At 42.1% G+C, this 230,686-nt stretch carries 233 protein-coding genes, 1 other RNA gene, 7 pseudogenes and 3 riboswitches (2 of these 244 only partly in view); of the genes and pseudogenes, 191 read left to right on the top strand and 50 right to left on the bottom strand.

The window, feature by feature from the left end; genetic code table 11:
• Together BBH88_RS11510 and BBH88_RS11505 are read right to left on the bottom strand one after the other, a co-directional pair.
• On the bottom strand, positions 1 to 1,605 hold the 5' portion of the coding sequence (locus tag BBH88_RS11510) for a tetratricopeptide repeat protein (protein WP_006829808.1). It extends 246 nt beyond the left edge of the window; 1,605 of the gene's 1,851 nt are visible here — the first part of the coding sequence; the start codon lies at positions 1,603 to 1,605; the stop codon falls past the left edge of the window.
• On the bottom strand, positions 1,602 to 2,027 hold the full coding sequence (locus tag BBH88_RS11505; protein ID WP_040852343.1) for a hypothetical protein: 426 nt from the start codon (positions 2,025 to 2,027) through the stop codon (positions 1,602 to 1,604). The genes BBH88_RS11510 and BBH88_RS11505 overlap by 4 nt, the downstream gene beginning before the upstream one ends.
• Positions 2,028 to 2,490: 463 nt before the next feature.
• Here BBH88_RS11505 and BBH88_RS11500 point away from each other — a divergent pair, with 463 nt between their 5' ends.
• The 11 genes from BBH88_RS11500 to BBH88_RS11450 all read left to right on the top strand — a co-directional run bounded on the left by BBH88_RS11500 (position 2,491) and on the right by BBH88_RS11450 (position 15,630).
• The gene (locus BBH88_RS11500; protein WP_006829810.1) at positions 2,491 to 6,165 is read left to right on the top strand and encodes a nitrate reductase subunit alpha; all 3,675 of its coding nucleotides are present in this window, start codon (positions 2,491 to 2,493) and stop codon (positions 6,163 to 6,165) included.
• A complete protein-coding gene (gene narH / locus BBH88_RS11495) occupies positions 6,155 to 7,744 on the top strand; it encodes a nitrate reductase subunit beta (RefSeq protein ID WP_006829811.1) in 1,590 nt (529 codons plus the stop codon). Before BBH88_RS11500 ends, narH begins: the two co-directional genes overlap by 11 nt.
• The gene (narJ, locus tag BBH88_RS11490; protein ID WP_006829812.1) at positions 7,737 to 8,315 is read left to right on the top strand and encodes a nitrate reductase molybdenum cofactor assembly chaperone; all 579 of its coding nucleotides are present in this window, start codon (positions 7,737 to 7,739) and stop codon (positions 8,313 to 8,315) included. Before narH ends, narJ begins: the two co-directional genes overlap by 8 nt.
• On the top strand, positions 8,299 to 8,988 hold the full coding sequence (gene narI / locus BBH88_RS11485; protein ID WP_006829813.1) for a respiratory nitrate reductase subunit gamma: 690 nt from the start codon (positions 8,299 to 8,301) through the stop codon (positions 8,986 to 8,988). Before narJ ends, narI begins: the two co-directional genes overlap by 17 nt.
• 39 nt (positions 8,989 to 9,027) lie before the next feature.
• The gene (locus tag BBH88_RS11480; protein ID WP_065536774.1) at positions 9,028 to 9,486 is read left to right on the top strand and encodes a GAF domain-containing protein; all 459 of its coding nucleotides are present in this window, start codon (positions 9,028 to 9,030) and stop codon (positions 9,484 to 9,486) included.
• Positions 9,487 to 9,518: 32 nt separating this feature from the next.
• Positions 9,519 to 10,553 carry a sensor histidine kinase gene (locus tag BBH88_RS11475; protein WP_065537373.1) on the top strand — a complete coding sequence of 345 codons (1,035 nt, stop codon included), beginning with the start codon at positions 9,519 to 9,521 and terminating at the stop codon, positions 10,551 to 10,553.
• Positions 10,550 to 11,197 carry a response regulator transcription factor gene (locus BBH88_RS11470; RefSeq protein ID WP_006829816.1) on the top strand — a complete coding sequence of 216 codons (648 nt, stop codon included), beginning with the start codon at positions 10,550 to 10,552 and terminating at the stop codon, positions 11,195 to 11,197. The genes BBH88_RS11475 and BBH88_RS11470 overlap by 4 nt, the downstream gene beginning before the upstream one ends.
• Before the next feature lie 25 nt (positions 11,198 to 11,222).
• Positions 11,223 to 11,750, top strand: coding sequence for a hemerythrin domain-containing protein (locus tag BBH88_RS11465; protein ID WP_065536775.1), 528 nt, complete (start codon positions 11,223 to 11,225; stop codon positions 11,748 to 11,750).
• A 169-nt stretch (positions 11,751 to 11,919) separates the two neighbouring features.
• Positions 11,920 to 13,449, top strand: coding sequence for a nitrate/nitrite transporter (locus BBH88_RS11460; RefSeq protein WP_065536776.1), 1,530 nt, complete (start codon positions 11,920 to 11,922; stop codon positions 13,447 to 13,449).
• A gap of 414 nt (positions 13,450 to 13,863) precedes the next feature.
• Positions 13,864 to 14,877 carry a GTP 3',8-cyclase MoaA gene (gene moaA / locus BBH88_RS11455; RefSeq protein ID WP_065537374.1) on the top strand — a complete coding sequence of 338 codons (1,014 nt, stop codon included), beginning with the start codon at positions 13,864 to 13,866 and terminating at the stop codon, positions 14,875 to 14,877.
• Positions 14,878 to 14,931: 54 nt separating this feature from the next.
• A complete protein-coding gene (locus BBH88_RS11450; RefSeq protein WP_065536777.1) occupies positions 14,932 to 15,630 on the top strand; it encodes a Crp/Fnr family transcriptional regulator in 699 nt (232 codons plus the stop codon).
• Positions 15,631 to 15,915: 285 nt separating this feature from the next.
• Here BBH88_RS11450 and BBH88_RS11445 read toward each other — a convergent pair whose 3' ends face one another.
• Entirely contained in the window at positions 15,916 to 16,833 is a 918-nt protein-coding gene (locus BBH88_RS11445; RefSeq protein ID WP_006829821.1) for an aldo/keto reductase, read from the bottom strand.
• A 79-nt stretch (positions 16,834 to 16,912) separates the two neighbouring features.
• Between BBH88_RS11445 and BBH88_RS11440 the strand changes: the two genes are divergently transcribed.
• From BBH88_RS11440 to BBH88_RS11410, 7 genes are all read left to right on the top strand, one after another.
• Positions 16,913 to 17,464: an NUDIX domain-containing protein gene (locus BBH88_RS11440; RefSeq protein ID WP_065536778.1), complete on the top strand. Its 552-nt coding sequence runs from the start codon at positions 16,913 to 16,915 to the stop codon at positions 17,462 to 17,464.
• Between the two features lie 103 nt (positions 17,465 to 17,567).
• Positions 17,568 to 18,029: a ferric iron uptake transcriptional regulator gene (gene fur, locus BBH88_RS11435; protein WP_006829823.1), complete on the top strand. Its 462-nt coding sequence runs from the start codon at positions 17,568 to 17,570 to the stop codon at positions 18,027 to 18,029.
• Between the two features lie 110 nt (positions 18,030 to 18,139).
• On the top strand, positions 18,140 to 19,042 hold the full coding sequence (xerD, locus tag BBH88_RS11430) for a site-specific tyrosine recombinase XerD (RefSeq protein WP_006829824.1): 903 nt from the start codon (positions 18,140 to 18,142) through the stop codon (positions 19,040 to 19,042).
• Positions 19,043 to 19,110: 68 nt separating this feature from the next.
• Positions 19,111 to 20,298 carry a phosphopentomutase gene (deoB, locus tag BBH88_RS11425; RefSeq protein WP_006829825.1) on the top strand — a complete coding sequence of 396 codons (1,188 nt, stop codon included), beginning with the start codon at positions 19,111 to 19,113 and terminating at the stop codon, positions 20,296 to 20,298.
• 61 nt (positions 20,299 to 20,359) lie between these two features.
• Complete coding sequence (locus BBH88_RS11420; RefSeq protein ID WP_006829826.1) at positions 20,360 to 21,664, top strand: pyrimidine-nucleoside phosphorylase; 1,305 nt, start codon at positions 20,360 to 20,362, stop codon at positions 21,662 to 21,664.
• 145 nt (positions 21,665 to 21,809) lie between these two features.
• Positions 21,810 to 23,132 carry a diaminopimelate decarboxylase gene (lysA, locus tag BBH88_RS11415; protein ID WP_006829827.1) on the top strand — a complete coding sequence of 441 codons (1,323 nt, stop codon included), beginning with the start codon at positions 21,810 to 21,812 and terminating at the stop codon, positions 23,130 to 23,132.
• Positions 23,133 to 23,309: 177 nt separating this feature from the next.
• Positions 23,310 to 23,669, top strand: a complete 360-nt coding sequence (locus tag BBH88_RS11410) for a GNAT family N-acetyltransferase (protein ID WP_006829828.1) — start codon at positions 23,310 to 23,312, stop codon at positions 23,667 to 23,669.
• Here the strand turns inward: BBH88_RS11410 and BBH88_RS11405 are convergent.
• Positions 23,666 to 24,172, bottom strand: coding sequence for a DUF309 domain-containing protein (locus BBH88_RS11405; protein ID WP_065536779.1), 507 nt, complete (start codon positions 24,170 to 24,172; stop codon positions 23,666 to 23,668). The genes BBH88_RS11410 and BBH88_RS11405 overlap by 4 nt on opposite strands.
• A gap of 82 nt (positions 24,173 to 24,254) precedes the next feature.
• On the opposite strand from BBH88_RS11405, the gene BBH88_RS11400 reads away from it, so the two are divergent.
• From BBH88_RS11400 to BBH88_RS11350, 11 genes are all read left to right on the top strand, one after another.
• A complete protein-coding gene (locus tag BBH88_RS11400; protein WP_065536780.1) occupies positions 24,255 to 25,028 on the top strand; it encodes a segregation/condensation protein A in 774 nt (257 codons plus the stop codon).
• Entirely contained in the window at positions 25,006 to 25,596 is a 591-nt protein-coding gene (scpB, locus tag BBH88_RS11395) for an SMC-Scp complex subunit ScpB (RefSeq protein WP_006829831.1), read from the top strand. Before BBH88_RS11400 ends, scpB begins: the two co-directional genes overlap by 23 nt.
• A 259-nt stretch (positions 25,597 to 25,855) precedes the next feature.
• Positions 25,856 to 26,587 (top strand): pseudouridine synthase, encoded by a 732-nt coding sequence (locus BBH88_RS11390; protein WP_006829832.1) that lies wholly within the window; start codon positions 25,856 to 25,858, stop codon positions 26,585 to 26,587.
• A gap of 91 nt (positions 26,588 to 26,678) precedes the next feature.
• Complete coding sequence (gene resA / locus BBH88_RS11385) at positions 26,679 to 27,239, top strand: thiol-disulfide oxidoreductase ResA (protein ID WP_006829833.1); 561 nt, start codon at positions 26,679 to 26,681, stop codon at positions 27,237 to 27,239.
• 13 nt (positions 27,240 to 27,252) lie between these two features.
• Positions 27,253 to 28,911, top strand: a complete 1,659-nt coding sequence (locus BBH88_RS11380) for a cytochrome c biogenesis ResB family protein (protein ID WP_006829834.1) — start codon at positions 27,253 to 27,255, stop codon at positions 28,909 to 28,911.
• Entirely contained in the window at positions 28,908 to 30,092 is a 1,185-nt protein-coding gene (gene ccsB, locus BBH88_RS11375; RefSeq protein ID WP_006829835.1) for a c-type cytochrome biogenesis protein CcsB, read from the top strand. Before BBH88_RS11380 ends, ccsB begins: the two co-directional genes overlap by 4 nt.
• Positions 30,093 to 30,339: 247 nt before the next feature.
• A complete protein-coding gene (locus tag BBH88_RS11370; protein WP_006829836.1) occupies positions 30,340 to 31,056 on the top strand; it encodes a response regulator transcription factor in 717 nt (238 codons plus the stop codon).
• Positions 31,049 to 32,830, top strand: coding sequence for an ATP-binding protein (locus tag BBH88_RS11365; RefSeq protein WP_006829837.1), 1,782 nt, complete (start codon positions 31,049 to 31,051; stop codon positions 32,828 to 32,830). Before BBH88_RS11370 ends, BBH88_RS11365 begins: the two co-directional genes overlap by 8 nt.
• A 46-nt stretch (positions 32,831 to 32,876) precedes the next feature.
• Complete coding sequence (gene sigX, locus BBH88_RS11360; RefSeq protein WP_065536781.1) at positions 32,877 to 33,410, top strand: RNA polymerase sigma factor SigX; 534 nt, start codon at positions 32,877 to 32,879, stop codon at positions 33,408 to 33,410.
• Positions 33,400 to 34,593, top strand: a complete 1,194-nt coding sequence (locus BBH88_RS11355; RefSeq protein ID WP_006829839.1) for a hypothetical protein — start codon at positions 33,400 to 33,402, stop codon at positions 34,591 to 34,593. Before sigX ends, BBH88_RS11355 begins: the two co-directional genes overlap by 11 nt.
• 76 nt (positions 34,594 to 34,669) lie before the next feature.
• Positions 34,670 to 34,802: riboswitch (FMN riboswitch) on the top strand.
• A gap of 144 nt (positions 34,803 to 34,946) precedes the next feature.
• Entirely contained in the window at positions 34,947 to 35,528 is a 582-nt protein-coding gene (locus BBH88_RS11350) for an ECF transporter S component (RefSeq protein WP_006829840.1), read from the top strand.
• A gap of 48 nt (positions 35,529 to 35,576) precedes the next feature.
• On the opposite strand, the gene BBH88_RS11345 is transcribed toward BBH88_RS11350, so the two are convergent.
• Entirely contained in the window at positions 35,577 to 35,828 is a 252-nt protein-coding gene (locus BBH88_RS11345) for a ferredoxin (protein ID WP_006829841.1), read from the bottom strand.
• A gap of 106 nt (positions 35,829 to 35,934) precedes the next feature.
• On the opposite strand from BBH88_RS11345, the gene BBH88_RS11340 reads away from it, so the two are divergent.
• From BBH88_RS11340 to BBH88_RS11160, 36 genes are all read left to right on the top strand, one after another.
• Complete coding sequence (locus BBH88_RS11340) at positions 35,935 to 36,957, top strand: YpbB family protein (protein ID WP_006829842.1); 1,023 nt, start codon at positions 35,935 to 35,937, stop codon at positions 36,955 to 36,957.
• Positions 36,954 to 38,384, top strand: coding sequence for a RecQ family ATP-dependent DNA helicase (locus BBH88_RS11335; RefSeq protein WP_238323306.1), 1,431 nt, complete (start codon positions 36,954 to 36,956; stop codon positions 38,382 to 38,384). Before BBH88_RS11340 ends, BBH88_RS11335 begins: the two co-directional genes overlap by 4 nt.
• Positions 38,385 to 38,463: 79 nt before the next feature.
• Complete coding sequence (locus BBH88_RS11330) at positions 38,464 to 39,249, top strand: LysM peptidoglycan-binding domain-containing protein (protein WP_006829844.1); 786 nt, start codon at positions 38,464 to 38,466, stop codon at positions 39,247 to 39,249.
• Between the two features lie 69 nt (positions 39,250 to 39,318).
• Positions 39,319 to 39,951, top strand: a complete 633-nt coding sequence (locus BBH88_RS11325; protein WP_065536783.1) for a CBS domain-containing protein — start codon at positions 39,319 to 39,321, stop codon at positions 39,949 to 39,951.
• Between the two features lie 65 nt (positions 39,952 to 40,016).
• A complete protein-coding gene (locus BBH88_RS11320; protein WP_065536784.1) occupies positions 40,017 to 40,778 on the top strand; it encodes a metallophosphoesterase in 762 nt (253 codons plus the stop codon).
• Between the two features lie 66 nt (positions 40,779 to 40,844).
• On the top strand, positions 40,845 to 41,813 hold the full coding sequence (locus tag BBH88_RS11315; RefSeq protein ID WP_006829847.1) for a YpdA family putative bacillithiol disulfide reductase: 969 nt from the start codon (positions 40,845 to 40,847) through the stop codon (positions 41,811 to 41,813).
• 423 nt (positions 41,814 to 42,236) lie between these two features.
• Positions 42,237 to 43,205 (top strand): asparaginase, encoded by a 969-nt coding sequence (locus BBH88_RS11310; RefSeq protein WP_006829848.1) that lies wholly within the window; start codon positions 42,237 to 42,239, stop codon positions 43,203 to 43,205.
• A gap of 87 nt (positions 43,206 to 43,292) precedes the next feature.
• On the top strand, positions 43,293 to 43,982 hold the full coding sequence (prsW, locus tag BBH88_RS11305; RefSeq protein ID WP_006829849.1) for a glutamic-type intramembrane protease PrsW: 690 nt from the start codon (positions 43,293 to 43,295) through the stop codon (positions 43,980 to 43,982).
• A 242-nt stretch (positions 43,983 to 44,224) separates the two neighbouring features.
• Positions 44,225 to 44,899 (top strand): (d)CMP kinase, encoded by a 675-nt coding sequence (gene cmk / locus BBH88_RS11300; protein ID WP_006829850.1) that lies wholly within the window; start codon positions 44,225 to 44,227, stop codon positions 44,897 to 44,899.
• A 1-nt stretch (position 44,900) separates the two neighbouring features.
• Positions 44,901 to 45,494 carry a lysophospholipid acyltransferase family protein gene (locus BBH88_RS11295; RefSeq protein WP_006829851.1) on the top strand — a complete coding sequence of 198 codons (594 nt, stop codon included), beginning with the start codon at positions 44,901 to 44,903 and terminating at the stop codon, positions 45,492 to 45,494.
• 65 nt (positions 45,495 to 45,559) lie between these two features.
• Positions 45,560 to 46,705 carry a 30S ribosomal protein S1 gene (gene rpsA / locus BBH88_RS11290; RefSeq protein WP_006829852.1) on the top strand — a complete coding sequence of 382 codons (1,146 nt, stop codon included), beginning with the start codon at positions 45,560 to 45,562 and terminating at the stop codon, positions 46,703 to 46,705.
• Positions 46,706 to 46,727: 22 nt separating this feature from the next.
• Positions 46,728 to 47,762 (top strand): type 2 isopentenyl-diphosphate Delta-isomerase, encoded by a 1,035-nt coding sequence (fni, locus tag BBH88_RS11285; RefSeq protein WP_006829853.1) that lies wholly within the window; start codon positions 46,728 to 46,730, stop codon positions 47,760 to 47,762.
• 93 nt (positions 47,763 to 47,855) lie between these two features.
• The gene (gene der, locus BBH88_RS11280; RefSeq protein ID WP_065536785.1) at positions 47,856 to 49,166 is read left to right on the top strand and encodes a ribosome biogenesis GTPase Der; all 1,311 of its coding nucleotides are present in this window, start codon (positions 47,856 to 47,858) and stop codon (positions 49,164 to 49,166) included.
• A gap of 21 nt (positions 49,167 to 49,187) precedes the next feature.
• Entirely contained in the window at positions 49,188 to 50,207 is a 1,020-nt protein-coding gene (locus tag BBH88_RS11275; RefSeq protein ID WP_065536786.1) for an NAD(P)H-dependent glycerol-3-phosphate dehydrogenase, read from the top strand.
• 87 nt (positions 50,208 to 50,294) lie between these two features.
• Entirely contained in the window at positions 50,295 to 50,498 is a 204-nt protein-coding gene (locus tag BBH88_RS11270; RefSeq protein ID WP_006829856.1) for a DUF2768 domain-containing protein, read from the top strand.
• A gap of 10 nt (positions 50,499 to 50,508) precedes the next feature.
• Positions 50,509 to 51,219, top strand: a complete 711-nt coding sequence (locus tag BBH88_RS11265; protein ID WP_006829857.1) for a hypothetical protein — start codon at positions 50,509 to 50,511, stop codon at positions 51,217 to 51,219.
• Between the two features lie 172 nt (positions 51,220 to 51,391).
• Entirely contained in the window at positions 51,392 to 51,664 is a 273-nt protein-coding gene (locus BBH88_RS11260) for an HU family DNA-binding protein (protein ID WP_006829858.1), read from the top strand.
• A gap of 466 nt (positions 51,665 to 52,130) precedes the next feature.
• Positions 52,131 to 52,715: a GTP cyclohydrolase I FolE gene (gene folE, locus BBH88_RS11250; RefSeq protein ID WP_006829860.1), complete on the top strand. Its 585-nt coding sequence runs from the start codon at positions 52,131 to 52,133 to the stop codon at positions 52,713 to 52,715.
• A 21-nt stretch (positions 52,716 to 52,736) separates the two neighbouring features.
• Positions 52,737 to 52,958, top strand: coding sequence for a trp RNA-binding attenuation protein MtrB (gene mtrB / locus BBH88_RS11245; protein ID WP_006829861.1), 222 nt, complete (start codon positions 52,737 to 52,739; stop codon positions 52,956 to 52,958).
• Positions 52,959 to 53,035: 77 nt separating this feature from the next.
• On the top strand, positions 53,036 to 53,812 hold the full coding sequence (locus BBH88_RS11240; RefSeq protein ID WP_006829862.1) for a heptaprenyl diphosphate synthase component 1: 777 nt from the start codon (positions 53,036 to 53,038) through the stop codon (positions 53,810 to 53,812).
• Positions 53,813 to 53,817: 5 nt separating this feature from the next.
• Positions 53,818 to 54,516, top strand: a complete 699-nt coding sequence (locus BBH88_RS11235; protein ID WP_006829863.1) for a demethylmenaquinone methyltransferase — start codon at positions 53,818 to 53,820, stop codon at positions 54,514 to 54,516.
• Positions 54,517 to 54,538: 22 nt separating this feature from the next.
• Positions 54,539 to 55,513: a heptaprenyl diphosphate synthase component II gene (gene hepT / locus BBH88_RS11230; protein ID WP_040852321.1), complete on the top strand. Its 975-nt coding sequence runs from the start codon at positions 54,539 to 54,541 to the stop codon at positions 55,511 to 55,513.
• Between the two features lie 85 nt (positions 55,514 to 55,598).
• Entirely contained in the window at positions 55,599 to 56,045 is a 447-nt protein-coding gene (gene ndk / locus BBH88_RS11225; protein WP_006829865.1) for a nucleoside-diphosphate kinase, read from the top strand.
• Positions 56,046 to 56,269: 224 nt separating this feature from the next.
• A complete protein-coding gene (gene aroC, locus BBH88_RS11220; RefSeq protein WP_006829866.1) occupies positions 56,270 to 57,442 on the top strand; it encodes a chorismate synthase in 1,173 nt (390 codons plus the stop codon).
• Positions 57,443 to 57,444: 2 nt separating this feature from the next.
• Positions 57,445 to 58,518: a 3-dehydroquinate synthase gene (gene aroB / locus BBH88_RS11215; RefSeq protein WP_006829867.1), complete on the top strand. Its 1,074-nt coding sequence runs from the start codon at positions 57,445 to 57,447 to the stop codon at positions 58,516 to 58,518.
• Positions 58,518 to 58,901, top strand: a complete 384-nt coding sequence (gene aroH, locus BBH88_RS11210) for a chorismate mutase (protein ID WP_006829868.1) — start codon at positions 58,518 to 58,520, stop codon at positions 58,899 to 58,901. Before aroB ends, aroH begins: the two co-directional genes overlap by 1 nt.
• A complete protein-coding gene (locus BBH88_RS11205; RefSeq protein WP_006829869.1) occupies positions 58,898 to 59,986 on the top strand; it encodes a prephenate dehydrogenase in 1,089 nt (362 codons plus the stop codon). The genes aroH and BBH88_RS11205 overlap by 4 nt, the downstream gene beginning before the upstream one ends.
• A gap of 16 nt (positions 59,987 to 60,002) precedes the next feature.
• Positions 60,003 to 61,295 (top strand): 3-phosphoshikimate 1-carboxyvinyltransferase, encoded by a 1,293-nt coding sequence (aroA, locus tag BBH88_RS11200; RefSeq protein WP_006829870.1) that lies wholly within the window; start codon positions 60,003 to 60,005, stop codon positions 61,293 to 61,295.
• 76 nt (positions 61,296 to 61,371) lie between these two features.
• Positions 61,372 to 62,625: a tetratricopeptide repeat protein gene (locus tag BBH88_RS11195; protein ID WP_006829871.1), complete on the top strand. Its 1,254-nt coding sequence runs from the start codon at positions 61,372 to 61,374 to the stop codon at positions 62,623 to 62,625.
• 14 nt (positions 62,626 to 62,639) lie between these two features.
• Positions 62,640 to 63,203 (top strand): ReoY family proteolytic degradation factor, encoded by a 564-nt coding sequence (locus BBH88_RS11190; RefSeq protein ID WP_006829872.1) that lies wholly within the window; start codon positions 62,640 to 62,642, stop codon positions 63,201 to 63,203.
• The gene (locus BBH88_RS11185; protein ID WP_238323305.1) at positions 63,200 to 63,661 is read left to right on the top strand and encodes a DUF2487 family protein; all 462 of its coding nucleotides are present in this window, start codon (positions 63,200 to 63,202) and stop codon (positions 63,659 to 63,661) included. Before BBH88_RS11190 ends, BBH88_RS11185 begins: the two co-directional genes overlap by 4 nt.
• A 140-nt stretch (positions 63,662 to 63,801) precedes the next feature.
• On the top strand, positions 63,802 to 64,305 hold the full coding sequence (locus BBH88_RS11180; RefSeq protein ID WP_006829874.1) for a Rieske (2Fe-2S) protein: 504 nt from the start codon (positions 63,802 to 63,804) through the stop codon (positions 64,303 to 64,305).
• A 21-nt stretch (positions 64,306 to 64,326) separates the two neighbouring features.
• A complete protein-coding gene (gene qcrB / locus BBH88_RS11175; RefSeq protein WP_006829875.1) occupies positions 64,327 to 65,001 on the top strand; it encodes a menaquinol-cytochrome c reductase cytochrome b subunit in 675 nt (224 codons plus the stop codon).
• Positions 65,002 to 65,039: 38 nt separating this feature from the next.
• The gene (locus BBH88_RS11170) at positions 65,040 to 65,822 is read left to right on the top strand and encodes a menaquinol-cytochrome c reductase cytochrome b/c subunit (RefSeq protein ID WP_006829876.1); all 783 of its coding nucleotides are present in this window, start codon (positions 65,040 to 65,042) and stop codon (positions 65,820 to 65,822) included.
• Positions 65,823 to 65,883: 61 nt separating this feature from the next.
• Positions 65,884 to 66,495: a lipoprotein heptaprenylglyceryl N-acetyltransferase LhaT gene (gene lhaT, locus BBH88_RS11165; RefSeq protein WP_154669203.1), complete on the top strand. Its 612-nt coding sequence runs from the start codon at positions 65,884 to 65,886 to the stop codon at positions 66,493 to 66,495.
• A 55-nt stretch (positions 66,496 to 66,550) separates the two neighbouring features.
• Positions 66,551 to 67,234, top strand: coding sequence for a zinc metallopeptidase (locus tag BBH88_RS11160; RefSeq protein WP_006829878.1), 684 nt, complete (start codon positions 66,551 to 66,553; stop codon positions 67,232 to 67,234).
• Between the two features lie 99 nt (positions 67,235 to 67,333).
• Here BBH88_RS11160 and BBH88_RS11155 read toward each other — a convergent pair whose 3' ends face one another.
• Positions 67,334 to 68,200: a YitT family protein gene (locus tag BBH88_RS11155; protein WP_006829879.1), complete on the bottom strand. Its 867-nt coding sequence runs from the start codon at positions 68,198 to 68,200 to the stop codon at positions 67,334 to 67,336.
• 107 nt (positions 68,201 to 68,307) lie between these two features.
• On the opposite strand from BBH88_RS11155, the gene BBH88_RS11150 reads away from it, so the two are divergent.
• The 17 genes from BBH88_RS11150 to BBH88_RS11065 all read left to right on the top strand — a co-directional run bounded on the left by BBH88_RS11150 (position 68,308) and on the right by BBH88_RS11065 (position 84,944).
• Complete coding sequence (locus BBH88_RS11150) at positions 68,308 to 68,646, top strand: nucleotide pyrophosphohydrolase (RefSeq protein ID WP_006829880.1); 339 nt, start codon at positions 68,308 to 68,310, stop codon at positions 68,644 to 68,646.
• Positions 68,643 to 69,443: a 4-hydroxy-tetrahydrodipicolinate reductase gene (gene dapB, locus BBH88_RS11145; protein ID WP_006829881.1), complete on the top strand. Its 801-nt coding sequence runs from the start codon at positions 68,643 to 68,645 to the stop codon at positions 69,441 to 69,443. Before BBH88_RS11150 ends, dapB begins: the two co-directional genes overlap by 4 nt.
• Positions 69,444 to 69,456: 13 nt before the next feature.
• Positions 69,457 to 69,861 (top strand): methylglyoxal synthase, encoded by a 405-nt coding sequence (mgsA, locus tag BBH88_RS11140; RefSeq protein WP_006829882.1) that lies wholly within the window; start codon positions 69,457 to 69,459, stop codon positions 69,859 to 69,861.
• 11 nt (positions 69,862 to 69,872) lie between these two features.
• On the top strand, positions 69,873 to 71,015 hold the full coding sequence (gene bshA / locus BBH88_RS11135; protein WP_040852325.1) for an N-acetyl-alpha-D-glucosaminyl L-malate synthase BshA: 1,143 nt from the start codon (positions 69,873 to 69,875) through the stop codon (positions 71,013 to 71,015).
• Positions 71,012 to 72,145 carry a CCA tRNA nucleotidyltransferase gene (locus BBH88_RS11130; RefSeq protein WP_065536787.1) on the top strand — a complete coding sequence of 378 codons (1,134 nt, stop codon included), beginning with the start codon at positions 71,012 to 71,014 and terminating at the stop codon, positions 72,143 to 72,145. Before bshA ends, BBH88_RS11130 begins: the two co-directional genes overlap by 4 nt.
• Positions 72,123 to 73,106, top strand: a complete 984-nt coding sequence (locus BBH88_RS11125; protein ID WP_065536788.1) for a biotin--[acetyl-CoA-carboxylase] ligase — start codon at positions 72,123 to 72,125, stop codon at positions 73,104 to 73,106. Before BBH88_RS11130 ends, BBH88_RS11125 begins: the two co-directional genes overlap by 23 nt.
• A 494-nt stretch (positions 73,107 to 73,600) precedes the next feature.
• Complete coding sequence (locus BBH88_RS11120) at positions 73,601 to 74,977, top strand: IS4 family transposase (RefSeq protein WP_065536789.1); 1,377 nt, start codon at positions 73,601 to 73,603, stop codon at positions 74,975 to 74,977.
• Between the two features lie 887 nt (positions 74,978 to 75,864).
• Positions 75,865 to 76,701: a pantoate--beta-alanine ligase gene (panC, locus tag BBH88_RS11110; protein WP_065536791.1), complete on the top strand. Its 837-nt coding sequence runs from the start codon at positions 75,865 to 75,867 to the stop codon at positions 76,699 to 76,701.
• Positions 76,702 to 76,704: 3 nt separating this feature from the next.
• Positions 76,705 to 77,088, top strand: a complete 384-nt coding sequence (gene panD, locus BBH88_RS11105; RefSeq protein ID WP_006829888.1) for an aspartate 1-decarboxylase — start codon at positions 76,705 to 76,707, stop codon at positions 77,086 to 77,088.
• 144 nt (positions 77,089 to 77,232) lie between these two features.
• Positions 77,233 to 79,995: an ATP-dependent DNA helicase DinG gene (dinG, locus tag BBH88_RS11100; RefSeq protein ID WP_006829889.1), complete on the top strand. Its 2,763-nt coding sequence runs from the start codon at positions 77,233 to 77,235 to the stop codon at positions 79,993 to 79,995.
• Positions 79,996 to 80,019: 24 nt separating this feature from the next.
• Positions 80,020 to 80,190 carry a YpmA family protein gene (locus BBH88_RS11095; protein WP_006829890.1) on the top strand — a complete coding sequence of 57 codons (171 nt, stop codon included), beginning with the start codon at positions 80,020 to 80,022 and terminating at the stop codon, positions 80,188 to 80,190.
• A gap of 8 nt (positions 80,191 to 80,198) precedes the next feature.
• Positions 80,199 to 80,675, top strand: coding sequence for a cell wall elongation regulator TseB-like domain-containing protein (locus BBH88_RS11090; RefSeq protein ID WP_006829891.1), 477 nt, complete (start codon positions 80,199 to 80,201; stop codon positions 80,673 to 80,675).
• A gap of 15 nt (positions 80,676 to 80,690) precedes the next feature.
• On the top strand, positions 80,691 to 81,881 hold the full coding sequence (locus BBH88_RS11085; RefSeq protein WP_065536792.1) for a pyridoxal phosphate-dependent aminotransferase: 1,191 nt from the start codon (positions 80,691 to 80,693) through the stop codon (positions 81,879 to 81,881).
• A gap of 31 nt (positions 81,882 to 81,912) precedes the next feature.
• A complete protein-coding gene (asnS, locus tag BBH88_RS11080; RefSeq protein ID WP_006829893.1) occupies positions 81,913 to 83,208 on the top strand; it encodes an asparagine--tRNA ligase in 1,296 nt (431 codons plus the stop codon).
• A 28-nt stretch (positions 83,209 to 83,236) separates the two neighbouring features.
• The gene (locus tag BBH88_RS11075) at positions 83,237 to 83,938 is read left to right on the top strand and encodes a DnaD domain-containing protein (protein WP_006829894.1); all 702 of its coding nucleotides are present in this window, start codon (positions 83,237 to 83,239) and stop codon (positions 83,936 to 83,938) included.
• 12 nt (positions 83,939 to 83,950) lie between these two features.
• On the top strand, positions 83,951 to 84,631 hold the full coding sequence (gene nth, locus BBH88_RS11070; RefSeq protein ID WP_006829895.1) for an endonuclease III: 681 nt from the start codon (positions 83,951 to 83,953) through the stop codon (positions 84,629 to 84,631).
• Positions 84,606 to 84,944, top strand: a complete 339-nt coding sequence (locus tag BBH88_RS11065) for a YpoC family protein (RefSeq protein WP_006829896.1) — start codon at positions 84,606 to 84,608, stop codon at positions 84,942 to 84,944. The genes nth and BBH88_RS11065 overlap by 26 nt, the downstream gene beginning before the upstream one ends.
• Positions 84,945 to 84,991: 47 nt before the next feature.
• Here the strand turns inward: BBH88_RS11065 and BBH88_RS11060 are convergent, their stop codons facing one another.
• Both BBH88_RS11060 and recU read right to left on the bottom strand, forming a co-directional pair.
• A complete protein-coding gene (locus BBH88_RS11060; protein ID WP_006829897.1) occupies positions 84,992 to 87,712 on the bottom strand; it encodes a PBP1A family penicillin-binding protein in 2,721 nt (906 codons plus the stop codon).
• Positions 87,713 to 87,746: 34 nt separating this feature from the next.
• On the bottom strand, positions 87,747 to 88,358 hold the full coding sequence (gene recU / locus BBH88_RS11055; RefSeq protein WP_065536793.1) for a Holliday junction resolvase RecU: 612 nt from the start codon (positions 88,356 to 88,358) through the stop codon (positions 87,747 to 87,749).
• Positions 88,359 to 88,798: 440 nt separating this feature from the next.
• On the opposite strand from recU, the gene BBH88_RS11050 reads away from it, so the two are divergent.
• The 12 genes from BBH88_RS11050 (at position 88,799) to BBH88_RS11000 (ending at position 104,377) form a co-directional block, all read left to right on the top strand.
• Complete coding sequence (locus BBH88_RS11050; RefSeq protein WP_006829899.1) at positions 88,799 to 89,167, top strand: YppE family protein; 369 nt, start codon at positions 88,799 to 88,801, stop codon at positions 89,165 to 89,167.
• A complete protein-coding gene (locus BBH88_RS11045) occupies positions 89,160 to 91,430 on the top strand; it encodes a DEAD/DEAH box helicase (protein ID WP_006829900.1) in 2,271 nt (756 codons plus the stop codon). Before BBH88_RS11050 ends, BBH88_RS11045 begins: the two co-directional genes overlap by 8 nt.
• A 6-nt stretch (positions 91,431 to 91,436) precedes the next feature.
• Positions 91,437 to 92,684 carry a ribonuclease H-like domain-containing protein gene (locus BBH88_RS11040; protein ID WP_006829901.1) on the top strand — a complete coding sequence of 416 codons (1,248 nt, stop codon included), beginning with the start codon at positions 91,437 to 91,439 and terminating at the stop codon, positions 92,682 to 92,684.
• 65 nt (positions 92,685 to 92,749) lie between these two features.
• Positions 92,750 to 93,043, top strand: a complete 294-nt coding sequence (gene gpsB, locus BBH88_RS11035; protein WP_006829902.1) for a cell division regulator GpsB — start codon at positions 92,750 to 92,752, stop codon at positions 93,041 to 93,043.
• A gap of 48 nt (positions 93,044 to 93,091) precedes the next feature.
• Positions 93,092 to 93,470, top strand: an RNA gene (rnpB, locus tag BBH88_RS11030) — RNase P RNA component class B.
• Positions 93,471 to 93,902: 432 nt separating this feature from the next.
• Positions 93,903 to 95,036 (top strand): THUMP domain-containing class I SAM-dependent RNA methyltransferase, encoded by a 1,134-nt coding sequence (locus BBH88_RS11025; protein ID WP_006829903.1) that lies wholly within the window; start codon positions 93,903 to 93,905, stop codon positions 95,034 to 95,036.
• 53 nt (positions 95,037 to 95,089) lie between these two features.
• Complete coding sequence (locus tag BBH88_RS11020) at positions 95,090 to 96,997, top strand: ATP-dependent DNA helicase (protein WP_065536794.1); 1,908 nt, start codon at positions 95,090 to 95,092, stop codon at positions 96,995 to 96,997.
• 53 nt (positions 96,998 to 97,050) lie between these two features.
• Positions 97,051 to 98,556, top strand: a complete 1,506-nt coding sequence (locus tag BBH88_RS11015; protein ID WP_006829905.1) for a carboxypeptidase M32 — start codon at positions 97,051 to 97,053, stop codon at positions 98,554 to 98,556.
• Between the two features lie 222 nt (positions 98,557 to 98,778).
• Positions 98,779 to 98,934 carry a hypothetical protein gene (locus tag BBH88_RS19235; RefSeq protein WP_154669157.1) on the top strand — a complete coding sequence of 52 codons (156 nt, stop codon included), beginning with the start codon at positions 98,779 to 98,781 and terminating at the stop codon, positions 98,932 to 98,934.
• Positions 98,935 to 99,006: 72 nt separating this feature from the next.
• Complete coding sequence (locus tag BBH88_RS11010) at positions 99,007 to 99,765, top strand: SDR family NAD(P)-dependent oxidoreductase (RefSeq protein ID WP_006829906.1); 759 nt, start codon at positions 99,007 to 99,009, stop codon at positions 99,763 to 99,765.
• A gap of 97 nt (positions 99,766 to 99,862) precedes the next feature.
• Entirely contained in the window at positions 99,863 to 103,444 is a 3,582-nt protein-coding gene (locus tag BBH88_RS11005) for a dynamin family protein (RefSeq protein WP_006829907.1), read from the top strand.
• Positions 103,445 to 103,447: 3 nt separating this feature from the next.
• A complete protein-coding gene (locus BBH88_RS11000; protein ID WP_006829908.1) occupies positions 103,448 to 104,377 on the top strand; it encodes a sulfurtransferase in 930 nt (309 codons plus the stop codon).
• A 45-nt stretch (positions 104,378 to 104,422) separates the two neighbouring features.
• Here the strand turns inward: BBH88_RS11000 and BBH88_RS10995 are convergent, their stop codons facing one another.
• Complete coding sequence (locus BBH88_RS10995) at positions 104,423 to 105,727, bottom strand: hemolysin family protein (protein ID WP_006829909.1); 1,305 nt, start codon at positions 105,725 to 105,727, stop codon at positions 104,423 to 104,425.
• Positions 105,728 to 105,897: 170 nt separating this feature from the next.
• Between BBH88_RS10995 and BBH88_RS10990 the strand changes: the two genes are divergently transcribed.
• The 4 genes from BBH88_RS10990 (at position 105,898) to BBH88_RS10975 (ending at position 109,404) form a co-directional block, all read left to right on the top strand.
• On the top strand, positions 105,898 to 107,475 hold the full coding sequence (locus BBH88_RS10990) for an amidohydrolase (protein ID WP_006829910.1): 1,578 nt from the start codon (positions 105,898 to 105,900) through the stop codon (positions 107,473 to 107,475).
• On the top strand, positions 107,475 to 108,224 hold the full coding sequence (locus tag BBH88_RS10985; protein WP_006829911.1) for an SDR family NAD(P)-dependent oxidoreductase: 750 nt from the start codon (positions 107,475 to 107,477) through the stop codon (positions 108,222 to 108,224). The genes BBH88_RS10990 and BBH88_RS10985 overlap by 1 nt, the downstream gene beginning before the upstream one ends.
• Positions 108,221 to 108,430, top strand: coding sequence for a hypothetical protein (locus tag BBH88_RS10980; RefSeq protein WP_006829912.1), 210 nt, complete (start codon positions 108,221 to 108,223; stop codon positions 108,428 to 108,430). Before BBH88_RS10985 ends, BBH88_RS10980 begins: the two co-directional genes overlap by 4 nt.
• Positions 108,431 to 108,903: 473 nt before the next feature.
• Entirely contained in the window at positions 108,904 to 109,404 is a 501-nt protein-coding gene (locus tag BBH88_RS10975; RefSeq protein ID WP_065537375.1) for a site-2 protease family protein, read from the top strand.
• 139 nt (positions 109,405 to 109,543) lie between these two features.
• On the opposite strand, the gene BBH88_RS10970 is transcribed toward BBH88_RS10975, so the two are convergent.
• The 3 genes and pseudogenes from BBH88_RS10970 to BBH88_RS18920 all read right to left on the bottom strand — a co-directional run.
• On the bottom strand, positions 109,544 to 109,759 hold the full coding sequence (locus BBH88_RS10970) for a hypothetical protein (protein WP_006829914.1): 216 nt from the start codon (positions 109,757 to 109,759) through the stop codon (positions 109,544 to 109,546).
• Positions 109,760 to 109,865: 106 nt separating this feature from the next.
• Positions 109,866 to 110,527, bottom strand: a pseudogene (locus BBH88_RS10965) (ABC transporter ATP-binding protein).
• A 1-nt stretch (position 110,528) separates the two neighbouring features.
• Positions 110,529 to 110,862: pseudogene (locus tag BBH88_RS18920) on the bottom strand (ABC transporter permease); the annotation flags it as partial.
• A 218-nt stretch (positions 110,863 to 111,080) separates the two neighbouring features.
• On the opposite strand from BBH88_RS18920, the pseudogene BBH88_RS10960 reads away from it, so the two are divergent.
• From BBH88_RS10960 to BBH88_RS10935, 6 genes and pseudogenes are all read left to right on the top strand, one after another.
• Positions 111,081 to 111,821 (top strand): annotated as a pseudogene (locus BBH88_RS10960) (metal ABC transporter ATP-binding protein).
• A gap of 2 nt (positions 111,822 to 111,823) precedes the next feature.
• Positions 111,824 to 112,687 (top strand): metal ABC transporter permease, encoded by an 864-nt coding sequence (locus BBH88_RS10955; protein WP_065536795.1) that lies wholly within the window; start codon positions 111,824 to 111,826, stop codon positions 112,685 to 112,687.
• Positions 112,688 to 112,743: 56 nt separating this feature from the next.
• Positions 112,744 to 113,642: pseudogene (locus BBH88_RS10950) on the top strand (metal ABC transporter substrate-binding protein).
• 610 nt (positions 113,643 to 114,252) lie between these two features.
• Entirely contained in the window at positions 114,253 to 116,322 is a 2,070-nt protein-coding gene (locus BBH88_RS10945) for a heavy metal translocating P-type ATPase (RefSeq protein WP_065536796.1), read from the top strand.
• A gap of 70 nt (positions 116,323 to 116,392) precedes the next feature.
• Positions 116,393 to 116,725: a hypothetical protein gene (locus BBH88_RS10940; RefSeq protein WP_006829918.1), complete on the top strand. Its 333-nt coding sequence runs from the start codon at positions 116,393 to 116,395 to the stop codon at positions 116,723 to 116,725.
• Between the two features lie 319 nt (positions 116,726 to 117,044).
• Positions 117,045 to 118,148, top strand: a complete 1,104-nt coding sequence (locus BBH88_RS10935) for a flavin monoamine oxidase family protein (RefSeq protein WP_065536797.1) — start codon at positions 117,045 to 117,047, stop codon at positions 118,146 to 118,148.
• A 540-nt stretch (positions 118,149 to 118,688) separates the two neighbouring features.
• On the opposite strand, the gene BBH88_RS10930 is transcribed toward BBH88_RS10935, so the two are convergent.
• The gene (locus tag BBH88_RS10930; protein ID WP_006829920.1) at positions 118,689 to 118,967 is read right to left on the bottom strand and encodes a hypothetical protein; all 279 of its coding nucleotides are present in this window, start codon (positions 118,965 to 118,967) and stop codon (positions 118,689 to 118,691) included.
• Between the two features lie 189 nt (positions 118,968 to 119,156).
• Positions 119,157 to 119,663 (bottom strand): plastocyanin/azurin family copper-binding protein, encoded by a 507-nt coding sequence (locus BBH88_RS10925; RefSeq protein ID WP_065536798.1) that lies wholly within the window; start codon positions 119,661 to 119,663, stop codon positions 119,157 to 119,159.
• A 163-nt stretch (positions 119,664 to 119,826) separates the two neighbouring features.
• Here BBH88_RS10925 and BBH88_RS10920 point away from each other — a divergent pair.
• Positions 119,827 to 120,782, top strand: a pseudogene (locus tag BBH88_RS10920) (IS30 family transposase).
• Between the two features lie 169 nt (positions 120,783 to 120,951).
• Here the strand turns inward: BBH88_RS10920 and BBH88_RS10915 are convergent.
• Entirely contained in the window at positions 120,952 to 121,143 is a 192-nt protein-coding gene (locus BBH88_RS10915; protein WP_006829922.1) for a hypothetical protein, read from the bottom strand.
• A 655-nt stretch (positions 121,144 to 121,798) separates the two neighbouring features.
• Between BBH88_RS10915 and sdhB the strand changes: the two genes are divergently transcribed.
• Positions 121,799 to 122,569 carry a succinate dehydrogenase iron-sulfur subunit gene (gene sdhB / locus BBH88_RS10910; RefSeq protein ID WP_006829923.1) on the top strand — a complete coding sequence of 257 codons (771 nt, stop codon included), beginning with the start codon at positions 121,799 to 121,801 and terminating at the stop codon, positions 122,567 to 122,569.
• Between the two features lie 65 nt (positions 122,570 to 122,634).
• Positions 122,635 to 122,949, top strand: a complete 315-nt coding sequence (locus BBH88_RS10905) for a cupin domain-containing protein (protein ID WP_006829924.1) — start codon at positions 122,635 to 122,637, stop codon at positions 122,947 to 122,949.
• A 394-nt stretch (positions 122,950 to 123,343) separates the two neighbouring features.
• Here the strand turns inward: BBH88_RS10905 and BBH88_RS10900 are convergent, their stop codons facing one another.
• The gene (locus tag BBH88_RS10900; protein WP_065537376.1) at positions 123,344 to 124,495 is read right to left on the bottom strand and encodes an RtcB family protein; all 1,152 of its coding nucleotides are present in this window, start codon (positions 124,493 to 124,495) and stop codon (positions 123,344 to 123,346) included.
• Between the two features lie 474 nt (positions 124,496 to 124,969).
• Here BBH88_RS10900 and BBH88_RS10895 point away from each other — a divergent pair, with 474 nt between their 5' ends.
• The 4 genes from BBH88_RS10895 (at position 124,970) to BBH88_RS10880 (ending at position 128,184) form a co-directional block, all read left to right on the top strand.
• The gene (locus tag BBH88_RS10895; RefSeq protein WP_040852333.1) at positions 124,970 to 125,149 is read left to right on the top strand and encodes a hypothetical protein; all 180 of its coding nucleotides are present in this window, start codon (positions 124,970 to 124,972) and stop codon (positions 125,147 to 125,149) included.
• Positions 125,150 to 125,320: 171 nt separating this feature from the next.
• Positions 125,321 to 126,775 carry a cardiolipin synthase gene (gene cls / locus BBH88_RS10890; protein ID WP_040852336.1) on the top strand — a complete coding sequence of 485 codons (1,455 nt, stop codon included), beginning with the start codon at positions 125,321 to 125,323 and terminating at the stop codon, positions 126,773 to 126,775.
• A 681-nt stretch (positions 126,776 to 127,456) separates the two neighbouring features.
• Positions 127,457 to 127,762, top strand: coding sequence for a hypothetical protein (locus tag BBH88_RS10885; RefSeq protein ID WP_006829928.1), 306 nt, complete (start codon positions 127,457 to 127,459; stop codon positions 127,760 to 127,762).
• A 206-nt stretch (positions 127,763 to 127,968) separates the two neighbouring features.
• The gene (locus BBH88_RS10880) at positions 127,969 to 128,184 is read left to right on the top strand and encodes a hypothetical protein (RefSeq protein ID WP_006829929.1); all 216 of its coding nucleotides are present in this window, start codon (positions 127,969 to 127,971) and stop codon (positions 128,182 to 128,184) included.
• 814 nt (positions 128,185 to 128,998) lie between these two features.
• Here the strand turns inward: BBH88_RS10880 and BBH88_RS10875 are convergent.
• The gene (locus BBH88_RS10875) at positions 128,999 to 129,691 is read right to left on the bottom strand and encodes a DUF3169 family protein (protein ID WP_065536799.1); all 693 of its coding nucleotides are present in this window, start codon (positions 129,689 to 129,691) and stop codon (positions 128,999 to 129,001) included.
• A complete protein-coding gene (locus BBH88_RS10870) occupies positions 129,688 to 129,894 on the bottom strand; it encodes a helix-turn-helix transcriptional regulator (RefSeq protein ID WP_006829932.1) in 207 nt (68 codons plus the stop codon). The genes BBH88_RS10875 and BBH88_RS10870 overlap by 4 nt, the downstream gene beginning before the upstream one ends.
• 1,022 nt (positions 129,895 to 130,916) lie before the next feature.
• Here BBH88_RS10870 and BBH88_RS10865 point away from each other — a divergent pair.
• The 10 genes and pseudogenes from BBH88_RS10865 (at position 130,917) to BBH88_RS10830 (ending at position 137,117) form a co-directional block, all read left to right on the top strand.
• Positions 130,917 to 132,305, top strand: a complete 1,389-nt coding sequence (locus BBH88_RS10865) for a M1 family metallopeptidase (protein ID WP_065536800.1) — start codon at positions 130,917 to 130,919, stop codon at positions 132,303 to 132,305.
• Positions 132,306 to 132,442: 137 nt separating this feature from the next.
• Complete coding sequence (locus BBH88_RS10860) at positions 132,443 to 132,928, top strand: hypothetical protein (protein ID WP_006829934.1); 486 nt, start codon at positions 132,443 to 132,445, stop codon at positions 132,926 to 132,928.
• A 165-nt stretch (positions 132,929 to 133,093) separates the two neighbouring features.
• Positions 133,094 to 133,234 (top strand): hypothetical protein, encoded by a 141-nt coding sequence (locus tag BBH88_RS19230; RefSeq protein ID WP_154669156.1) that lies wholly within the window; start codon positions 133,094 to 133,096, stop codon positions 133,232 to 133,234.
• Positions 133,235 to 133,384 carry a hypothetical protein gene (locus tag BBH88_RS19410; RefSeq protein WP_162098196.1) on the top strand — a complete coding sequence of 50 codons (150 nt, stop codon included), beginning with the start codon at positions 133,235 to 133,237 and terminating at the stop codon, positions 133,382 to 133,384.
• Positions 133,333 to 133,665: an NUDIX hydrolase gene (locus BBH88_RS10855; protein WP_006829935.1), complete on the top strand. Its 333-nt coding sequence runs from the start codon at positions 133,333 to 133,335 to the stop codon at positions 133,663 to 133,665. Before BBH88_RS19410 ends, BBH88_RS10855 begins: the two co-directional genes overlap by 52 nt.
• Positions 133,666 to 133,710: 45 nt before the next feature.
• Positions 133,711 to 134,124: an HIT family protein gene (locus BBH88_RS10850; RefSeq protein ID WP_006829936.1), complete on the top strand. Its 414-nt coding sequence runs from the start codon at positions 133,711 to 133,713 to the stop codon at positions 134,122 to 134,124.
• Between the two features lie 258 nt (positions 134,125 to 134,382).
• Positions 134,383 to 135,639: an MFS transporter gene (locus BBH88_RS10845; RefSeq protein ID WP_006829937.1), complete on the top strand. Its 1,257-nt coding sequence runs from the start codon at positions 134,383 to 134,385 to the stop codon at positions 135,637 to 135,639.
• A gap of 242 nt (positions 135,640 to 135,881) precedes the next feature.
• On the top strand, positions 135,882 to 136,241 hold the full coding sequence (locus tag BBH88_RS10840; RefSeq protein ID WP_238323304.1) for a GNAT family N-acetyltransferase: 360 nt from the start codon (positions 135,882 to 135,884) through the stop codon (positions 136,239 to 136,241).
• Positions 136,242 to 136,443: 202 nt separating this feature from the next.
• The gene (locus tag BBH88_RS10835) at positions 136,444 to 136,701 is read left to right on the top strand and encodes an ArsR/SmtB family transcription factor (protein ID WP_065536801.1); all 258 of its coding nucleotides are present in this window, start codon (positions 136,444 to 136,446) and stop codon (positions 136,699 to 136,701) included.
• Positions 136,702 to 136,730: 29 nt separating this feature from the next.
• Positions 136,731 to 137,117 (top strand): annotated as a pseudogene (locus BBH88_RS10830) (VOC family protein).
• 63 nt (positions 137,118 to 137,180) lie between these two features.
• Here the strand turns inward: BBH88_RS10830 and BBH88_RS10825 are convergent.
• From BBH88_RS10825 to BBH88_RS10815, 3 genes and pseudogenes are all read right to left on the bottom strand, one after another.
• Complete coding sequence (locus BBH88_RS10825) at positions 137,181 to 137,702, bottom strand: GNAT family N-acetyltransferase (protein ID WP_006829941.1); 522 nt, start codon at positions 137,700 to 137,702, stop codon at positions 137,181 to 137,183.
• Positions 137,703 to 138,114: 412 nt separating this feature from the next.
• Positions 138,115 to 139,293 (bottom strand): annotated as a pseudogene (locus BBH88_RS10820) (MFS transporter).
• Between the two features lie 77 nt (positions 139,294 to 139,370).
• Positions 139,371 to 139,949 (bottom strand): TetR/AcrR family transcriptional regulator, encoded by a 579-nt coding sequence (locus BBH88_RS10815; protein WP_065536802.1) that lies wholly within the window; start codon positions 139,947 to 139,949, stop codon positions 139,371 to 139,373.
• Between the two features lie 167 nt (positions 139,950 to 140,116).
• Here BBH88_RS10815 and BBH88_RS10810 point away from each other — a divergent pair, with 167 nt between their 5' ends.
• The gene (locus BBH88_RS10810; RefSeq protein ID WP_006829943.1) at positions 140,117 to 140,593 is read left to right on the top strand and encodes an immunoglobulin-like domain-containing protein; all 477 of its coding nucleotides are present in this window, start codon (positions 140,117 to 140,119) and stop codon (positions 140,591 to 140,593) included.
• A 77-nt stretch (positions 140,594 to 140,670) separates the two neighbouring features.
• Here BBH88_RS10810 and BBH88_RS10805 read toward each other — a convergent pair whose 3' ends face one another.
• The 4 genes from BBH88_RS10805 to BBH88_RS10790 form a co-directional block, all read right to left on the bottom strand.
• Complete coding sequence (locus tag BBH88_RS10805) at positions 140,671 to 141,036, bottom strand: hypothetical protein (RefSeq protein ID WP_006829944.1); 366 nt, start codon at positions 141,034 to 141,036, stop codon at positions 140,671 to 140,673.
• Entirely contained in the window at positions 141,033 to 141,221 is a 189-nt protein-coding gene (locus tag BBH88_RS10800) for a hypothetical protein (RefSeq protein ID WP_006829945.1), read from the bottom strand. Before BBH88_RS10800 ends, BBH88_RS10805 begins: the two co-directional genes overlap by 4 nt.
• A gap of 30 nt (positions 141,222 to 141,251) precedes the next feature.
• Positions 141,252 to 141,737: a flavodoxin domain-containing protein gene (locus BBH88_RS10795; protein ID WP_065536803.1), complete on the bottom strand. Its 486-nt coding sequence runs from the start codon at positions 141,735 to 141,737 to the stop codon at positions 141,252 to 141,254.
• Between the two features lie 263 nt (positions 141,738 to 142,000).
• A complete protein-coding gene (locus BBH88_RS10790; RefSeq protein ID WP_006829947.1) occupies positions 142,001 to 142,210 on the bottom strand; it encodes a heavy-metal-associated domain-containing protein in 210 nt (69 codons plus the stop codon).
• Positions 142,211 to 142,624: 414 nt separating this feature from the next.
• Between BBH88_RS10790 and BBH88_RS10785 the strand changes: the two genes are divergently transcribed.
• A complete protein-coding gene (locus BBH88_RS10785) occupies positions 142,625 to 144,526 on the top strand; it encodes a heavy metal translocating P-type ATPase (RefSeq protein ID WP_065536804.1) in 1,902 nt (633 codons plus the stop codon).
• Positions 144,527 to 144,706: 180 nt separating this feature from the next.
• Here the strand turns inward: BBH88_RS10785 and BBH88_RS10780 are convergent, their stop codons facing one another.
• The gene (locus BBH88_RS10780; RefSeq protein ID WP_006829949.1) at positions 144,707 to 145,507 is read right to left on the bottom strand and encodes a TIGR00266 family protein; all 801 of its coding nucleotides are present in this window, start codon (positions 145,505 to 145,507) and stop codon (positions 144,707 to 144,709) included.
• Between the two features lie 112 nt (positions 145,508 to 145,619).
• Between BBH88_RS10780 and BBH88_RS10775 the strand changes: the two genes are divergently transcribed.
• From BBH88_RS10775 to BBH88_RS10765, 3 genes are all read left to right on the top strand, one after another.
• A complete protein-coding gene (locus BBH88_RS10775) occupies positions 145,620 to 146,147 on the top strand; it encodes a cupin domain-containing protein (protein WP_006829950.1) in 528 nt (175 codons plus the stop codon).
• A 37-nt stretch (positions 146,148 to 146,184) separates the two neighbouring features.
• Positions 146,185 to 146,430, top strand: a complete 246-nt coding sequence (locus BBH88_RS10770; RefSeq protein ID WP_006829951.1) for a hypothetical protein — start codon at positions 146,185 to 146,187, stop codon at positions 146,428 to 146,430.
• Between the two features lie 1,015 nt (positions 146,431 to 147,445).
• Positions 147,446 to 147,955: a hypothetical protein gene (locus tag BBH88_RS10765; protein WP_006829952.1), complete on the top strand. Its 510-nt coding sequence runs from the start codon at positions 147,446 to 147,448 to the stop codon at positions 147,953 to 147,955.
• 269 nt (positions 147,956 to 148,224) lie between these two features.
• Here the strand turns inward: BBH88_RS10765 and BBH88_RS10760 are convergent, their stop codons facing one another.
• Positions 148,225 to 148,869, bottom strand: coding sequence for an SDR family oxidoreductase (locus BBH88_RS10760; RefSeq protein ID WP_065536805.1), 645 nt, complete (start codon positions 148,867 to 148,869; stop codon positions 148,225 to 148,227).
• A gap of 192 nt (positions 148,870 to 149,061) precedes the next feature.
• On the opposite strand from BBH88_RS10760, the gene BBH88_RS10755 reads away from it, so the two are divergent.
• Genes BBH88_RS10755 through BBH88_RS10745 form a run of 3 tightly spaced genes read left to right on the top strand, consistent with a single transcriptional unit; the run spans position 149,062 to position 150,812 of the window.
• Entirely contained in the window at positions 149,062 to 149,268 is a 207-nt protein-coding gene (locus BBH88_RS10755; RefSeq protein ID WP_006829954.1) for a hypothetical protein, read from the top strand.
• 20 nt (positions 149,269 to 149,288) lie between these two features.
• A complete protein-coding gene (locus tag BBH88_RS10750) occupies positions 149,289 to 150,299 on the top strand; it encodes a S66 family peptidase (RefSeq protein WP_006829955.1) in 1,011 nt (336 codons plus the stop codon).
• A gap of 15 nt (positions 150,300 to 150,314) precedes the next feature.
• On the top strand, positions 150,315 to 150,812 hold the full coding sequence (locus tag BBH88_RS10745; protein ID WP_006829956.1) for a GNAT family N-acetyltransferase: 498 nt from the start codon (positions 150,315 to 150,317) through the stop codon (positions 150,810 to 150,812).
• 53 nt (positions 150,813 to 150,865) lie between these two features.
• Here BBH88_RS10745 and BBH88_RS10740 read toward each other — a convergent pair whose 3' ends face one another.
• Positions 150,866 to 151,876, bottom strand: a complete 1,011-nt coding sequence (locus BBH88_RS10740) for a PQQ-dependent sugar dehydrogenase (protein WP_006829957.1) — start codon at positions 151,874 to 151,876, stop codon at positions 150,866 to 150,868.
• A gap of 75 nt (positions 151,877 to 151,951) precedes the next feature.
• Between BBH88_RS10740 and BBH88_RS19825 the strand changes: the two genes are divergently transcribed.
• Positions 151,952 to 152,074, top strand: a complete 123-nt coding sequence (locus BBH88_RS19825) for a hypothetical protein (protein ID WP_269147306.1) — start codon at positions 151,952 to 151,954, stop codon at positions 152,072 to 152,074.
• Positions 152,075 to 152,350: 276 nt separating this feature from the next.
• On the opposite strand, the gene BBH88_RS10735 is transcribed toward BBH88_RS19825, so the two are convergent.
• The 4 genes from BBH88_RS10735 to BBH88_RS10720 form a co-directional block, all read right to left on the bottom strand.
• The gene (locus BBH88_RS10735; RefSeq protein WP_006829958.1) at positions 152,351 to 152,665 is read right to left on the bottom strand and encodes a hypothetical protein; all 315 of its coding nucleotides are present in this window, start codon (positions 152,663 to 152,665) and stop codon (positions 152,351 to 152,353) included.
• Between the two features lie 19 nt (positions 152,666 to 152,684).
• On the bottom strand, positions 152,685 to 152,894 hold the full coding sequence (locus tag BBH88_RS10730; RefSeq protein ID WP_006829959.1) for a hypothetical protein: 210 nt from the start codon (positions 152,892 to 152,894) through the stop codon (positions 152,685 to 152,687).
• A 118-nt stretch (positions 152,895 to 153,012) separates the two neighbouring features.
• Positions 153,013 to 153,402, bottom strand: a complete 390-nt coding sequence (locus BBH88_RS10725) for a ribonuclease HI family protein (protein WP_006829960.1) — start codon at positions 153,400 to 153,402, stop codon at positions 153,013 to 153,015.
• A gap of 89 nt (positions 153,403 to 153,491) precedes the next feature.
• The gene (locus BBH88_RS10720) at positions 153,492 to 154,094 is read right to left on the bottom strand and encodes a queuosine precursor transporter (RefSeq protein WP_238323303.1); all 603 of its coding nucleotides are present in this window, start codon (positions 154,092 to 154,094) and stop codon (positions 153,492 to 153,494) included.
• Positions 154,095 to 154,240: 146 nt separating this feature from the next.
• On the opposite strand from BBH88_RS10720, the gene BBH88_RS10715 reads away from it, so the two are divergent.
• From BBH88_RS10715 to BBH88_RS10705, 3 genes are all read left to right on the top strand, one after another.
• On the top strand, positions 154,241 to 154,438 hold the full coding sequence (locus tag BBH88_RS10715) for a zinc-finger domain-containing protein (RefSeq protein ID WP_006829962.1): 198 nt from the start codon (positions 154,241 to 154,243) through the stop codon (positions 154,436 to 154,438).
• 255 nt (positions 154,439 to 154,693) lie between these two features.
• Positions 154,694 to 155,920 carry an ATP-grasp domain-containing protein gene (locus BBH88_RS10710; RefSeq protein WP_006829963.1) on the top strand — a complete coding sequence of 409 codons (1,227 nt, stop codon included), beginning with the start codon at positions 154,694 to 154,696 and terminating at the stop codon, positions 155,918 to 155,920.
• Between the two features lie 18 nt (positions 155,921 to 155,938).
• Entirely contained in the window at positions 155,939 to 157,900 is a 1,962-nt protein-coding gene (locus BBH88_RS10705; protein WP_083387777.1) for a hypothetical protein, read from the top strand.
• Positions 157,901 to 157,954: 54 nt separating this feature from the next.
• Here BBH88_RS10705 and BBH88_RS10700 read toward each other — a convergent pair whose 3' ends face one another.
• Positions 157,955 to 158,164, bottom strand: coding sequence for a cold shock domain-containing protein (locus BBH88_RS10700; protein ID WP_006831634.1), 210 nt, complete (start codon positions 158,162 to 158,164; stop codon positions 157,955 to 157,957).
• A gap of 165 nt (positions 158,165 to 158,329) precedes the next feature.
• Between BBH88_RS10700 and BBH88_RS10695 the strand changes: the two genes are divergently transcribed.
• From BBH88_RS10695 to BBH88_RS10585, 24 genes are all read left to right on the top strand, one after another.
• Entirely contained in the window at positions 158,330 to 158,965 is a 636-nt protein-coding gene (locus BBH88_RS10695; protein ID WP_006831633.1) for an HD domain-containing protein, read from the top strand.
• The gene (locus tag BBH88_RS10690) at positions 158,962 to 160,839 is read left to right on the top strand and encodes an ABC-F family ATP-binding cassette domain-containing protein (protein ID WP_065536807.1); all 1,878 of its coding nucleotides are present in this window, start codon (positions 158,962 to 158,964) and stop codon (positions 160,837 to 160,839) included. Before BBH88_RS10695 ends, BBH88_RS10690 begins: the two co-directional genes overlap by 4 nt.
• A gap of 25 nt (positions 160,840 to 160,864) precedes the next feature.
• Entirely contained in the window at positions 160,865 to 161,998 is a 1,134-nt protein-coding gene (locus BBH88_RS10685) for a conserved virulence factor C family protein (RefSeq protein ID WP_006831631.1), read from the top strand.
• A 140-nt stretch (positions 161,999 to 162,138) separates the two neighbouring features.
• Positions 162,139 to 162,441 (top strand): hypothetical protein, encoded by a 303-nt coding sequence (locus BBH88_RS10680; protein ID WP_006831630.1) that lies wholly within the window; start codon positions 162,139 to 162,141, stop codon positions 162,439 to 162,441.
• Positions 162,442 to 162,471: 30 nt separating this feature from the next.
• Complete coding sequence (locus BBH88_RS10675) at positions 162,472 to 162,726, top strand: hypothetical protein (RefSeq protein ID WP_006831629.1); 255 nt, start codon at positions 162,472 to 162,474, stop codon at positions 162,724 to 162,726.
• Positions 162,727 to 162,961: 235 nt separating this feature from the next.
• Complete coding sequence (locus BBH88_RS10670; RefSeq protein WP_006831628.1) at positions 162,962 to 163,168, top strand: hypothetical protein; 207 nt, start codon at positions 162,962 to 162,964, stop codon at positions 163,166 to 163,168.
• Between the two features lie 988 nt (positions 163,169 to 164,156).
• Entirely contained in the window at positions 164,157 to 164,402 is a 246-nt protein-coding gene (locus BBH88_RS10665) for a hypothetical protein (RefSeq protein WP_006831627.1), read from the top strand.
• Between the two features lie 173 nt (positions 164,403 to 164,575).
• Positions 164,576 to 164,707 (top strand): hypothetical protein, encoded by a 132-nt coding sequence (locus BBH88_RS19820; protein ID WP_269147325.1) that lies wholly within the window; start codon positions 164,576 to 164,578, stop codon positions 164,705 to 164,707.
• Between the two features lie 590 nt (positions 164,708 to 165,297).
• On the top strand, positions 165,298 to 165,735 hold the full coding sequence (locus BBH88_RS10660) for a BrxA/BrxB family bacilliredoxin (RefSeq protein ID WP_006831509.1): 438 nt from the start codon (positions 165,298 to 165,300) through the stop codon (positions 165,733 to 165,735).
• Complete coding sequence (locus BBH88_RS10655) at positions 165,732 to 166,514, top strand: class I SAM-dependent methyltransferase (protein WP_006831508.1); 783 nt, start codon at positions 165,732 to 165,734, stop codon at positions 166,512 to 166,514. The genes BBH88_RS10660 and BBH88_RS10655 overlap by 4 nt, the downstream gene beginning before the upstream one ends.
• A 273-nt stretch (positions 166,515 to 166,787) precedes the next feature.
• On the top strand, positions 166,788 to 167,381 hold the full coding sequence (locus BBH88_RS10650; RefSeq protein ID WP_006831507.1) for a YpjP family protein: 594 nt from the start codon (positions 166,788 to 166,790) through the stop codon (positions 167,379 to 167,381).
• Between the two features lie 583 nt (positions 167,382 to 167,964).
• A complete protein-coding gene (locus tag BBH88_RS10645) occupies positions 167,965 to 168,927 on the top strand; it encodes a thymidylate synthase (protein WP_407946500.1) in 963 nt (320 codons plus the stop codon).
• A gap of 213 nt (positions 168,928 to 169,140) precedes the next feature.
• Positions 169,141 to 169,638: a dihydrofolate reductase gene (locus BBH88_RS10640; protein WP_006831505.1), complete on the top strand. Its 498-nt coding sequence runs from the start codon at positions 169,141 to 169,143 to the stop codon at positions 169,636 to 169,638.
• Entirely contained in the window at positions 169,631 to 170,395 is a 765-nt protein-coding gene (locus BBH88_RS10635; RefSeq protein ID WP_006831504.1) for a lysophospholipid acyltransferase family protein, read from the top strand. Before BBH88_RS10640 ends, BBH88_RS10635 begins: the two co-directional genes overlap by 8 nt.
• A gap of 70 nt (positions 170,396 to 170,465) precedes the next feature.
• Positions 170,466 to 171,305, top strand: coding sequence for a DegV family protein (locus BBH88_RS10630; protein WP_006831503.1), 840 nt, complete (start codon positions 170,466 to 170,468; stop codon positions 171,303 to 171,305).
• A gap of 38 nt (positions 171,306 to 171,343) precedes the next feature.
• The gene (locus BBH88_RS10625; RefSeq protein ID WP_006831502.1) at positions 171,344 to 172,141 is read left to right on the top strand and encodes a GDSL-type esterase/lipase family protein; all 798 of its coding nucleotides are present in this window, start codon (positions 171,344 to 171,346) and stop codon (positions 172,139 to 172,141) included.
• 12 nt (positions 172,142 to 172,153) lie between these two features.
• On the top strand, positions 172,154 to 172,729 hold the full coding sequence (locus BBH88_RS10620) for a YpmS family protein (RefSeq protein WP_006831501.1): 576 nt from the start codon (positions 172,154 to 172,156) through the stop codon (positions 172,727 to 172,729).
• A gap of 16 nt (positions 172,730 to 172,745) precedes the next feature.
• Positions 172,746 to 173,276, top strand: a complete 531-nt coding sequence (gene msrA, locus BBH88_RS10615; protein ID WP_040853000.1) for a peptide-methionine (S)-S-oxide reductase MsrA — start codon at positions 172,746 to 172,748, stop codon at positions 173,274 to 173,276.
• Positions 173,273 to 173,698: a peptide-methionine (R)-S-oxide reductase MsrB gene (msrB, locus tag BBH88_RS10610; protein WP_006831499.1), complete on the top strand. Its 426-nt coding sequence runs from the start codon at positions 173,273 to 173,275 to the stop codon at positions 173,696 to 173,698. The genes msrA (BBH88_RS10615) and msrB overlap by 4 nt, the downstream gene beginning before the upstream one ends.
• 57 nt (positions 173,699 to 173,755) lie before the next feature.
• Positions 173,756 to 173,971 carry a YozE family protein gene (locus BBH88_RS10605; RefSeq protein WP_006831498.1) on the top strand — a complete coding sequence of 72 codons (216 nt, stop codon included), beginning with the start codon at positions 173,756 to 173,758 and terminating at the stop codon, positions 173,969 to 173,971.
• Between the two features lie 70 nt (positions 173,972 to 174,041).
• Complete coding sequence (gene deoD / locus BBH88_RS10600; protein ID WP_006831497.1) at positions 174,042 to 174,746, top strand: purine-nucleoside phosphorylase; 705 nt, start codon at positions 174,042 to 174,044, stop codon at positions 174,744 to 174,746.
• Positions 174,747 to 175,107: 361 nt separating this feature from the next.
• Complete coding sequence (locus tag BBH88_RS10595) at positions 175,108 to 176,622, top strand: lmo1851 family serine protease (RefSeq protein ID WP_006831496.1); 1,515 nt, start codon at positions 175,108 to 175,110, stop codon at positions 176,620 to 176,622.
• A 57-nt stretch (positions 176,623 to 176,679) separates the two neighbouring features.
• Complete coding sequence (locus BBH88_RS10590) at positions 176,680 to 177,561, top strand: CobW family GTP-binding protein (protein ID WP_040852997.1); 882 nt, start codon at positions 176,680 to 176,682, stop codon at positions 177,559 to 177,561.
• The gene (locus tag BBH88_RS10585) at positions 177,558 to 177,812 is read left to right on the top strand and encodes a hypothetical protein (RefSeq protein WP_065536808.1); all 255 of its coding nucleotides are present in this window, start codon (positions 177,558 to 177,560) and stop codon (positions 177,810 to 177,812) included. The genes BBH88_RS10590 and BBH88_RS10585 overlap by 4 nt, the downstream gene beginning before the upstream one ends.
• Before the next feature lie 73 nt (positions 177,813 to 177,885).
• Here the strand turns inward: BBH88_RS10585 and BBH88_RS10580 are convergent, their stop codons facing one another.
• Entirely contained in the window at positions 177,886 to 179,262 is a 1,377-nt protein-coding gene (locus tag BBH88_RS10580; protein ID WP_006831493.1) for an MATE family efflux transporter, read from the bottom strand.
• A 276-nt stretch (positions 179,263 to 179,538) separates the two neighbouring features.
• Between BBH88_RS10580 and BBH88_RS10575 the strand changes: the two genes are divergently transcribed.
• The 9 genes from BBH88_RS10575 to BBH88_RS10535 all read left to right on the top strand — a co-directional run bounded on the left by BBH88_RS10575 (position 179,539) and on the right by BBH88_RS10535 (position 191,559).
• Positions 179,539 to 180,615 carry an undecaprenyldiphospho-muramoylpentapeptide beta-N-acetylglucosaminyltransferase gene (locus tag BBH88_RS10575; RefSeq protein ID WP_006831492.1) on the top strand — a complete coding sequence of 359 codons (1,077 nt, stop codon included), beginning with the start codon at positions 179,539 to 179,541 and terminating at the stop codon, positions 180,613 to 180,615.
• A gap of 29 nt (positions 180,616 to 180,644) precedes the next feature.
• Positions 180,645 to 181,598 (top strand): diaminopimelate epimerase, encoded by a 954-nt coding sequence (dapF, locus tag BBH88_RS10570; protein ID WP_006831491.1) that lies wholly within the window; start codon positions 180,645 to 180,647, stop codon positions 181,596 to 181,598.
• 18 nt (positions 181,599 to 181,616) lie between these two features.
• Entirely contained in the window at positions 181,617 to 183,263 is a 1,647-nt protein-coding gene (locus tag BBH88_RS10565) for a diguanylate cyclase domain-containing protein (protein WP_006831490.1), read from the top strand.
• Between the two features lie 247 nt (positions 183,264 to 183,510).
• A complete protein-coding gene (locus tag BBH88_RS10560) occupies positions 183,511 to 186,321 on the top strand; it encodes a 2-oxoglutarate dehydrogenase E1 component (protein WP_065536809.1) in 2,811 nt (936 codons plus the stop codon).
• 24 nt (positions 186,322 to 186,345) lie between these two features.
• Positions 186,346 to 187,608: a 2-oxoglutarate dehydrogenase complex dihydrolipoyllysine-residue succinyltransferase gene (gene odhB / locus BBH88_RS10555; RefSeq protein ID WP_065536810.1), complete on the top strand. Its 1,263-nt coding sequence runs from the start codon at positions 186,346 to 186,348 to the stop codon at positions 187,606 to 187,608.
• Positions 187,609 to 187,696: 88 nt separating this feature from the next.
• Positions 187,697 to 188,287 carry a DedA family protein gene (locus BBH88_RS10550; RefSeq protein ID WP_006831487.1) on the top strand — a complete coding sequence of 197 codons (591 nt, stop codon included), beginning with the start codon at positions 187,697 to 187,699 and terminating at the stop codon, positions 188,285 to 188,287.
• A 271-nt stretch (positions 188,288 to 188,558) separates the two neighbouring features.
• Positions 188,559 to 188,756 carry a DUF6501 family protein gene (locus BBH88_RS10545; RefSeq protein ID WP_006831486.1) on the top strand — a complete coding sequence of 66 codons (198 nt, stop codon included), beginning with the start codon at positions 188,559 to 188,561 and terminating at the stop codon, positions 188,754 to 188,756.
• A gap of 82 nt (positions 188,757 to 188,838) precedes the next feature.
• Positions 188,839 to 189,696, top strand: coding sequence for an AAA family ATPase (locus BBH88_RS10540; protein WP_006831485.1), 858 nt, complete (start codon positions 188,839 to 188,841; stop codon positions 189,694 to 189,696).
• Between the two features lie 9 nt (positions 189,697 to 189,705).
• Complete coding sequence (locus BBH88_RS10535) at positions 189,706 to 191,559, top strand: vWA domain-containing protein (RefSeq protein WP_006831484.1); 1,854 nt, start codon at positions 189,706 to 189,708, stop codon at positions 191,557 to 191,559.
• A gap of 206 nt (positions 191,560 to 191,765) precedes the next feature.
• On the opposite strand, the gene BBH88_RS10530 is transcribed toward BBH88_RS10535, so the two are convergent.
• Both BBH88_RS10530 and BBH88_RS10525 read right to left on the bottom strand, forming a co-directional pair.
• The gene (locus tag BBH88_RS10530; protein WP_006831483.1) at positions 191,766 to 192,947 is read right to left on the bottom strand and encodes a toxic anion resistance protein; all 1,182 of its coding nucleotides are present in this window, start codon (positions 192,945 to 192,947) and stop codon (positions 191,766 to 191,768) included.
• Entirely contained in the window at positions 192,919 to 193,626 is a 708-nt protein-coding gene (locus BBH88_RS10525) for a 5-bromo-4-chloroindolyl phosphate hydrolysis family protein (protein WP_006831482.1), read from the bottom strand. Before BBH88_RS10525 ends, BBH88_RS10530 begins: the two co-directional genes overlap by 29 nt.
• A gap of 204 nt (positions 193,627 to 193,830) precedes the next feature.
• On the opposite strand from BBH88_RS10525, the gene BBH88_RS10520 reads away from it, so the two are divergent.
• The 4 genes from BBH88_RS10520 (at position 193,831) to BBH88_RS10505 (ending at position 195,501) form a co-directional block, all read left to right on the top strand.
• Positions 193,831 to 194,127, top strand: coding sequence for a DUF1033 family protein (locus tag BBH88_RS10520; protein WP_006831481.1), 297 nt, complete (start codon positions 193,831 to 193,833; stop codon positions 194,125 to 194,127).
• A gap of 185 nt (positions 194,128 to 194,312) precedes the next feature.
• Positions 194,313 to 194,513 (top strand): cold-shock protein, encoded by a 201-nt coding sequence (locus BBH88_RS10515; protein WP_006831480.1) that lies wholly within the window; start codon positions 194,313 to 194,315, stop codon positions 194,511 to 194,513.
• Positions 194,514 to 194,764: 251 nt separating this feature from the next.
• Positions 194,765 to 194,971: a cold-shock protein gene (locus tag BBH88_RS10510; protein WP_006831479.1), complete on the top strand. Its 207-nt coding sequence runs from the start codon at positions 194,765 to 194,767 to the stop codon at positions 194,969 to 194,971.
• 53 nt (positions 194,972 to 195,024) lie between these two features.
• Positions 195,025 to 195,501, top strand: a complete 477-nt coding sequence (locus BBH88_RS10505; protein WP_006831478.1) for a YkvA family protein — start codon at positions 195,025 to 195,027, stop codon at positions 195,499 to 195,501.
• A 114-nt stretch (positions 195,502 to 195,615) separates the two neighbouring features.
• Here BBH88_RS10505 and BBH88_RS10500 read toward each other — a convergent pair whose 3' ends face one another.
• Together BBH88_RS10500 and BBH88_RS10495 are read right to left on the bottom strand one after the other, a co-directional pair.
• Complete coding sequence (locus tag BBH88_RS10500; protein WP_006831477.1) at positions 195,616 to 197,223, bottom strand: ABC-F family ATP-binding cassette domain-containing protein; 1,608 nt, start codon at positions 197,221 to 197,223, stop codon at positions 195,616 to 195,618.
• A gap of 345 nt (positions 197,224 to 197,568) precedes the next feature.
• On the bottom strand, positions 197,569 to 197,802 hold the full coding sequence (locus tag BBH88_RS10495) for a hypothetical protein (protein WP_006831476.1): 234 nt from the start codon (positions 197,800 to 197,802) through the stop codon (positions 197,569 to 197,571).
• Between the two features lie 188 nt (positions 197,803 to 197,990).
• Between BBH88_RS10495 and BBH88_RS10490 the strand changes: the two genes are divergently transcribed.
• Positions 197,991 to 199,199, top strand: a complete 1,209-nt coding sequence (locus BBH88_RS10490) for an MFS transporter (protein WP_065536811.1) — start codon at positions 197,991 to 197,993, stop codon at positions 199,197 to 199,199.
• Here BBH88_RS10490 and BBH88_RS10485 read toward each other — a convergent pair.
• Both BBH88_RS10485 and msrA (BBH88_RS10480) read right to left on the bottom strand, forming a co-directional pair.
• Entirely contained in the window at positions 199,165 to 199,476 is a 312-nt protein-coding gene (locus BBH88_RS10485) for a hypothetical protein (RefSeq protein ID WP_040852992.1), read from the bottom strand. The genes BBH88_RS10490 and BBH88_RS10485 overlap by 35 nt on opposite strands.
• Before the next feature lie 119 nt (positions 199,477 to 199,595).
• On the bottom strand, positions 199,596 to 200,111 hold the full coding sequence (gene msrA, locus BBH88_RS10480) for a peptide-methionine (S)-S-oxide reductase MsrA (RefSeq protein ID WP_006831474.1): 516 nt from the start codon (positions 200,109 to 200,111) through the stop codon (positions 199,596 to 199,598).
• A gap of 425 nt (positions 200,112 to 200,536) precedes the next feature.
• Here msrA (BBH88_RS10480) and BBH88_RS10475 point away from each other — a divergent pair, with 425 nt between their 5' ends.
• From BBH88_RS10475 to BBH88_RS10460, 4 genes are all read left to right on the top strand, one after another.
• A complete protein-coding gene (locus tag BBH88_RS10475) occupies positions 200,537 to 201,484 on the top strand; it encodes an LCP family protein (RefSeq protein ID WP_006831473.1) in 948 nt (315 codons plus the stop codon).
• A gap of 58 nt (positions 201,485 to 201,542) precedes the next feature.
• A complete protein-coding gene (locus BBH88_RS10470) occupies positions 201,543 to 202,730 on the top strand; it encodes an AI-2E family transporter (protein WP_006831472.1) in 1,188 nt (395 codons plus the stop codon).
• Positions 202,731 to 202,794: 64 nt separating this feature from the next.
• Positions 202,795 to 203,214: a sporulation protein gene (locus BBH88_RS10465; RefSeq protein WP_006831471.1), complete on the top strand. Its 420-nt coding sequence runs from the start codon at positions 202,795 to 202,797 to the stop codon at positions 203,212 to 203,214.
• A gap of 917 nt (positions 203,215 to 204,131) precedes the next feature.
• Entirely contained in the window at positions 204,132 to 204,569 is a 438-nt protein-coding gene (locus tag BBH88_RS10460) for a hypothetical protein (RefSeq protein ID WP_006831470.1), read from the top strand.
• A 41-nt stretch (positions 204,570 to 204,610) separates the two neighbouring features.
• Here BBH88_RS10460 and BBH88_RS10455 read toward each other — a convergent pair whose 3' ends face one another.
• The 6 genes from BBH88_RS10455 to BBH88_RS10430 all read right to left on the bottom strand — a co-directional run bounded on the left by BBH88_RS10455 (position 204,611) and on the right by BBH88_RS10430 (position 208,834).
• Positions 204,611 to 204,772 carry a hypothetical protein gene (locus tag BBH88_RS10455; protein ID WP_154669155.1) on the bottom strand — a complete coding sequence of 54 codons (162 nt, stop codon included), beginning with the start codon at positions 204,770 to 204,772 and terminating at the stop codon, positions 204,611 to 204,613.
• Between the two features lie 57 nt (positions 204,773 to 204,829).
• The gene (locus BBH88_RS10450; RefSeq protein WP_065536813.1) at positions 204,830 to 205,294 is read right to left on the bottom strand and encodes a hypothetical protein; all 465 of its coding nucleotides are present in this window, start codon (positions 205,292 to 205,294) and stop codon (positions 204,830 to 204,832) included.
• A gap of 207 nt (positions 205,295 to 205,501) precedes the next feature.
• On the bottom strand, positions 205,502 to 206,257 hold the full coding sequence (locus tag BBH88_RS10445) for an energy-coupling factor transporter transmembrane component T family protein (protein ID WP_083387776.1): 756 nt from the start codon (positions 206,255 to 206,257) through the stop codon (positions 205,502 to 205,504).
• Entirely contained in the window at positions 206,238 to 207,668 is a 1,431-nt protein-coding gene (locus BBH88_RS10440) for an ABC transporter ATP-binding protein (protein ID WP_065536814.1), read from the bottom strand. The genes BBH88_RS10445 and BBH88_RS10440 overlap by 20 nt, the downstream gene beginning before the upstream one ends.
• On the bottom strand, positions 207,661 to 208,242 hold the full coding sequence (locus tag BBH88_RS10435) for an ECF transporter S component (protein ID WP_006831466.1): 582 nt from the start codon (positions 208,240 to 208,242) through the stop codon (positions 207,661 to 207,663). The genes BBH88_RS10440 and BBH88_RS10435 overlap by 8 nt, the downstream gene beginning before the upstream one ends.
• Position 208,243: 1 nt before the next feature.
• Positions 208,244 to 208,834, bottom strand: coding sequence for a YkoF family thiamine/hydroxymethylpyrimidine-binding protein (locus BBH88_RS10430; protein WP_006831465.1), 591 nt, complete (start codon positions 208,832 to 208,834; stop codon positions 208,244 to 208,246).
• 87 nt (positions 208,835 to 208,921) lie between these two features.
• Positions 208,922 to 209,027: riboswitch (TPP riboswitch) on the bottom strand.
• A 671-nt stretch (positions 209,028 to 209,698) separates the two neighbouring features.
• On the opposite strand from BBH88_RS10430, the gene BBH88_RS10425 reads away from it, so the two are divergent.
• A complete protein-coding gene (locus BBH88_RS10425) occupies positions 209,699 to 210,676 on the top strand; it encodes an ABC transporter substrate-binding protein (RefSeq protein ID WP_065536815.1) in 978 nt (325 codons plus the stop codon).
• Between the two features lie 44 nt (positions 210,677 to 210,720).
• Here the strand turns inward: BBH88_RS10425 and BBH88_RS10420 are convergent, their stop codons facing one another.
• On the bottom strand, positions 210,721 to 211,461 hold the full coding sequence (locus BBH88_RS10420; RefSeq protein ID WP_006831463.1) for a hypothetical protein: 741 nt from the start codon (positions 211,459 to 211,461) through the stop codon (positions 210,721 to 210,723).
• Positions 211,462 to 211,528: 67 nt separating this feature from the next.
• Here BBH88_RS10420 and BBH88_RS10415 point away from each other — a divergent pair, with 67 nt between their 5' ends.
• The 3 genes from BBH88_RS10415 to BBH88_RS10405 are packed head-to-tail and all read left to right on the top strand — an operon-like array spanning position 211,529 to position 214,562.
• Entirely contained in the window at positions 211,529 to 212,713 is a 1,185-nt protein-coding gene (locus BBH88_RS10415; protein WP_083387775.1) for a FecCD family ABC transporter permease, read from the top strand.
• A complete protein-coding gene (locus BBH88_RS10410; RefSeq protein WP_006831461.1) occupies positions 212,713 to 213,720 on the top strand; it encodes a FecCD family ABC transporter permease in 1,008 nt (335 codons plus the stop codon). The genes BBH88_RS10415 and BBH88_RS10410 overlap by 1 nt, the downstream gene beginning before the upstream one ends.
• Positions 213,721 to 213,734: 14 nt before the next feature.
• The gene (locus BBH88_RS10405; RefSeq protein WP_006831460.1) at positions 213,735 to 214,562 is read left to right on the top strand and encodes an ABC transporter ATP-binding protein; all 828 of its coding nucleotides are present in this window, start codon (positions 213,735 to 213,737) and stop codon (positions 214,560 to 214,562) included.
• An 846-nt stretch (positions 214,563 to 215,408) separates the two neighbouring features.
• Here the strand turns inward: BBH88_RS10405 and BBH88_RS10400 are convergent.
• On the bottom strand, positions 215,409 to 216,272 hold the full coding sequence (locus tag BBH88_RS10400) for a metal ABC transporter solute-binding protein, Zn/Mn family (protein ID WP_065536816.1): 864 nt from the start codon (positions 216,270 to 216,272) through the stop codon (positions 215,409 to 215,411).
• A gap of 508 nt (positions 216,273 to 216,780) precedes the next feature.
• Here BBH88_RS10400 and BBH88_RS10395 point away from each other — a divergent pair.
• From BBH88_RS10395 to BBH88_RS10345, 9 genes are all read left to right on the top strand, one after another.
• The gene (locus tag BBH88_RS10395) at positions 216,781 to 217,140 is read left to right on the top strand and encodes a hypothetical protein (RefSeq protein WP_006831032.1); all 360 of its coding nucleotides are present in this window, start codon (positions 216,781 to 216,783) and stop codon (positions 217,138 to 217,140) included.
• Between the two features lie 1,126 nt (positions 217,141 to 218,266).
• The gene (locus BBH88_RS10390) at positions 218,267 to 219,565 is read left to right on the top strand and encodes an endonuclease (protein ID WP_065536817.1); all 1,299 of its coding nucleotides are present in this window, start codon (positions 218,267 to 218,269) and stop codon (positions 219,563 to 219,565) included.
• A gap of 204 nt (positions 219,566 to 219,769) precedes the next feature.
• Positions 219,770 to 220,072 carry a hypothetical protein gene (locus tag BBH88_RS10385; protein ID WP_154669154.1) on the top strand — a complete coding sequence of 101 codons (303 nt, stop codon included), beginning with the start codon at positions 219,770 to 219,772 and terminating at the stop codon, positions 220,070 to 220,072.
• Between the two features lie 851 nt (positions 220,073 to 220,923).
• Positions 220,924 to 221,385 (top strand): VOC family protein, encoded by a 462-nt coding sequence (locus tag BBH88_RS10370; protein WP_006830626.1) that lies wholly within the window; start codon positions 220,924 to 220,926, stop codon positions 221,383 to 221,385.
• Between the two features lie 179 nt (positions 221,386 to 221,564).
• Positions 221,565 to 221,915: a hypothetical protein gene (locus BBH88_RS10365; protein ID WP_065536819.1), complete on the top strand. Its 351-nt coding sequence runs from the start codon at positions 221,565 to 221,567 to the stop codon at positions 221,913 to 221,915.
• Between the two features lie 58 nt (positions 221,916 to 221,973).
• The gene (locus BBH88_RS10360; protein ID WP_065536820.1) at positions 221,974 to 222,420 is read left to right on the top strand and encodes a hypothetical protein; all 447 of its coding nucleotides are present in this window, start codon (positions 221,974 to 221,976) and stop codon (positions 222,418 to 222,420) included.
• A gap of 60 nt (positions 222,421 to 222,480) precedes the next feature.
• Complete coding sequence (locus BBH88_RS19505; RefSeq protein WP_065536476.1) at positions 222,481 to 222,993, top strand: transposase; 513 nt, start codon at positions 222,481 to 222,483, stop codon at positions 222,991 to 222,993.
• Positions 222,990 to 224,057, top strand: coding sequence for an IS3 family transposase (locus tag BBH88_RS10350; protein WP_065536821.1), 1,068 nt, complete (start codon positions 222,990 to 222,992; stop codon positions 224,055 to 224,057). The genes BBH88_RS19505 and BBH88_RS10350 overlap by 4 nt, the downstream gene beginning before the upstream one ends.
• Positions 224,058 to 224,315: 258 nt before the next feature.
• Positions 224,316 to 225,032, top strand: coding sequence for a sulfite exporter TauE/SafE family protein (locus tag BBH88_RS10345; RefSeq protein WP_065536822.1), 717 nt, complete (start codon positions 224,316 to 224,318; stop codon positions 225,030 to 225,032).
• Between the two features lie 81 nt (positions 225,033 to 225,113).
• On the opposite strand, the gene BBH88_RS10340 is transcribed toward BBH88_RS10345, so the two are convergent.
• Complete coding sequence (locus BBH88_RS10340; RefSeq protein ID WP_006830630.1) at positions 225,114 to 226,316, bottom strand: MFS transporter; 1,203 nt, start codon at positions 226,314 to 226,316, stop codon at positions 225,114 to 225,116.
• Positions 226,317 to 226,402: 86 nt separating this feature from the next.
• Positions 226,403 to 226,502, bottom strand: a riboswitch (purine riboswitch).
• Positions 226,503 to 226,752: 250 nt separating this feature from the next.
• Here BBH88_RS10340 and BBH88_RS10335 point away from each other — a divergent pair.
• Both BBH88_RS10335 and BBH88_RS19225 read left to right on the top strand, forming a co-directional pair.
• Positions 226,753 to 228,042, top strand: coding sequence for a M48 family metallopeptidase (locus BBH88_RS10335; protein WP_065536823.1), 1,290 nt, complete (start codon positions 226,753 to 226,755; stop codon positions 228,040 to 228,042).
• 162 nt (positions 228,043 to 228,204) lie between these two features.
• Positions 228,205 to 228,468 carry a hypothetical protein gene (locus BBH88_RS19225; protein ID WP_154669153.1) on the top strand — a complete coding sequence of 88 codons (264 nt, stop codon included), beginning with the start codon at positions 228,205 to 228,207 and terminating at the stop codon, positions 228,466 to 228,468.
• A 546-nt stretch (positions 228,469 to 229,014) separates the two neighbouring features.
• Here BBH88_RS19225 and BBH88_RS10330 read toward each other — a convergent pair.
• Entirely contained in the window at positions 229,015 to 230,061 is a 1,047-nt protein-coding gene (locus BBH88_RS10330; protein ID WP_065536824.1) for a bifunctional glycosyltransferase family 2/GtrA family protein, read from the bottom strand.
• A gap of 431 nt (positions 230,062 to 230,492) precedes the next feature.
• Between BBH88_RS10330 and BBH88_RS10325 the strand changes: the two genes are divergently transcribed.
• Positions 230,493 to 230,686, top strand: partial view of a hypothetical protein gene (locus BBH88_RS10325; RefSeq protein ID WP_238323302.1) — the start only. 391 nt of this gene lie beyond the right edge of the window; 194 of the gene's 585 nt are visible here — the first part of the coding sequence; its start codon is at positions 230,493 to 230,495; the stop codon falls past the right edge of the window.

Below are 230,686 nucleotides of genomic sequence, written 5' to 3'. Positions count from 1 at the left end.
TTCTTCATAGTGGCTAATAAGACTCTGTGCTTCTTCAAGACGGCCAAGCGCAATTAACGTGGAGGTGGCTAAATACCTTGCTCCTTGATGATCACCCGGGTTTAAGCTCAGCACTTCGTAATAAATGGGAAACGCTTCTTCAAATCGTGCTTGCTCCCAATAAAAATTTCCAAGTAAAAACAACGCACGTAAATAGGGGCGGTTTGGAACATAAAGCCATGCCACATCCATTTCTGGTTCAAAGCATTCTTTTCCGCTAGCAATTGCTTGTCCAAGTAGTTGCTCTTTCCGTGTTAAAACAATTTCTACTTCAGCTTCTAATAGTAAAGCATCCGTGTTTTTCGGATCTAGTTGCTGAATTTTTTCTAAATCCTCAGTACGATTGATGCTTGTGTAAGCAGCGTAGGCAAGTAATTGAGCATTTTCACTTTTCGTTTTCGGTTCATAAGATTTACCGTGATAATACTCCATTTGGCGTTTTAATTCATTTTCACTCGTAATAGTCGCATTTTTTAGATACATATACAATTGCCAATTCTGCAATTCATTGCCTTTTGGATCTGTTCCTACTTCAAATGCATAAACGGCTTCTTTTTCTTCATCATCATCTTTATTGCGAATAGCCACATGATAAAAAGAGCCAAGTTCATCTTTAAAACGAGTTAAGTTTTCGGTATTTACCGAAAAGGAGTGAGCTGTTTTTTCGAGGTTCCAATTCAATTGGACTAATTGGTGATCGATAGCGAATTGAATCGCTCCTGCAATGGCTTCTTTAGGGATTTCTGCAAGAGGCTCTAAATAATGGAAAAAGACTTCGATTAATTCATCGCTTTTTAAATCATGTTCAATAAGAAAATTCTCTAGTTCTTCAACCTTTTCAAGAACTGTTGAAGATACTTGCTCAGCGCCAAGAAGACCGCTGCTTAAGATTTGATAAACAGCAAGTATATTGTATTTATAAAAATCTGGCACTGTACTGAGTTCAGAGCTTTCATACATTTCTTTGAGTTTTGAAATGCTGCCATCGTTGACATCAACTGCAACAGTTAAGCTGTTTAGTACCATTAAAAATTGATTTCCGACTCGAACATCCGGTAAGTAAAATCCAGTAACAATATTTCCAACTTCTACAGAGAATGATTCGTTCACTTCAATTTCCATAATTTCTTCAGATAATAAATCGCGAACTTGCGCACAGTAATTAGAAATGGATAGAACTTCTCCTGCCATAAACAAAGGATTGATCCAAGAGTTGAGAATTTGTTTTATCTGTGTTCGCGCTTCTTTAAGGATTTTAAGTTCGATAAAAGAATTCCATACATCGACACGTTCTGAAAAGAAAAAGATGTCTCCAATAATACCATTGGCTTTATCTTCTCCATAAAGCGGGACGAGAATATTTTCAACTTGATCTTTCCATTTCAGCAACTCTTTCTGCTCAGATGATCGTGGGTGATTTTCGAAAAATTCCTGTAACAATCCCTGTAGCACTTTATTTTGTTCTTCCATCATTAGTTTTGAAGAATGGTTTGCTCCACAGCATTTTTTGTATTTTTTGCCGCTATTGCAATGACATAAGTCGTTTCTTCCAATTGTCTTGATCATACCGAAGGCTCCTGAAGCAACATGCGCTCTTCTTCGCGGCTATGAATGGCATTCACTACGAGTAGCGCGTGAAATTGTTTCATCACTTCGTAACTAAGTCCTTCTTCGACAAGTAATTGTTTAATATCAGCAGCAATGATACGCAAAATATCGTGATCGCGCGTTAAATCGGCAACAGGTTTCTTGAGTTCTGAATTTTGTTGGATCATTTCTTGATAAAATCCTTCTTCTTCCGCATCAGCGTGGCTGATTATGCGCGTTTCCCAAAACTCCAATAAATGATCTGCTGCTTGACGGGCAACTTCAAATTCTTTTGCTCTCAATAAGTCTTCTACTTCTTCGGTTTTTGTTAATGCTCCAGATAAGGCGCCTTGATGGATGGCATGATGCGCATGCAACTGGCGCAAAGATGGTCCTGACATAATCATTCATTCCCCTCATTTTTTTTTAGTATAACATGACTAAAACTCTTGATTTTCTAGCTAGGGCATTTCCTTTGTCGAAAGAGGGAACTCCCTAATCGGGTATCTGGAATAAGAGTTTAAGCGATAAGAGATTCTAGGGAAATTAAGTATTCTGTAAGTTGAACTTCATAAAAGTGAACAACTAGTTTAGTAAATGACGTTTTCTATTTATAGCTGAAGGTAGAAAATAAACATAATGCTCGGAGCGTTTTCTCGAAAATTATCGAAAATAAGCTAATGAATAACGAAATAGACAGAATAGGGTAGTCTCAATTTTCAATGAACAAGGGAATTCCGGGGGTTCTATAGGACATTCCCTAATGTGAACTTGTATTGGTGACTAACATAATAAAGGTATACGAATGAATTTGTAATTGATTCCCTTCAATGTCTTTCATTCTGAGAAGGAGTGGTATAAGCGATGAAGAAAAAGTTTGGTTTAAATTTCTTTAAGCCTGTCGAAAGTTATTCGGGCAGTTGGTCGATCTTGGAGGAAAAAAGTCGAGATTGGGAAAATATGTATCGCCAAAGATGGTCACACGATAAAGTGGTACGCACAACACACGGTGTAAACTGTACAGGATCATGCAGTTGGAAAGTGTTTGTGAAGAACGGAATCATTACTTGGGAAAACCAACAAATCGATTATCCATCTTGTGGACCTGATATGCCGGAATTTGAACCACGCGGTTGTCCAAGGGGTGCTACGTTTTCTTGGTATGAATATAGTCCACTGCGCGTTAAGTATCCTTATATGCGCGGGAGACTTTGGAGACTCTGGAAAGCAGCTCGTGCGAGTCACTCGAATCCAGTGGATGCTTGGGCAAGTATTGTAGAAGACCCTGAAAAAGCCACGTTTTACAAATCTGCACGCGGAAAAGGCGGTCATATCCGTGTCAATTGGGACGATGCACTGGAATTAATAGCGGCACAATTAATTTACACGATTCAAAAATATGGACCAGATCGCGTGGCTGGATTTACACCAATTCCCGCGATGTCTATGGTCAGCTACGCTTCGGGAGCGCGTTTCATCTCGCTTCTCGGCGGAGAAATGTTGAGTTTTTACGACTGGTACGCCGATCTTCCTCCGGCATCTCCTCAAATTTGGGGAGAACAAACAGATGTACCAGAATCATCAGATTGGTATAACGCAGGTTACTTAATGATGTGGGGTTCAAACGTGCCAATGACCAGAACGCCGGATGCGCATTTCATGACAGAAGTTCGCTATAAAGGAACGAAAGTTGTATCTGTTGCGCCTGACTATGCAGAAAACGTAAAATTTGCGGACAACTGGCTAGCTCCTCACCCTGGAACGGATGCTGCGTTAGCGCAAGCGATGACGCATGTTATTTTGGATGAGTTTTATCAGCAACGTCAAGAACCGATGTTTATCAATTATGCAAAACAATTTACAGACATGCCATTTATGATTTTATTAGATCCGCATGAAGACACGTTGAAAGGTGGACGCTTTTTGCGTGCTAGTGATTTGGGCGACACGTCGCAACATGCAGAGTGGAAACCAGTAATTTTTGACGAAGTAGCTGATAAATTAATTGTTCCAAATGGAACGATGGGGCAGCGTTGGGAAGAAGACAAGAAATGGAACTTAATTCTTGAAAATGAAGATGGTTCAAAAGTAGAACCAGCGATGAGTGTTGAAGGTCACCAAGAAGAATGGAAGGAAATCGTTTTCCCGTATTTTGATAATCAAGGAAACGGTGTCTTCAAACGTGTCATTCCAGCTAGAAAAGTCCAGTTAGCGGATGGCACCGAACGTTACGCTGCAACTGTCTACGACTTGATGATGAGTCAATATGGAATTATCCGCATCGACAGTGAACATAATGCAAAAGGTTATGATGATGAAACATCCCATTACACGCCGGCTTGGCAGGAAAAAGTCACTTCCGTAAAAGCGTCAATTGTGACACAAATTGCGCGCGAATTTGCGCAAAACTCACTTGATACGGGTGGACGTTCCATGATTATTATGGGGGCAGGAATCAACCACTGGTTTAATAGCGACACGATTTATCGTGCGATTTTAAACTTAGTTATTTTGACAGCGTCTCAAGGTGTTAATGGGGGTGGTTGGGCTCATTACGTTGGACAAGAAAAATGTCGTCCGATTGAAGGCTGGTCATCGATTGCTTTTGCCAAAGATTGGCAAGGTCCGGCAAGATTGCAAAATGCGACTTCTTTCTTTTACTTTGCAACTGAACAATGGAGATATGAAGAAAGCGGCACAGATGCATTAACCTCACCACTTGCTGAAGATGTTGCGTATCAGCATCCGGCTGATTACAACGTATTAGCAGCAAGATTAGGATGGCTTCCTTCTTATCCACAATTTGACAAAAACAGCTTGCTGTTTGCAGAAGAAGCCGCTGAAAAAGGTGCTAAAACGAATAAAGAAATTATTGATTACGCGGTAGAACAAGTGACATCACGCAAAACCAAATTTGCAATAGAAGATCCAGGAGCACCGGAAAATTTCCCGAGAACGTTATTTATTTGGCGCTCAAACTTGATTTCAAGTTCTGCTAAAGGTCAAGAATATTTCATGAAGCATCTTTTAGGCGCTTCAGATGGCTTGTTGGCTGAACCGAACGTTACTGAAAAGCCAGAAGAAATTGTGTGGCGAGAAGATGTAGAAGGAAAACTGGACTTGATGGTGGCACTTGATTTTCGGATGACGTCAACACCACTGTATGCAGATATTGTGTTACCAGCAGCAACTTGGTATGAAAAAACGGATCTATCTTCAACTGATATGCATCCTTTTGTTCATCCATTTAATCCTGCAGTAAATCCACTTTGGGAGTCTCGTTCTGATTGGGACATTTACGCGAAATTAGCTGAAAAATTCTCAGAAATGGCAGGAACCCATTTACCTGGTGTTTACAAAGATGTCGTGATTACACCTCTTGCGCATGACTCGATCAGTGAAATTTCACAGCCTATGGGAGTCGTGAAAGATTGGGCAAAGGGAGAAATCGAAGCGATACCAGGAAAAACTATGCCAAACTTCAGTATCGTAGAACGAGATTTTACGAAGATTTATGATAAATACATTACACTTGGACCCAATTTATCCATTGGTAAAACCGGTGCACACGGTGTGAGTTTTTCTGTAGCAGAAGAGTATGAAGAATTGAAGCATATTAATGGGACCCATTTCGATGACTCAATCAAAAACGGCTTACCGAAAATCCAAACTGCTCGACAAGTGGCAGATGCTATGTTGAATTTATCTTCAGCAACGAATGGCCGAGTTTCACAAAAAGCGTATATTGAAGCTGAAAAAGATACAGGTGTCGAACTGAGAGATATTTCTGCCGATCGCGCGGCAGAGAAAATCACCTTCCAAAGCATTACGGTTCAACCACGTGAAGTTATTCCAACACCCGTGTTTAGTGGATCAAACAAAATGGGCAGACGTTATTCACCATTTACAACCAATATTGAGCGTTTGGTACCATTCCGGACATTGACAGGCAGACAGCATTTCTATATTGACCATGAAATTTTCCAGCAATACGGGGAAGCACTGCCAATATATAAACCAACATTGCCTCCAATGGTTTTTGGAAAGAACGATAAAAAAATAAAAGGTGGCGTAGATTCACTCGTCCTGCGTTACTTAACACCTCACGGAAAATGGAATATCCACTCTACTTACCAAGATAATCAGCATATGCTGACGTTATTCCGTGGAGGTCCGACTGTTTGGATTAATAACGAAGACGCGAAAGCACACGATATCGATGATAATGCATGGCTCGAAGTATACAACCGAAACGGTGTAGTTACGGCCCGTGCTGTTGTCAGTCACCGTATGCCAAGAGGCACAATGTTCATGTACCATGCACAAGACAAGCATATTCAAGTACCAGGCTCTGAAATTACGGATACACGAGGCGGCAGTCATAATGCGCCGACACGCATCCATATGAAGCCCACGCAAATGGTCGGCGGATACGCTCAACTCAGCTATGGTTTTAACTACTATGGCCCCATCGGCAATCAGCGTGATGAATACGTAGCAGTTCGAAAAATGAAGGAGGTTGACTGGCTTGAAGATTAAAGCACAAGTAGCAATGGTGATGAATTTAGATAAATGCATCGGCTGTCATACGTGTAGTGTCACATGCAAAACAACTTGGACCAACCGTAAAGGTGCCGAGTATATGTGGTTTAACAACGTAGAAACAAAACCGGGTATTGGTTATCCGAAGCGCTGGGAAGACCAAGAGCTTTATAAAGGCGGCTGGCAACTTCGAAAAGGGAAGTTAGAGTTAAAGTCAGGCAATAAATTATCGAAAATTGCATTAGGGAAAATCTTTTACAACCCCGATATGCCAGAAATGAAAGATTATTATGAGCCTTGGACCTATAATTATGAGCACTTGACCAATGCCGGTGAATTGGAACATTCACCGGTGGCACGTGCACATTCAGCTATTACTGGGAAAAAAATGGACCTTGAATGGGGTCCGAACTGGGAAGATGATTTAGCAGGAGCGCATATTACAGGCCCGCTTGATCCAAATATCCAAAAAATCGAAGAAGAAATTAAATTCAATTTCGACAAAGCGTTTATGGTTTATTTGCCAAGACTGTGCGAACACTGTTTAAACCCGAGCTGTGTAGCAAGCTGTCCTTCTGGAGCAATTTATAAGCGTGAAGAAGATGGCATTGTGTTAGTTGACCAAGAAGCTTGTCGTGGCTGGCGCTATTGCATGACAGGTTGCCCGTACAAAAAAGTTTACTTTAACTGGCAGACCAATAAAGCCGAAAAATGTACATTCTGTTTCCCACGTATTGAGTCAGGATTACCAACAGTGTGTTCGGAAACATGTACAGGACGCATTCGTTATTTAGGGGTTCTTCTATATGATGCAGATCGTGTCTTAGAAGTTGCTTCTACACCGGATGAAAAAGATTTGTATAAAGCGCAATGTGATTTGTTTATCGATCCGTTCGATCCTGAGATGATCGCTGTGGCTAGAAAAGATGGCATTTCAGAAGATTGGATCGAAGCAGCTCAAAATTCACCTGTCTACAAATTAGCAATTGAACATCAATTGGCTTTTCCGCTTCATCCGGAATATCGTACCTTGCCAATGGTTTGGTATGTGCCACCACTTAGCCCAATCATGAATTATTTTGAAGGAAAAGATTCAATCAAAAATCCAGATATGATCTTCCCAGCTATTGAAGAAATGCGGACACCCATTCAGTATTTGGCAAATATGCTGACAGCTGGAGATACAGAAACAGTAAAAAAATCTCTGCAACGTATGGCGATGATGCGTTCTTATATGCGCGCTAAAACTACAGGAAAAGAGTTTGATGAAAGCCGCTTAGAACGAATTGGCATGACGGCTCATCAAACAGAAAAAATGTATCGATTACTTGCGATTGCCAAATACGAAGACCGTTTTGTTATTCCAACTACGCATCGTGAAGGTCGCGTAAACCCATACCGTGCTCAAGGGATGGAAGGCTATGACACTGAAGGTATGGGCGGCTGGGGAACCGATTCTGGTGGATCTTGTGACAGTTGTGGTCCAGCAACTTCTTCAAGCCCGACTGGAACAGCTACGAAGACGGGGAAAGAAATTTACGAAGAAAACTTCTACGGAGGTATATGGCGTGATTAATTTAGAGAAACTCTATCGTTATAAACAGTCATTCGGTTTTGTAGCCCATCACTTGACCTATCCCGAAAAACTCGATTTTCATCCTTCGCAAATCGAGGAATCGTTTGACGTAGATCATCCAGCATATGAGCATGCTTGGAGATATTGGAACTTAATGCATGAAATGAGTTTGGATCAAATACAAGAAATGTACACTGATATTTTTGATTTTGATAAAGATAGCACCTTGTTTATGACCTATTTTAAATTTGAAGATGCCAAAGAACGCGGACAAATGTTAGCGAAATTAAAAGTGTCATATGAAATGTTCGGTCTTGAAATGCCGGATTCAGAGTTATCGGATTTTTTGCCTTTAATTTGTGAGTTTTTATATGCGGCAGAATGGATAGGAGACCCACGTGCTCCCCAAACTTTTACTATTTTAATTGCTGTACTAGAAGATGGAACATATCACTTGCTGAAATCATTAGAGAAAAAGAATAGTCCTTATTTCCATCTCGTTAAAGGATTGCGCGAAACGTTTAAAGTATGCATCGAGCAGGAGGTGCCTGTCGATGGAAACCTTAGATAAATTTATTTGGGTGGTCTTTCCGTATCTTTGTATGGCCATCTTTATCTTTGGACATCTCTACCGGTACGGCATTGATAAATTTCGATGGACAGCAAAATCTAGTGAGTTTATTGAAAAAAAACAGCTGATGATCGGTAGTTTATTGTTTCATATGGGAATTATCCCCGTGATCTTTGGTCATATCGGTGGATTGGTCATTCCAATTTCATGGATGAACGCCTTAGGGGTTAATGATCATCTTTATCATATTGGAGCTATCTACATCGGAGGAATTTTCGGTTTTATGACATTGTTCGGTATGATTATTCTTACGTTTCGTCGCTTTTCCATTACCAGTGTAAGGAAATTAAGTTCTTTTTCTGATTTAGCAGTCAACTCTCTTTTGTTGTTCATCGTTGTCGTAGGGATGTATGCCACATTAGTCACTAATGTGGTACAGCCGAATTTTGACTACCGAATGACAATATCGATATGGTTCCGCGATTTGTTCCTATTCAAAGCCAATCCAGCCATTATGGCAAATGTGCCACTGTCTTTTAAAATTCATGTATTAACAGGCTTCGCGATATTTGCTTTTTGGCCATTCTCACGTCTCGTACACGTATGGAGTGTTCCGTTGAATTATGTAGGCAGAAGTTATATCCTGTATAGAAGACATAAACCAACAAATTAAAAAGATGTACTCTTTTTAATTTTAATAGGAGATAAAAGTATGGATTATACAGAAGACTACCAATTGCAGATTGAAAAAATCCGGGAAGCTCTTAGTTGTGATATTATTGCGCTTGCTTTAGTTCAGCCAGCGGAAAATTTGCATGTACTAAAATGGCAATATATTTCAGGAAATATAAGTGAGCGCATCAAGAAAGTAGTCCTGCAGTCAGGAAAAGGAATTGCTGGAGGAGTTTTTAAGAATGGCAAGCCCTTACTAGTGGCAGATGTAAATGAATTTGCTGCCAAAGACAATCTATTCAACTACCCGATTTTGAAGTTAGAAAACTTAAAAAGCGTTGGCGCTACGCCTTTATGGCATAGTGGAAGAGTGGTAGGTGTGCTTTTAGGCGGGTTTCGCGAACCTCATTTAATGACGCCGAAAAGATTGCAAATGCTAATCAGCATGTCACAATCCGGTATTGGTACGCTGGATGGGAAGGAATTGATGTGGAATTGATTTCTGGAAAAAAAGATCAATTAGTTGACCTGATGCTGAAGATGTATAAAAACAGTACGGAAGCAATTTTCTTTTTTAACAGTGAAGGCCATACCATTTCCATGAATCCAGCAGCGGAAAAAATAATGAGTATTCATGTTCTCGAACAACTTAAAATAGGCGCGGAAAATGCCCTCTGCAATGTCTGCAGAGGATATACTAGTGAAAGCGATCTGACAACCTGCAAAGACTGTTACTTCACCAGTTCCAACCATGAAGATTTTTCTTCTTTTCAGGTATTTTTGGAAACAGTCGGAAAAGGCATAGTTCCCTATGCTGCTACATTCCATGTCATCGATGCTGAAAAAGGCACTAGGGTATTCATCTTAAGAGATCTATCGATTCAATTTGAAACACAAACCAAACTGCAGCAAAACACAATGATGAAAAATATCATCAAAGCACAAGAAAACGAACGCAAAAGGATTTCAAGAGAATTGCATGATAGCGTCGCTCAGGAACTTTTGAGTGCAGTCGTTGATTTACGTGCCCTCAAATACATGACAGATGACCAGAAAGTCTTGAAAAAAACTAGTGAAAGCACAGCTACACTGATCCGTTTGATGGATGATATCCGTAATCTGTCTGTTGAATTGCGTCCATCAGCTCTCGATGATTTCGGATTAGAAGCAGCTTTTCGTTCACATTTTAAGCGCTTGGAAGAAAGTTTTGGTTTAAACATTGATTTTATATCGACAATTAAGCGCACTCGTTATGAAAGTGAAATAGAAACAGTCTTGTACCGTGTCTGTCAGGAAGCGGTTTTCAATGCGATAAAATATGCACAAGTGGAAACTGTACAAGTGCATTTGTTTGAAGAGGAGAATTCCTTGCAGTTAATTGTAAAAGATGAAGGTGTCGGATTTATTCTTGGGGCACATCCTGTAGGAACAGGACTTGGGTTGTATGGGATGAACGAGCGAGCTGAATTGGTATTGGGAAATGTAACGATTAGTTCTGAAATTGACAAAGGAACAACCATTCATTTATGTGTTCCTTTAGACGAAAAGCGGGAGGTGGCAATTTGAAGATTGTCATAGCGGATGACCACGCGATTGTGCGCAGCGGTTTTTCAATGATCCTCAATTTCCAAGAGGATATGGAAGTGATTGCCATGGCGGCAGATGGAATTGAAGCTTATCAAATGGTGGCCAAGCATCACCCGGATTTATTGTTGCTGGATTTGAGTATGCCACCGGGTGAAAGTGGATTAGTGGCAACGGGTAAGATTAAAGAAGATTTTCCGGAAACCAAAATTTTGGTCTTAACGATGCACAGCGATGAAGAATATCTATTCCATGTGTTGAAAAATGGAGCTTCAGGATATATGCTGAAAAGCGCTCCTGACGAAGAATTGCTGCAGGCCATTCGAGTCATCTATAATGGGGGTACCTATATTCATCCGAATATGGCCACTTCATTGGTTCGTGAACTGCTGAACAAAGATCATAAAGTAAAAGAATCGGATCCATTTGAATTATTATCTAAACGAGAAATCGAAGTTCTTCCTTTAGTCGCTAAAGGCTACGGCAATAAGGAAATTGCCCAAAAGCTTTTTATCTCTGTGAAAACAGTAGAGGCACATAAAGCGAAAATTATGGAAAAGCTGCAACTAAAGAGCCGACCTGAATTAGTAGAATATGTGTTAAAGAAAAAATTATTAAATTTTTGACGAATAGCTAGGAGTGGATCTTTTGATGACAGAAAAATCTGAGCTTCGTTTTAAAGAACCTGGTATGAGGTTATTGGAAAATGAACATGCGTATTTAAGCTTTTTAATGAACGAGTGGCATGCACTGGTCTTATCGTTTGAAGATGAAGGGCTAAGCCTAGAAGCGGGACGTGAAAATTTGAAGCTTTTACGCCAGAAACTTTTTGAATTTGTTGAACCCTTTAAAAATCATACCGATAAAGAAGAAGAATTCTTTTTTCCAGCGCTTGGAAATTATATTGGATTCGAGCAGGGTCCACTTGTCGGAATTCAAGATGAGCATCAGGAAATCGATGCTTATATTGGTCATTTTTTTCATCATACCCGTGACAATATCAATCTGCTAACATTGGAACAAATGAAAACAGTCACTCAGGACGCAGCAGAAGCGTTTGAAGTTTTGACGGTCCATTTCATGAAAGAGGAAACCGTTTTGTTCCCAATGGCTGAAAAAGCGATGAAAGCGATCGATCAAGATGAATTATACAAAAAACTAAATACTCTCATTACCTGAATTGATCCAGCTGCTTCCAAAAGGAAGTGGCTTTTTTTATTTTAAGGGTTTCCCCTCTCAGTAGGAGGGCACTCCCTTATTAAAAAGACAGCATTCTCAAGATACAATGAAGACAGAGAATCAACATGAAATAAATCGTAAAGAAAATTCAACGGAAAAGGTGATTTTGATGATCAAGAAACTACAATTGCCCCTTCAAACAATGAATCTAGTGGTTGGTTTTATGGTGTGGGTGATTATATCTTCCCTCATTCCATTTATCAGCGAAGATATAGCCATAGCTCCCGAAAGGCTGGCTATGGTAACGGCTGTACCAGTTGTTCTGGGCTCTATTCTGCGAATTCCACTAGGCTATTATGCCAATGTTTTTGGGGCACGAATTATATTTATGATAAGTTTTATCCTTCTTTTATTTCCAGTATTTTATTTAAGTGAAGCTTCGAGTTTTACAGATCTCATTATTAGTGGGTTATTTCTGGGAATAGGGGGCGCTGTATTTTCTGTAGGTGTTACCTCGCTGCCAAAATACTATCCGAAGGAAAAACACGGATTTGTCAACGGAATCTATGGTGCGGGAAATATCGGTACAGCCATCACGACATTTTCGGCTCCATTAATTGCAACGCAAATTGGTTGGTCAGCCACTATCAAAATCTACTTGATCTTGTTGCTGATTTTTGCAGCATTGAATTTCTTCTTTGGTGACCGTCATGAACCAAAAGTAAAAACCCCAATTATTGAGCAAATTAAAGGTGTTTATAAGAACGAAAAACTTTGGTTTTTTTCTTTATTCTATTTCATCACATTCGGATCTTTTGTAGCATTCACTATTTATTTACCTAACTTTCTTGTCAGCAATTTTGGGCTAGACAAAGTAGATGCTGGTATGCGGACTGCAGGCTTTATCGCACTTGCGACTTTTCTACGACCGGTAGGCGGATGGCTGGGGGATAAATTGCAGCCGTTGCTGTTGTTGATGGGGACTTTCTTCGTCTATACTATTGCTGCTATTGTATTGGCCTTCTCTCCGACGATTGGAATTTACACAGTCGGCACCCTGGCTATTGCAGTAAGTGCCGGCATTGGCAACGGTGTCATCTTCAAGCTTGTACCATTTTATTTCAATAAACAAGCCGGTATCGCAAATGGAATTGTCTCCATGATGGGTGGACTCGGAGGATTTTTTCCACCCATTATGTTATCGGTTATCTTTTCAATAACCGGTCAATACTCCATCGGCTTTATGCTTCTTTCTCAAGTGGCATTGGCGAGTTTTGTCTTGGTTGTTTGGATGTATTACCAAGACCGTCTGCAACTGGCCGCCGAAGTTTTCAACTCGACAGGGCAGGGCATACTAGTGACAGATACCTCAGGTAAAATCAAAAAGGTTAATCCTGCTTTCACTAAACTGACTGGATTTGAAGAATCGGATGTCGTCGGACAAAATCCAAGTATTATGAAATCAGACAGACAGCCAAAAGACTTCTATAAACAAATGTGGCAGGAAATTGGGCTAAACGGCATGTGGCAAGGGGAAATTTGGAACCGGCGCAAAAACGGCGAGGAATATCTTCAATGGTTGAATATCAGCGCAGTAAAAGATGATACGGGAGAAGCCGTTCGATACGTTGGAACTTTTACTGATATCACTGCGGAATATCAGAAAAAAAAAGAGGTTAATCGAATTTTAACTACGTGAAGTAGTACCGATGAATAAAAAAATCTGCTAAATAAGTTATATAAATGATTCCGGCCTGTTGATATTCCGCAAACCAGCTCCGCTTTTGGGCCCACACATGTGCGTCTTGAAGCTGATGCGACAGGACGTCGCGTTATCAGCTACCAAGAGCTTGCGCCGAACTAACTCGAGCTTTATACCCGAGTGGATTTCTTTTCATGTCGCCTATGTTACTCTATTGAGAGTCTCCGCTGGTTCGCAGCGTATCCTGATGATTTATTACTCAAGGATGCTAAGAAGAAAGAGCGGAAGACGGCGATGGGCAAAGATGTTTTCCTGCATCGTTGTCCTAACTTCCTTGAGTTGAAAAAGCTAATTTTTTAATTCAACTTATATAAATGAAAGTACGTAAGAGAGGAGAATATAATAATGAAGATGGATCAACCATTGACGGATCAACTAGGACGACCAATGAGAGATTTGCGTATTTCTGTTACAGACCGTTGCAATTTCCGCTGTTCTTACTGCATGCCGAAAGAGGTCTTTGGCGACGATTATGCATTTTTGCCAAAACAAGAATTGCTGACTTTTGAAGAAATTTATAGACTCACCAGATTGTTTGTGTCAATGGGAGTTAAAAAAATAAGATTGACAGGTGGGGAACCTTTATTGCGCAAGGATTTGCCGGAATTGATTAAACTAATATCTTCTGTCGAAGGAGTAGAAGATATTGGATTGACGACCAATGGATTATTGCTTAAACGGCATGGCCAAGCCTTGTATGATGCAGGATTAAGAAGGTTGAATATCAGCTTGGATGCACTCGATCCTGAATTGTTCGGAAGTTTGAACGGAAGAGGCGTCGGCTCTGAAAATATTCTGGAGCAAATCGATTATGCAAAAGCACTTGGTTTTGAAATCAAAGTCAATATGGTAGTTCAGAAAGATGTCAATGAATCAGAAATTCTTCCTATGGCAGCCTATTTCAAGGAACGAGAAATCACTCTTCGGTTTATTGAATTTATGGATGTTGGAAACGACAATAATTGGAGTTTCAAAAAAGTCGTAACTAAAAAGGAAATCATCCGCAAGCTCGAAACTGTTTATAAGTTAGCAGGTGTTGAGGAAGAATATTTTGGTGAAGTGGCCAAACGTTACAGCTATGAAGGCAGCAACGCACAAGTGGGTTTTATTACATCAGTTTCTGAATCGTTTTGCTCATCGTGTACAAGGTCGAGATTATCGTCTGATGGCAAATTCTATACATGTCTTTTCGCTACAGAAGGGTTTGATATCCGTAAACTTCTCCGAAATGACTGGAGCGATTCACAGCTTCTCGAAGCAATCAGTGCAGTCTGGAGCGGCAGAAGAGACCGGTATTCTGATGAACGAACTGAAGAAAGTGCTAAAGCTCGTAAAAAAATTGGTATGTCCTATATTGGTGGTTAACTGGTTCAGAAAGCAACTATAGTATAATGCCAACAGTAGAAAAGGAGAAACTTCATGGAGAATAATGGGTTATTGCAATCATCATCAACACAGGAGCATCTTTGCGTTTCCATCGTACCAATTTTCAATCATCTTGAACAAGCTGAACTAAAGGAAGTTGCTAAAACCACAAGACACCGGAATTTGTCCAAAGGGGAAGTTCTATACAGAGCAGGCGATAAATCGAGTTCTTTATATATTATTCATAAAGGTAAATTGAAAATATATCGTCTGACTGAAAATGGTAAAGAACAGGTGATTCGAATCTTGCAGCCAGGCGATTTTACAGGAGAACTGGCTCTTTTTATAGACAACATTCATGACTCATATGCAGAAGCAATGGAAAATGCTGAGCTCTGCACCATAAGTGGCCCAGATATAAGTGAATTATTTTTGAAATACCCGCAGATTTCATTAAAGGTTATCAAAGAATTTTCATTGAGGTTGGATCAAACAGAGCATCAAGTGACTAGTTTCACGACAGAAGATACTGAGACAAGAGTTGCCTTGTATTTAATTCAGCAAGCTGAATCTAGTCAAAGTCGGGAGATTCAATTGCCAATGTCACGGAAAGATCTAGCGTCTTTTCTCGGAACAACACCTGAAACCATTAGCCGAAAATTAGCTAAGTTTGAGGATGAAGGCTGGATACAACAATATGACCAAAGGGCGATCCAAATTATAAATATGGAAGCCTTGTCGCTTTATAAATAAAACCCAGCAGCAATTCCGCTAATCTAAAGCGGATTGTTGTTGGGTTTTTTTATATCCATTGTCATGAATAAGCTATTCTGAATAGAACTATCTATGTCGAACCAATCACATATGACACCAACGTCGCTGACATGGATATTCCGGAAATCTGTTTCGCTTTCAGATTACAGAATATGTGTCATGCAGCTAGTGTGAGCCATGCCCATAGAGGTGTTTAAAAGTAGATTTCTTGAGGTCAATTTACATCGTCTTTTTCTCGCAAGAAGTAAAAAAGTATTTCTAGTTTTATGGCCCAGTTACTTTGTCTCGATGTTCTTGATAGATATCCTGTCGCGTTATCGTTTTTGCCTGCGTGATTTGCTCAGGTGAAACCGAGGTTTCGTAGGCTTTAATGGTTGCATTGATCTGATCTGCTGAACTGGCGCCAGCCACCACTGAACGGATCGTGTCGTGCTGCAATATGCTATGCAGCGCCAAGGCATGGAGATTATCGTGGACCGCCAGCAGCTTCTTCAAGGTGTTTTTCAATTCATCCTTGCTATAGCTCAAGAAGTCGTCCGTTTTACCTGCCCGCTGTAGTCCTTCGCTAGTCAATAATCCTTTTGCCAAGGTGCCGCGAGTAACGACTGATTTTCCGGCTTGACCGATGCTGTCGAGCAATTCTTCCGGTCGCCGGTCCAGCAAGCTGTATTGCATCATGATGGAAGCAATGTTCCCTTTATCCAGAAAGCGCTTGATAACGTTCGGGCGGATGGAAGAAATACCATAGGCGCGAATCATGCCTTCTTTTTTCAAGTCTTCAAAAGCTTCAATGGTTTCTTCTGCATCATCAGTGATCATGCCGCCATGCAATTGATACAGGTCGATGTAATCTGTCTGGAGACGTTTTAGGCTAGCGTGGATCTGCTCTTTTATATACGCTTTAGTCGGATTCCATTTGACTTCGTCTGATTGAGCGCTCCATTGATTGCCTACTTTAGTAGCTAAGACGATTTCTTTTCGGTGATGCTTCAGCGCCTTGCCAACCACTTCTTCATTGATGCCTTTATTATACAAGTCTGCAGTATCAAAATAATTAATGCCCTGTGCGATTGCTTCGTCAACAATGATACCCGCTTGTTTTGCTTCTGTCGGTAAAGACATACAGCCTAAAGCGATTTCACTGACTTCAATTCCACTGTTGCCTAAAAAGCTTTTCTTCATTTCTCCACCTCATTTAGTCTGTTGTATCTTATATGGTATACTTTTTCTCAGAGAAACCACAAATGAAAAGAGGACTCCAATGAAAAAAATTGAAGAAAAAACCATCCACTCCAATCGTTTGTACGAAGGGAAAATTATTAACTTGAAAGTTGATGATGTGTCACTGCCTAATGGTCACACGTCAAAACGAGAACTGATCGAGCATCCCGGAGCGGTTGCCATCATTGCCATTACAGATGAGAACAAAATCATTTTAGTCGAACAATACCGAAAAGCGCTAGAACGATCTCTTGTGGAAATTCCAGCTGGCAAGCTCGAGCCTGGAGAAGCACCTGAATATACTGCAATGCGCGAGCTGGAAGAAGAAACAGGTTATACTGCAGAAAAATTGGTTAAAATCCAAACTTTTGCGACTTCCCCTGGATTTGCTAACGAAGTAGTCCACTTGTTTGCGGCTACCGGATTGAGCAAAGCGATAAATGGTGCGGTACTTGATGATGACGAATTCGTGGAATTAATGGAAGTGACACTTGAAGACGCGGAAAGAATGGTTGAGAATGAACGAATCTATGACGCAAAAACAGCATTTGCAGTATTGTGGGCAAAGCAACGAATATCAATTGAGAATTAAAACAATTATCTCTTTATAACGATTATAAATAAAGGTGGATAGTATTGTTGTAATTGAGAACTCCCTTTTGATATAATAGAAACAGTTTGAGGGAGGGCGTCGCATGGAAACCAGAATTGATCGGATAAAAAAACAATTACACGCTGCGAGTTACAAATTGACGCCACAGCGTGAAGCGACAGTTCGAGTTTTGTTAGACCATGAAGAAGACCATTTAAGTGCGGAAGACGTCTATCTTTTAGTAAAAGACATTGCACCGGAAATTGGATTGGCGACTGTGTACCGGACATTGGAGCTTTTAACAGAATTAAAAATTGTCGACAAAATAAATTTTGGGGATGGGGTCTCGCGTTATGATCTGCGTCAGGAAGGCGCAGCACATTTCCACCATCACCTCGTGTGTCTGGAATGTGGAGCAGTGGATGAAATTCAGGAAGATCTTCTAGAAGATGTGGAGAATATCGTAGAGAAACGCTGGAATTTCCAAATCAAAGACCACCGTCTTACTTTCCATGGCATCTGCTGGCGCTGCAACGACAGCAGCTCTCAAAATCCATCAGAATAACTGATGCCAAAAGGACGGCCCATTCAGGTCGTCTTTTTTTTATGCGTAAACGAACTTGCTTATCTGAACGGAATGATTGTCTTAAACATAAATTATGAGGGGGCAGACGCATGGATTTTGGCAAAGATGCACTCGACGATTATGTGCATTTTCTGCGTGTTGAAAGACAGCTTGCGGATAATACATTGTCTTCATATCAGCGAGATCTGAAGGTTTACCTGCAGTATTTAAAAGAAGTAGAGCAACTAGAGTCCTTAAAGAAAGTTGAACGGGTGCATATACTGAATCATTTGCGCCATTTGAAAGACTCGACGAACACACCGCGGACTGTCGCACGCCACATTTCATCTATTCGTTCTTTTCACCAATTTTTAATCCGTGAACGCATTGTCGAAACCGATCCAACTGTTCACTTGGAGATGCCTCAAATGGACAAGAAGCTGCCGAATATCCTGTCTATTGAGGAAGTAGACGCTTTGATACAGGCGCCTGCCACCAATAAAGCAAATGGTTTGCGTGATCAGGCTATGCTGGAATTATTGTATGCTAGCGGGATGCGCATTAGTGAATGCATCAATCTGGATGTAGAAGATGTCCACTTAACAATGGGGTTTGTTCGCTGTACTGGAAAAGGTGGGAAAGAACGCATCATCCCTTTAGGGAAATCGGCATTAAAATCCTGCCAAATTTATTTAGAAAAAAGTCGAATGGATTTGCTTAAAAGCGGAGAAAAAACGGATGCTATGTTCGTGAACCAGCGCGGTAAACGATTGACTCGCCAAGGCTTCTGGAAGCTGCTCAAACAGCATGCTCAAAAAGCAGGAATACAAAGAGAGTTGACGCCGCACACCTTGCGCCATTCCTTTGCCACACATCTGCTAGAAAATGGAGCAGACATACGAGCGGTGCAGGAAATGCTAGGCCATGCGGACATTTCCACAACACAAATTTATACTCATGTCAGCAAAACGCGCTTAAAGGATGTTTATTCCCAATTTCATCCCCGCGCTTAGAAGATGTCTGACTTCCGACAAGGAGTGGGTATATGGTAAGATAAAAGCGAAAATAAGGAGGAAGACTTATGACAAAAAAACCATTTAAACGCGTACATTTAGTAGTATTGGATTCGGTAGGCATCGGTGAGGCGCCCGATGCTGAAGCCTTTGGAGATACTGGATCAGATACGCTTGGTCATATCGCAGAAGCAGTAGGCGGATTGGAAATGCCAAACATGGAGAAATTAGGCCTAGCCAACATCGTTCCGGTGAAAGGGCTTGCAGCCGCAAAAAAACCAGCGGCTTTCTATGGAAAACTACAAGAAGCTTCTGTCGGGAAGGATACGATGACAGGCCATTGGGAAATCATGGGTTTGAATATCGATACGCCTTTTAAAGTCTATCCGGATGGTTTTCCGGAAGAATTGATCCAAAAGCTGGAAGAAAAGACAGGCCGTAAAGTTCTCGGAAATAAACCGGCCAGCGGGACCGAAATTCTAGATGAGCTCGGCCGGCAGCACATGGAGACAGGAGCTATTATCGTCTATACATCTGCTGATCCTGTCTTGCAGATTGCGGCTCATGAAGAAATCGTTCCATTGGAAGAGCTTTACCGCATTTGTGAAATTGCCCGCGAATTGACATTGGAGCCGGAATACCTGGTAGGCCGCGTCATTGCACGTCCATTCCTTGGCCAGCCAGGTGCATTTAAGCGGACAACAAATCGCCACGACTATGCATTGGCACCATTCGACCGGACTGTCATGAACGAACTGAAGGATGGCGGAAAAGACGTTATTGCTATCGGGAAAATTGATGACATATACAATGGTGCAGGTGTCACAAAATCCTACCGCACAAAAGATAATATGGATGGTATGGATAAACTGGTGCAAGTTGCTGGTGAAGATTTCTGTGGACTAAGCTTCTTGAATTTGGTAGACTTTGATGCACTTTATGGTCACCGAAGAGATCCACAGGGATATGGGAATGCACTAGAGGCATTTGATGTCCGGTTGCCAGAAGTACTTGAAAAGATGACGGAGGACGATTTGTTGATCATTACAGCAGATCACGGCAATGACCCAACATTCCCGGGTACTGATCATACACGTGAATATGTCCCGCTTTTAGCTTATTCACCGCGCTTTGATGGCGGAGAGCAGCTGGAAACAGGCAAAACCTTCGCGGACATCGGTGCTTCTATCGCTGAGAACTTTTCAGTAGACATGCCTAAATTCGGCAAAAGCTTTTTGTCTCGCTTAAACAAATGAATTGTCATCATTATGAGTAGTTCAACTGATCGAAAATTAAACTGAAAAGGCGGTAGTATTCGTGAGAATGGTAGATTTGATTGAAAAGAAAAGAGACGGCCATGAGTTGTCGACCGAGGAAATCAAATTCGTCATCACCGGTTACACAAATGGCGAAATTGAGGATTACCAAATGAGCGCTTTTCTAATGGCTGTTTATTTTCAAAATATGACAGAGCGCGAACGGGCAGATCTGACAATGGCCATGGCAGAGTCAGGCGACCAAATCGACTTGTCAGCGATTGAAGGCATCAAGGTCGACAAGCATTCTACTGGCGGTGTCGGTGATACGACGACTTTGGTTCTTGGACCCTTAGTCGCTGCATGCGGCGTTCCGGTTGCAAAAATGAGCGGACGTGGACTTGGTCATACCGGAGGAACAATTGATAAATTAGAAGCGATTGACGGCTTCCACGTAGAACTTTCAACAGAAGATTTTATCAAACAAGTTAATGATCACAAACTAGCGGTAATCGGGCAAAGTGGCAATTTGACTCCGGCGGATAAAAAATTATACGCCCTACGCGATGTAACGGGAACAGTTAATAGTATTCCTTTAATTGCGAGCTCAATTATGAGTAAAAAAATCGCAGCTGGAGCAGACGCCATCGTTTTGGATGTGAAAACAGGCGAAGGTGCATTTATGAAAACACCGGAAGATGCCAAAGAACTGGCACATGCAATGGTCGGCATTGGTAATGCAACGGGTAGAAAAACAATGGCCATTATTTCAGACATGAGCCAGCCGCTTGGGTTTGCTATTGGCAACGCACTAGAAGTCAAAGAAGCGATTGAAACGCTACAAGGCAAAGGTCCGGAAGATTTAACGGAATTATGCATGGTGCTTGGTAGCCAAATGGTCGTAGTTGGTGGCAAAGCAGAGACTTTAGAAGAAGCACGAGCAATGCTTGAAAAAGTAATTGAAAATGGTCGAGCTTTAGAAATTTTTAAGCAATTTATCGCAGATCAAGGCGGCAATCCAGCGGTGGTAGATGATGTCACATTATTGCCACAAGCTAAATTTACAACAGAAGTACCATCCAAAGAAGAAGGCTATATTTCATTCATGGAAGCGGATGAAATTGGCACAGCTGCTATGGTGCTAGGTGCAGGCAGAGCAACGAAAGAATCGGTAATCGATTTGGCTGTCGGTATAGTTCTTCATAAAAAAGTTGGAGACTTTGTAAAGACTGGCGAGTCCATTGCTACGATTTATTCCAATACAGAAGAGCTCGCAGAATGTTCTAAAATGATATATAATAGTGTCGAATATACAAGTAGGCCGGTTGAAAAAATCAAACTGATTTCAGCTTTGATAACCGACTGAAGAAGATCTTGCTGGGTAATTGCTCAGCAAGATTTTTCATATACATAAGTGAAACTAGAAGTGTTTTTTTAACTGGATAGCAGTGGATAACTCTGCTTTTTCTTCTTAGAATCATTGAATAACATATCATTAGGAGGGGCTTTTATTGCATTTATACGGCACACAAGCAATTAATGAGCAAGGTCATTTGACAATCGGCGGAACCGATTCAGTGGAGTTAGCTAAAAATTACGGAACACCACTTTATGTCTATGACATTCAATTATTCCGTGATCGCGCCAGAGCGTTCCAACAAACTTTCAAAGAAGCAGGAATTGGCTATCAGGTCGCGTATGCCAGCAAAGCTTTTTCAACCATTGCAATCTACCAAGTAGCGGCAGAAGAAAATCTGTCATTGGATGTGGTTTCTGCTGGAGAACTGTATACGGCCGTCAAAGCAGGATTCCCGGTTGGAAAAATCCATTTTCACGGCAACAATAAAAGCCTAGAAGAATTGCAGATGGCTTTTCGAGTAGGAATCGGTTGCATCGTAGTCGATAACTTTCACGAAATCGACTTATTAAAGAAAATTTCCGAGCAAAACAAACAATCGATGAATATTTTGTTGCGTGTGACTCCCGGAATTGAGGCTCATACACATGATTACATCACGACCGGACAAGAAGATTCAAAATTCGGATTTGATTTGAAGAATGGCCAGGCAGATGATGCATTTAACCAAACCTATAACCACGGTTATTTGAAACTAATAGGACTTCATTGTCACATTGGTTCACAGATATTCGATACCAGCGCATTCCAGTTGGCTTCTGAGAAATTATTGCAGAAAATGTCTGGCTGGAAACAGGAATTTGGCTATATATGCCCCGTATTAAATCTTGGTGGAGGCTTCGGGATTCGCTATACAGCAGAAGACGCGCCACTTAAACCGGCTGTCTATGTAAAGAAAATGATTGAAACCGTTAAACAGACCTCTGAAGATCTCGGTTATCCAATCCCCGAAATCTGGATCGAGCCGGGCCGTTCATTAATTGGCGATGCTGGAACGACACTTTATACCATCGGATCGACGAAAGAAGTGCCAAAGATGCGCAAATATGCCGCGGTTGACGGAGGAATGTCAGACAATATTCGTCCAGCTTTATACGGAGCAAAGTACAGTTCGCTATTGGCCAATAAAGCAAATGCCTTATCGACTGAGCAATACACAATCGCAGGGAAATGCTGTGAATCAGGAGACAAGCTAATTGAACAAGCTGACTTGCCGACTGTGGAAGCGGGAGATCTTTTAGGTGTTTTCTGCACGGGTGCATATGGTTACTCAATGGCCAGTAACTATAACCGCATTGCACGGCCGGCCGTTGTATTCGTAGAAAATGGTATGTCTCAGCTAGTTGTGAAACGTGAAACGAATGCGGATTTGGTCAAACAGGACTTATCCTACTCGCAGAAGGCTATCCAGAAATGAAAAAAGGGAATCTGGTCTTGTTGCTTTTCATCTTGGCGATGGCCCTTGCCTGGGGAATCGTCTATTGGGTCTTTTTTGCAGAAAATGTCATTGGTGGCTGAAAGCTCTCTTGAGTTATCAGGGGAACTATAGTAATATGGTTAAAGCCGCTTTTAGACGAAAATGAGGGATTTAATTATGTTGTTCAGATATAAGAAATCATTCGAGAAAATCGCTATGGGGCTGATGTCATTCATGCCGAAAGAGCGAGAACTGAAAAAATTACAGCAAACCATGCATATCTATGAAGAAAATCCGGATTGGCAGTTATTTCTTTGGAAAAAAGAGGATGATTTTGTCGGATTATTAGGCGTGGAAGTTAGCGAAAAATCCTATACAATTCACCACTTATCAGTGAATCCTTCGCATCGCGGAGATGGAATCGGCCATGAAATGGTAGAAAAAATTCAGAATCTCATGCAAGATCGGAAAATGCTTGCGACAGAAGAAACCGAACCATTCCTAAAAAAATGCCCAATAAAAAAAGGCGACCTTTAATTTAAAGGTTCCGCCTTTTTTTTTTGTTCACGCAAGCTGATGATGGAAGTACGATCACGTAGCCTGTGCTTATGCATAAGGTAATAGGGATCTTGCTGTGTCAGAGGATGTGCAGAATGATAGGATTCCACTGCCTGTTTTAGCTCTTCTGAAACAATCGGGATTTTCTGAACCGAAAATGGTTTTCGTTCTGTGACAGCTTCGATCGAATCGCTTAAGATGCGAATCAGTTTTTCATGGTCGAATCCTTCCACCCATATTCCGCCGGCAGCCAATTTGACTTTGGCACGGATAAAAGAACGCAAGGCTCCTGGATAATTGCTTCTTCTCCAATGGTACATGCCGACCGCTAATTGGATCCACCCTGTTAGGGGATGCATCTTGTCTTTAGGTGCAATTGCTTTCCAGTATTCTTCGCCAACTTCATGGCACTCAAAATAATCTTTTTCTTCGTTAAAATTAATAATGTATTGAATAAACAGTGGATGATGAAGTGGATGCATTTTGATCCCCTTTCTACTATAATAAAGGTTAATTGCCCATTAATCGGGATGAATGAGTATTTAACAGTCAGGTGGTACAGTTATGTCGTACGAAGTGAAAGTAGAGGCCTATGAAGGCCCTCTTGATTTATTATTGCATTTAATCCACCGTTTGGAAATTGATATTTACGATATTCCTGTTTCACAGATTACTTCACAGTATATGGAACACATACGGGCGATGCAAGTTCTAGAATTGAATGAAGCGAGTGAGTATCTTGTTATGGCGGCCACATTGCTTGCAATCAAAAGCAAAACATTGCTGCCGGTTCACGAAGGTGAGTTGGATGAAATTGAATACGAATTCGATGAACAAGATCCACGTGAAGAACTGGTGTCACGTCTTGTGGAATACCGGAAATTTAAGGACGCTTCTGAAAATTTAAAGGAGCTTGAAAGCAATCGTTCCTTTATCTATACGAAAGCGCCAATGGATTTATCGGAAATTCAGGCAACTATTCCTTACGATCAAGTCGATCTCGAGGTAAATGCCTATGATATACTTGGGGCTTTTCAAAAAATGCTTCGCCGTAAGCAATTAAAAGCGCCATTATCTGCGCGCGTCGCAAGACAGGAGATTTCCATCAAACATCAAATGACTTTGATCGTCGATCAATTGAAGTTGGCAAAGGGACGGACATCTTTCCACAAACTGTTCCCTTCAGATGATAAAACTGTGCTGGTGGTATCGTTTTTGTCGATTCTGGAATTAATGAAACGGCAGGTCATTGCGGTGGAGCAGGAAACCAACTTCACCAATTTGATGGTGGAACTCAGAAAGGACAAGTGGGAATATGAAGACGAATCTTTCGAGTAGAATAGAAGCGCTGCTTTTCGTGGCAGGAGACGATGGGCTGACACCGAAGCAACTTCAATTTTTGACGGAAGTGGACAGTGAAGAGCTGCAGGCGGGCATAAAAGAATTAGAAACACGCTATGTCGATTCCGTCAGTGGCATCTGTCTCAAGGAACTGGCAGGGGTCTTTCAACTAGTGACCAAGCAAGAAGTGGCAGAAACGATTCAAAAACTGGTGGAAAACCCCACCGTGCAGGCATTGTCTCAAGCATCTTTGGAAGTTTTGGCAATTATCGCATACAAGCAGCCAATTACAAGGATAGAAGTTGAAGACTTGCGCGGTGTAAAAAGTGAAAAAGCGCTCCACACACTGGCTGCTAAAGGCCTGGTTCAAGAAGCGGGACGGGTTGAAGGAACAGGTCGTGCCATTCTATATGGTACGACAAAAGAGTTCTTGAATTATTTCGGTTTGAAGAATCTAGACGAACTTCCGCCCTTGCCTGAAGAATCTGCAAGCGATGAGGATGACGATACAGATCTTTTCATGACAAATTTTCAACAAACCTTCAAAGAAGAAATAAAAGTGTGAGGTATTTTTGGAAGGCTGTGCTATTGACAGTCTTCTTTTCTTTTAAGCTTAGCGCTTCCGCTTTAAGAGGAAATGTGGCATAATTTCGAGAGGAACGAACGGCATATCGAGTTATTGTAATACATTTGCAGTACTTGGCGAGGAACGACTGAAAAAAACGCACTTGCGCATTTTGGTCTGCTCTGCTGCAGCGTTTAGCCCCTTGGGTTGAACAAGCGCGTACGCTTTTCGAAAAAATACTAATGAGGTGAACTTATTTATGGAAAGATTACAGAAAGTACTTGCACATGCAGGCGTAGCATCACGACGTAAGTCAGAACAATTGATTTTGGACGGTAAAGTAAGAGTCAACGGGAAAACGATCAAGGAATTGGGAGTTAAAGTTTCAAGCACCGATAAAATTGAAGTAGAAGGCGTTCAACTTGAAAAAGAACAGAAAGTTTACTACTTATTGTATAAGCCACGCGGCGTCATTTCAGCTGTTTCGGATGATAAAAATCGCAAAGTCGTAACTGACTTTTTTACGGATATTGAAAAACGGATTTATCCAGTCGGACGATTAGATTACGATACATCGGGGTTGCTCATCATGACGAACGATGGAGAATTTGCCAATATGCTGACACATCCAAAGTTCGAAATTGATAAAACCTACGTAGCTCGTTTAAAAGGAATTCCAGAAAAAGATGACCTGAAAAAATTGGAACGTGGCATCAAGCTCGAGGATGGAATGACAGCCCCAGCTAAGGTGAAGCTTCTATCAGGAGATAAAAAGACAGGCAAGGCCATTGTACAGATCACGATACACGAAGGAAGAAACCGCCAAGTCCGCAGAATGTTCGAAGCTATCGGCTATCCGGTACAGAAATTGAGCCGTGAACAATTTGCTTTTTTGACATTGCATGGTTTGAACGCAGGCGAATCGCGAGAACTTTCTGCACACGAAGTCAAATTATTGCGTGTACTAGCTGATACGGGTAAACGCGTCTAACGTTCACAAACCATTCAAAACTCCAGACTTGTTACTGTTTAAACTTTGATATAATTAAGTTTGCATAATATACCTCGAAGGAGGAACAAGTATGGATGAACGAGCGGTACCAATAAAGAACGACAAAAAGAAAAAAAGAGCTGTGATGAGAGCGGCTATTCTAGCGATTTTAATAGCTGCTATTGGCTACACCATTTATAACAGTGCAACAGCTGAGGATATCAGCCTGCTTAAAGTCGGTGACAAGGCGCCTGACTTTGCCTTAATAGATCTAGAAGGTGAAGATCATAAATTATCAGATTACGAAGGTCAAGGAGTCTTTTTGAACTTCTGGGGTACTTGGTGCAAACCATGCGCGAAAGAAATGCCGGCCATGGATCGGCAATATGAGGTCTTTTCAGATGAGGGCGTACAAGTACTCGCAGTGAACATTGCTCAATCAGATTTTGAAGTCCAATCTTTCGCGGATCAATACGGCTTGTCTTTTCCAGTAGTGATCGATAAAACAAAGAGTGTGATGACGGCTTACAATATCAGGCCATTGCCAACCACAATTCTTGTTAATCCGGAAGGAAATATTCAACGCATCATTACAGGTGAAATGACGGAACAGGATATTGAAGGGTTTATGGAAGAAATCAAACCTGACTAAGGAGATTTTTGGGATGGAGAATTTGCAATGTCAATGCGGTCATGTAAATCCACCTGGCACGAAACTTTGTGAATCGTGTGGGCGGTCTTTGACTGAAAAAGAACAAAATAGCAAACTGGTAGATATGCGTTATGAAGGAACGGCTAGACGTTCACAAACTTATAATAAATCCATTATCGATAAAATTTGGAATTTCTTTTCAAGTGTCAAAGTGGGTGTCAGTATTATTATAATCCTGCTAGTAGCTGCAGCGATTGGTACAATCCTTCCGCAGCAAGCGTTTGTTCCGGCAAGTACGGAAGCAACGATCAAGGCTTATTATATCGACACTTATGGCAGTGTTGGACGCGTCTATCATGCTCTTGGTTTTCATGACTTATACAGTTCTTATTGGTTTATTGCGTTGGTCGGGATGCTAGCTATCTCTTTAGTAATTGCCAGCTTAGACCGTTTTGTGCCACTATATAAATCGCTGAAAAACCAGCGAGTTCTGCGTCACCCGAGCTTTATGGATAAACAGCGAATTTATGCCGAAGGACCTGGTTCAGAAGATACACTGCAAAAAGCAGAAACAAAGTTAAAAGAGTTGAAATACAACACGCGTACGGATAAAAACGGCCTATTGGCTGAAAAAGGTCGTTTTTCCAGGTGGGGTCCGTATGTCAATCATATTGGGCTGATTATCTTTTTGTTTGGTGTTATGCTTCGTATGATTCCTGGATTCTATATAGATGAAAGCTTATGGATACGTGAAGGCGAAACGAGAGCCATTCCTGAAGTACCAGGCTATTATCTAGAAAGTGAAAATTTTGAGCTGGAAGTTTATACGGGCGAAGGCGGAGAAGAAATCTTCGGTGAAGCCCTAGACCGTGTTGGTACAGTAGCGAAAAATTACCAGACGGATGTCGTTTTGTATCAAAAGAAAGAAGAAGCGTTGCCAGGTGCAGTCGACGGACAAGAAGTCGTTAAAGAATTTCCAATCCGTGTCAATCAGCCTCTGAAGTTTGATGGTTATGCCATTTACCAAATGGACTACCGTTTAGATGAACTGGAGACAATGACGTTTGCTTTGACTAATAAAGAAACGGAAGAAGCTCTTGGTGAACTCACCATCGATTTGATTGACCCAGAAAAAAATTATGAGCTTGAAGGCGGTTCAACTATTGAATTGCTTGGTTATTATCCGGATTTTTCAGGCTTTGAAAACGGTGAACCGCAAACTGCAACACCGTTGCCAAACAATCCAGGCTTCCTGGTGAAATTGACTACTCCTGAAACACCAGAAGGAGAAACAAGTTTTATCACGATTCAAAATACAGTAGAACCTTTAGGTGAAAATGACTTTAAACTGGCTTTCCAAAGTGTCGAAACACGTGATGTATCAGGTCTTACGGTTCGAAAAGACAGTACCTTGCCGATTCTCGGCCTTGGCGGTTTGATCTTTATGATCGGTGTGGCACAAGGGATGTACTTTAACCATCGCCGTTTCTGGATTCAACAGAAAGCTGATGGTACGATCTTGCTTGCGGGGCATACCAATAAAAACTGGTTCGGCTTGAAGAAAGATCTTGATCAAGTTGTTGAGCATGCATCATTGCCCGCTTACTCAGATCAGCAGGATGAAATCGACAAAAAAGAGAAAGCGGAAAAGGAAGGTGAAGTATTGTCATGACATTAGCTGATATAAGTTCAAATCTATTATATGTAGCCTTTATTGCTTATTTGATTGCAACATTCGTTTTCGGAGGAGCCGTTAAAGGCAACAAAGAAGGCACATTCAAATCAGAAAAACGATGGGGCAAAGTTGCGATTATTATCACCCTTGTAGGTTTTGCCGCTAATCTTGGCTACTTCTTTACTAGATGGGGCGCGACTGGCCATGCACCGCTCAGCAATATGTTTGAATTTACGACAGCGTTCGGCATGACTTTAGTTGGTGGATTTATTATTTTGTATTTCTTATACAAAACACCGGTTCTTGGAATGGTTGTCTTGCCTGTCGCGTTATTGCTTATCGCATTTGCCAGTATGTTCCCGAGTGAAGTTAGCCCGCTTATTCCGGCTCTTCAGACAAACTGGTTGGCAATTCACGTCAGTACTGTAGTTATTGCAGAAGGAATCCTAGCTATTAGTGCAGCTGCAGGCTTGATTTATTTATTGAAAGTAATAGATCTAACCAAAAAATCCAAACAGCGTTTTTGGTTAGAAGCAATTATGTATTCTTTGGTACTAGTTCTCGGGTTTGTAGCAGTCAGCACATTCTTTTCCGCAACAGGCTACGAGGCAGAGTTTACTTATGTAGATAAAGAAGATAAAGAAGCTGCCATCACTTATACAATGCCTCCTATTTTTGGGATGAATGAGTATGTTGCTTTAACGGACGAAGCGATGACGCCTCTTATCGAAACACCTGCAATCGTCAATGCCGGAAAACTGACAACCGTTTTATGGTCCGTAATTGTCGGAACGGTTCTTTATTGGTTGATTCGTTTGGTTTCTAGAAAGCGCATTGCAGCAATATTGAAACCATTCGTTAAAAATGTCAATTTGCAGTTGATGGATGAAATTGGTTATCGTGCGATTATTATCGGCTTCCCGATCTTTACATTAGGTGCATTGATTTTCGCTATGATCTGGGCACAAATTGCCTGGTCCCGTTTCTGGGGCTGGGACCCGAAAGAAGTATGGGCATTGATTACTTGGTTATTCTATGCTGCATACCTGCATTTACGTTTAGGCAAAGGATGGCAAGGTGAAAAATCCGCATGGCTGGCAGTTGTCGGCTTTGTAATCATTATGTTTAATCTGGTCGTTGTTAACTTAATAATCGCCGGGTTGCATTCTTACGCATAAACAAAAAGGCCTTTTCCGGTACCGGAAAAGGCCTTTTTGTTTATTGTCCAGATTCAATGCTTGTAAACCACTTTGCCCGAGTGACTTAGATCATCGAAGGTATGGTCTAGATGCGGGTCAGCTGACAGGATGTCACACACTTAGTTTGGCATCCTGACCTAGCCGCTTACGCTTTTCTTTATTTTTGACAGGGTTATCGGTACAATGAGACATATATAGAAGATATAAGAAAGTTGGAGGGGTTAGCATGTCTGAAGAGATTACGATTTTAGTAGTAGATGATGAGGAACGGATCCGGCGATTGCTGAAAATGTACCTAGAGCGTGAAGGCTACTTGGTGGAAGAAGCTGAAGATGGCGTTCAGGCACTAGAGATGGCGATGGAAAAAGATTATCACTGCATCTTGCTAGATTTGATGATGCCCGAAAAAAATGGTGTCGAAGTGGCTACCGAATTGCGTGAAACGAAAATGACTCCGATCATCATGCTTACCGCCAAAGGAGAAGAAGCCGACCGCGTGGAAGGGTTTGAATCTGGAGCAGATGATTATATCGTCAAACCGTTCAGTCCGAGAGAAGTGGTGCTGCGTGTCAAAGCAATTTTGCGGCGATCATCGGCTTATTCTCCCATCTCCAATTCGACCGTCTCAAAAGACCTGGTAGTATTTCCCCATCTGACCATTGATCACGACGCACATCGCGTCACTGCTGACGGTGTAGAAGTGAACTTAACACCAAAAGAATATGAGTTATTATACTTTTTAGCGAAAGCACCGGATAAAGTTTTTGACCGAGAGCATTTGCTGAAAGAAGTTTGGCATTATGACTTTTTCGGTGACTTAAGAACAGTCGACACACACGTCAAGCGCTTGCGTGAAAAATTGAACCGCGTTTCGGAATCGGCAGCGAAGATGATTGTCACTGTATGGGGCGTAGGCTACAAGTTTGAGGTCGGCAATGAATAGAATATGGAATAGTGTCGTCGGGAAGCTTTGGATTACGATCCTGCTTCTCGTTTCCTTTGTCCTTTTTATTGTGACAGTTTTGCTTTTGGAGTTTCTTGGAAACTATCATAGCGAAACAGTGGAAGAAACATTGAACAGCGAAGCGAATATGATCGCAAATATTTTCAATGACCATGATGAAGTGGCCAGTTCACTAGAAATTATCGAGGATGTTATAGGAACTGAGACCAATGCGGTCATTGCTGAAGAGCCCTTTGACAGCAATTATTATATTCATGACGGAATAAATGGAACTGAAACACGTGAAAAAATATTAAACGAACCTTCGTTTCAAAAGGTGTTTGAAACAAGCGAAACAGTGATGAAAGAAATGCTGCTGCCATCATTAACAGAACAGAATCGTCTAGAGTCTTATATTGTCCTAGCTAGTCCGCTGCAGACAGGTGAAGAACAGCATGGTGTTGTATTTATCTACCAATCATTGGAAGTGATGGATCGTACAGCGGAGCGAACAACTAATATTGTATTCCTTTCGGCATTTATTGCACTTTTATTGACTACTTTCTTTGCATTCTTTTTATCATCGCGAATTACGTCGCCGCTCCGGAAAATGCGCGAAGGTGCATTTGAATTGGCAAAAGGTAATTTCGATACAAAAGTTAGAGCAACTTCCAGTGATGAAATTGGTCAATTGGCTACAGCCTTCAATCAAATGGGTCGTCAATTAAAGCATCATGTCGAAGTGATCAATCAGGAAAAAGAACAATTATCAAGCATACTAACATCGATGGCCGACGTTGTAATCACCTTCAATCAGGACAAAACTATCCTATTGAGCAATCCGCCAGCAGAGAAATTATTGCAGAAATGGGTCTTTAAAAATGGCTCTACTGAAGCCCAACCGCTGCCTGCAGAAATGCTCCACATGCTTGACCACGTTCTGGGTTTTGAAGAAGAGATTGTAGATGAGCTGGAAATCGAAGGGGCTTATTATGCCATCAACTTCAGCCCCTTATATAGCGGAGAATCGATCCGGGGTGCTGTTGCCGTTTTGCACAATATGACGGAGCAGCATCGTCTAGAGAAACTGAGAGAAGATTTTATCGCTAATGTGTCTCATGAATTGCGAACTCCAATTGCGATGCTCCAGGGCTATAGCGAAGCGATTTTGGATGATGTTGGAGCGACAGAAAAAGAACGTCGCGAAATGACAAAAATTATCTATGAAGAATCACTGCGGATGGGCCGACTGGTCACAGACTTATTGAACCTAGCACGGATGGAATCGGGTCACATGCGTCTTTACAAGGAAATTGTCCAATTGAATAACTCCATTGAGCGGATGACTCTTAAATTTGCGCAAATCGCTAAAGAAAATGGTGTTCAACTGTCGTTTGAAACGACTGTTGATGATTGGGCGGCCAGTCAAATTGATCAGGATCGGATAGAACAAGTTATGACCAATTTAATAGATAATGCAATTCGACATACGCCTAGAGAAGGGCAAGTGGTGGTGCGTGTCGAACAACAACAGGAGTACGCAAAGATTTCAATCAACGATAATGGAGTAGGAATTTCAGAAAAAGATCTGGAATTTGTTTTCGAACGATTCTACAAAGCAGATAAGGCAAGAACACTCGGCAAAGGCGGAACAGGTCTTGGCCTGGCAATTGCCAGCAATATCATTAAAGCGCATGAAGGCAAAATTTATGCAGAGAGCATCATTGGACAAGGTACTTCATTTGTCTTTTTGCTGCCTTTAAAGAATATGTAACTTTACAAAGACAAAGACGACTAATCCTAAGAACGGGGGGAGTATATTGAATGACTCCGTTTTTCATCGGCTGTACGAAGAATATCACCAGGATGTTTTTCAGTTTTTAATTTATCTAGTAAAAAACAGGCATTTGTCGGAAGATTTGATGCATGAAGTATATATTCGTGTTTTTCGGGCTTATGATCGTTTTGAAGGAAAAAGCTCTGAAAAAACATGGCTTTTTTCGATTGCCAAAAATGTGGCAATCGATCATTTTCGAAAAATGGCGGTACGCAAAAAGCATTCGATGGAGTATTTTGATTGGGAAACACAACAATTGGTTTCGTCGGAGCGAATTCCTGAAGAAGTCTCATTATTGAATGAAGACAAAGTTCTTTTGTATAAGACATTGGATACCTGCACAGGAGACCAAAAAATGGTTATCATCATGCGTTTTTTTCAGGACTTATCGATAGCAGAAACTGCAGATGTTTTAGGTTGGACAGAAGGAAAAGTGAAAACGACACAGCATCGCGCAATCAAAGCCTTGCGTGAAAAATTAAAAGCGAAGGAAGGGGGAGATGAAAATGCCGAATAACAAATGGACCGATGAATCCATCGAAGATTTGTTAAAGGATTTCCCCGCAATCAAAGATAATCGGCCTAAAGAAGAAGTTTACAATCGCTTGGCCAAGAAACAAAAAGTCCAAAAACGTCCCAAAAAGTGGCTGCCATTGTTGGTAGCTGCATTGGCATTTATTACAGTTGGAATATTGGTTGCCTCCATCATTAGTCAACTTGGCATTGATACCACTCAAAATCAATCAGATTCAAGCACAGAATCAACTGCAACAACTGAGGATCAAGAGAACGAAGAGTTGGAAAGTCTGCCTGATGCTGAAGAATCCGGAACTGGAGAGTCGGGCCAGTTCTCGATAGCACAAGTAGAAGAACCAGTAAGAACGGCAGTTTACGATGAAACTATCGGCAATCAGACATTGATGACCATCGGGTTGACAGAAAATGCAGTTGTTGTACCGGTCTCCTTTCTGATTCCAAGTGATCAGGTAGAAGCTGCATTTGGAGATAAAACTCCATCATCGCTTGATCTGTATAAGGAATACGCAGACGAAATCGATGAAACACAGCTAGGTTTTGATGAGTACCATCCGTATGTTGGAACTTTGGAGAAAACGGCGCAAGGCATTCGCCACATGCTGCCTCAGGATCACCAATACGATATGGCTTCTGCCAGTATTGGAGTTTATTTCAATACTCTTTCAGAGACATTTTCAGACGTGTCAGAAATTGAAGTGGCCAATGAAGATGGTTCAGCCGCTGGGTTTTCTGAAATCGGTCCTGTTGAGCCGATTATTCCGGCTCAGGAAGACATTGCCTATTATTCATTCACTTCTTCAAATGGAGATGTTTATCTTGTTCCTGGGTACGATATGCCGCTCACTTCAGCGAGTGAAGCCATAGGGGGACTTACTGAAAGCCCGAGCGATTTTTACGGGCCAACAGTCCCGAAAAATGTGGATTATCAAGTTTCTGAGACGCAAGACCTTGTACAAGTTGAATTTGAGGATGCACTTGATCTGAATTCGCTGGACACTTTGGAAACGATTCGAATGATAGAAAGTTTTGCGTTGACCGCTGATACGTTTGGGAAGAAAGTGGAAGTCATAGGGCTACAGCCTGAGAGTTGGAACGGATTTGACTTCAGCCAGCCACTGCCAGTTCCAGTAGCACCTAACTTGCTAGAGTGGTCTTTGGAATGAGGAAAAGAAGCGTTGTAAACAAATTTGTTTACAACGCTTCTTTTTTATACTACGATTAGGCTATAACAAAATATCGATTCATCTTCGGGGCAGGGTGCAAGTCCCTACCGGCGGTAATTGAACTCTGTTCATAAGCCCGCGAGCCGTAAAACGCAGGATTTGGTGTAACTCCAAAGCCGACAGTATAGTCTGGATGGGAGAAGGTGAAGGTGCGGACGTTTGTCGTTTACATGTAAACGCAACGCTTTTTAAGTGTGCCTTTTCTCCCTTAAGTACTTGGTGCTTAAGGGTTTTTATATGTAAATGCGAGTCCAAGCCTTTCTTCTGGTGAATCACGACAAGGAGAGAGGAATATGAAGAACAAGAAGCTGCAAACGATGATCGTTATTGGGATGTTAAGCAGTATTTCGTTTATATTGATGCTTTTCAACTTTCCACTGCCAGCTTTACCAGCTTTTTTGAAAGTGGATTTTAGTGATGTACCTGCATTGATTGCGGCGATTACGATGGGTCCAGTAGCAGGGATTTTAGTGGCATTCTTTAAGAATGTACTGGATTGGCTTTTTGCAGGAAGTCCTACAGGAGTTCCGGTTGGCCATATGGCTAATTTTGTGACAAGCCTGTTGTTTATTTTGCCAGTTTATTTCATCTACCACAAAGTAGCAACTAAAAAAGGGATGATTTTTGGATTGGCTTTTGGAACATTGACTATGGCAATCGGCATGAGTATTTTAAATTACTTGGTGTTTCTGCCGATGTACACTTATTTCCTTAACATGCCAGCTGAGACAGGCAGTGTGTTATTCGGAACCATCGTTCTGGGAATTTTACCGTTTAACTTAATCAAAGGCCTGCTCTTGACTGCAGTCGTGCTGCTAATGTTCAGCAGTATGCACACGTGGATCGAAAAGCAGCGTTCCTATTATTTATCATAAAAAAGACGTTCGGCAGTTTATCACTGCCGAACGCCTTTTTTATTTGGATCAGTCTTCGTATTTTAAAGGATCGCCTTCAAAAGATGTGTCTGCAACTTTGATGGAATCTGTTGGACAGCCTTCAAATGCATCTTCCATGTCTTCTTCGAGTTCATCTGGAACTTGTTCTGTTCCCATGTTATTATCTAAAATAACAAAAGCGATTCCTTCGTCATCGTAATCGTAAATATCAGGTGCAGCTGCACCACAAGCACCACAAGCGATGCAAGTATCCTTGTCGACAATGGTATACTTAGCCATAATGTTTTCCTCTCCTTTATCTCCGAACAAGTTCAGTTAGGCTATCGTATTTATTCTAAAGGTGTTTGAGTATTTTTTCAACCCAAAACCGCTAGGGGGCACAAGCTTGTTATTCACCGAACTCATTTTGGCCATTATGAAGGCCGTCAACCGGCAGCGGACTATCTCTTCTCCATATCATTTGATTAAAGGAAAGAAGTCTGGACAAACTATACAGGATATTGGCTATTTCAGCTTGTATCCTTATTTTGGCGTGCTACCGAAATTGGATAAGAAAGCCTATGATCAAGCGGTTCGACACTTATTTTCACAAAGCTATCTAGTGGTCAATGAACAAGTGCTCGAATTGTCCCAAAAAGCGATTGATTTAGACATTGCTGCTTCATCGCTGAATGGCTGGAAATACCGTGGTAACGAAAATCTTTTTTTTAACCGCTTGTCACTAATTGTTCAAACTTTTTCTCATATCAGCCAGCAGGAAAAAATCTTTGATCCCATTGTCGGTAATGAAGAAATACAGAGTTGGGTGAAAAAATATTTAAAGCGGATTGGGTTTCGCGATTTGGCGGTAGCACAAGCCTTTAAAGAAGAGCTTTTAAGTACATTAACCGATACTGAGGTTTCTGAAACCCATAAAATGATCATTATGGAACGTTTAACAGGATCTGGGTTGAGCGGATTAACATGGCAGCAAATTGCAGATTCGAAAAACTTGTCGCTCTTGGATGTTCAATTAATGGTTGTAGAAGCCTTGCACGGCTGGATGGCAATAATAGAACAGTCTAAACCACCGATGCTCTTAGGTCTAATGGAAGGCATCATCCAGGAATCCTCTTTGACAGAAACAGCCCAGCGCACAGAAAAATTATTCGACAAAGGATTTTCACTCGAACAGATTGCTTCGCTTCGCCAACTAAAGACCAGTACCATCGAGGATCATTTTGTGGAACTGGCAATGAACGATCCATATTTCAACTACACGCCTTTTTTAAATTCGGCTCTTTACGAGGCGATTATTGCTGAAAGCCGGCGGAGAGACACAAAAAGACTGCGGGAAATAAAAGAGCAACTGCCGGAAGCCAGTTATTTTCAAATCCGAATGGCTCTGTCGATTAGGGAGGACCAATGATGAATTTAGAAAAATTACTGTATTCTGCCTACGGATTTTCTTCGTTTCGCCCAGGACAGCGGGAAATCATCGAACAGGTATTGGCTGGTGAAGATGTCATTGCGCTGCTGCCGACTGGAATGGGGAAATCAATCTGCTATCAGCTGCCAGCGAAAGTTTTGCCGGATAGTATTTTGATCGTTTCTCCCTTGTTGTCATTGATGCAGGATCAAGTGGCTCAATTAAAAAAAATGGGCGAGAAGTCGGTTGTCGCGATCAACTCATTTCTAAAGCCGGAAGATAAAGAGAAAATTTGGAATACACTCAGTTCTTATAAGTATATTTTTATTTCTCCGGAAATGCTCGTCCAGCCTTTTGTCAAAAAAAAACTGCAACAGATAAAAATATCTTTGCTAGTTGCTGATGAAGCACATTGCATTTCTCAATGGGGATTTGATTTCAGGCCGGATTACCTTCGGATTTCTGAGGTTTTGCCTGTTTTGAACTTCCCTCAGGTGTTGGCATTGACTGCGACTGCAACAGATAAGGTTACTGAAGAAATAAAAAAATACCTTGCGCTGAAGGAGCCTTATGTTTATAGCCATCCTATGGATAGAAAAAATATTGTTTTTGATCTAAAGAAATTTGATGACAGTCGAGATAAAATTGAGTTTATAAAAGGATTTATTCGAAAATTCAGTGGTCCTGGAATTATTTATGCGGGTACAAGAAAAAAGTCCCAGGAACTCTCTATGCTTTTAACGGAGCAAGGAATTTCAGCAGCATTTTATCATGGTGGAATGGAGCACCAGGACCGTGTCTTTGTCCAGCAACAATTTCAGAATGGAGAATTGCAATGGATTTGTTCAACAAATGCCTTTGGTATGGGTGTGCATATTCCGAATATTCGTCACGTCATCCACTTTCAATTGCCGACTTCCATAGAAGGCTATGTCCAAGAAGTAGGCAGAGCAGGACGGGATGGTGAACCGTCTTTGGCTACGCTGTTGTATGCACAAGGCGATGAGGCGCTGCTCGAAAGCTTGGTGATGGATGATTTGCCGACACAACATGAAATAGAGGCAGTATACCGTTACGGCGTTGCTGCAACGCATATCATTGAGCAAGGAATCGTAAGAGAGACGGCGTTTCGAGTAGTTGCTTACTGGATGACACAATTGCCTATGGAAGGCGTCATTAAGCAGATGGAGCTTTTAAGGAATGGTAAAAGACTACAAGTATTAAAAATTCGTGAATTAATTGGACTCGAAGGATGTCTTCGCAGTTATATTATTCAATGCTTTGATCAGCAGCTTGTAGACAAACCTGAAAACTGTTGTGCTAACGATGGGATTGATTATGACGTTTTTGAAGCTTTTATGCACTCAAAAGAAAAGCAGATAACACTTGAGTGGCAAGAGCGTTTGCATGTAATATTACCCATATAACAATCTCATTAACTGTCATTTACAAATGAGCCTTTTTTCGTCATAATAGAGATATTAGTACAGATAGGGGTAGTCATGTATGGGGAATTATAGTTATCATGAGTCGATTGAAAAGAATCGACAGGAAGTATCGGCGGACAAAAATTCGGCGTTGTCCAGAGCAGCTCAGAGACAGGCACAAAAGCCTAAGGCTAAAAAAAGCAAAAGTCTCCTGATGCCTACGTTATTTTTTATTTTCATATTAATACCGGTTTCTTTGCTGATTTATGTAGCTTTCTTATTTGAACCCGACGATTCGTTGACAGCCAAACCCGCAGAAAACGAAGTGAGTTTCGAGATGAATTCCCAGCCATCGAGCACTTCTGTTGCTGTGGCTGACGAAGAAAAAGAACAACAAGAACAAGTCAAAAAAGACAAAGTAGCTGCAGAAGAAGAACAGGCTAAAAAAGACAAAGTTGCTGCAGAAAAAGAAGCAGCTGAACAAGCGGAAGCTGATGCTGTCGCAAAAGCCGAAGCAAAAGCAAAAGTCGATGCCGAAGCTGATGCCGAAGCTGATGCTGCTGCAGCGCAAGCACAGGAAAAAGCTGAAGCAGAAGCCAAAGCAGAAGCCAAAGCAGAAGCTCAGGCAGTGGCGGATGCACAGTCCAAAAAAGAAGCAAAAGCAAAAGCTGAAGCTGAGAAAAAAGAGGAAGCATCGAGCGCCTCTGGTAAAACATATGTCGTACAATCCAGTGAAACGCTCTACCGCATTGCAGTTAATAACTACGGAGCAGCAGGAGCGGCAGCAGCTGTTGAAAAAATCAAACAGGCAAACGGCTTGAGTTCAAATAGCATCAGTCCAGGACAATCCTTGATTTTGCCATAGCCGATTTTGTTGATTAGTGAGTGGAGAGACAGGGAATAACAGTAAGAAATCAGAAAGTGGGGCGAGCAGATGTTTGTTAAAAGTGCGATGGTTAAAAGAGAAAAATGTTTTACAGTTAAAATGGAAGATTCTGTACAAGTTGGTTTTGACTTGCTTGAAAAGCACTCGATTGATGCATTACCGGTGGTTGAAGGAACGGAATACAAAGGGATCTTTACTTGGTACCATGCATACCGAGCATTTTTCTATTCTGGAAAATCGAATGAAGACTTTGTTAATTCGACTAAGATCAGCGACGTGATGGTGAATGAGAAAATTTATTTAAATATTGATGACGTTTATGAAAAAGCATTGGTTGAACTAAATGATTTCCCGATTATTGCAGTTGTTGAAAACCACCAGTTTTTAGGAATTGTAACTCGATTTGATATTGTCAACCAATTGCAGAGTGCTTTTGGAATGAATCAGCCAGGCTACCGTATCACGTTCACATCAGTGGAGTCAGAAGGCCGAATTGGCCGGCTGGGGGAAATTATTGAAAAATACAAGGAATCCGTCATTTCCTTGGTTACTTTTGACGAAACCAATAAAATGGTTCGCCGCATTGTCTTGAAAATTAAAAAGAAGGACAATGTCGATCGTTTTGTGAAAGAGTTAGAAAAATCTGGCTTCCGTGTTTTGGATATCGCGGAAGATAAATAGCAGAACAAGATGAAAAAGCATAAGCCTGGCTTATGTTTTTTTCTTCTTTTGGAAGGAAGCCCTACATGAAACATATAATTCGTTTAGTTATGGCAGCTGCAGTGCTGCTTCTTTTTATGGTACGAAACGCCCATTCAGAAAAACTTGTTCAAAAAACGATTGAACTGCCTGCAGACAAGCCGTTTGAACCATTTAAGCTTCTATTTATAGCCGATGTTCACAGAAGAGTTATTCAAGCCGACTTGATCGATTTTCCTGTTGATATCGTCATAATCGGAGGCGATTTGGTGGAAAAAGGAGTGCCGCTCGAGCGAGTAGCGGAAAACGTCAAAAGATTGATGGCTCATGCACCGGTCTATTTTGTGTGGGGCAATAATGACCGTGAAGTGGATGAGACATCTCTCAGAAAAATTTTCGACCAGTCTGGTGTAATTGTATTGGATGATCAGTCAGTGCCGCTGTTTGGCAATGAACAGCTGAAGCTGGTCGGTCTTGACCATTTTGCTTATAAGCCAGATGGTTTTGGAAATGCTTTTAAAGACGTAAAAGACCATGATACAGTGTTATTTGTCTCCCATACTCCTTTTGATTTTTGGAAAATAAAAGGAGTATTTTCAGCAGATTTGCTGCTTGCTGGACATACACATGGTGGGCAAATTCGAATCGGACCATTTGGATTATTTAAAAAAGGTTCAATGAAAGTGAAAAAGGAACAAATTGAACTGATCAGCAACGGCTTTGGCACTACGACTTTGCATTTACGACTTGGTGCTCAGGCGGAATATCATGTATTGACCATTCGTCCGAAAACCAAAGTGGTCAGATGAAATTTGTCATAACATAGATCCATCCATTATGCTTAGTTGAGGATCAAATACAGGAGATGTTTTGAAATGGAATATGTAGATGCAATAATTATTGGAGGTGGTCCTTGTGGTTTATCGGCTGCCATCGAATTAAAGAAACTCGGCCTCCATCCTTTAGTGATCGAAAAAGGCAATGTCGTCAATGCGATTTTTAATTACCCGACGCATCAAACCTTTTTCAGCACCAGTGAAAAACTGTCGATTGGTGATGTACCATTCATCATAGAAGAGCGCAAGCCAAAGCGCAACCAAGCTCTGGTCTATTACCGCGAAGTTGTCAAACGGAGCGGAATCGAAGTGCGTCCCTTCGAAACAGTGGAGAGAGTAGAAAAGGACGGTCTGTTTACAGTAACTACGTCAAAAGGCCGGTACCAGGCTAAGTATGTAATTGCAGCAACAGGTTATTACGACCAGCCCAACACGCTCGAAGTGGAAGGAGCCAATCTGTCGAAGGTGATGCATTATTTCAAGGAAGGTCATCCTTATTTCGACCAGGATGTATTAGTCATCGGCGGCAAAAATTCTGCTGTTGACGCTGCGCTCGCTTTGCATAAGGCAGGAAGCCGTGTGACGGTGTCCTACCATGGAACAAGCTATTCTAAGAGCATCAAACCATGGATATTGCCGGAATTTGATGGCTTGGTGAGAAAAGGAGAAATCACGATGTTGTTTGATTCGATGGTCGACAAGATTACGGACAGTAGTGTAGAGCTGACAGTCAATGATCAAAAAGAAACGATTCCTAATCAGTTTGTATTTGCGATGATCGGCTATCATCCAGACCATCAGTTTTTACAATCAATGGGCATTTCCATCGATCCGCTTTCTGGACGGCCATTTTTCGAGGAAAAATCGATGGAGACCGAAGTGGATAATCTATATGTTGCGGGAGTTATTGCAGCAGGCAATAATGCCAATGAAATCTTTATTGAAAATGGGCGCTTTCATGGACAGCAAATTGCAGAAGCCATTGCAAAAAAAGAAAGCACATCTTGATTGTGCTCAGACTTTAGACAAAGTCTAACGAAAAAGAATAGCGGTGTATATTTAACCCCAGCCGGTCCGGTCACTTCGCTTTCCATGGGCTCAGGCTTCAGCCTCCTCGCCACCGAGGTTCCTGCGAGGTTACTGATCCCACAGGAGTCTTCGTGGCCCGTCCGGTTGGGCGCATGCGGCTCTAATCAAAGGGAGCAGCATGCTAATCCGTTTCCCAATAAAAAGTACCCCGACAAGCCGGATAATCACGTCAATCAAGGATCCGGAGCGCAGAATCCAGTATAAACACGATAAAATGAGTATTCATTTTTTGAATATCATGAATTTTTGTTGTCTATAAGCTCAGCACATCTTGATTGTGCTTTCTTTTTTTTGTTTTGAAATGAAATGCGGAAAACCCGGAACAGGAAAGGGAGTTTGATTATGAAGAAGAAAGTATCACTGATCACTACAGGCGGAACAATTGCCAGTAGAGAAATTTCTAATGGGTTATTGAAATCGGGCGCTATCTCGGGGAAAGAACTAGCTGAGCTCTGCCAGCTTCCGGAAGAAATTGAAGTGAAAGTAATTGATGTTTTCCAATTGCCAAGCATGCATATCGGCTTCGAACAAATGCTGACGGTTAAAGAAGCGATTCTTCAGGAACTGCAGGACCCGGAAGTCGAGGGCATTGTTGTGACGCACGGCACAGATACTTTAGAAGAAACTGCCTATTTTCTGGACCTAACAATTGACGATGACCGAACAGTGGTCATTACAGGCTCACAACGTTCCCCTGAGGAAGTCGGAACCGATGTCTATTCCAATCTGCGTAATTCGATTTATGTAGCAGTAGATCATAGTTTGAGGGGGATAGGAGCAGTCGTCGTCTTTAACGAAAGAATTTACAGTGCGAAATACGTCAAAAAAGTGCATTCTAGCAATCTGCAAGGCTTCGATTCATTTGGGCATGGCTATCTTGGCATTATTGATAATGACACAGTGCGGGTCTACCAAAAGCCAGTGATGCATGAAGTACACACGGTCAATGGGCCATTGCCACGAGTGGATATTATCAAATGTCATTCGGGACAGGATGGTTATTTGATTGATATGCTGGTTTCCGGCCCTTGCAAAGGGATTGTCCTAGAAGCGGCAGGCAGAGGACAAGTATCTCCTCATATGGTAGAGTCGGTCGATCATGCAATAAGACAAGGAATCCCAGTCGTTTTGACGACTAGTGCTGAAGAAGGCAATACATATCCAGCTTACAGTTACCCAGGCAGCGCGCACGACTTGTTGACTCGCGGTGTCATTCTCGGCAGTGACTATGACAGCAAAAAAGCACGCATTAAACTATCGGTTTTATTATCTGCCAATGAGGCCATACAAGTAGATGCTTTTGACAGGTAAAAAATCGCCTGAGAGGGTTCAGGAAAGCTGAAAATAACGCAGATAAACATGCTACACTAACTGTAATACAAACAAAGGGGTAGGCATATGATCATTCTATTAACTGTAGCAATTGCCCCGAGCTTAGCACTTTTCAGTTACTTGTATTTACGCGACCAATTTGCAGGTGAACCTTCAAGGCTGTTGTTCCAAAGTTTTTTATACGGAGCTGCTCTGACTTTCCCAATTCTTTTTGTCCAATATGTATTCGATGCTGAAGGCGTCTTTAGCAATAACTTTGCACAAAACATACTCTTTTCCAGTGTTGTGGAAGAATTTTTCAAATGGCTGGTGTTGTTGATTGCGGTCTATCGTCATGTCGACTTTGAAGATCCATATGATGGTATCCTTTATGGTGCCAGTGTCTCTTTAGGGTTTGCGACAGTCGAGAATATTTTGTATTTGTTAGAGTTTGGACTGCAGACCGCATTCTTACGTGCCTTCCTGCCAGTATCAAGCCACGCTTTGTTTGGCGTAGTCATGGGCTACTATTTCGGCAAGGCAAAGTTCAGCAACAGCAGTAAGCGCTGGCGTTGGATTGGCTGGGCAATTGCAAGCTCAGTGATTCTTCACTTTGCTTATAACTCAAGTTTATATTTATACGATAATATTATGTATGGAGCCATTCCTTTCATGCTGTTCCTTTGGTGGTTCGGTCTTCGGAAAGTAAAGCAGGCCCATCAACTTTCCCTGACGCATTATCATGATCACAATCCATTAGTGGATTCAAGTGAATGAAATGAATATTTAAAGAAAAAAGTCTTATGCATAAAGACTTTTTTTTGTTTAAAAAAGTATAGCTTTTTGCTTTTCGAACAGTGTCCAGTCTCCAGCGTCCGGTTCCTAGAGTCGTAAGCTACTCTGGCCATGCGACAGAAAAAACGGCTTCACAAGAGCATCTTATGACCGTCGAATCTACAAGGGCACTTGCGCTTTTCTTATGTTAAAATATGATGAATACATATGATGAGGTGACTATTTTGACGAAACCGATACAAATAGCAATCGATGGACCAGCAGCTGCGGGAAAAAGTACGATAGCGAAAATCGTAGCGGAAAAGCTGAGCTACATCTATATCGATACCGGCGCTATGTACCGAGCAATCACATTGAAAGCTTTAACAGAAGGAATCAATATGGCCAGTAATGATGAAGCTGGCCAATTATTATCGAAAACAGAAATTGATTTGCAGCCTTCAGGAGACGGTCAGTTGGTTTTTCTTGATAAAAAAGATGTCACAGAAGCGATTCGTTCGCAGCATGTCACAAAGGCAGTATCAGAGATGGCCGCGCATGAACAAGTGAGACAACGTATGGTCGAGCTGCAACAGCAATTAGCTGATGGGCGCGGAGTAGTCATGGATGGACGGGATATTGGAACCCATGTCCTGCCCGAAGCTGCACTAAAAGTGTTCATGTCAGCATCCGTCGAGGAGCGGGCAAGAAGAAGGTTTGAGGAAAATAAAAAAAGGAATATCTTGACGCCGCTCGAGGAGCTTCAAGCTGAAATCGCGAAACGAGATAAGATGGACAGCGAACGCATAGTCTCCCCGCTACGCCAAGCAGATGACGCAATTTTCATTGATACTACTGATTTAACAATTGCTCAGGCGGCACAAGAAATACTAAAACTTGCTGAAGAAAGGTTGCTGTAAAGTGAATTTATACGCATTTGGCAAAGGACTTGTGAAAACAGTATTAAGCCCTTTATATCGCTTTGAAGTAATCGGAGCTGAAAACTTTCCGAAAGAAGGGGGCATTCTTCTGTGCTCCAACCATATCCATGCACTTGATCCTCCGGTTGTGGGAATGACAGCTCCAAGAACTGTTCATTTTATGGCTAAAGAAGAGCTGTTCAAAGCACCTATTCTTGGGCCATTGTTGCCTAAAGTAAACGCTTTTCCCGTAAAGCGTGGGATGAGCGACCGCGAGGCTTTGCGCACTGCGCTGAAGATTTTAAAAAGCGGAGAAGTTGTAGGGCTGTTTCCTGAAGGAACACGTTCTACAGACGGCGTATTAAAAAAAGGGCTCAGCGGAGCAGGATTCTTTGCATTACGCGGCAATGCAGATGTTATGCCTTGTGCCATTATTGGACCCTATAAGGCGTTTCGGAAAGTAAGGGTAATTTACGGCGAACCGATTCGGATGGAACCGTTCCGCGAACAAAAAGCTTCAGTGGATGAAGTGACTGAAGCTATTATGTTCAGTATTCAGAAAATTCTTGACGACAACAATGGAAATAAGCGATAATTTTTGTTTTTATTAGAGAATTCGAATAAAATAGAAGATGGATAGTTTGTGAAGGAGGGCTACTTATGTCAGAGGAAACGAATATGATGGAAAACCGTGACTTCCAAACAGGAGATCGCGTAAAAGGAAAAGTGGCAAAAATAGAAGAAAAAGCTGTAACTGTAACAATTGAAGGGGCGCCTTTTGATGGCATTATACCCATTAGTGAATTATCGAGCTTGCATATCGAAAAAGCATCAGACTCCGTTGAGGTTGGAGATGAACTGGATTTGATCATCACAAAAGTGGAAGATGAAAATTTTGTTTTATCCAAACGCAAAGTCGATGCCGAACAGGCTTGGGACGAACTAGAGAAAAAATTCGAATCGGGCGAGATCATCGAAGCTGAAGTAAAAGATGTCGTGAAAGGCGGCCTAGTAGTAGATTTGGGCGTGCGCGGATTTGTTCCAGCTTCTTTAGTGGAGGATTATTTTGTTGAGTCGTTCGAAGATTATAAGGGAAAGACATTAACGTTTAAAATTGTCGAAATGGAAAAAGAAAATAATCGTCTGATTCTTTCTCACAGAGCAGTTATTGAGAAAGAAAAAGAGTCGCAGAAAGTTCAAGTTATGGAAAAAATCCATGCCGGGGACGAGTTAAAAGGAAAAGTGCAGCGCATCGCTTCTTTTGGCGCTTTTGTTGATATTGGAGGAGTGGATGGGTTAGTCCATATTTCTCAGTTATCACATGAACATGTGGAAAAGGTTTCTGACGTGGTGACGGAAGGACAGGAAGTCACAGTAAAAGTACTGTCTGTTGACCGTGATTCAGAACGAATTTCATTGTCTATAAAGGATACTCTTCCCGGACCATGGGATTCCATTGATGAAAAGGCGCCTAAAGGTTCTGTGCATACCGGAATGGTCAAGCGACTTGTCAGCTATGGTGCATTCGTGGAAGTTCTGTCTGGCGTTGAAGGCTTGGTCCATATTTCTCAAATTGCACATAAGCATATCGCCACACCGAATGAAGTGTTGACAGAAGGTGAAGAAGTACAGGTCAAAGTGCTTGAAGTTAATAAGACTGACAAGCGTTTGTCTCTCAGCATTAAGGAATTGAAGGAAAAAGAAGGTGACCAGGATTTCTCGAATTACAATATGCCTGAAGAGTCGACTGGATTCTCAATTAGCGATGTGATCGGTGATAAACTAAAAGGGTTTAAATCCGAATAATATGTCGAGAGCCGAACGCAAGATGGATCATATACAATTTGCTTTATCTACAGGACAAAGCAAGAAGAACATGTTTGATGATATTCGGTTTGTCCATCAGGCTTTGCCTGATTCAGCGGTTTCCGATATCAACATAAAACCAAAAACAGGTGATTTGAACTTAAAATCACCTGTTTTTATTAATGCGATGACGGGCGGTGGCGGCAGGGACACTGAACAGTTGAATGGTTTGCTTGCCCGGGTTGCCAAGGAAACAGGGGCAGCCATGGCTGTCGGATCGCAAATGGCTGCGCTCAAAGACCGCAGCGAGCGACAATCCTATGCTATTGTCAGGAAAGAAAATCCAGATGGTATTCTGTTCGCCAATCTTGGCAGCGAAGCAACGATTCATCAGGCACGGGAAGCGGTTGATATGATTGAAGCAAATGCTCTGCAAATCCACCTCAATGTCGTGCAGGAGCTTACCATGCCCGAAGGTGACCGCGATTTTCGCGGAGCACTTGAACGCATACAGGCGATTGCAGAGCAGCTTCACGTTCCTGTAATTATTAAAGAAACTGGCTTTGGCGTGTCGCGTGAAACGGCAGAAAAATTAAAGCATACGGGTATTTCTGCAATTGATGTCAGTGGTTTTGGTGGAACGAATTTTGCACTGATTGAAAATGAGCGCCGCAAAAAAAAGTTGGCCTATTTTGAAGACTGGGGCATTCCAACAGCGGCAGCGATTGTGGAAGTGAAGAGTGTCTTTGGCAAAACGGTGCTCGCTTCAGGCGGCATTCAGGATGCCCAGGACATAATCAAAGCATTTTTTTTGGGAGCTGATTCAGTAGGCCTTGCAGGATCGTTTTTGAAGACAGCGATGCATCAAGGCGAAAAACAATTGATCAGTGATGTGCAGGCGCTTTATGAGGATCTAGCGATGATGATGACAGCTCTTGGTGCTGAAAATCTGGCAGATCTGCAGAAATGTCCGGCAGTTATCACCGGAGAATTGGCGCAATATCTCAGCGCAAGAGGCTACAGCACGGCATCTTATGCAAACCCTGGGAAAAACTGAATATTTCACATTTGAAGGGGATGGACATTTAAGAGATGCCATCGCCTTTTTCGTGTATAATAGGCATATCAGAAGTGGAAGGATGAATGAATTATGTCAAAACCGGTAGTAGCAATAGTTGGCCGGCCGAACGTTGGTAAGTCCACGATATTCAATCGCGTGGTAGGAGAACGAGTTTCCATAGTGGAAGATATTCCAGGAGTAACGCGTGACCGCATTTACAGCTCGGCAGATTGGCTGACACACGAATTTAATATTATAGATACAGGAGGCATCGATCTTCGTGACGAGCCATTCCTTGAACAAATCCGTCAACAGGCAGAAATTGCTATGGACGAAGCAGATGTTATCATCTTTCTAGTCAACGGACGTGATGGTGTCACTGCTCAGGATGAACAAGTAGCACGAATTTTATACCGTGCAAAAAAACCGGTGATTCTGGCCGTCAATAAAATCGATAATCCCGATATGCGCCACATGATTTATGATTTTTATACATTAGGAATGGGTGAGCCATTCCCGCTTTCAGGATCCCACGGTTTGGGATTAGGGGATTTATTGGACGAGGTGGCTAAAAACTTCCCGAAAGACGATGACGAAGAGTATCCGGACAATGTTATAAAATTCTCATTGATCGGCCGTCCAAATGTCGGTAAATCCTCTTTAGTCAACTCTTTCTTGGGTGAGGAACGGGTAATTGTCAGCGAAGTAGCCGGAACCACGCGCGATGCTGTAGATACACAGTATGAATATAACGAACAGCCTTATGTCATAATTGACACGGCTGGAATGCGTAAAAAAGGAAAAGTCTACGAAACGACAGAAAAGTATAGTGTTTTACGTGCCTTACGTGCCATTGAGCGCTCAGACGTTGTTCTAGTAATCCTGAATGCGGAAGAAGGCATTCAGGAACAGGACAAAAAAATCGCCGGCTATGCACATGAAGCTGGAAAAGCAGTCATCATTATCGTCAACAAGTGGGATGCTATTGAAAAAGATGAAAAAACGATGAACGTCATGACGCGCAAAATACGTGAGCATTTCTTGTTTTTAGATTATGCGCCGATCATGTTTGTTTCTGCAATCAGCGGCAAGCGTGTGCATAACATCTTAGAAATTGTCAATAAAGTAAATGACAATCATTCAAGACGTATCCAATCGAGCATCCTTAATGAAGTCATTGAAGATGCTGTTGCTATGAACCCGGCACCATCGGACAAAGGCCGTCGTTTGCGTCTTTACTACGCAACTCAAGTGGCGATTAAGCCGCCGACGTTCGTTGTCTTTGTCAATGAACCGGAACTGATGCACTTCAGCTATGAACGCTTCTTGCAGAACCGGATTCGCGACAGCTTTGATTTTGAAGGAACTCCTCTTCGCTTGATAACAAGAGCGCGTACTTAATGTAAAAGGTGGTTTAAACTTATGGAAAAAGTTTCAGTATTTGGAGCAGGAAGCTGGGGAACTGCGCTGAGCTACGTACTGGCTCAAAATGGTCATGAATTGTTGCTTTGGACACATCGCCAGGAGCAGGCTAACGAAATCAACCAGCATACAAATAAACGCTATTTAAAAGAGGTACAGCTGCCGGAAAGTCTGAAAGCGACAAGCGATTTGGCTCAAGCTGTTGACCACGGGGATATTTTCGTGCTGGCTGTTCCGACAAAAGCGATTCGAGAAGTGTGCCGGGACATAAAAGAAGCCCTGGATCGAAAAATTCTGTTTGTTCATGTTTCCAAAGGTATTGAACCGGATTCTTTGAAACGAATCAGTGAAATGATTCGAGAAGAAATTCCGGAGCAGTGGATTGAAGAAGTAGTTGTACTGTCAGGTCCTAGCCACGCAGAAGAAGTAGTTCAAGAGCACCCAACCACTGTTACAGCGGCATGCGAGGATACCGCAGCTGCTATTCGAATCCAAGATTTATTTATGAACCATTATTTCCGGGTGTATACGAATACCGATGTAATCGGTGTTGAAATCGGTGGTGCTTTAAAAAACATCATCGCCTTGGCCGTTGGAATCACTGATGGATTAGGTTTTGGAGATAATGCAAAGGCTGCCATTATGACACGTGGGCTTGCAGAGATTGCAAGACTGGGCGTGAAGATGGGGGCAACTCCTTTAACTTTCTCCGGACTAACCGGAGTAGGTGATTTAATTGTGACTTGTACAAGTGTGCACTCACGTAATTGGCGGGCAGGAAATATGCTAGGTAAAGGAAAATCTTTGGACGAAGTGCTGGAAGAAATGGGTATGGTCGTCGAAGGAATTCGGACCACTAAAGCCGCTTATCAGTTGTCGAAAGCGTATGATGTGCCAATGCCGATTACGGCTGCACTGTATGCAGTTCTTTTTGACAATGTGTCAACAGATGATGCGGTTGGAAAGCTGATGGGACGCATGAAGAAGAACGAAATGGAAGATTTGATTAACTTGCTTTAATTGTCACAAAAGAAGAGGATGCTACAAGCTACCTCTTCTTTTTTTATGCTATACTATTGACTGAAACACTACGAAAGGCGGGCAATTATGAGTGCTTTAGATAAAATGTGGGTATCATTTGCTGGGATTGCTTTTTTAATGATTTCAATGGGCTTAATCTATTTGAGCAGATACAAACTGAAGAACGGCATCCTTAAATTTAGTTTCGCGCTAGTTGCATATATCTTGCTGATTCTTGGATTTTTTATCATGATATTCACAGTATTCAGCGGCCCTACCGGCGGCGCTTGAGGTGAGAAAAATGAAAAAAACAGTATTGCTTATGTTGCTCTTGTTGATTGTCGGATTTCTGGCTGCATGCGGATATCCGCAAAGTGAAAGAGCAGAAAATCAGGTTCCATATGAAGACCAATTGATTATTGTGCAAAATGCAGTTAATCAGTATAGGGGTGCTTCTGGCGGGCTCCTGCCGATCAAAACCCGGGATATAGATATGGACCAATACATCAAATACCCAATCGATTTCTCAAAGATTGTTCCTGATTACACGGCAGAAGTTCCCACGAACGCATTTGAAACCGGCGGTATTTTTCAGTACGTCCTCATGGATGTTGAAGAAAATCCGACGGTGAAACTAGTTGATCTGCAGGCGGCAGAAGCGATCAGATCCGTTAACGTGCGAAAAAGTGCCAATGGAGGGCGAGCACCAATTTCCGAGATTCTTGCGGATAATGTCTATAAGTTCAACTATGAAGCAATGGGTTTTTCTGAAGAACCGACAGTGGTGAGCCCTTATAGCGGCCGTAATCTGCCAATGGTGATTACAGGCAGTGGAGATGTTTATATCGATTACTCGATGGATCTTTATTCTGCACTTCAGGAATACAAAGGAGAGCTGGAATCTGGTCAGGATATCCGCTTTATTCTTTATGAAGACCATCCCGTGGTTCCTGCTTATTCATTGCCATATACAATTAATGAAGAAAATGAACCAATATTTTTAACTGAGTAAAAACATTGATTTAGCGCGTTTTTGATGGAAATAACGTCTTTCTAGAAAATTTTGTTAGTATTTGGTGATTTTATTGAAAAAGAGGGCTGTTTGTTGTTGCTATGCGATTTTCGATGTGATACTCTTTTTACAGGATTGATGGTTGCATCCCCTTTGAGAGGAGGTGAATAGCATGAACAAAACAGAATTAGTGAACTCTGTTGCTGAAGCAGCTGAACTTTCTCGTAAAGACGCTGCCAAAGCAGTTGACGCTGCATTTGAGACAATTCAAGACGCTTTAACTAAAGGTGAAAAAGTACAGTTAATCGGTTTCGGTAACTTTGAAGTACGCGAACGCGCGGCCCGCAAAGGACGTAACCCACAAACTGGTGCTGAAATTGAGATCGCTGCAAGCAAAGTTCCTGCATTTAAGCCAGGTAAAGCGCTTAAAGACGCAGTGAAGTAAGCTTTAGCCTCTGTACATAGGATGACTTTTGCGAGACACAATCTTGCAAAAGTCATCCTTTTTTTGAGCCAACAATTTTGCGAAACACCTGTGCGTATGCTACGATTCATGTGAGAAAAGCGCAGGAAGCCGTCAAGACCCGACAGGCATAAGGCGCCTTGACGAAGCGGCGTTCTTCAGCCGTACAGTCAAGGTGACTTATGACCCCGAGGGGCTGGCTTTCAGAGCTAGACAATGAGAAAAGCGTAGGCGATCGAGCAAAATCCGACGGGCATAAGACAGACCGCCGAAGTGGCGTCTTTTGCCACACGGGTGGAATGGCTTATGCCCCCGAAGATTTGATCGCCGGAGCTACAAATGAAAAAGTATATGCATTACATAAAATTTCGATTCACTCAAACTATCCACCGGTGGCCATTCTGCTGCCAAACAAATAATCGATTCATCTTCAACAGGGGGAAACAGAATGATAGATGTGAAAGCGCAAAAAGTAGACCTTGATAAAATAGAACAAGCTGTCTTGATGATTTTAGAGGCGGTTGGGGAAGACGTAAACCGAGAAGGATTAAAGGATACGCCTAAAAGGGTAGCTAAGATGTATGCAGAAGTATTTGCTGGATTGAAGGAAGATCCAAGAGAATACTTCAAAACAATTTTTCATGAAGGCCATGAAGAATTAGTACTCGTCAAAGATATTCCCTTCTACTCGATGTGCGAACATCATCTCGTTCCGTTTTTCGGTAAAGCTCATATTGCCTATATTCCTCGCGACGGAATTGTGACCGGATTAAGCAAATTAGCGCGAGCTGTGGAAACGGTCGCAAAACGACCACAACTTCAGGAGCGCATTACTTCGACGATTGCAGATTCTTTGATGGAAACGTTAAATCCGCATGGCGTATACGTCATGATTGAAGCGGAGCATATGTGTATGACCATGAGGGGCATCAAAAAGCCCGGGTCTAAAACGGTGACGGCTGTGTCACGAGGGGTTTTCGAAACAGACGATGTCAAGCGTTCGGAAGTAATCACTTATATCAATATGAACTAATAATGAAAAGCAGGTGTAAAAATGGCTCAGACAGAATATATTATCATTCGCGCACAGGAAGACGGCGTGAACGTAATAGGTTTAACTCGTGGCAACGACACAAAATTTCACCATACTGAAAAATTGGATAAAGGCGAAGTGATGATAGCCCAATTTACCGAGCACACTTCGGCCATGAAAATCCGCGGGAAAGCGGAAATTCATTCTGCCCACGGTATCGTTGAAAGCGAAGCTAAAAAATAAACGATATTGGATGAAGGCAAGGCTTTGCCTGTGATATACTATTGTAGTATGGCTAAATCATGAATGGAGCAAGCAGTATGAAGGGACATCAAATACAATCGAAAATTATTTCTATGGAAGTCGAAGTCTTGAATGCTGTGCAACAGCGGACTCTCGATCAATTTACAGAAGGCCCGTCCATAAAAGAGTCGCGTTTGTTCTTTTTGCTATTACCTTTTTTCGACGGTAAAAACTGGTCGGCTGAAATAGAGTCTTCTGCTAAAACGGTTTCCATTGTTTATGCTGCTTTGCATGCCCATGATAAAATAAAAGAAGATGTTCCCATCATCAAAGAGCAGCAGTTGACCGTGTTGGCTGGCGATCTATACAGCGGAATCTATTATCAGATGTTGGTCAATTCCAAAAATATAGCGATGGTCCAGCAATTGGCATCAGCAATTATTCAAGTGAGTGAAAAGAAAACTTCTTTTTTTGAAGAAGCAATCCGACCATTGGACGAAATAGAAGAAGCCATTATCATTATCGAAACTGAACTTTTACTATCATATTATAGATTTTATGGTTTTTCCGAATATACTTTACTTGCAGAACAGACGCTTCTTTATTTACGCTATGCCGAAGAGTTGGAGTATTTGCAATCTAAACATTATACGAACTTCCTGCGTGAACTTAATTCAAACCTGGCACATGAAATCTATACAGAACACTGGTTACTAGAAAAACTGGATAGCCTGCATGGACAGATATTGGTGTCCATAGCGGATTGTTCGCTGGATTATGAACTGGCACAATTTTTGCTCCATCAAATAACCCCGCACCAGCATAGAGCTGAGCAGCTGACCCGAGAAGGATGACTGATATGCCTAAAACAAAAGAACAAAAAGTCCACGAAGTATTTGAAAAAATATCAGAAAACTATGATCAGATGAATTCGGTCATTAGTTTCCAGCAGCATAACAAGTGGCGCGAAGATACGATGTACAAGATGCAGGTGCCAAAAGGGGCTGCTGCTATCGACGTATGCTGTGGTACTGCTGATTGGACCATTGCAATCGGAAAAGAAGTCGGCGAAACCGGACAGGTTGTCGGACTCGACTTTAGCCAGAACATGTTGAATGTTGGACACGAAAAAACTAAGGATATGCCTCAGATCAAGTTGATCCAGGGAAATGCAATGTTGTTGCCGTATCCAGATAATTCTTTTGATTTTGCGACAATCGGCTTTGGTTTGCGCAATGTACCAAATTATCGACAAGTCCTTTCTGAAATGCACCGTGTATTGAAGCCAGGTGGAATGATCGCCTGTCTGGAGACGTCACAACCTGAAAACATTGTTTTCAAACCGTTTTTTAGAATGTATTTCCGTTTCATCATGCCGGTATTCGGCAAATTATTCGCTAAAAGCTACAAAGAGTATTCGTGGCTTCAGGAATCGGCAAAATCATTCCCAGGTATGAAGCAATTGGCGAAGCTGTTCACGGAAGTTGGATTTGAGAAAGTAAAATATAAGCCATACACAGGAGGCGCCGCCGCCCTCCATATGGGAATAAAAAAGTAAATTAGCGAGAGAAGGATTTTAAGTGGAAAAGATGAAGTTGAAATTGCTCTATTCCGACCTTAAACCGGAATTGGAAATGATCGAGAAGGAATTGGAACAGGCAGTGGATTCCAAATCTCTCCTTTTGAATGATGCGTCTCTTCATTTATTGCAGGCCGGAGGGAAAAGAATCCGACCTGTTTTTGTTTTGCTTGCTGGAAAGTTTGGTGATTACAATATCGATGTTATGAAACGTGTGGCCGTGCCGCTTGAACTGATTCATATGGCTTCATTAGTTCACGACGATGTCATCGACGATTCGGAAATCCGAAGAGGCCGACCGACTGTCAAAGCACAGTGGAACAACAGTGTAGCAATGTACACTGGTGATTTTATTTTGGCTCGAGCTCTGGAACGAATTACTGAAATTGAGTCACCGCGTATTCACGAAATCTTGTCGAAAACGTTGATTGAAGTTTGTCGTGGTGAAATTATTCAAATCCAAGACAAATACAAGCTGGACCAGAATTTACGGGATTATTTCCGGCGTATTAAACGAAAGACAGCCTTGCTGATTTCCTCCAGTTGTGAATTGGGTGCGCTTGTCTCAGGTACTGATGAGAAGACGGCAGCGCATTTACGCCGTTTTGGCTATTTTATCGGCATGTCATTTCAGATTATTGACGATATCCTTGATTTTACGTCAACGGACGAAGAATTAGGGAAACCGGCTGGCAGCGATTTTATCCAAGGGAATATTACCTTGCCCATTTTATGCGCACGCAAAGATCCTGAAATTTATGCCACGCTGAAAGCTAATTTAAATAAAGACTTGTCTAATGAAGAACGGCTAATGATTGTTCGTACAATCCGCAATAGTTCCGCTATCGATGAAGCGAAAGCAATGAGCGAGCGCTACCTAGAAAAGGCATTGCGGGAACTTTCCTTTTTGCCAAAGGGGCAAGCAGTAAAAACGATGCGCAAAATTGCATTTTTTATTGGTAAGCGCAATTTTTAAGTTGTCTGTTGACAAATGACTCGACAATGATAGTATTTTTTAAGGTGGGCAAAAAGCCCGAGCTTTTAATAGAGGAGTGTTTACATTGGAAAAAACATTTTTAATGGTTAAACCAGATGGCGTTCAACGCAACGTAATCGGAGAAATCGTCGCACGTTTTGAGAAAAAAGGATATCATTTAGCAGGTGCTAAATTGATGCAGATCCCTACTGAACTGGCTGAAGAGCATTACGGCGAACACAAAGAACGTCCATTCTTCGGTGAATTGGTAGAATTCATCACATCAGGTCCTGTATTTGCAATGGTTTGGGAAGGTGAAAACGTTATTTTGACTGCACGTCAAATGATGGGCGCTACTAACCCTAAAGATGCAGCTTCAGGAACAATCCGTGGAGACTTCGCAGTTACTGTTGGCAAAAACATGATTCACGGATCGGATTCTGCTGAAAGTGCAGAACGCGAAATCGGCTTGTTTTTCAAAGAAGAAGAATTGGTATCATACGAAAAAACAATGAATAGCTGGGTTAACTAATCTATCCTTTTAAAAAGTGGCATCGCCGCTTTTTCTATAATTGCTGAAAGAGCCGTCCCGTTTTGGGGCGGCTCTTTTTTTCGTTGGAAATGAATAAATAATGAAGAGAGTTATTCTCAATTGATTGAAGTTTCACTTTATCTTGCTTTCATATAGAATTGAAGAAATGTCTTATGGTATAGTGGTACATAAATACTTTAGCACGTTGAAGGGAGAAAGTGTAAATGCGTTATTTAACAGCAGGAGAATCACACGGTCCACAATTGACTGCCATCATAGAGGGGTTGCCGGCGCAATTGCCTTTGACGGCAGAACTGGTCAATAAAGAGTTGAAAAGGCGCCAAGGCGGACACGGCCGCGGAAGACGAATGCAGATCGAGAAAGATCTGGTTGAAATCGTCTCTGGCGTTCGGCATGGCAAGACGCTAGGCTCTCCTGTTGCTTTAGTCGTCACCAATGACGATTGGAAGCATTGGACTTCCATTATGGGAATCGAACCAATTGAAGATACAGAAGAGGTAAAGCGGCAAATTTCGCGTCCTCGTCCAGGACATGCAGATTTGAACGGCGGCATCAAGTATGGCCACAGGGATCTCAGAAACGTTCTAGAGCGGTCTTCAGCGCGCGAAACGACGGTGCGTGTAGCAGTTGGGGCAGTGGCAAAGCAATTGCTTGCTGAACTGGGCATTAAAATCGTCTCCCACGTGACTGAAATCGGCGGCATTAAAGTAAACCCTGAAAGCTATCTTGGAAAATCTGTTGATGAGATCCGAGAAATCGTTGAAAACGATGCGGTTTATTGTGCAGATCCAACGGTAACAAAGAAAATGACGGATTTGATTGATCAAACGAAGAAAAACGGGGATTCCATCGGCGGTACAGTGGAAGTGATTGTGGAAGGCATGCCTGCTGGAATTGGCAGTTATGTCCATTACGACCGAAAGCTAGATGCCAAATTGGCTGCGGCAATCATGAGCATCAATGCCTTCAAAGGTGTGGAATTTGGCCTAGGCTTTGAAATGGCCAGAAAACCTGGCAGTGAAGTCCATGATGAAATTTTATGGGATGAAGAAAATGGTTATACGCGCAAAACCAACAATTTAGGTGGGTTTGAAGGTGGCATGACAACAGGGATGCCAATTATTGTAAGAGGAGTCATGAAGCCAATTCCGACTTTGTACAAGCCGCTCAAAAGTGTAGATATCGAAACGAAAGAACCATTTCAGGCAAGCATTGAACGCTCAGACAGCTGTGCGGTCCCGGCCGCTTCAATTGTTGCTGAGCATGTAGTGGCGTGGGAAGTGGCAAATGCTTTGTTGGATCAATTCGATGCAGATCAGATGCCACGCTTGTCGGATAACCTGAAAAATTACATGCGGTATATGAAGGAGTTTTGAGCATGAAGCAATTGCAGGTCGAAGCTGACCATCCATATTCAGTTCATATTGGTGCCGGTGCGTTCGATTTGTTCGCTGATGCCTACCGCTCCTTGCTAGATGCAGCAGACCAAATTGTTGTCATCGCAGATGAGCGGGTAGCGGAACTTCATTTGTCGTATTTATTGGATTTTTTGACAGACTGGGATGTTCGTATTTTGACGATTCCAGCCGGGGAAAGTGCGAAATCTGTTGAAACTTTTATGTCTTGTCACAGTTTTCTGTTATCCGAAAATTGTTCGAGAGATTCCTTGTTGCTAGCATTTGGAGGTGGAGCTACGGGTGATGTAGCAGGATTTGTCGCTTCGACTTTCATGCGTGGAATCCCATTTATCCAGCTTCCTACCACCATTCTAGCCCATGACAGTGCAGTAGGCGGTAAAACCGCAATCAATCATGAATTGGGCAAGAATATGATTGGGACCTTTTATCAGCCAAAAGCTGTTTTATATGACAGCAAGTTGCTAAGCACTTTGCCACCTGGAGAAGTTCGTTCCGGAATGGCAGAAGTGATCAAACACGCTTTTATATCTAATGAAAAATGGCTGGAGGACCTGTTGGCTATAAGGGATTTCAGTAGTTTAACTGAAGAAGATCTGAATCACCACTTGGAAAAAGGAATTGCTGTAAAGGCAGCTATTGTCGAAGAAGACGAATTTGAAAGTGGCGTTCGCAAATACTTGAATTTCGGTCATACGTTAGCACATGCATTAGAGGGCCACCTTGGTTATGGAAAACTTACTCACGGAGAGGCCGTTGTGCTGGGAATGTCTTACGCATTGCTATTGTCAGAGCATAGTAAATTAGATAAATTTATTAGTTGGTCCGTTGCAAATGGCTATCCGCTTCAATTGCTTGGGGAAATTCATTTTGATGCTTTACTGCCTTACATGAAAAAAGACAAAAAGTCATCAAAAGGTCAACTGAATTTTGTTTTGTTAAAACAAACAGGCAAGCCATTTATCGAAAAAATAGAAGTGCAGCGTGCAAGTGCAGCATATGAAAAATTAGTTTTGCAGATAGGAGAAGTGATTTGATGATACGTGGAGTAAGAGGTGCAATTACGGTTTCTGTAGATCAGCCGGATGAAATCCTGAAAGAAACAAAGCGTTTAGTTTTGGAAATGGCCAGAGAAAACAAAATTGAACCGGACCATGTCGCATCTGTCATTATTTCGACGACGACTGATATCTCGTCGGCTTTTCCTGCAAAAGCAGTCCGGACAATAGAGGAATGGACCTATGTACCGGTCATGTGCACACATGAAATGGACGTTCCTGGCAGTATGCCTTTATGCATTCGTGTCATGATGCACGTCAATACGGAGCAGTGCCAGCAGGAAATTCATCATGTTTACTTGAATGAAGCCATGAAACTTCGTCCGGATCTTGCAGCTAAAAGCCAGGTGAGTTCAACGTGACAACGCATATTTTAATCATTGGATTGGGATTGATTGGCGGATCGTTAGCAAAAGCGCTTCAGCGCAACGGTGATGTCCACGTGGCGGGATATGATGCCGATCCATTGACTGCTAGAAAAGCTTTTAAGATGGGTATTATACATAGTTCACCGCCGTCGCTGGAACAAGCTGCTTCTGAAGCGAATGTCATCGTTTTTGCTACGCCAGTAGGTGCCACAATCAAGCTAATGGAGCAAAGCAAATATTGGAGTTTAAAAGACGATGTTATTTTGACGGATACAGGCAGCACTAAAATACAAATTATGGAAAAATCTAAAAATCTTAACTATTTGTTTATAGGCGGCCATCCAATGGCCGGTTCGCACAAAAGCGGTGTCGAGGCTGCAAAAGAAGTCTTATTTGAGAATGCCTTTTATATTTTAACACCCGGCGACAACACCGATGAAGAGCGTCTGCAGTTTCTGAAGGACTTATTGTCGGTTACAAAAGCAAAAATTGAAGTGCTGCACGCGGAAGAGCATGACCATATGACAGCTATAGTCAGTCATTTCCCCCATTTGATTGCGGCTTCACTGGTCCATCAGCTAGACCAGGAGGAAAAATTCCCCTTTGCCCGGCAACTGGCAGCTGGGGGGTTCCGCGATACAACGCGCATTGCCTCGGCAAACCCCGAAATGTGGCGGGATATCACCACGCAGAATAACGCCATGATCGTCCAGCAATTGAGCAACTGGATGGAACAGATGGATCAATTAAAAGACATGCTTATGAAGAATGATCCAGAACCGATCCAGCAATTTTTTTCGCATGCCAAAACAGTACGAGACGAACTTCCGATTGCAGGACATGGAGCAATGTTTTCAGTATTCGATCTTTACATTGATATACCAGACGTTCCGGGAAGCATCTCGGAGTTGACAGGCTATTTGGCAGAAGAACAAATTAGTATCGTCAACCTCCGGATTCTGGAAACGAGAGAAGATGTATTCGGCATTCTCGTCATTAGTTTTCAAACAGCCGAAGACCGGGCCCGTGCACAGAAATGCATCGCTGCACGAACAGTTTACGATTCGTACATTTCTTGAAAGGATGGATAAACCCATGGCATTATCGCTTACGTATAAAAAACCATCCCTGAAAGGCAGCATCCAAGTTCCAGGGGACAAATCGATCTCTCATCGAGCAATTATGTTTGGATCCATGGCAACGGGTACGACAATAGTAGAAGGTTTCCTGATGGGAGATGACTGCTTAAGTACTATTTCATGCTTTAAAAAGCTAGGAGTCAAAATAGAGATTACTGACAAGATAGTGACCATTCAAAGCGAAGGAGAGGATTCCTGGAAAGAGCCTTCTGAAGTGTTGGACACTGGCAATTCGGGGACTACGACGCGCCTAATGCTCGGCTTATTGGCAGGGACAGGTTTTCATTCAGTTTTGGCTGGTGACGAATCGATCGCCAAACGCCCGATGAAGCGAATTATCAATCCGCTTCGCGAAATGGGTGCCGATATTCGGGGACGAGAGGACGGACAGTATACACCTTTAGCGGTTCAAGGAACCGGGCTGAAGGCGATTGACTATACGCTGCCGGTTGCCAGCGCCCAGGTGAAGTCTGCTATTTTATTGGCTGCATTAAAGGCAGAGGGCAAGACGGTCATTCATGAACCGATTGCCTCGCGTGACCATACGGAAATCATGCTGGAACATTTTGGCGCGACGATAACGCGGGAAGATGACCTGATTAAGCTTGAAGGCGGTCAAAAGCTGACCGCAGCACACGTTCAAGTACCTGGTGATATTTCATCTGCTGCGTTTATGATCGGTGCTACTTTGATTACGGAAGGTAGCAAAGTAACCTTAAAGAATGTCGGTATCAATCCGACGAGGACAGGCATTTTGGATGTGGTCGAGCAAATGGGTGGCATTATCGAAATAGAAGAAAACGACACGCAGGGAGAACGTTCGGCTGATTTAACCATATCATCCAGTGGTTTGAAAGGAATCGAAATCGGTGGTGAGCTAATTCCGCGACTGATCGATGAGATACCTTTAATCGCCCTCATTGCGACGCAGGCACAAGGAATGACTGTGATCAAGGATGCAGAAGAGCTACGGGTCAAGGAAACAGATCGAATTGCTGCAGTCGTCAAAGAATTGTCGAAAATGGGCGCGGACATTGAAGCGACAGAAGACGGTATGATTATCCATGGTCCGACGGTTTTGACTGGTGCTGAAATGACTTCTTATGGCGATCATCGACTTGGCATGACGGCAGCAATCGGCGCTTTGGTAGCATCAGGTGAAGTTGTGATCGATGATCCCGAATGCATTTCGATTTCTTACCCAACCTTTTTTGAACAACTAAATTTACTGACAAATAGACTCTCCTGATGGAGAGTTTTTTATTATGATAATAAGAGCCTTTCGTGTAGGATGAGAGTGAGAATGTGAAGGAATAGGTGATACAATGGCTAACTTACAAGAGATACAAAAAGCGGTAGAACAAGGAGATCCAAATCTTCTGAACACCTTATTGGATAGTTATTTGCTGCAAGGAGATCCCGATGAGCAATACGGTTTGTCGGAATGGCTGGCGGAAATCGGCTTTGTTGAAGAAGCAATCAAGGTGCTCGAGCACTTACAGTATATTTTTCCTGAAGAAGCGCAGTTGATTATCGACCGGGCCAATCTGTTGATTGACGCCGACCGTGAAGATGACGCGTTGAATGCACTGATGGAAGTGCCCAAAGACGACGAGCTCTATGCACAGGCACTCGTAACACTGGCAGACTTGTTCCAGTTGCAGGGCTTGCTTGAAGCCGCAGAGAACCGCTTAAACGAAGCGATAGAACTAATGCCGGATGAACCGTTACTGCAACAGGCAAAAGCGGAATTGCTGCTGGACTCCGGGCGTTACCTAGAATCGGCGAAAATTTATCAACAACTGGAAACTCAGCAAGTTGTCATCGAAGGCGTCAATCTCTCTGAACGGCTGGCTGAAGTTTATAGTGCGGGAGCCGCGTATGAAGAAGCCTTGCCTTATTACGAGAAAGCACTTGAAGACCTGGCTGTACCGGACGTCCTTTTTGGAGCAGCCTTTGCAGCTTTCCAGACGCGCCAATATGAAATGGCTGTTCGTCGGCTTGACGAATTAATCGGGATTGATCCGGACTACTTTTCTGCTTATTTACTAAAAGCACAAAGCTTAAATATGACGGAAGACTATGAAGCTGCTTATCAGGCGATTAGCGAAGGCATTGCCAGAGATGAATTTGATAAGGAACTATACTTATTCGCAGGCAAGCTGGCAATGAAACTTGGCAAGGCGGATGAAGGCGTGAGCCATTTGCGCCAGGCAATCGCCCTGGATCCAGAATACATGGAAGCCATCTACACGCTGGTATCATATTTTCATGCAGAAGAGCTAGATGTAGAAGTTCTTGAGCTTGCAGAAATGGTGGTTGAAAGTGGTGATGACTGGGCTGGCCTTTATCCGATGATTGCCGAAGCTTATGAACGCTCTGAAAACTATGAACAAGCGACTGTCTATTACGAGAAAGCATATCCCGCCTTCAAAGATGATTCTGCTTTCCTTAAAAAATATGCCTTATTTTTAATAGAAGAAGGAAAAAGAGCAACAGCCCTCGAAATAATTAAAGAGCTGCAGGCATTGGAACCGGAAAATCCAGAATGGTTTGATTGGCAGCAGTCGTTTGAATGAAAGGAGGAAACTTCATGACCGCTTCAGTATCGATAGGTGAAAAAAAGCAATTCGTTCGTTGGTTTTTGCAATCGTACAAGATGAAAAGACGTGAATGCATTTGGATTCTTAATTATATGTTGAGCAACGAAGATCTGCTAGAAAAAACCCATTTCGTTGAAGAAGCACATTATTGCCCACGTGCCATGGTCATGTCCTCAACCGAGTCAAAAGAAATACCATTTCGTTTCTATAAAGGAAACTTGATGACAGCAGATGCGGAAAAGTCGTTTCATGATTTGCGCCTGAATCCCGATGATGATCTGTACGTTCAATTGAATTTTCCGATCATGCCACCGCCATCGCTCTATTTATCAGTGCTGGAAGAAAATCCGTATATGCCTCAAAATGCATCAGTTAACGAACAAGATCGACTGACTGCTGAGAAGATCCTTGAAGAAAGCATGTTGACCTTCCAAGAAGAAACAATATATAAGCAAATTGATGAGGCATTAGACACCGATGATCGTGACCGTTTCTTTGAACTATCTGCGATGCTTCAAGTGTTTAAAGTCTCTAAAAAGACGGAGAGTGAATGAGGGTTATGCATTTTATTGGAAAAGAAATAGATCAATATTTAAGCCAGCAGGACTACGTGGATACTGTCGTTGTCCCTCTGCTTCAATTGGACTTAAGTGCTAACGGGATGAAGCCGAGTGCAGGAGCTTCTGAGTACCTGCAAACCTTGACTGCTTTATTGGAAAAGCAATTTAAAGGGCGGATACTTTTGCTTCCGCCCGTTTCTTATGCCAAAATAGCAAATCGGCAGCGAATTGCTGATGAGCTATCGGAAGAACTGCAGCAGACAGCGTTCAAGCACGTGTTTTATCTGACGACCGATTCAGAATGGCGGACCATTGACAGTCTGAAAAATGTCTTGTGGCTACCTGCAATTCCCACTGAAGATATGGAGCAATCTTTCAAAAGATCGGTCATGGAAGACCAGTTGAGACAGGTATTGCCGCTATTTACGAAAGAATGGTCACATCATTCATGAAATGTTCACAAACTGCTTGAATACGCTGATTGCGATATTGACCTAAAGATTTGATTGATATATCATTAGGTTGTCCTAGTAATTATATTTGAATGAGTATGTCCATTGGACTGACCTTGAATGTTAGAGGGGGGAAAAGGATGAGTAATAATCGTGTATCACGACGTCAATTTTTGGGCTACACTTTAACCGGTGTAGGTGGATTTATGGCAGCAGGAATGTTGATGCCAATGGTTCGTTTTGCGGTAGACCCGATACTTCAGCAGCATGAAGGCGGAGATTTCGTTTTAACTGATCAAGCTGTAGCTGATATCACTGAAGAACCAGTACGCGTCGACTTTACGTTTGAACAAACAGATGCCTGGTACGTATCTGAAGTGACGAATTCAGCTTGGGTGTATAAAGAAGGCGATAAGTTAATCGCGCTTTCACCTGTTTGCAAACATTTAGGATGTACAGTGAACTGGGCGGGAGATCCAGAACAGCCGACACAATTCTTCTGTCCATGCCACGCAGGCCGTTATGAGAAAAACGGACAGAACATTGCAGGAACACCGCCGCTTGGGCCACTGGATGAGTACGAAGTACGAGAACAGGATGGCTTTGTTGCCATCGGTGCAGTAAGACAAAACACATTAGTTTAATAGTTAGGGGGTACGACACCAGTGCTAAACAAGTTATATGATTGGGTTGATGAGCGATTAGACATCACGCCTATCTGGCGTGATATTGCTGACCATGAAGTACCTGAGCACGTAAACCCCGCACACCACTTTTCAGCATTTGTTTATTGTTTTGGGGGACTTACATTTTTCATTACAGTGATTCAGATCTTATCTGGTATGTTCTTGACAATGTATTATGTACCGGATATTGAAAATGCTTGGCAGTCGGTTTATTATCTTCAAAATGAAGTCGCTTTTGGAGAAATTGTGCGCGGAATGCATCACTGGGGAGCTTCTCTTGTAGTAGTTATGATATTCCTTCATACACTGCGAGTATTCTTTACAGGTTCTTATAAGAAACCTCGTGAATTAAACTGGGTCGTAGGGGTACTGCTATTTGGCGTTGTCCTTGGACTAAGTTTCACAGGCTACTTGCTTCCATGGGATATGAAAGCTCTGTTTGCAACAAAAGTTGGGATTGAAATTGCAGCATCTGTACCGGTAATCGGTGGAGCGATCAAAATTCTATTAGCTGGGGATTCAACAATCCTTGGTGCACAGACATTGACACGTTTCTTCGCTATCCACGTCTTCTTCTTACCCGCAGCGTTGCTTGGGTTGCTAGCTGCTCACTTTATCATGATTAGAAGACAGGGTATTTCAGGACCGCTATAATTTATTTCGCAACAAAGATTTTTTAAGGAGGGAACACTATGCATCGCGGAAAAGGGATGAAATTTGTAGAGGATTCGCGTGTTCCAGGTATGGAATTCCGTAAACCGAATGTTCCTAAAGATTACTCCGAATACCCTGGTAAAACAGAAGCTTTCTGGCCAAACTTCCTTTTGAAAGAATGGATGATTGGTTCAGTCTTCCTGATCGGTTATTTGCTTTTGACTGTCGCTCATCCGTCACCTCTTGAAGGTCAGGCAGATCCGACTGATACAGCTTATATTCCTTTGCCAGACTGGTATTTCTTGTTCTTGTATCAATTACTGAAATACGAATTCGCTTCCGGACCATTCAACGTGGTGGGTGCCATCATCATTCCAGGGCTTGCTTTTGGAGCACTTATGTTGGCTCCGTTCTTGGATCGCGGACCGGAAAGACGTCCTTCGAAACGTCCATTGCCTACAGGGTTCATGCTTCTAGCAATTGCTTCTATCATATTCCTGACATGGGAATCGGTAGCAAACCATGACTGGGAAGCCGCTGAAGCGCAAGGACAAATTACCGAAGAAGTGGAGATCGATACAGCTGACCCAGGGTATGAAGTTTATTCTGCATCAGCGTGTATCAGTTGCCACGGCGATAATTTAGAAGGAGCAGTTGGACCAACACTTGTTGGAACTGGATTGACTCCCGAAGAAATCGCTGACATTGCTGTCAATGGTATCGAAAAAGATGGAGCATTAGTAATGCCTGCCGCATGGGACGGAACAGATGAAGATCTGCAAGTCTTAGCTGAATTCATTTCAGGACTTGAAGCTGAATAATAAAAATGAAAAAGAGCCGGGAAACCGGCTCTTTTTTTCTACCCTGAAAGGACGGAAAATGATGCTTTCTTTTGCGATAAAAATTTCCGCTTGGCTGATGTATCGTCCATTTTTGATCTTGCTTTTTTTTATTAACTTGGGTGGTACGATTTATGGATACATATGGTACGGCTGGCAGCTGAAAATTACGGAGCCGATTTTTTTAATCTTTGTTCCTGACAGTCCGACAGCGAGCTTATTTTTCACTATTGTTTTGGGGCTGTGGATTTTCGGTAAACGGAACCGGCTGTTTGAAGCATTGGCATTAATCACATTGATCAAATATGGTCTATGGGCAGTGGCTATGAATTTACTGACGCTTTGGGAGACTGGTTCGATTGGTTGGATCGGTTGGATGCTGATCGGTTCTCATTTCGCTATGGCACTTCAAGCCGTTTTGTATATTGAGCATTTTCGCTTTGGCTGGCTATCGGTTGCGTTAACTGCTGTTTGGACTTTGCACAATGATGTAATCGATTATGTTTTTGGACAAATGCCCATTTACAGCACTTTGAGTGAATACAGCAGCCAAATCGGTTACTTTACATTTTGGCTGTCTATTGCTTGTGTCAGTTTCGCCTTTTATGTTGCTTATCTGAACAGACCACAATCCATTTCAGTTGACCAAAGCTGACTAACTCAAGTAAAATAAGTGTATAAAGCAGAAAGAAAGAGGTGTTGATTTACAGATGGGTATAGGTGGTTATATCTTCTATTTTATCCTTTTGCTGATCATCCCGATTTGGGCGCAATTTAAATTAAAAAGAACATACAAGAAATACTCAAAAGTTCGGTCAACATCCGGTCATACTGGTGCACAAGTGGCACGGACCATTCTGGACGCTAACAACCTTCAGGATGTTAAAGTAATAGAGAGCCGCGGCATGCTGAGCGATCACTACAATCCGATGACGAAAGTGGTAGCGCTCAGCAGCCATAATTATCATGAAGCTTCTGTCGCTGGAACTGCAGTTGCGGCCCACGAAGTCGGACACGCGATTCAAGATGCCGAAGACTATTCGTTTTTGCGCCTTCGCCATCGTCTGGTGCCGATTGTCAATATTTCATCGAATATGTCATGGGTTTTCATCATGATCGGTTTCTTCTCTGCATGGAGTGGAGCATTGTTGATTGGAATTATCTTGTTGGCAGCCGGTGTGGTCTTCCAATTGGTGACATTACCGGTTGAGTTTAATGCTTCTAGTCGCGCGATGGACCAATTGCTGTCGCATAATATCATCCGAAACGAAGAAGAACGCCATGCAAAAAAAGTGTTAAGTGCAGCCGCGATGACGTATGTCGCAGCAACTGCAGTCGCGGTTCTCGAACTGGCACGATTGATTTTGATTTATACAGGTATGAACCGTTCATAAAAAAACGGCCCGATAAACGGGCCGTTTTTTCTATGTTCACGTTTCCACCTCTGTTTTATTGTCTAAACGCCAGCGCTTAGTTCCCAGGATTTTCGTGAATTACTCAATCGGCCGCTTTTCTTCATCAAGGGTAAATCCTTCACCCATAACATCGTGGACTTCCATCAAAGAAACGAACGCATGAGGGTCGACAGAATTGATGATGTTCTTTAAGCGGACGATTTCGTTTCTGGCTACGACACAGTACAGGACTTCACGCTCTTCTTTAGTGAAATGGCCATAGCCTCGAAGAATCGTGATGCCCCGGTCCATCTCGATTGCTACTCTGCTTGCGATTTCTTCCTGAGAGTTCGAAATGATCAAAGCACCTCGTCCTGCATATGCGCCTTCCTGTACAAAGTCAATGACACGCGCGCCAACAAAAACAGCAACTAGCGTATACATCATCGAACGATGGTCGAGGAACGTTAACCAAGAAAGCATGATGACTCCGGCATCAAACATGAACATCGTTTTCCCCATGCTCCACCCGATATATTTTTGTGCCAGGCGTGCAAGAATATCGACGCCTCCGGTTGTTCCGCCATAGCGGAAAATAATTCCGAGTCCAACTCCGACAAAAACACCGGCAAATAGGGCCGCCAGGAATAAGTCATCCTGCAAGTTGATTTGAATTTCGTAGACCAGAAAAATCTTCAAAAATACGGAAACCGCTACCGTTCCGATTATGGTATAAAGCAAAACCTTTTTGCCAAGAAGTTTCCATCCAATGAAAAACAAAGGAATGTTTAAAAGCAGATTCATCAACGCCGGGTCCCAATGGAATATAAAGTACAATATCAACGTAATTCCGGCGAATCCGCCTTCACCTAATTCGTTCTGGATATTAAAGTGAACAAATCCAAAACTATAGATGGCAGCACCTAGCAGAATAAAAAATATGTTTTTTATTTTTAATTCTTTCAATTAAATCAAGCTCCTTTCTTAAATATCAACTTCTGTATTATCGTTCAAATTATGTGTTTTGACAACATCACCAGTTTTCTTTACGATTGACTGAGGAGTGTGATGAAATGGGCGGAGAGAAAACCATGAAACAGCTGCAGCAGGACGTTGATGAATATATAGGACAGTTCAAAGAAGGCTATTTTCAGCCGATGGAAATGATGGCTCGCATGACAGAAGAATTGGGCGAACTCTCCAGAGAAGTAATGCATGAATACGGACCCAAGAAAAAGAAAAGTTCCGAAGTTAAAAACAGTATCGAAGAAGAAATGGGTGACGTCTTGTTCGTTTTAATTTGTATGGCAAATTCTATGGATATCGATTTGGCGCATGCCCATGACCTTGTGATAGATAAATTTACCAATAGAGACAAAGACCGTTGGACCAGAAAGGAAATAGACCAATGACAATTCGCGTGGCAATTGCAGGGGCAAGAGGGAAGATGGGCAAAGAAGCCGTACATACAGTTATGAACAATCCGGAAATGGAACTGGTTTCTGTTCTGGACTATAAAGAAGTCGGAAAGACCTTGTCTGAAACGAATTTATTCCCTTCTACTTATACTGCACCAATTTTTATCGACCTGAAGAGACTCTACTTAGAAACTAAACCGGATGTTCTAGTGGATTTAACCACGCCGGAATTTGTCTACGAGCATACGAAACAAGCATTGGAATTAAACATACGGCCGGTTGTCGGAACAACCGGCTTTTCGGATGAACAACTGAAAGAACTAAAGGATCTTTCAAAAGAAACTAAAATCGGCTGCATCATTGCACCAAATTTTGCCATCGGAGCCGTACTGATGATGAAGTTTGCTGAACAAGCGGCTAAATATTTACCGGATATCGAAATTATCGAGATGCATCATGATCAAAAGCTGGATGCGCCTTCTGGAACAGCGATGAAGACAGCTCATTTGATTTCACAGGAACGTCCGATTCACGAACAAGGACAGGTTCGTGAAAAAGAAACCATTGCGGGTGCTCGAGGTGCCAATTATGACGGTATGCGCATTCATAGTGTCCGGTTGCCTGGACTGGTGGCCCACCAGCAGGTTCTGCTTGGCGGCGAGGGCCAATTGCTAACGCTTCGCCACGATTCCTTTAACCGGGGTTCGTTTATGTCAGGTGTCGTTTTATCCATCAAGACCGTAATGGAAAAAGAAGAACTGATTTATGGGTTGGAACATATAATCGATTAAAGGGGAAGATGACATGAAAATCGCTTTGATTGCCCACGACCGGAAAAAAGACGACCTGATTCAGTTCACCACGGCTTATGAACAGATTTTGTCTCAACATACGCTGTATGCAACAGGAACGACGGGTCAACGGATAATTGATGGAACCGATCTTAAGGTCATTCGTTTCCAATCCGGACCGCTTGGAGGCGACCAGCAAATCGGTGCGATGATCGCTCAGAATGAAATGGATATGGTTATTTTCTTCCGCGATCCGTTGACTGCACAGCCGCATGAACCTGATGTAACAGCATTGATTCGCTTGTGTGATGTCTATAGCATCCCGTTGGCTACTAATATGGGAACCGCCGAAGTCTTGCTCAAAGGATTGGAACATGGCTTTATCGATTGGCGTTTGCTCGGAGAACGAAGAGGATAGGAGAGAATACTGTGCAAAAAATGAAAATCGGGATCACCTGCTATCCAACAGTTGGGGGGTCAGGTGTCATTGCCACTGAATTAGGGAAAATGCTGGCAGAAAAAGGACATGAAGTGCATTTTATCACGTCCAGCACCCCCTTCCGCTTGAGCAGAACTTATGCCAATATTTTTAGCCACCAGGTGGATGTCAATACGTATTCGGTATTCCAATATGCTCCGTATGATATTGCCTTAGCAACAAAAATTTCTGAAGTAATCAAAAATGAGGAATTGGATCTTCTGCACGTTCATTATGCAATTCCCCATGCCGTCTGTGCTATTCTTGGACGGGATATGGCAGACTCGAATATCGGCATTGTGACAACTTTACACGGCACAGACATTACTGTATTGGGATCTGATTCTTCATTGAAGGAAGCTATCCGCTATGGTATCGAAAAATCAGATATTGTTACAGCAGTGTCTGATTCATTGAGAGACCAGACCTATGAACTCATCAACCCTGACAAAATGATTGAAACTGTATACAACTTTGTTGATGAAAGGGAGTATTCTCCTCAGGATTCAACAAAGCTAAAATTAGAGTTAGGCATCGACGCTGATGAGAAAGTCATGATCCACGTTTCGAATTTCCGCAACGTCAAACGTGTCCAGGATGTCGTGGAAACTTTTTCGTTAGCCCATCAGCAGATAAACTGCAAATTATTATTGGTGGGGGACGGACCTGAAATGGGACGGATCATCCAGCAGGTGCGAGATCTTGGATTGAATGATCATGTGCGATTTCTTGGTAAGCGAGATGGCGTGGCCGAGTTTTACAATATCAGCGACATCAAACTGCTGATGTCTGAAAAAGAAGCGTTCGGCCTGGTGCTTCTGGAAGCCATGGCATGCGGCGTTCCGGTGATCGGCACCAATATCGGAGGCATGCCCGAAATTATTGAGCCGGACGTCAACGGCTATCTTGTTGAATTGGGTGATACGCAGCAGGCTGCTAAGTACGCGGTCGAAATGTTGAGTAATAGAGCACAACTGCAGAAACTGCGACAAGGAGCATTAAAAACAGTGTCCGATCGTTTTCATTCCTCTAAAATTTTGGAACAATACGAAGGCTTGTATGAACAATTGCTGAACAGGGATGAAAAACAATGAAAACGGCAATCAAAGTAATTGGAACATTAAAAGAAGCCGGCTTCCAAGCCTATATGGTCGGGGGAGCTGTGCGCGATTTCCTGCTCGGCAAAACGCCACACGATATCGATGTTGCTTCATCGGCTTCACCCGAGCAAGTCAAGGCTTATTTCAAGCGCACCATTGATACCGGTATTGAACACGGAACTGTGCTGGTGTTGCTAGGTGGCGAAGGCATTGAAGTGACGACCTTTCGTACAGAAGGCAGCTATTCTGATAACCGAAGACCCGATTCAGTGGAGTTTGTTCAATCGCTTGAAGAAGATCTGAAACGTCGTGATTTTACCATTAATGCGATGGCGATGACTGAATATCTGGATATTATCGATCCGTTCGGAGGTAAAGACGATCTCCAGAAGCAAATCATCCGAGCTGTCGGTGATCCGGACCAGCGCTTTCAAGAAGATGCGCTGCGCATGTTGAGAGCAGTGCGTTTTTCGGGGCAGCTACATTTTGTAATTGATGTGGAAACCGTCAGCTCGATTCGGCGTCATGCGCAGTTAATCCGATCGATTGCAGTCGAACGGCTAAAGTCGGAAATGGATAAGATATTCGTCAATCCGTTCACTCGAAAAAGTATGGACTATTTGAGAGATACCACTTTAACTGAATACCTGCCCGCTGGCTATCTTTTCGAAATAGACTGGACGCAGTACACTCCGACCGGTAAAGCTGTCTATGGGTGGTTCTATCTGCTGTATAAGCAAAGTAAGTCGTTTTCGGAAGTAAGTGATTACCGGTTTTCGAATGAAGAAAAGCGACTCATTGAAAAAAGCCTGGAACTGGCTAGGCTTGAGTTCTGGGATCAATGGACGATTTATCAGTATTCGATCGACCAACTAGAGATGGCTTCCTGCGTAACTGGAAAAAATATGGATCCTGCAGTAGCCAAAGAGCAATTACCCATACAGTCTAAATCAGATCTTGCAGCAAGTGGCCGGGATTTGATGCAATGGAGCGAAAATCGTCCGGGTCCATGGCTGAAAATATGGATTGAAAAAATGGAAAAGCTGGTTATTTACGGTGAATTAAGGAACGACAAAGAACTCATAAAGGACTGGTTTGTCAATGAATATCGCCGTCACACATAAGTTAGCAAAGCGATTGATCGAATCGCAGAGTCAAGCCATTTCCGGCCAGCAATTGGCAGATGAATTCGGCATTTCCAGAACCGCTATCTGGAAACACATTAAAGAGCTAGAGGAAAAGGGCTATACCATTGAATCGATTAAGAAAAAAGGCTACCGCATTGTTGCCATTCCGGATACATTAGAGCCGTTAGGGATTCAAACAGGATTGACAACCAAACGAATCGGCCAGAAAATCGAATATGTCGAAAGCTGCCCATCAACTCAGATCATTGCTCATCAACTAGCGCAGGAAGGTGCTCCAGATGGCACAGTGGTACTTACTGAAACCCAGACAGCCGGACGTGGCAGGTTGGCCCGTAAATGGGATTCTGCAGCGCAAAAAGGCGTTTGGATGAGCATCATCCTGCGCCCGGATGTCGTGCCTCAAAAAGCACCTCAATTTACGCTGGTAACGGCTGTGGCAGTCGTTAGAGCCATCGAAGAAGTGACACGGCTACAACCGAAAATCAAATGGCCGAATGACATTCTGCTGAACGGCAAAAAATGTACAGGCATTTTGACGGAGCTGCAGTCAGACGCGGATGGGATACAGGCTTTGATCATCGGTATCGGGCTGAACGTTAATCAGGAAAAAAAAGATTTCGATCCCGAAGTCCAAGAAATTGCGACTTCGCTGAAGCTGGAAAGTGGGGAAACGGTAAGCCGTCAAAAACTCGTTCAGTCTCTGCTGTACTATATGGAAATCTATACTCAGTTGTATATTGAAGAAGGCTTCGGCATGCTGAAAATTCTATGGGAAAGCTATTCGACAACCATCGGCCAGCCGGTTCGGGCACGGATGACGAATCAAACACTTGAAGGCATTGCAGAAGGAATTACCGATGACGGTGTCCTGCAATTGCGGACAGCGGACGGCAAACTTCACGGTATTTATTCGGCTGACATCGAAATGACTAACTAACATACGAAGACGCAGTAAAGAGTTGCGTCGGTTTTTCAATAGTAACTTGTGGAGTATCTTTAGATTATCTATTCACTAAGCGTAGAATATACTTCGGGTTTTCGAGAAAGTATCGTTCATGGTATTTTCCGAAGTTTACCGATCGCTTTGCGGCCTGCAGGGTCTCTCAAACCCGTCGCTTCGCTGCTCCCACAGGAGTCGAGCGAATGCTTCTCCAAATACTTAAACAGTTCACTTTTTTGATATGGGAAAAGTACTCGTTTTTTGTAAAAAAGTGAGCTATTAACTTATTCAACACTCCAAAAGCATAGAGTATGCTCAGACTGTAGACAAAGTCTAACCAAAATGAAAAGCGCTGTATAACCCCAACCGGTCCGGCCACTTCGCTTTCCGTGAGCTCAGCTTCAGCCCATAGCTGTCAACTTAAGAAAAAGGAGTAACTTCTCTCGAAAGATGGTATGGAAGACTACCCATCAATGAGAGGAGTTTTTTCTATGGTAGCTCAAGTCACTCCCAACTACCTCAACCCGTTATTTGCATTTCTTGAACCGGAAAAGGTGGATGCCCTCGCCAAAGAAACGGGGTTCATCCAACGGAAAAGAAAATGGACCGCCAGCGATTTTCTGTCGTTGCTTTTTCAGGTTCATGGGAATTTGATCGACCCTAGCTTGCAAGAACTCAGCACCAAGCTCCTTTCCAAACAGGAAATCGCGATCAGCCGTACGGCAGTGGATCAGAAATTCACCGGAAAAGCTGTCCACTTTCTTCAGCGATTAGTAGAAGAACTGTTCTTGATTCAGCAACAGCTTCTACTCGCTAAGCATGCGTTCGCAACGGACTGTCCTTTCACCAGCTTACGGGTCTTAGATGTGACGCACATCCATGTGCCCAATTCCCTGAAAGCCCGCGCCAAAAAAACACGCCAGACTTCAGTGAAAATCCAACACGAATTTGATGTATTGACAGGACGGCTTACCTTTTTGCGCGTCGATCTTGAAAACGTCAACGACACCGTCATGGGAGCGAAACGGGTGCCGTTTCTTGATGAACAAGAGTTGTGCCTACAAGATCTCGGCTATTTTCATTTTCAGGTGTTCGAACGGATTCATGAAAAAAACAACTACTTCCTCACGAAGTTTCGGAACGATGCTTATTTGGCCTATCAAAATTCGTTTCCTGATCATCATCCGGATGGATCCGTCGTTAAGAGTAGCGAGTATCAGCGCATTGAGCTCGTTCAGCTCTGCGAGAAAATGGCGCCGGGGGAAACCTTGGAACTTGAACAAGTCTACTTTGGTCGAGATGCTCATTTTCCGGCACGGTGTGTGCTGTTCTCCCAAAGCGACGAACAGAAACAAAAACGCCTGCAAAAGCTTCAGCGACGGGCATCAAAAACGGGGAAAAAGCCCAAGCAACTGGTCCACGATTTAGCCGGTATGACGGGGTATATGACCAACTTGCCTGAACCTGTTTCAGGTTCGCAGCTTGTCGAATTGTATCGGCTGCGTTGGCAAATTGAATTGAATTTCAAAGCGATGAAATCTTATCTGGAAATCGATCATTTCCGATTGGTCAAACAGGAACGTTGGCTCTGCCATTTCTATGCCACGTTACTCGTTTTTCTTTTGAGCCAATTGATTGCTTATCAAATCCGGAATACGATTTGGGAAGAAGAAGAGAAAGAAATCAGTGAAACCATCGCGATTCGAAGTATCGCCTGTGAATTTTTGGCGCAAATGTACGAAGCCATCAAACAAAAAAAGAAGACGCTTTTAAGCTTTGTCCCCTTGATTACCCAATTACTCATCAGGACCGCACGGAAGCCGAATTCCGCTAAAGGGACTGCCTTAAAACGCCTTCAATTCACTTAGAACAATCCAACAAACGCCTCCTAAAAAAGGGGGGGTTATTTGGCGTTCTTAGGTATCTCCATTTCCGCAATCCTCCAAGTTCAAACCCTTCCCCCACACAATTTTATCGCCAACATTCTACGTCATTTCTTAAGTTGACAGCTATGTCAGCTTCAGCCTCCTCGTCACTGACGCTTCTGCGGGGTCTTCAGCTTTCGCTGGTTCCACAGGAGTCTTCGTGGCAAGCCCCCGGTTGGGAGCATGCGGCTCTAATCAAAGAGAGCAGCCTGCTAGTCCATTTCCCACTAAAAATAACCTCCATAAGCCTGGTAATCACGTCACTCAAGGATCCGGAGCGCAAGGCGGCGAAGGGCAAAGATGTACTCCTGCATCGCTTCGTCGCAAAGCCATTGTCCGAACTCCTTTCGTTCAATGACTTTGCTGCTGGAGCAGTGAAGCGACATCCAAGAGACCCCGCAGGAGCTTGCAACGAGGAGGCTGGGGCGACGTCCTTGGCAACTGGCGCGACGTTCTGTGCGCCAGGCCCACATCCTGTGCGCCAGGCCCACATCCTGTGGGCCCAAAGCGTCCGCTTGGAGCGCAGGATCCAGTATAAAACACGATAAAATGAGGATTCATTCCTTAACTATCATGAATATTCTTTTGTCTACAAGCCAAGCATGAAATATGTTTTTTTCTGAATTTCTGGTATAGTGTTTTTAATGGGCGGTATCGCTTTCGAACTGCACCGAACAACTGCAACAGACCCAAAATTCATAGCAATCAGTTCTGCCTTGATCACTTACACGACAGGGACGGAGGAAACCAAACGCACATTTACTGTCCTTCTGTCTTTTTTTCGACGGAAGGGCTTTTTATATGGTTTTCTTCCTGAGAGGAGAGAAAAAATGTTGATTTTACAGACGGTGGATGAACTTAAAAATTGGGTTCAAGAAACCAAAAGAGCAGGCCATACCATTGGTCTTGTGCCGACTATGGGGTTTTTACACGAGGGGCATCTGTCTCTTGTGGAAAAAGCGAAAGCGGAAAACAACAAAGTGGTTATGAGCATTTTCGTCAATCCGGCTCAATTCGGTCCGAGTGAGGATTTTGATCGTTATCCAAGAGACCTAGAACGCGATCGAAAACTTGCCAAAGAGGCAGGAACCGATGCTGTTTTTGTGCCAAGTGTTGAAGAAATGTATCCGCGTGAAAGCCAAATCAAAATAACAGCTGGTGCGCAAGCCAACGTACTTTGCGGGGCGAAGAGACCGGGCCATTTTGATGGGGTATTGAAAGTGGTTACCAAGCTATTTCATTTAACAGAAGCAGATTTGGCTTATTTTGGTCAGAAGGATGCACAGCAATTGGCAATCATCGAGTCCTTAGTGGCAGATTTTAATTTCCCGATGACGATACGTAGAGGTGAGACCATCCGGGAAGAGGATGGTTTAGCGAAAAGCTCCCGCAATGTTTATCTGAGTGAAACTGAACGTAACGAAGCAGCTCATTTGAAAAAAGCATTGGAAATGGGCAAAAACTTAGTTTTGCAGGGACGAGAGCCAATCGAATCTATGACTGCCTACTTGAGTGAACAGACATCCGGAAAGATCGATTACATTGAGCTTCTGGATTATCCAACATTGACGACTGATATCCAAAGTGATGCCATTTTGGCTCTGGCCGTACAGTTTGAAAAAGCGCGTTTGATCGATAATATTATTTTCAACTCAAAGGAGAACTGACCCATGCTTAGAATGATGCTCAATTCAAAAATCCACCGTGCAACGGTGACCGAAGCTGATCTGAACTATGTAGGAAGCATTACTATCGATCAAGATCTGCTGGATGCAGTGGGAATGCTGGCGAACGAAAAAGTGCATATTGTGAACAATAATAACGGTGCGCGTTTCGAAACCTATATCATCGCAGGAGAACGCGGCAGCGGTGTGATCTGCGTCAACGGAGCGGCAGCGCGTCTCGTCCAACGAGGGGATATCGTCATCATCTTGTCGTATACCTATGTCATGAATGAAAATGCTCGTGACCATAAGCCCACTGTTGCCATAATGGATGCCAACAATCAAATCAAAGAAATCATCCATTACGAACCTGAAGCGACCGTCATGTAAAAAGCACAGCCTCCGAGAATTTTCGGGGCTGTTTTTCTTTTGACTGAAGGTGGAGGAAGAAGATTGAATTTTCATCTTGAAAGCGGAAAGCGGTAGGATATGTTACAATTTTTTTAGGCAATCACCTAAGAAAGAGGGGCTAAGATGAACATGCAAAAGTATGTCGTTGTCGATATTGAAACAACGGGCCATTCCCCTGCAAAAGGTGACCGGATTATTCAACTGGCAATGGTAACGATTGAAAATGAAGTAATTACTGATACATATACGAAATTTATCAATCCGGGGCGCAATATCCCATTATTTATACAAGACTTAACGAACATTACAGATGACGATGTAGCAGAAGCCGAGGCTTTCGAATTCTACGCAGAAGCGGTTTACGAAAAAATGCAAGATGCTATTTTTGTCGCGCATAATACCAATTTCGATTTGCCATTTCTACAGGCAGAGTTAAAGCGTAGCGGCTTGCCGAAATGGCAGGGAATCACAATGGATACGGTCGAGTTGGTTCGGCTGATGTATCCGACGGCATTCAGCTTTAAATTACAGGACATTACCTCAGAATTAGGAATTCCACTTGAAAGTGCTCACCGTGCAGACGACGATGCTATGGCGACTGCGCTGTTGTTTTTGCGTGCTAAAGCTGACCTGGAGTCATTGCCTTATGATACGTTGGCGTTTCTTCATAAGCGATCTTTCCAACTGAAATCAGATCTGTCCCGCTTGTTCTTTGAATTGACACAGAAAAAGAGAAGCGTCCGAGCCGATCAGTTCGACCGGTTTCACGGAATTCCACTCAAACCAAGAATTTCATTTGCAGCAGATCCAAAACAGCCTGAATCCCTGCCGCGTGATTGGCGGGATGGACTTGAAGCAGTATTCCCCAATTTTGAAAGGCGTCCGAGCCAATTTAGCATGATGACCTCGATTGAAGATGCTTTGACACAAAAAAAAGAATTGGTCATCGAAGCCTCGACAGGTATGGGCAAAACAATTGCCTATTTGCTGCCGGCGTCCAACTATGCACTTGAAACGGGAAAGCAAGTCATGATTAGCACCTATACCACCCATCTGCAGGATCAACTTGTCCTAAAAGAAGGGCGGATGGTAGAGGACTTTATCGGTTCGCCGGTTCGGATTTCATTGATCAAAGGCTTATCGCATTACATCGATTTGGCCCGCTTCGTCGAATTGCTGCAAGGCGACGATGAATCCTATGACGAGACCTTCACTATCATGCAAGTGTTGGTCTGGTTGGCAGCTACAAAAACGGGTGATTTAAATGAAATCAATTCATCGAGCGGCGGCCAATTTGTGCTAGATAAGATTCGGCGTTCCCATATGCGAAAGCTATCTCAGCAGGAAAAGAAAACTGATTTCTATGAGTATGCGCTGAAACAGGCACAGCATGCTCATATCATCGTCACCAACCATGCTTTCTTGCTAAACCAGCATTTGAGTAAGAAATCGATTTTGGCCAATGTCGGTGCCTATATATGGGACGAAGCACATCAAGTTGTCCAGGCGGCAGTCTCCCAGCACGAAAAAACCTTTGTCTATACCCAGTGGAAATACATTTTTGGTCAGATTGGCAGTCTGGATGATCAGCAATTATTTGCAGCTCTTTTTGAGACAGCTGACCGAACCGGTTTTTCGAATGTTCCTGAATTGCTTAAGCTGGAATCGCTGTTTCAAAAATTCACATCGCTTTTCGATGAAGTTTCAAGTTTATTGGCAGTTGAGTTTGCGGCAAAGTTTTCAGGGAGTCGCCACAAAAAGAATGCATCGCTCCTAAACGAGCTGTCGTTTGAAGACAACCGCTTTCTTAAAATGTTGCGTTATTTGAATGAATGGATCGATCTGTCGCAGCTCATTTTGCAAAAAGCTGAGCGGCTAACGGAAAAAACCATCCAGGACCAGCTGACAATAGCTGATTGGCGCTATTGGACAGAGGAAATGATGGTCAAGGCGGTCGAGTTCAGTGAAATTTTTGTCTTTCCGCTGACAGATGAAGTGAGCTGGATTGAAGGGGATTTGAGAAGTCTGCCGACCAGTTTATCTTTATACAAGCGACCGTTTGCTGTAGCATCTTTGGTCGACAAAGTCGTGGCTTCTGCACGTCAAGACAAAGCGATCATCTGGCTGTCAGGAACGATGACAGTTCCTGCTAATGACCGTTTTATCGTCAACCAAATTGGCATTCCACAGAGTGTGCCCATCCTAAAGTTCGAGCCACCAAAGGATTTTTATCAAGGAGCGCATGTATATATTGTGGAAGACATGCCAGATATCCAACATGTCTCTCAGCGTGAATACATCGAATCAGTTGCGGATGCGGTGATTCAGACCGTGATTGTGACAGAAGGCCGTTGTTTTGTCCTGTTCACGTCACAGGATATGCTCCGTAAAACCGTGGATTTGATTCAAGACACAGGCTTGCTGGATGATTATATGCTGTTTGCACAAGGCATTTCATCGGGCAGCCGAATGAAATTATTAAAATCGTTCCAGCGTTTTCAAAAATCGGTGCTGTTTGGCACCAATAGTTTCTGGGAAGGTGTCGATGTACCAGGAGATGCGCTTCGTGCAGTGGTAGTGGTGCGTTTGCCGTTCACATCACCGGATGAGCCGATTTTCAAGGCACGCTCTGAAATTATCTCGCGTGAAGGAATCAATCCGTTCCTGCAGTATGCCTTGCCCGAAGCAGTGATTCGATTGCGTCAAGGATTTGGCAGGCTGATTCGTTCGAAAAATGATAAGGGGCTGTTCATCGTGCTGGACCGGAGAATCGAAACGAAATCATATGGCCAGGAATTTATAAACGCTTTGCCAAAAGTCAAAGTATCCAAAGTGTCTTTAGAAAAGATGGTAACCGATATTGAAGCTTGGTATAATAAGCAATGATATAACGAAAGGGTGGGCACATACATGGAATCCAAAATTGAAGTGATCTCTACAGTGGAACTTACGTATCAAAAAGATTTATATAAAGTGGTGGACGCCTTGAATCGTACGTTGAAAGACAAGAATCTAATGTTCGGATTAGCTCTCGACAAAGAAGATTCTGAAAAAGCGATTTTTACAATATATAAAACATAGGTGATGAAATGAGACAATGGATTACATTCATACTCGGTTTTTTATCTTTTTTGGCAGTTGCTATCATTATTCTGGTTTTGTATGTTGGCAATAAACCTTACTCGGAAACCGAAGACCAAGCAATTGATCGTGCGAAAAGCGAGCAGCTGATCGAAGAGGTGGAACGGTCTTACGTCTATACCAACACCGCGGCTTCCGTAACAGTGCTTGGAACAAACAGCAAAGGTGAATTAACTGCAGTTTTTGTTCCGAAAGGTGACGGTGAGATGCAGACAACTCCGTTGGAAGACAAAATAACTGCACAACAGGCACGTGAAATTGCTCTTTCTGAAATGGACGTTAAAGAAATTCTTCATACTAAACTTGGTTTGGAAAGTGATGGTCCGGTATGGGAAATTGCATTTCTAAATAAAGAAGACAGTTTAAATTATGTCTATTTGTCAGCGAATGACGGTACTTGGTGGAAACGCATATTGAATTTGTGAAAGGGTGGAAAAAATTTGATCAATTTAGCAAATCGTGTAAAAAATTTAACACCTTCTACAACTTTGGCAATCACTGCAAAAGCGAACGAATTGAAAGCACAAGGAGTGGACGTCATCGGTTTGGGAGCCGGGGAACCGGACTACAACACACCGGCAAACATCCTCGAAGCCGCCTACCAGTCAATGAAAGAAGGCAAGACTAAATATACGCCAGCAGGTGGACTGCCGGCATTGAAAGAAGCCATCATCCATAAACTTCAAAGAGATCAGCAGTTGAGCTATCAGCCGAATGAGGTTATGGTCGGCGTCGGTGCGAAGCATGTACTATATACCTTATTCCAAGTATTGTTGAATGAAGGCGATGAAGTGATTATCCCGATTCCGTATTGGGTCAGTTATCCGGAACAGGTGAAACTGGCACAGGGCGTTCCTGTATACATAGAAGCGACTTCCAGCCAGGACTACAAAATCACGCCTCAGCAATTGAGAGAAGCTGTGACAGACCGGACAAAAGCTGTCATCATCAACTCGCCGAGCAACCCGACAGGCATGATTTATTCAAAAGAGGAATTGGAGGCACTGGCGCAGGTCAGCCGCGAGTTTGATATTTTAGTCGTCTCGGATGAAATTTATGAAAAATTAATCTATGGGGATGTTGAACATACTTCAATCGCTACTCTTTCGGAAGATGCAAAAAAACGCACAATTGTGATCAATGGTGTTTCAAAATCCCACTCGATGACTGGATGGCGTATCGGCTATGCAGCTGGCGACGCCAAACTGATCAAAGCTATGACAGACTTGGCAAGCCATTCTACGTCGAATCCGACAACCACATCGCAATATGCGGCGATTGAAGCCTATAACGGGCCACAGGACACAGTAGAGGAAATGCGTCGGGCATTTGAAGGGCGCTTAGATGTTATTTTCCCGAAACTCCAGGCAATTCCAGGTTTCAAAGTACTACGGCCACAAGGTGCGTTTTATCTGTTGCCAGATGTTTCAGAAGCAGCAGAAAAAACGGGTTACTCGTCAGTTGATGATTTCGTGACGGCTTTATTGACAGAAGCGAACGTAGCGGTCATCCCGGGTTCAGGATTTGGCGCACATTCGACAATCCGCTTGTCCTATGCCACGTCGCTTGAAACGTTGACCACAGCTGTAGAACGGATCCATCAATTCGTGTCATCAAAATGGAAAGACTAAGACAACATTAATCTTTGGAGGCTATCGCTGGATGAAAAAAATTACCATTGCCGAAATGGCTAAATATAATGGACAAACAGTTAAATTAGGAGCTTGGATCGCCAATAAGCGTTCAAGTGGAAAAATTGCGTTCTTGCAATTGCGCGACGGTTCTGGTTTCGTACAGGGCGTTGTCGTAAAAGCTGAAGTCGGTGACGAAATTTTTGCAGCAGCGAAAGCGTTGACGCAGGAAACTTCTCTTTATGTAACAGGACAAGTAAAAGAAGATGAGCGTTCTGCATTTGGTTACGAGCTGGCTGTAACAAACATCGAAGTGATCCAAGAAGCAAAGGATTTCCCAATTACACCAAAAGAGCATGGCACGGAATTCCTGATGGATAACCGTCATCTATGGCTGCGTTCACGCAGACAGCATGCCATCATGAAAATCCGCAACGAAATCATTCGTGCAACTTATGAGTTTTTCAATGAAAATGGATTTGTAAAAGTAGATCCCCCAATTTTGACGGGGTCGTCTCCAGAAGGGACATCCGAATTGTTCGCAACGAAATATTTTGAAGAAGACGCATATTTGTCGCAGTCGGGCCAGCTCTACATGGAAGCTGCTGCAATGGCGCTCGGAAAAGTATTTTCGTTCGGTCCGACTTTTCGTGCAGAAAAATCCAAAACACGCCGCCATCTCATCGAATTTTGGATGATTGAACCTGAAATGGCATTTGTAGAGCATGCAGAAAGCCTAGAAGTGCAGGAGCAATATGTTTCCCATGTTGTCCAGTCCGTATTGAACAACTGCAAATTAGAATTGGAGCGTTTGGAGAGAGACGTATCGAAACTTGAAAAAATAAAAGCACCGTTTCCGCGCGTTTCCTATGATGACGCTATTATATGGCTCAATGAAAATGGCTTTAATGATATCAAATGGGGAGAAGATTTTGGTGCGCCGCATGAAACGGCATTGGCAGAAAGTTATGATATGCCAATTTTCATCACTAATTATCCAATCGGCATCAAACCGTTCTATATGCAGCCGCACCCGGAACGCGACGATGTCGTGCTGTGTGCAGATATGATCGCACCCGAAGGCTACGGAGAAATCATCGGTGGATCTGAGCGGATCCATGATTATGACTTGATGAAACAACGGATTCAAGAACATGGTTTAGATGAAGACGCCTACGCCTGGTATTTAGATCTAAGCAAATACGGAGCAGTTCCACATTCCGGATTCGGCTTGGGACTTGAACGGACGGTCGCATGGATCAGTGGCGTTGAACACGTCAGAGAGTCAATTCCGTTCCCTCGTCTATTAAACAGGTTATACCCTTAAAAAAAATGAATGGAAAGGTGGTTGGGATATGATACAACCTAATCGACTGCAAACATGGATCGAGCATGGGAATGTTAACATTTCCCAGCTTTTTTTTCAGTTTTACAAAGAACTGAAGATTACAGATGAAGAAGCCATGCTACTCATGCACATCCAAGCATTTCAACAAACCGGAAACCAGTTTCCAACGCCTGATGAAATTGGTGCACGCATGATGACTTCGCAAAAAAGTGTAACAACCATGCTTCAAAAATTGATGCAGCAAGGATATTTAGCCATTGAACAAACGACTGAAAATGATGTCCTGACAGAAATCATTTCGCTTCAGCCTTTATGGGATCGATTGTTAGACTGTGTATTTAAAGAGCAGCATGAAGTGAAGGAAAACAGCCAAAAGGAGTTGGAAGGGGAAATCTTCCAATTGTTCGAACAGGAATTTGGACGATTCCTATCTCCAATGGAAATTGAGACTATTTCGATGTGGATGGACCAGGACGGCCATACACCGGAAGTAATTCGGATGGCGCTGAAAGAAGCGGTTATTTCGCAAAAAATCAGCCTGCGTTATGTGGATCGGATCCTATTCGAATGGAAAAAGAAGAACATAACAACCTCTACTCAGGTAACTAAACACGCAAGCTCTTTCAGAGAGAAAAATATTCGGATTCAGCCGACAGAGAACGTTGCGAAAAAAGTTCAGTTTTACAATTGGCTGGAAGACCGCAATTAGAAGGTGAATTGGATGATGTCTAAAAAAGAATGGCTTGTCTGTCTCGAAGAGATGGACTTGATGTTTCCCAACGCTCATTGTGAATTGGTACACCGCAATCCGTTTGATTTATTGATTGCGACGCTCCTATCCGCACAATGTACAGACAAGCTGGTGAACAGGGTGACCGCTGATTTATTCCGTAAATACCATACGCCCGAGGATTATGTGTCGGTTTCTTTGGAGGAATTGCAGCAGGATATTCGCTCAATCGGTTTGTTTCGCAATAAAGCGAAAAACATCCAGGCGCTTAGCCGAATCCTGATCGATGAACAAGGCGGCATCGTACCGGCTGACCGCGACCTCCTGATGACGCTGCCGGGAGTTGGACGTAAAACGGCAAATGTAGTAGTTTCAGTGGCTTTTGGAATTCCAGCTCTGGCAGTGGATACCCATGTAGAACGCGTCGCTAAACGTCTGGGTTTGAATCGATGGAAAGATAATCCGCTTCAAGTGGAAGAAACCATCATGAAAAAAACACCGGCAGACGACTGGTCGAAAACGCATCACCAAATCATCTTTTTTGGCCGCTATCACTGCAAATCACAGAAACCTGGATGCCACATCTGCCCATTGTTTGATCGATGCCGGGAAGGGCAGAAGCGACAGAAAAAAGGACTCATCAAACGTGAAATTGTCACAGAAGTTAACTAAAGAACAGCTTGATCCGCATTTTTTGAAATGGGATAGAATTGCGGTAGATTTGGCTAAGCTTCACAGCCAGCGGGATAAAAGGGCGAAAGATGCCATTCAGGAAGGTCTTAAAGTGTATACTCACTTATTGGCTCATTGTCGCGATGCGTTGAAGGATGAAGAATTCGAGCCGTTAAATGGTTCAGAGCGCCTGTCGTTTGTCGAAGATTCTGCTGGTACGTATGCTGCTTACCGTCAGTTGGATAAGCTGTTCGCGGAACTGAAAAAAACCATTGCGAGAAAGCGAATCGAACTCAAACGTTTAACCAAATAGAGCGAGAAAACCCCCGAATGCCTATGCATTTGGGGGTTTTTGATGGGTTAGTTGTTATCTTCGTTGATGCTATCGCCATTTTGGCCATTGTCATTGCTGCTATTACCATCATCATTTTCATTTCTATTCGACTTGCCGCTGCTATTGACAGAAGGGGTTACATTTTCTTCTTCTTCAGTTGGATCTTCCGGTACGTCAATCGGCGCATCTTCAGCCGGTTCTTCTTCAACTGGCTCTTCTTCAACGGGTTCTTCTTCAACCGGTTCTTCTTCAACTGGCTCTTCTTCAACTGGCTCTTCTTCAACTGGCTCTTCTTCAACTGGCTCTTCTTCAACGGGTTCTTCTTCAACCGGTTCTTCTTCAACTGGCTCTTCAGCCGGTTCTTCTTCAGGTTCCTCGGGAGCTGCAGCAACTTCTACTACAGTCGAAGCTGGATCACTTCGCTGCGTGCTGTTAACAGCCACAACGCGGAAAGTATAGCTCTTTCCTTCTTCCAGTCCGTTAAAAGTATAAGACTGGCTTGAAGAGGTATTAAGTACAGTGCGAGATCCATCAACTTCTACGGACACTTCAAACGACACATCATTATCACTATAGTTCCAGGATAACTCAGCTGAATCGCCTTCAACAGTTGCGCGCAATCTGGTTGGTGTATCCAAGTCTTCTACAATATAGCGTTGTGATACTGAATTCGGTTCCGTGCCACGTGCAAACAGTTCAGAACTTCTCAAGCTGTATGGCGTAAAGGCGCTGGCCAGTTTTAATGGTTCAGAGCCCACTTCAACGACTTGTTCAGTTACGGACTCTGGCTGTTCAAAACGTGCTGTTTCAGGAGATGAAATCTCTGACATGACATTTTTGAACAAACGTTGAGATAACAGACGTTCATTAGATGCTGTGTCAATTGGTGTTTTACGGTCAGGGTAACCGCTCCAAACTGAAATGGAGTAGTCTGTTGTATAACCCGCAAACCATACATCTAGCGCAGAGCTCGAGTCTAGTCCAAATTCTTCAAGTTTTTCAGCGGAGTAATTGGTAGTACCGGTTTTTCCAGCCATGTCAAGTCCATTGATGGCGACTTCTTTACCGGTAGCGCCAGGGACATTTAAGTCTACAACATCTCTTAACATATCAGTGACCATGAACGCCGTACTGTCCTTCATTGCCTGAACCGGTTCAGGTGCTACAACTTGTTCAGTAGAACCGTCTCGAAAAACAATCTTTTTAATAGTATGCGGTTTGTTAAATTCACCTTGATTTCCAAAGGTCGCATAGGCACCTGCCATTTCAACAGTAGAAAAATTAGCAGCTCCTAAAGCTGTAGATTCATAAATGTTTTCCATATTAAGGCCAATCTTGCTCATGAATTCGCCTGCATTTTCTGTATCGACTTCCTGCAGAGTCTTAACAGCAGGAATGTTGCGTGACCGATAAAGCGCTTCGCGGATGGTCATAGTCCCAAGGAATTCCCCATCGACATTGCGAATTTCCTGGTCGTTATCTTCATAGGAATATGGTTCATCCACCACTGTCTGGCCAGTGGACCAATCCAAGTATTCGATGGCGGGTCCATAATCCAATAATGGTTTAATGGTTGATCCGACAGCGCGGTCTTTAGCTGTTGCATAATTATGACGGACATCGCCGGTATATTCACGTGCCGCACCAACCGCGCTAATTCCGCCAGTTTTGGTGTCTACGACGGTCATAGCAGATTGGACAGTGTCATCGAAAAATAAATCAGAAGCCATGGCTTCATTTACTTTTGTTTGGACATAAGGTTCCAATGTGGTGTAGATTGTCAAGCCTTCATCCAACGAGTAATCGCCTTCCAACGCTTCGAGTTCGTCTTCAACCATTTCCATGAATACCGTATATTCAACATTCGGTGTTTGCTGTTGGCGTTCGCCTTCAGGCACTAATGAATCGGCAACAGGAACTGCTTGTGCTTGCTCTTTTTCTTCTGTGCTGATTTTTTCGTGCTGATCCATCAGGCTTAAGACAACATTGCGTCGTTCTTCAGCACGTTCAGGATTTTTGAATGGGTTGTAGCCATTCGGGCTTTGCGGCATTCCTGCAAGCAAGGCTGTTTCAGAAAGAGTCAGCTCACTCAACGGTTTGCCATAGAAATATTCTGAGGCTGTCCCAAAGCCGTAAATATTACCGGACATTAAGATTTTATTGAAGTACATTTCGAATATTTCTTCTTTTTCGTATTCCTGCTCCAACTTGAACGCGAGGTATGCTTCCTGAGCTTTTCTTTTTAAGGTCTTGTCATTAGTTAAAAAAGAATTTTTGATGACCTGCTGGGTGATGGTACTCGCTCCTTGAGAGCCGAAGCCACCTGTGATATTAGCGATGACAGCACCACCCAGTCGAATAACATCGATTCCGGAGTGTTCATAAAAACGGTTATCTTCGGTTGCTAAAATAGCAGCTTCCATCGATTTCGGAATGTCTTCGTAATTTACATACTCACGGTTCTCTGCGGTGATATAGGGGATTTCCGTCTCGCCATCCGCTGCATAGAAAGTTGGACTGATTGGATCACGTAGCAGTTCTTCGTCAATCTCCGGTGCGCTGCTCGCATAAAATACAAACAGGGAAGCTCCGAAAACAAAACCTGCTATACCAATGGCCACAATAGCTAGTACGATGCGTTTTATCCAGGTTACTGCAGGAGATTTCTTTTTCTTTTTATTATTGGTTTTCTTTTGTCGTTCAATTGCTTTGCGGCGTTCTTCACGCGAAATTTGCTTATCGCTCAAGATCGGTTCCTCACTTTCGTATATATGATGCTGCTTAAAGCTTGCTCAGAAGAGGTAAATAATCGATGCGGGGAAATGCTCCAGTTGCTATTTCAAATGAAGTTTCTTCAATTTCCTGCAAAGTAACCGACTTTCTTCCGCCTGTGATCATTCGGTTCCAAAACACTTCAAGTTCTCCATAAGGCATGATGAAATACCGCTGGCAAGAAGAAAATCGGATGATCATGAACGCCATCCCTTTTTGCTTGACCACTTGGGACATGTGGTGAATCTGATGATCGTGAATATTCTTCAGCGGGAATGAGGTTTTGCTTTCTGTTTCTTTTGCTTCAAAGTCGATGTAACGGCCATTCCAAACGCCGTTATAATCTGTCGTAGATGGGGCCTGGAAATAAGCTTCCCGAATTACAGCAGCACTTCTGGAAGGATATTCTACTTTGACAATTTGAAGAGGTACCGGCTTCTTGTGGATGACAGCCAATCCCAGCTGAAGGTAATAATCATTGGTTTCGTTCAATTCGTCTTCCAATGTCTTGCCGCGGTTACTGAAGGAAAAATCCTTCTTTTTTTTTGAAGTTGACTGTCCTTTGACAGGCTGATTTTTTGAAGGACTGAATTTTTTTCCGTTCGGGTAATTGATTGCCATTGTGATACACCTCGCTTACTTTATCATATCACAAGCTTTTAGACGACTGATATGATGAAAGGTTTCAACAATTTGCGTTGAGTTAATGCTCCTCGCTTGTTGGTATTTCTCAAAGCAGTTCTGTACATTTAGTTCCGCAGTGTGTGGACATAAAGAGCAGTGGGTAAGTTCTTGTCATTCACAATGCTGCTAGCGTGAGTTCGATCGTCGTATTGCTTACGCTGTATACTATTCTTTGAAAAACAGTAAACCATTGGCTTGCTTTTAATCCACAGCATATCTCAGCGGCTTTTAGGAAATGCTCTTTTGATTCATTTTCTATACATTCTCTAATGATAGCGGATTTCTCCTCTTGTTCCAACTGGAAGGAATGTCTGTTCGATAAAAGTCGTGTCGTTTTGTTGAATATGATAAACTAATGACAATGGAGGGGTTGCAAAATGACAGTTAGAGAACTCTCTTCTGCATTATACGACGAATGTGGAAAATGCCTGGACCGGTTTTATGAAATGCGTGAAACGGACGCGGTCCCGGATTTTTATGAAGATGTTAAACCATATGCAGATTACTGGCACAGCAAAATAAATGAATGGCAAAAGGAATCGCTGCTGTATATTCAGCAGGAACGGCCGAAGTATGCCCACAAGCCAACAATCGACACAGCGGCGGAAGGCATGACTCAGTTTTTTGTTCAGAGCTTCTATAAAGAGACCAGCAAGAAACGCTTTATTCAGACAATACAGGCGGCACAGTACACGCTCCAGACTTTTATACTGGCCATAGACGAAAAGAGTGCCAAGCATGATTAAGCGAAAAACTTTGCCAGCATTAATGGAAGAATGGAAAACAGAACCGGACATGATGGAACGGATCGTTCATTGGCACACGAGACAAGAAAAATCTGCACAATATGCCGAGTTTCCTCCGGAAATGCACAGCAGCCTAAAGGCAGCTTTACGAAAAAAAGGTATTGAGCAAGTGTATACCCATCAGCGCGAAGCGTTCGATTTGGCGACAGCTGGAAATTCCTTTACGGCAGTTACGCCGACAGCATCGGGCAAGTCTTATTGCTATCACTTGCCAGTGTTGCACAAGATTTTAAATGATCCCGGTGCACGTGCCTTGTACTTATTTCCAACAAAAGCATTAGCGCAAGATCAGAAAAGCGATTTGCATGATTTGATTGAAAAAACGGAAGAAGCCATTTTGTCATATACTTACGACGGGGACACTTCACCCGCAATACGTACAAAGGTACGCAAAGCGGGACAGATTGTCATGACCAACCCGGACATGCTGCATTCCGCCATCTTGCCGCATCATACAAAATGGGTCTCACTTTTTGAGAACCTTCATTACATTGTCATCGATGAACTGCATACTTATAAAGGGATATTTGGTACACATGTAGCGCATGTCATTCGCAGGCTGAAACGAATTTGTAAGTTTTATGGAAGCAATCCGGTCTTTATTTGCACATCCGCTACGATTGCCAATCCTAAAGAGCTAGCAGAAAATCTGACGAACAGTTCACATAAGCTAATTGATCAAAATGGTGCACCTTCCGGCAAAAAGCATATCGTTTTTTACAATCCGCCGATTATCCATCCGACTTTCGGCGTCCGCAGAAGCGCCGTACTGGAAGTCCGCGACCTTGCCACTCACTTGATAAAAAACGGCATCCAGACAATCGTGTTTGCCAAAAGCCGTGTCCGTGTCGAAATGTTGGTGACCTATTTGCAGGCGATCACCAAGATGAAGCTGCAAGATGACTCGATCAAAGGTTATCGCGGAGGTTATTTGCCGACAGAGCGGCGAGCTATCGAAAAAGGATTGCGCGACGGCTCGATCAAATGCGTGGTGTCCACTAATGCCCTGGAACTTGGTGTTGATATCGGCCAACTTCAGGCGTGCATCATGACGGGGTATCCCGGTAATATTGCTAGCGCCTGGCAACAGGCAGGACGTGCAGGGCGACGTCAGGATGAATCCTTGGTTATTTATGTGGCCCAATCCACTGCGCTCGACCAATACATTATCAATCATCCGGAATATTTGCTGGACCAGTCGCCAGAAGAAGCGCGCATCCATCCGGAAAACATCATCATTCTGATGGACCACTTAAAATGTGCTTCTTTTGAACTGCCATTTCGGATTGATGATCAATACGGGGAATTTGAAGTCCAGGAACTGCTTGAGTATCTTCAGGAAGAAGGCGTACTCGTTCGCACGTCAGATCGTTGGCATTGGATGAGCGACCGTTTTCCGGCACACGATATATCTCTGCGCTCCGCTTCACAAGAAAATGTCGTAATCATCGACCAGTCTGTTCCTGCGGATACGCGCGTAATTGGAGAAATGGACCGCTTTAGTGCCATGACCTTATTGCACGAAGAAGCAATTTACCTGCATCAGGGCACACAGTTTCAAGTAGAAATTCTAGACTGGGAAGAAAAGAAAGCTTATGTCAGAGAAGTCGATGTTGATTATTTCACGGATGCCAATCTAGCGGTGGAATTAAAAGTGATGAGTGAAGACAAAGACAAGAAAATGAACGGCTCGGAAGTTTTCTATGGCGATATCGCTGTCCTCGCGATGCCAACTATATTCAAGAAAATCCGTTTTGATTCGCATGACAATATCGGCTCTGGTCCGATTTCGCTGCCAGCAGAAGAGCTTCATACTTCGTCCACTTGGTTGAGTTTTACGAAACCAGAAGATTTTTCGGAGGCGGAATTGTCAGACACAATGACCGGGGCAGCCTATGCTATCGAGTCATTCATTCCAATATTCGTTCAATGTGACCGTCGGGATGTCCATGTCGTGCCTCAAGTGAAATCTCCACACAACGACATGCCGTCTTTTTTCATACACGATTCTTACCCAGGTGGCATTGGCATCAGCGAACGGATCTACGACCTATGGCAGCCTTTGCTTGATAAAGCGCAGCAACACGTCTCCGAGTGTCCGTGCCTTGACGGGTGCCCATCATGTATTGGTGCACAAGATGCCGCTGTCAGCATGAAGAGCCATGTTATTCGGATGTTGGATGAGCTTCGTAAAGAGGAGTGAAGAGGAATGTCGTTTGAAAACAAACTTCTCCAGATGAAAGGCCTGCTGAAAAAACAGCCAGCCAAAAAACAGCAGCCGAGAGCCGCAGAACGGCCGCTGCATGAAGACAAATGGAATAAAATAGGACTTGAGCTTGTCGAGAATAAATTCGGCTACGTATTCCGGAAGAAAATCATCTATCCGTTCGATACACGTCATGGTTTGGTGGTTTTGAGTGAACTAGATCCCGTGCTAAAGGCATGGGGAAATGTGGATTTCGAACATCCCTTCAAGCTGAAAGAACAGGACCCACTCGTTTTTTTTGATACGGAAACGACGGGACTTAGTGGAACCGGTGCCTATATCTTTTTAATCGGTCTATTGGTAAAGCGAAGCGACCATTTTGAAATGATGCAATATATCATGCCGGATCCCTCACAAGAAGCTGCGTTTCTCTATGAAACAGGTTTATGGAAAACGGATGATCCAATCATCTTTTCCTATAACGGCAAAAGTTTTGACTGGCCTCAGCTGACATCTCGTTGGACTATGCACCGGCAGATTTTGCCGAAGTTGCCGGTTCCGCGCCAAATCGATTTGTTTCATGGTACTAAACGGATTTGGAAAAACGAGCTGGCTCGCATGAAGCTGAGTACTATTGAAGAAGAGAAGTTGGGCTTCACGCGCGAAGGAGATGTACCAGGCTACTTGATTCCTGCCATCTATTTGGACGCAGTGAAAAGCGGTTTTCCAGATGGGCTGGCAAAAGTCCTCTATCATAATGAGTTGGATATCTTGTCGCTTGTATCGTTATATGTATTATCGTCTAATTTATTAATGGAAGATATGGAATCGGAAACGAGCGGCGCTTATACAAATATTGGGAAATGGTATGCGGACTTGAAACAGTTTGAGCAAAGTGCATTTTACCTCGAACACGTAACAGTTGAAAGAGGTGCTTCTTCTGCGTTAGCTCGCTATTTATTAGCCATTCAGAAAAAAAGAGTTGGACAGCATGAAGAAGCTGTCCAACTGTTTAAGGAAGCGGCACCTCATCTGCGGGGAAGCATTGAAGTAGAAGCATGGATCCATGCCGCTAAACTTTACGAGCATCAATTGCGCGATCTGGATCAGGCGGTGATCATGGCCAGTTTTGCGAGAGAAGCAAGCGAACACACGAAAGTGCGCCACTCACTCATTCAGGATATCCACAAAAGGCAGGCGCGCCTGGGAGAGAAAAAGCGAAAAAAACGTCCGGAAGTTGCAGAGAACTAAACACGAAAAAACTACCTTATGCTATACTTAGCATAAGGTAGTTTTTTTATGGAAGGACGATTGGAATGGACAATAAATTTACATCTAAAGATATATTGGAAAAAGATTTCAAAACAGCGATGCGCGGTTACAATCAAGACGAAGTAGACCATTTTCTGGATGAAGTCATACAGGATTATGAGGCTTTTGCGAAACGGATCGAACAACTTGAAAATGAAAACAAGCGCTTGCGTATGGAATTGGAAGATACTCCGAGAAAACAGGCGACACCGGCTCCAGGGACGACGAATTTCGATATCCTGCGCCGCTTGTCCCATTTGGAAAACCATGTATTTGGCAACAAGTTAGACAATAACTAAAACGATTGTTTTATTGTGCCAAATGACGTATACTTATAAAGCCATTTGAAATTCTGGCAATCGCTCTGACTTTTTGTCGGAGAGGAAAGTCCATGCTCGCACGGCTCTGAGATGACCGTAGTGATCGCGCTCAGTGAAACAATAAGCTGGGGCAGCTAGTAATAGCTGACGGCGGGTAGAACGCCTAAGTCTATGGATATGGCCTAAATACCCTGAAGGTGCCACAGTGACGGAGCTGTATAAGAAATTATGCAGGTGGAACGAGGTAAACCCCGCGAGCGAGAAACCCAAATTATGGTAGGGGCACTTTTCTGAAGGAAATGAACCGATGAAGAGGCAGGCACAAGCTTGCAGATAGATGGTTGCTGTCCACCAGTACGAGGTGCAAACCGCTTGAGTACGTGGAAACAAAACATGGCTTATAGAATTTCACATGGTCTTAAAATACTTACCAAAGGCTCTCCTGTCAGGGGAGCTTTTCTTCATATTATGAGATGAATTCTTATTAGAAATCTATATATTTTATTCTATTTAATTTAATGCCTGTTAGAGGCATCTATTTTTAAATGATACGACAAAAGATAACAGTACAATTGAAGATTTTAGAAGCACTACTATTGCGTGTAGATCGATAACGCTGTAATAGTGATATTTGATCGTAACGTTATGTTTAAGATAGGTAGCAAAACAGCGGAGACGCCTGCGGGAAAGCGAGACAGCCGAGACCCTGCAGGAGCGAAGTGGCTTGGCGCTCGCCCGCGGCAAGCGCAGCTGTTTTGCGGACTATCGACAGATTTAAAATAGTATATTAAACGAACACCGAAATCTGAAATAGTGAACAACTGGAGAGGGAGTCGTTATGACAACATTTAAATTGCTCGCAACAGCTGCAATGGGCCTTGAGTCGATCGTGGCAAACGAAGTAAAAGAATTAGGATATGAAACCGAAACCGAGAACGGCAAAGTATTTTTTGAAGGCAATGAACGAGATATCGCCAAGACAAATTTATGGTTGCGGACAGCTGACCGCGTCAAAATCATTGCTGGTGAATTCAATGCATACACATTTGATGAATTGTTTGAACGCACAAAAGAAATCGAGTGGGAAAAATTCCTTCCGGTAGATGCTGAATTTCCAGTTCAAGGGAAATCAGTTAAATCTACTTTGCATAGTGTTCCAAACTGCCAGTCAATCGTTAAAAAAGCAATTGTCGAGCGCCTAAAAAAAGCTTATCACCGCAATTCCTTTTTGGATGAAACAGGACCTCGCTTCAAAATTGAAGTGTCGATCCTAAAAGACAAAGTGCAATTATCTATCGATACGAGCGGAGCAGGTCTGCATAAACGAGGTTACCGTTTAGACCAAGGTGAAGCGCCTCTAAAAGAAACACTTGCTGCAGCACTTGTGAAATTATCAAGATGGACCCCTGACCGTCCATTCGTGGATCCATTTTGTGGTTCAGGAACAATTGTCATTGAAGCGGCGATGATTGGACAAAACTTGGCACCTGGCTATAACCGTGATTTCGATAGTGAAGAATGGCCATGGATTGGCCAAGAAATCTGGGATGAAGTCCGTGAAGAAGCGGAAGAGTTGGCAAATTATGACCAGCCCCTCCATATTGTTGGAACGGACATTGACCACCGCATGCTGAAAATTGCGGAAGAAAATGCCCGTGAAGCTGGCTTTGCTGACTTGATCCAATTCGAGCAACGACAGGTAAAGGATTTTATTGCAACTGAAGAAAACGGAGTTGTTGTCGGAAACCCACCATACGGGGAACGTCTTGGTGAAATTGAAATCATTGAAGAAATGATTGAGGATATGGGTCGCGTATTTGCCAAGCATCCAACATGGTCCATTTATATGTTGTCATCGATGGGGCGTTTTGAAACGCTGTACGGACAACCTGCTACGAAAAAACGTAAATTATTCAATGGATTCATCCGTACGGATCTTTTCCAATTCTGGGGAGAACGTTCTAAAAAATAAATGAGATGAGACGGGAGGGCAGCGGCTCTTCCGTTTCTCTGTGAGGAGAATTTATGAGACAACCACTACCATTTCCTTTAACAAAGGACAAAACTTTCTTTGAATCGCTCAATGACTGGATCGGCGATGTATTTTACGATGAACTGCCTGAAAAAGGCTATGACTTGCGTGATGAACAAATTTTCATGTCTTTCCAAATCGAACAGGCATTAAAAGAAAAGGCGGTGCTATTTGCAGAAGCAGGAGTAGGTACAGGAAAAACCATGGCTTATTTGTTGCCGGCCATCGCTTATGCACGCTATACCGGCAAACCGGCACTTATTTCATGCGCAGACGAAACACTGATCGAGCAATTAGTCAAAAAAGGCGGAGATGTCGACCGACTAAATGATTTGTTTGATTTGAATCTTGATGTGCGCTTGGCAAAATCACGTGACCAGTATTTATGTCTGCAGCGTCTAGAGGGTGCAAAAAAGCGCAGTGATGCCGATTTTCTTTATGATATCGAAGACAGCCTGCCGGAATTCGTCAACAAAACCTATTCTATGCAAAATACCTATCCTTACGGCGAGCGTTCAAGCTATCCGGAAGTCACAGATGAAGAATGGCAGCAGGTCAATTACCACCCGATCCAAAATTGCAATGCCTGCGAACTACGCAATAAATGCGGACAGACCATCCACCGAAACCATTATCGCCAGGCGACGGATCTGGTCATTTGCTCGCATGATTTCCTGATGGAGCATATTTGGACAAAAGAAACACGCAAACGCGAAGGGCAGACGCCACTGCTTCCTGAATTTTCTCAAATTGTGTTGGATGAAGGTCATCTGCTGGAATTTTCAGCACAACGTGCACTGACTTATGAAGTGCAAGAAAGTACGCTTCAGGACGTTACCGAAAGCATTCTTTCTGATGGTATGCGTGAAAAAACTTTGAACATGATCGAGCAGACGATCGATCTTCACAACGACTTTTTCCGTTTGCTGCGTATCCACACGGTCAAAAGTGATGAAGACCGGAAGGCAATTACCAAAGATCCGGAACTGGTTAATGTCGGCAATATGCTGATTCGCCACATCGACTTGATGATGGAGGAGTTTGTCTTTGAAGGTGAACTTTTCACTATTCCTGAATACGAACTGCGCCTGGCAGAGGAGTATTTCGAACAATATACTTTCTCGATGCGTTTATTTGTGGAAGAAGGCGACGCTGTTACGTGGCTGGAAATAAAAGACGAGATCGAGACGCTGGTCATCATGCCGCGACTCGTTACGGATATTTTGGACGAAAAGCTGTTTGATGGAAAAATTCCAATCATATTTTCTTCCGCTACCTTGTCGATTCAAAAAGATTTCACCTACTTGTCAGATAGTCTAGGAATCGATAAGTACCAGTCATTTTCCGTGCCATCTCCATTCGATTATGAGGATGTCATGAAAATTTTTAAACATCCATTAGAACAAAACCAAAAATTTGAACGAGTCTACGATTTATTCAGCACAGGCGATCAATCACTGGTATTGTTCACTTCGAAGATGGAAATGGACAATTTTAAGAAGTCGCTGCCTTTAGACCATCAATACGCCATTGAATTCGAAGGGGATCGTGAGCTGTCGACGGTTGTCAAGGAATTCCAGGAAGGCAAATTCCAAATTTTATGTTCGTATCATCTGTGGGAAGGACTAGATCTTCCCGGTGAAGCACTGACGAAAGTTATTGTCGTCGATTTGCCATTTCCACCGAAAGATCCTGTTTTTGACGCCAAGCGCAAATTCAGTAACAATCCGCTGGAAGAAATCGATTTGCCTTTCATGCAGCTACGTCTACAGCAAGGAATCGGCCGTCTGATCCGTACGTCTAATGATTATGGTGAAATCCATTTATTGCTCAATGAGGACGAATTGCGTGTAGAGCATCTATGGGAAACAATTCTTCCGGTTTCTGCTGAAAATTTTTAAGGCAATGCCATGCTTGTGATACGATAGTCTCATCAAACATTGGAGGGGTTTTTGTGTCACTCGAAAAGCAATTTACTGAACATTTTAGCAAAATCAAAGGTTATGAAGAAGCAATTGCGTTATTGTATTGGGATTTACGCACAGGTGCACCAAAAAAAGGAGTTGAATTGCGCTCTGAAAGCATTGGTACCTTGTCTGCCGAAGTATTCAATTTATCGACATCAGATGAATTCGGCGAATTGCTATCTTCTTTGGAAGCAGAACAGGCAACGTTGGATCCTTTTGTCCGGCGTTCCGTGGAAGAAGCTAGAAAAGAATATGATTTGAGCAAAAAAGTTCCTCCGGAAGAATATAAGAAATTCATCATTTTGAAATCCAAAGCAGAGTCGGTATGGGAAACTGCCAAAGAAGATTCGGACTTTTCTTTATTCCTTCCTTATCTGGATGAGTTGGTCAGCAGCACAAAAAAGATGATTGGCTACTGGGGTGAGAAAAACGGCAGTCCCTATAATACATTGCTCGATCAGTATGAACCCGGTATGACTACTGAAATTCTAGATGAAGTGTTTGGCAAGCTGCGTCAACGCATTGTGCCGCTGGTGCAAAAAATCGCGGCTTCACCGAATAAACCGAAAACGTCATTTTTATACGAGCATTTTCCAAAAGAGGCACAGCAAGATTTCAGCCGTCAAATGCTGGAACAGCTGGGCTATGATTTTGAAGCAGGAAGACTGGACGAAACAGTTCATCCATTCATGATCTCGATCAATCGACAGGATATTCGCGTAACGACGAAATACGACGAAGATGATTTCCGAACTGCTGTCTTCGGTACCATTCACGAAGGTGGCCACGCCATGTATGAGCAGAATTTGGGAGAGGCATTGTCAGGTCTTCCGATTGAAACAGGCGCATCGATGGGCATCCATGAGTCACAGTCCTTGTTTTGTGAGAACTTTATTGGCCGCAATGAACATTTCTGGCAACAAAATTTCAACTTGCTGAAAGAATATGCGCCTAAGCAGTTTGCCGATGTTGAATTGGTAGATTACGTGCGGGCAATCAATGAATCCAAACCTTCGTTGATACGCATCGAAGCAGACGAACTTTCTTATGCTCTGCATATTATGGTGCGCTATGAGCTTGAAAAAGGGCTATTTGACGGCGATCTCCAAGTTAGTGACTTGCCTAAGCTATGGAACGATAAATACGAAGAGTATTTGGGTGTACGACCTTCAAATGATGCAGAAGGTGTCTTGCAGGATGTTCACTGGGCAGGCGCGAGCTTCGGTTATTTCCCATCTTATGCACTTGGCTATATGTATGCCGCACAATTCAAGGGTGCCATGCTAAAGGATTTGCCGAATTTCGACGAGCTATTGGCGGAACGCAATATCAACCCGATCCGTGAATGGTTGACCAGCAATATCCATCACCATGGTGCTTTCAAAAAGCCATTGGATATTTTGAAGGATGTTACTGGAGAAGGATTGAATCCAGCTTATTTAGCTGAATACTTGGAAGAGAAGTATTCCAAGATTTATCAACTCGATAATTAAACTAAAGAAGCAGCTTTTTTATCTCAATAACAGTGGATAAACGAAAAAATCGCTCCAAACGGACGCTTTGGACCCACAGGACGTGGGTCATGCAACTGGCGCGACAGGGCGTCGCTTCACGGCTTCCGGTAGGAAAGATATTGAACGAAGAGAATTCGGGCAATGGCTTTTTGACGAAGCCACCGCAGCCACGCAGGAGCACTGGTTTTCAGGAGCTGGTTTGTGGAATATCGACAGGCTGAAATCATTAGTTCAACGTATATAAAAGTAATCATCAACCGCCGCGAATTTTTGTGGCGGTTTTTCGTAGCTTCAAGAATTGCAACTGGTAGTTCATTCTACTCGTTCTCTACTCCAACGCTTATCGGAACAATCTAGATGCTCGAATTTCTTATAGCGCAGGACAAATAGCGAATATTTTGATTATAATGAGAATGGAGGCGATAGATAATGTTGAAATCATTCAGTCTAGAAGGCAGGACAGCAATTGTAACAGGAGCAGGCAAAGGAATCGGAAAAGCGATTTCCATGGCGCTTGCAGAAGCAGGAGCCAATGTCATGTTGGTGGCGCGGACCCAATCAGATCTGCTTCAAACCCAGGAGGACATCGGCAACGACCGCACAGCCTATACGATTGCAGACATCACAAAGCGCAACAACATTCAGACTGCAGTAGAGGAAACGATGCAGCAATTTGGAGCAATTGACATTTTGGTCAATAATGCCGGTATGAATATCCGGTCTTCCTTAACTGATGCAACCGACGAGGAATGGCATAAAATTATGGATACCAACGCACAAAGTGTCTTTATGTTTTCGCAAGAAGCCGTCAAAAAAATGAACAGTGGCAGCTCCATCATCAACATCAGCTCAGTAGGAGGCGACCGTGCTTTGAAGACTGGTGTGATATACGCTGCTTCAAAAGCTGCAATTATCCAGATGACCAAAGTTATGGCCATGGAATGGGGACCAAAAAATATCCGAGTCAATGCGATCGGACCATGGTATTTTAAAACGCCTTTGACGGAAAAGATTTTAAGCAATCCGGAATACCTGGATTCCATACTGGCAGTAACTCCAATGAAACGTGTCGGAGAATTGCCGGAAGTAGCCTCGCCGGTCGTCTTTCTGGCTTCAGATGCGGCGAGCTACATTACCGGCCAGACGCTTTTCGTTGACGGCGGCATGTCCATCCACGGATTTTCATAAGAAAGACAGCATCCTTCCCAAAATCGGGAAGGATGTTTTTCGTTCTCCGATAAAAATGATATGATAGAGAACAGTACGCGGAGAAGGAGATTTCTAAATGACAGTAGTTGATCATAAACAAGAATTGCTTGAAACGGCACACCTTTACCGGATCTTTAAAGATAACGAAGACACCGAACGGGAAGCGAAAGCTCATTTGTTTGCGAAGAAAATCTTAAAGAATAATTTCATCATCGGCTTTGCCGGACATTTTTCATCTGGCAAGTCATCTATGATTAATGCACTGACAGGTGAAACTCTATTGCCATCCAGCCCAATTCCGACCAGTGCCAATATCGTCAATGTCCAGAAAGCGGATACAGACTTCGCCATCGTCAATATGCGGAACGAGAAGCCCGTCTACTTTCCAGAGAATTACGATTTCAATGCTGTCAAGGAATTCTGCAAAAGTGGGGATGTCACGCAAATCGATATCGGCCACCAGTCTTCTGTCCTGCCAAAAGGCATCACCGTTATGGATACGCCTGGCGTTGATTCCACGGATGATGCGCACCGCATGTCGACAGAATCGGCTTTGCATGTGGCGGATATGGTCTTTTATGTCATGGACTATAACCACGTCCAATCCGAATTGAATTTCAATTTCACAAAAGAATTACAGAAATATACCGAGCTGTATTTGATCGTCAACCAAATCGACAAGCATCAAAGCAGCGAAATGAGCTTTACGGATTTCCAGCAGTCAGTCCATGATTCGTTTTCAGCATGGGGAGTTGTTCCAAAAGGTATCTTCTTTACGTCTTTGAAAGATTTTGCTTTTCCTGGCAATGATTTTGAGCAGGTTAAAGGCTTGGTTTCTTCAACTATGCAGGACTGGAAAGGCCATGTTGGCGAAGCTTCGGATCTAGCTTTGAACCAATTAAAAGACGAACACATTAAGTTTTTAGAAGATGAAAAAGAAGAACGTCTACAGGCATTTTCAGAAATTCTCGATCCGCAGGAGTGGGAAACGCGCGAAGACTTAAAAAAGGAAAATGCCTTGGTGTCACGCAGAATGTCTGTGCAGGATTTTGAGAACTGGCAGGCGAAATTCGAAAAGAGCCGTAAAGAATTGCTAGAAAACTCGAACATCATGCCATACGAATTGCGCAGCGCATTGACCGATTACTTGGAGTCAATTCAGCCGAATTTCAAAGTTGGTATGCTGTTTAGCGGCAAAAAGACGGAAGAGGAACGGCAAAAAAGGCAGCAAGAAGTGGTCATCCGTCTGGAGTCAACCGTCTCTTCGCAAATCACCAACCATCTAAAAAAGCTGATGAAATCTTCTTTGAAGGATGCTGGCTTATTGACCGACAATGAGTCATTGGCGATAGATGATATGATTTTTTCCGTTCCGTTTTCCGTTGTTGAAGAACAAACATCAACTGGCGCTTCGATGACGGGTGATGCGGTGTTGAATTTTGCCAACAGCATTTCAACGGCTGTTCAGCGCTGGTTTATCCGTGAAACAGAGGATTGGAAAAAGTTACAGGAAGAAAAGTTTGCTGGTCTTACAGACGATGCCAGCACAGAAATAGACATGAAAGCGCAAATCTTATCGAAAAAAGTACTGGCTATCCAGACTCTTGAAGAAATGGATAGCAAAATCGATAAAGTGAAAAAATCTTATTCAGCGATGCTGCCGAAACAAAAAACGGCAGCCGAAGAAAAAGTGGATCAATGGCTGGAGGAATTTGAAGTTTCCATTGAAGAAATGACAGAATTTGATCCAGCGATGCTTGAAAAGAGTGATCCACAGCAACAAGAGCAGACGCGGCGGGCTGAAACGATAGAAGTAGCAGCATTCGACGAAATGGCTGTGCTCGAGCGTGCCAAACGCACAGCTGAAGTCATTGACCCGATCAAAGGCTTTGCTGAGACAGCGGCCTACTTGAAACGCAAAGCGGGCCGTCTAGAAGGACAGGAATTCACTATTGCGTTATTTGGCGCTTTCAGTGCAGGGAAATCATCGTTTTCCAATGCTTTGATGGGTGAAACCGTCCTGCCAGTGTCTCCGAATCCGACGACGGCAACCATTAACCGGATCCGTCCAATCACAGACAAGCATCCACACGAAACCGCAGACGTGCGCTTGAAGACTCTCGCTCAAATGACGCAAGACGTCAAAAACTCTTTCCATGTGCTGGGAATTGAAGTGGCTTCACTAGAAGACGCCTATGCCAAGTCGCTGAAATTGCCAGAAGATATCCCGACGGAACAGCAAGTCCATAAATCGTTCATTCTGGCCTTTAGCAAAGGTTATACAGAATTCAAGGACCGATTGGGCGAAATCCTCCGTACAGACCGTGAAGAATTTAGTTTGTACGTGGCAAAAGAGGAGAAAAGCTGTTTTGTCGATGAAATCGATTTTTATTATGATTGTGAACTGACGCGCAATGGCGTGACACTCGTCGATACGCCAGGAGCGGATTCTATCAATGCGCGTCATACCAATGTTGCCTTCGAATATATCCGCAACGCTGATGCGATTCTTTTTATTACTTATTACAACCATGCGTTCGCGCGTGCTGATCGGGAATTCCTCATTCAGCTCGGACGGGTCAAGGATGCCTTTGAAATGGATAAAATGTTCTTTATCGTCAATGCTATCGATCTAGCCAATGACGAGCAGGAAAAAGATGCGGTCGTTACATATGTAAAGGACGAATTGCAACGCTTTGGCCTCCGTTTCCCTCGACTATTTGGTGTTTCCAGTCTTTTGGCGCTGCGTGACCGTGAGCGTTCCGGAATGTCACAATTTGAAGAGGCGTTCCAGCATTTCCTGAAAGAAGAGCTGAAAGGCATGGCTGTTCAATCATTGGCCGAAGAAGAGCAAAAAACGGTTGACCGTTTCCGAAGCCTGATTGAACAAACAGAAAAAAACCTGTTGCGAAAAGATGAGCGACTGGAAGAACTCAAGCATCTTGAGCAGCAGCTGCGCATCTTGTTCGGTGCATCAATCGCCAAACTGTTGGAGCGCGAGGCCCTTCAGGAATTAGATGAATTGTTGCATTACGTCAATCAGCGGGTCTTCTATCGGTTTAATGACTTCTTTAAGGAAGCATTCAATCCGTCGGTCTTTTCAAATAAACCAGCACAGCAGGCGCTGGATACTGCTCTACAGGATATGAACGAAATGACGGGCTTTGATTTCCAACAGGAATTGCGTGTCACTAATTTCCGCCTTGGCCAGTTCATCGAAAAGAAACTTGAATCGCGTTTTAAGGAAGATACGGCCAAATTGAAAGAGCAGAATGCAGAATTTTCATTCACGCCGTATGAAGTGCAGGAAGCAGGTTCGCTAGACATTACTAAACCGTTTACGGAATCTGACTATTCTTCAGTCAAATCACATTATAAGAATAACAAAAGCTTTTTCGAAAAAAATGAAAAAGAAAAGCTTCGAGATGCACTGCAAGCAATGATGGAACCCGATGCTTTGCGTTATTTAGAAAAAGAGAAAAAAGAGTTAGGCAATTGGGCGGAATTCTGGATTGAACAAGAAGCGGAGGGACTGCGCCAACATATTCTTCGACAGGCAGTCGACCAGATTGATTCAGAGCGGACGTTGCTCCAGCAATCTGAAAGATTGGCACAATGGAAAGAACTGTACGTAAATTTGATGGATGGAAGGGTGTAGACGATGTCAGTTTTTATTGAAACAACCGATACCGAAAACCATAGATGGATTGATACACGATTCGATTTGAAAGATTCATCGGTCGGTAGGAACCTTTACGAGCAAGAACATGTGGCAGGAGCGATCTTTTGGGATCTGGAAATAGACATGTCGGACATGTTATCTCTAGAAGGACGGCATCCTATGCCGTCCAATCAACAGCTGACGGAATTGATCCGGTCAAGCGGCTTGAACTTCGGTGATTCCATCGTCATTTATGATCAGGGCGGCTCGCCTTATGCGGCACGTGCCTGGTGGTTGTTGAAATACGCGGGATTTGAGAAGGTCTATATCAGTCAAAAAGGCTTTAACCAGCTGAAAGAGCAAGAAATTAACGTCAACATGGAGGTATCGCAGTACCAACCGACTGAAGTCAAGCTAGATTTTATCCAAGACATTTTCGCTGACCAAACATTTGTGAAAAATATCAATAGTGGCGATGAATTGGGTGTCTTGGTTGACGCACGTTCTGCAGAGCGTTACGCAGGACTGGTTGAACCAATTGATCCAGTGGCAGGACGGATTCCTGGAGCACGGAATTTGGATTGGATGCAATTCGTTTCTGAAGGAGAATTTCAGCTGGGTGAAGATATTAGCCATATTGTTCAGAAGCATGAACCCGCTGTTGTTTATTGCGGCAGCGGTGTCACGGCAGCTGCTTTGTATGCCATCATGTCTGAAAAAGGTTACGACCAGCTAAGACTATACATGGGTAGTTACTCGGATTGGATTACAGACGCAGAAAATGTCGTTGAATTTGACCGCGGCGAACATCCGGAAGCAGCGGATGATGAAACCAAAAAGATTTTGGCAAACTTGATCGCAGAAGGCTATTCAGGCGAAATGCTGATGAAAAAGTTCGAGTACGAGAAATCTTTATTAGAAGGAAAATAAAAAACCCTGGACAGCAGAAGTGCTGTCCAGGGTTTTTCGGTTATTCTAAAGATCAGTATTGCGTGTCAACAGTACGCGGATAATCTGGTGATTTTCCATTTCACGGACCGTGATAGTGTGATTCGGCAATTCGACCGATTGCCCTTCATTGATATCAGTATTTTGCAATTGGATCCAGCCGCCAATGGTATCGACGTCTTCGCTGTCATCAAACTCGATAGCAAAGCGATCTTCTAGATCCGATAAGAGCACACGCCCATTCAATAAATAATTATTGATGTCAACAGCTTTGATCTCATCTCTCTCGTCTTCGTCAAACTCATCACGGATTTCCCCGACGATTTCTTCTAAAATATCTTCCATTGTGATGACTCCAGCAGTGCCGCCATATTCGTCGACGACAATCGCCATATGAACATGTTCTTTCTGCATTTTCAGCAGCACATCCTGAATAGGCGCCATGTCATGGACAAAAGGGATATCGTGGACGACGATACTATCGTTCAAATCCTGTTTGTAGGTATAATTGGTTAGCATTTCCTTGACGTTCACAAAGCCAAGAATGTCGTCCTTGTCACCTTGTTCGGTGATTGGATAACGAGTGTACTGATGATCGCGTACAATCTCCATCAAGTCGTCATGGCTCATTTCAAGTGAAATGGTCTCCATTTGTGTTCGCGGCAACATGATGTCTTTTGCCAGTCGTTCGTCGAAAGAAAAAATGTTCTGCATATACGATAATTCCGTTTGATTGATTTCACCGCCTTGATAACTCTGTGTCATGATGATCTTCAGTTCCTCTTCTGAATGAGCTTGTTCATGCTTTGCGGGCTCAATGCCAAAGGCACGGAGAAGCAAACGGGCAGAGCCATTCAAAAGCCAAATGAATGGTGCCATTATGATTCCAAACACGTAAAGTGGACGAACAAAGACGAAAGCCATTTTCTCTGCATATTGAATCGCCAGTGTCTTAGGAGTAAGTTCGCCGATTACCACATGCAAGAAAGTAATGGTGGTAAATGCAATAAGAAAGGAAAAAATCGACGCAGTCAGTTCTCCGATCCCGAAGTTTTCAAAAATTGGATGTAGAATTCGTCCGACAGTCGATTCACCTAGCCAGCCAAGACCAAGCGCCGTTACCGTTATTCCTAATTGGCAAGCGGACAAATAATAATCTAAGTTGCTGATGATTTTCTTTGTCAAAATGGCATTTTGATTGCCTTCTGATACGAGTTGATCAATACGGGAATTTCTGACACGAATTATTGAAAACTCTGATCCAACAAATAAAGCGGTCAGCCCGATTAAAAAAGCGACCAATAACAAATTGAGAATGGGTATACTGTCCAATACGTCCCTCCGACTCGGAGGGTTCACCTCTGCTTTCTATAAGTAAAAACAGTATAACATATATGCAAGTGCTTTTGCTTTGTGTGTGAATCAATGAAAATTTCAATCTAAACGTATTGAATGAAGTAGCAATTAAACATATGATGAGAAGAGAGAAAAGGAGTGGTTCGATGAAAGTATTATGGTATGGGGGAACAATCTATACAATGGAAGCTGAAGGCGCTACTATGGAAGCAGTTTTGGTGTCAGACGATTACATAGACAAAATCGGGACATATGAAGAATTGAAACAATTCGCTGATAAGGAAATCAATCTGCAAGGAGCGAGTATGTATCCTGGATTAGTTGATAGCCATATGCACATGATTGGCCACGGCGAGAAATTAATGCGCGTTGATTTGTCGAAAATCGAAAGCTCAGAGGAAATGCGAGAGCAATTGGTCGAGTCTACGAAAGAACTGAATAAAGGTGAATGGTTTATTGGTGAAGGATGGAATGAAAACAACTTTGCCGACCGTAAAATATTTCATCGACATGAACTTGATGAAATCAGTTTATCGCCGATGCTGCTGAAACGGGTTTGCCGACATGCAATCCTGGCTAACTCGAGTGCATTAGCGCTTGCTGGCATTACAAAAGATAGTCCGGATCCTGAAGGCGGTGTGATTGTGCGCGATGCAGATGGAGAGCCGACTGGTTACTTGTTGGATGCAGCACAGGATCTGGTGGCCAATCAGGTTCCCGAGGTCAGTGTCGAATACTTGACGCGCGCCCTACAAAAATCAGTGGATCATTTGCTGTCACTCGGTTTAACCGGCGCCCATACGGAAGACATGGGCTATTATGGTCATTATTCACGGCCGTTGCAAGCATTCAAAAACGTCATTGGCGAACAGCTGAAATTCCGCTCGCACTTGCTCAGAGCTCATAGTGCATTTGAAGAAATGGTGGAAAAGGCTTCTTACGCAGAACCATTTGTCGATCCAGGCCCAATGAAAATTTTTGCGGATGGTTCGATTGGTGGGCGTACTGCGTTGCTGAGCAAGCCATATAACGATGATCCATCAACAATCGGTGTCGCTATCCAGTCAGACGAAGAATTTAAACGTCTGGTCTCTATTGCGCGGAAACATGGAGAGGCAGTAGCGATTCATGTTATTGGTGACCTTGGTCTGGAAATGGCGTTAGACGCCATCGAAGCGCATCCGGTGCCCTCGAACAAACGTGACCGTCTAATTCATGCGATGGTGGTCCGTGAAGATTTAGTAGAGCGGATGCAAAAGATTGATGTAGCTTTGGATCTTCAGCCAAGTTTTGTGACATCCGATTTCCCTTGGGTCGTGGAACGTCTCGGAGAAAGCCGTCTGGAATGGGCATATACCTGGAAAAAGCTATTAAACCACGGACTGATTTGTGCTGGAGGATCAGATGCACCGATCGAAGAGGCTGATCCGCGCCTAGGTATTTATGCTGCCGTGACACGCAGAAAGCCATATGAAACGCATGAAGGCTACCAGCCTGAAGAAAAATTATCCCGCTTCGAGGCCATTCAGCTATACACTAGCGGCAGTGCAGCAGCCATTGGCAAGGAAGCTGAACGCGGTGTTATCCGTCAAGGCTTTGACGCCGATTTTACTATTTTTGACCGGGATTTATTTTCAGGAAATGAAGAACAAATTTTGGAAGCTCAGCCTGTCATGACAGTAGTAGCAGGAGAAATCATGTATCAACGGGGCAGTCAGGAATAATGGCAAAAGAAGCATATATCATTACCGGTGCATCTAAGGGAATTGGTTTTGAATGGAGCCGGCAGCTTAGTGAAGCGGGACATCTGGTTATTGGAATTGCCCGCACCGAAGCGAAAAACTGGCCAGGCGCACATTTCCTGTCATTCGATCTGACATGTCTTGAGGCGGTTGAAGAAATCATCGCACAGGCGTTAAAGCTGATACCAAAAGAAACGGAAACGATGGTCTTAGTGAATAACGCCGGGACCATCGAGCCAATCGGACTCGCTCATAAAAATGATGCAGCACAGGTCAGCCAAAGCATCGTCCTCAACTTGACGGCGCCGATGTTGCTGTGCAGTGCATTTATTAGACAGCTGGAATATAGTTCGGCTGAGAAAAAAATTGTCAATATTTCATCTGGAGCGGGTCGCAAAGTCTATGAAGGCTGGAGTGCTTATTGTACTGGAAAAGCGGGACTTGACCATTTCAGCTCTTGTCTGGATGTGGAATATGAAGGTGTCAAAGTAGTTTCTGTAGCACCAGGAATCATCGATACCGGTATGCAGAAAAAAATTCGCCAAAGCGATGCAGCAGATTTCCCATTGATCGAAAAGTTCTTGGATTACAAAGAAAGTGGGCTGCTCAGCAGTCCAGAAGAAACGGCGAAATGGCTGATGGAAATGACCCAAAGGCCGGATTTCAAAGAACTGCCGACCATTTTGGACATCCGTAATTTACCGCAAGCAAGAAAGGGAGGCTTGAAATGAGCAATACACCAGAAAATATAGTAATCAAGCTGTCCGACGCTAATCAGGCAGGAATCGATATGAGCAGCCCGAAAGCTGTCGTCACCTTTTTGTTAGCTCAGGGCGAAAAAGAGTCAATTCTCTTTTTCTACAAGCCAGGCAGTGTTGAGTTTGATTTTGACAAATTCAACACTGCCGTAGCGGAAATGAAAGAGCGAAAGAATTAAAATAACCATATGATATTCGTAAATGTATAGGTCATCAAGTGAACGTTCGTAAAGTGTTTTGATTCCTTTACGAACCTTTTTTTGTTCTGCTTTTTGATGGATTTGGTGCGTTCATACAAATGTGCTTTTCCGAACATTTAATTTAAGTGTTCGAATTTAGTGTCATTTGAGTAAAAAGGAAATAATAGATTTTGTTATAATAAATGGTAAACTACAAGTATGTGATTTCAAAATATTCTATCAGCTAATTAATTGTTTAAACATACACATTACCCAGAGAAGAAAAGAAGGTGAATATGCAACCTGGATAAATCCAGGAAATTTTTTCATTGACTGGTCGAATTTTAAAAAGCAGAAAATAAAAAAGTCGGGTTGATCTGTGAAGCCCATTCTTGAACTCAGACTCTTTAGGAAATATAGGATCGTTGTAACAAATAATATTACTCATAGGAAAAAGGGGGAACGTTTTGGGGATGTTATTTGAAGTGGTTATAATTCTGCTTATTATCAACATGGCACTTTTTATACATGAAATGGGCCATGCTATTGCAGCAATTTTAAGAAATAAGAAAGCGAAGGCCGAAGTCTATATGGGTTCATCAAGTAAAGAGAAAAAGCTGGAGCTAAATCTCGGAAGAATCACCAGCTATCTAACCATCGCCCTTTCCGGGTTCTGCCGTCTTGCGAACCCGGAAAAATTACCGTCAACTACTTATAAGCAAAGACTTATTTTCCTCGTGGGTGGACCGATTGCTTCATCATTGGGTTTTATAACACTATATTTCACCTCTCATTTCTTTTCTGGCACGATAGGCAATATCATTATCAATACTGCCGGCGCTAATTTATTTCTATTCGTAACTTCCTTAATTCCCTTTAACTACCCTTCATTTTTAGGTGGCCTTCCAAGTGATGGGTTACAGATCTTAAACTTAATAAAAGAAAATGGAAAACAACGTAAAGAAGTTTCTTAAGAAGAAAATTTCTTATTGTATCTACAAAGGCATTGACCCAGCAAAGAGTTTAGGGTTCTATTTATTGGACTTAAAGAGGAGTTGAGTCGAATCACCAAATGAGGCAATTAAAGAAAGAAATATTTTTAAACTGGAAAGTTCAATTTTGAGTGGTTTCTCCGTGAAATTGAGTTTGCATATTATCGGTTATCGAAAGAGAAGAGGCTTTAGAATGAGCTTCTTCTTTTTTATCGTTAAGATTTTGGTGTAAATGAATGGATATTTTCCATGGTGATAATGTGGAAATATTGCTGTTTAATTCAACAAAATAAGCCAGCAATCTTTCACACGAAATTGCCGGCTTATTTTGATTCATACTTCAAATACGTCTTGGAATTGCTTCGAATTAGCTCTTGAAGTAATAACTACAGATAACTATGGTGCATTAAAGCTAGTCGAGTTCACTAACAGAAAAATACCAGTTATTCAACCAAGCCATCTTTCATCGTAATGATGTGGGACGCATACGACAGCATTTCTTCGTCATGAGTTACTAGCAACGTAGTAATACCTAGAGCTGTAGTTAAATTTTGGATCGGTGACATGATTTCTTTAGAGCGCTTAGAATTTAAACTTACTGTCGGCTCGTCAGCAAATAGCATGTTGGGTTTGTGGATTATGGCTACACGCTGTTTTTCTCCGCCGAACATGGATGCCGGATAAGCATCTTTTCGGTGAGTCACACCAATTTGCTCTAGTAGTTCGCTAACTTCTTTTTTTGCTGGTGTTTTGTCAGTTTGGTTCCGGATATTTCAAGCATTAGCAGCAATTGTTCTTGTGCTGTCAGAAAAGGAACCAAGTGGGCTGATTGAAAAGTAAAGCCGAATTCACTTGCACGAATTTGTCGAATTTGCTCTGGATTCATATCGGTCAAGTTTTTGACGCCGAAGATGATTTGACCGTCTGTCGCCGATTGCAGTCCTGCCGCAATAGTCAGCAATGTGCTTTTGCCAGAACCTGAAGTTCCGACAAATGCAGTAATTTCACCTGTGTGAAGAGCAAGCGCGATGCCTTTTAAAATCTCTTCTGCCACTTCACCATTGGTAAATGTTTTTCTGACTTCTTGAGCTGTGAAAATGGTCATATTAAACCTCTCCTTGTTGAATCGCTTGCAGCGGTTCGACTTTTTTAATTTGAATGCCAAATAACGTAGCGCCAATAAATCCGATGACTAGGAAAACAGTCGACACCTGGATTGTTACTGTAGCGGATAAGCTAAACGGCATGTCAGCTGATGCGAATTGATTGACTCAACTTAATCGAAAAGACTAGTGCAATTTTGGTAATACAGAACATTTGCGTCCATATCATTTTTAATATGTCGTATAGACCGATGTTCTGGACATTTATCATATAGAAGAAAATAACGAATAAGAGAGCACTGATAACTACTAGAAACCAACCAATCATATTAAGTGAAAATCAAATATTGGATAGATAAGTTCATTAAAAGAAGTAAACCTCTTTTTGCCTTTATCGATTTAGCAAAGACTTTCTTTATTCTCATGCCTAAAATATAAACGAGCCTGATAAAACTTTTCTATTTACAATTATTCATAAAAGAGCTAAACTAAGTAAAATTTTCCTTCGGGAAAGATATTTTTAAAATGAAAATAAATGGTGGAGGGGGAAAAAAGATGATTCCTGCACTTAGCCTGAACAATGTCAAAGTCTCTTATCACGGCAAACCAGCTATTGAAGCAATTGACTTAACACTCGAACAAGGAAAGGTCCTGGGAATTATTGGACCGAACGGCGGTGGAAAATCTACTTTATTAAAAGCATTATTAAATCTTATTTCAATCGATAAAGGTATGATTGAAATATTTGGTGAAACGTTAAAAGAAAATCGAAAACGAATTGCTTATGTGCCTCAAAGAAATCAATATGATTGGGATTTTCCGATTCATGTTCTTGATGCTGTCTTAATCGGGACTTATCCGAATTTGGGGATATTCAAACGTCCAAAGAGAGAAGATAAAGAGTGGGCTTATGAATGCTTGAAAAAAGTGGGCATGGAAGAATTTTCTAACCGCTAAATAGGGGAACTATCCGGTGGACAGCAACAGCGTGTTTTTCTTGCCAGAGCACTTGCACAAAAGGCAGATCTTTTCTTTTTGGACGAGCCATTTGTCGGGATTGATGTATCTAGTGAAGAAATGATTGTCGAGCTCTTGAAAGACTTGCGAGATCAAGGCAAAACGGTGGTGGTCGTTCACCACGATTTAAGCAAAGCGAACGAATACTTTGATGAATTGCTTTTATTGAATAAACAAGTGATTCAATTTGGGGTTCCTCCGCAAGTCTTGCGTCCAGAAATAATGCGGAAAGCCTATGAAAGTGAATTATCTTTTCTATTTGAAGTTGGGGTGAACTAATTATGGCTTTTATTGAAGGACTTATCGAATATGACTTTTTACAAAAGGCATTGCTTACTTCAATCATGGTGGGAGTTATTTGCGGAGTCATCGATTGTTTTATCATTTTAAGAGAAATGGCACTTATGGGAGATGCAATTTCACATGCGGTTTTACCGGGGGTAGCAATTTCCTATGCACTCGGAATCAATTTTTTCTTCGGTGCAGTATTTACAGGCGTGTTAACAGCAATTGGAATTGGTTTTGTAAGCCAAAATAGCCGCATTAAACAAGACACGTCTATCGGCATAGTGTTTACTGCTGCATTTGCTTTAGGTGTTATTCTCATAACAGTGCTTGAAAGTAGTACGGATTTGTATCATATATTATTTGGTAACGTGTTGGCTGTACGGCCTTCAGACATGTGGATTACTTTAGCTATCGGATTGCTTGTATTGGTTTCCGTTTACGTTTTCTATAAAGAACTTCTCGTCACATCTTTTGATGAAACGATGGCACAAGTTTACGGGTTCCCAGCAAGACTGATCCATTATTTTTTAATGACGCTACTCACAATGGTTACAGTAGCTTCACTTCAGACAGTTGGTATTATACTCGTAGTTGCTATGTTGTTCACACCCGCGGCAACAGCTTATCTGTTGACAGATCGTCTATCAACAATGATCTTCTTGTCGGCTTCTATAGATGCAAGTGCAGCTGTAATTGGATTGTATTTCAGCTTTACTTATAATTTGGCGTCAGGCGCGACAATTGTGCTTGCTGCGACAGCGTTGTTTGTAATAGCTTTTCTTTTTTCGCCAAAACAAGGAATCTTATGGCGGAAAATAAGTGCGATGAAAAACAGAGAGTTAGCCAACAAAATTTGATATAAAGGAGACTAGCCATGAGAAAAAGAAATATAATCTTCAACATCAGCATCGCTATGCTGCTTTTTTTAGCAGGCTGTTCGAGCAACGCAAGTGAAAATAGCGATACAAACGAAGACAAGTTGCAGGTCGTAACAACCTACTCGATTCTTTACGATATCGTTAAAAATGTTGGCGGAGACAGAATCGACTTACACAGTTTGGCACCAATTGGTTCTAATCCCATGAATACGAACCATTGCCGCTTGATGTTCAAAAAGCAACAGACGCTGATGTGGTGTTTTACAATGGCTTAAACCTAGAGGCAAAAAATTCATGGTTTGAAAAGTTAATGGATACCGCTGGTAAAAATGGAGACTCGGCACCTATCTACAAAATGAGCGAAGGTGTTGTGCCCATGTATTTGACAACTGAAGGAAAAGAAGGCGAAGAAGATCCTCACGCTTGGTTAGATGTGTGAAATGGCATTAAGTATGCAGAAAACGCAAGAGATGCATTGATTAGAGTCGACCCAGAACATGCAGAAGAATTCGAAAAAAATGCAAAAGAATACATCAGTCAATTAGAAATGCTTCACCAAGAAGCCATCGATCAATACAGCAAAATTCCAAAAGAAAAACGCATTTTTGTAACGAGTGAAGGCGCTTTTAAATATTTCAGCAAAGCTTATGATTTCCAAGCGGAATACATTTAGGAAATCTATCAAGAAAACCAAGGAACACCGTCACAAATTACACAGGTTGTAGATGCCATTAAAAAACAACAAATTCAGGGCTTATTTTTAGAAACAAGCATTGATCCCCGCAGCATGAAGACAGTATCAAGAGAAACGGGCATGGAGATTAAAGGAAAAGTATTTACGGATTCGATTGGGAAGCCAGGAGAAGACGGGGATACGTATATCAAAATGATGGAATGGAATATTAACACCATTTTGGAAGGATTGACTAACTAGATAATTTATTTATTTGAATGATATAGCAATCATCCGATCTTGATGCACCGAAGAAAAAAGGAGGCATGAGATCTAGGTGAAAGTTATGGTCTTATCAATTATGGAGTCATCACTTAACTCGCCTTTTCATTTATGAAGACAGAATTGACTTTAAGCAAAGATATATTTCTTTATGAAATAAAGAAGACCCTTCATCAGTTTGTATAAAGCTGAAGAAAGGTCTTCTTTGACTTTTTTCGAATCTTTGGAAGACAGTCATGCGATAGGGAAATGAGCAGAAGCATACAAGAGAGATGTCAAGGCGCTGTTTTATATCAGATCAGGGAATCGCATAATATAAGATAAAGCTGTTGAAGATTATCGAAAACATGTCCATCCACTCAGTCTCGAGCTCTTAGAACGGGGATTCAACTCTATCATCGCCTTATTAATCCTCTTTTTAAATAATCGATCGGGTAATATTGTACTTTCCAATACAACTTTACTCGAATAGAAATTTCGGAATTTTGAATAAACTTTGTAAATGTAACGGATTTCTCGCCAGTTTCTCGATATTATAGTTCTAAGATAGGGAAATGAAGCTAAAAAAATTGTCGAGAGGTGAGTTCCGTTGTCAAAAAAAGAAGCAGATCGTCAAAAAAACGCTCACGACACTAGTCAGAACAATCACCATTCTGAGCAACTTCAAGAGGAGACAGAAAATCACCAAGAAAAAACACATTCGAACCATGAACACCAGGGCCACAGAGATATGGTGGCAGATTTTAAGAAGCGGTTTTTTATTTCCTTGATTCTCACGCTTCCTATTCTAGTGCTATCTCCTATGATCCAGCATTTTCTTGGATTCGACTTGCGCTTTAACAATGATATGTATATTTTATTTGCCTTTTCTACGATTGTTTTCTTTTACGGAGGCTGGCCATTTCTAACCGGTGGCATCAGTGAATTGAAGGGAAAAAATCCGGGTATGATGACATTGATCGCTTTGGCCATAACAATTGCCTATGGCTATAGCACGCTAGTGGTGTTCGGGTGGGAGGGCAATCAGCTCTTTTGGGAATTGGCGACATTGGTTGACATTATGCTGCTTGGCCACTGGATTGAAATGCGCTCTATTATGGGCGCTTCAAATGCGCTGGAACAGCTAGTGAAGCTGATGCCAAGTGAAGTGCATAAATTGGATGAGCGCAATCAAGTTTACGATGTATCTTTATCAAAGATTCGGAATAGGGATCGCGTATTGGTCAAACCAGGTGAAAAAATTCCTGTAGATGGACAGATTATAGAAGGGAAATCGACAATCGACGAATCAATGCTGACAGGAGAGTCCATTCCCATCGATAAACAAGAAGGCGATTCCGTAATCGGTGGATCGGTGAATAAGGAAGGATCACTAACAATTGTAGTAGAGAAAACAGGAGAAGAATCATATTTATCTCAAGTTATCACAATGGTTAAAGAAGCTCAGGAATCCAAGTCCCGTACGCAGGACTTGACGAATCGAGCAGCAAAATGGTTGTTTTACCTAGCTTTAATAGCAGGATTCATTACGTTGTTCGCTTGGCTTTCGCTGGGCTACTCATTTGATGTGGCCATCGAACGTATGGTCACGGTCATGGTTATTACATGTCCGCATGCTTTGGGACTTGCAGCCCCATTGGTCGTCGCCGTCTCAACATCTATTTCTGCAAAACAAGGACTGTTGATTCGGAATCGTGCAGATTTCGAGGGAGCACGCAATTTGAATGCCGTGGTGTTTGATAAAACAGGAACACTGACAAAAGGTGAATTCGGTGTCACCGATATTATCTCCGAAAGCAGCTATTCAGATAAAGAAGTTTTGCAGCTAGCAGCGATCATTGAACAAAATTCAGAACATCCAATTGCCACTGGTATTGTGAAATCTGCTAAAGAAAAAGGGATTACGATTGGGAAAGTGAATGACTTTGAATCGATTACTGGAAAAGGAATCCAAGGACAAATAGAAGGACAGAAAGTCAATGTGGTAAGTCCAGGTTATGTAAACAGCAATCAATTGACCTACAATCACCTTCAGTTTAATAAGCTATCAGAAGAAGGGAAAACCGTAGTCTTTGTACTAGTGGAAGATCGACTTGCTGGAATGATTGCCCTTGCGGATATTGTCCGGGATACTGCGAAAGAAGCTGTGGCTGCATTAAAAGCAAGAGGAATTCACTCAATTATGCTGACAGGTGACAACAAAAAAGTGGCGAATTGGGTAGCTGCACAAGTAGGAATTGATGAAGTTTATGCGGAAGTATTGCCAGAGGATAAAGCTAAGCAAATCAAGAAAATAAAAGAAAAAGGCTGGCGAGTCGCAATGACAGGTGATGGAGTGAATGATGCGCCGGCACTTGCAACTGCTGATCTTGGAATCGCCATTGGAGCTGGAACAGACGTAGCGATGGAAACAGCCGATGTGGTACTAGTAAAAAGCAATCCGAACGATGTGGTAACATTGATTGATTTATCGAAAAAGACTTACAGGAAAATGGTTCAGAACCTATGGTGGGCGACAGGCTATAATATCTTCGCTATTCCACTGGCAGCTGGAGTGCTGGCACCATGGGGAGTTATTGTCAGCCCGGCAATTGGAGCTGTCTTCATGAGTTTGAGCACAATCATAGTGGCGATTAATGCCAAGCTCTTAAAAGCTTAAACCCAAATTATTTATTGAAAAACAAAGAGTTGAAAGAGGCTCCGTACACTATGAATTTGGAGGAGTGAAAATGGAAATTCATGTTATATGTAAAGATTGCAAAACCATTGGAGCGTTTAAATCTTCAAAGAAAAATGGGGAAGTAGGAATTCATTCAATCTCACAAAGTTTTCGAATAGGATTGAGTTGGAAAAATGAAGTGATTGAAAATTTCCAAGAAGAATTCGTCAGCAAACTAGGCAAGGCGACTTCGAATAAAGAAAGAAGGGACATCCTAGAAGAGGAGATTTCCGAAAATGCATTTTCGGAAACCATTGACTTTGAAATGAGCTTTACGTGCATAGGATGCGGAAATCGGATTACCTTTAATGACTTTCAGTTAATCGATCTTCTTAGGTTTTAGCTAAATGCTCTTGCGGAAGAAATTAATTGAACAATTAGCGTTCGCTGATGTGCTAAGTGATCCATACTGGCCCGGAAAAAAAAGTAATTAAGTTTCTGTGATTTACATATGGCTGCTTATACAAAAAAGAGAAAAAGCTCTAGCGTGAGCTTTTTTCTTTTTTTTGTAAGCGTTCTTGTATATTCGATTGAAGTATGATGATCATTTTCAAACTGAATAGTCTATGGAAAGTGCAATTGAAAATTTTAGTATTATAATGATGAAGATAGCTTTTAAGAAGAATTTTCATAATCCGAAATAGGCAGTAGGAGGAATACATGTGAACAATCCAATTATTATTGTAGGGGCGGGTTTAAGTGGTCTAAGTGCTGCATCACTGCTCACTAAACAAGGAATAAACTGTAGGGTACTTGAAGCTAGAGAAAGAATTGGCGGCAGGGTTTTAAGTGCTTCTGTCCCAAACCAATCAGACCTAGGAAGGTTTGACCTCGGGCCGACGTGGTTTTGGCCACAATATGAGCGCAATATGGCAGCTCTTGTAGAAGAATTGAATTTGGAAACTTTTGTTCAACACAATGAAGGCGAAATGCTTATAGAGCGGTTTCAAACTAAACCTCCAGAGCGCTGTAAAATGCAAGAACATGTTGATGCAAGAGGCGTACGTTTAACGGGAGGAATGCAGTCGATGATTGACGCATTAGTAGAGACACTCCCTCCAGAAATCATTGAACTGGAAACTCGGGTTAAAGAGATCTGCTTGGTCGAGACTGGAGAGATCAAGATCAAAGTAGAGAAGACTGATGGAACTATAGAAAATATTCTCGCAGCTGCGGTTATTTTGGCTTTACCACCTCGTCTAGTGGCACGTCAGATCAAATTTTCTCCGACTCTTCCTAAAAATCTTATGGCTGACATAGAAGAAAAGCCTACTTGGATGGGGGCACAGGCCAAGGCTGTTGCTGTCTATGACCGCCCATTTTGGAGGGAAACCGGACTCTCTGGACTGGTCTTAAGTTCTGTTGGTCCTTTACAAGAAATTTATGATGCTTCGCCTATAAATGGGGCTGGTGCATTATTCGGTTTCTTCGGAATTTCTTCAGAAGTACGTCAACAGATGGGTCAAGAAAAAGTCATAAAGCTGGTTTCTGAACAGTTAGTCAAGCTTTTTGGAAGTAGAGCTGAAACCCCACAAGCAATCCTCTATAAAGACTGGTCTAGCGATATGGAAACGGCCGTTGAAGAAGACTCCAGCCCCTTCAAAAATTACAGCAGCTATGGTCAACCGCCAGCAGCAGGAGAATGGGAAGAAAAAATATTTTTTGCTGGGACAGAGACAAATTCACAATCCAGTGGCCATCTAGAAGGAGCACTTCTGTCAGCAGAGCAGGCGGTTGGCAAAATCCTTGCTTTAAATTATAAGTAAATTAAAAGCCAGTTATCTACTGCTTTGATTGCTAAAAGTTTCAACGTCTTTTTCAAAGGTGTTTTTCTTAATTTATATGGTAACAAGTAAGAAGATAAGTTTATACCATATGACTTTTTTTACTTTTTGTAAAAGAGATAAGACTTCAACTTCTCCTAAGATTTCTCTGGGTAGTGAAAAGCTGAGAACGATTTAATTATCTTCATGTAAGCGGAAAATTTTCGGTTTTCCAGAGCGGATGACGCAAGCATCTTCACTTTCATCATTTTCGAACATCAGCATGTGATTTTTCTTGAATTGACGTTCTTTTAGTAAGGGAAGAATTTATTGGAGATCATTCTCCGTAATACTTAAGAAGATGGGGATTTCTTAAAGATTCGCAATCGTGTGGATCCGTCTTTCCGATTCAGCAAATTTCTTGGAATTACTTTAAAACTACACGGCGATTAGATGACTTCGGTATTAAATCGGAGTTATCTTTTTTAATACCCTTGCTTTTGTATTCTCTTGTAATCTTCTGTATAGCAAAAAATTCGGTTTTTAGTTATTGGAGTTGTGGCATTCGATAACATTTTTAACTTCTTCAGCATAAAAAACCGGCTTGTCCTTTATCTCTTTTACAGTTTGGTCAAACAATCGTTGTCTTTCTTCAAAGCGATAGTAATGCCGCCAGTAGACAAATACTTCTTTGGCTATCCCAAGCTGTTTAGAACCTTTTAAAGCATTCAATTTTTCTACTACACAAACGGTGTATAGTAATTCTTTCAATGATGTTTTGTATTTATGCTCGATAGTGCTTTTGAAGTGTTTGTATTTCATCAGAAAACCTCCTATCTCTTTACAAATTTTGCGAAGTTATTAGATTATGTGCTTTATTGGAGTTATTTTAAATATCCGATAAGACACAGCATATTTCGAAGAATCATAAACTCAGAAAACTAGCACAGGCAAGGAAGAGCAAGTGCCTGTGCTAGTTTATTGTAAATCGTCACACTCAAGGGTGATTCCTTATTTAATGGCCACGTTATGCTGAACCTGATCTTGGTTAGTCCACACAATGGTTGTACCCGGGGCCACCGTTATGGTTTCCTCGCCAAATTCATAGTCGGCAATGTCCACTTCCACTTCACCCATTAATTCGGCACCTTCTTCTACTACAACCGTCATTTGCATGACAGGATGCGGCTCGCAAAAGATAGAGAACTCGCCTGCTTCATTAAACACAAAACTCGTCATTTCACCATTTGATAGTAAATCAGAAGCAGTACCGCTCATCGCTTCAGGTGCACTTTCTTCCATAGGTTCCTCTTCTGCAGTTTCCGCAGTTGTTTCTTCATCAGAAGTGTCTTCCTCTTCAGAAGTTGTTTCTTCATCAGAAGTGCTGTCTTTTTCGGAAGCGCTTTCTTGTTCTACTGCTACTTCAGTATTATCCTCGGCTGTAGACTGTTCTTCTCCACAAGCTGCTAACGACAAAACGGCTGTAGCAAGAATAAATCCAAATTTCTTGTTGATCATTTTTTTCTCCTCCTCATTTTTTGTTCTTGCTTATAGAACGCAGAAAGAGGCCAATTAGATTACATTTCGCCGATTGTAAAATTAAGCTAGACAATTAAAAAAAGCCATTCGTGGTACACTCAACCTGTATTTCCGACTAAAGAGAACAGAGGAGTGACCACGAATGACCTACTCACACCTTACTAAGGATGAACTGGTGATGATAGAAGCTTGCGCCACTCAAAGACTCCCGTGACGAAAATCGCCGAACACCTGAACCGTTCCAGACAGCCAATTTATAACGTCATCAACTTTCTGAAACGGTGCCATACAGCCATCGACTACTCCAAACAGGATAAGCAAAACAAAAAGCGATGCGGACGGCAGAAAATCGTCTTACCAAAGGAAGAACAGGACGACAACCAGAAAAAAGTCATGCAAGGCTGGACGCCGGATGTCATTGTTGGACGGAAAGAGCGGGTCATCGGATGTTCCATGCGTACGCTTTACCGCCGGTTCAAAGAATGGGTATTCGATGTAGCGATCCTTCCCATGAAAGGGAAACGAAAACCAAATGGTCACCAGGAACGCCATAGAAAATAGGCGTTCAAACGGTACATCTCTGAAAGGGAATCCGATGATCCTTCTTTCCAAAAAGAGTTCGGGCACATTGAAGGAGATACCATTGTAGGCATCCGCCATAAAAGTGCCGTGATCACGCTGGTCGAAAGACAGTCCAAAGTCATCATCGCCTTAAAGCCAAAAAGACGGAAAGCGTGTGATATTGAAGCCGCACTGAACCATGGGTTTCAAGGGGTTCCAAGAAATTTGGTCAAATCAATCACAGTTGATTGCGGCAAGAAATTCTCCAAATGGAAGTCGGTGTGCAATCAGCACGACATCGCTATTTACTTTGCAGATCCGGCACCTTCGCAACGTGCGCTGAATGAACATTCCAACGGCCTGCTTCGAAAGGACGGCCTGCCGAAAGACATGGATTTTAACCAAGTCGATCAAGCTTTCGTGTCAATGGTGGCCGATAAGCGGAATCACATCCCTAGGAAATCGGGGGGTTACCGGACTCCCTTGAAAGTATTTTTGAGGGACGTAGACGAATTGGAATTGTCTAGCTTATATTGACAATCGAATCAAAAAGAAATAGGCAAAAGAATAAATGAGTTGAGAATTTGCACTATATTAAAGTACAACTGCAAAAAAGAGGATCAATCTATTATGGATTGATCCTCTTTTTTTGCAGTTTTTGGACTATGGAGCTAAATCATTTAATAGGAAGTTGATTTTAACGTACTCAGTCATTGTCATCTATTTTTTCCGAGGGCTTAAGCTGCAAAGCAGAACGTAACTGCGCTTCTTGTTTTTCTTTTAACTTTAAATGCACTTCCGTGTAGCTAGGGTTGATCGAACCGCTGCCCAATCCTTCATTAATCATCCGATCTATTGCATTAAAGCGATCAACAGCTGTTTGGCGTGGGTCTTTCATTTTACTTCCTCCTCAAATTGTCGTTTTTATTTATCTATAATAAGCGATCTTATTGAATCCTATTGCAATTATTTAAGTTGAACTAAAGAATCCTTCTCGTATACACCGATCTGGCCGCTTTGGTTTGAGCAAAGATGATTGCTCCTGTGTAAACTTGTCGCAAAGGAGGACTCAGAATCGTCCAGTCCCTCCTTAGCTCATGCTATTAGTTGAGAAAATCGCTCGTCTCCTATCTTCACCTAGCCCATTAACGCGCCGGCGCTGATTGCATTTAATGAAAATAAGTAGCTTGAAACTTTACTGTTCTCTAAATCACCTGATTTCTCCTTGATGGACGTCAAGTTTTTTAAAGCGCAGAAATTGTATGTTTAAAGCAGAAATAAAAAAAGTGGTGACCATATGTACAGTCATCTTTAATTCATTATAACATATTCTCTAAATTTTCTGATGAATATGGTAAGATTGAGTTATTCCCACTTTCGAATGCGTCTTAAATGTCTTTCAACTGAAATTAAATAAGGTAGAGATTAAAAGAATCGATGTTTTTCAGCTAAAGCATTTAGAAATCCCAAAAGAAAGGCATTATAGAGTTAACAAAATGCCATTGTAAAGTTGAATTATTTTGTATACACATGAAAGAAGGGGCTGATTTATCATGGAGAAAACAGTGAAAACGGTTATTTTTGAAATCGAAAGAAGAAATTCTACGGATGAAGATTCGTATTGGGAAAAGTTCGAATTACCTTATGTGATGAATATGAATGTGATTTCTGCTTTGATGGAAATTCGGCGTAATCCTGTCAATATAGAGGGCAAAAAAACTACGCCTGTTACATGGGATATGAATTGCCTAGAGGAAGTATGTGGAGCTTGTTCAATGGTTATCAATGGTTATGCACGCCAATCTTGTACAGCATTAGTCGATCAGTTAGAACAGCCCATTCGACTTCAGCCGATGAAAACATTTCCGGTTGTCCGTGACTTGATCATTGACCGCAGTTCCATGTTCGATACATTGAAAAGGTTAAAGGCATGGATTCCAATTGATGGGACTCACGACCTGGGCGAAGGTCCGCGCATGCCAGAGCACAAACGCCAATGGGCATATGAGTTATCGAAATGCATGACTTGTGGCGTCTGCTTAGAAGCGTGTCCGAACGTTAATGACAAATCCGATTATATTGGAGCAGCTCCAATTTCACAAGTCCGCTTGATGAATGCACATCCAACCGGCGCCATGAATAAAGATGTCCGTTTAAATTTACTGATGGGACCGGGTGGGATCCAAGAATGCGGCATGGCACAAAACTGCGTGGAAACCTGTCCGAAAGGCATCCCTTTAACCACTTCTATTTCATCCATGAACCGCGATACGACAGTGCAAATGTTTCGTAACTTCTTTGGAAGTGACCACATGGTTGACTAGAGTTAAAGAGTTAAAGAGTAAAATAGAAATATGATTAAAAATTGAAGAAGAATGGAGAATGAATCATGACGATAAAAAAACTGAAGGACCTTCAAACGTATGACGAAACAAAGCTGACAAAAAACATTGTTTTCGATGAAGAAAAAAGCAAAACCATCGTATTTAACTTTCTGCCAGGACAAGTGCTGCCGAAGCATGGACATTCTCACAGAAATGCTTATGTATTTGTAATCGAAGGAGAAGGCGTATGTTACTTGGATGACATCGATTCCGCTATTCAACAAGGGGACATCGTACACTGTAATGCGCATCAAACTATTAGCATAGAAAATACAGGAGCAAAATCGATGACAGTCTATGTCGTACTTGCAGCAGAATAGAGCATCTTTTTTGTATGAATCAAGAAAAAGGATTTAAGCAATGGTTCACTGTGATGATAGAAGATATCATCTTGAGGAATGCAATTCGGTTGTGTCTATAAAAGAAAAAGCGAAATAGCTAGCAAATAACGGATTAAAAGAATGATCAAACAAAACAACTGCATGGAAAAGTAATTTTGTTACAGTACCCATGTAAGAATCAAGCACAAGCAATTTATATAGCAAGTTGCTTAACTAAAGCAATAAGTGACTTTGTATGACGATGAATAACAGCTGGTTTGGGACTTCGACTTGGTTAATACGAACGTAACGTGTTCCGTTTCCACTGGCTGGATTTCCAGTTTAACTAGCGGATTCAGCACAAAAAAAGAGCAACAATCAAGCTACTCTGTCATTATTTTTTTCTCCAGCCTTGGAATTCGGCCGCTTTGAAATTATAGATAGGTTTCAAAATAGACTGTATTTCAATGGTTTCTTTCGTATTGTCAATAATTTCTTGCATGGTTTTATAAGCGAATGGAGATTCGTCAATCGTGTCTTGATTAACGCTCGTTGTGTAGACGTTCTTCATTGTATCTGTAAAATCGTTCAACTGAAGAAGTTGTTTTGCTTTCGTTCTCGAAAGAATACGGCCAGCTCCGTGAGGTCCCGACTGATTCCAATCGTTGTTGCCTTTGCCTTTAGCAAGGAGGGAGCCGTCGCGCATATTGATGGGAATTAACACCATTTCGTCTTTTCTCGCTGATATCGCACCTTTTCGCAAAATCATATGCTCTAAATCAATATAATTATGCACCGTATCGATCCGGCCGACTTCGTTAAATTCCATTGCTTCTAAGAGAACTTGCACCATGGCCGAACGGTTCCATTTTGCATATTCCTGAGCAATCTTCAAATCATTAAAGTAATCCTGCATGAGCGAACCTTCCAAGTAAGCGAGTTCATTTGGAATAATAGGTTGTAGTGATTTATAGGATTTAATGGCGTCGCTTATTTCTTTATGTCGGTCCTGCATCTTCAATTGAGCAATCAGTTCATCAAGTCCTTGTTTGTCATTGCTTAAGCTCTCAATGGCTTTCTTTTGATGGAAATTTGCTACTTTGACGCCCAAATGACGACTTCCGCTATGGATAACTAAAAATAACCGACCATCTTCTGCTCTATTCATTTCGATAAAATGGTTACCTCCACCGAGAGTGCCAAGAGAATGGATTGCCACATCTTTTGAAAAATTGGCTAATACACGGTCCAGTGCTATATTTTCCGTGAAATCGTGTGCAACCGTTCGAATGGATTGACCAGAAGGAACTAATGTAGCAACCGCTGCATCAAGTTTTACAAAATCAACTTCTTGCTTCTGAATTTCTACACACAGCATGCCACAGCCAATATCCACTCCGACTAAATTTGGGACAACGCGATCATTCACTTTCATAGTTGTGCCGATGACCGCTCCTTTACCCGCGTGACAATCAGGCATGATACGCACCCGTGCGTTTGCCGTCAATTCTTCATTCATAAACCCCTCAATTTGAGACACAGTCATCTCATCAATATTATTTGTAAACACTTTTGCATCGCTGTACTTGCCTTTAATAATTTTCGATTTTTCCAACCTCCCCAGTATATCTGATTTTCTTTCTCTGTAAAAATACCTAAACAACATAAATCTATAATATCAGTTTTACTTTATCTTGTGTAAAATATTGGATGGAAATGACAACGTCTAAAAATGTGAATCGATAATAACAGTCGAATCTCCAAAATAGAAAGATGAATTAGCATATAAAAACAACCTTTTCGCATTTGATATCAGAGCGGATCTGACTGGCTGTTTAAACAGGTTAAAGGGAGGCAATTACCAGATCGACCGGGAAGAAGAATAATATGTCGGAAGCTGTAAATTGACGTATATGGACGGTCACCATTGCATATATGTGTTTAATGTATGCAGATGGGGTAAAGGGTAAAAGAGTGTTAAACCGAAAAATATACTGTAAAAATGAAGGGAGAACTCAAAATGACACAATCTAAATGGGTAAAACTGGGGGCAGCTGCTTTTCTGTCCGTCGGAATGTTGTCAGCCTGTGGCGATTCAGAAGACGAACAACCTGTGGATGAAGATATAGATGTAACACCAGAAGAGGGAGAAGAAGAGATTATTCCGGATGAAGAACCGAAAGAAGGAGAAGAAGACTAAGAATGAATGAGCCAATCGCGTAAAAACATGCGATGGCTTTTTGATTTCCATTCATTTGACTTTTCTATCTTTGGTTAGGTGGTAATAATTAAAGTCATTGGGGTATGATTATGAAAAAAAGTAAAGCTATACGAAAAATAGAAATCAGACGAAGACTGAGGAGGGATTGAGATTTCATTCGAATGGTTAAGCGCTCTGAGCAATTTTTTTATCATTTTGAACGTGGTACTGGCTATTTTTATTTTATTTTTTGAACGAAAAACGGCTTCTTCAGCATGGGCGTGGATATTAATTCTTTTTTTTGTACCGATCCTTGGCTTTATCTTATACGTGCTTTTTGGCAAATCATTAAGACAAGAGCGACTGAATCGTCCGGTTGCCTACGAGAATGAGGATTTCCGGGACATGATGGATCGGCAGTTGAACCAAATGAAAGATGGCAGATTCCAGCCGTCTTTTAAGGATGCGGAAGAATGGCTAGATCTCATCCAAATGAATGTGGCAAGGACCGATGCCCCATTGTCGACAGCCACTGACATAAAGATTTTCAACGATGGTAAAAGAAAATTTGATGCTTTGTTTGAAGATATACGCCACGCAAAAGACCATATCCATCTACAGTATTTTATCCTAAATAATGATGATCTTGGGCGTCATTTGATATCACTGCTGGCAGAAAAAGCACGGCAAGGTGTAAAAGTATTGTTTTTGTATGACGATTTGGGATCTAGAAATCTACCGAAAAGGTTTTTTGATGAGTTGGAGTCAGCCGGTGGAAAGACTGCGGCATTTCTTCCAGCTGTGCTGTCTAGTATAAATCCACGGCTAAATCACCGAAACCACCGAAAACTGGTTGTTGTGGATGGTTTGGTTGGCTATATTGGGGGCTTTAATGTCGGTGACGAATACTTGGGAAAGAAAAAGGAATTCGGCTATTGGCGTGACACACATCTCCGGCTTGAAGGAGAGACGGTGCATTCTCTGCAAAACCGTTTCTTCATCGACTGGAATCAAGCAACCGAAACATATCCGCTAAAGTATGCCGAAAACTTTTTTCCAAAGATGGCCAATACAACAGGCATTGCCATGCAGATTGTCGCGAGTGGCCCATTGGAGATTCATGAAGACATTAAGAATGGCTACTTGAAAATGATTCACCATGCCCGCGATTCTGTTTACCTGCAGACTCCATATTTTATTCCAGATAAGTCTATTATGGATGCTTTGAGGACAGCAGCACTTGGTGGTGTTGATGTTCAAATCATGATTCCCCATCAGGCAGACCACATATTTGTCCACTCGGCTACATTGTCATATGTTCGCGAATTGCTTCAAGATGGCGTTAAAGTTTATAGCTATACCAATGGGTTTCTGCACGCAAAGACGTTGGTAATTGATCAGAAAGCTTATTCGGTAGGTTCAGCCAATATGGATATCCGCAGCTTCGCCTTAAATTTTGAATTGAACGCTTTTGTTTATGATTCGCAATCAGCATTGGAAATGGAGCAACTTTTTTTACGAGATAAGAAGCTATCTGTTGAATTGACAGAAAAGACATTTGATGAGCAATCGTGGACAGAAAAAGTGAAACAGGACATTGCGAAGCTGGTTTCACCGATTTTATGAGTTTTCAGCAGATATTTTCATGGCTGGGCTTTAATGATGACCGGCCCCCGGCATATTCAGTCAATATGATAGAAAATGGAATGCTGCCTCAATCTAGTTCCCTAACTGCCACGCATCCAAATATTTTTTGGAGAAACGAGATAATACTCCAAGTTATAGATATTGCTATGAAAAATTAACCTATTTAAGAAAGGAAGAGGCTAAACAATAGCATCCTCCTTTCTTTTGTTTCATTAGTCTAGATACTAGTTCAACAAAATCTTCCACTGTGCGAGAAATAGAAGCGAAAGATCTAACTCAAGTTGTGCAAGAGCTCAAAGGCTTGGGCAAAGAGCAGACGAAAAAGAATTACGCATCAAATGGGATGCTCGAACCGCTTTTTTTGGGGGGGCTATAGGAGTTATGAAACCAATCGTAAGAAAATAAAATAAACCACAAGGTAGCCGAGCAATTTTGTACATCTGGTAACTCAACCATATATCGCACTTAAAATAGTAGTAAACTAAAAGTTAACATTCTAATTTTAATAAAATAAAAAAAATTAGTAAAAAAGTGATTTTTAACAGGGCCAAGCAATGAGGCGTAAAGTTGTCTGCTAAGCTAAATACATGCAGCAAAGTAAAATGAACTTGTTTAAGAAAAATCTACTGGTGAAGGAAAATAGAGAAGAGAGGTCCATGGATGAAAGAGCTATCTGTTTGGTCAATTATCTGTTTTATATTTGCTACAATCATATGTGTTTTCGGGCAAGAGATCGCTTATTTTTTAAATGATTATGTCTGGTCGATTGCGCCTATCTATTACTTGACGGGATTGACGGTTCTTGGCATTGCACTGTACCTGGTAACAGGAGTTTTGGTGTTTTTATTATTCAGGAAAAAGGAATTCGTTTCGGAAAATCGAGAAATCTATTTGATGTTACTATGTATTACAGCACCGAGCGCTTCTGTCTGGGCATTTTTTGTAACTGTTATGTGGTGGGGATAGCGACGAGGCTTTACATAGAAAGTTCTTAGTCTGAAATGACAGCATGAATTAGTCACATTTCATGTGAAAAGGTGAGAATAAGGAAGAACTTTTATAAATTTAGAACAGCCCATGCTATAATGAAAGACTTAGGGCACTTGTTTTGCCCATAATTGAACGGATGCCAAAAGCCTCCGCTTATCGATAAAATATGGAGGTGTAGCAACATGAATAAACGATGGACCTTTAAAGAAATTAAAGCATTTGTCGAAAAAAACTCAGATAGTAAATTACTGTCGACGGAATACCACGGTTTTTCTCAAAAGCTGCTGTTTAAATGCGTATGCGGCAATAACTTTGAAAAAACATTTACGAAGTTTAATACGAAAAACCAACGTAAATGTGACGTATGCCAACCACCAAAAACGCCACGCGGCGAATAAGTAAAGTACTGATTTCTGTTCACAGAAATCAGTACTTTTTTTTATGATTGCACATGACAGAATGAATTTTATTACTGGGTATCTTTTGTTAAGGTTTTATAAAATAGCCAAGAAACAAAAAATGTGTGCAATCTTGAAATGGCATAGAGTATATTACGGGAGGTGGCGCATGGGCAATTTTCTTGAAATAGGCGATCCTTACTAGATTGAAAAAATTTTATAGATATACGGGTTTGTTGGAGTTCACATAATAATTATCTTATTAACTACGGTAAAATTTTTCATCTGAAAGAAAATGAAAGACGGCTTGAAACCGGATAGCCCTGGTGGACTCATAAGTCTTTGATTGATGTTGTTGCGATTATTTTTGCTCATTTGTGCAATACCTATGCTAATGCCACAATTCTCAGTTGCGCTGTTTGTTTTTTATCAATGGTTTGAACCTTCGTATTATATTATGTGCAAGCTCAAGTGGTTTTCTTTTATCACTTTAACTCTACTAGTACTGGCAAAAACTTTTTTTGAATGGAAAATGTAACTCAAAAATCATACTGGTGACTCTAGGTTTGGTATCCCAGTAACAGGTCTTCTTTATGCAATTTACGCGATCTGGTTTTAAAACTTGTTGGCTTCTACATGTTAAAATAGGCAGTAGCCATAGAAAAATAGTTATGGAATAAACTACATTAGTAAATAGAAAATTAACACAAAGAATAAAACAATAAAGTGATTTGGTATCGCACATAAAAATAAAAGAAGACTCAATGCCGATAAGCATTGAGTCTTCCTTTTGCAACAATTACGGGTACAGAATTTACTTATTTCGTAAACTGAGCTGATATTGTGTGTTAGTAACCACCAAAATAACGACAACAACAAATATACTGAAAAGCTGGGACGATTCTGACACGATCGAGTAGAAAAGAAGCAGCACAACAGCTCCAATCAAAAGAGAGTTCATGGTGAGATAGGTCTTGTATAGGCCTCCAAGCATGACATGCTTTTCACCATCATCCGAAACATCTAACAATTTTTCAGCATAATTTTTATCGCTGACCGATGGAAGCTTGCGTTCCGGATACATTTCTTGTAAAAGGCTCAGAAGGATAAAAGACATAAAAAAGCCGAAGAACACTAAAACAAGACCGAACACTAGCATCCAAAACGGCTGAGATGCTAAAGCACTTATGCTTAAGGATGCCAAACTCAACAGCATCGCTAAATTGGAACAAAGCGTGGCATCGCAGTATTGTCTGTACATTTGTCCTTCCGCTGCATCTTCTTCATCTCCAGTTAATTTCTTTTTGGTAAGAAACTGAATGCTAAAATAGCGATAGAGCGAGAAGATGGCAAGAATTGTCCCAATCGTTAGAATAGCTAAATTTACAGGATAAGCATAAGCTGAGAAATCCATGCGGAATTCTACTTGGAGTATAACTAGCATCCCGAAAAATCCAATCAATGCACCAATGATCAACTGACCAGTTGTTTTAAAAACTTTCTTCATTCCAATTCCTCCTCTTCAAATTGAAAAATCTCTTCAACGGGTTCGTTAAAGACACGTGCAATTTTCGTAGCGATGAGCAACGAGGGCATAAATTCCCCGCGCTCGATCAAGCTCACAGTTTGCCTTGAAATTTTCGCGCGTTTTGCCAAATCTGTCTGGTTGATTTCTAGACGTGCCCGCAACTCCTTTAATTTTGTTTTCATGTCTTCACCTCTTTATAGATAAAGTGTAACTGATTCGTTTCAAAATGACAACTATATTAGTCAAAAAGAAAACGATATTTGTCTTTTTTTATTATAAATAATTGAGTATACGACAACGAAATTTACTGGTTTACTTAGTGGTAAGTAAGTGAATAAAGATAATTTGAAATCGTTTGATTGATTGTTCATTAGTAAAAAAACTATCTGGACAGTTCCAAATGAAGAACAGAGTTTCCAACGAAACAGTTGCTGTACAGGAATCTATATAAGTTGAATTAAAGAAATAGCTTTTTAAACTCAATAAGGTGGTGAAACGAAGAAATCGCTCCAGACGGACGCTTTGGGCCCACAGGATGTGGGTCATGCAACTGGCGCGACAGGACGTCGCTTGAGCCTTCTCGCTCCAGCAGTGAAGTCATTAAACAAAGAGAGTTCGGGCAATGGCTTTGCGACGAAGCTAGCATAGCGATGCAGGAGCACATCTTTGCCCTTCGCCGTCTTGCGCTCTTTCTTCTGAGCATCCTTGAGTAACAAATCATTCGGATACCGAACAAAACAGCGGAGACTCCTATGAAGACAGCGCAAGCGACATGGAAAGAAATCCACTCGGACAGCTCGAGTTCGGTCGGCGCAAGCTCTTAGCAGCTGATTGGCGGAACATTAACAGGCCGGAACCATTCGTTCAACTTATATAGTAAGGAAATCCGATTAAATTTCAGACTGAATCGAACCCCACATGATTTTCTTTTTTTAGTGTCTACTACTGAAGATTTGATCTATATTTGGGAGGAAGAAGCAGATTTTCATTTCTGCTCTTTTTATACAAATTCATCAAAGGAAGTTGCTTTAGATAAAAGACTGCGGTTTTCTATAAAAATTCGATAGTAATTTCACGAAATAAAAAAACTACAAGCCAGTTGTAGGAACAAATGATAAAATTTAGAAACAATAGTCTCTTGCCGAAATCTACCAGAAGCAACTGCAGGGAATTATGAAAAAATTGAAGAAACGAGAGATGCACAATGAAGTTAAAGGGTTGGGCAGCAGTAATAATAGTTGTTGTTGGAGTCAGTGTTTTTTTAATGTTGAGAGCTACTGTCTTTTGCGAAGAATGTAATCGTCAGGAAACAGAAATTGAAAAAGACGCAACCAACGCGGTATATAATTTGAAGCTAACCCTGAGCGAGACAAAAGAATTTCAAGTAGCAGCTTCGATCAACGTAACAAACGACTCAGCCGATTCTTGGTCAGAACTCGGATTTTATTTAGTTCCCAATGCCATGAATTCGGAAGAAACACCGTTGTATGAAGATGAAAATTTGCTGATTGAAATTTCTTCCGTATCCGTTAACGGGGAGGATGCCGAGTATAAACTGGACAATAATGAGTTTCTAGTGGAGTTGGATACAAATCTGGAACCAGAATCTGCGGTGAAAGTGGTAGTCGATTATTCAATGGTTTTGCCGCAGAACGGCATGCGCTTGTCTCAAGTGGACGACAATTTTTATCTGGCACATTGGTATCCAATGCTCGGCCACTACCAAGATGGCTGGGATATTAAAGATTACAATCCGACAGGCGAGTCTTACGATACGGATTATGGTGATTTTACTGTCAGTTATGATTTGCCAAAAGACTATTTGGTCGCTAGTTCGGCTGAAGATGGCATAATCGAAGCTGCATCTACCGGCACGGTGAAAGGCGAAAACATCAAAGATTTTTACTTGGCAATTATGAATCCGGACGAGTGGGAAACTGAAACAGTACAAGCTAACGACACGGCGTTGCGCGTATTTACGCCCCTCTCAGCGAATATGCTGGAAGAGACATCTGAACTGGCTGTTGAATCTTATCTATATTTCGAAGAAAACATCGGCGATAATCCATTTGGAGAGTTGGACATTATTGGGAACGACGGCTATATGGAATATCCGAATATTATTGAAGTGGCAGCGGACGAGGGATCTCAGGAATCTGTCCTTGTACACGAAATAGCTCATCAATGGTTTTATTTTATAGTGACGAATGATCCATATAACGAGTCATGGCTAGACGAAGGGATAACGGAATTCAGTAGTTCCTTGTTTCTTAGTGACCTCTATGACGATGATGAATACGGATTCTGGGGCGCTTCAACAGCCGAACAGTATTATCCGCCAGAAACCTACGTGAATCTGCCGCTGGATAAATTTGATGACAATACTTATTATTCGACAATTTACGGCAAGGTGCCAATGGTGCTAAAAGCGTATTTTGATGAGAACGGTGGAAGAGAGACTGCTTTAAGGTTCTTATCTGCCTATTACGCAGAATTTCAATTTGGACAAGTAAATACGGAAGAATTTAAAGAATTTTTTGAAGAATATTTCGAAGAAGACCAAAGCAAGTTTTTGAATAGCTGGTTGAAATAAAGACGGGGAGTGGAGGAAAAGAAGCTGAAAAATAGCTTCTTTTTTTATTTTGTAAATTGTTGTTAAAAGGAGTTTTTGAAGAAATGGAGAATATAACCATATAGTCGTTGAGTCAGTGCTGACAGCAGAGGAGTATCATGTACAAAATATTTATGTTGCTATACGGGCTTTCTGCAATCCTACTTATTGCTGCTTTTTATGGAATGAATTATTTTAATGCACCCGTGAAAAATGATGATTTCTGGGGAGGCAACGGGCATCTTGCCTTTTTCATTCCTGTTGTTCTAATGCCATTTATTCTATATTTTCTATACGGAACGATAGAGTTGTCGATGCGGATTGCTGACAGATGGCTTAGCCAAAAAAAGATAGTTTTCGGAATTTCACTAAGCCTTGCTTATATCTTAGCAACATCTCTATGGACGATTAGAGTAGCAGATAGATTCCGCATGTATATTGTGGATACGAAAGATGCATACAACAAGCCAGCGCAATTTCCTATGTTCAACGTATTTTCCAACCATCTATTTTTTAATCCATTTACGTTCATTCTAGTCGTGTTGGTTTGTTTTGTCGTAGGAGCAGTATGGAGTTTAGCTAGAAAGACGACAAGAAAGATGTAACCATAAGAACGGAATTTATGTATATGAGAAGTTATACGACGTAGGGAACGCTCTTAATTTTCCTGCTTATATCAATGATCAGTTCGTAGGGAGAGACAAAATCGACATTTTCAGTGGCATACATTAATTTTTAGAGCCAACTTTACGGAGGCGACATCGAAAGGCATGGATTACGATTTTGCCGAGGGATTTTTAGTTTTGCAAACAAAAGGTGATATTCCGCAAACAACCGCTGAAATTGCGAAAATAAAGCCTGCCATCCCGCAAGTAAATTCAGTTTTGCGGATTCCGAAAGGAGAATTTTAAGTGAATAATGAAAGAAAAGCCTGGATTGGTGCTGCTGGAGTTGTTGTGGCACAACAAAAAATCCTGATGGTGAAAGAAAAAAAACGAAGAGTTGGAGTGTGCCGTCGGGAGAGATTGAAAAAGGTGAAACAACTGAACAGGCATGTGTAAGAGAGGGTTGGGAAGAAACTGGATTCAAGGTCAAAGTCAAACAGGCCATTTACACCAAAACTCTTGTCAACGGAAATTACGATGTGACTACTTATTACTTTCTTTGTGAAATCACTGAAGGACAAATTTCTTATGAAGATCCGGATGAAGAGATTGAAGAAATTGCCTGGAAAACATCCGAAGATCTTTTAACGATGCAGCATGATTATCCTGAAGATCAGGAAATGTTGCTTTCTTTTTTGGACAGAGATGTATCAGAAGTTGGCTCGATACAAAAATAAAAGCAACTGAAAATTGTGAAAAGAAATTTGAAAGGTGGATAAAACATGTCTTACGAAGCACACTGCCCGTTTTGCAACCCGTATAAAGACCATAATCAACAAATTGTATTTGAGAATACAACCTGTTATTTTTTACAGTATGACGAGCAGCAGGATGTGCTGGAGGGAAGTGGCGTAATTGTCCCGAAGCAACATCGTGCAGTCACTTTTGACTTAACAAAAGAGGAATGGAACGATACATACGACTTGCTGCAAAAAGCTAAAGAATACATAGACGCAACATATTCACCAGATGGCTTCACTCTAGGGTGGAATGTTGGAGAAGCTTCGAATCAGTCTATTCACCATAGTCATTTCCATGTTATTCCTCGCTATAATGATGAGCCGTTAGCCGGAAAGGGATTGCGTCATTGGTTGAAGCAACCGGAGAATAGAAGGACAAAGAAGAGTGGCAACTAAAGAAAGGAATGCAAGGAGAAATTGCAGTAGAGTGATTGTTCCGAGCTCGAAAGACTGAAATTTTTACATTCTGCAAACAAACCTAAAATTTCCGCAAACAAAGTTCAATACCCTGCAAACAAACATGATTATTGTTTAGTAGCATCGAGCTATCACTTTTAATTCAATATAAAATGAACGAAATGATACGTAAGAGCTATTAGGACAAGCTAAAAAACATTTCGGGTCATTGAAGTCTACAATTGGAGGAGGAGTTGGTTGAAACTGAATTTAAAAGAATGGAAGGTACCGGTCATTTTACTGGGTTCTCTGGGAATTGCTAGTATCGGCGATTTTATTTATCTGATTGCAATTAATATCATCGTTTATCAAATGACAGGATCTGCGGCTGCAGTAGCAGGTTTGTGGGTGGTCAGTCCATTAACCAACATTGTGACAAAGTTTTGGACAGGCAGCTTTATAGATTACCGGAGTAAGAAAAATATAGTGGTGGTGACATTCATTTTAAGAGCGGCTTTTATCGCAATGATTCCTTTTGCGGCTACTCTTTTTGCAGTGTACACGATTCTCGTTCTGCTGAGCATTGCTAAATCGTTTTTTGGACCGGCGTCCATGACCTATGTCGCGGTGCTGGTCTCTCCGCAAAAGAGAAAGCGATTCAACTCATTGTGGTCATTTACATCTTCTGGCGCTTTTATCATCGGGCCGGCTATAGGGGGATCGCTTATTTTGTTGACCAATATTTCAGTGACCTTATGGCTGAACGCCGGGTTCTTTTTGGTTGCTGCACTTCTTTTGATCCTTTTGCCGGAAACCGAAAAAAATCAACAAGAAAAGATTCCTGCTTTGACTCTTTCTCAAGTAGCCAAAGATTTTACAGTCGTATTTGATTTTATGAACGGCAGGAAATATGTTTCAGTGATTTATCTAGGGTTTTTAACAGTTATGCTGTTTTCCTTTGCCATGGATGCTCAAGAGGTTGTCTTCACCCAGCAAGTGATAGGCCTGTCTGAAATAGAATACAGTCTGCTCATCAGTATCACAGGCATCGGTTCAGTGAGTGGTGCGCTGTTGCTTTCTCTGTTTGCAAATAAGATTTCGATTCGCTACATGATTGTCATAGGAATGCTGATGATGACGGCCGGTTATGTCGTTTATGCATTTTCCTGGTCTTTCGCATCCGTTACAGTGGGCTTTGTCATCCTCGGGTTTTTTAACGTTTTCGTAAATGCAGGAATCATGACATTCTATCAAAACAATGTTCCGGTTTCCATTATGGGCAGAGTGACGAGTATCTTTGGTCTGATCCAAAGTTTTTTTCAAATCTTTTTTATCCTAGCCATTGGCTTGCTGGCTGATTTTATTTCTTTAAAGTTAACAATCGGCTCACTTGCAATAATCATGCTAATTACCACTGTGTTGTACACCGTAGCTGTTTTAAATCCGAAGTATTCCAGTTGGTACGAGGAAGAGGAGAGGGAGTCTCAAGAAAAGTTAGCTTCAATTAATGGATAATCGCATTTTTTTGAGGAATCTTATTTGAAGTTTTACATAAGTCTACTGTGTAGTTTTGCATAAGGCTACAGCTTATAAGGAATTTTTATGAAATGGAGTTTCTTCTTGAAGCGGCCGGCGTCTATTACTTGGACATATACGTGGGAAATAACAGCTCAATCGACAATAACACGCCAGCAAATTATTGGTGGTAGACATCGTGAATAGCAACAACATCATTCAAATAAAAGGAGAAATGAAAGGTGCAAATAGAAACTAAAAGACTCAAAATGATTCCGAGTGACAGCCATTCTGTCTCACTGATGGCAACTCAAAATTATGATAACGGTCCTGAAGTTGCCAATCATGTGAAAGAACTGGCGGACGATCCGACTTTATATGGCTGGGGAAGCTGGTTGGTTCTGCGGAAATCTGATGACGTGTTTCTTGGAGATGCGGGTTTCAAAGGAAAACCGAACGCTAAACGAGAAGTAGAAATCGGTTATGGGTTTCTTGAATCTTTTTGGCGTAGGGGTTATGGAACTGAAGCGGTTGGAGGGCTTATAGATTGGGCTTTTAATACGATGGCGGTAGAAAAAAATTGCAGAAACAAATTTGGATAATGTCGGTTCCATACGCATATTGGAAAAAGTAGGGATGGAAAAGGTGAAGAATACGGATGATGTGATTTACTGGGAATTAACCAAGCAACAGTACCAGACAAGATAGTCAAAAGACCGAATGCCTAGGATGTTTGGTCTTTCATCATTCTTTACATGCAACTAAATAGTTGCGTATAATCGGTGCATGTAGAACAAAGACGTAATATTCAAAGCACTCAATGACTCGACACGGCGATTAATACAGGACGAACTGTCCAAACATAATGAAATGACTTTATACGAACTAACAGTTCGCCTGATTACGAAGCACAATCTCGTTATTTCTCGGCAGGCAATCGCAAAACACCTCTCCATATTAGATGAAGCAGAGCTGGTGAAATCAACTAGAAAGGGGAAGTGCCAGGTGCTAACTTTCAACAAAAAAACATTGGAAAATTTGCTTGAGGATTGGATCAAGTAGTTAACACATATCAAAGGAGGCAAATCAGTATGAACATCATCGTAACCAGTCTATTTGTTGAAGATCAAGACGAGGCATTGAAATTCTATTCGGAAACGCTCGGCTTTGTGAAAAAGCACGATTTACCTATATGAGAATTCAGGTGGATTACAGTTGTGTCTCCAGACAATCAACAAGGAACAGAGCTTGTGCTTGAACCGAACGTTCATCCGGCCGCCAAAGAATACCAACAGAAGATTTTCGCGGAAGGCGTTCCGGCTACGATGTTTGGCGTAGATGATGTCCAAAAAGAGTATGAGCGATTGCTTGAACACGGTGTAATTTTCACTGTAGTGCCGACAGAAATGGGCACTGTCAAAATAGCTGTTTTCGATGACACGTGCGGCAATCTGATTCAGCTAACGCAAATGCTCTAGCCGTAGCAATAAGCAAAAACCGCCCTTTAGCTAAAGGACGGTTTTCTTTTTATACAACACGATTTAAAGTTTCTCCAGCACTTTGTCTAGATTCTCCCACTCATAGATCAATTCGTTTAGTATTTTTTCATCAAATTTCAGCTGAACTGTATGGATCAGTTTTGCTCCATAATACTCATAGAAAAATCGTGTTTTATTGTCTTCTAGCACTTCCACAAAGATTCTCTCATAATCTAATTGTTTGAAGTGCAGGAACAAATTTTTCAACAACATTTTTCCAATGCCTTGCCCTTGATAATCTTCAAGCAAGTAAATAGAAGTCAAATCGCCCGATCTGTCGACTCTATTGGTGTCTCTCTTTGCAGCAGTGCCAAAGCCAACGATAGTGCCTTCATCAGTCTCTGCAACTAGTACATAATTTCCTTTTTCTGCAAGGTTTTGCTCCCATAATGCAGTCCGCTTTTTATAGGATAAACTATTTAGAAAGCCACTTGGCAAAATGTCTTTATAAGTTGTTCTCCAGCTATCCACGTGTACTTTTGCTATGGCCGGTGCATCTCTTAGTTCGGCTTTGCGTATCTTCATATACTCACTCCTACTTAAAGAAATTTCGTAAACAAATCATAGCATACATAGCTATACGAATTGATGGTGAGCGAGAGGTAAAAAAATTTAACGAAGCAATCTATCCGTACTGTAATCTTACTAAAGATCTCAATTAAAAAATCACAATTGAAAATAAACGCTGTTATTTCTCCAGCTCGATCAATACCTAGTTATTTTAGAAATCGTAGGAGTGAATGTGCCGAACTTTAGCGAGGGGATTTCCGATTGTGCAAACAAAACATGATATTCCGCAAACAAACGCTGGAATTCCGCAAACTACACCCACTATCTCGCAAACAAACACGAATTCTCCAAGCCAGATAGTTAATACACCCCCCCACCAGAAAACAAATGAAGATCGTTTCCTGCTGGGAGTTAATTAAAAGAAGGTTTAGATCCTTTTTGGTTCTGAAAACGCTGGACGTTTCCATAAATACGTCAATGCAATTCCTACTGCTAAGACGACTGTAGCAAAATAGAACGGATAGTTTAAATCGATGTCGAACAGGATGCCTCCAATAATCGGACCGAAGATATTGCCGATGCTTGTAAACATGGAGTTCATTCCACCAGCAAAGCCTTGTTCATTCCCGGCAATTCGTGACAGATAAGTGGTGACAGCGGGACGCATCAAGTCGAAGCCGACAAACACGACCATGGTTACGAGCAAAATTGACCAATAACTCGTAACGAATGTCATAATAAATACCAGAATGGTTGACACAAGAAGACTATAACGAATTAAGCGGATTTCACCGAGCCACCGCGTCAGTTTATCAAATAGACCTACTTGAAAAATGACTCCGACAATTGCGCCGAGTGATATGATAACGGCGATATCTTTTGCCGTAAAGCCGAACTTGTGATCAACGAATAAAGCGAACAGCGATTCGAATGCGGCCAGACCAAATGACGATATGAGGATAACCATAAAGGCGATAAAATACATCGGCGAAAAAATTCGCTTCCATCCTGATTTTGGCAGGGGCTGGTGTTTTTCCTCAACTTCGTAACTGCGATTTGGTTCTTTTCATGTGATAAGTGACAAAATCGTCGCAAACAAACCGAATCCTGCTGCAAAGAAGAAGGGAAGTCTTGTGCTGATATCAGCTAAGAAACCACCAATTCCTGGACCGATGATAAAGCCGGTAGAAATCGCCGCAGACATATAACCTAAAGCTTTTGGTCGCGTGCTGCTTGTCGTAATGTCGGCAATATAAGCAGTAACAGCCGGCATAATAAAGGCTGCACTGACACCCCCGAGAATACGAGAGGCAAACAGCACTTCTACCGTTTCACCAATACCGAATAAAAATTCGGAAATACTGAAGATTAACAGACCGATAATGATCATCGGCTCACGACCGACATTATCTACCCATCGCCCAGCAATAGGTGAGGCGACGAGCTGGGCTAAAGCAAAAGCAGAAACCATATAGCCGACAACGGTTCCTGAAATGCTTAATTCGTTCATAATGGTCGGGGTTACTGGAATGACCAGTCCAATCCCTAGAAATGCGATAAATGGATTGAGTAGTAAAGTTGAAAGAACTAATTTATTTGTTTTCATGTAGTGATCTCCTTTTAATCTTCGTGCTTAATAGGTGTTTCTAGTCTGTTGTGGGCAGAATGAAATCCATCCGTATATTAATTGATTAAGCCGCGCCAAAAAATCGGCCAGATAGCTTGAAGTCGCTTTTCGTATCGTTCGATGCCGCTGTAGACAAGTTCAGACATCGTTCCTTCGATTACGGTCAGATAAGCTAACGCTGTATTTGAAAAATCCACAGAATGTAACACGTTTTCATAGCGATGTCTTTCTCGTAATATCCGAGTAAGATGCTGATGCATCGTGTCAAAAAATGGATTAAACAACTCACCGACTTCTTTTTCTAATTTAAGTGGTGGAAAATAAGCAACACGCAAGATGAACTTCGTTCGTTCATTGTCTCTGCTTTCTTTTGCCAACCATTCAAAATAACCCAATAACAGAGATTCCAAAGATTCTTCTCGCATGGAATCAAAATAGCTTGCCAATTGAATTTTTTGAGTATGAAACGAGTACTGCAATGCAGATAAAAATAAATTGTCTTTTCCTTTGTAATGGGCATAAATCGATGGTTTTTTGATTCCTACTTCTTCAGCGATTTTGCTGAGTGAAGCACCTTCGTAGCCTTCTTTAGCAAAATGGCTTATAGCAGTTTGGAGAATAAGATCAGCTTTCATTTCTTCACCTTCCTAACGATCGTTAGGTTATAATTTCGCGGGCTAATTTTTTTATCAATCCCTTATTTTTAAAATTTAACGTTGCATATATTGGCTTTCTACAGACTTGATATGCGTCAAAGTAATCTGGCAATTGAGGAGTTATGCTAAAGATAGAGGTGGAAATTATGAAAAAAATAATAGGGCTCGCGCTTATTGCGGTTTTGTTCGCAGCTTGTGGTGTAGAACCACCGATGACGACTTTGACAGATCCGTCGCCCGATCAAGAAATGGCTTCCAGTAAATCGGGGCTGTCGCTGCTTCTGGATGAGCAAATTTTTGCAGAAACGCCTTCTGTTATTGTCACAACTATTAAGAATGACAGTATGCAGGACTTTGGTTTCGGAGAATATTTTCATATTGAATTTAAAAAAGACGGTGAATGGTATATTTTGACTCATTCTGATGCTGTATTTATTAATAACCCGAATATGACTGACTTTGGTAATGTGTTATCAGCCGGACAAAAAACAACTATGGTATTTTCTATTGAAAAATTAGGGATTGTTTTAGTTCCAGGTGAGTATCGACTTGTCAAAACCTTTTTGACACAAGAACAAGCTTTTTTTGAAATCTCGATTGCGTCAGCGTTTGCTGTAGAATAATTTTGGCCATCAAAAAACGTCTATTCAGCGCCTTTGACGGCAATGAATAGGCGTTTTTATGGATTATCTAGTCTTCTTCAATAGAGTACATGACCTGTTCCTGCATTGCCGCCTCTTGTAATATCACGAGGTCTTTTATGCGTTTTTTCGGAATGTCGATAATAACTTGTATCGATTACGGTTTTTACTTTCCAAATCATCCACACGCCAAATCCGACTTGCAAAACAACCAGTACCAGGTAAGTTGGATTGGAGAATGTCTCGACGGTGACAAAGAAAAGAGTCAGAGCAATCGTTTGGATGATTACAAACCTAGCTGCACCCATCACGATTGATGCGAAAAGAACCAAAATTCCGATAATCAAAAAGGCACTATGCTCATGCAAAAGCGTATCAAAGGTAAAATCAACGGATAAAGCTGAAATTAACTGAAGCGCATTCATTTTATTTCTTCTCCTTTCTTGGGTAATTCAACAGATAAATCAAAAGACGGAGATTGGTATTTTTCTTTTAGTTTCCTGTGAACTTTCGTGTACTTTGGATTAATCGTACCCCCGCTTAATCCTTCATCAATCATACGATCTATTTCTTGAATGCAATCACAGCTACCGGACTGTTGTTTTTTCATTATTGTTTCCTCCTTTTTTTGAAGTGTAAATTAAACATTTCTGGTTTCTTTAAGGGAAATTAGATTTAAAGTAGTTTGTTGAAACTCATCTGCTAGTTTTTTGATGGATTGCAAGTCTTCTTGCGTGTCAGGAGACAAGTCGATTTTGACGGAATGTTGGATTACTTGAGCATTTTGCTGCGTAAATTCCATTTTCATCAAATCAACTGCTGAACAGAATTGTTCGTAAGCAGTATCACCTGATCCGAAAACACCGACCACTTTGCCGGTTAAATCGACGGTTCGCAGCGTGTCACAAAAAATATCTGTTTCAAAAGGAAGATCTCCATCGTCGTACGTATAGGTACCAAATAGAATACCGTCAAATTGAAGCAAGTGTCGAGTTTCCATATCACCCATTTCAAAATTCTCCGAAGTCACTTTACACATCCTTGAATCCAGTTGCTTTTCCAGTAAATCGGCTATTTCTTCTGTATGACCAGTAGAGCTGGTGTAGAGAATGAGCACTTGTAACATAGCAATCACTCCTGATTCTGACTTATCTTCTATCTTTAGTTTATCGCGAATTTCTAAAGAAAAACTTGATGTACATCAAGTTAAGAAGAAATGCTAATAACTATTTTGAAATCGAATCCATCATGAAAGTAGTGTCTGACCTGTCTCTGTCTGCTGCTAATAAAACTATAAGAAAAGGTGCGAAATTAAAAATCAGCAAAGAAAATAATTCTTTGCTGATTTTTTTATTTAGTTGATTAGTGACGCCAACTGGTTCACTGCTGCTAAGCCACCACTGGATAACCGAGTTTCTCGATGACCTTCTTCAATTCCTCGGAAGTCACTTTGTCTTTATCAAAAACCGTCTTTACTTTACTGGAATTAAATAATACTTTTACTTCTTCCACACCGTCCATTTTTTCGACTTTCCCTTCAATTTTTTTAATACAAGAAGGGCAAGTCAAAGGTTCTAATTGGAATTTAACTAAAGTCATTTAGATCATTCCTTTCTTTTACTACCTTCAGCATAGGATTTCCAATTGAGTACTTCCTTGACCCACGTCAACTTACTCCATGTATATTGCAACAATTTATGTGTATTCATTTCTAAAAAATCAGAGGATCTGGTAAGTAACTATATATTTCAGTCCGTCGATATTTCGCAAACCAGCTCCTAAGAACACATACTCCTGAATCGCTGCGCATGCTTTGTCCCAAAGCTATTGTCCGAACTCTCTTCATTAATGACTTTTCTGCTTGTAAAGATCTAAGAATCTAAAGTTGAAACAAATTCTTTCTCTTAGCTATCCAATACTTGATGGACGTCAATTTATAAAAAAATGAATTGATTTAATATAAAGATATCTAGACATGAGTCATAAAAATATGGAAAGAGGAGCTGAGGGAAGATGTTTGCACTTGTTCATAAAAATAAAAAAACAATCACATTTGTAGCAGGTTTCTTACTGATCTTGGCGTTGGTGCTTCATCTTACGGGCTATACGGATATGCGGCAAACTGTTTTAATCTTTGCAACAGTCATCGCGGGAATTCCAATTGCCATTAAATCGTTTCAAGCATTAAAGATGAAGGCATTCAGTATTGAAATGCTCGTGACAATCGCTGTAATAGGGGCATTGGTTATCGGAGAATATGTAGAATCGGCAGTTGTAACATTCTTGTTCTTGTTCGGTGATTACTTGGAAGTGCATACTTTAGAAAAAACTCGGTCGTCATTAAAAAAATTAGTGGATATGGCACCACAAGAAGCAACTGTCATTCGTGAAGGCATCGAAGCAACCGTACCCGTAGAAGAAGTCATTGAAGGAGATCAAGTCATCATTCGGACAGGCGGAAAAGTGCCAGTAGATGGAAAAATCATTAGCGGACACGCTTCATTGAATGAAGCTGCCATTACTGGAGAATCCATACCAGCCTCGAAAAAGCAAGGAGATAAAGTATTTAGCAGTGCAGTCATTGATTCAGGATATATCGAAATCATTGCTGAAAAAGTCGGAGATGATACAACATTCGCAAAAATCATTGAATTGGTAGAAGAAGCACAGGAATCAAAATCCAAAACAGAAAAATTTTTAAATAAGTTTGCAAATGTTTATACACCTGCAGTCGTGGTTCTGTCGATTGTGGTGTATGTCTTAACAAGAGATTTTCATTTAGCAATTACATTTCTAGTGATCGCTTGTCCAGGCGCATTGATTATTGGGGCACCGGTTTCTAGTGTGGCTGGTATCGGTAACGGCGCGAAAAATGGCGTTCTCATTAAAGGCGGAGAAGTGATGGACCGTTTCTCTAAAGTCGATACAGTCGTATTCGATAAAACCGGTACTTTGACCAAAGGCAAGCCGGAAGTAACAGCTATTAAAGTTTTTGATCTGTATAAAGAGCAAGAGTTGCTTCGGTTAGTCGCTCAAGTGGAAATGGTTTCTGAACATCATCTTGGTAAAACGATTGTTAAAGAAGCTGAGTTACAGAAAATAGCGTTAAATAGACAGCCACAAGCAGTCAGAGTCATCAAAGGCAACGGACTAGCTGCCATTGTGGACGAAAGACAGATAGTAATCGGTAACCGAAAACTCATGAACGCTGAAAAAATTAACATATCAAAAGAAATAGAAGCATATGCAGTAAAGCGGGAAAAAGCTGGGAACACTGCTGTTTTTGCTGCTGTGGATGGAGCAGTGGCTGGAATCTTCTCAATTGCCGACCAAATCCGTGAAGATGCGGTACCTGCACTAGCGCAGATGCGGTCAAATGGTATTCAGAAAATGGTCATGTTAACAGGCGATAATCAGCATACTGCGGAGCTGGTCGCTATAGCTCTCGGACTGGATGAGTTCCATGCGGAATTGCTACCTGAAGACAAAGTCGCATTCGTGAAGCAATTAAAACAGCAGGGTCATGTAGTCGCGATGGCAGGGGACGGGGTCAATGATGCGCCAGCAATTGCCACTGCAGATATCGGACTTGCAATGGGCGAAGGCGGTACTGACATCTCAATGGAAACTGCGGATGTCGTATTGATGGCTGACAAATTGATGCAGTTTTCCCATGCTTATTCGTTATCCAAAGCCACAATCCGGAATATGAAACAAAATACTTTCTTTGCAGTTGGTATTGTTGCCGTTCTTTTGGGCGGTGTACTAATGGGGTCCATTCATTTGGCGTCCGGCATGTTCATACATGAAGCCAGTGTATTGATTGTTATCTTAAATGCAATGAGACTACTCGGTTTTAATCGACAGAATATGAAAACTCAAAAACCATTAGAGCCTGTCAATGCTGAAATTTAAGCGACCCCAGATCTATTGGTATTCTGTATTCTGAGATTCAACTTATACAGTAAAAAAACTGAAACATGAAAAAGTTGATTGATTTTTTAAAAATCAATCAACTTTTTATTTGATTTTTGCGTATATATTTCATGGCCAGCTTAAAGTTTTCTTATCATGAAAGTACTCTTGTTTTAAAACTTATCTTCCACCCAACAAGTCAAACAGACCACCAGCAGCACTGCCTTCACCTTTTGAGCGACCAGCGGGGTTTTGCGGAGCAGCTGCAAATACACGGCTTGCCAGACGGCTGAATGGCATCGACTGGATCCAGACACTGCCAGGTCCACGAAGTGTCGCTAGGAACAAACCTTCTCCGCCAAACAAGGCTGTTTTAATGCCCGGTACAGTTTCAATGTTGTAGTCAACGTCTCCAGTCATCGCCACCAAACAGCCGGTATCGACGCGCAGCACTTCGCCTTTTTGAAGGTTTTTGCGGTAAATGGTACCACCGGCATGGACGAATGCTAAACCATCGCCTTCTAGTTTTTGCATGATAAAGCCTTCTCCACCAAAAAATCCTGCGCCCAATTTGCGTTGGAATTCAATACCGATTGAGACACCTTTAGCGGCAGCTAAAAAAGAATCTTTTTGGCAAATAATTTTACCGTTCATCATGCTCAAGTCCATAGGAATAATTTTGCCCGGGTAAGGCGCAGCAAAAGAGACGTGGCGTTTACCAGTTCCGTTGTTAGTGAAGGTTGTCATGAACAGGCTCTCACCAGTGATGATCCGTTTTCCCGCTCCCATCAGTTTGCCCATTAAGCCACTGCCTCCGGAACTTTTAGAGCCATCGCCGAAAATCGTTTCCATGGTGATGCCATCTTCCATCATCATCAAGGCGCCTGCTTCTGCAACAACGGTTTCTGACGGATCCAGTTCTACTTCCACGAACTGCATATCGTCTCCGTGCAGTTTAAAATCGATTTCATGATTATTCATCCTTTATTCCTCCTCGTTTCTCTATGGTTTTATGTTATATAATGAATACGTCTCTAGACATAGAAAGTTTCACAATTGTCATGCAACGAAAAAAGGAATGGAGATGGACATGATGAATGCAGAAGATTGGATCACCCATTTAGATATGACTGCTCATCCCGAAGGTGGCTACTATAAGCAGTCGTTCGTTTCTCCTGAAAAAATCATGACAGCCGAACATTCGGGAGAGCGAAACCTGTACACAAGTATTTATTTTTTGCTGCGATCACAGGATGTCTCTCATTTTCATCGGTTAAAATCGGATGAACTTTGGTATTTTCATGCGGGCCATGCTGTTACGGTGCATATCCTGGATGCGGAAGGAAATTATCGTGCTGAAAAGCTGGGACTGGATTTAGCAGCAGAAGAACGGCCGCAGGTGCTAGTTGAAAAAGGCAGTATTTTCGGCTCGACAGTTGAAGCAAAAAATACATTTTCATTAGTTGGCTGCATGGTGTCTCCGGGCTTTGACTTTGCTGATTTTGAATTATTGCCGCAGTCGGAGCTACTCGAACTTTATCCCGAGCAAGAGCAAGTCATCAAAAAAATGGCTTATAGAAAAGTTCCGGGCACTCTATCGGATACAAAGGATAAATGCTAGACTTATGGAAAACAAAGCAAAAGGGTGAGGGAGAACGATGGGGAGTTTTTTATTGATTTTAATTATTGCTGTGGCGATTTTTGTAGGCATCGCTTCCAAGAAATATTACGACAAGCCGTACATTGTGAATTTTGGCATCGCCATGATGATGGCCTTATTGGTCATCCAGACATTTCAATTAACGCCAATTGGTGGACTCGGCTATACCGCAATCATTTTTTGTTCGATTGCGTTTGTGTTTCAGGTAGTTATGGGCATTAGGAACCTTAAAACAGCATCATAATGGTACGGAAAACGTTGGTCTATGATGGAGTAGCTCATTTTTTAATCGCAAAACCCGACATTCAGCACCGCTTTTAGTGGTGCTTTTTGCATGTCTTTATTTAAGCAGTAAAGTTCGTTAGCGAATTTACTCAAATAAATAAAAAAAACAGCTCTCGCTAAATATGGTTACTATGCTGGATTAAATCTCCACCTCTTTCAGCAAAGAATATTGTGATATTTCTTTAGACTCGGTCCCTTAAACCAGGTTGAAAAGTTGAGTTTTAATTCACCATTTAAAGTTTACCCAAGCCTATATAAGTTGAATTAAAGAAATAGCTTTTTCAGCTCAATGAGGTAGGGAAACGAAGAAATCGCTCCAGACGGACGCTTTGGGCCCACAAAATGTGGGTCATGCAACTGGCGCGACAGGACGTCGCGGTGCCAGTTGCCAAGGACGAAGCCCCAGCCTCCTCGTCGCAAGCTCCTCCGGGGTCTCCAGGATGTCGCTTCACTGCTCCAGCAGGAAAGTCATTGAACGAAGGGAGTTCGGGCAATGGCTTTGCGACGAAGCTAGCGCAGCGATGAAGGAGCACATCTTCGCCCTTCGCCGTCTTACACTCTTTCTTCTAAGCATCCTTGAGTAACTAATCATCAGGATACGGAGCAAACCAGCGGAGACTCCTATGAGAGCAACGTAAGCTACATGGAAAGGGGCAGAGTTCGTTCGGTGCCAGCTCTTAGCAACTGATTTGCGGAACATTAACAGGCCGGAATCATTCGTTCAACTTATATACTAACAAATTTGATATGCAACTTTTTTAGTTGGTAGCCGACTAAAACTATGAGGGGATAAGTAATCCCCCAAAAAAATTTTGAGCCCCTGCTTTTTAACTTACCTTCGTCTCTTATTGCTAATTGTTTAATCGATTAAAAAATAGGGCTTGTAAGAAAAGAAAACGTGAGAACAATTTAACAAAAATAGTAAGTAAATATTTGTGATAATGGAAAAACGCACTTTGAAAGTGGGGAGTCCTATGAGAAGAATAATGATTGCAGTGTGTTTACTTTCTCTGTTTTATTTTCCTAAACAAGGCTTTGCTTTATCGTGTGTGGAACCTTCTCAAACAGATGTTTCTTATGATAAATATGACGCGGTGATAATAGGTACAGTTGAAAAAATCAAAGAAAATGGCAACAAAAGAGTTTTAGTGATAGAAGTTGTTAAAAGCTTTAAAGGCGTAAATGAAACTACTATTACAGCAGGAGAAGACATCACTTGGGGTGAAAGCCGGCTGGGCATAGAGTATTTGTATTATCTCAACGAAGAAGGGGGGAAATGGGTGCATCCTCTTTGTTCTCCGACAACAGATAATATTGGGATAGCAGATGAATTTTTAGCTGATAAAGAAGAGATAGCCTTACAGAATGTCGATACTAATGAAATTGAACCAAAAAATACAGTCTTTGTTGTTCTAGTGTTACTAGGGATGGCAACTATAGGGGCTTTTTTCTTGATAAGTAACAGAGGGAAGAAACAACTATAGCAGTAGAATAAATCAAAATTTTACTCGATCACTTTTCTAGTTGAAGAGCATTTTTATGAATATAATGTATTGCTAATTAAGGCAGAAACAGAATCGTTAAATTCCAATTGTCGGAAATCACATCTTTCAAAAAGTAGTTTTTGAGTGATCAACATAAAATAGATGTTCAATTAGACTGCCTAATTGAACATCTATTTCAGCATTATACATAAATTAGCGATCTAAAAAAATACAAGCAGAAGCTTTTTTCGTTGAATACCGAACAGGAACTATAGGCGGTCGAGTGCATCTCCAATATCGTCTTCACCGGAAATGATTTCAAAAGTCTTGTTAAAAGCATGTTCATTATCAAGTGAATGCAGCAGCACGCGGGCCACATCTTCCCGTGGAATTTGGCCGGAATCGAGATTTTCTGTCGCTAAAATTTTGCCGGTACCAGGATCGTTAGTCAGAAGGCCAGGTCGGATGATAGTGTAGACCAATCCACTAGCCCGCAGAATATTGTCGGCGTGGTGCTTGGCTACGTAGTAATGGGCCATGTCTTCTTTCCACATGTCTCGCTTGTCAGCGTTGATGGCACTGATCATGAGAAAGCGCTCAGTGCCAGTTTGTTCTGCCGCTTCAATCGTTTTAGCGGCACCATCTAAATCAATGAGCAAGGTCTTGTCTGCCCCTGTAGCGCCACCGCTGCCAGCTGCAAATACGACTGCCTCGCAATCTTTCATCGCAACCGCAATTTCCTCGACACTGCCTTCGAGGCTGGTTAGAACCGACTCCACATCCAAACTGTTAAAAAAACTAATTTGCTCTTCTTTGCGGATCATCGCCTTTGGTGTATGGTCTTTGCTGTCCACCAGCATTTTTACAAAATGCCGTCCAATTTGTCCATTCGCCCCTACTACCAATACTTTCATCCTGATCAGCCCCTCAAATTTTTCTATTCTCTTTCATCATATACCCTGAGAAGGCTATTTCAAGCGAAGCTTCTCTTGGTTTATTCTGAAAAATGACAATTAGTAAAAAAGGGGACTATATTCTTAAGTTAAGTTTAGTATAATGATAGATATCTTAATAATTTTACTGTTGCTAAATCTAGGAGGAACATAATGGACCCGATGACAGAAACAAAGACGATAAATCTGAAACAAAAGACTCCAAGGCGAGAAACACCACCTGATTTTTCTCAGTTTAAGGGGGAGAGATTGGACAAGGAGCCAAGCCGTGTCCTTGAAATGCTTGGTTATGCGGTGTGGTTCTTTGCAGGAATCGGGATTTTACTGGCTATGATTTTTTCTTTATTTTATTTTGTTTAAACCAAAAGGGGGACTATTGGATGATTCGTTATCCTGCTAACACCTTCAAGACAATCGGTATCACTGCAACATCTTCAGGCGTAGGAACCGAACAGCACGGCATTTTGGAACAGGCAATTGCCCGGCAAAAGCAAAACGGCTTTAATGTAGTGACAGGCGACACCGCGTGGACGCAGGAGCTGGCTAAATCAGCACCTGCCAAAAAACGTGCGGAAGAGTTCATGGACATGATGAACGACCCTGAGATTGATGTAATTATTCCGCCATGGGGCGGTGAACTGTTGATTGAAACACTGGAATATCTGAATTTTAATCAGATGCAGCCAAAATGGGTTCTTGGATATTCAGATCTTAGTATGCTACTGCTGGCCATTACTTTAAAAACCGGGATTGCCACAGCGCATGGCACCAATATCGTGGATTTGCGCGGTGAAATGAGCGACGAAACGACAGGGCGTTGGCTGTCGGTATTGGAAACAGTTGCAGGGGGAACTGTTGCACAGAACTCGTCGATGCATTACCAGAAGGAATGGAATCATTCCAGCCCTTCTCCGGTAATCTTTCATTTAACCGAACCGACCAGTTGGAAAACCGTTTCAGGCATGGAGGAAAACTTCTCAGGTCGTCTACTTGGCGGGTGCATCGATGTGATTCGGCATCTTATCGGAACGCCGTATGGAGAAGTTCAATCCTTCAGAGACCAACACATCCCTGATGAAGAGGTTATCTGGTACTTAGAAAACTGCGAAATGTCCGTTTCGGATTTAAAACGGTCACTGACAGGCATGAAATATGCGGGTTGGTTTAAGAATTGCTCGGGTATTGTATTTGGACGAAGTTCGGCAAATGAGCCGGTCGAGGGGTACACCGTCGAAAAGATGTACCAGGATCTGGCTGAAGATCTCGGCCTGCCAATTGCTTATGATATCGATTTGGGCCATGTACCTCCACAGATCACTTTCGTTAACGGTGCGTATGCAGAAATTAAGGTCAAAGACGGCAAAGGAACTGTAGTACAGAAATTTAACTAATAAGGGTGACTGCTCGTGGAAATTCGGAAACTGACTATCAATGATGCACCGGCGTATTATGATTTGCGCATCGAAGCGTTAAGAGACAGTCCAGACGCTTTTAGTACACAGCTAAAAGATGCCCTCCAAAGGCCTGTTGAAAAGACTGCGGAGAATCTGGCTTTAGAGAATGCCGTTACTTTTGGTGCTTTTAAAGCTGGAAAGCTACTGGGGAATCTGACCTTAGTGCGCAATACAGCACCAAAGCTAAATCACCGAGCATCAGTGGTGGCTGTCTACGTGACGCCTGACGAGAGAGGACACGGACTTGCTGGACGATTGATGCAGGAACTTCTTCAATTCGCCACGAATTGGCAAGGGCTGGAGCGCTTGGATCTGATGGTGGCCAGTGAAAATCTCCCAGCCATCGCGTTGTACGAGCAATGTGGCTTTGAAAAATACGGAACTGAAGTATGGTCAATGAAAACACCGGAAAAATACATTGATGAAAATTTAATGGTAAAATTTATTTAGCGGCAATTTAAAAAAGAGAAAAGGTGTATTGGGGCTATCCAATACACCTTTTGCTATTCATTCAGTTTGTAAAGCTTGTCGTCACCGTCAGCAGGCGTACCACGGCCATCTGTATTATTGGTGATAAAATAGAGAGAGTCTCCGTCTGAAAAGACATCCCGGACACGGCCAAACCCTTCAATCGAGTCCGTCACTTCGGCACTTTCAGGGTCCACAACCTTAATGGCGGTTCCCCGAAGGACAGCTACATAAAGTGAACCGTCATGCATGTCAATTCCGCTCGGAGCCCATGTGTCATCAGAACCAGTAGTGAAAAAAGGCGATTCCAAGCCTTCTTGGGACTCGTCGCCTTCAATGGTCGGCCATCCATAATTATTGCCTTCTTCAATGATATTGATTTCGTCATTAGCCGATTGGCCATGCTCAGAAGCAAACATGGTGTCCTCGTCCCAAGTAATGCCTTGCGGATTGCGGTGACCATGCGAATAAATTTCAAATTCGTTGGAGCTGTTGAGCTTCAATATTTTGCCGTTAACCGAACCTAAATCCTGAGCCAGCTCGGGAGTAGACGCATCGCCAATTGTCGCAAAGAGAGTCCCGTCTGGATCCAATTCCAGGCGACCACCGTGGTGAACATTGCCCGTAGGAATTCCTTCAAGCAAAACTTCATTTTCCTGCCATTGTCCGTCTTCTAAAACCAGGGTGACAATTTTGTTGTAATCATTGCCGTCACTTTCGTAGACATAGTATCCATAGGCTTCCTGACTTTCTTCAAAATCCTGTTTTAAAACAAAGCCTAAAAATCCAGCCTCTGCAGCACCGGAAAGAGAATCGGAAAAATTGACATCCTGGCGTGTCATGGTACCATCTTCGTCTATATAGGCAACGTGGCCCGTCCGTTCAGAAACATAGAATTCTTCACCCGTCTTGTTGATTGCCCAAGGAGCTTCAAGTCCTGTCGCAATCGCTTCGAACGGCGCAGTCGCTTCATCTGGATTTGGAGCAGCATTGTTGCAGCCAGCCAGCAACAACAGGGAAAATGAAGGGATTAAAAAATTTTTCACGAAAAAAACCTCCTTTTTTCCATTTTAATTGAATCATCCGCCGATAGGAAATAATATAGTGAGGGAGGTGAGGTCATGCCGTTATTAAAAGACGTCAAAGAACAGGAAGAAATCCGCAAAAAGAAAAATCTTATCCGCATCATCACCTGGATTGCAATTGCCATCGCTCTAGTGCTGATTTGGTATTTTACAAACTAAAATATTGTTTCAGAGCCATCAAAATCTTAAAGAAAGAAAAAGAACTCTTGTCTGTTAAAAAGTTGGACAAAGCGATAACACTGTTGTTTTCCTTGCCTATCGCGGGGACCCTTAACCAAAATGTCCTAGCGATGTAAAAAATCAATCTTACGCCAATAACTGTCGGAAAAAATATGCATAAAAAATTTATATACTAAAGCTGACTGCCACGCCTACAAACAAAAAAAGACCAGAAGCAGCTCGAATCGTTCGAGTCTGTTCATGGTCTGCAGCTGTTCAGGCTGGCTTTTTTTTCGTTTGGATAATTTCGGCTATCACTAATCCGAATGTGACACCCAGCAGCACATTAATAATCAGTGGGCTCAAAAATTCATCCCGGAATATCGTTGCGACAGTCAGTATGTAAAAGGCTGCCTGCGTGATTTTGGCAATAGGCGGTATGCCGTCTTTCGGATAACGCAGGCGCGCCAACTGAAAAACTAAAAACGCCAGCAACAATACCAAGTAATGTGGCCATGATAATACGGCAATTGTATTGTTGATTACCGCAAAAATCAATAACGGTATAAAATAAAACAAAACCGATTTCACGATGAAAGCCTCTTTTCGATTATTTTTTCGTATGGTTTTGCTGTTTGCGAGTAACCAGTAAATACAAGTTATAGACGGAAAAAATCACCGCTACGGTTACAATAACGACCGAAACTACCGGATAGACAGAGGCTCCGTTTTGCATAATTTCAAGGATTCGTGTGTAGATGATCCACGGCCCAATGACCAGAATGAAGATATCGAGTGCAGTACCAAGTTTAGTTCTCATGAAGTTCCTCCAATAAAAGATAGTAAGTTAATCTTATCAGACTTTCACTGTAGAGTATGCACAGAAACCCAAACAGCGGCCTATAAAAGACAAAGATAGTTGCCACAGATTGGACAGATTATTTGTGTTTACGCAGCTCGGTTCTCGCCAAAGCATCTGCTGCATGGTTTTGGGAGTCAGGAATCCACTTGATAAAGCAGAATTCAAATTGATCACCAAGCTCGAGCGCCCTGACTAGCAGAGGTTTGAATTTTGGGTTCTTAATCGATCCTTTTTCAAACGCGTCCACGGTCACCTGTGAATCGGACTTGATCGACACCATACCCGACGACAAGTCTTTTGCAAGCTCTAATCCTTTTACCAACGCAGTAAATTCCGCTGTATGATTGTCCATTTCCCCTACATATTCGCTCCACTGGATCAAATGACCTTCACCGCGGATAAAAACGCCTACTGCGCTGACTTGAGGAGCTCCAGCAGTTGCCGCATCTACAAACACTTCTAGCATCAGATCACCTACTTTTCGTCAATGGGTTTAATTATTTTCGCAAGATAGCCAAACGGCGTATCCAGAATCGAGACAATAAACTTCAGTACTTAGGTCGAGATGAAAATTTGAAGCCATACATCGAACGGAAACACACCCCAGAAAGCGATGGACGTAAAAATAAGTGTGTCCAGCAGTTGGCTGATCAATGTCGAACCATTATTGCGGATCCAGAATTGACTATCTTTTGGAAACATTCTGCGCAGCGCACTAAAGATGACAACATCCAAATGCTGGCTGATAAGATAAGCGACCATGCTGCCAATCGCAATTTGAGGAATAAGTCCGAAAATCGTTTCCAAAGAGCCTTGTGCAAAATCACTTTCAGCCGGAATAAATTTAATCCCAAACTGCATGACCAGCACCATGATAAGCAGCGAAGAAAAGCCGAGCCATACCGCTTTTTTGGCTTCTTTTTTACCATATTTTTCATTCAGGATGTCGGTCGCCAGAAAAGTCGAAGCATACAGGCTATTTCCCAATGTTGCCGTCAGGCCAATAATTTCAATAGTCTTCGTGACTTGAATATTGGCCAGAACAGTCGAAATGGCTACCCAAGCAAACAAGCCGGTCTTTCCAAAAAATTTATACATGATCAATAAAAGTACGAAATTGAACAAGGCAAAGCCGAGTCCCCAAAATTCATTAAACAAAAAACTTCCTCCTTAGTTTTGATAAAGCGGGAATTTGCGAACCGCATTGTATCTTCAAAATGTCCTCAGTTAGTATAACTATTGTTGGAATAAAAAACAAATGCGTAGTAGAATGAGAAAATGACGATTTGCTAAGAGGTGACAAAGTGAAAAAAGTTTCCATTATCAACGAAATTGATGAAATGCTGACTACGTACTGTGAAGGTTGCTTTGTGAAAACCCAACTTCGCAAAGATGAAGGAAAAACCGCTGCCCACAGGTTCTGCATCAGCAACTGTACAGTCGGCACCCAACTGCAATTCTTAGGAAATGAACTCAACAAAGTCGGAACCGGCGATAAATAATATGGTAAAAGTCTGAGACAGAAATCTTGTCTCAGGCTTTTTTTATCGCTAGAAGTTTTCTGTTCGGACAATCGAAGAATGTCATAAGCTGGTTCTTTTCGAAAAGCTGAAATAAGAATGCAGTCGGCTAACAAAATTTGGGATTTTAACTAATAACAGAAATAAGAGAGAATAGACTATGTGTTTACAATATTCAATCAAGGTACTAGTATTGAGTAGGAACAAATCAAAAATTAATGAATAAGGAGTGTTATTATGGCGGAATCGAACGAGCAACAACAGATTACAGCGCTATTAGGATGGAGCTTGCCTGCGGTCGAAGCGATTGATAAGCTAAATCGGCCTTTTGTAGTGGTGGGACCACCTGATTTCCAGTCATTTGCTGAAGAAAATGACATTAGTTTTATTGCATGGGATTTTGACCGGCTCAATGAAGGCTCAGATGAGCTTTATGAACGGTTAGAGAAATTGAATACAAAAGTAGCGGTTCCTATTTACGAAGAAACGGTAGAATGGGCAGGGGCACTAAATGCTAGATTTTTCGATGACCCACGAATCTTCAACCGATCTTTACTGTTGCGTGATAAAGGATTGATGAAACGTAAAGCCCAAATGTCAGGGATCAAAGTAGGGGTTTTTGAAGAAGCCTATTCTAAAGATGATATTCATCGTTTCCTGAAACGTGTAAATGATGCCTTGATTAAAATAGATGGCGATTTAAATGATCCAATTCACATCAAGCCGCTGAACAAAGCAGGAACTGTGGGACATATGATGATTCGGGATGCTAGTGATATCGATAAGATCGGGGACCAGGAATTTCCGTATCTTATGGAAAGCCACTTGGACGGACAGGAATTTTCGTGTGAAGCGTTTATTCACAATGGCCAAGTGAAATTCCTCAACATTACGGAATACGTGAGATTGGGACATTCCAACTTTGTTCCTGCCTCTCCAGCACTTGAAGAATGGCGGCCACAAATCCTTGAGCAGGTCCAAAAATTGGTCGATTCGTTTGAAATCCAGTACGGTGTCATCCATCCCGAATACTTTATTTCCCATGATGGAACTTTGAATTTCGGTGAAGTGGCCGCACGAGTGCCAGGGGGCCATATTTTTGATTTAATCGAACGAGCTTACGGTTTTAATGCTTTCCAAGCACAAATTCTTTGTAGCGATCCTGATACTTCGTCGGAAGAATTGGATAACTTTTTTCCAGAAGAAGTCGTATCGGCTAAAGGCTATGCGGGAAGTTTAATGGTTTATCCTCGTGTTCGTCTGATTGAGAAGTTGGATGTTCCAGAAGAATTAAAAAAAAATCCGTATTTCGAAAAGCACAATCTATTCATACCAATCACATCGAAAGTTGCAGAACGCGTAGGATTTGGCAATCATTACGGAACCTTGTTCTTTTTTGGAAAAGACAGCGATCACATGAAAGAATTGCTGAAGCATTATGAGGACTATGATTTTTATCATTAATTTCTTGGAGGAATGTCAATGTCGACAGGATTAACGACCAAAGATAAATTCGGGCATGCGCTTCAGACGCTCGAAGTAGCAAAGCCATTTGCCAAAAGCATGTACCAGACAGAGGTTTTCCAATTGGCCACTGAACTCTCTTCCACCGAAGAAGGCATGGTCCAATTATATGAATTTGCACCGCAATTTGATCAAGCGGGCGTATTCCATGGGGGCCCTTGGGTAGATGCCTCCAATTTGGAAGCGCCATTTGTTGGAGGGTCTTTAAAATTAAAAGGCATCAATTCGGTAGTGGAGATGCTGAGTGAACTCCGCATGTTGGCAATAGCTGAAGGTACATACCAGAATCCAGAAGTTCCTAAGGAAGAAGCCGCCACATTTCTGAATGAAGTGCTGGCATTAAATCTGGATCTTTTGTTTCCTCCAGAAACAGAGGAAGCGAGAGTAGCTGGTGGAGGCGAACACTTGGAAAGAGGCGAGCGCCTTTTCCGTTTTCTTGGTGGCAAGCTCTCCTATAAGGCAGTGGCTGATAAACTTGTCGAAGAAATCGAGCGTTTGACGGTCCAGCGCCCCATTATGGTTGATCGCATCGTTCTAATGATCGAAACAGCCACTCGTATGATTGATGAAAATATTTCCGATAGTACGAAAGATCGGTTGCTGTATTTCAAGAAAGCCATTACTTATCCGACTGCATTAAGTGAGCAGTATACGGATTTGAAATCATACCGCCAACGATTGATGAAAGAAAGTGAGGAAAGCCTCCTCGAAGAAGCGCAAATATTTGCAAAGTCCATGAATGAAACCGGACTGGTGTCTCCAGCCAATGCTGTATTTGTACATTACCTTAACCGGAAATACCCTCACCTGCTGAGTGAAGCATTGAGCTTGACTGAACAGGGCAAGGCAAGCTTGAATGCTAATCCCGAATTGATTCGGGACATGATCCAGATTTCCGTCCACCCGCAGACCAGCAAAGTTGTTTATGGGCTGTCGAAAATGCTGGACCGCGGTGTGTTGACACAAGAGCCTTTGCTGCCGGCTCTCAGAAGACTTTTTGAAATCGATATTCAACCGGAAGTTAAAAAGTTATTGATGAGACCGGAATTCAGAAAAGGCGGCATCACAGCGAACGGTATTTTGGTGGGTGGAGTCATAAGCGTTCTCGGACAGCCGCTCGGCATTGGCCAGGGACTGAACCCAACATGTCAGTCGGCAAGAGCTCTGAGCTTGTGGTCGCAGCATGGGATTGGCCAATTACTCGAATACATTGCACGTGCTGTTCGCGAAAATGATATCGATATGACATTTGAAGGGGAACCAATCCATTCCAATATGGTAATTGGTGGAGTAGCTGAAGAAATTCACCAGGATTTGGACCCTGTTTCAATTGTGCTGGTGCCTCATTTGGACAAGATTTACAATGAGATGATGAAGAAAACTATATTTCGTGGAGAAGATGGCCATAAGTGGGTCAACCCTGAATTTTACGGAGAATGGATTTCTCGCGGATTTGCCAATATCATCGACCCATTGACCGGTTATGTGGCTGATTATGCAGCTTTTGTCCGGTTGTTCTATGCTACGCACCATCCCGAATACAATGAAGGTTATGAAATGATTTATCCGAATCCAGTAGGAATCTATATTACTAATGTCCACGGCAATCTTCTCGGACTGCACGCAGTATCGATTCAGCGGATTGCTGAAGATCCAAATGGCGAATATCGCGTCTATTTTTATAATCCGAACAATGACAGTGGACAGAATTGGGGTCAAGGTATCTTGACGAGTGTACAGGGAAATGGGGAGTACGAAGGCGAGTCCTCCTTACCGTTCCATCAATTTACTTCCCGGATGTATGCTTTCCATTACAATCCTTACGAACAAGGCGATTTGATTATGGTGGAAGATTCCGATGTGGAAAAAATAGAAACGTTGGCACGTGAAAGCTGGGGCAAAAATTATACGTGGTTTTAATCTAAAAAAATAAAAGCAGGAACGGAAATCTCCGTTCCTGCTTTTTTCTATTGTTTACTCTGAATCGATTTGAATAACATTTGCAGCCTGTGGTCCACGGTTGCCATCAATAATATCGAACGATACGGTTTTGCCTTCAGTCAATGTTCGAAACCCATCGCCTTGGATGCCTGTAAAATGAACAAATACATCATCACCATCATTATACTCAATAAATCCGTAGCCTTTTTCTGAGTTAAACCATTTCACTGTTCCCTGGTGCATGCGAGTTCCCCCTATTATTGAGTATGCCATGGACCTATAGACGCCATGTTATGGATGGCTATACTATACATGAAGCCTATGGAAACGTCAATAATCGTTGGGAATACAGGCATTTTAGAGTGGTTTCAGGTTATAATAGAAGAAACAAGCGATAGGAGCGGAAGTATGGATCAGGAAAAAATCAAGCAATGCCGGAACGATGTAAAAAAAATCTACGAACAGTTCGATGCTAGTCACGATTGGCAACATATTGAACGTGTCATGAAAAATGCCAAAACTATTTTAGAGCAAGAAGTGGCGGATGCATTTATCGTCGAATTGGCAGTACTTCTTCACGACGTTTCGGATCCGAAATACAAAAAGCCTGAGGAAGACCTGGAGCGGGAAATTCTGGATTGTCTGAAGCTTCCGGAAGCTCAGCGGCAAGAGATTCAAGATGTCATTGAATCGGTTTCCTTTAAAGGCGGCAACGGCAAACCAGCAACAAGCGTTGAGGCGAAAATCGTGCAGGACGCTGACCGATTGGATGCCATCGGGGCAATCGGCATCGCACGGGCCTTTGCCTTCGGCGGAGCCAAAGGGCGAAAGTTGTACGACTGGAACGAAAATGCGCGCACAGAGATGACCGAGCAACAATACCGGGAAGCCCAGACGAGTAGCGTCACGCATTTTTATGAAAAGCTTTTATTGCTGAAAGATCAGATGACTACGGAAACTGGTAAGCAGATGGCTGAAGAACGCCATGAATTTATGCTATCCTTTTTAAAGCAACTACAAACAGAAACGGATGGGAATAAATGAGCCACTTAAATATTACAAAATTAACGAAAACAGTTGGAGCCAAAACGCTATTCAAGGATGTCGAATTTTCGTTGTATCCTGGAGAGCGTGCCGGATTGATCGGCGTGAACGGAACAGGTAAATCGACTTTGATGTCAATTCTGGCTGGTAGTATGGATGCGGATAAGGTCGTAATGGACCACCCGAAAAAATACCGTATTACGTATTTGATGCAGGAACCTGAATTTGATGAGTCCTTGACCGTACTCGAGACGGTGTTCTCAGGTGATTCTCCGATATTGGTGTTGAACCGAGCATATGAAAATGCGTTAAAAAATATGATGATTGATTCAAGCTCTACGCAATTACAGGACGAACTGATGGACATCCAGGAAAAAATGGAGCAGGAAAACGCCTGGGATATTAACGCTATGGCGAAAACTGCTTTGTCCAAACTGGGGATTGATATGTACGACCAGGTAATAAGCGAGCTGTCAGGCGGCCAGCGCAAGCGCGTCGCATTAGCCAAAGCTTTGATCGAACCGGCAGACTTAATCCTTTTGGATGAGCCGACGAACCATTTGGATGCCGTTTCAACAGAATGGCTTCAGGAAACTTTGTTGCGTATGGGTTCGGCCATGCTATTTGTTACGCATGACCGCTATTTTTTGGATGCTGTTTCCACGCACATCTTCGAGATTGCAGATCAGACCATGTATACGCATAAAGGGAATTACGGCGATTATTTGGAAAACAAAGCAATTCGCGACGAAATGAACGCCTCGTCCCAGCAAAAACTCGAAAACCGTTTCCGTTCCGAACTAAAATGGATTCGACGGGGAGCTAAAGCGCGTTCGACCAAACAAAAAGCACGGATTCAGCGCTTTGATGAAATCAAAGAAAATGTTCAAAAAGAAAATGACAATACATCACTTGAACTGTCGATGCAAAGCCAGCGCCTTGGCAAAAAAATCATCGAAGGCAATGACATGGGCGTTGCTTATGGGGACAAGCAGATTTTCAGCGGCTTTGATTTTCTGTTGCAGGGCGGAGATCGTATCGGTATTGTCGGACCAAATGGTGCCGGCAAATCGACTTTGATGAAGATGCTAGCTGGTGAACTCGAGCCGACTACCGGCAAAATGGAATACGGCAGTACGGTGAAGATTGCTCATTTCACGCAGCATTTACCGGAAATGGACGAGTCTCAGCGCATGATTGAATACATCCAGGAAACGTCTAGTGATTTTGAAGCCGAAAAGGGAGTTCGTTTATCGGCGACTCAAATGCTCGAACGCTTCTTGTTCCCGTCTAATGGCCACGGTACGCAAATTGGCAAATTGTCCGGTGGCGAGCGAAAGCGTCTATATCTATTGAAACTATTGATGGAACAGCCGAATATGCTGTTCTTGGACGAGCCGACAAACGACCTGGACATCCAAACACTTTCTGTTTTGGAAGATTTCTTAGAGAATTTCCCAGGCGTCGTTATTACGATTTCGCATGATCGCTTTTTCCTTGACCGCATTGCGCGGAAATTATGGACAACAGGCACTGGCAAAATCCAAGAATATCAAGGGTTGTACTCAGAATTTATAAAAGAAAAAAACAATCCGGTTGCACTGGCTGAACAGGAACTTGTCGAAAATTTTGTGGCTGAGCCGGTAAAACCTAAAAAGAAAATGAACTATAAAGAACAGCAGGAATACGATGGTATTCTTGAAAAGATTGCAGGAGCGGAAGCGAAAATTGAAGCACGCGAAGAAGAAATAGCTCTGGCTGGTGCGGATTACGATAAACTGCAGAAGCTGACAGAAGAGATTAATACACTGACAGCCGAGTATGATGCATTGATTGAACGCTGGACGCATCTTCAGGAAATGGCAGAAGCGTGATCTACTAATTGCAGGAGGGATTTTTTTGAAAATCATAACTATTGAACCAACACCAAGCCCGAATACGATGAAAGTGATCATCGATCAGGAATTGCCGTTTGGCAAAAGCCATAATTACAACAAAAACAACATCGAAGATGCCCCGAAAGAAGTACAAGAGTTGCTGTCGATTGACGGAGTGAAAGGTATTTATCACGTTGCTGACTTTTTAGCTGTCGAGCGCATCTCCAAGTTTGAGTGGGAAGCGATTTTGGCGCAGGTCCGCAATGTCTTTGGTGAAGACCGGGAGCACAGCGGTGAAGAAATCGAGTTGGATGAGCATTACGGAGAAGTCTACGTGCATGTTCAAGAGTTCAAAGGGATTCCGCTGCAAGTCAAAGTTTTTGATAATAGCTCAGAAGAGCGTTTTGGCATGCCAGAGCGCTTCGTCACGGCAATGCAACTAGTTATGGACCCAACAGAAGAAAACTACCTGTTACAGCGGAAATGGGCTGATTATGGTATACGCTACGGCGATAAAGCCGAAATTGGCAAAAGCATAGTCGAGGAAATCGAAGCCGCTTATCCGCAAGAGCGATTAGATGTACTGACTACTACAAAAGAAATCGCGGAACAGCAAGAAGCAGCACCGCCTGGCCGCAGAATTTCAGTGGAAGAATTCGATGCACCCGACTGGGAGACCCGTTTCCAACTGCTAGATCAAATGATTGAAGCGGATGTTGATGACCTTTCGTTGTTGTCACTTGCACTGGATGATGAAAAAATGTCTATCCGCCGACAAACAGCTATTTTCCTTGGAGATATTAAGGACAAGGCTGTGGTCCCCTATGTTGAACGCGCGATGAAAGATAAGAGCTGGGCTGTCCGCAGAACAGCGGGTGACACTATCAGCGATCTGGGTTTCGAGGAATTCGAGTCGATTATGATGGAAACCTTACAGGACAAAAACAAATTGGTTCGCTGGAGAGCGGCAATGTTCTTGTATGAGACTGGCACAGAAGCAGCATTGACAGCGCTCAAGCAAGCTGAGAATGATCCCGAGTTTGAAGTGAAGCTGCAAATTAGAATGGCGATTGCACGGATTGAACAAGGCGAAGATGCTAAAGGTTCAGTTTGGAAACAGATGACCGAAGCGCGCCAAGCGATGAAAGACGAATAGGGAAAAGACCGGTGACTCTTTAGTCGCCGGTCTTTTTTCTATTCAAGGTCAAATTAAATGTTTCCGAATGTCCATTAAGAGGTAAAGTGCTCGTAAACGATAGAAAATACGGAGTGATCATTTAATGGGAGGAATTCGGGATGGAAAACAGTGTTTATTCAATGGAAATCTTATATAGCGGAAAGTATGAGTCTTGGGAATTTGAAGACCGCCAAAAACGGGATGCCTTTTATGCAAAAGTGGCTGGTCAGTTTGCAAGCCAAAAAGTAAGTGCTCAGGAAGAAGATGTGGAAGATACGCAAATCGTTCAACTTTCTTCTAATAACCTGAAAATCAAAGATGACGGAAAATACGATCAGGATACCTCCTATCAATGGTTTGAATACGATATCTTTAGCAAAATGCTTGATTTTATTAACAAAGAGTACGACAAAATTGAGTAGAACGATCAGGACTAAAAGGATGGTGAAAAAATGAGGCTCACCAAAGATCAGCTAGAAGTTATTGCGAAAACTTTAAATGACAGAGGCGTCAGTAAAGTGTGCTCTGCCTGCGGGAAAAAAGAGCCCGTCATTGTAGAGGAACTTTTGTTTCTCGGAAAATCGACATCAGGCAAATTTCCTTTAATCGTCACGGGCTGTGGCCATTGCGGCTTAACGCAAAGTTTTGCAGTCAACCGTTTGGTGCCAGGACTGTTCAGTAAGGTTGAGGTTGATAAAGAAAAATAATACTGAAATTTTGGGAACTACCCATTTTGGGTAGTTTTTTATTGTCAGGAATATGCGGCAGTGGGGTGGGGTTATTATAAATTTAGGATAAATTAGGTATTTTATATCACTTTCTATATCAAAAGACATTATTTTACCAATATTACTAAAAACTATTATAAATTATTAGGTCCTTATATACGTTTGCTGGTAATAAATTTATGATATCTTTTAAGTATACATAGGAGGGTTACAGGTGAATCTTACAGTCAATGGGGTCATATTGAATCAAAAAAGAAGTGCGTTAATTATAAAAGAGCTTATAAGAGAACAAGTGGCAGAGCATGCGGAAGATGTAGAAGAGTTCTTGAAGAACTATACAGTAGAAGAATCAGGAAATTCAATTATTCTTCGCCCGCCATCGGTTGAAGGAATTCAAATATCACTATTTAAGTCATCCTGAGGGATGGCTTTTTATTTTGTCTAGAAAAAAGTGTATTTCGCACTTGATAAAGAACCACTTAGCAATTAAAATTTGAGCCATTGAATCAGTATTATTTTTCATAAATTAGTCTGTAAGCCGGTGGATTTTCGTGGGCTTGACATGGAGTCTCTAAGGGAATGACTCCTGCGTAAAACGGCGTAGCAACAAGTGTTTCGCACCCAGACATCGGTATCATGCCCGCTGCTCCATATAAAGCTGATGAATAGAATGTAAGGAAGAGATTTCCCTTTTCAGGTGGCTCACTTTTTAGTTGCTGTAAACAAAAAAGTATAAAACTGACCTATAGGTGAAGAAATCGCTGCAGGCGGACGCTTTCGGGCGATGAGGAAAGCGGTGGTCCAAAGGAAGATTGAGCTACCTCTTTTGCGCCGAAGCTAGCGAAGCGATCAGGAGCATTTGGTTTTCCGCCATCCACTCTTTCTTTAAGGGGTCTTATATTAGAAGAAATGAGCAGAACAGCGGAGACGTCTTCGGCAGGTCCAGTCGTTTTGAAAAAATTTAGCAGTTAAAATTTAGTGGTTCGACTTGGAAAAAAATTAAAGTGTGCGTAATACGTAAAAGATCTTTCATAATGACTCACCTTCATAAAATCGTTCTTTTTCAATATTGCATTGAGCTGCTTCACTTATAAGAATCCGAGGCGAGTTCCATTTAGTGGGCTTTACTTGTGGAACCGCAATTCTATTGAAAATAGAAACAGTGTACAGGTTGAAGAGACTTTAGAAGAAAAGCTTTACAGCGACAAATAAACAATTTTTACTACATAATAGCTCCACTTGGATGAAAATTGAAGGCAAAACGCTCTTGATTTATGTCCTTTTTTGTTTGCGGCACAGCAATAAATCCTTCGTAATAGAAGAAGGAAAACAGCAAAAAAAAACGATTTTTATCATTCTTTTCAAAATGCCTCTTTTGTTGTATATTGGTAAGAGAAAAGAGTGATATTATGGGTAGTGCAGTATTTCCGGCAAAAAAGAAAAAACTAGAAGCAATGATTAACAAGTATGGCGAAAATATGACTTGGCATACTTTTAAAATTAATTTTAAAAGGGATCATCCAGAGGATTGGGAGCTAATCAATTCCGCTTTTGAAAGTTACCAACGAAATACCAAGAGAGGCAAAAATCACCCAATGCCTCATCCAGATAAATACCTTAAAAATATGTATACTAGCATTTCAACAGATAATTAACTCAAAGAGCATCCAATGGGCGCTCTTTTTCTTATGCAAAAGAAACTTTTTCATGTCTAAACACGACTAATTAAAAATAATGAAACACCATAACGTATTGCAAGAACTATTTAAGATGATTTTTGATCTATTATTCGACCAGATTGCTAATTAGCAAAAGAGGAGGAATAATTATGTTCATGATCTTAAATGCAGCTGTAATTTCACTTTGGATCACGTCACTGATCGTATTCGGAAATAGTTACATTCGCTACCTGAAGGAGGAACGTGACTACGAAAAAAGCCGAAGAACCGATTCTACCTAGCTGGATTGTCTGAAGAAATTCCTGTATTTGAGTGCCTATCTCGAAAGTGTGGAAAAAATTATTTGCTACTGCGCCATTCCTCTATCCGTAATTCTGTGGGCTTAAAAGAAATAGAGACTTCTTAAAATTATGAGATAGAGGATTTCGAAATAGGTAAGCTTATATTCAGTTGAATTCAAGGTCTTTTTTAAAAGTAAACTCAAATGTTGCTGAAAAATCGGATAATCAATCTTGGTATGAATAGTATAATATTCCATATAGCAGAAAAAATGATCTGGGCAACAACTTCCAAACTAAGATTTTTAAACATATCAACAAAACAATTTTCATCTTTTTTCTGTTTCTTCTGCTTTTTCATCATGTATCTCCTTGTTTCCTCGATTTTTTCAAAAATATTACAAGGATTCTCGAGGTAGTATTGCCTATTGTAAATTAGTATATAGAAAAAATTTGCAAAATGTTCTTTTGTGAAAAATTATATTTACTCGCAAGAAACTTACATATAGATCGGTACCTATGAAATTCCAAGCCATCTAGGTTACACTAGTTATACACTAAGCAACATAATCTAAACGAAAAGAGGGAAAAGCATGAACGCATATGATGAGTACATGAAAGGCATTGTCGTGCCGATGCGCCAAGAACTAACGGGTGCAGGATTTAAGGAGTTATTGACGGCTGAGGAAGTCAATGAACATATGAGCAGTTCTAAAGGAACAAGCCTTGTTGTCATCAACTCGGTTTGCGGTTGTGCTGCAGGTTTGGCGCGTCCGGCAGTTATAGAAGCACTACAGACAGTAGAAGCGAAACCTGAATATTTAGTTACGGTGTTTGCAGGACAGGACAAAGAAGCAACTGCTCAAATGCGCAATTATTTTGAAGAAGTTCCCCCATCATCGCCATCAATCGCGGTATTGAAAGATGGCGCATTAGCTTATTTTATTCCACGTGAACAGATTGAAGGCTATCCGATGGAACAAATCCGTGACCATTTGTCACATGTTCTTGAACAGGTGGCTGCTCAGTGAAAACAGTTGTTACGACGGCGTACCGGCCTACTTCGTCTATATTGGAGTGGGCCAATCGCGTTTCTGCAGACCTTTCACTTCCACAGGTTCCGCGCAATAAACGTTCCATCGATAGAATGCATACAGATGAAGGATCGGATCTTCTGGTCTGTTTAAAAGAACGGCTCGAGTTTTATCCAATGGGTGAAGGTGAGCCGTTCTTTTTTCATCCGAATTCAGCGGCTTTCCGGACGAAAAGGCCGCTTGAGCAAGATCCTTTGATTGAAGTTTCTGGACTCGAACCGGGCGATTCTTTTTTGGATTGTACATTGGGTTTGGCTTCAGACTCACTAGTGGCTTCTCAGCGTGTTGGCAAACAAGGGCGGGTTCTTGGATGTGAAAGTCATCCTGTCCTTGCGTATGTTATTCAGCAGGGATTAAAAGAGTACAAGGGAATGCCGCATTTGGAAGAGGCCATGAAGCGCATCAGAGTGGTGTCTTCTGATGCCGTTTCGTTTCTGGGAAAGTTGGAAACCAATTCAGTCGATGTCATTTATATGGATCCGATGTTTACCGAGGAAATTACAGAAGCATCAAATTTCACTCCATTGAGAGGAACGGCTGATCATGGGCAATTGACGGAGTGTTGGGTAGCCCAAGCAAAAAGAGTGGCGCGTAAAACCATCGTCTTGAAAGCGCATTTTCGTTCGCAGGATTTTGAAGGTTTTGGCTTTACACGGCGCTTGCGGCCCAATACAAAATTCCATTACGGTGTCATCCAGTGCAGTGCCGTTACATAAGCAAGTAAAAAAACCTCCTGGGCATCCAGGAGGTTTTTTTACTTGCTTATTAGTCTGAAAAAGAAAGTGAAGTCAAGTATCCGAGCATAAACAGGAGACCCAGTCCGATCAATAATGATGCATCCATGAAAATTCCTCCTTTTCAAAAAAACAAGGCATTGTTAATGACTTTATTGTACAATGAATTTCAAGAAGATGAAACCTTTACCAATGAAATTCGTATAAATAAGCAAGCATAGTACTAAAATGTTCATAAATGAAAAGGTGATGTTGATGAAAAATTGGTGGCAAAAGTCGCTGATGATTGCAGTTGCCGTTTTGACATTGGGTGCAATTTCCCCGAACCATTTAATTTGGGAGTCGCTACTGGACGAAAAAGGTCAACCAAAATCACACGCAGCTGAAAGCGATAACAAACAGTATATATATGATTGGATCGATCCGAGCGAGTTTTACGATACCCAGGTATCTATACTCGACACGGTTCACCAATCTGCCGAAGAACAGTCTTATTTAAAGTTCGGTTCGCGAATTGGTCCTGTGATTCAAGACGAATTCCAAACCATGATCCTGCCGAATATTCAGCGAGCGATCGACGTTCATTTAGCGACTCTTAACACCGGCCAATTGAGCAAACTGGCTATCTCTGAGAAGCCATCAGGCGATCACTCAGAAAAAATCTTTCATGTTTATGATACCGAAACAAATAAAGATGAAATCCGTTTCCATGTAAGAACTGAGAAAAAGCCGCAAGTAGGCTATTCCTTTAATTTCCATTACCATTTGGCCGAAGATGATTTTCAAAAACACATAACTGTGGGCGATATTTACTGGTCCAAAAACACACCGCCGAAATGGCTTTCTTAAACCGTCCACTTTGTGGCGGTTTTTTGTTTTGCTAAATTAATATAAGTCGAACTATGAAAGACGCCTGCTGATATTCCGAAAGCTAGTGCGACAGGACGTCTCGATGGCAGCTGCCAAGGGCTTGCGCCGAACTAACTCGAGCTTAACAACGCCCGAGTAGATTTCTTCCGATGTCGCTGTGCTGCTCTGCGAGAGTTTCCGCTGATTTGCTCCATATCTTTTATGAATACTGTGGGAAAAAATAGGCTTGCTTTGAATTCACTAAATTTCTTAGCACCTAGCCCAAAGTGACCTGAGCGATAGGTAAAAGCTGATTTCTTTAGTTTAACTTGTATAGTAATCTATCACTGCTGAAATTTTGCAGGCGTCTCCGTCGTTTGGTTCTATTTTTTCATTTGTCATAGCGGAAAACAGAAGCTGATACTTCACTGCGTAACAAACTCAGTGCCGGCGCGTCCACCGGCTCATCGTGCGGGCCATCCCAAAAGCTGACGAAGCGGATTCTGGGATAAAGATTTTTAAGTTCAACTTAATATAGTTAAAATCTTTATTAACACCAGTAGTATTGTTATGATTAAACATAATAACGGAGGCGAATTATATGAAGCAATATTTAGATTTGTGCGAACACATTCTGCATAACGGAGCAACAAAAGAAGACCGGACTGGCACAGGAACATTGAGTGTCTTCGGCCATCAGATGCGCTTCGATCTTCGTGAGGGATTTCCGCTCATGACCACTAAAAAAACAGCGTTCCGCTTGATTGTCTCGGAACTTCTTTGGTTTATTAAAGGCGACACCAATGTCCGCGCTTTATTACAGGACAATAATCATATTTGGGATGAATGGGCGTTTACGCAATGGATAGCAAGCGATGAGTATGCAGGGCCTGACATGACCGATTTCGGCCGCCGCGCACAGAAAGATCTGGAATTTGCGGAACTGTACAAGCTGGAAATGCAAAGCTTTCAGCGAAAGGTAATTGAAAGTCCAGAGTTTGCCGAAAAATACGGTGATCTTGGACCGGTTTACGGCAAACAATGGCGTTCATGGGCGACCACAGAAGGCGGGACCATCGACCAATTGAAGAATGTCATCGAATCAATCAAAAAAAACCCGGACTCCCGCCGTCACCTTGTTACTGCATGGAATCCAGAGTTTATTGACGACATGGCTTTGCCACCATGTCACATTATGTTCCAGTTCTATGTTGCAGATGGCAAACTGTCTTGCCAGCTTTATCAGCGCAGCGCAGATGTCTTTTTAGGAGTGCCATTCAATATTGCCTCCTACGCACTTTTAACGCACCTTATTGCACGGGAATGCAACTTGGAAGTGGGCGATTTTGTCCACACGACAGGTGACACACATCTGTATTCAAATCATCTGACACAGGTTCATGAACAGTTGTCAAGAGAGCCGAAAATGTTGCCAATTCTAAAAATCAATGAAGAGGTCGATTCGATATTTGATCTAAAATTGGAAGACATCACAATCGAAGGCTACGATCCCCATCCTCGGATCAAAGCGCCTGTTGCAGTTTAAGTTGTTTGGAACTGCAAGACTCTTTAAAAGAAATCGTGGAAGATAATGAATCCTACGGAAGCATCGCGAGTTGAAGACCCTGGACTGAGCAGAGTGAGAGAAGCGGCTGAAGCCGTGTTCGTGGCAAGCGTTTATCTGGAGCGATTTCTTCAACTCTAATAATATTATCAAACAAAGTTAACACCCGCCGAAAGCGGGATAGGAGGAAGATTCATGATTTCATTGATGGTAGCGCATGATCCAAACCGGGTCATCGGAATAGATAACGAATTGCCTTGGCACATCCCAGCCGATTTGGCGTATTTCAAAGAACAGACAATCGGAAAAGGCATCATCATGGGACGCAATACGTTCGAATCCATCGGCCGGCCGCTTCCAAAACGTCGCAACATCGTTGTGACACGAAACGACGATTACCAGGCCGAGAATGTGGACGTGGTCCATAATCTGCAAGATGCCATAAAATTGGCAAAAGAATTTCATGAAGAAGTGATGATTATCGGAGGCGAACAGATTTTCAGCTCGGTTTTAGATGATGCAGATCGCCTTTATATTACCCTTGTCCACCAGGCTTTTGAAGGAGACACATATTTTCCGGAATACGGCCGTGAATGGAAACTCGTTTCCGAATCGGAGCAGCAAATTTCAAACGAAGTTCCTTTTTCTTACCTCGTGTACGAACGACGGAAAAAGAAAAAAGATCATGCTTAACTCGATCCGAACTTTCTCATTTCTGTTTGGCTATTTGCTATTTAGTGTTGTGAGTTTAAAAAAGTTTATCAAGCAGAAACCGCATCTGACTGTAGAGGAATATGATCAATTGGTTCATACAGAGCCCCAAAAATGGGCAACCGGTATCATGAAACGGACGAAAAGCAGTGTTTCCATCACAGGTTTGGAAAAACTTCCTGATGGGCCAGTCCTGTTTGTCAGCAACCACGAAGGGAATTTTGATATTCCAGTTTTGCTGTCGACTATATCGAAACCATTTGGCTTTATTTCCAAAAAAGAAGTGAAGAAAATGCCGATCATTCCGTTGTATATGGAAGAGATGAATTGCGTTTTTCTGGACCGGACCGATCGCCGAAGCGCTTTGAAATCAATCACCGATACGGTTAAGAAATTGAAAGATGGCCATTCTATCCTGATTTTCCCTGAAGGGACGAGAAGCAAAGGGCAAGCAATGGGCGAATTCAAATCCGGTTTTATGCGCATCGCCAAAGACTCAGGCGTACCAATCATTCCAATTGCCATTCACGGAACTTCTGATGTTATGGAAAAAAATAACAACAGAGTGTTGCCGGCCACGATAACGGTTCAACTGCTGGATCCCGTTCCGGCTGAACGGATTCAAGAATTAGATTCTAAAAAAGCGATAGCACTGGTTCGGACAAGAATCGAAGAAGCTATTTCATCACTGCCCAAAAAAAAAGCAGTAATTGAAGATCGTTTTAAGTATGTGCAGTAAGACGTCAGCCCTATCAGTTGTTTCCTGTAGTTCAATTACTTAAACTAAGATAGAAAAAGGAAGTGATTTCATGTCAAAAATTCATATTGTCACGGATTCGACCGCGGATTTAAAACCGCAGGTCATTGAAAAATACGATTTGCATGTGGTTCCGTTAACGATTCAAATTGGTGGGAAAACGTATTTGGACCGTGTTGATCTGGCGCCCGAATCTTTTTTGGAATTGATGAAAAACTCCAACGAAATGCCAAAAAGTTCGCAGCCGGCTCCAGGCGTCTTTAAAGAACTATATGACGAATTGGGTGAAAATGGAGATCAAATTCTCTCGATTCATATGACCGGCGGAATGAGCGGCACAGTTGAGTCGGCAAAAGCAGCAGCTCAATTGACGGATTCAGACGTTACTGTAATCGACTCTCGTTATATTTCACATGCTTTGACATTTCAGGTATTTGAAGCGGCTGATATGGCGAAAGCTGGAAAAAATATGGAAGAAATTGTTGCTCGGGTGGAGCAGATTCGCCTTAATACCAAGCTTTTTGTTGTAGTAGATACGCTTGACAACCTAGTCAAAGGTGGACGAATAGGCAAAGGCCGTGCATTATTGGGGTCACTGATGAAGATTAAGCCGATTGCCTCATTGGACGACGGGGAATATACACCGGTGGCAAAAGTTAGAAGTCATAAGCAAGTGGTGGAATATCTTATGAAAGACTTCGTGGATCGCACAGCTGGTAAAATTGTTAAAGGTGTTGGAATTGCCCACGCTAATGGGCTAGCCATGGCTGAACCGCTGCGCGAAAAAATTAAAGGAACGGGTTTTACGGATATTAAATTCGATTTTACAACTCCAGTCATTTCGACTCACACAGGAATCGGGGCAATTGGTTTCATGTACTACACGGATTGACTTGAACGGTAATGCCCATCTAAAAAGGAGAGACAAATTTGAAACGCATCCTGTTTATCATCATTTTGTTCATGGGTATACTGGCGGGATGCAGTCCAACATTTATCTTTGGCAATGAAGAAGCAAAACCTAGATACGAGCCCTCCATCAACCCGTACACCGTGCCGCCCAACTTTATTCCCAAGGCGGTGGTCATTACTGCGCTGGGAGATTCCTTGTCTCAAGGCGTGGGAGATGAAGAAAATTTGGGTGGTTATACTGGTAGGATGGCTGCTGAAATGTGGACTTGGCAAGGAATTGAAGGGGTCGCTATTGAAAATACCGCAAAACGCGGCCGTCGTAGTGACAAACTGCTGGCAATGTTTCAGCAAGGCGAATTGGCTGGCCCTGTGGCAGAAGCGGATTATCTTACGCTGACAATTGGCGGAAATGATGTCATGAAAATCGTCAAACGCGATTTATTTTCACTGAATATGAAAGCATTTGAGGACGAATTGATCCTTTATGAAAATAGATTTGATACGATTATCACCACAATCCGCAGTATCAACCCGAATGCCCCTATGGTCGTCATGGGCATCTATAATCCGTTCTCGCTCGTCACAAATAAAGTGGAAGAGTTTGATCAGATTATCGCTTCTTATAATGAAGCCATGGAAGAACGAGTGGAGAAAGACCCTCAGGCTTGCTTTGTGCCTGTTAGTGATTTGTTTGTCGGCAACAAAAATTTGGTTTATCATTCCGATTTTTTCCATCCAAACAGCAAAGGCTACGACTTGTTGACCGAACGCATCTTGGAACGGATGGAAGAATGCGGAATGAGCTACGAAGAATAGGAATGGTGACAAATGAAAAAATGGCGTTTCGCTTTCTTTATTCTGTTAGCGTTCAATGCATTGGCGTTGGTGGGAGTCATATTTTACGTAACCACTCCACCGAAAGATTATACATCTTATCAAGCATTGAAAAATGCGCAGGCTACCGGAAACACGGTAGTCGTAAATACCACAAAAGCAGACTTTGAAGGAATTGCTAACACCTATATACAGGAGGCTATGAAAGATCAGCCAATTCCCCTTTCCCTGTCGGTCAATGATGACGTTAGCATTTCGACAGAGCTTACTATATTCTCTGTAACTTTACCGATTTTGATGAAATTTGAACCACTTGTTCAAGAAGATGGCAATTTATTGCTGGAGCAAAAGTCTGTGGAAGTCGGAATGCTGGATATTCCCCCTGAATCTGCGCTAAAGTTGCTTAGAGACTCAGTTGAACTTCCAGAATTTATGGAAGTAATGCCTGCGGACGAAGAAGTGCTGCTGAAGCTAACAGAAATTCCGTTGGACGACGGCATTTCTGTCCGAGCAGCATCGTTCAACTTGCAAGAAGATGATATCCGATTGTTGGTGACAATTGAACCATAAGAAACGGAGTGAGCTTATGAAGACGGAAAAAGCGACATTTGCAGGAGGCTGTTTTTGGTGTATGGTCAAGCCCTTCGATTCATTGGATGGTATTGAAGAAGTAGTAAGCGGTTATACGGGTGGCGAATTGCCGAATCCGACTTACGAACAGGTTTGCTCAAATGCTACGGGACATGTTGAAGCAGTTCAAATTACGTTCCAACCTGACATCTTCCCTTATGAGAAATTACTTGATGTTTTTTGGACACAAATAGACCCAACAGACGCAGGAGGTCAATTTTTTGACCGCGGGGAATCTTACCAGACGGCCATCTTCTACCATTCTGAAGAACAGCAGCTGGCTGCAGAAAAGTCCAAGCAAGAACTGAACAATTCAGGCAGGTTCAAAAATCCTGTAGCAACTCCAATTGTTCAAGAAAAACTGTTTTATTTGGCAGAAACTTACCACCAGGATTACTATAAGAAAAATCCTGGTCATTATAACCGTTATTCAGTCGGTTCCGGGCGGACTGCTTTTATTGAAAAGAACTGGAGGGAACAATCATGAAAGAAGAATTGAAAACGAAGTTAACACCGATGCAATATCATGTAACTCAGGAAAGTGGCACTGAACCACCTTTCCAGGGAGAATACGACCAGCATTTTGAAGACGGGATCTATGTTGATATCGTTTCCGGTAAACCGTTGTTCAGTTCCAACGATAAGTTTGATGCTCATTGTGGCTGGCCGAGTTTTGCAAAGCCAATTGAAGGCTCTGAAGTGAAAGAAAACCTGGACACTAGTCATGGTATGAGAAGAACGGAAGTTCGTTCTGATTCGGCTGATTCTCATCTTGGTCACTTGTTTCCAGACGGACCGTCATCTCTTGGCGGACTGCGTTACTGCATCAATTCTGCGGCACTCCGCTTTGTACCAAAAGAGCAATTGGAAGCAGAAGGCTTATCTGAATACAAAAAACTGTTTGAATAATGGGTTGCCCGGACAACTGTCCGGGTTTTTTTGCTTGAAATACGGAAGGAGCCCTTCATGAACCGATCATTTTATCAATTTGCATTAAAATACCGTGGGAAAATGGATGCTGACAATTTTTCAAGCTTTGCAGATTCGATGTTTCTGGACCATTCTTTTCCTAAATCATCATCAGACTTCGACCAGCTTTCCAAATATGTCGAAGAAAAGGCACATCCAGTCATGAAAGCCTCTATCTTTGATAAAATGTGGGAAGAATATACAGCCGAATAAGGCTTGTCATTGCACTATAAGAAAAAAAACAGTATGATTATTACGACTATATTAAAGTGAGGTTTTTTAGATGAGTGTTCATATCAATGCAAAAAAAGGCGATATTGCCGAAACGATTTTACTGCCGGGAGATCCGCTCCGCGCAAAATACATAGCGGAAACTTTTTTGGAAGATGTTACTTTGTACAACGAAGTCCGCAATATGTTTGGCTATACCGGGACATACAAAGGTAAACGCATCTCCGTACAAGGAACAGGAATGGGCGTACCGTCGATTTCCATCTATGTAACTGAATTGATGCAGGAATACGACGTAAAGAAATTGATTCGTGTGGGTACTTGTGGTTCGATTCACAAAGACGTCAAAGTACGCGACGTCATTTTAGCACAAAGCGCGTCAACTGATTCAAAAATGAATGAAATCATTTTCAAAGGCGTCAACTATGCACCAACGGCAGATTTCAATCTATTACTGAAAGCCTACAACGCTGGCCTTGAAAAAGGATTAAGCCTGCGCGTCGGAAATGTTTTTACTGAAGATGTTTTCTATAATGAATTTGCAGAACACGAAAAATGGGCACAGTATGGTGTACTTGCACTTGAAATGGAATCTTCAGCTCTTTACACATTGGCCGCGAAATTTGGGTGCCAGGCCTTGTCCATCCTGACTGTCAGCGATCACTTATTGACAGGCGAAGTGACAACTGCCGAAGAACGCCAAACGACGTTCAACGATATGATTGTCGTGGCTTTAGACGCAGCGATCCAAGAGTAGAAAGAAAAGCGCAAGCGCCCGTTTAACTCTGACAGGCACAAGGTAGACCGGTGAAGCGGCTGTTTCTAGCCGCACAGCCGGGTTGACTTATGACCCGAAGAGTTGGGCGCTGGAGTCTGGACAGAAAGAAAAGCGCAAGCGCCGGTTTAACTCTGACAGGCACAAGGCAGACCGGTGAAGCGGCATGTTTCTAGACGCACAGCCGGGTTGACTTATGACCCGAAGAGTTGGGCGCTGGAGTCTGGACAATATACCACAGCTACAAAGTCGTCCTTTCTCAAACTAGAAAAAAGACTGTCGAGACAGTCTTTTTCTTTTCATATCTTCCAGTTCTCAAGCAATTATGAAAGTGGTGAAATAGATGGATGATAAACGTCCGGGGGAAGAGCACGAAGAGCTTCCGCCAGTAAAAGAGTCGCCGTCGCACACGATTAAAATGAAAACATTCTCATTTATTATGCTTGTCTTCCTTTTAATAATAGCAACGGCAGGTTTGACCGTTTTTGCATTAACTTTTGGCGACGACAAAGTGGTGGAAGTCAATTCACCGGAACGTCGTGAATTTGAGAAGCTTTACACAGCTTATGATCAAATCCAGGACCAGTATTTCGAGAAAGTAGACCGGGATGTTCTAGTTAACGGCGCCATTAATGGCATGGTCGATTCGTTGGAAGATCCGTATTCCGATTACTTGAATGAAGAAGAAGCATCGCAATTTATGGAAGGTATTTCGTCTAGCTTCCAGGGGATCGGTGCAGAAGTGCAAGAGCGCGGTGGATATGTAACGGTGGTGTCACCCATCAAAAATTCGCCTGCTGAAAAAGCAGGCATTCAGCCAAATGACCAAATTTTAGCAGTTGATGGAGAAAGTATTCAAGGCTTTACCACAACCGAAGCCGTTATGCTGATTCGCGGTGAAAAAGGAACTGAAGTTACACTGACCATTCAGCGCGGCGAAAATACGGAACCGATTGACATCACCATCGTCCGTGATGATATACCAATCGAGACCGTATACGCGGAAATGATTGGGGACAAGGTGGCGCATATTCAAGTCACAAGCTTTTCAGAAAACACCTATCAAGAGCTGCTTGATGCCATAGAAAAAATGGAAGCTGAAGGAATGGAAGCGGTCGTTATGGACGTTCGCCAAAATCCCGGCGGCTTACTGGATGTGGCGCTTGATATTTCCGATTTGTTCATTGAAGAAGGAAAAACATTGTTTGAAGTTCAAGCAAAAGGTGCTGAACCGGAGATTTACATGTCTTCACCGGGCACGAAGATTGAAGTGCCCGTTACCTTACTGATTGACGGAGGCAGCGCTTCGGCATCTGAAATTTTGGCCGGAGCAATGAACGAATCGGCAGATATCCAACTGGTTGGAGAAAAAACATTCGGCAAAGGCACGGTCCAGACAGCGAATGACCTTCAAGACGGTTCCAATCTGAAATTTACAACGGCTAAATGGCTGACACCAGACGGCAATTGGATTCATGAAAAAGGAATCGAGCCGGATGTAGAAGTTGCTTATCCGGAATACGCCTCTCTTCCAGTTCTCGATACTTCTTTGGAACTGAAAGACGGCGTCATTTCAGACCAAGTAGAAACTGCCGAGCAAATGCTTGAGGCACTTGGCTATGAAGTCGGAGATGTAGACGGTGTATTTGAAGAGCAAATGACAGAAGCTGTAGAAACTTTCCAGGAAGAAAATGAACTGGAAGTGAATGGCATCCTGACTGGAGACAGCTCAGTTGCAGTAATGGATGCTTTGCGTCAGAAAATTGAAGAAAATGATCCGCAACTACAAGAGGCTAAAGAACTTTTGATGGAAGAAGCCGGAATTACAGCGGCGGCATCTGAAGAAACTGAAGAGTAATTTTAAAGGCCCGCTTAAGCGGGCCTTTTCTTAAGGGAAAAAAGAAAGGGTGAGACGATGAAGGACGTATACTTGTTCAGTGGATTTTTGGGAAGTGGAAAGACGACCTTGCTAAAAGGGATGATCAGTCAAATGAAAGCCCAAGGATTGAAACCGGCGGTCTTCATGAATGAACTTGGTAAAATGAACATGGATTCCGATTCAGTGGAAGACGGTGTGCCACTAAAAGAAATTCTCGATGGTTGCATTTGCTGCTCGGGATCGGAGAAATCTGAAGCGCAGATTCAAACGCTACTTGCTGAAGAGGATTTTGACGTATTACTGATTGAAACAACAGGTGCGGCGCATCCCGTGGAAGCACTCGATGCCATCTTTTCACCTTTGTTTGCCGATCAATTAAATTTCAAAGGCATCGTCACCGTCGCAGACAGTAAACGTTGGATGGACCGCAACAGCTTGTCACCGCAGATCCGCTCTTTGTTCTTGGAACAAGTTCGCCATGCAGACTTAATTCTGGCCAATAAAATGGATTTATTGACGGATGGCGAACAGGGAACGGTAGTCTATGAGATTCAGTCGCTGAACCCGACAGCGCAAATTATCCAGACTGTCCATGCCAAAGTGCCATTTTCAGCATTAGATAAATTGACGCCTTCCCCGTCCGGAAACGTTGCAACAGCACCAATCTCGAAACTGAACCTAAACACCAAAGTGCTGCAGTTTGATGCGCCAATCCAGCGGGAAAAGTTTGAAGAATGGCTACGTGCATTGCCGGATACCGTTTTCCGCATCAAAGGTTATGTGCCGCTAGAAGGCGATAAATATCCGCATGCCTTCCAGTTTGCCTACGGAATGGCGCAGTGGCTTCCTGAGTACATCAAGATGCAAAATCAGATTGTTGTCATTGGAGAAGGGCTGGAGGGAGTCAAGCTTCCATGATAGAATCTTACCAGAAACTTTGGCCGCAGCGGGCAGCTGCCGAAAGCATTTCCACTCAGGAAGAGCTCGCAAAATATATACTCATTGAATTGAATGACGAACTGACACATCCGCGTGTCCGAAAGTCTAAAGAACAAAAACTGGCACTGGCGCTCGCACGAATCGAAGGGTCGGACTTGTCGGAATCTGAAAAAACGGGCTTAACCGCTTTGTATAAAAAATTAGAGTCTCATAAAGCTGGAGGTTGTTAATAAATCAACCAACATAAATAAAAGCAGGAAAAGAAAATCAGATGATTTTTCTTTTTCTGCTTTTATATTTTTTTTATTTTGTGGCGTAGTGCTGAACTGTCGAGTGAGCAGAAATTCGTTTTTGAATCAGCAGTAAACGAACAGACAAGGTGATGGCACCCGCTGTCAAGCCGACAATCAGGCCGATCCAATAGCCGAAAGCACCAAAGTCAGTAAAGTTTGCCAATAAGTACCCGCAAGGAAGACCGATGACCCAGTAAGAAATTAGCGCCATGATGAACGTGATGTTGACATCTTTATAGCCGCGGAGCGCTCCCTGTACGGGTGCTTGAATAGCGTCCGATAGTTGGAACAAAGCCGCAAACAGTAGAAACTGGACAGCGAGCTCGACCACTACAGGGTCTGAGGAATATAAAGCTGCAATTTCACTGCGCATGAAGAACAGGATACAAGCGGATAAGAAGCTTAATGTAACGGCTGTACCCACACTGAGCCAGCTATATTGTTTAGCGTCCTGGAAGCGCTTAGCGCCAACTTCATAGCCAACAAGGATCGTGGCACCCATGGAGATGCTGAGTGGCAGCATATAAAGCAAAGAAGCAAAATTCAAAGCGATTTGATGTGCTGCAATGGTGACAGTGCCGTAGACAGCTAGCATAAAGGTCACGGCAGAGAAAATACTTGTTTCCACAAAGATTGAAATGCCGATTGGTACACCGATTCGGCTGATTTCACTCCAACGGCTCAGTGACAATTTCGGCCAACTGCGGAAGATGCCATAGGAATTAAACGGGCTTCTTGTATGGATGATCCACACAGCGATCGCTAGGATCAGCCAGTAGGTGATGGCCGAAGCAAAGCCAGCACCTGCTCCTCCAAGTTCCGGAAAACCGAAATTTCCAAAAATCAGCAAGTAATTGAAGAAAATGTTGATGGGTGTCGATAACAGCGAAATGACCATTGTGACACGCGTTGCTCCAAGTGCATCGATATAAGAGCGCAAAGCATTATAGACGAATAACGGGATCAACCCGATCGACATCGCAAAGATATAACGATTGGCGACATCAGCGACCACCGGCTCGAGGTCCATGAATGCCAACAGATAATCGATGCTGAAGTAAAAGAATGCGAAGACGATGGCAGCCAGCAGCATGGCCAAATAAATCCCTTGCTGTACGGCTTGTTTTACCTGTTCTTTTTTCTTGGCCCCCATCAATTGTGCTACAATTGGGGTAATGGACATCAGAATTCCCGCGAGCCCGATATAGACAGGGACCCAAAAGGATGACCCGATGGAAACGCCAGCCAAATCCTCTGTTCCATAGCGAGCAGTCATGTAGATATCGAAAAATGTCACCAGGTACATCGCGAGTTGTGTGACGAGAATCGGAAAAACAATTTTTACTAACAGCAGTAACTTTTCTTTCATGGTTATTGTTTGGTACATATGTCTTTCCTCCCGCAATTTTCCTATACAAGTTGAACTCAAGTATTGGATTTTAAATCCATTAAAGCGTAGTAAGTCTGAAGAGATCGCTCTAAGCGCAGGCCAGATGGAAGACGGAGCTGGGTTGCGGAATGTCAACAGGTGGAAATCATAAGTTCAACCTAATAGTGCAACTTATTCTGTTTCAATTTAACACATAAAATCCAGTATAGCATAGAAAGGCTTGCTTAAAGCAATTCGGCTACGCCAAACTAATAGATGAAAGTAGGACAAGCAATGGACAACAAAACAATTTTATTGACCGGAGGCGGAACGGCAGGACACGTCTCTTTGAATCAGGCATTGATTCCAGAACTGAAGAATTTGGGATTCCACGTCGAATACATCGGCTCCAAAGACGGGATTGAAAACGAACTGATCCGTGAATCGTTTCCGTCGGTTCCCTATCACGCCATTTCCAGCGGCAAGTTGAGACGTTATTTCTCCACGAAGAATTTCTCGGATCCGTTTCGTGTAGGAGCAGGGCTTATGCAGGCGGTCAATATTATCCGTAAGACCAAACCCGTGGCAATCTTTTCAAAAGGCGGATTCGTTTCTGTACCTGTCGCAATGGCTGGGCGAATGATGTCGGTTCCAGTCATTATCCATGAATCGGATGTTACGCCTGGATTGGCCAACAAGATCGCATTGCCTTTCGCTGATCACATTTTTACCGTTTTTAAAGAGACGCTCGCGCATGTGCCGAGCAATAAATCCACGTGCACGGGATCACTTATCCGCAGTGAGCTGATGAAAGGCTCTGCAGAAAAAGGCCAGGAAATCTGCCCGTTCGATAACGAACTGCCGGTATTGATGGTCATGGGCGGAAGCCAAGGGTCAGCAATGATTAACTCCGCTGTCCGCGACAACTTGGAACGGCTGTTAGAAGGGTTCAATATCATTCATTTATGCGGTAAAGGCAACAGTATAGTGGAACTGAACGTCCACGTGAATTACCGCCAATTTGAGTACGTGACACATAAGCTGCCACATTTGCTGCATATGACGGATTTCGTGGTATCTCGGGCGGGGTCCAATTCAATATTTGAGTTTTTGGCATTGAAAAAGCCGATGCTGTTAGTGCCACTTTCTTTGCAAAAAAGCCGCGGCGATCAAATACTGAATGCTAATTTATTCGAAAAACAAGGCTTTGCCCACGTGGTCGAAGAAGAAGAGTTGTCTGCTGACCGTTTGATGGAAGAGCTGGCTCGTTTGCAAGCTGATAAAGATCAATTAGTTGAGGCAATGACACGAGCTGAATCACCGATTACTGCCGCTAAAATGGCAAAATTGGTAGCGTCACATACAAAGTAAATCCTTACTATTCTAAAGAGGTGACCAGAATGGAAATGACATTGATAAAAGTCCATGGCTCTATGAATACCTTTTATATGTTTGAATCGGATGGTCGTGCTGATTTTGCACAGCTAGCGATCCAGCTTGCAGCATTGGACAAAGACATTGACGGCATTTTAGTGATCTTGCCTTCAGTTATTGCACATGCGAAAATGCGCGTCTTTAATAATGATGGTTCTGAAGCATCCATGTGCGGCAATGGCCTTCGCTGTGTTGCCCGCTATGTGTGCGAACGCGACAAGGTGAAGGAAGCAGTAATTGAAACTATGAGAGCTTCCCTGCGTGTAAAAAAAGAAGAGACCTTGAACGAAGGCATCGAAACCTATGCGGTTGAAATATCTCCGGTTTCATTTTCGCTCAGCAGGTTGCCACTGAGCTATGATGGCAATAGTGAATGGATTCACAAACCTTTGTCTTTTGTTTCAGAAAAAATTCCATTTTCCGCGGTCGCTGTTCCCAATCCGCATTTGATTGGCATTGTTTCAGCTGATCTACAGAAAGATACAAGTCATCAACAAAAATGGGCTCAGTATTTCAACGGCAATAATGAATATTTTTCAGATGGTGTGAACGTCAGTTATGTGACGCCTATGGAAGGTGGAATATTCGTCCGTACCTATGAACGCGGCGTCGGATTCACCAATGCTTGTGGAACTGCGATGACCGCTTCTGCATTGATTAGTTGCATGACTGGTTTGATGCCCTATGGAGATGTTTTTGTCTATAATCCTGGGGGAATGGTAAAGTGTACAGTTCGCAGGCAAGGAGACAATATCCGTCTTCAGCTTACTGGAAATGCAACATACTTGTCGATAAATGAATTTGAATGGTCAGTCAAAGCGGCAGACAGCAAAATTCTATCCGTTGAGCGCTTGGAAGAGCAGACGCGTTATGAAGAATTTATTGAGCAGATATCGTCTGCATCAAAACAATTTGTATAATGGAAAGCGGTGAAATAGATGCTCATGCCTTTTACGACGGAGCAGTTGGATCTCCTTTACAGGAACACCAAAGACCCAGTCTATTTAATGAAACAAAATGGAGAGACGTTTGACTATGTTTACGTCAATCCAGTGTGTCTAGCCATCTTTAAAAAAGAACTAACGGGAGCCACGCTGGATGAGAGCATGCCACTGGAACTTTCAAGAGATATTAAAAAGCAGTATCTTATTGCCTTGAAAGCTGGAGTAAAGCATATCTATCGTGATTATAGCCTGTTTAGTGAGCGTGATACGGCGATGGAAACCGAAGTGACGCCGATTGAGTTTGAAGAGCAGAGATTTGTACTGGCGGTAACGAAAAACGTTGCAGTGCAGAAAAAGATAGAAGAGGATTATTTATTCTATGAGTCTTTAGTTCAAAACTCAGTAGATCCAATGATTATGATTTCAGCAGAATACATGATCGTCGATCTGAACCCGGCCTATGAAAGAACGTTCGGCGTGAAAAAAGAAGAATGGATCAACCGTTATTACAAGAATTTACCCGAAAAGCAAAAAGAGTTATTCAAATCGGGCAAAAGCCTGCTGGAAAGATTCGACTCCGAATCGAAGGGCACCTCGATAATCATGCAACGCCGAAAACAAGATGGCACGATGGCAAAGTTTTCAGTCAGCTATTCACCTATCAATGAGAATGGCATTATTCGAGCATTTCATGTCGTGTTCCGAGAACTGACCAGCGAACTGTTGTTGAAAAATGAGCTGAAACGAACAGAGAATATTCTGGAGAGCTACAAGGATGCGCTTAATTACGCAGCGCTTGTCGCCATTTGGAGTTTGTCTGGTACGATAGAATTCGTTAATGACAATTTAAATAAATTAACCGGCTATATGCCCGAAGAGCTGATTGGAATAAATGCTTACGAAATAGGAGAAGCAATCATTTCCGCAGAAGAATACGAAAAGATTCGCACAGTTATTTGGCAGGGATCTATTTGGCGTGGACAACTTAAAAGCTTAAAGAAAAATGGTGAAGTTTTCTGGGTGGATGCTACCATTATTCCTTTACTCGATGTGGATGGGAAGATCTATCAGGTACTGTCGATTTTGTTTGACGTGACGGAAAGAAAGCAGCTGGAAGAACAGCTCCACTTTATGGCTTATCATGATGGCTTGACAACCTTGCCCAATCGCCGTTTAATGGTCCAGCAATTTCAGCAGATGAAAGACCATGCAAAAGAAAAAGGCGAGCATATCGCCTTGCTGTATATCGATGGTGACAATTTTAAATCAATTAATGACCAGTTTGGCCATGACGTTGGGGATGAATTTATCTATCACTTTGGTCAAGCAATCAAAAAGAGCGTACGAAAAGGCGATTTAGCTGCCAGAGTTGGTGGAGATGAATTTCTTGTGGCGCTATGCGGCATTCTTCCTGAAGAATGCCAGTTGCATATCGATAAGATTATCGGCCGCATCAATGAGACACTCGCGGAAGGATGGAAAATCAACAGACATCACTTTACACCAAGCTCATCAGTCGGGGTTTCCGTATATCCTCTCCATGGAAATAATTTTGATGATCTCGTTAAAAAAGCAGATGCTGCTCTTTATTTAGCGAAAAGCAATGGAAAAGGAAAAAGTTGTTTCTACACTTCCGTGTGACGCTGGCCTAAAAAACAGCCATTTTCAATCGAAAAAAAGATGAAAACGTTTTACTTTAGGTTATGTGAATATTTTCACGGAAAGGCTTTGTCTTTTTAACATGGAAGTAGTAAGATGGATAGGGAATTTTAATCTTTTATGACCAAAACGTCTTCTGCTTTATGTCTAGTGGGTTGCGTGATAAAATATACGAGACATATACAAATAAAGTGACTGCCGTCAAACAATATAGTTGGAGGTTTTTTTAATGTCTAGCAATTATTCAGATACAAAATCCCCGTGGAGTTCCATTACAGGCCCCAACCTGGGATACATAATGGAGATGTATGACCTGTATCAAGAATCACCGGAATTGCTTGATCCAGAATACGTTGAACTTTTTAAGCAATACGGACCCCCAGCTGAAGTTTCAACGAACCAACAAACTTCAGCTGTAAAAACTGTGGAACCTAATAATTTCGAAAAAGTTATAGCTGCTGTTCATTTGGCTGAAGCGATTCGTGCACATGGCCACCTAGCATCGGATATTTATCCGCTTAAGGATCAACCAAAAGACACTTCACGTGTGGAGTCTTCAACATATGATCTCAGCGATCAGGATTTGAAGGAAGTACCGGTATCTTTGCTTCTGAATAATGCACCAAGCAATATAAAGAATGGCTTGGAAGCTATTGATTATTTAAAATCGCTTTATACAGATAAAGTTGCTTTTGAATTTTCGCATGTGGTCCAGCCGCAGGAACGAAGCTGGCTGCAGGAAAAGATTGAAGCAGGTGCTGTCAAACCGACATTGGATGCAGACAAAAAGAAACAGGTTCTTGACTTGCTGACACGTGTAGAAGGCTTTGAAAAATTTGTGCATCGCACATTTGTTGGACAAAAGCGCTTCTCAATTGAAGGTGTCGATTCATTGGTGGTATTGATGGACGAACTTGTTCAGCTATCCGAATCAGCGGGAACCAAAGATATAATGATCGGGATGGCGCATCGCGGTCGTTTAAATGTGCTTACGCATATCTTGAATAAACCGTATGAAATGATGTTTGCCGGCTTTGCACATATTGGAGATGATGCTTTTCTTCCTGAAGATGGCTCGCTTCAAATCACGAAAGGCTGGTTTGGTGACGTAAAATACCATATGGGAGCTGCTTATAAATCTGCAAATGGGACGAGTGTTAAACTGGCTTATAACCCTTCACATTTGGAAATTGTTAGTCCGATTGTGGCTGGGCAGACTCGTGCTGCACAGGAACTCACTGATCAAACGGGTATAGCGAAGATAGATCCGAAAAAATCTTACGCCATTCTTGTACACGGGGATGCGGCATTTCCTGGACAGGGTATCGTAACCGAAACCTTAAACTTTAGCCGTGTTAGAGGCTATCAAACAGGTGGATCAATTCACGTCATCGCGAACAATTTGATCGGCTTTACAACGGAACAATTCGATTCCAGATCGACTCACTATTCTTCTGATCCTGCAAAAGGGTTTGAAGTGCCGGTTATCCATGTTAACGCCGATGAGCCTGAAGCTGTCGTTGCTGTTGCCCGGTTGGCATTTGAGTACCGTGAGAAATTCGGCAAAGATGTGCTAATCGATTTAATTGGTTACCGTCGCTACGGACATAATGAAATGGATGAGCCTTTGGTGACGAACCCGACAATGTACCATGGCATTCATCAGCATGATACGGTTCGTGAAATTTATGGAAAACAATTGGCAGCGGAAAAAGTTTTATCTGAAGAGGATGTTAAAAACCTTGATACAGATACGCAAAAAGAAATGCAGGAAGCTTATGACAAAGTTAAGGAAAACAAATCTGCAGATTTCCCGAAACTTGAGATTCCTGAAGCCGTCTTGAATGGTTTTCCTGAAGTGCCGACGGGCGTCGATAAAGATGTTCTGACGCAGATGAACGAAGAATTATTGTCATGGCCAAGTGATTTCTCTGCCTTCGGCAAGTTGGCGCGAATTTTGAAGCGTCGTGAAGACCCGTTCAATGATAAAGGCAAGATCGATTGGGCACATGCTGAAACGCTTGCCTTCGGGTCGATTTTGCAAGACGGTAATCCGATTCGATTGACTGGCCAAGATGCGCAGCGTGGCACATTTGCTCACCGCCATCTTGTTCTGCATGATGATAAAAATGGCAATGAACTTGTACCTCTGCACCACATCTCAGATGCTAAGGCATCGTTTGTTGTTTACAACAGCCCACTCAGTGAAGCATCCGTACTGGGCTTTGAGTATGGCTATAATGTAGAAAATGAAAAGGCGCTGGTTATCTGGGAAGCGCAATATGGTGATTTCGCCAACATGGCCCAAATGATCTTTGATCAATTTATTTCTGCTGGACGCGCAAAATGGGGTCAGAAATCCGGATTAGTTATGCTGTTGCCTCATGGCTATGAAGGGCAAGGACCTGAGCATTCAAGCGCTCGCTTGGAAAGACATTTGCAAATGGCTGCTGAAAACAACTGGACAGTTGCAAATCTTTCTAGTGCAGCGAACTATTTCCACATTTTACGCCGCCAGGCCAAAATGCTTGGAGAAGAGTCGATTCGTCCGTTAATTATTGTCTCTCCAAAATCCTTGCTGCGCCATCCAATGGTCGGCGCAGACCTAACTGATTTGACGGAAGGACATTTCGAAACAATCATCGAACAGCCAAACATGGGCAAAGATGCGAAAAAAGTAACACGTGTTCTTTTTGCAAGCGGCAAAATGGCAATTGATCTGGCAGAACGAGTGAAAGATGGAAAAGGCTACGAATGGGCGCATATCGTCCGCGTCGAGCAACTGTATCCATTTCCGGCTGATAAGATCAAAGCTATCGTTGACCGTTATCCAAATGCCAAAGAGTTGGCTTGGGTACAAGAAGAGCCACAAAACATGGGTTCATGGACATTTGCAGATCCATACCTGCGTGAATTGTCAGATGACAAAGAAGTGAAATACTTCGGGCGCGTCCATCGTCAAAGCCCTGCAGAAGGTGATGGAGAAGCACATAAAGTAGAACAAGCTCGCATTATTGACGAAGCATTAGCTAAATTGTAGGGATAATCTAAGGAGGAATTTTTTGTGGCAGAGATCAAAGTACCAGAATTAGCAGAATCGATTACTGAAGGAACAATCGCTCAGTGGCTTAAACAGCCAGGCGATACAGTTGAAAAGGGAGAATTCATCGTTGAACTAGAAACAGATAAAGTTAACGTTGAAGTCATTTCTGAAGAAGCTGGAGTTGTGCAAGAACATTTAGCGCAAGAAGGCGATACAGTTGAAGTCGGACAAGTTATCGCGATTGTTGGCGAAGGTTCTGGCGAAGCTGCAGCACCTAAAGTAGAAGAAACTCAGAAAAAAGTGGAAGAGCCTGCTAAAACAGAAGCTCCTGCAACTCAAGAATCTGTAGAAAAAGATCCAGCAGCTGAAGAGCAATCTTCTTCTGACCGGACAATCGCAAGTCCAGCGGCACGCAAATTGGCACGCGAAAAAGGAATCGATCTTGCTGCTATTTCTCCAGTAGATCCAATGGGCCGTGTTCGCGTCCAGGACGTTGAAGCTCACGGATCGAAACCTGCAGCATCTGCGCCGGCTGCAAAAGCAGAAGCGCCAAAAGCTGCTGCGCCTTCTTCTGATGAAGAAAATGGGCGTGTTGTTCGTGAAAAAATGACAAGACGCCGTCAAACCATTGCAAAACGTCTTCTTGAAGTAAGACAATCCACTGCAATGTTGACAACGTTTAATGAAATCGATATGACGAACGTTATGGCATTACGGAGCCGTAAAAAAGATCAATTCCTTAAAAATAACGATGTCAAACTTGGCTTTATGTCATTCTTCACAAAAGCAGTAACTGCTGCTTTGAAAAAATACCCATATGTTAACGCTGAATTAGATGGAACTGATGTTTTACTAAAACAGTTTTATGACGTAGGTATTGCTGTTTCAACTGAAGAGGGACTTGTTGTTCCGATCGTTCGCGATACGGACAAGAAAAACTTTGCAGAAATTGAAGCAACAATCGGTGAACTTGCTAAAAAAGCACGCGACAAGAAACTTTCGATTGCAGATATGACAGGCGGTTCTTTCACAATTACTAATGGTGGAGTCTTTGGATCACTGCTTTCTACACCGATATTGAATGGTACACAAGTGGGTATTCTTGGAATGCACACAATTCAAAAACGTCCAGTAGCAATTGACGATGAGGTTCAAATTCGTCCGATGATGTACGTTGCTCTTTCATATGATCACCGTGTAATTGATGGAAGCGATTCTGTTGGTTTCTTGAAGATGGTCAAAGATATGATCGAAAACCCAGAGGATCTACTGTTGGAATCTTAATAAATGGTCAAACCGATAGTCCTGCGTTGCAGGACTATCTTTTTTTTGTCATCATAAAGGAAAGAACAGCCTAAAGGCGGTAGAATCTATGGATATCTCGTTTTTTATTGAATTAGTGAAGGAATATGGCTATTTCAGTATGTTCGTGTTTAATTGGCTGCTGCTGTTCGGGCTGCCGATCCCCAATGAAGTGGCGGCAGCATTTTCAGGAGTTATGACCGAAATCAGCTATTTCAAGCCGGTCTACGCTTTTTTGGCGGCTTATTTGGGGTTGATTTCAAGTAATACATTCGCTTATTTTATCGGTCGCAGCCTAGGGCACCGATTGTTAAACCGCTTGAACCGCACGCGTTTAAAACAGCCAATCAGCCGGTTCAGCAAGTTTTTAGAAAAACACGGGGAATGGGCAATTGCGTTTAGCTTTTTCCTGCCAGGAATCCGTTGGGCTATGCCGTACGTTGTCGGCGCCAATCGTTTTCCATTTATGCGTTATATGCTGTTTGCCTATACTGCAGGATTTGTCTGGATGTTTATTTACTTTAATGTGGGCAGGACCTTTCCTTATGCATACGAGACCATTCTTGAGCATGTACAAGTCTTTTTGATCTTGTTGTCGTTTTTTGTTGTCAGTGTCTTGCTGCTACTTTATCTATATAGTAACAAGTTTGCAAAGAAGTAGTGATTTTTAAGATCGTAATAGAAATAGTTATACGAAGAAACGATAAAAGTGGAACTCAAGAATTATATATAGAGCTAATATTCTATAGTCGAACACTTAGCCGATCAATTACTTTTGTGCTTTTGTGTTTAAGGCATTGAAGAGATGCACAAACAGCGAGAATGATTTTTTGGCTGCTGCCAAAAAAGACATTGTTAACAAGAGTCAGTTTGAAATTGACTTGGTTTTTCCTTATACTGAAGGTATAGACAGATAGAAAAGGATGAGGACGATGATTCACAATGAATGGTTGGAAAAAGAGACCACCAGAACAGTAACTTGCAAGCACACAGATGCAGCTAAGTTTTTGGTTTCCAATGTATTGACTGCAGGTAAAGAATACGAAGTGAAGAACGAAACAGATGAATTTATTTTTGTCAAAGATAATACCGGCAAAATCGGCGGATTCTACAAAACATATTTCGAATAATAAATGGCTGATTTAGCCATAAAGAACATCAAAAAGCCGATGGATCAACCATCGGCCTTTTCTGTGGAAAAGAGGAGTAAGAATGTCATTGATTAAACGGGATATTATAAAAAGAAAAGAACGGACACATGAAAATTATGATAAATTGATCGGGAAAGAAGGGTATATCGCGCCAGACAATCACTTATGGCAAGATATTCTGTCTGCGATTGTCCTGCGAAAGCCTGTCTTACTGAAAGGACCGACGGGAGCGGGAAAGACTAAGCTAGCTGAAAGCATTTCGGCTCTTTTCGGGCAGCCAATGCAAAGCATCAATTGTTCAGTGGATTTGGATGCAGAAGCGTTATTGGGCTTTAAAACATTGGTCCAGCGGGATGGACAAAGCATCATTGAGTTTGTCGAGGGACCAGTGGTGACTGCGATGAAAAAAGGCCATTTTCTTTATATTGACGAAATCAATATGGCGAAAGCCGAAACTTTGCCGATTCTCCACAGCGCCTTAGATCATCGCCGCATGATGACCAATCCCTTTACAGGAGAAGTGATCGAGGCACACCCTGATTTCGGAGTGATTTCTGCAATCAATGAAGGTTATATCGGTACAGCCCCTATGAATGAAGCATTGAAAAACCGTTTTATTGCTTATCCGATTCCTTATTTGACCGGCGGGCAGCTAGCTGAGCTATGGGACCGTGAATTCCCCGAGGCGGATGAAGACTTAAAATCGTTTATGCTAAGTTTGGCGGAAGACTTGATGAAACAAGTGAAAAATGGCTTGTTATCCGAAGAAGCCGCCTCAATCCGAAGCCTGCTGGACGCCACGGCTTTAGCACAATACATGGATCCTTTGCGTGCGGTGCAATACGCTATTGCCGAAAAACTGGATGATGAAAGTGAACGCGATTTGTTCATGGACTTGGCTCATACTTGGAAAAAGTAGGTGAAAGAGATGACATCAGTTAACCGCTTTATTCAATTTAATAATGAAACCATCGATACAAAATTGCTTCATCAAATGGAACTTCTGGCTGGAGCATTAGCGGATGCGCCTTATTTAAAAGTGACAACTCGAAAGCTAATAGAGCTCCGTCCGTCGGAATCAGCCATGTCTATTAGTGTTTTTTGGCGTCACAGAACTAAACGTCTTGAGCGCAACGGCTATTTATCGGATATTTATCTACTGGCAGCGGGATTTTGGCGTCATTTCAATTTAAATACATGGCGCGAATTTAAAAAAAGCGACTCAGCATTACCAAGTCTCCGGGAACAATTATTATTATGCGCGGAAGAATTTCGGTTATCTGAACAAATCAAAGCCGATCGACCGGGAACTCTTGCAGCTTTTGACACAAGAGAAACCGTTTATACAGAGTTTCATGAAGATCAGTCTAAGCAAAATTTGAAAAAAGGATTCAAAACAGATCTTTTAATCAATGCAGCTTATTTACGATTGCGTGGCGTTGAAGTAGGTGTGGGCAGCTTGTCGCAAGCTTTATCAACGATTTGGACAGAGTTGTTTGATGCTAAAACGACGGCGGATTCAGTTAGAATCGTCAATCGAATGATGGACCGAGCAGAATTTATTCTCGAATCGGATGCGCTCCATACGTATTATACATTTGGCGAAGCACTCGAAAAAGTACCGCCGTTTCATTACCATGAAGGAATTGAAGCGGAAGAAACGGAAGAACCCGAAGAAATTGAAACCATTGAAGAGTGGTTTCAGTCTTGGCACAGCGAAACGGAAATGAGTGAAGCGCCTGCGATGGAGTTTGAGTTAGAGCGAGGCGATTCACAACTTGCTGAAGGTGGCAGGGAAGAAGAAGGCGCAGGCGAAGTTCAACAAACAGCGAAAGGCGATTCAACTGGAGAGCATAAAGAAGACAGCGATGCAGAAGATCGACAAATGGAAAGTGAACCGAAAACAGCGGAAGGGAAATTTGGTTCTGCCAACGATCAAGTGGTGTATCATGAGGCGAGACTGCAAACGACAGGTGATCATCGTATAAACATTGAAAACTGGCGAAGACAACAAGCGCCATTTGTGCGTGCTTTGTTAAAAGAGTTGAAAAAGCGCATGACACAAAAACAAGAAGGCGTCCGCAGCAATTTGAATGCGGGGAGGCTGTCGAAAAAACTCGTTCCATTAGCTATTGAAGAACGACCAAAACCGTTTTATCGAAAAACAGCTCCTTCAAAAGAACTCGATGCGGTATTTTGTTTATTAATCGACGGGTCAGCATCGATGCTCGATAAGCTAGATGAAACAAAACAAGCAGTTTTATTGTTTCATGATGTGCTGCGCGGTTTGAATGTGCCACATGAAATTGTCTTGTTTTATGAAGATGCATACGAAGCCAGTGACGCCGAACAACCAAATTATTTTGAATGGATGCACAAGTTCGAAGACCGCAATAAAGATCATGCACAGACAATCGCTTCGCTCGATGCACACGAAGACAATCGAGACGGCTTTGCAATTCGATGGATGAACAGCCGACTAAAGCGTCGAACTGAAAAACACCGCTTTTTACTAGTTTTTTCCGACGGAGAGCCATCTGCATACAATTATGCTGAAAACGGCGTGGTGGATACTGCAAACGCTGTTGCGGAGGCAAAAAAGCAAGGCATTGAAGTGTTGCATCTGTTTTTGAGCAGCGATTCGATTACGGAAGACCAAGCTGCATTTTACCGGATGATGTATGGCAATAAATCCGTCAGTGCTGATTCTTTAGAGCAATTTGTTGAGCAAACTTTGCGTTTATTGAAGCGAAGTTTACATTTAGTGATTCAATCTGGCTGATTTTTTAAATATTCTTGGATAATATTTACATATATTAAAAGTATAATTCCAGTACAAGAGTTTACTTTCTGAAAAGCATAAAATACTTTCTAAACGAGACAAAATACTTTCCGTAGCTCACAGAATACTTTCCAAATCAGCTGAAATACTTTCCATGAAATAAAACATACAAAAAGTCCCAGAAGAAAAATGCTTCTGGGACTTTTTTAGATATTATTCTTTTCGTTATTGTCATGAATGACAAGAAGACGCTGTTTTAAATCTTCTTCCATACGGCCGATTTCGATTTCCGCAGCTTTACGGTTTCTGCGGCCTTCTGCTTGGATCTGCAATGTTTCTTCGATGGTTTCAAGCAGGTTTTCCTGTGTTTTCTTCAAGGTGTCTATTTCGACAATGCCGCGTTCATTTTCACGGGCGGTTTCAATCGAGTTCATTTTCAACATTTCTGAGTTTTTCAGAAGCAGGTCATTGGTGGTTGCCGTAACTTGCTTTTGGGCTTCTACAGCCTTCAGCTGTTTGTTCAGCGTCAAAGCGATAGCAATCTGGTTTTTCCATAACGGAATTGAAGTCATAATAGATGACTGGATCTTCTCCGCCAGGGTTCGGTTGGTCTGCTGAATCATGCGGATCTGCGGTGCGCTTTGAATGGTGATTTGGCGCGATAACTGCAAATCATACAGGCGTTTTTCCAGACGGTCTACATACTGCATCATATCGTTGACTTCCTGATAGACCATTTGATCCTGTGAATTTTCTGCTTTTTTATGGAGTGCAGGAATCGTTTCGCTCATGATCTCATCGCGCTTTAATTCTGCTGCAGCGATGTAAACATTCAATGCCTGAAAATAGGTTTTGTTTTGGTCGTAAAGCTGTTCGAGCATTTGGACGTCATCGAGAAGTCCGCGCTTGGAATGGTCAAGCTGGATACTAATTCGGTCAACTTGGCTGCTGAGTTTTTGGTATTTGCTCATCATTTCTTGTACCGAGTATTTGGCTTTTGAGAAAATCTTACGAATTCCTGATTTTTTACTTTGTGTTAACTCTTCAGGATTTAGTTCTTTTAGCTTTTTCATCAAATCATGTAGCACATCACCTACAGGGCCGATATCCTTGCGCTGGACATGGTCGAGCATCTTGTGCGAAAACTGGCTCAGCTGGTTTTGGGCATTGGAGCCGTAAGTCAGGATGGCTTCGTTATCGCCGATTGGAATTTGCTTAGCGAGCTCGCGTGCTTTTTGTTGTTCTTCTTCTGTTAGGCGATTCATCAGTGTAACAGGGTGGCCTTCTGGTTGTTCGGCGACCGATTGCTCTTGTTTTTCCAATTGCACGCCAAAAGGCGATTCCAGTAAGTTGTCCAATTCACTTCGAGTTGATGGTTTCTCTGTCATCTTCCACGTCTCCCTCATGTTCAGGCTCTGGCTGAACGAGTAATTTCTGGTTATTGTGCTGATCAACAGCTAGTTGGGCATAATCCAATTCCATGCGGAGTTTTTCAACATCGCTAGAGAGCACACGCTTTAAATCCTGTTCCATCACGTTATTAAGGGACAGTAGCATTTCGCGTGTATCCTGCAAGGCAACGCGCATTTCCTGATCTTTGACCGGCTGTCCGACCAATAAGGTATATTTTTCCGTCAATTCAATGGCTGAATCCAAATGGGAATAAAAGAACGGTTCAGCTAAATAGAACTTCCTTGGATTTTGTTGAACCACGATGATAATTTTGTTTGCAATTTTTGTCATATCCATCAATTGCTTGAAAGATGAAATAGAACGGACTTTATAATAATTACCCTGCAGCTGCTTAATCTTTTCCTTGCCTTCTTTTATCTGAGTTCGCACATTTTTAAATTCGCTACGGGTCATTCCAAGATTTTTGGAATCAGAGGAAATCTGAACTTGTTTAATAGTACTATTGCTGGCGATATATGTTCCGGCAGCCACGGCTCCAGAAGCGATCAACCCGATTTCCGCGCCTAAATAAAGTACCGGGAACATCACTGTCATCAAAGGGAGGCTGACGGATTGTCTTTTAATAAAGTTTTCAATCGGTTTTAAGGGCTTCATGCAAAGGACCTCCTTCACTGCTACTTAATCTATACGTCCTGGACGCTGAAAAGTTTCATTTCAGCGCTTGCTTTCCCTTATATTTTACGTGAAACGAGATGTCAATACAAACTTTCGAATTCACTTGGGAAATTGAGCTGAACGCTTTACAAGCCGTGAAAGATTTGACACAATGCTAAATAGAAAGAAACGAGGCGGAACGCTATGCACGAAATCGTCTATATCCGAGCTGATTATGAACCGTGGTGGATGTTTGATGGCTGGGAAGATAAAGTTGTCTCACGTCAGAGATTTGAGACAGTGGAAAATGCGCAACAGTACCTCAAAGAGCTAGAGCAGGATTTTAGCCGTCGATTTTCTAATCAGGAGAAGAGAGAGTTCGCCTTTACCGCTTATTGGAATGAAGAAGAAGTGGAATATTGTGAAATTTGTGAAGAGGATTTGCAGATATTCCATAGTCTGATTTGGCTTTTTAATGGAAAACCGCAGATAAGTTTTTAGATTTGTTTGACTTTTGTAGTCAATTTGATATAATTACAATAACGATATGAAATCTTCACCAATTACAGCTATTCACATATTCCCAAAAGTGATCAGCACGTGATGGTACTTTCGGGAATATGTGAATTTTTTTATTTGAAAAGATTCCATATTAAAAATTTTTCTTACCACAGGAGGTAATTTACATGCAAGAAGGAACAGTGAAATGGTTTAACTCAGAAAAAGGCTTTGGTTTTATCGAAGTCGAAGGTGGAGACGATGTATTCGTACATTTCTCAGCAATCCAAGGTGACGGCTTTAAAACGCTTGACGAAGGACAACGTGTTGAATTTCAAGTAGAAGAAGGCAACCGCGGACCACAAGCTACTAATGTAACTAAAGCCTAATAACCAAGAACCGCTCTCTCAGGAGCGGTTCTTTTTTATAACTATGGACAATTTAGGGCGGAAACCAGCTTTTGGAACTCTCTTGGTTACTTTATCGGATGCGTCTCAAATACGGCAGTCTTCTGTTCATGCAGCAGTAGAAGTCCATTTTACATAACGAACTGTCTGGACTGACACCGCAAAGGTTTTTATTCGGTACCGGATGGGTATAAATAAATGACTGGTGAAAGAGAATATGGGAGGTTTTATGAATGCAAGGTAAAGTGAAATCATTTGATGAAATTAAGGGGATAGGTAAAATCATGGGCGACGATGGAGAAGAATTCTTTTTCGAGGAAATTAGTATCAATGTCGAAGGCTTTCGAAAGCTCGTTTCTGGCCAACCGGTGAAATTTACTGTCTATGAAGGCGTAGCCGATAAAGAGCGTGTGGCAACAAATGTGACATTGGTATTTTAAAGATTATGAACCTCAATTAATATTATAAATGAAAGTATAAGGGGGATGAAGAGATGACTAATGAGCATTTAAAAAAGCCGATGCCAAGCGTTGAAAAGCAAGCAGACTTCTACCAGAAGCTCCGCTCGAAAGTGCAGAATTGGGTGGATGGAAAACCAGGAGTGGTTGGAACGGTCAGTGGTTATGTCTTGTTCGCACCCGATTTGTTCCATTTACTGACAAAGATGATGCTGGATAGCCGGATCGATTCGAAAAGTAAGGCTGCAGTTGGTGCTGGTATCTTGTATTTCATCGCACCTATTGATTTTCTGCCAGAAATTTTGGTGGGACCTGGTGGATTCTTAGATGATGTTGTCGTTGCGGTGTTTATCATCAACACCATGCTGAACAAATTCCCGACTGAAGTCATTACAGAAAATTGGGCAGGCGACGAAGACTTATTGGCGCTTGTTAAGAAAGTATCCAATTCAGGGAACAAATACGTTTCCAAATTGCCTGCAGGCCGATTAGTAAAACGTTTTACAAAATAAAATAGAAAAAGAAAAGCTGAAGATCATCAAAGATCTTCAGCTTTTCTTTGTTTAGGGAAAAAAGCAGGTCCACTCGTAGGAGTGGACCTGCTATAAGTCATACAGATTGTTAAATTAGTTTGTGATACCTTGTGTTTCTTTCCATTCCAGAAATTCATCATAGCCTAATTGCTTGTCGAGGATTGAACCGTCTTCAAGGATTTCAATCACGCGGTTGGCAACTGTCTGGATAAACTGATGGTCATGGGAAGTAAAGACCATGGCGCCTTTAAATGCGATCATGCCATTGTTCAAAGCCTGAATCGATTCAAGATCCAAGTGGTTGGTCGGCTCATCCAACAGAAGAACATTGGCATGTGACAGCATCATTTTCGATAGCATACAGCGTACTTTTTCGCCACCGGATAAAACAGAAGGTTTCTTTTTCACTTCTTCTCCGGAGAACAACATTCTGCCGAGGAAGCCGCGAAGGAATGTTTCACTTTCATCTTCTGGCGAGTACTGGCGAAGCCAATCTACTAATGACAATTCGCTGCCTTCAAAGTGAATGGTGTTGTCAATCGGCAGATAAGCACGTGAAGTTGTAACACCCCACCGGCTATATCCAGTTTCTGGTTGGTCTTCTTCAGCCAAGATGCGAAGAAGCGCCGATTTTGCAAGTGGATCACCGATTAAGACGATTTTGTCGTCTTTACTTAAGTTAAAGCCAACATTATTCAATAATTTCTTGTCGTCCACTGTCTGGTTAAGATCTTTAACTGTCAGTACGTCGTTGCCGATTTCACGGCCAATGGTAAAGTTGACGAATGGATATTTACGGGAAGAAGGTCGGATATCATCCAGCTCAATTTTATCGAGCATTTTCTTCCGCGATGTCGCTTGTTTTGATTTAGAAGCGTTGGCGGAGAATCGGGCGATAAAGGCTTGAAGTTCTTTAATCTTTTCTTCTTTTTTTGAGTTTTGGTCAGATGCCAACCGTGTTGCCAATTGGCTTGATTCGTACCAGAAGTCGTAGTTACCGACATAAAGCTGAATTTTACCAAAGTCAAGGTCAGCGATATTCGTACATACTTTGTTTAAAAAGTGGCGGTCATGTGATACGACGATGACGGTATTGGTGAAGTTGATCAGGAATTCTTCCAGCCACTGGATGGCTTTCAAGTCCAAGTGGTTGGTAGGCTCATCAAGCAATAGAACATCGGGTTTGCCAAACAAAGCCTGTGCCAAAAGCACTTTTACTTTATCAGACCCTGATAGTTCAGCCATCTTCTTGTCGTGAAGGCCTTCTGAAATGCCAAGGCCTTGAAGCAAGATAGCCGCTTCAGATTCAGCTTCCCATCCATTTAATTCTGCGAATTCGCCTTCAAGCTCAGCCGCACGCATACCGTCTTCATCAGAGAAATCTTCTTTCATGTAGATGGCATTTTTGTCAGACATCACTTCATATAATTTCTTGTGTCCCATAATAACAGTTTCGAGAACTGCGTGATCCTCGTATTCAAAGTGATTTTGCTTTAATACAGCCAGGCGTTCGCCTGATCCCATATAGACATTTCCAGATTGCGCTTCAAGTTCACCAGAAAGGATTTTAATGAACGTTGATTTCCCTGCACCATTGGCACCAATCAATCCGTAGCAATTGCCAGGGTTGAATTGAATATTTACATCTTCGAAGAGTTTGCGGTCACCGAAGCGAAGACTTACGTCATTTACAGCTATCATTTTTACGTACCTCCTAAATTTCACAATAAGAAGAGTATACCACGAAATCCGCGGAAATCGATAGCAATCGACCGTGGTCTCGGATAAACTAAAAATATATGTGATATATGTTGAACAAAAGAATTGGCTTTTTCAAAGCTTTTAAGAAAAGAAAGTCTGAAGAATTTGCTCCAGCCGGACGTTTTGGGCCAACAGGATGTGGGTCATGCAACTGGTGAGCGACAAGTGTACCCGGTCACTTCGCTCCATACAGCGTCTAGACTGGCTCTGTAGGAAAGCGGAATCGATTTGCGCAATGTTCTTTGCACGATGGTATTTACAATAAATAATTAGTGGATATATAAATTATCTTGTTTTGCGCTGTAAATAAGCTTCCAGCATGCCAAGTTCTCTGTTTAGCAAGTACTCCATCTGAACATAATCGCGCCGTCCTGGAACATGTTCCGGTGTCAGGCCTTTCATCGAATAAATAAAGTAATAACCTCCGATTTGGCGAAACAACACAACAACATGTGGAAATTCATCAAAAATCGCTTTTATATTATAGCGTCTTGCGTAACTCCAATTTACGAGTTTCATTGTCAACCCGCCTTTCACCCTTCTATTTTAAACGATTAAGTAGGGGGAACACAAGTTTGTAGCGGGAATGTGAGCTGAAATATAGTGATACCTGAATGCATGCAACCCAATCTTTCAATTTGGAGTAGCGTATAGCATTTCAAAATTTTGATCGAAAGTAATCGACTTTAGTAACAGGAGGAAAAAACGTGTCTGAAAAGCAAAGAAATTCAGCAATGGGCATGATGGTCTTGGCAATTCTATTAGTAGCTCTGAACTTGCGGCCGGCCATATCGTCGATTGGTCCAATGCTTGAACCCATCCGTGCAGATTTAAATTTAAGCAATAGTGAGGTTAGCCTGCTGACGGCGATTCCTGTCTTCTGTATGGGACTTTTTGCGCCATTGGCTGTTTTGTTTGGTCGGAAATTTGGCCTGAAGCGGTCTATTGCTATATTGTTGTTGGTCATCGGCTCATTTACGTTGGTTAGAGGCTTTTTTCCGACCTATCCGGTTCTACTTGCCAGCGCTTTTTTAATCGGATTGGCGATAGCAATTATCAGCCCACTGCTGTCAGCGATGATTAAGCGTGATTTTCCGATGCGAACTGCCGCACTGATTGGAGTCTTTTCTTTTGGTATGGGCCTTGGGGCGACTTTGTCTTCGGGATTGACGGGAGTCTTTTATACCATTGCGGATTGGCCGCTGGCAATTGCGAGCTGGAGTTTGTTATCGGTTGTGGCCGTGGTGATTTGGCTGCGTGTGGAACAGCCGACCGAAGTGAAAGCGGTGAAGACGGGGATTGAAGAAATTGTTCGCGTATCGCCTTGGAAAAGTAAACGGGCCTGGTATATGCTGCTATTTTTTGGATGCCAATCGGCATTGTTCTTTTCCATGCTCACTTGGCTTGCGCCGATCGCAATCGAAAAAGGCATGTCCGTATTGGCGGCGGGGGGTGTTCTGACATTGATGGCAGCAGTACAAATTGCTGGAAACATCAGTATTCCACTGTTTTTCAATAAGTTTCCAAACCGTCTAGGCTGGATTATAACGGTTTTGGCAAGTGGAACACTGGGGATCCTGCTGTTGATGTTTGGAAGTCTCGCCGTCATTTGGGTGGCTGCTGCTTTTATTGGCGTCGCACTTGGCGGGCTGTTTCCAATTGCCCTACTGATGCCGCTCGACGAAACATCTTCAGCTGATGAAGCCAATAGCTGGACGGCGATGACGCAATCAGGCGGTTACATTATTTCGGCATTTATGCCTTTGATCATTGGAATTGTCTACGATCAAACAGGCAATCACGACATCACCTTGATGATGTTTTTGGTTTTTATCATTTTTATGGTTGTTTTTGCGGTATTGCTCAATAAAAAAAGTGAATCTATTCCTCAGGATCTGACAGAAAAAAATCTTTAATAGCATGGGGCTGGAGCACAAACATCCAGGAAAGATAAAGGGATATTAAAGGGAAAATAATACACCAGGACGACACCATGGTGAACGATAGCTCCGAATTGGGAAAGAAAGAACTGAAATACCAATAATTATAGCTTAAGGTCAAAAACATTGTCGTGACCGGACCCAAATAAACTCTATTGGTAAGAATAGCGAGCAAGACACCAATTCCAATGACAATTGCTGGAACAATCACCAATTGCATGACGATCGGATCAATAGCTTCAATGAGCTTCAATCGAGTTCCTCCTTAAACTGATAATGAAAACAGAATGAAGATTGAATAGGTTTTCTTATTGTCGGAATAATCCGTTAATAAAATCGGGTAAAAAAAGCTGACGCATAGAGCGTCAACTTTTACCATATAGAAGAAAGAAATTTGTCGCGGCCAGATGCTGTCCGGTCTTCCTTATAATGGTCTGGATTCTTCTTGTAAAAGTTTTGATGATATTCTTCTGCAGCATAGAATGGCGCTGCATCCCGGATTTCGGTGACGACAGGTTTATCGAAACGCCCACTGTTGTTGAGTTCTAGCTTTGATTTTTCGGCAATCGTGCGTTGCCGTTCGTTTTGGACGAATATGGATGCGCGGTAAGAAGAGCCGCGTTCTTGAAACTGTCCTTCGTCATCTGTGGGATCAATTTGTTGCCAAAAAATATCCAGCAATTGTTCGTATGAGAAGATATCGGATTGAAAGGTGATTTCTACTACTTCCAAGTGGCCTGTTGTTCCGGATTTCACTTGTTCGTACGAAGGATTTTCTATGTGTCCACCGCTGTAGCCTGAAACGACTTGCTCGATGCCGTCAAACTGATCGAACGGTTTGACCATGCACCAAAAGCAGCCGCCTGCGAATATGGCTTTTTCTGTCATGAAAATGTCTCCTTTCGGGTAGGTAAACAGACTTTTTATCTGATCAACTCACTCTGCTGCTGTGCGGTATGGAAGTTCGTTATTTCCATATCTTATAGTAGATAAGAAAAATCTTACCACTCTAGCAGTTTGCGCACAATTAAAATGTTTCAAATCAGCCGAGCGATAATTGTTACTTGCTGAAACAATTATGCTTTGGGATTCATCAATCATTTATTCCCAAATCGGCTAAAGCGATATAAACAAAAATTGCTTGTGTGGCTCATAATAATAGGATTCTAACTTTTGGTGCTCATCAAAATCGTCCAAACTGATATAAAAAGCCTATTTCTATGTTCGTACTCAACTAATTGGTGAGAATACCGAAACTTAATGCATAGCTAGGCGTCTTATTGACGTAAAAGGTTGAAAGGAGTGTATTTACTATGGAAGAAGAACTACAACCCATTAAAAGAAAAAGACGCAGAAAAAGAAGATTTCGACTGCGCGGCATCATCTTCCTGCTCCTAGTCGCCGTACTCGCTATTGGCGCTTATGCATTCATACAATTCAGAAGTGGTGTCAGTTTAGCAGACAACTCAGAGCAAGAGCCCGTAACATTCGATGGAGATGCGGCAAACGGAGATTATGAAAATATTCTGGTGCTTGGTGTTGATTCGCGCGGAGAAGAGCAGTCTCGTACAGATACAATGATGCTTGCGACGCATGACAAAGTGAACGGTGAAATTAAATTGACTTCCTTTATGCGGGATATCTATGCTGATATTCCGGGCTATCAATCCTATAAATTAAATACGGCTTATTATTTAGGCGGAGTGGATCTTCTTGCAGAAACGCTGAGAGATATGTTCGGAGTGGAAATCCATCATTATGCATTAATCGACTTTTCAAGTTTTGAAAGTCTAGTTGATGTAGCTGCGCCGAATGGTGTGGAAATCGATGTCGAAAAAGCCATGTCTAAACAAATTGGTGTTTCTTTGACACCTGGTGTCCAAAATCTAAACGGTAAAGAACTGTTGGGCTACGCTCGCTTCCGGGCTGATCAAGAGGGAGACTTTGGACGGGTTCGTCGTCAGCAGCAAGTGATTGCGGCTATGAAAGACGAATTGGTCAGTCTTACCGCTATTCCAAAATATCCGAAATTAGCTGGTGCCTTGCAAGGTTATGTCCAAACTGATATGCCTTTGACCGATCAAGTAAAATTGGCGACACAGCTAGCAACCGGCGGAAGCGAGGAAGTACAACGCTTAACTTTACCTGTGGAAAACAGCTATAGCTATGGCAATTATTCTCATGCAGGATCGGTTCTCGATATTGATATCGAACAAAACAGACAGGCATTACGTGAATATTTATCGCAACCCCTAGATTAAATCAACCTGTATTGTGATAATATGGAAGTATAAAGTTTATTCGGAAAAGGGGAAGCTTATGCAGCCAGAAGACAAGCCATCATTCTTTTCCACCAGTTATATCCGATTCTTGGGTGGAAGAAATACATTGTTCACGCTGATTTCTTTGTTATTGCTTGGATTGGTAGTATACATTTTCAGGGAAGTTTCATTCCTCTTCCATCCGGTCAGCGTTTTTATGAAAACAGTCGTTTTGCCGATTGTTCTGGCGCTGATTTTCTTCTATTTGTTGCGACCAATCTTGCGCATGCTGGAAAATTTTAAAATTCCGCGTATTTGGGGAATCATCATTATCTTTCTTGGAGCTGTCGGACTGATCACTTTACTGATTGTATTGGTATTTCCTTTTTTACAAACTCAATTTCAAACACTGATTGAAGAGTTCCCAGTGTATTTCATGCAATTGCTGACAGACGTGGATGCGTTTTTAAGGACTTCGATTATTGGTGATTATTACAGCGAATCCAACTTTACAGTGGATACGTTGCTTGCTACATTGCCTGCTAATATTGCCGATACTCTACAAAATACAGTGACCGGCATCATTACAGGAATTACCGGGTTGATTTCAACTATTACTGGTGTTATTTTGTCAGTAGTTATCGTACCTTTTATCCTGTTTTATCTATTAAAAGATGGAGATAAGTTGCCAGAGTATTTTTTGAAGCTTTTGCCGCCGAGATTCCGCGACGATACACATGAAGTGTTCACTGAAGCAGATAAGCAATTGGGTGCCTATATACAGGGCCAGTTGATCGTGGCATTTTGCATTGGCGTCATGGTCTATATCGGTTTTTTGATTATCGGTATGGAATACGCCTTGTTGCTGGGAGTTCTGGCGATGGTCACCAGTGTGGTACCATATATCGGGCCTGCGATTGCCATAGCTCCAGCGGCCATAATTGCTTTGGTTACATCCCCTTTTATGCTTGTTAAACTGGCAATCGTCTGGACGGTTGTGCAATTGGTGGAAGGAAACTTAATCTCCCCGCAAGTCATGGGAAAAACTTTGTTTATCCATCCTGTAACGATCATCTTTGTTCTTTTGACGGCAGGCTCCTTATTCGGTATTGTAGGAGTTATACTCGGGATACCAATGTATGCACTGCTACGCGTGCTAGTTTCTCATTTTTACAAACTATTTAAACGCCGCTATAACAAACACGAGATCAATTTGGAAAACCAATATGATTATACGGAACTATAAGATTGTTTTAAGAGCATAAATTTGTGGTATATAAGGATTAACAAAAGTTGGGGGTTTCTACGTTATGAAGTTCAAGGATTTTTTATCATCTATTGGCATAGGTTCATTGAAAGTGAACACAGTTGTTGAAAGGCCACATTTAGAAGAAGGCGAAACATTGAATGGCACCATATATCTCGATGGCGGCGATGGAGAACAAACCATTGATTTTATTGAATTGAATGTCGTGAGACTTGTTGAGGATACGCGAGATGACAGTGACTTTAATTTTTATGAAACAGTCGTCGCGAAGCAAACAATGGAGTTTGCAGGGTCAGTCAAATCTAAAGATACGGTCATGCAGCAGTTTGAAATCGTACCGGATGAACGCTGGGTACTGGAACATCCAAAAGCTAAATTGATCTTGCGGACAATTGTCCATGTGAAAAATGGTGTTAATGCGAGAGATGAAGATGATATCACTTATGGAACAGTAGAGAGCTGAAATTCAGCTCTCTTTTTTTTATGTACGGAAGGTGACAGAGTAGAAGAGAGGTTGAGAAAGAAATCGCTGTTAAAAGGCGCATCGGCCGCTTTGCGTATGGCTCTCACAAGCCAGGAAAAGCACCTGTCTTATCGCCCTGCTTAGCCTGCAAACACGCTGGCGCTTGTTGAGATCGTGTGAGTTAGAGTAGTGAAGCGAATTTTCTCCGGAGGCGACAAAGTGGAAGGGTGGTTGAGAAAGAAATTGCTGTTGGGAGTCGCTTCGGTCGCTTTGGGCATAGTTCACCCGCTGGTCTTATCGCTCTGCCAGCCCAAAGCATCGGTGCTCGGGTGAACGGTGAACCAGCTGTGTAGTTGGGATGAAGAGAAAGGGTTCCTGCGTTTTCGGAGAAGGGGACGTGGGGAGAATCAAGACAATAAATAAAAGTATGATTTATTTCTAAGATGATATTGATAATCATTCTCACTTGTGTTAAGGTAGTTGAGAACAACAACTTAGAGATAGATAAGAAAGCAGAAGCGTTTCGCAGAATAAAAGAAATTTTTTATGTGATTGCTGCAAAAGCAATAAACAGCTGGTGTATCTGCAGAAACAGGCCGTGACCCTGAATTTGTAGAATGTCAGACTAGAGCATTATAGCCGAGATGGCATAAAGAACTTGGCGACTCTGCATTTGGAATGAATTTCAAACATTCCGTGTGGATATAAATTTTTTTGTTTGCCTGAATTTAAGAAGGTTCAGCTCTAATTGTTGTTCGAAGATGCTCTGCTCAGCATCATCGGAACAGCAATTTTTACTAGAGCACCACTTTAATTTATCGGACGTGCAACGAAAGGAATTGTGTGTCTTTAGTTAATATTACAATTTTTCCATTAAACTAAGCGATGCGGTACATTGAAAATAGGAGCGGAGGCAAATGAAAAAAACAGTGCTATTGCTGGTGCTTAGCTTGTTTATGTCTAGTCAGACTTTGGCCAATGTGACAAATGAAAAACCAGCGAACAGCATGATCGCAGTCAGCAAAGTACAACCTGTTATTGCGCTGATAAATGTGTCTGCGAAATGTAGGGCGCAAGAATCGCTATTGCCCGCAGAAATTGCGGAGTGGCCAAGCTCACGTTCTTTCAAAACCAGCTCCGTGGAGAGCGGTATAAAGCAGCAGGAGCCAGTAATTCAAGTTACAGTTATTAAAACGCAGTTTGAAGTGCCAAAAGTTGAAGCGGAACAGAAAGTTGCCAAAGCAAACTTGGACGAAGAAGCGGGACAAGTCAATTGGGAAACGGCAATCATCGTAATGTGCATCGCTTTTTTGGTTTATTTGATCAATAGAAAAAAGCGGCAGGATATTGAGTAAGAGAAGATGGTTACCAACTAGTTATGTGGAACTAACGATTCTCATAGTTTGTATTTCTCAAAACGGCTGTATTTTTGGCGTGCAGGATGTGGATCATTTACTAGCGTGATAACTGTACCGAGAGCCAAACCGATTGCCATGTAGAATTTGCTGTAAATAAAACCCAATGCCACAAATTGCTTTTTGTAAGCAAGCTGTAGCATGGGTTTTTTTGTGTTAATGCAGTTATAGAAAAACATATCCATTTCAATAGAAGAAAATTAACTCAAAGTGACGTTGTAGATCATTTTGGCACCCAATGCTTTTATTTCAATGTCGGGAGAGGCGGTTTTTAGGAGAGCTATTTGCTCGATTGCGAATTTTTGGGCATCTTCAAAGTTTGGATGGCTTTCGATTGTTTCGACTGGCTGGAGTTCAAAAGGAGCGGAAGGGGAGTATTTAATGAATAATAATATTATGAAATCTAATTGAATAGTAGTTTCCATGAATACATCCGGTTCAATCAATAACTCATTGTCAGGGAAGTAACTGATTTTGTCTTCGCAGATGATAGCAATTCTTTTCAGGATCCATAAACACCGCTCTCTGGAAGGTGCTTTCGATTCCACTCTTTCCATTACGGTTTCCAAATGTTGTTCAAAAAATGAAAATGGGTGCGGATGATCCGGTGTAAAGACAAAGTAAATCCGGTTGTCTTGTTCGTCGAGCAACTGAAATCCATTCACAGAAATTCCTCCCCGTAAAATCGAATTATGTAACTGCTTTCATTATAATCGATAGAAAGGCTGGGAACAAACGGTGCACCTAAATTCACATGTAAAAAACTACATAAGGAAAAAAGTTAGAATTCAAAACAAAAAAACAAGCAATAAAAAGAAAGACGCGAAAAAAGGAAATCCTGAGGAAAAGGATTTCCTTTTCCTCAGAGATTTCTAACTCAACCAACTGCCACCAAGACAACTGACAAGTAAAATCGACATAAAAACACCGAACATGAAGACATCTATGCGCCCCAATCGAATGGGCCGGTAATAAGCGCTTCTCGGTTCCCCCGTAAACCCACGTGCTTCCATAGCAAATGCCGATCGTTCAGCCTTTCTAACGGCTCCTGCAAGCATAGGGATTAACACACGACGCATAGCCAAGAGCCGCTGCCAGCTATGTTTTTCAGTTTCTGCACCGCGCAGTCTTTGCGCTTGTTGGATTTGTGTAAATTCATCTTTCATGACCGGCAAAAACTGATAACCAACCATGACACCGTAGGCAAGTTTCGGAGAAAGCTTTAGCTGCTGCATGAGGCTCAGGATGAATTTCACCGGATCGGTGGTAAAGGCGAACAGCAGGGACAGCGTTGAAAATGCCATCACACGAAATGCCAGTGACAAAGCGCGTGCCCATTGTTCATCGGTCACATCGATTCCGGCAAACGACCAGATGACGGTTCCGCCAGTATCTGCGCCGAATACTACGGTGGTCCACAAATAGCCGAAAGCACCGATTGAAAAGGGTAACATGAACAACAGCCACAACTTCCAATTAATTCGACTCATCAGGAGCTGCAACAGGATAATGCTTATCCAAAATAACAGCGGCGTCCATGGATTGAAAAAGAACGCAATGGCAAACATCGACACCGTCACCAAGATGAATTTGACGGATGGATTCATGTCATGCAAAAGATTCCGCAAGGCGAGCCACTCCTTTCGGCGGCAGCAAATTGTGAGACGCTAGCAGTTCTTCGCTGGACCAAACGTCTTCTGCAGCGAATTTGCCGGTCAGCTGGCCATCTTTGATCAGTAGCACCGAATCGGCAAGGCTCGCAGCAAATTCCATATCATGCGTAACAATCAAAAAGGTCGTACCTTGTCGAGAGCGTTGGTCAATCAACTCGAATAGTTCTAAAAGCGCAGCAGTATCCTGCCCAGAAGTCGGTTCGTCCATTAACAGTACCGGCCGTTTGTCAGCGAGCATAGCGGCAATCGCCACACGTCGTTTTTGTCCGTGGCTGATAGCGAAAGGATGAGCTTCCCCGATTTCCTCAAGCCTTAGACTCGTCATCAATCCAGCCAGTTCTAAGCCACTAGAAGCTCCTGAATACGCCACTTCTTGATCAACTTTCTGTGTCAAAAACAAATACTCAGGAGATTGCGGAACATAGCCAATGCCATCCGACTCAACCATACCGGTTGTCTTTTTGTAGATCCCACATAGCGACTTGACGAGTGTTGATTTACCGCTGCCGTTAGGTCCGGCAATAACGACTATTTCGCCACGCTCAACTGAAAAGGATAAAGGCGAAAGCAATTGTCGTTCTTTGGTGGTGACTGACAACTCATCAGCACGTAACGCCGTGGTTTCTTGCATGGCATGTTGTCGTTGTGGGAATAAAACCGGCTCTCTCGTTATAAATGGATTATCATCCACTAAACGACCTCCGCCATCTAGTTGAATTTCCCGTTCGAAAAAAAATCCCCAACTGCTTAGTCGATGCTCAACCGCGACGATTGTCAAACGAGATTTTAACTGGAGTTCCTCCAGCCAGTCGACAAATTGTTTTGCGGTATAAGGATCTAGGTGAGAGAGTGGTTCATCCAGCAATAATACTTCCGGGTTCATGATTAACGCACAAGCGGTTGCGATGCGTTGTTTTATTCCTCCGGACAAAGACTGAATAACGGCCTTTCGTAGATGCGTAAGGCTAGTCAGTTCCAAAACCACTTCAATACGAGGGTCCATTTCTTCAAACGGTGTATGCAAATTTTCCAACGTAAAAGCCAACTCTTCTTCAACCGTCGGCATGCAAAACTGCGAATCGGGATCTTGAAAGACCGTCGCAACGCGGTGATTGATTTCACCAGGTGCGTAATCACTGGCAGATTTCCCAAATAACAGAATCTCACCATCGATAGAGCCGTCGCAATTATCGGGATACAAGCGATTTAGTAAATACAATAACGTGCTTTTGCCGCAGCCACTTGGTCCTGAGATGACTAGTTTTTCTCCTCGGGAAACCGAAAAGGAAAGGTCCCTTAAGGTTTTTTCTTCATCTTCAGGAAAGCGGAACGACAGCCCTTTTAAAGAGAAAATCTCTTCATGCATTAGCATCACCTTTTTTCGTACGCGCAATGGCGTAACCGCGGAGTGATCCGGTCGCAAGCAAGGCGTCTCCGATATACTTCCCGCCGATTCCCGCAATAATTGCACCACTAAGAACACGGATCGTAAACATTAACGCGACGAACGACGGATCCAGTGCCGCATAACCAGAAATGAAGTACCCGTAAACAAAGCTAAAAACGGCTGATCCGATTCCTGCAAGCATAAGCACCAAAATATTGAAATGCTTATAGCCGGTTAACGCAAATGCCGCTTCAGCGCCGAGCCCTTGAATGACACCAGACAAAATAAGACGGGGACCGACCGCATTGCCAATGAGGACTTCGATTGCCGCAGCCATCGTTTCAGAAAGAAAAGCAGCTCCCGGCTTCCGGATGATATACATGCAGATGATCGACACAATAAACCAAATGCCGAACATCCATTCATAAGCGAGTGGACCAATTACAGCTGCCCAAATATTCGCTGCATGGACAAACAATAAATAGACAATGCCGAAAACGACCGCAAATAACGACATCAAGACCACTTCTTTTAATTTCCACGATTTCAGCAAATTACGCACCTCCGTGAGACGGGCTGTTAATGCTCATGGACACCGTCATCACCAAATGGCGATGTTCATCAGAGCAAGCGTTAGTAAATGCTTCTTCGTAAAAAGCGAATACCTCGTGGATATCGCCGTGAATGCCGCTAGCGTAATGCATCGAGTCATTGAAAAGGCCAAGTTGTTTAGCGCGGTCGACTTCACGGTAGATAACTGCCATGTAATCCGGATTGTTCATCGGGTATAGCGCAAACTGAGAAGAGATGTATTGCTTCGTGCTATCTGTGTTCAATAGCACGTCGTCCTTTTCTAAAAAGACGTCTCCCGTTGAATCACCAGGACAGCCAATTGAAAAAGTGCCAGACAAGGCTACATGTTCGCCTGTTTTCGCTGTGTGTAAAGCTAATGCTTTAGCGACATTGAAGACATGAATTTGCTTACCACGTATAACTGTCGAGACATCGTCCGTATGCATCCAAACGTTCGAGGTGTCGGTGTCGTTTAACGCCCCTTTGATTACTTTGATAAAATCACTAGTCATCGGATGCAGTGAAAAGCGAAATCCGACAATTGGACTCGTACCGCATTGCAATGGTTCCATGTTCTAATTCCTCCTTAAAATTTGCACAAAAAAGACCGCATCCGTGAAGATGCAGCCATTGTCCACAAATAATTAAAGGAATTATTTCAGAAATGCGCCGCACTTCCTCACGCAGGTATTATCCTGATCGAGTTTTGAGGGATCGAAGCTTGCGCTTGCATCTCAGCCAAAGTGGGCACCCCTAGTGCAGAAAACGGTATGCGGTTTTTGTGTTCGGGTTGTTCCCGATGGGTTTAGTGTAGAGGAAGTGGCCGAGGAAGTAAAGAGGGAGATTTGGAAAGAGGGGCCGTGTGGAAGTTTGGGTTGGGTTCTGAAGCGGTTAGAGATTGGTTGAGAAAGAGCTAGCTGTTAAGAGTCGCTTTAATCGCTTTGGGTAGAGCAAAGACGATTGCTCTTGCGCAAGCTCGTTGCCTAGCCGGTGGATGCGCCGGCGATTTGTGTGTTGACAGACTAACATGACAAAGGAATATTCGTAAGTAGCAAATTTGATATTCTGTAATTTCTTATGAGCTTACAGCTTGTAGTATAGTGTGAAAATCCTTCGAAGCCATTGAGTCAAAGAATATCGGAAAGTTTGATAGACGAACTACCTAATTCACAGGTAGCGGCCCCTCTAGCCACCGTTTGTTTCTGTCCATAAACATGGTGTACGAGAAGGACGTTCGAAAAGTGTTTTGCCACTTTTACGAACGCTTTGAATCATCGAAGGTGAGACATAAAAAAGCAGTGGTACAAATTCAATGTTTGCAACACTGCTTCTAATTAATTCAGAAAGATAAATAAAAAAAATAACCCTTGCTTTTATATTTGATATTGATTATCATTATCAAAGAATAAAAAATTTTTCAACTGGAGGAATATATAATGACAAAAAATATAGTACCATTCATAATCGCTATGTTAACAATCTTAGTATTTTTAGCTGCATGCGGTAGTGAGAATAGATCCACAGATGAAGCTTCTTCATCAAATGGAGATACAAATGCTCAGGATAAACGCATAATAGAGCATTTATATGGAGAAACAGAAATTCCTGAAAAATTGGATCGAGTTTTATCCTTACGTCCATCGTTCACGGATCATATTCTTGCTCTAGAAGAAAAACCCTATGCAGTAACTGGTGAAGAGCAATATGGAGGAGGATATATACCGTATCTTGCTGATCAATTAGAGGGGGTTGAAATAGTAGGTAATCAAGCTTCTATTGACTTGGAGAAAATACTATCTTTATCTCCGGATTTAATCATCATTGATGATTACCTTGCTTCAGAGGTGTATGATGACCTCGCTAAGATTGCACCTACTATTGTCTTAGGTACAGAGGATCCCGAAGCCTCAAATGACCCGAATTTCTGGCAGGAGGATTTCTTGAAAATCGCAGAAATTTATGGGAAAATAGAACTTGCAGAACAAAAAATAAAAGAGTTAGACCAGAAAGTAGTGGATGGGAAGGAACAAATCAGTGGACTTGAAAACAAGGGCCTCGCCTTTCTTAGAATCCGAAAAGATGCCATTCAGTTATATGCAGAATCGGGACATCCAATGAACACATTGCTTTACAACGATTTAGGGTTTGAACCGTCTGATTTAACAGATCCGCTAGAACGAAAAGACTTATCGTTGGAAGTGATTCCAGAAATAAATACAGATTATATTTTCCTGCAAGTTGATTCTTCTGGTGGTCCGGACAATATGGGGACTATTAAAGAAAGTTCTTTATGGCAAGGCCTCCCTGCTGTTCAGCAGGGTAACGTCCAAGAAACAGACTTTTGGATTTACAAGAGTTGGGGAGTAATTGGTCGAACTCAGATTGTCGATGAAGTTCTTTCATATATAGAATAGAAAATCACTGGATGTAAAAAGGTTGAATACCCATAATTGGGAATTCAACCTTTTTGTCGTTGATCTTCTGATAGTAGAGGACAAGTTCTGCAGCAGCGGTTTTTATCCCCGTCATGCAAGAGATAGGACAGGCAACAATGGTTGCGTAAATAAAATTTTTCTGGCTCATCCGGTGAGCTGTAGAGGCGATATTCGTGGCGGTATAATTCTCCATTTTTTTGTCTTACTCCATACTCTGATAAGAGAAAAGAAAGTGTTTCATCGATTAAACATGATTGCTCGGGGGAAGATTCTTTTAAAGCGGAAGATTTTTGGAAAAAATTGTGGCTGACCAAGGAATGCATATGACTTTCCTGGCTCTTAGTTTCTTTCGATATGGCAGAAAAAAGAGGAAGAAGGTGATCTTTGATAAAAACCTTCATCTTCATTCTTTCTTGAACAGAAGATAGGTTCTTGGAAAGAGGGATCGCATTTTCCCCAAGCGTATATCGCATACCTCCGCTGTTTCGTAGCACAATACCTACGTTGGATGGCTGAAGGTCGAGCAAAATGCCGTATTTTATATATAAATCAAGAAAGACCATTGCAAGAACTGAATATCTTTTGCCAAAGATGGTTCCAGTGATGATCGGGGTACATTGATTCATCTGTTGGGTTTGAATCTGAATCATTTGTTTTGCTAAAGCAGGCTTATCGATAAGATCTTTTACGAGAAATGAATCTTTTTCGTGACCGATAGTGACGGAATGTTCTTCCAGATATTCCTGTAATTTTTCGGATAGCATATGTGTTCACTCCTAATATTGTTTTAAATTGTCGCTTTAATAATAAGGGATATCAATCACATTGTAAATGATTATTATTCTCATTATTGACGTATCAGAAACGTTCCTCTATCATAAAATATATGATAACGATTCTCATTTTGAGGAAAAAGAGTTACAAAGGGCGGTATACAGCATGATATTACAAAAAAGAAAGCCGGATAACACTACCTCTGCTACTTTAGAGGACGATAATGATGGTAGTGAAAAGATAAGGTCCAGGCCAATATTTGCCTCGGTTATCCTTATCGGCGGGCTTGCTTTATTGGTTATTTCATTTGGAATTTCGATTTCCCTTGGAGCAGCAGATATTGACTTTAGAACGGTTTGGAGTGGAATTTTTCAATATGATGAAACCTTAACGACCCATCAAATTATATATGAATTGCGTTTGCCCCGTACTCTGGCAGCGGCATTAGTTGGTGCTTCCCTGGCAGTTTCTGGAGCGATTATGCAAGGGATAACAAGAAATCCACTTGCCTCACCTTCTATTATGGGAATTAGTGCCGGATCAGCTTTTATGATCGCAATCGCCTTGGCTTTCTTACCTGGTACTTCTTATTTAGGGCTGATGGGAATGTCATTTTTGGGCGCGGGTATAGCTGCTGCGATTGTTTTCGGGATAGGTGCCTTTTCTAAAGGAGGCCTGACTCCTGTAAAACTAGCTCTTGCAGGGACTGCAGTTGGAGCTTTTTTAAGCTCCATCTCTTCTGCTATAGCTATTCACTACAATGTTGCACAGGATATGAGTTTTTGGTATGCGGGGGGAGTAGCCGGTACACAGTGGATCAGCGTACAATTAATGATTCCTGTCGCTTTCATTAGCATTAGTTTGGCTATGGTTCTGTCGCGATCTATAACTGTGCTTAGTCTCGGTGATGATGTCGCCAAGGGACTTGGTCAAAAGACCGTCCTGGTGAAAATTCTGGGAACTTTGGTCGTACTGTTGTTGACTGGGGCAGCAGTGAGTGTGGCCGGAACTATTGGTTTTATTGGACTTGTAATACCGCATATTACAAGATTCCTGGTAGGCATGGACTACCGGTGGATCATCCCTTGCTCCGCCATCCTGGGCGCATTATTATTAGTCTTTGCGGATGTAGGAGCCCGAATGATCAATGCCCCATATGAAACGCCAGTTGGGGCAATAACTGCTCTGATTGGTGTGCCTTTCTTCCTTTATCTTGCCCGAAATGAAGGGAGAGGGCTCTAATGCAAGCTTATAAAAAGACATTTTTGGCAATTGCGGTCTTATTGATTATGATCCTGATCACATTTTTCGTCAGTTTGAATCTAGGAATGATAGCCATTGCTCCACTGGATGTAGTACGGACGTTGCTGGGATTTGGCACTGAAAGGGATGAATTGGTTCTCTTCGATTTTCGTCTTCCCCGCATGGTTATTGCTCTCCTGATTGGGGCGGGATTAGCTGTTTCCGGAGCTATTCTACAAGGGGTATCACAGAACGGTCTGGCGGATCCAGGGATTTTAGGAATAAATGCAGGGGCCGGATTAGCGGTAGTTCTATTTATATATTTCTATCAGGGTTCTGCAGCAAATCTTGGTATTGATTCGATTTTTTTGATGCCGTTTGCTGCGCTGCTTGGTGGAATGGCAGCCGCATTCATGATCTATACAATTGCTTGGAAAAAAGGAGTAACGCCTATAAGGTTAATTTTAGTTGGAATAGGTGTGAACGCCGCATTCGGGGCTGCTTTAATTATCATTCAACTTAAAATGGATCCTCAAGATTTCATGCAGGCGACGATTTGGCTCTCGGGAAGTATTTGGGGCACTAACTGGAAATTTGTTACTGCCGTTCTTCCGTGGATCCTCTTTTTAGTTCCTTTTGCGATTTATAAAGCACGCTATTTAAATATTTTAAATCTGGGTGATAATATTGCTACGGGTTTGGGTGCTGCTGTGGAAAAAGAAAGAAGATTGCTGTTAGTCTTATCCGTAGCACTAGCGGGAAGCTGTGTAGCCGTTGGAGGGGGAATAGCATTTCTTGGACTGGTTGCTCCACACCTTGCTCGCAGAATTGTGGGCCCTAAACACCAAATAATGTTGCCGACTGCAGCAATAATGGGGGCCTTGCTTCTCTTGATCGCTGACACGATTGGTCGCAACTTTCTGGCACCTTCTGAAATACCGGTTGGAATCGTCGTATCGGCCATTGGAGCACCTTACTTTATCTATCTATTAATGAAGACCAACTAGAGAGGAAGGATCGTATGACGAAATTAACTGCAGAACGGCTTGGAGTAGCGTATGGGGATCTGGATATAGTGAGTGGACTGAACCTTGATATACCTGAGGGGAAAGTAACGACAATCATTGGCCCAAACGGATGTGGAAAATCCACTATATTAAAAACCATATCACGGCTGTTGGATGCTAAGACCGGTGCTGTTTACTTGGATGGGAAAGCCATTCATAAAACATCCACCAAAGAAATTGCAAAGAAGATGGCAATACTTCCTCAAACGCCTGAAGCCCCAAGTGGATTGAATGTGATTGAACTGGTTTCTTATGGGCGATTTCCTCATCAAAACGGTTTCGGTCGGCTAAGCAAGAAAGATAAGGAGATCGTTCAAACGGCAATGGAGGTGACTGGATTGGTGCCCTTTGCGAAGCGTCCAATTGACGAATTATCAGGTGGACAACGACAACGCGTTTGGATCGCGATGGCACTTGCTCAGGAAACAGACTTATTGCTACTGGATGAACCCACAACCTATCTTGATATGGCCCATCAACTGGAGGTCTTGAAATTATTACAACAACTGAACGAAAAGGAGGGGCGGACGATTGTCATGGTCATCCACGACTTGAACCACGCTGCCCGCTTCGCAGATTACATGATTGCGCTAAAAAATGGGAACATTGTAAAAGAAGGCACTCCTTCAGAAGTCATGACTTCTGAAGTGCTTCGAGATGCATTCAATATTGATGCTGAAATTGTAATGAGTCCTCGAAACGGAAGGCCAATTTGTTTGACCTATGATCTTATCGGGGAGAATGAAACTGTGTCAAAAGAGCAGTCGGTTGGGGCGTTATAGTAGTTAGGAAGTGTCTAGAAATAAAGTATGTTTCATTTGGAGTAAAAGCTGTTGATACTTGTTTATAACCTTTTTCGCTAAAAAAGTGGCGATAAGGCCACGGTTTTTGAGTTAAACCATATTATGGTGCTACGCAATCCGTTTCAATTCTACTGTTCACATTTGTGGCTAATCTGGGAATCATTAAAAGCGGATGGCAGAGAGACCTCTTTATGATTGCCCTGATTTTTCTGTCGGCTTTTTTGTCTATTCTAGAATTCTTGCCTTTTACGATAGGTTGTGGAACAACCGAAAGATCAAAAATCTTTGATGGAAGGCAGTCTTACACATAATGATTTGTGCTTTCTATAAACCCTTCCGGACTCATTCGATACGCGAGTCGATGGATTTTACATCGGACGCGATTCTGTCCAGCATGCTGGTCTATTAAAAAACTGCTAATTTGAATAATTGTGATTTACGGATCGCTTCTCACCTTGTTATAATTATAGAAAAAAACGATTTGTATAGCTGGAAAAGGATAACTATTGATCAAGAAAATTCACCCTCTGCAGAAAAGCTGGTTTTGCACTAGTTTTTCTGCAGAGGGTGATTTTCTATTGTTGATTTCAAAAATTCTTGAAAACAAGATTAGTCATTTTTGGAGTTCCGAACCCTATTTTAGAAGTCAATACATGGATAGTTAGGAAAGCTTAATCTATAGATTATTTGGTATCCGTTCAGTCGCCTGGATTCCTCCACCAACAATTATCCATTTATACATAGACCATCTTCTCCTTTCCCGTGCGAGTATCTTTTCTAGAAGTAAAATATTAAAAAGCACCGCAAGTTTCGCAGTACTTCGACTTACTTCAGAATGGTTTCCAACACGTCACGATTCTTTTCCATCAACGTGAAATAGGTCTCCCCGTTATCCAGATCTTCTTGAGTCAAGACGCTTAAATTATGCATCTCAATCGCCTCCGCACCGACTTCTTTTTGGATGATTTCTGTTAAATCGGATGATACATTCTGTTCAAAAACGATATAGTCAATTTCTTTCTCTTTTGCAAGATCAACAATCTCCGTCAATTCTTTTTGAGAGGGTTCATCCTCGCTGTTCAACCCGGCAACCGCCACTTGTTCAAACTCGTATGTGTCCGCAAGGTATCCAAATGCAGCATGTGAAACGAAGAATGTCTTGTTTTCAACCTGGTCTGATAATTCAGCGAAAGACTGATCCAGTTGTACCCATTCACTGACAAGCTCATCAAAATTTGCTTCGTATAGTTCAGCGCCTTCTGCATCTGCCTCTACTAGTGAGTTTTTAATTGATTCAGCAAGCTTCTGACTCAACACTGGAGAAATCCAAAGATGTGGATCTACAGACCCATGATCATGCTCATCATGACCTTCTTCTTTATGAGAATCATCGTCATGGCTTTCCTCTTCAGCATGATTATCGTGATTTTCTTCGTCATGGTGTTCATGTTCGTGATTCTCAAGACTTTCTTCTCCATGTGATTGACCAGATTCTAATTCTTCATCGGAAATGGCATCAGCAGTGGCGACAAGTTCCACATTTTCTTCGCTAAGTGTATTTTTAGCGCTGTCAATAAACCCTTCGAGGCCAAGGCCGATATAAAAGAGCAGATCGGATTCGGTCGCTTTGGGTAGAGCAAAGACGATTGCTCCTGCGCAAGCTCGTCGCTTAGCCCACGGACGCGCCACGCCACGCCTGGTAGGTTGGTAGTAAAGGGAGTGGTGGAGCTACTTTTTTGTAGGATAACGAGAAAATAGTTGGTAAAAAATCTCTGTTGAGAGTTGCTTTGGTCGTCTCGTTTGGTGTGTTGACATACTAACATGACAAAGGAATATTCGTAAGTAGCAAATTTGATATTCTGTAATTTTGCTTGAGTTTAGAGCTCGTAGTATCGTGTGAAAATTCTTTAAAGTCAATAGGTCGCAGAATATCGAAAAGTGTTTTGACACGTTTACGAACTGTTTTATCTAGTAAACTTTCGACCATATTCTCATAAAAGAAAAGCTAATGAAGATGGACATCTCCAAATTTGAATACCACATGAATGGTTCAAGATACGGGCAGCTGAATTAAAAGAAAAATAATCACAGAATTACTGAAACTGAATGTAACATAAGTGCAGTTAGGTTACATTCAAGCTCTTATTAGTTTAAAGTCCAGCTTATTATTAAATACCGACCTGAAAGAAAAAATGGCATGCGAGAGAGAAAACTCGAGAAGTTAAAAGAAAAACTGATGATGGGATTAAAAATAGAGGGGGAGGAATATGTAAAAAAGATACTGATAATGAAGATGTTAGTTTTTATATTTGTTGAAGCATTTGAAGAGGAAAAAACTACAACTGATAGAAAAAAGATAGCTGCTGTTAGAGGCATATTAAATAAAGCAAGCCACCTAAATGCTGAATATAAAATTGCAACTGAACCAAGATACAAGATTCAATTAATCTACAAAGATAGATCTACGGAGGTTATTGATGTAATCGAAGAATTCGGTAAGAACAAGACTCTTCTAAGCAGTGATAAGAATGAGTATTACGAAATAAATGATAAATAAACGTAGAGAACATTAGAACTCTTGCTGAACTAACGAGTGATGGTACATGCAATGGTCACAGCGATTATTCTCGAAGCATTCTTTTTTGAGGAAAACACATGTTAAGTTCAGCTTTCATCCAGTAAATTTAAAAGGAGGTTTGCATTGTAAAATATCTCTGAGTAGTTAATTTATTATTTATATAAGTTGAATTAAAGAAACAGCTTTTTCAACTCAATGAGGTAGGGAAACGAAGAAATCGCTCCAGACGGACGCTTTGGGCCCACAGGATGTGGGTCATGCAACTGGCGCGACAGGACGTCGCGGTGCCAGTTGCCAAGGACCTCGCCCCAGCCTCCTCGTCGCAAGCTCCTGCGGGGTCTCCAGGATGTCGCTTCACTGCTCCAGCAGGAAAGTCATTGAACGAAGAGAGTTCGGGCAACGGCTTTGCGACGAAGCTAGCGCAGCGATGCAGGAGCACATCTTTGCCCTTCGCCGACTTGCGCTCTTTCTTCTAAGCACCCTTGAGTAACAAGTCATCAAGATACGGAGCAAATCAGCGGAGACTGTTATGAGAGCAGCGCAAGTGACATGGAAAGAAATCCACTCGGGCAGGCCCGAGTTCGTTCAGCGCCAGATCTTAGCAGCTGATTGGCGGAACATTAACAACCTGGAATCATTCGTTCAACTTATTTAGTTCTTAGTATCGCACTTTTATCTGGAATTTGCAGTTTACATAACGGTGGATGAGTGTAACTTATTAGCAAATAAGTCACACTCATCTCCCTTGTTCCAAAGAACTCCGAAGGGAAAGAAAGGCAAGTAAATCGTTCAGAAAAAATAATATATTCGCTTCGTCAGCGCGTCAACTAGATGGAAATTGTATTAGAACGCTCTGCAGAAATTGTGTGTGCAAGCTACGTAAACAATTTCTGCAGAGCGTTTTATGTTTTATTAACTTTATGTAATTTTCGCTAAATAACATTGACTCTGAGGAATGCATTCGGTAAAGTTTAACAATAGGATATAAAAATGTAAATTAAAGTAAAAAAATATTAATAATTCACAAAATGTATCGGAAGACAGTCACAGAAAACAGCAGGGAAAACAGAAACGTTTTTCCCAAAAAAAGGAGGACGACGACACGATGGACAAAAGATTATGGAACAAATCAGCAAAGGTGCTATTATCAGTGGGGGTCGCTGCGAGCCTGTGGGCGCCGAGTTCACAGATGACGGTTCAAGCAGCTGCACCAGCAAGCGACCTTTTTATTTCGGAATATATTGAGGGCAGCAACCTGAACAAAGCCATCGAAATTTACAATGGCACAGGCGCTTCAATCGAGTTGAGTCCTTATTCACTAGCGTTGTATGCAAATGGCAACACATCTGCGCAAAGTGAGATGGCGCTTTCCGGTAATGTTGCTAGCGGTGATACAGTAGTCCTTTATCATGGCGGCGCAGATTCGGTGATTCAAGGCAAAGGAAATCTGCAAGACACCAGTGTGATCAATTTTAACGGCGATGATGCATTGATACTGGAAAAAGATGGAGTACCAATCGATTCGATTGGCCAAGTGGGAGCGCGCATTGAAAATATGAAAGATGTCACGTTGGTCCGCAATCCGGATATACAAGTTGGCGGCAGCGTAGTGGATGACGCATTCGACCCTTCGACTGATTGGATTGCGTATCCTGTTGATACATTTGAGCACCTTGGGAGTCACACGATGGATGGATTTGGTGAAACGCCAGCTCCTGCTCCAGCCCCATCTGCTTATTATGAAACAGCAAATGGTTTACAGGGGACAGCATTGAAAGCGGAACTCCATGAAATCATCGATGATCACTTTCAACTCAGTTATTCACAAGTATGGGACGCATTGAACATAACGGACGAAGACCCGAACAATTTGAACAACGTCCTCTTACTGTATAGCGGACAGTCGCGTTCGAAATCTTTGAACGGCGGCAATGTCGGCGACTGGAATCGCGAACACACATGGGCGAAGTCTCATGGCAGCTTTGGAACAGCAATGGGAGCGGGGACGGATATCCATCATTTGCGCCCGACCGATGTACAAGTGAACGGGCTGCGTGGCAACCTGGACTTTGATTACGGCGGCACTGCAGTGAGTGGCTGCGATGGTTGCTTGCGCACAACTACTTCCTGGGAACCACCGGATGATGTAAAAGGCGACGTCGCCCGTATGCTGTTTTACATGGTAGTCCGCTACGAGTCGGGTGACGCGGTGGACTTGGAACTGAATGACCAGGTGAATAATGGTTCAACGCCTTACCACGGCAAAATTTCCGTTTTGCTGGAGTGGCATGCACAAGATCCTGTCAGCGCTTGGGAACAGCAGCGCAACGAAAAAATCGAAGACATCCAAGGCAACCGCAACCCGTTCATCGACCATCCAGAATGGGCCAAATCGATTTGGTAAGTAGTTGTTTGTGGTTTATGTCCTCGATAAACAAAACACTAAAATGGTGTATTTTGTAATTTGAAACTATTCAATAGCTAGTTTATGTGTGGCATCTTATCAGAACTAGTAGTTATTCTACTAACAAATATAAAGGAGAAAAGCGGTGCTAATTAGCCATGCTTTTCTCCTTTTGTCTACTTCTACATCGAGCTATTTAAGGCAGTGCTCGTACTCGTTGTCTTCATCTACGTGGCCGATACAGAAAGAGAAATCACTGCCGTTATTAAGTTAGATAACGATAACACGATAAGCTATGAATCCAAAAAACACAAAAACTTATTGAAAGTTCTTCACATGGAATCCAATGAAATCATCGAATCCACTTTAGATAAACAAGAAATAAGATCTTTAGGTGATGATGTAGAAAATCTATCGAATCTAGAAAACATGATGCCTGCCGTTTTGATGTTCAATGGCGCATCGATGGGACTAGAAAAAGTTAATCAGTTGTTAAACATTCTGTGAATAGATGAATTGATTATTCCGATTGGACACTTATATAGTGGACTGTGGGCACAGCAGTTTACGAAGCTATATCCTTTTAAAGTGAAAACGTTAATTCTGATGGATTCTACTTCCGAAGATTTGAAAAGACTAGATAGTTTAAATCTTCCTGTCTTAAACGAACAGTCTTCCGATGAAGAATGGTATGAAGAGTGTAGCACTTATGCGAATCTCAGTGGAACTGCACTTAACAGAAGTAATCAGTCGACTTTAACTGAAAACCAGAAAAGATTGCCTTCACCTACACAAGAACGATTGATTAAATTTCAGCGGAAACCCATCTTATATAAAGCGATGAGGAGTGTGAAGCGGAGGTTTGAAAAGCTGATGAGATATGAATCAAAAAACTAGAGCAGTTTCCAAATCTCACTCTTTTGGTAATAGAGCGGGACAAGAAATACGTTATTCAACATAAAGTGGAAGAAAGTTTACCTGAATCAGAATTAATACTTCGTGAAGATACATGGGAACAATTGATCAAAGAACAAGCAGAGATTTCGAGTAGTAACAGATTAATGTGCGCTGAAAAGTCGGGGCACTCTGTGCATCTTGATCGGCCAGATTTTATAATTGCAAAATTAACAAAACAAGTAGAAGACCAAAGTTTAAATTAGTGTTGTTTACATGTCGGATATTAGCGAAAGTAAAAAATTCGAAGGATTTGCCTCAGCTTTTTCACCTGGAAAAGTATAAAGTAATGGGTAGGTTAAGAATAATAATGTCTGAATTATCCGATTTTCAATCAAAAGTTGTGTAGAGTGAAAGAAACAGTTCAAGTAAAGTGAAAAGAAAGGAAGGGAGAGATAATTGTTTTGATTAAAGGTCTTTATGAAGCACACTTGCCAGTGAGTAATTTAAGTTATTCAGTTGAATTTTACAAAGTATTAGGGTTGGAGTTCGATCATCAAATTGAAGATGATTTAGCTTTTCTTTGGATTGAAAAAGACAAAAGTTGGTTGGGTCTATGGAAAACTGAGAAAGTTGAAGTGGAATATCATCCGTCCATAAGACACCTTACCTTCGAAGTTTCAGTTGAGGGATTGAAAAATACTGTAAAATCGTTGAAAGACCGTGGATATGAACTGAGAAAAGCCTTTGGTTTTGAACCGACAGAGCCTTTTGTTATGCCGTATAGTGATTATGCACATGCTAAAATTCATTTTAGTGACCCAGATGGCAATAGTTTAGAGTTTATCTGCAAATTAGAAAATCCTAATAAAAATAAATTTCCCTCGAGATTTTTGCTTATGGACACCGAGCGAAGGAAGTTCTAATGATGTAAAAGTAGATTTTATGAAATCTAGTTTATATATCACTGATTATCAGAAGTAAGATAAAAATTGGAGTTATCTGCGTAAATAAGCTTGTTTCCAAAGAAATGAAACGGTTCTCACCCATTTACGTCTATGAATCAGAATGATTTATTCAATAAAATAACAAGGGGGAGTTTAGTTTGAAGCAATTTTTATATGATTTTATTTGGACACTAGCTATCGGGTTAATATTGTATTTAGGAATGCAGCTACAGGCACAGGTAGCTGAAAAATCTCAAATGACTTTCACTATTTTTCCGCTTCAAGCGTACATTGCTTTATTCCCAGTAGCAATTGGAGTACCCGCGCTTTATATCGTACTGATGACTTTCTTGCCGTTTTCACCTTTAGGAGAAGGTTGGCTTTCTATTCCGAACATTCTTCTTTTCGGCGGAACGACTGTCCCAACAGTTGCCGGATTAGTATTTGGGTACGTGGTATTAGCGTGTTTTAAAGTTGTAAATCTTTCAAACTCTAAAGCAACTTACTAGCAAGAACCTGATGCTTAAACAACATAAAAGCAGATGCTCCATTTAAAAGGAGGACAATATGTATACAGAAGAATGGGATATACAAGAAATTAAACACTTAAAAAAGAAAAAACTAGTTCAAGATAATATTTATATGTTGCTGTTATTCGTGATTCTTGTTTATTTTACTGATAGTGGAAAGCATGCGCTCACCATAGGAACATTTTTTGTGTTTATATGGATAATGGTAGTGCTCACTTTGTACACTCTAAAAACGGGAAGATCTATTGGTACAAAAACAAGTAAACGCGTGCAAAAGTTTGATAGAAATCGTTTGGGAGAAAAGCGATGGAAGCGAAACAAAATAATTGAAGTTGTCATTGTTAGTGTTGTAGGTGTGGGTATTGCCGTTTTATTATTTGTTACGGATTTTAACTCTTTAACGTTGGACTTTCCTAGTTATCCTTTCCCGTTCCTGGGAGCTTGGTTAGGCTTTAATATAGGAGAGCTTGTCCCCCTGTGTTAGGCTGGTTGTCGTACGAAACTCTCCTGTTATACTTTAATTATTAGATGGAGGTTGTGCGACATGACGAGTGAAAATAGAACGCGTTATACGAAAGAACAGAAGGACGCTATCCTGAAACGGATGATGCCCCCTCAAAACGAATCCGTTAAAAGCATCACGGAAGATCTCGGAATTTCCAAACAAACACTTTATAAATGGCGAAAACAAGCACGCAGTGCCGGACAAGCGACACCGGGAAATGACCAAGCATCCGAACGCTGGAACAGTGAAGATAAGTTTCTGGTGGTGCTGGAAACCTACGCAATGACGCAAACGGAACTCGCGGAATACTGCCGGAAAAAGGGATTGTACAAAGAACAGATTGATGCTTGGCGCATCAGTTGTCTAGGGGCCAACACTGGTGAAATCAACCAGACCAAACGGCTTTCTCAGGAACTGAAGGAAGAAAAACGGCGGACAGCTGAAGTGGAAAAAGATCTGCGAAAAAAAGAGAAGGCGCTGGCTGAAGCTGCGGCGTTATTGCTTCTGCGAAAAAAGGCCCGAGCGATTTGGGGGGATCCAGAGGACGAATGATCCGCCCGCCAGATCGCCGACGTGCGGTTGAACTCATCCAAGAAGCGAACCGCAACGGGGCCCGCTTGGCCCGTGCCTGTCAGGAATTGAATATCAATGTCCGCACGTATGAACGGTGGGTCTCCGGTGGCGAAGTGAAAGAAGATCAACGCCCCGACGCCGAGCGACCTGTGCCTCAAAATAAACTGAGTGAAGAAGAGCGACAAGAAGTGCTGCAAATCGTTAAGAAAGAAGAATTTGTGGACTTGCCTCCTTCCCAGATTGTGCCGAAGCTCGCCGATCGGTCCATCTACATCGCCTCTGAATCGACGATGTACCGTATCTTGCGCCAAGAACAGATGCAACAGCACCGCGGTCAAAGCAAACGCCCGAAAGCGAAGTTGCCGGAGAGCTATTTGGCGACGGATCCGAACCAGGTCTGGACGTGGGATATCACGTGGCTGAAAGGTCCGGTGAAAGGGCTTTACTATCGACTCTATTTGATCATTGACCTGTTTAGTCGAAAGATTGTCGGCTGGGAAGTCTGGGAAATGGAAGATGCCAATCATGCGGCCGATCTGATCAGAAAAACCGTCGTCAGCGAAAAAATACACGGAGCGCCACTGGTACTGCATTCCGATAACGGCAGCCCGATGAAAGCCGCGACGTTCCAGGCGTTGCTTGAGAAACTGGGGATTCAAAGTTCATACTCCAGACCGCGCGTCAGTAACGACAATCCGTATTCGGAAGCCATTTTTCGGACACTTAAATACCGGCCAGAATTTCCGGCTGACGGATTCGCCTCTCTTGAAGAGGCACGGGAATGGACCACTCGGTTCGTCCACTGGCATACGCATGAGCATCAGCACAGCAGCATTAACTTTGTGACGCCAGAACAGCGTCACACGGGTGTTCACGTGGAAGTACTGAAAAATCGGCATGAAGTTTACATACAAGCGAAACAAAATCGGCCGGAACGGTGGGCAAGAACGACAAGAAATTGGCAACCGTATGAATCTGTCGCATTGAATCCGATGAAAGAGAAGGCGCGGACGGATCAGTTGCTTCAACGGCAGAAGGAATAAATAGCAGTTTTCGAAAACAGAGAGATGCGACAACTATATTGACAAACACCGTTGTTAGAATGAGCAATTTACATAGATAACCGAAAAAATGGACGTCTTTATCCACATCTTAAGAATAACTGATATTTTTTACAGAAGGAAGGCAATGGGAAAGTGATTATGCAAAAAAGTGCTATTGAGAGTTGCCTCCGCTCTTTTGAGCAGGACTCTCGCGATATGGTACCATTTGAACTAGATCTTTTATAAGCAGGTGATGTCGTGGGAATTATTTTGTTTATCGTCATTATTTTAGGAGCTTCGGTATTGCAGACGAGCACGGGATTTGGGTTCTCGATAGTGGCGACACCTTTTCTTTTGCTGCTGTTTAGCGTAACGGATGCCATTCAAATCAATTTGATCTTTTCACTCGTCATTTCAGGAGCGTTAATTTTTAAAATTCGTTCGGATATTGATATGGACGTTTTGAAAAGACTGGTGGTGGGAAGCCTCGTTGGTATGCCAGTCGGAATCGCTATTTTTATGGCGGTTGATTTAGAAAAACTGAAGTTAGCAATCAGTTTGATCATATTATTGCTGCCGGTGCTGTTGATTTTCTCTTTCCGGATTAACCAAACAAACAAACGAGACAGGTTTTTCGGTGGGGTGTCTGGAAGTTTGACGACAAGCATCGGTATGCCGGGACCGCCGCTTTTGCTCTATTTTTCGGGGACAAATATACAAAAAGAGAAGTTGCGTGGAACAACTCTCGCTTTTTATCTGTTTATCTATTCGATCAGTCTCGTGCTGCAACTTTATTTTTCTGGCACAAACAAAACTGTTTGGGTTTCAAGTGCTTTGGCAATGCCGTTTGTTTTGGCTGGGTTGTATTTAGGACAGCTCTTGTTCAAGCGGATTGACCAACTTTCGTTTCGCTTTGTAACCTATGGAATTTTGCTGTTTACGGGGTTGTTTTTGCTGTTCGATAATTTAAGTTGAAAATAAAGAGAGCAAACGAAAAGCCACTTAGAAAATCAGTTGATTTCCTAAGTGGCTTTCTTTTATCTGCATAAGAATTACTTACTTTTGCTCAAAATTCGCTTTAAAGTTTTGATTGCCAGACGGTTTGATCGTTCGCTTGATAGCAGGACGTGTTAGTGAAAACACCGCACAGCCAAGAGCGATAAGAACGATAACAGCGCCAACCCACGGCATACTTGAGACCGAGCCGGTTTGAGTCAAAGCGATTCCGCCGATTGCTGAACCAAGTGCAATGCCTACTTGAAGTGCAGAGTTATTAAAACTTTGCTGAACGTCAGACGTTGCAGGGTCCGTTTCAATCAAATAGCTTTGTTGAGCAGGTGCAAGAGTCCAACTGAGCGCTGCCCAAATAATCATCACCGGTAAGAAGACGATCAGTGAAAACGTTGTGAACGGAAGGATAAACAATATGACCGCAAACGCAGAGATCACTAAGATAATACTCTTTTTCGAGCCAATCCAATCGGACAACGCGCCGCCAATTGCGCCTCCGCTAACTGCCGCAATACCAAACAGCAAATAACAAATACTGATCCACGTCGAGCTTAGCTGCAAATTCGTTTCTAGATACGGTGTGAAATAAGCATACACGGTATAATGTCCTGCCAGCATAAACAAGGTTGCAAGATGTGCAGTACCAATTTTTGCACTGGCGACTGCTTTTAACTGCTGTTTAATTGGAACCGCAGTGCCACCAGGAATTGGCTGGATATAAAGTGCAATCAGCACCATGGAACCGATCGACAACAAAGCAATGCCGAGGAAAATAAAACGCCATCCAAAAGCGTCTGAAATGAGAATCCCGAGTGGCACACCAAGAACCAGTGAAGAACTGATCCCCATGAAAATAAAGCCAATTGCTTTTGCGCGGTAAGGCGGCTCTACAAGTTTCGCAACGATGGTAAGAGACAAGACCACAATAAGTGCTGTACTCGCTGCAGTGATTACACGTGCAATCATCATCCACGTAAAGTCAGGACTAACATAAGTCATAAGGTTGCCGAGAAAAAAGACAAACATGGAAATTAAATAAACTTTTTTCCGTTCAAATTTACTGGTGGCGACAAGTAAGACGGGACCGGCAATGGCAATAATCATGGCGAAAACCGTGATTAGCTGTCCTGCCGTTGCTAAAGATACATCGAATTCTTCAGCAATTGTCGGCAAAATTCCTCCGACAATTAGTTCTACAAGTCCTACAGCGATTGTGGATAAGGCTAAAATATACACTTTTAAATTCATTTTTCGTACGCTTCCTTTCTTGAATGCACTAATTAAATACGGCAAAGATCTTTATAAGAAAACATAAAAAAATCCTGATTACAAAAAACGAACAAGTCGTTTTCTGTAATCAGGATTTTTCGGCTCCTGGTAGAGACCCCTAAGCCATATCCTTAAGGTTATACAGATGCATATAATAAGTACTTTAAAATATTACTACAGTCTAGAAATTTCTGCAAGTATTTACATAATAGTTCGAAAGATATAACTGAAGAAATCTCTTCAGACGGTCGCTTTGGCCAACAAGATGTGGGTCGCATAAACCCTTCAAAATAAGACTAAATTGTTATCAAAACCTACAATGAAAATAATTATTGCACTTATCAAATTTGTATTCTCCAAATGGATGTCGTGTGCTATTATATGTAAGATATTCCAATTTGAGAGGAAGTAAACGATGAACAAGACGAACATTCAATCAAACAGAGAAACCACGTATTTTGTAATCAGCTTAGTTTTCAGCATTGTTATTTACGCACTTGCAGCAGTATCGATTATCGGTATTGCCATTGCCCTAACCATTTTTGTCATTTTACTTTTCACAAATTTGATCATGCTTGGTTCGATTCGTGGAAATGGTGTCCGGATTCATGAGCGGCAGTTTCCAGATGTATATGAGCGTGTCCAGATTTTAGCGAAACAAATGGAACTGAAAAAAGTACCAGATGTTTTTGTTGTTCAATCTGAAGGGGCACTCAACGCTTTCGCAACTCGTTTCTTCGGACGCGACATGGTCGTTTTGTATTCCGAGGTGTTTGAACTGGCACGCGAGCAGGGACAAGAAGAGCTAGATTTTATCATTGCTCACGAACTGGCTCATATCAAACGCCGCCACGTTTGGAAAAACTTATTGATTTTGCCAGCTGGGTTTATTCCGTTCCTCGGCGAAGCCTATAGTCGGTCTTGCGAATATACATGCGATCGTCACGCTGCCTTTACGATTCAGAATGCGTCAGCTGCGAAACGCGCATTAACGCTTCTTGGAATTGGCAAGAAGACGTATTTAGAAGTAAATGAAGATGCATACCGTGAACAAATTGCTACAGAATCAAACGCTGTTGTTTGGTTAAGTGAAGTGCTATCGACACATCCACGATTGCCAAAACGTATACAGGCTATTGAGCAATTCGATAATAGTGATGCAAAAACTTATAATCCTGATCATGGCAAAATCGCGTTAGGTGCCATGTTAATGGTAGGTGTGCTCGGTGCTGCTTACTTCCTGACGGTTGCTCTTTTTGCAGGAAGCGCATTTGCGTTTGCACAATTCTTACCGGATTTTGATGATGCTCTATACGAAGAGGATTATGCAGTAGAAGGTCAAACACCTTTAATGTCTGCTGTTTCAAGGGGTGACCTTGCGGCAGTTGAAGACTCTATCGCAAACGGAGAAGATTTAAATGCAAAAGATTCAGATGGAGCGGATGCAGTGATGTACGCTGCTTATTCTGGAGATATGACTATTATGTCGTATTTATTAGATGCCGGAGCGGATGCCAATACGAACGATGATTACTCGACAGCACTTGGAGCAGCCGTTATGTACGGAGAATATGACAGTGCATTGCTGCTAGTGGAAAACGGAGCAGATCCTGCATTGCCTGGACCTGACGGCTTGAGTGCGGCGGATCATATGGGAGCTGAAAGTGAAGCGGAGTTTTTGGAGATGTTGGACGAGGGTATATGATTCTGTTTAAATTACAGGAAATAGTAGATTGAAAGTTAACTTTCGGTCTACTATTTTTTTGTTTGTAGAAAGGAGACTTATCAATCACAGAAGGATGGAAGTTGAAAGAAGGAACTGCTATTTACACTGCTATTTCAGAAGACGAACTTATGGGCAGTGAGCATGAAGGTTCTGTCTTCTCAAACAGTAAAAACAACTTCCTACAAATATGTCTCGCTGAGAGCTATCCTAGAGAATTTATACAAAACTACCAGTGAATTAGAAGTGAGTTTTGGTCAATTAGCAGAGTCTTTTGCTAAATTGTATTCGAATGTGGTTCTACGGAATGGCTATTCTCAAGGGCAACAAGCCCAAATCGAAAAAGATTTAAGAAAAATACAATTAAATTTCAATATTCCAGCTGGCGCATCTTTTGAGTCACTATAAAAAACTCACAGACTTGGGTTAATTCATCTGATTGAAAATAACATCCTCAAAAAATATGTAGTGGGGGCCTTGTATGCAGATACTAGCGGACTACTTTATGGATTTTCGAAAAAGATCGAAAAGTAACATTGACTCTAAGCAGTTATGAATTTTTATTAAAATTCCAAACGACAACTTTCAAGTCGGTCAATTATGAATTGGCAAAATTTCTACAAAATAAAAACGTTAGTTTGTCTCGAAGCATTTTGCTTGATGAAACTGAGAAAATTACACAATGCGAATCATTAAAACAATTTCAACAACTAATTGAAACTCATTGCTAAATTGAATGTCATCTTCTACGAAACAAGAAAAGGATTGACGTATTTTACCTTTTCGTATCAGTGATTTCAGTTGAAGGAGAAAATCAACTGAGTGAAAGAAGTAGACATCATTTCCTTACAGTATGCATAGAAGACTTAGGTTTTTACCAGAAGCTTATTAGCCATCAAAAAATAGCCAGAACAGAAAATTTCATTTCTGTTTTGGCTATAAATTTTTTTACAATTATTCTTTACGGAATACCCAAGCACGTTGAACCACAAAGCCGAATACAAAGAGAATGGTATCCACACCTAGTTTCAAAATGATTTCTCCGCGTCCGAGCCATTCTGCGTAAAGCAAATGGACTGAACCGGCAGAACTCAGCATGATAAACGCAGCCAATAAATAATAGCGCACGAGCGACTTGCTGGATCCTTGCTTAAAGACTTTATTGCGGTTGATGTAATAATTAAATAATGAAGACAAGATGCGGGCCGCAATGGTTGCCAAAATAATGAATAAACCAGGAGCCGGGTCTTTAAGCAGTTGGATAAACATCCAATATAATCCGATGTCCAGTGCAAAAGATGCTCCTCCTGACAATCCATAGAAAATGAAAACTTTATAAATATGATAAGAATCCCTCAAGGGATGAAAGTGTGAGGATTCATTGTCATCTAAATAGATGGTTTCAATCGTCACTTCTACTATATCGATCTTATTTTTTCCTAAATACGCCAAAACATTCATTTCATATTCAAATCGCTCACCGATTACCGAGAGTAGTTGAGGGAGGTAGTTGACCGGAATGCCTCTTAATCCGGTCTGTGTGTCAGAGAGGACAACGCCGGTTGAAAGTCTAAACAGCAACCGCGTAAAGCGATTGCCAAATCGACTTCTGAATGGAATATCTTTTTTAGTGAAATCCCTGGCACCAAGTACCACTTGATCGGGTGTCTTGAGCAATTGTTGCGATAACTGCACCATGTCATTTGCCAAATGCTGGCCATCCGCATCGGCTGTGATGACAGCTTCAAAAGGAAGATTATTCGTAAGTATATAGTGGAAAGCCGTTTTTAAAGCACGCCCTTTTCCTTGGTTAATGGCATGATGTAATATCGTTATTTCTTTATGTGATTCCAGTGTGTTAAATATAGGTGAATACTCTTTTCCGCTGCCATCATCGACAACGATAATATGTTCAAAACCTGCTTCGATTATTTTTTGGACAGTATTCAAGCACTTTTGATCTGGTTTATATGCTGGAATAATAATAGCGAACTGTTTCACGTATGGCCCCCTTTCTGCTTTTGTTAGCTCGTATAATTATTTCATTTCGAAAGTCATCAGACGATTTACTGAAAGCTTTGTCGTTAGGGTCTTCTATATAAGAATACCCTAGCGACAGTAACTTCACACAGCATATGATGGGAACTTCCAAAACATTTATTGAGATTTTCTTTCTATACGAATATTATCAGGGAAAAGGGAAGGGAGTATGCTGGAAATGAAAGATTTGTAGCATCCTTATAAAAGGGAGTAGGATTCATGGCAATTGCTAAATACGTTACGTTCTAGCAGTACAAAGAACAGATTCAATCTATACTTGTGTCGTTTACAAAAGAAGAATTAATGATGAGTTTTTATTAGAAAGAGATGAAAAGAAACACCTGGAGATCTACTATGCGTCTTTTGAATATGTAAATGAAGAAGCTAAAGTGGTGATTGTTGGCATTACACCTGGATTTCATCAAATGAAAAAATCGTTTTCGACGGTGATAGATGCAGCTGAGAGACGACACAATGATGAAGAGATTCTTCGGCAAGCAAAGAATAACTCTAGTTTTGAAGGGCCCATGTGTAAGAATTTAGTGAAAATGCTGAATGATCAGGAGTTGAATGAGCATTTAGATTT

Origin of the sequence: Planococcus antarcticus DSM 14505 (genome assembly GCF_001687565.2) — a bacterium.
GTDB classification, from domain to species: domain Bacteria; phylum Bacillota; class Bacilli; order Bacillales_A; family Planococcaceae; genus Planococcus; species Planococcus antarcticus.
The sequence above is the reverse complement of the archived record's forward strand: the minus strand, read 5'-3'. Positions and strand labels throughout refer to the sequence as shown.

What these genes read in the sequence shown, in the direction of transcription:
- aroB (WP_006829867.1), top strand. Translation starts at nt 57,445, where the DNA reads ATGAAGCAATTGCAGGTCGAAGCTGACCATCCATATTCAGTTCATATT.
- BBH88_RS11040 (WP_006829901.1), top strand. Translation starts at nt 91,437, where the DNA reads ATGTCGTTTGAAAACAAACTTCTCCAGATGAAAGGCCTGCTGAAAAAA.
- BBH88_RS11270 (WP_006829856.1), top strand. Translation starts at nt 50,295, where the DNA reads ATGAGTGCTTTAGATAAAATGTGGGTATCATTTGCTGGGATTGCTTTT.
- BBH88_RS11355 (WP_006829839.1), top strand. Translation starts at nt 33,400, where the DNA reads ATGCCGAATAACAAATGGACCGATGAATCCATCGAAGATTTGTTAAAG.
- BBH88_RS11020 (WP_065536794.1), top strand. Translation starts at nt 95,090, where the DNA reads ATGAGACAACCACTACCATTTCCTTTAACAAAGGACAAAACTTTCTTT.
- BBH88_RS10885 (WP_006829928.1), top strand. Translation starts at nt 127,457, where the DNA reads ATGAAAGAGCTATCTGTTTGGTCAATTATCTGTTTTATATTTGCTACA.
- gpsB (WP_006829902.1), top strand. Translation starts at nt 92,750, where the DNA reads ATGGACAATAAATTTACATCTAAAGATATATTGGAAAAAGATTTCAAA.
- BBH88_RS10725 (WP_006829960.1), bottom strand. Translation starts at nt 153,402, where the DNA reads ATGCTAGAAGTGTTTGTAGATGCGGCAACTGCTGGAGCTCCTCAAGTC.
- BBH88_RS10335 (WP_065536823.1), top strand. Translation starts at nt 226,753, where the DNA reads ATGAACAAGACGAACATTCAATCAAACAGAGAAACCACGTATTTTGTA.
- BBH88_RS10775 (WP_006829950.1), top strand. Translation starts at nt 145,620, where the DNA reads ATGAATGCAGAAGATTGGATCACCCATTTAGATATGACTGCTCATCCC.
- BBH88_RS10425 (WP_065536815.1), top strand. Translation starts at nt 209,699, where the DNA reads ATGACAAAAAATATAGTACCATTCATAATCGCTATGTTAACAATCTTA.
- BBH88_RS11150 (WP_006829880.1), top strand. Translation starts at nt 68,308, where the DNA reads ATGGGCGGAGAGAAAACCATGAAACAGCTGCAGCAGGACGTTGATGAA.
- BBH88_RS10710 (WP_006829963.1), top strand. Translation starts at nt 154,694, where the DNA reads ATGGCGGAATCGAACGAGCAACAACAGATTACAGCGCTATTAGGATGG.
- dapF (WP_006831491.1), top strand. Translation starts at nt 180,645, where the DNA reads ATGGAAATGACATTGATAAAAGTCCATGGCTCTATGAATACCTTTTAT.
- BBH88_RS10730 (WP_006829959.1), bottom strand. Translation starts at nt 152,894, where the DNA reads ATGAGAACTAAACTTGGTACTGCACTCGATATCTTCATTCTGGTCATT.
- BBH88_RS11465 (WP_065536775.1), top strand. Translation starts at nt 11,223, where the DNA reads ATGACAGAAAAATCTGAGCTTCGTTTTAAAGAACCTGGTATGAGGTTA.
- rpsA (WP_006829852.1), top strand. Translation starts at nt 45,560, where the DNA reads ATGTCAGAGGAAACGAATATGATGGAAAACCGTGACTTCCAAACAGGA.
- BBH88_RS10520 (WP_006831481.1), top strand. Translation starts at nt 193,831, where the DNA reads ATGCACGAAATCGTCTATATCCGAGCTGATTATGAACCGTGGTGGATG.
- BBH88_RS10680 (WP_006831630.1), top strand. Translation starts at nt 162,139, where the DNA reads ATGGAAAACAGTGTTTATTCAATGGAAATCTTATATAGCGGAAAGTAT.
- BBH88_RS10675 (WP_006831629.1), top strand. Translation starts at nt 162,472, where the DNA reads ATGAGGCTCACCAAAGATCAGCTAGAAGTTATTGCGAAAACTTTAAAT.
- asnS (WP_006829893.1), top strand. Translation starts at nt 81,913, where the DNA reads ATGAAAAAAATTACCATTGCCGAAATGGCTAAATATAATGGACAAACA.
- deoB (WP_006829825.1), top strand. Translation starts at nt 19,111, where the DNA reads ATGACAAAAAAACCATTTAAACGCGTACATTTAGTAGTATTGGATTCG.
- BBH88_RS11380 (WP_006829834.1), top strand. Translation starts at nt 27,253, where the DNA reads ATGGAGAATTTGCAATGTCAATGCGGTCATGTAAATCCACCTGGCACG.
- BBH88_RS11405 (WP_065536779.1), bottom strand. Translation starts at nt 24,172, where the DNA reads ATGCATCCACTTCATCATCCACTGTTTATTCAATACATTATTAATTTT.
- BBH88_RS10475 (WP_006831473.1), top strand. Translation starts at nt 200,537, where the DNA reads ATGGAAGAAGAACTACAACCCATTAAAAGAAAAAGACGCAGAAAAAGA.
- BBH88_RS10360 (WP_065536820.1), top strand. Translation starts at nt 221,974, where the DNA reads ATGTATACAGAAGAATGGGATATACAAGAAATTAAACACTTAAAAAAG.
- BBH88_RS10660 (WP_006831509.1), top strand. Translation starts at nt 165,298, where the DNA reads ATGAACGCATATGATGAGTACATGAAAGGCATTGTCGTGCCGATGCGC.
- msrA (WP_040853000.1), top strand. Translation starts at nt 172,746, where the DNA reads ATGAAGACGGAAAAAGCGACATTTGCAGGAGGCTGTTTTTGGTGTATG.
- BBH88_RS11075 (WP_006829894.1), top strand. Translation starts at nt 83,237, where the DNA reads ATGATACAACCTAATCGACTGCAAACATGGATCGAGCATGGGAATGTT.
- BBH88_RS10350 (WP_065536821.1), top strand. Translation starts at nt 222,990, where the DNA reads ATGATCCGCCCGCCAGATCGCCGACGTGCGGTTGAACTCATCCAAGAA.
- BBH88_RS10630 (WP_006831503.1), top strand. Translation starts at nt 170,466, where the DNA reads ATGTCAAAAATTCATATTGTCACGGATTCGACCGCGGATTTAAAACCG.
- BBH88_RS10810 (WP_006829943.1), top strand. Translation starts at nt 140,117, where the DNA reads ATGAAAAAAATAATAGGGCTCGCGCTTATTGCGGTTTTGTTCGCAGCT.
- BBH88_RS11160 (WP_006829878.1), top strand. Translation starts at nt 66,551, where the DNA reads ATGGGTATAGGTGGTTATATCTTCTATTTTATCCTTTTGCTGATCATC.
- recU (WP_065536793.1), bottom strand. Translation starts at nt 88,358, where the DNA reads ATGGCAATCAATTACCCGAACGGAAAAAAATTCAGTCCTTCAAAAAAT.
- BBH88_RS11330 (WP_006829844.1), top strand. Translation starts at nt 38,464, where the DNA reads ATGGGGAATTATAGTTATCATGAGTCGATTGAAAAGAATCGACAGGAA.
- BBH88_RS10790 (WP_006829947.1), bottom strand. Translation starts at nt 142,210, where the DNA reads ATGACTTTAGTTAAATTCCAATTAGAACCTTTGACTTGCCCTTCTTGT.
- BBH88_RS10565 (WP_006831490.1), top strand. Translation starts at nt 181,617, where the DNA reads ATGCTCATGCCTTTTACGACGGAGCAGTTGGATCTCCTTTACAGGAAC.
- BBH88_RS10640 (WP_006831505.1), top strand. Translation starts at nt 169,141, where the DNA reads ATGATTTCATTGATGGTAGCGCATGATCCAAACCGGGTCATCGGAATA.
- BBH88_RS10455 (WP_154669155.1), bottom strand. Translation starts at nt 204,772, where the DNA reads ATGCTACAGCTTGCTTACAAAAAGCAATTTGTGGCATTGGGTTTTATT.
- msrB (WP_006831499.1), top strand. Translation starts at nt 173,273, where the DNA reads ATGAAAGAAGAATTGAAAACGAAGTTAACACCGATGCAATATCATGTA.
- BBH88_RS11130 (WP_065536787.1), top strand. Translation starts at nt 71,012, where the DNA reads ATGAAAACGGCAATCAAAGTAATTGGAACATTAAAAGAAGCCGGCTTC.
- BBH88_RS10765 (WP_006829952.1), top strand. Translation starts at nt 147,446, where the DNA reads ATGAGAAGAATAATGATTGCAGTGTGTTTACTTTCTCTGTTTTATTTT.
- BBH88_RS10545 (WP_006831486.1), top strand. Translation starts at nt 188,559, where the DNA reads ATGATTCACAATGAATGGTTGGAAAAAGAGACCACCAGAACAGTAACT.
- BBH88_RS10585 (WP_065536808.1), top strand. Translation starts at nt 177,558, where the DNA reads ATGATAGAATCTTACCAGAAACTTTGGCCGCAGCGGGCAGCTGCCGAA.
- fni (WP_006829853.1), top strand. Translation starts at nt 46,728, where the DNA reads ATGGATCATATACAATTTGCTTTATCTACAGGACAAAGCAAGAAGAAC.
- BBH88_RS10515 (WP_006831480.1), top strand. Translation starts at nt 194,313, where the DNA reads ATGCAAGAAGGAACAGTGAAATGGTTTAACTCAGAAAAAGGCTTTGGT.
- BBH88_RS10860 (WP_006829934.1), top strand. Translation starts at nt 132,443, where the DNA reads ATGTACAAAATATTTATGTTGCTATACGGGCTTTCTGCAATCCTACTT.
- BBH88_RS10990 (WP_006829910.1), top strand. Translation starts at nt 105,898, where the DNA reads ATGAAAGTATTATGGTATGGGGGAACAATCTATACAATGGAAGCTGAA.
- BBH88_RS10930 (WP_006829920.1), bottom strand. Translation starts at nt 118,967, where the DNA reads ATGAAATACAAACACTTCAAAAGCACTATCGAGCATAAATACAAAACA.
- BBH88_RS19505 (WP_065536476.1), top strand. Translation starts at nt 222,481, where the DNA reads ATGACGAGTGAAAATAGAACGCGTTATACGAAAGAACAGAAGGACGCT.
- BBH88_RS11265 (WP_006829857.1), top strand. Translation starts at nt 50,509, where the DNA reads ATGAAAAAAACAGTATTGCTTATGTTGCTCTTGTTGATTGTCGGATTT.
- BBH88_RS10980 (WP_006829912.1), top strand. Translation starts at nt 108,221, where the DNA reads ATGAGCAATACACCAGAAAATATAGTAATCAAGCTGTCCGACGCTAAT.
- deoD (WP_006831497.1), top strand. Translation starts at nt 174,042, where the DNA reads ATGAGTGTTCATATCAATGCAAAAAAAGGCGATATTGCCGAAACGATT.
- BBH88_RS11505 (WP_040852343.1), bottom strand. Translation starts at nt 2,027, where the DNA reads ATGTCAGGACCATCTTTGCGCCAGTTGCATGCGCATCATGCCATCCAT.
- BBH88_RS11090 (WP_006829891.1), top strand. Translation starts at nt 80,199, where the DNA reads ATGAGACAATGGATTACATTCATACTCGGTTTTTTATCTTTTTTGGCA.
- aroA (WP_006829870.1), top strand. Translation starts at nt 60,003, where the DNA reads ATGGCATTATCGCTTACGTATAAAAAACCATCCCTGAAAGGCAGCATC.
- BBH88_RS10595 (WP_006831496.1), top strand. Translation starts at nt 175,108, where the DNA reads ATGGATGATAAACGTCCGGGGGAAGAGCACGAAGAGCTTCCGCCAGTA.
- BBH88_RS11410 (WP_006829828.1), top strand. Translation starts at nt 23,310, where the DNA reads ATGTTGTTCAGATATAAGAAATCATTCGAGAAAATCGCTATGGGGCTG.
- BBH88_RS11170 (WP_006829876.1), top strand. Translation starts at nt 65,040, where the DNA reads ATGCATCGCGGAAAAGGGATGAAATTTGTAGAGGATTCGCGTGTTCCA.
- BBH88_RS11460 (WP_065536776.1), top strand. Translation starts at nt 11,920, where the DNA reads ATGATCAAGAAACTACAATTGCCCCTTCAAACAATGAATCTAGTGGTT.
- BBH88_RS11365 (WP_006829837.1), top strand. Translation starts at nt 31,049, where the DNA reads ATGAATAGAATATGGAATAGTGTCGTCGGGAAGCTTTGGATTACGATC.
- BBH88_RS11310 (WP_006829848.1), top strand. Translation starts at nt 42,237, where the DNA reads ATGAAGAAGAAAGTATCACTGATCACTACAGGCGGAACAATTGCCAGT.
- prsW (WP_006829849.1), top strand. Translation starts at nt 43,293, where the DNA reads ATGATCATTCTATTAACTGTAGCAATTGCCCCGAGCTTAGCACTTTTC.
- BBH88_RS10430 (WP_006831465.1), bottom strand. Translation starts at nt 208,834, where the DNA reads ATGGAACCATTGCAATGCGGTACGAGTCCAATTGTCGGATTTCGCTTT.
- BBH88_RS10700 (WP_006831634.1), bottom strand. Translation starts at nt 158,164, where the DNA reads ATGCACCAGGGAACAGTGAAATGGTTTAACTCAGAAAAAGGCTACGGA.
- BBH88_RS10390 (WP_065536817.1), top strand. Translation starts at nt 218,267, where the DNA reads ATGGACAAAAGATTATGGAACAAATCAGCAAAGGTGCTATTATCAGTG.
- BBH88_RS11185 (WP_238323305.1), top strand. Translation starts at nt 63,200, where the DNA reads ATGAGGGTTATGCATTTTATTGGAAAAGAAATAGATCAATATTTAAGC.
- BBH88_RS10665 (WP_006831627.1), top strand. Translation starts at nt 164,157, where the DNA reads ATGGGTAGTGCAGTATTTCCGGCAAAAAAGAAAAAACTAGAAGCAATG.
- BBH88_RS11010 (WP_006829906.1), top strand. Translation starts at nt 99,007, where the DNA reads ATGTTGAAATCATTCAGTCTAGAAGGCAGGACAGCAATTGTAACAGGA.
- BBH88_RS11445 (WP_006829821.1), bottom strand. Translation starts at nt 16,833, where the DNA reads ATGAAGAAAAGCTTTTTAGGCAACAGTGGAATTGAAGTCAGTGAAATC.
- BBH88_RS10760 (WP_065536805.1), bottom strand. Translation starts at nt 148,869, where the DNA reads ATGAAAGTATTGGTAGTAGGGGCGAATGGACAAATTGGACGGCATTTT.
- BBH88_RS10770 (WP_006829951.1), top strand. Translation starts at nt 146,185, where the DNA reads ATGGGGAGTTTTTTATTGATTTTAATTATTGCTGTGGCGATTTTTGTA.
- BBH88_RS11480 (WP_065536774.1), top strand. Translation starts at nt 9,028, where the DNA reads ATGGATTATACAGAAGACTACCAATTGCAGATTGAAAAAATCCGGGAA.
- BBH88_RS10985 (WP_006829911.1), top strand. Translation starts at nt 107,475, where the DNA reads ATGGCAAAAGAAGCATATATCATTACCGGTGCATCTAAGGGAATTGGT.
- BBH88_RS11045 (WP_006829900.1), top strand. Translation starts at nt 89,160, where the DNA reads ATGATTAAGCGAAAAACTTTGCCAGCATTAATGGAAGAATGGAAAACA.
- BBH88_RS10605 (WP_006831498.1), top strand. Translation starts at nt 173,756, where the DNA reads ATGAACCGATCATTTTATCAATTTGCATTAAAATACCGTGGGAAAATG.
- BBH88_RS11260 (WP_006829858.1), top strand. Translation starts at nt 51,392, where the DNA reads ATGAACAAAACAGAATTAGTGAACTCTGTTGCTGAAGCAGCTGAACTT.
- BBH88_RS10635 (WP_006831504.1), top strand. Translation starts at nt 169,631, where the DNA reads ATGCTTAACTCGATCCGAACTTTCTCATTTCTGTTTGGCTATTTGCTA.
- panC (WP_065536791.1), top strand. Translation starts at nt 75,865, where the DNA reads ATGTTGATTTTACAGACGGTGGATGAACTTAAAAATTGGGTTCAAGAA.
- BBH88_RS10750 (WP_006829955.1), top strand. Translation starts at nt 149,289, where the DNA reads ATGATTCGTTATCCTGCTAACACCTTCAAGACAATCGGTATCACTGCA.
- sdhB (WP_006829923.1), top strand. Translation starts at nt 121,799, where the DNA reads ATGGAGAAAACAGTGAAAACGGTTATTTTTGAAATCGAAAGAAGAAAT.
- BBH88_RS10805 (WP_006829944.1), bottom strand. Translation starts at nt 141,036, where the DNA reads ATGAATGCGCTTCAGTTAATTTCAGCTTTATCCGTTGATTTTACCTTT.
- BBH88_RS10870 (WP_006829932.1), bottom strand. Translation starts at nt 129,894, where the DNA reads ATGAAAACAAAATTAAAGGAGTTGCGGGCACGTCTAGAAATCAACCAG.
- nth (WP_006829895.1), top strand. Translation starts at nt 83,951, where the DNA reads ATGATGTCTAAAAAAGAATGGCTTGTCTGTCTCGAAGAGATGGACTTG.
- BBH88_RS10550 (WP_006831487.1), top strand. Translation starts at nt 187,697, where the DNA reads ATGGATATCTCGTTTTTTATTGAATTAGTGAAGGAATATGGCTATTTC.
- BBH88_RS10905 (WP_006829924.1), top strand. Translation starts at nt 122,635, where the DNA reads ATGACGATAAAAAAACTGAAGGACCTTCAAACGTATGACGAAACAAAG.
- BBH88_RS10880 (WP_006829929.1), top strand. Translation starts at nt 127,969, where the DNA reads ATGAATAAACGATGGACCTTTAAAGAAATTAAAGCATTTGTCGAAAAA.
- BBH88_RS10340 (WP_006830630.1), bottom strand. Translation starts at nt 226,316, where the DNA reads ATGAATTTAAAAGTGTATATTTTAGCCTTATCCACAATCGCTGTAGGA.
- BBH88_RS10695 (WP_006831633.1), top strand. Translation starts at nt 158,330, where the DNA reads ATGGATCAGGAAAAAATCAAGCAATGCCGGAACGATGTAAAAAAAATC.
- BBH88_RS10780 (WP_006829949.1), bottom strand. Translation starts at nt 145,507, where the DNA reads ATGAATAATCATGAAATCGATTTTAAACTGCACGGAGACGATATGCAG.
- BBH88_RS10815 (WP_065536802.1), bottom strand. Translation starts at nt 139,949, where the DNA reads ATGAAAGCTGATCTTATTCTCCAAACTGCTATAAGCCATTTTGCTAAA.
- BBH88_RS10395 (WP_006831032.1), top strand. Translation starts at nt 216,781, where the DNA reads ATGCGAGAGAGAAAACTCGAGAAGTTAAAAGAAAAACTGATGATGGGA.
- BBH88_RS11195 (WP_006829871.1), top strand. Translation starts at nt 61,372, where the DNA reads ATGGCTAACTTACAAGAGATACAAAAAGCGGTAGAACAAGGAGATCCA.
- fur (WP_006829823.1), top strand. Translation starts at nt 17,568, where the DNA reads ATGGAAACCAGAATTGATCGGATAAAAAAACAATTACACGCTGCGAGT.
- moaA (WP_065537374.1), top strand. Translation starts at nt 13,864, where the DNA reads ATGGATCAACCATTGACGGATCAACTAGGACGACCAATGAGAGATTTG.
- xerD (WP_006829824.1), top strand. Translation starts at nt 18,140, where the DNA reads ATGGATTTTGGCAAAGATGCACTCGACGATTATGTGCATTTTCTGCGT.
- BBH88_RS11190 (WP_006829872.1), top strand. Translation starts at nt 62,640, where the DNA reads ATGACCGCTTCAGTATCGATAGGTGAAAAAAAGCAATTCGTTCGTTGG.
- BBH88_RS10825 (WP_006829941.1), bottom strand. Translation starts at nt 137,702, where the DNA reads ATGAAGATACGCAAAGCCGAACTAAGAGATGCACCGGCCATAGCAAAA.
- resA (WP_006829833.1), top strand. Translation starts at nt 26,679, where the DNA reads ATGGATGAACGAGCGGTACCAATAAAGAACGACAAAAAGAAAAAAAGA.
- BBH88_RS10530 (WP_006831483.1), bottom strand. Translation starts at nt 192,947, where the DNA reads ATGACAGAGAAACCATCAACTCGAAGTGAATTGGACAACTTACTGGAA.
- msrA (WP_006831474.1), bottom strand. Translation starts at nt 200,111, where the DNA reads ATGACAGAAAAAGCCATATTCGCAGGCGGCTGCTTTTGGTGCATGGTC.
- BBH88_RS11320 (WP_065536784.1), top strand. Translation starts at nt 40,017, where the DNA reads ATGAAACATATAATTCGTTTAGTTATGGCAGCTGCAGTGCTGCTTCTT.
- BBH88_RS10915 (WP_006829922.1), bottom strand. Translation starts at nt 121,143, where the DNA reads ATGAAAGACCCACGCCAAACAGCTGTTGATCGCTTTAATGCAATAGAT.
- BBH88_RS11500 (WP_006829810.1), top strand. Translation starts at nt 2,491, where the DNA reads ATGAAGAAAAAGTTTGGTTTAAATTTCTTTAAGCCTGTCGAAAGTTAT.
- BBH88_RS10865 (WP_065536800.1), top strand. Translation starts at nt 130,917, where the DNA reads ATGAAGTTAAAGGGTTGGGCAGCAGTAATAATAGTTGTTGTTGGAGTC.
- BBH88_RS19820 (WP_269147325.1), top strand. Translation starts at nt 164,576, where the DNA reads ATGTTCATGATCTTAAATGCAGCTGTAATTTCACTTTGGATCACGTCA.
- BBH88_RS10535 (WP_006831484.1), top strand. Translation starts at nt 189,706, where the DNA reads ATGACATCAGTTAACCGCTTTATTCAATTTAATAATGAAACCATCGAT.
- BBH88_RS10505 (WP_006831478.1), top strand. Translation starts at nt 195,025, where the DNA reads ATGACTAATGAGCATTTAAAAAAGCCGATGCCAAGCGTTGAAAAGCAA.
- BBH88_RS11180 (WP_006829874.1), top strand. Translation starts at nt 63,802, where the DNA reads ATGAGTAATAATCGTGTATCACGACGTCAATTTTTGGGCTACACTTTA.
- BBH88_RS10415 (WP_083387775.1), top strand. Translation starts at nt 211,529, where the DNA reads ATGATTATTATTCTCATTATTGACGTATCAGAAACGTTCCTCTATCAT.
- BBH88_RS10540 (WP_006831485.1), top strand. Translation starts at nt 188,839, where the DNA reads ATGTCATTGATTAAACGGGATATTATAAAAAGAAAAGAACGGACACAT.
- BBH88_RS11370 (WP_006829836.1), top strand. Translation starts at nt 30,340, where the DNA reads ATGTCTGAAGAGATTACGATTTTAGTAGTAGATGATGAGGAACGGATC.
- BBH88_RS11005 (WP_006829907.1), top strand. Translation starts at nt 99,863, where the DNA reads ATGACAGTAGTTGATCATAAACAAGAATTGCTTGAAACGGCACACCTT.
- BBH88_RS10560 (WP_065536809.1), top strand. Translation starts at nt 183,511, where the DNA reads ATGTCTAGCAATTATTCAGATACAAAATCCCCGTGGAGTTCCATTACA.
- BBH88_RS19230 (WP_154669156.1), top strand. Translation starts at nt 133,094, where the DNA reads ATGGATTACGATTTTGCCGAGGGATTTTTAGTTTTGCAAACAAAAGGT.
- BBH88_RS10650 (WP_006831507.1), top strand. Translation starts at nt 166,788, where the DNA reads ATGAAAAATTGGTGGCAAAAGTCGCTGATGATTGCAGTTGCCGTTTTG.
- BBH88_RS10895 (WP_040852333.1), top strand. Translation starts at nt 124,970, where the DNA reads ATGACACAATCTAAATGGGTAAAACTGGGGGCAGCTGCTTTTCTGTCC.
- BBH88_RS10575 (WP_006831492.1), top strand. Translation starts at nt 179,539, where the DNA reads ATGGACAACAAAACAATTTTATTGACCGGAGGCGGAACGGCAGGACAC.
- BBH88_RS10620 (WP_006831501.1), top strand. Translation starts at nt 172,154, where the DNA reads ATGAAAAAATGGCGTTTCGCTTTCTTTATTCTGTTAGCGTTCAATGCA.
- BBH88_RS10970 (WP_006829914.1), bottom strand. Translation starts at nt 109,759, where the DNA reads ATGAATCAAAATAAGCCGGCAATTTCGTGTGAAAGATTGCTGGCTTAT.
- scpB (WP_006829831.1), top strand. Translation starts at nt 25,006, where the DNA reads ATGAAGACGAATCTTTCGAGTAGAATAGAAGCGCTGCTTTTCGTGGCA.
- BBH88_RS10975 (WP_065537375.1), top strand. Translation starts at nt 108,904, where the DNA reads ATGTTATTTGAAGTGGTTATAATTCTGCTTATTATCAACATGGCACTT.
- BBH88_RS11345 (WP_006829841.1), bottom strand. Translation starts at nt 35,828, where the DNA reads ATGGCTAAGTATACCATTGTCGACAAGGATACTTGCATCGCTTGTGGT.
- BBH88_RS10785 (WP_065536804.1), top strand. Translation starts at nt 142,625, where the DNA reads ATGTTTGCACTTGTTCATAAAAATAAAAAAACAATCACATTTGTAGCA.
- narI (WP_006829813.1), top strand. Translation starts at nt 8,299, where the DNA reads ATGGAAACCTTAGATAAATTTATTTGGGTGGTCTTTCCGTATCTTTGT.
- BBH88_RS10795 (WP_065536803.1), bottom strand. Translation starts at nt 141,737, where the DNA reads ATGTTACAAGTGCTCATTCTCTACACCAGCTCTACTGGTCATACAGAA.
- BBH88_RS11120 (WP_065536789.1), top strand. Translation starts at nt 73,601, where the DNA reads ATGGTAGCTCAAGTCACTCCCAACTACCTCAACCCGTTATTTGCATTT.
- BBH88_RS19225 (WP_154669153.1), top strand. Translation starts at nt 228,205, where the DNA reads ATGAAGGTTCTGTCTTCTCAAACAGTAAAAACAACTTCCTACAAATAT.
- BBH88_RS11440 (WP_065536778.1), top strand. Translation starts at nt 16,913, where the DNA reads ATGAAAAAAATTGAAGAAAAAACCATCCACTCCAATCGTTTGTACGAA.
- BBH88_RS10875 (WP_065536799.1), bottom strand. Translation starts at nt 129,691, where the DNA reads ATGAAGAAAGTTTTTAAAACAACTGGTCAGTTGATCATTGGTGCATTG.
- BBH88_RS11450 (WP_065536777.1), top strand. Translation starts at nt 14,932, where the DNA reads ATGGAGAATAATGGGTTATTGCAATCATCATCAACACAGGAGCATCTT.
- BBH88_RS11235 (WP_006829863.1), top strand. Translation starts at nt 53,818, where the DNA reads ATGCCTAAAACAAAAGAACAAAAAGTCCACGAAGTATTTGAAAAAATA.
- BBH88_RS11325 (WP_065536783.1), top strand. Translation starts at nt 39,319, where the DNA reads ATGTTTGTTAAAAGTGCGATGGTTAAAAGAGAAAAATGTTTTACAGTT.
- BBH88_RS11275 (WP_065536786.1), top strand. Translation starts at nt 49,188, where the DNA reads ATGGAAAAAGTTTCAGTATTTGGAGCAGGAAGCTGGGGAACTGCGCTG.
- BBH88_RS11000 (WP_006829908.1), top strand. Translation starts at nt 103,448, where the DNA reads ATGTCAGTTTTTATTGAAACAACCGATACCGAAAACCATAGATGGATT.
- BBH88_RS10755 (WP_006829954.1), top strand. Translation starts at nt 149,062, where the DNA reads ATGGACCCGATGACAGAAACAAAGACGATAAATCTGAAACAAAAGACT.
- mgsA (WP_006829882.1), top strand. Translation starts at nt 69,457, where the DNA reads ATGAAAATCGCTTTGATTGCCCACGACCGGAAAAAAGACGACCTGATT.
- panD (WP_006829888.1), top strand. Translation starts at nt 76,705, where the DNA reads ATGCTTAGAATGATGCTCAATTCAAAAATCCACCGTGCAACGGTGACC.
- BBH88_RS10525 (WP_006831482.1), bottom strand. Translation starts at nt 193,626, where the DNA reads ATGAAGCCCTTAAAACCGATTGAAAACTTTATTAAAAGACAATCCGTC.
- BBH88_RS10690 (WP_065536807.1), top strand. Translation starts at nt 158,962, where the DNA reads ATGAGCCACTTAAATATTACAAAATTAACGAAAACAGTTGGAGCCAAA.
- BBH88_RS10420 (WP_006831463.1), bottom strand. Translation starts at nt 211,461, where the DNA reads ATGCTATCCGAAAAATTACAGGAATATCTGGAAGAACATTCCGTCACT.
- BBH88_RS10580 (WP_006831493.1), bottom strand. Translation starts at nt 179,262, where the DNA reads ATGTACCAAACAATAACCATGAAAGAAAAGTTACTGCTGTTAGTAAAA.
- BBH88_RS10440 (WP_065536814.1), bottom strand. Translation starts at nt 207,668, where the DNA reads ATGCATGAAGAGATTTTCTCTTTAAAAGGGCTGTCGTTCCGCTTTCCT.
- BBH88_RS11095 (WP_006829890.1), top strand. Translation starts at nt 80,020, where the DNA reads ATGGAATCCAAAATTGAAGTGATCTCTACAGTGGAACTTACGTATCAA.
- BBH88_RS11350 (WP_006829840.1), top strand. Translation starts at nt 34,947, where the DNA reads ATGAAGAACAAGAAGCTGCAAACGATGATCGTTATTGGGATGTTAAGC.
- BBH88_RS11025 (WP_006829903.1), top strand. Translation starts at nt 93,903, where the DNA reads ATGACAACATTTAAATTGCTCGCAACAGCTGCAATGGGCCTTGAGTCG.
- dapB (WP_006829881.1), top strand. Translation starts at nt 68,643, where the DNA reads ATGACAATTCGCGTGGCAATTGCAGGGGCAAGAGGGAAGATGGGCAAA.
- BBH88_RS10470 (WP_006831472.1), top strand. Translation starts at nt 201,543, where the DNA reads ATGCAGCCAGAAGACAAGCCATCATTCTTTTCCACCAGTTATATCCGA.
- BBH88_RS10500 (WP_006831477.1), bottom strand. Translation starts at nt 197,223, where the DNA reads ATGATAGCTGTAAATGACGTAAGTCTTCGCTTCGGTGACCGCAAACTC.
- BBH88_RS10405 (WP_006831460.1), top strand. Translation starts at nt 213,735, where the DNA reads ATGACGAAATTAACTGCAGAACGGCTTGGAGTAGCGTATGGGGATCTG.
- ccsB (WP_006829835.1), top strand. Translation starts at nt 28,908, where the DNA reads ATGACATTAGCTGATATAAGTTCAAATCTATTATATGTAGCCTTTATT.
- BBH88_RS10800 (WP_006829945.1), bottom strand. Translation starts at nt 141,221, where the DNA reads ATGAAAAAACAACAGTCCGGTAGCTGTGATTGCATTCAAGAAATAGAT.
- BBH88_RS11240 (WP_006829862.1), top strand. Translation starts at nt 53,036, where the DNA reads ATGAAGGGACATCAAATACAATCGAAAATTATTTCTATGGAAGTCGAA.
- BBH88_RS11335 (WP_238323306.1), top strand. Translation starts at nt 36,954, where the DNA reads ATGATGAATTTAGAAAAATTACTGTATTCTGCCTACGGATTTTCTTCG.
- BBH88_RS11400 (WP_065536780.1), top strand. Translation starts at nt 24,255, where the DNA reads ATGTCGTACGAAGTGAAAGTAGAGGCCTATGAAGGCCCTCTTGATTTA.
- folE (WP_006829860.1), top strand. Translation starts at nt 52,131, where the DNA reads ATGATAGATGTGAAAGCGCAAAAAGTAGACCTTGATAAAATAGAACAA.
- lhaT (WP_154669203.1), top strand. Translation starts at nt 65,884, where the DNA reads ATGCTTTCTTTTGCGATAAAAATTTCCGCTTGGCTGATGTATCGTCCA.
- BBH88_RS10510 (WP_006831479.1), top strand. Translation starts at nt 194,765, where the DNA reads ATGCAAGGTAAAGTGAAATCATTTGATGAAATTAAGGGGATAGGTAAA.
- mtrB (WP_006829861.1), top strand. Translation starts at nt 52,737, where the DNA reads ATGGCTCAGACAGAATATATTATCATTCGCGCACAGGAAGACGGCGTG.
- BBH88_RS11050 (WP_006829899.1), top strand. Translation starts at nt 88,799, where the DNA reads ATGACAGTTAGAGAACTCTCTTCTGCATTATACGACGAATGTGGAAAA.
- BBH88_RS10410 (WP_006831461.1), top strand. Translation starts at nt 212,713, where the DNA reads ATGCAAGCTTATAAAAAGACATTTTTGGCAATTGCGGTCTTATTGATT.
- BBH88_RS10705 (WP_083387777.1), top strand. Translation starts at nt 155,939, where the DNA reads ATGTCGACAGGATTAACGACCAAAGATAAATTCGGGCATGCGCTTCAG.
- BBH88_RS10940 (WP_006829918.1), top strand. Translation starts at nt 116,393, where the DNA reads ATGGAAATTCATGTTATATGTAAAGATTGCAAAACCATTGGAGCGTTT.
- BBH88_RS10460 (WP_006831470.1), top strand. Translation starts at nt 204,132, where the DNA reads ATGAAAAAAACAGTGCTATTGCTGGTGCTTAGCTTGTTTATGTCTAGT.
- BBH88_RS10465 (WP_006831471.1), top strand. Translation starts at nt 202,795, where the DNA reads ATGAAGTTCAAGGATTTTTTATCATCTATTGGCATAGGTTCATTGAAA.
- BBH88_RS11125 (WP_065536788.1), top strand. Translation starts at nt 72,123, where the DNA reads ATGAATATCGCCGTCACACATAAGTTAGCAAAGCGATTGATCGAATCG.
- BBH88_RS11390 (WP_006829832.1), top strand. Translation starts at nt 25,856, where the DNA reads ATGGAAAGATTACAGAAAGTACTTGCACATGCAGGCGTAGCATCACGA.
- BBH88_RS10900 (WP_065537376.1), bottom strand. Translation starts at nt 124,495, where the DNA reads ATGACTGTGTCTCAAATTGAGGGGTTTATGAATGAAGAATTGACGGCA.
- aroH (WP_006829868.1), top strand. Translation starts at nt 58,518, where the DNA reads ATGATACGTGGAGTAAGAGGTGCAATTACGGTTTCTGTAGATCAGCCG.
- BBH88_RS11315 (WP_006829847.1), top strand. Translation starts at nt 40,845, where the DNA reads ATGGAATATGTAGATGCAATAATTATTGGAGGTGGTCCTTGTGGTTTA.
- BBH88_RS10495 (WP_006831476.1), bottom strand. Translation starts at nt 197,802, where the DNA reads ATGAAACTCGTAAATTGGAGTTACGCAAGACGCTATAATATAAAAGCG.
- BBH88_RS10955 (WP_065536795.1), top strand. Translation starts at nt 111,824, where the DNA reads ATGGCTTTTATTGAAGGACTTATCGAATATGACTTTTTACAAAAGGCA.
- BBH88_RS10925 (WP_065536798.1), bottom strand. Translation starts at nt 119,663, where the DNA reads ATGATCAACAAGAAATTTGGATTTATTCTTGCTACAGCCGTTTTGTCG.
- dinG (WP_006829889.1), top strand. Translation starts at nt 77,233, where the DNA reads ATGAACATGCAAAAGTATGTCGTTGTCGATATTGAAACAACGGGCCAT.
- BBH88_RS10590 (WP_040852997.1), top strand. Translation starts at nt 176,680, where the DNA reads ATGAAGGACGTATACTTGTTCAGTGGATTTTTGGGAAGTGGAAAGACG.
- BBH88_RS11475 (WP_065537373.1), top strand. Translation starts at nt 9,519, where the DNA reads ATGCTGAAGATGTATAAAAACAGTACGGAAGCAATTTTCTTTTTTAAC.
- BBH88_RS10850 (WP_006829936.1), top strand. Translation starts at nt 133,711, where the DNA reads ATGTCTTACGAAGCACACTGCCCGTTTTGCAACCCGTATAAAGACCAT.
- der (WP_065536785.1), top strand. Translation starts at nt 47,856, where the DNA reads ATGTCAAAACCGGTAGTAGCAATAGTTGGCCGGCCGAACGTTGGTAAG.
- aroC (WP_006829866.1), top strand. Translation starts at nt 56,270, where the DNA reads ATGCGTTATTTAACAGCAGGAGAATCACACGGTCCACAATTGACTGCC.
- BBH88_RS19825 (WP_269147306.1), top strand. Translation starts at nt 151,952, where the DNA reads ATGCCGTTATTAAAAGACGTCAAAGAACAGGAAGAAATCCGCAAAAAG.